The 230,686-nt window shown below is 54.5% G+C and carries 204 protein-coding genes, 3 tRNA genes and 4 pseudogenes (1 of these 211 cut by a window edge); 107 read left to right on the forward strand and 104 right to left on the reverse strand.

The window, feature by feature from the left end:
* Together C3708_RS04865 and csgB are read right to left on the reverse strand one after the other, a co-directional pair.
* A pseudogene (locus tag C3708_RS04865) lies at positions 1-105 on the reverse strand (curlin); the annotation flags it as partial.
* Positions 106-144: 39 nt separating this feature from the next.
* Positions 145-600, reverse strand: coding sequence for a curli minor subunit CsgB (csgB, locus tag C3708_RS04870; protein WP_095281549.1), 456 nt, complete (start codon positions 598-600; stop codon positions 145-147).
* 743 nt (positions 601-1,343) lie between these two features.
* Here csgB and csgD point away from each other — a divergent pair.
* The 4 genes from csgD to csgG are packed head-to-tail and all read left to right on the forward strand — an operon-like array spanning position 1,344 to position 3,688.
* Positions 1,344-1,994 carry a biofilm master transcriptional regulator CsgD gene (gene csgD / locus C3708_RS04875; RefSeq protein WP_095281548.1) on the forward strand — a complete coding sequence of 217 codons (651 nt, stop codon included), beginning with the start codon at positions 1,344-1,346 and terminating at the stop codon, positions 1,992-1,994.
* 4 nt (positions 1,995-1,998) lie between these two features.
* Complete coding sequence (gene csgE, locus C3708_RS04880; RefSeq protein WP_095281547.1) at positions 1,999-2,388, forward strand: curli production assembly/transport protein CsgE; 390 nt, start codon at positions 1,999-2,001, stop codon at positions 2,386-2,388.
* A gap of 23 nt (positions 2,389-2,411) precedes the next feature.
* The gene (csgF, locus tag C3708_RS04885) at positions 2,412-2,828 is read left to right on the forward strand and encodes a curli production assembly/transport protein CsgF (protein ID WP_095281546.1); all 417 of its coding nucleotides are present in this window, start codon (positions 2,412-2,414) and stop codon (positions 2,826-2,828) included.
* 26 nt (positions 2,829-2,854) lie between these two features.
* Positions 2,855-3,688 (forward strand): curli production assembly/transport protein CsgG, encoded by an 834-nt coding sequence (csgG, locus tag C3708_RS04890; RefSeq protein WP_095281545.1) that lies wholly within the window; start codon positions 2,855-2,857, stop codon positions 3,686-3,688.
* A gap of 45 nt (positions 3,689-3,733) precedes the next feature.
* Here the strand turns inward: csgG and C3708_RS04895 are convergent, their stop codons facing one another.
* The 4 genes from C3708_RS04895 to ghrA form a co-directional block, all read right to left on the reverse strand.
* On the reverse strand, positions 3,734-4,216 hold the full coding sequence (locus C3708_RS04895; RefSeq protein WP_202674222.1) for a DUF1097 domain-containing protein: 483 nt from the start codon (positions 4,214-4,216) through the stop codon (positions 3,734-3,736).
* A 96-nt stretch (positions 4,217-4,312) separates the two neighbouring features.
* Complete coding sequence (locus tag C3708_RS04900) at positions 4,313-4,867, reverse strand: molecular chaperone (protein WP_095281543.1); 555 nt, start codon at positions 4,865-4,867, stop codon at positions 4,313-4,315.
* 20 nt (positions 4,868-4,887) lie between these two features.
* Entirely contained in the window at positions 4,888-5,625 is a 738-nt protein-coding gene (locus C3708_RS04905) for a phosphatase (RefSeq protein WP_095281542.1), read from the reverse strand.
* 88 nt (positions 5,626-5,713) lie between these two features.
* Positions 5,714-6,652 (reverse strand): glyoxylate/hydroxypyruvate reductase GhrA, encoded by a 939-nt coding sequence (gene ghrA, locus C3708_RS04910; RefSeq protein ID WP_103947906.1) that lies wholly within the window; start codon positions 6,650-6,652, stop codon positions 5,714-5,716.
* A 232-nt stretch (positions 6,653-6,884) separates the two neighbouring features.
* Here ghrA and C3708_RS04915 point away from each other — a divergent pair.
* Positions 6,885-6,972, forward strand: a tRNA-Ser gene (locus tag C3708_RS04915).
* Positions 6,973-7,030: 58 nt separating this feature from the next.
* Here the strand turns inward: C3708_RS04915 and C3708_RS04920 are convergent.
* Positions 7,031-7,936 (reverse strand): LysR family transcriptional regulator, encoded by a 906-nt coding sequence (locus tag C3708_RS04920; protein ID WP_103948667.1) that lies wholly within the window; start codon positions 7,934-7,936, stop codon positions 7,031-7,033.
* Between the two features lie 111 nt (positions 7,937-8,047).
* On the opposite strand from C3708_RS04920, the gene C3708_RS04925 reads away from it, so the two are divergent.
* Positions 8,048-8,908, forward strand: coding sequence for a pirin family protein (locus C3708_RS04925; protein WP_095281539.1), 861 nt, complete (start codon positions 8,048-8,050; stop codon positions 8,906-8,908).
* A gap of 131 nt (positions 8,909-9,039) precedes the next feature.
* A tRNA-Ser gene (locus tag C3708_RS04930) sits at positions 9,040-9,127 on the forward strand.
* 106 nt (positions 9,128-9,233) lie between these two features.
* On the opposite strand, the gene phoH is transcribed toward C3708_RS04930, so the two are convergent.
* From phoH to efeU, 4 genes are all read right to left on the reverse strand, one after another.
* Positions 9,234-10,025 carry a phosphate starvation-inducible protein PhoH gene (phoH, locus tag C3708_RS04935; RefSeq protein ID WP_174348619.1) on the reverse strand — a complete coding sequence of 264 codons (792 nt, stop codon included), beginning with the start codon at positions 10,023-10,025 and terminating at the stop codon, positions 9,234-9,236.
* 498 nt (positions 10,026-10,523) lie between these two features.
* Positions 10,524-11,807: an iron uptake transporter deferrochelatase/peroxidase subunit gene (efeB, locus tag C3708_RS04940; protein WP_103948668.1), complete on the reverse strand. Its 1,284-nt coding sequence runs from the start codon at positions 11,805-11,807 to the stop codon at positions 10,524-10,526.
* Between the two features lie 5 nt (positions 11,808-11,812).
* Positions 11,813-12,940 (reverse strand): iron uptake system protein EfeO, encoded by a 1,128-nt coding sequence (gene efeO / locus C3708_RS04945; RefSeq protein ID WP_103947909.1) that lies wholly within the window; start codon positions 12,938-12,940, stop codon positions 11,813-11,815.
* Between the two features lie 44 nt (positions 12,941-12,984).
* The gene (efeU, locus tag C3708_RS04950) at positions 12,985-13,818 is read right to left on the reverse strand and encodes an iron uptake transporter permease EfeU (RefSeq protein ID WP_095281535.1); all 834 of its coding nucleotides are present in this window, start codon (positions 13,816-13,818) and stop codon (positions 12,985-12,987) included.
* Positions 13,819-14,070: 252 nt separating this feature from the next.
* On the opposite strand from efeU, the gene C3708_RS04960 reads away from it, so the two are divergent.
* Together C3708_RS04960 and C3708_RS04965 are read left to right on the forward strand one after the other, a co-directional pair.
* Entirely contained in the window at positions 14,071-15,255 is a 1,185-nt protein-coding gene (locus C3708_RS04960; protein WP_103948669.1) for a NupC/NupG family nucleoside CNT transporter, read from the forward strand.
* A gap of 102 nt (positions 15,256-15,357) precedes the next feature.
* Complete coding sequence (locus C3708_RS04965; RefSeq protein WP_103948670.1) at positions 15,358-15,777, forward strand: DUF3574 domain-containing protein; 420 nt, start codon at positions 15,358-15,360, stop codon at positions 15,775-15,777.
* A gap of 111 nt (positions 15,778-15,888) precedes the next feature.
* On the opposite strand, the gene putP is transcribed toward C3708_RS04965, so the two are convergent.
* On the reverse strand, positions 15,889-17,397 hold the full coding sequence (putP, locus tag C3708_RS04970; protein ID WP_095281532.1) for a sodium/proline symporter PutP: 1,509 nt from the start codon (positions 17,395-17,397) through the stop codon (positions 15,889-15,891).
* A 424-nt stretch (positions 17,398-17,821) separates the two neighbouring features.
* Here putP and putA point away from each other — a divergent pair, with 424 nt between their 5' ends.
* Positions 17,822-21,781: a trifunctional transcriptional regulator/proline dehydrogenase/L-glutamate gamma-semialdehyde dehydrogenase gene (gene putA / locus C3708_RS04980; RefSeq protein WP_103948671.1), complete on the forward strand. Its 3,960-nt coding sequence runs from the start codon at positions 17,822-17,824 to the stop codon at positions 21,779-21,781.
* 51 nt (positions 21,782-21,832) lie between these two features.
* Positions 21,833-22,228 (forward strand): lysozyme inhibitor LprI family protein, encoded by a 396-nt coding sequence (locus tag C3708_RS04985; RefSeq protein WP_103948672.1) that lies wholly within the window; start codon positions 21,833-21,835, stop codon positions 22,226-22,228.
* Here the strand turns inward: C3708_RS04985 and rutR are convergent.
* Positions 22,225-22,863: an HTH-type transcriptional regulator RutR gene (gene rutR / locus C3708_RS04990; protein WP_095281529.1), complete on the reverse strand. Its 639-nt coding sequence runs from the start codon at positions 22,861-22,863 to the stop codon at positions 22,225-22,227. The genes C3708_RS04985 and rutR overlap by 4 nt on opposite strands.
* Positions 22,864-23,152: 289 nt before the next feature.
* Here rutR and rutA point away from each other — a divergent pair, with 289 nt between their 5' ends.
* Genes rutA through rutG form a run of 7 tightly spaced genes read left to right on the forward strand, consistent with a single transcriptional unit; the run spans position 23,153 to position 28,587 of the window.
* The gene (gene rutA / locus C3708_RS04995) at positions 23,153-24,244 is read left to right on the forward strand and encodes a pyrimidine utilization protein A (RefSeq protein ID WP_103948673.1); all 1,092 of its coding nucleotides are present in this window, start codon (positions 23,153-23,155) and stop codon (positions 24,242-24,244) included.
* Positions 24,244-24,936, forward strand: coding sequence for a pyrimidine utilization protein B (gene rutB, locus C3708_RS05000; RefSeq protein WP_095281527.1), 693 nt, complete (start codon positions 24,244-24,246; stop codon positions 24,934-24,936). The genes rutA and rutB overlap by 1 nt, the downstream gene beginning before the upstream one ends.
* Positions 24,937-24,947: 11 nt before the next feature.
* Positions 24,948-25,334 (forward strand): pyrimidine utilization protein C, encoded by a 387-nt coding sequence (rutC, locus tag C3708_RS05005; RefSeq protein WP_095281526.1) that lies wholly within the window; start codon positions 24,948-24,950, stop codon positions 25,332-25,334.
* A 7-nt stretch (positions 25,335-25,341) separates the two neighbouring features.
* On the forward strand, positions 25,342-26,142 hold the full coding sequence (gene rutD / locus C3708_RS05010) for a pyrimidine utilization protein D (protein WP_103948674.1): 801 nt from the start codon (positions 25,342-25,344) through the stop codon (positions 26,140-26,142).
* Complete coding sequence (locus tag C3708_RS05015) at positions 26,143-26,733, forward strand: malonic semialdehyde reductase (RefSeq protein WP_103948675.1); 591 nt, start codon at positions 26,143-26,145, stop codon at positions 26,731-26,733.
* A gap of 9 nt (positions 26,734-26,742) precedes the next feature.
* The gene (gene rutF, locus C3708_RS05020) at positions 26,743-27,237 is read left to right on the forward strand and encodes an NADH-dependent FMN reductase RutF (RefSeq protein ID WP_095281523.1); all 495 of its coding nucleotides are present in this window, start codon (positions 26,743-26,745) and stop codon (positions 27,235-27,237) included.
* Positions 27,238-27,258: 21 nt separating this feature from the next.
* Positions 27,259-28,587, forward strand: coding sequence for a pyrimidine utilization transport protein G (rutG, locus tag C3708_RS05025; RefSeq protein ID WP_095281522.1), 1,329 nt, complete (start codon positions 27,259-27,261; stop codon positions 28,585-28,587).
* A 95-nt stretch (positions 28,588-28,682) separates the two neighbouring features.
* On the opposite strand, the gene C3708_RS05030 is transcribed toward rutG, so the two are convergent.
* Together C3708_RS05030 and C3708_RS05035 are read right to left on the reverse strand one after the other, a co-directional pair.
* Positions 28,683-29,603: a DMT family transporter gene (locus tag C3708_RS05030; RefSeq protein WP_103948676.1), complete on the reverse strand. Its 921-nt coding sequence runs from the start codon at positions 29,601-29,603 to the stop codon at positions 28,683-28,685.
* 139 nt (positions 29,604-29,742) lie between these two features.
* Positions 29,743-29,919 (reverse strand): general stress protein, encoded by a 177-nt coding sequence (locus C3708_RS05035; RefSeq protein WP_095281520.1) that lies wholly within the window; start codon positions 29,917-29,919, stop codon positions 29,743-29,745.
* Positions 29,920-30,310: 391 nt separating this feature from the next.
* Here C3708_RS05035 and wrbA point away from each other — a divergent pair, with 391 nt between their 5' ends.
* Both wrbA and C3708_RS05045 read left to right on the forward strand, forming a co-directional pair.
* Positions 30,311-30,907, forward strand: coding sequence for an NAD(P)H:quinone oxidoreductase (gene wrbA / locus C3708_RS05040; protein WP_095281519.1), 597 nt, complete (start codon positions 30,311-30,313; stop codon positions 30,905-30,907).
* Between the two features lie 19 nt (positions 30,908-30,926).
* Positions 30,927-31,154, forward strand: a complete 228-nt coding sequence (locus C3708_RS05045) for a YccJ family protein (protein ID WP_095281518.1) — start codon at positions 30,927-30,929, stop codon at positions 31,152-31,154.
* Between the two features lie 32 nt (positions 31,155-31,186).
* On the opposite strand, the gene agp is transcribed toward C3708_RS05045, so the two are convergent.
* Positions 31,187-32,428: a bifunctional glucose-1-phosphatase/inositol phosphatase gene (gene agp / locus C3708_RS05050; protein WP_095281517.1), complete on the reverse strand. Its 1,242-nt coding sequence runs from the start codon at positions 32,426-32,428 to the stop codon at positions 31,187-31,189.
* A 147-nt stretch (positions 32,429-32,575) separates the two neighbouring features.
* Here agp and C3708_RS05055 point away from each other — a divergent pair, with 147 nt between their 5' ends.
* Positions 32,576-33,016: a helix-turn-helix domain-containing protein gene (locus tag C3708_RS05055; RefSeq protein ID WP_095281516.1), complete on the forward strand. Its 441-nt coding sequence runs from the start codon at positions 32,576-32,578 to the stop codon at positions 33,014-33,016.
* 160 nt (positions 33,017-33,176) lie between these two features.
* Entirely contained in the window at positions 33,177-33,971 is a 795-nt protein-coding gene (locus tag C3708_RS05060; RefSeq protein WP_103948677.1) for an SDR family oxidoreductase, read from the forward strand.
* Here C3708_RS05060 and C3708_RS05065 read toward each other — a convergent pair whose 3' ends face one another.
* A complete protein-coding gene (locus C3708_RS05065) occupies positions 33,972-34,331 on the reverse strand; it encodes a helix-turn-helix domain-containing protein (protein ID WP_103947922.1) in 360 nt (119 codons plus the stop codon).
* A gap of 100 nt (positions 34,332-34,431) precedes the next feature.
* Here C3708_RS05065 and C3708_RS05070 point away from each other — a divergent pair, with 100 nt between their 5' ends.
* From C3708_RS05070 to arsC, 5 genes are all read left to right on the forward strand, one after another.
* Positions 34,432-35,181, forward strand: coding sequence for an SDR family oxidoreductase (locus C3708_RS05070; RefSeq protein ID WP_095281513.1), 750 nt, complete (start codon positions 34,432-34,434; stop codon positions 35,179-35,181).
* A gap of 42 nt (positions 35,182-35,223) precedes the next feature.
* Entirely contained in the window at positions 35,224-36,825 is a 1,602-nt protein-coding gene (gene dgcJ, locus C3708_RS05075) for a diguanylate cyclase DgcJ (RefSeq protein ID WP_103948678.1), read from the forward strand.
* Between the two features lie 87 nt (positions 36,826-36,912).
* The gene (locus C3708_RS05080; RefSeq protein WP_103947924.1) at positions 36,913-37,233 is read left to right on the forward strand and encodes a metalloregulator ArsR/SmtB family transcription factor; all 321 of its coding nucleotides are present in this window, start codon (positions 36,913-36,915) and stop codon (positions 37,231-37,233) included.
* Between the two features lie 44 nt (positions 37,234-37,277).
* A complete protein-coding gene (locus C3708_RS05085; protein ID WP_103948679.1) occupies positions 37,278-38,564 on the forward strand; it encodes an arsenic transporter in 1,287 nt (428 codons plus the stop codon).
* A 15-nt stretch (positions 38,565-38,579) separates the two neighbouring features.
* The gene (arsC, locus tag C3708_RS05090) at positions 38,580-39,005 is read left to right on the forward strand and encodes a glutaredoxin-dependent arsenate reductase (RefSeq protein ID WP_095281509.1); all 426 of its coding nucleotides are present in this window, start codon (positions 38,580-38,582) and stop codon (positions 39,003-39,005) included.
* A 167-nt stretch (positions 39,006-39,172) separates the two neighbouring features.
* On the opposite strand, the gene C3708_RS05095 is transcribed toward arsC, so the two are convergent.
* Positions 39,173-40,894, reverse strand: a complete 1,722-nt coding sequence (locus C3708_RS05095; RefSeq protein ID WP_103948680.1) for a SulP family inorganic anion transporter — start codon at positions 40,892-40,894, stop codon at positions 39,173-39,175.
* A gap of 291 nt (positions 40,895-41,185) precedes the next feature.
* Between C3708_RS05095 and fecI the strand changes: the two genes are divergently transcribed.
* The 8 genes from fecI (at position 41,186) to C3708_RS05135 (ending at position 49,442) form a co-directional block, all read left to right on the forward strand.
* A complete protein-coding gene (gene fecI / locus C3708_RS05100) occupies positions 41,186-41,707 on the forward strand; it encodes a ferric citrate uptake sigma factor FecI (RefSeq protein ID WP_103948681.1) in 522 nt (173 codons plus the stop codon).
* Entirely contained in the window at positions 41,704-42,657 is a 954-nt protein-coding gene (fecR, locus tag C3708_RS05105) for a ferric citrate uptake sigma factor regulator FecR (RefSeq protein WP_103948682.1), read from the forward strand. The genes fecI and fecR overlap by 4 nt, the downstream gene beginning before the upstream one ends.
* Before the next feature lie 86 nt (positions 42,658-42,743).
* On the forward strand, positions 42,744-45,068 hold the full coding sequence (fecA, locus tag C3708_RS05110; protein WP_103948683.1) for a TonB-dependent Fe(3+) dicitrate receptor FecA: 2,325 nt from the start codon (positions 42,744-42,746) through the stop codon (positions 45,066-45,068).
* A gap of 74 nt (positions 45,069-45,142) precedes the next feature.
* Positions 45,143-46,045 (forward strand): Fe(3+) dicitrate ABC transporter substrate-binding protein FecB, encoded by a 903-nt coding sequence (locus tag C3708_RS05115; RefSeq protein WP_095281505.1) that lies wholly within the window; start codon positions 45,143-45,145, stop codon positions 46,043-46,045.
* Positions 46,042-47,040, forward strand: coding sequence for an iron-dicitrate ABC transporter permease FecC (gene fecC, locus C3708_RS05120; protein ID WP_103948684.1), 999 nt, complete (start codon positions 46,042-46,044; stop codon positions 47,038-47,040). Before C3708_RS05115 ends, fecC begins: the two co-directional genes overlap by 4 nt.
* Positions 47,037-47,993 carry a Fe(3+) dicitrate ABC transporter permease subunit FecD gene (fecD, locus tag C3708_RS05125; protein ID WP_103948685.1) on the forward strand — a complete coding sequence of 319 codons (957 nt, stop codon included), beginning with the start codon at positions 47,037-47,039 and terminating at the stop codon, positions 47,991-47,993. The genes fecC and fecD overlap by 4 nt, the downstream gene beginning before the upstream one ends.
* Positions 47,994-48,761, forward strand: coding sequence for a Fe(3+) dicitrate ABC transporter ATP-binding protein FecE (gene fecE, locus C3708_RS05130; protein ID WP_103948686.1), 768 nt, complete (start codon positions 47,994-47,996; stop codon positions 48,759-48,761).
* Between the two features lie 201 nt (positions 48,762-48,962).
* Positions 48,963-49,442: an Rrf2 family transcriptional regulator gene (locus C3708_RS05135; RefSeq protein ID WP_103948687.1), complete on the forward strand. Its 480-nt coding sequence runs from the start codon at positions 48,963-48,965 to the stop codon at positions 49,440-49,442.
* A 67-nt stretch (positions 49,443-49,509) separates the two neighbouring features.
* Here C3708_RS05135 and oqxB read toward each other — a convergent pair whose 3' ends face one another.
* Positions 49,510-52,662: a multidrug efflux RND transporter permease subunit OqxB gene (gene oqxB, locus C3708_RS05140; protein ID WP_103948688.1), complete on the reverse strand. Its 3,153-nt coding sequence runs from the start codon at positions 52,660-52,662 to the stop codon at positions 49,510-49,512.
* A gap of 23 nt (positions 52,663-52,685) precedes the next feature.
* Positions 52,686-53,861, reverse strand: coding sequence for an efflux RND transporter periplasmic adaptor subunit (locus C3708_RS05145; protein ID WP_103948689.1), 1,176 nt, complete (start codon positions 53,859-53,861; stop codon positions 52,686-52,688).
* 336 nt (positions 53,862-54,197) lie between these two features.
* Here C3708_RS05145 and C3708_RS05150 point away from each other — a divergent pair, with 336 nt between their 5' ends.
* A complete protein-coding gene (locus tag C3708_RS05150; protein WP_095281498.1) occupies positions 54,198-54,551 on the forward strand; it encodes a helix-turn-helix domain-containing protein in 354 nt (117 codons plus the stop codon).
* Between the two features lie 38 nt (positions 54,552-54,589).
* Here C3708_RS05150 and C3708_RS05155 read toward each other — a convergent pair whose 3' ends face one another.
* A complete protein-coding gene (locus C3708_RS05155; protein WP_103948690.1) occupies positions 54,590-55,468 on the reverse strand; it encodes a LysR family transcriptional regulator in 879 nt (292 codons plus the stop codon).
* Between the two features lie 101 nt (positions 55,469-55,569).
* Here C3708_RS05155 and C3708_RS05160 point away from each other — a divergent pair, with 101 nt between their 5' ends.
* On the forward strand, positions 55,570-56,550 hold the full coding sequence (locus C3708_RS05160; RefSeq protein ID WP_103948691.1) for a nitrilase family protein: 981 nt from the start codon (positions 55,570-55,572) through the stop codon (positions 56,548-56,550).
* A gap of 76 nt (positions 56,551-56,626) precedes the next feature.
* Positions 56,627-56,944, forward strand: coding sequence for a YebG family protein (locus C3708_RS05165; RefSeq protein WP_103947936.1), 318 nt, complete (start codon positions 56,627-56,629; stop codon positions 56,942-56,944).
* Positions 56,945-57,084: 140 nt separating this feature from the next.
* Here C3708_RS05165 and C3708_RS05170 read toward each other — a convergent pair whose 3' ends face one another.
* Positions 57,085-57,669, reverse strand: coding sequence for a dihydrofolate reductase family protein (locus tag C3708_RS05170; protein ID WP_103948692.1), 585 nt, complete (start codon positions 57,667-57,669; stop codon positions 57,085-57,087).
* 238 nt (positions 57,670-57,907) lie between these two features.
* On the opposite strand from C3708_RS05170, the pseudogene C3708_RS05175 reads away from it, so the two are divergent.
* Positions 57,908-58,209 (forward strand): annotated as a pseudogene (locus C3708_RS05175) (DDE-type integrase/transposase/recombinase); the annotation flags it as partial.
* On the opposite strand, the pseudogene C3708_RS24035 reads toward C3708_RS05175, so the two are convergent.
* The 3 genes and pseudogenes from C3708_RS24035 to C3708_RS05185 form a co-directional block, all read right to left on the reverse strand.
* Positions 58,120-58,332 (reverse strand): annotated as a pseudogene (locus C3708_RS24035) (DEAD/DEAH box helicase); the annotation flags it as partial. The pseudogenes C3708_RS05175 and C3708_RS24035 sit on opposite strands and share 90 nt — an antisense overlap.
* An 85-nt stretch (positions 58,333-58,417) precedes the next feature.
* Positions 58,418-58,505, reverse strand: a tRNA-Ser gene (locus tag C3708_RS05180).
* 145 nt (positions 58,506-58,650) lie between these two features.
* Positions 58,651-60,279, reverse strand: coding sequence for an ABC transporter substrate-binding protein (locus C3708_RS05185; RefSeq protein ID WP_103947937.1), 1,629 nt, complete (start codon positions 60,277-60,279; stop codon positions 58,651-58,653).
* A 266-nt stretch (positions 60,280-60,545) separates the two neighbouring features.
* On the opposite strand from C3708_RS05185, the gene yccA reads away from it, so the two are divergent.
* Both yccA and tusE read left to right on the forward strand, forming a co-directional pair.
* The gene (gene yccA / locus C3708_RS05195) at positions 60,546-61,205 is read left to right on the forward strand and encodes an FtsH protease modulator YccA (protein WP_095281492.1); all 660 of its coding nucleotides are present in this window, start codon (positions 60,546-60,548) and stop codon (positions 61,203-61,205) included.
* 87 nt (positions 61,206-61,292) lie between these two features.
* A complete protein-coding gene (gene tusE, locus C3708_RS05200; protein WP_103948693.1) occupies positions 61,293-61,622 on the forward strand; it encodes a sulfurtransferase TusE in 330 nt (109 codons plus the stop codon).
* Here the strand turns inward: tusE and yccX are convergent.
* Positions 61,619-61,900 (reverse strand): acylphosphatase, encoded by a 282-nt coding sequence (gene yccX, locus C3708_RS05205; RefSeq protein WP_103948694.1) that lies wholly within the window; start codon positions 61,898-61,900, stop codon positions 61,619-61,621. The genes tusE and yccX overlap by 4 nt on opposite strands.
* A gap of 94 nt (positions 61,901-61,994) precedes the next feature.
* Between yccX and rlmI the strand changes: the two genes are divergently transcribed.
* A complete protein-coding gene (rlmI, locus tag C3708_RS05210) occupies positions 61,995-63,185 on the forward strand; it encodes a 23S rRNA (cytosine(1962)-C(5))-methyltransferase RlmI (protein WP_095281489.1) in 1,191 nt (396 codons plus the stop codon).
* A 60-nt stretch (positions 63,186-63,245) separates the two neighbouring features.
* Positions 63,246-63,563, forward strand: a complete 318-nt coding sequence (gene hspQ / locus C3708_RS05215) for a heat shock protein HspQ (RefSeq protein ID WP_095281488.1) — start codon at positions 63,246-63,248, stop codon at positions 63,561-63,563.
* 31 nt (positions 63,564-63,594) lie between these two features.
* Here hspQ and C3708_RS05220 read toward each other — a convergent pair whose 3' ends face one another.
* Positions 63,595-64,011: a CoA-binding protein gene (locus C3708_RS05220; protein ID WP_103948695.1), complete on the reverse strand. Its 417-nt coding sequence runs from the start codon at positions 64,009-64,011 to the stop codon at positions 63,595-63,597.
* 173 nt (positions 64,012-64,184) lie between these two features.
* On the opposite strand from C3708_RS05220, the gene C3708_RS05230 reads away from it, so the two are divergent.
* Both C3708_RS05230 and mgsA read left to right on the forward strand, forming a co-directional pair.
* Positions 64,185-64,850, forward strand: coding sequence for a DUF2057 family protein (locus tag C3708_RS05230; RefSeq protein WP_095281485.1), 666 nt, complete (start codon positions 64,185-64,187; stop codon positions 64,848-64,850).
* Positions 64,851-64,936: 86 nt separating this feature from the next.
* Entirely contained in the window at positions 64,937-65,395 is a 459-nt protein-coding gene (gene mgsA, locus C3708_RS05235) for a methylglyoxal synthase (RefSeq protein WP_095281484.1), read from the forward strand.
* Between the two features lie 34 nt (positions 65,396-65,429).
* On the opposite strand, the gene helD is transcribed toward mgsA, so the two are convergent.
* Positions 65,430-67,484, reverse strand: coding sequence for a DNA helicase IV (gene helD, locus C3708_RS05240; protein ID WP_103948697.1), 2,055 nt, complete (start codon positions 67,482-67,484; stop codon positions 65,430-65,432).
* A gap of 123 nt (positions 67,485-67,607) precedes the next feature.
* Here helD and C3708_RS05245 point away from each other — a divergent pair, with 123 nt between their 5' ends.
* Positions 67,608-68,054, forward strand: a complete 447-nt coding sequence (locus C3708_RS05245; RefSeq protein ID WP_095281482.1) for a YccF domain-containing protein — start codon at positions 67,608-67,610, stop codon at positions 68,052-68,054.
* A 19-nt stretch (positions 68,055-68,073) separates the two neighbouring features.
* Positions 68,074-70,236 carry a YccS family putative transporter gene (gene yccS / locus C3708_RS05250; RefSeq protein WP_103948698.1) on the forward strand — a complete coding sequence of 721 codons (2,163 nt, stop codon included), beginning with the start codon at positions 68,074-68,076 and terminating at the stop codon, positions 70,234-70,236.
* On the opposite strand, the gene C3708_RS05255 is transcribed toward yccS, so the two are convergent.
* Positions 70,193-70,819, reverse strand: coding sequence for a TfoX/Sxy family DNA transformation protein (locus C3708_RS05255; RefSeq protein ID WP_103948817.1), 627 nt, complete (start codon positions 70,817-70,819; stop codon positions 70,193-70,195). The two genes, yccS and C3708_RS05255, sit on opposite strands and share 44 nt — an antisense overlap.
* A gap of 218 nt (positions 70,820-71,037) precedes the next feature.
* Between C3708_RS05255 and sulA the strand changes: the two genes are divergently transcribed.
* Positions 71,038-71,547 (forward strand): SOS-induced cell division inhibitor SulA, encoded by a 510-nt coding sequence (gene sulA / locus C3708_RS05260; RefSeq protein ID WP_095281480.1) that lies wholly within the window; start codon positions 71,038-71,040, stop codon positions 71,545-71,547.
* 356 nt (positions 71,548-71,903) lie between these two features.
* The gene (ompA, locus tag C3708_RS05270) at positions 71,904-72,959 is read left to right on the forward strand and encodes a porin OmpA (RefSeq protein ID WP_103948699.1); all 1,056 of its coding nucleotides are present in this window, start codon (positions 71,904-71,906) and stop codon (positions 72,957-72,959) included.
* Between the two features lie 64 nt (positions 72,960-73,023).
* On the opposite strand, the gene matP is transcribed toward ompA, so the two are convergent.
* Positions 73,024-73,476 (reverse strand): macrodomain Ter protein MatP, encoded by a 453-nt coding sequence (matP, locus tag C3708_RS05275; RefSeq protein ID WP_095281478.1) that lies wholly within the window; start codon positions 73,474-73,476, stop codon positions 73,024-73,026.
* Between the two features lie 186 nt (positions 73,477-73,662).
* Here matP and C3708_RS05280 point away from each other — a divergent pair, with 186 nt between their 5' ends.
* Together C3708_RS05280 and fabA are read left to right on the forward strand one after the other, a co-directional pair.
* Positions 73,663-75,423, forward strand: a complete 1,761-nt coding sequence (locus C3708_RS05280) for a Lon protease family protein (RefSeq protein ID WP_103948700.1) — start codon at positions 73,663-73,665, stop codon at positions 75,421-75,423.
* Between the two features lie 68 nt (positions 75,424-75,491).
* Entirely contained in the window at positions 75,492-76,010 is a 519-nt protein-coding gene (gene fabA, locus C3708_RS05285; RefSeq protein WP_095281476.1) for a bifunctional 3-hydroxydecanoyl-ACP dehydratase/trans-2-decenoyl-ACP isomerase, read from the forward strand.
* Positions 76,011-76,082: 72 nt separating this feature from the next.
* Here fabA and rmf read toward each other — a convergent pair whose 3' ends face one another.
* The 6 genes from rmf to rlmKL form a co-directional block, all read right to left on the reverse strand.
* Positions 76,083-76,250, reverse strand: a complete 168-nt coding sequence (gene rmf / locus C3708_RS05290) for a ribosome modulation factor (RefSeq protein WP_095281475.1) — start codon at positions 76,248-76,250, stop codon at positions 76,083-76,085.
* A gap of 253 nt (positions 76,251-76,503) precedes the next feature.
* Positions 76,504-77,070 carry a membrane integrity-associated transporter subunit PqiC gene (pqiC, locus tag C3708_RS05295; RefSeq protein WP_095281474.1) on the reverse strand — a complete coding sequence of 189 codons (567 nt, stop codon included), beginning with the start codon at positions 77,068-77,070 and terminating at the stop codon, positions 76,504-76,506.
* Complete coding sequence (pqiB, locus tag C3708_RS05300; RefSeq protein ID WP_095281473.1) at positions 77,067-78,707, reverse strand: intermembrane transport protein PqiB; 1,641 nt, start codon at positions 78,705-78,707, stop codon at positions 77,067-77,069. Before pqiB ends, pqiC begins: the two co-directional genes overlap by 4 nt.
* A gap of 4 nt (positions 78,708-78,711) precedes the next feature.
* Entirely contained in the window at positions 78,712-79,965 is a 1,254-nt protein-coding gene (gene pqiA, locus C3708_RS05305) for a membrane integrity-associated transporter subunit PqiA (protein WP_103948701.1), read from the reverse strand.
* Between the two features lie 13 nt (positions 79,966-79,978).
* On the reverse strand, positions 79,979-81,886 hold the full coding sequence (locus tag C3708_RS05310; RefSeq protein WP_103947945.1) for an ABC transporter ATP-binding protein: 1,908 nt from the start codon (positions 81,884-81,886) through the stop codon (positions 79,979-79,981).
* A gap of 13 nt (positions 81,887-81,899) precedes the next feature.
* Positions 81,900-84,008, reverse strand: a complete 2,109-nt coding sequence (rlmKL, locus tag C3708_RS05315; RefSeq protein ID WP_103948702.1) for a bifunctional 23S rRNA (guanine(2069)-N(7))-methyltransferase RlmK/23S rRNA (guanine(2445)-N(2))-methyltransferase RlmL — start codon at positions 84,006-84,008, stop codon at positions 81,900-81,902.
* A 99-nt stretch (positions 84,009-84,107) separates the two neighbouring features.
* Here rlmKL and C3708_RS05320 point away from each other — a divergent pair, with 99 nt between their 5' ends.
* Positions 84,108-85,217: a YcbX family protein gene (locus C3708_RS05320; protein ID WP_103948703.1), complete on the forward strand. Its 1,110-nt coding sequence runs from the start codon at positions 84,108-84,110 to the stop codon at positions 85,215-85,217.
* Here C3708_RS05320 and zapC read toward each other — a convergent pair.
* Complete coding sequence (zapC, locus tag C3708_RS05325; protein WP_095281468.1) at positions 85,214-85,756, reverse strand: cell division protein ZapC; 543 nt, start codon at positions 85,754-85,756, stop codon at positions 85,214-85,216. The genes C3708_RS05320 and zapC overlap by 4 nt on opposite strands.
* 165 nt (positions 85,757-85,921) lie before the next feature.
* A complete protein-coding gene (gene pyrD / locus C3708_RS05330) occupies positions 85,922-86,932 on the reverse strand; it encodes a quinone-dependent dihydroorotate dehydrogenase (protein ID WP_095281467.1) in 1,011 nt (336 codons plus the stop codon).
* A gap of 247 nt (positions 86,933-87,179) precedes the next feature.
* Here pyrD and ssuE point away from each other — a divergent pair, with 247 nt between their 5' ends.
* The 5 genes from ssuE to ssuB are packed head-to-tail and all read left to right on the forward strand — an operon-like array spanning position 87,180 to position 91,406.
* Positions 87,180-87,755: an NADPH-dependent FMN reductase gene (ssuE, locus tag C3708_RS05335; protein ID WP_095281466.1), complete on the forward strand. Its 576-nt coding sequence runs from the start codon at positions 87,180-87,182 to the stop codon at positions 87,753-87,755.
* Positions 87,748-88,698 (forward strand): sulfonate ABC transporter substrate-binding protein, encoded by a 951-nt coding sequence (locus C3708_RS05340; RefSeq protein ID WP_103948704.1) that lies wholly within the window; start codon positions 87,748-87,750, stop codon positions 88,696-88,698. The genes ssuE and C3708_RS05340 overlap by 8 nt, the downstream gene beginning before the upstream one ends.
* Entirely contained in the window at positions 88,695-89,840 is a 1,146-nt protein-coding gene (gene ssuD / locus C3708_RS05345; RefSeq protein ID WP_103948705.1) for an FMNH2-dependent alkanesulfonate monooxygenase, read from the forward strand. The genes C3708_RS05340 and ssuD overlap by 4 nt, the downstream gene beginning before the upstream one ends.
* Before the next feature lie 10 nt (positions 89,841-89,850).
* Positions 89,851-90,642 (forward strand): aliphatic sulfonate ABC transporter permease SsuC, encoded by a 792-nt coding sequence (ssuC, locus tag C3708_RS05350; RefSeq protein WP_095281463.1) that lies wholly within the window; start codon positions 89,851-89,853, stop codon positions 90,640-90,642.
* Positions 90,639-91,406: an aliphatic sulfonates ABC transporter ATP-binding protein gene (gene ssuB, locus C3708_RS05355; protein WP_103948706.1), complete on the forward strand. Its 768-nt coding sequence runs from the start codon at positions 90,639-90,641 to the stop codon at positions 91,404-91,406. The genes ssuC and ssuB overlap by 4 nt, the downstream gene beginning before the upstream one ends.
* 139 nt (positions 91,407-91,545) lie before the next feature.
* On the opposite strand, the gene pepN is transcribed toward ssuB, so the two are convergent.
* Positions 91,546-94,158 (reverse strand): aminopeptidase N, encoded by a 2,613-nt coding sequence (gene pepN, locus C3708_RS05360; RefSeq protein ID WP_103948707.1) that lies wholly within the window; start codon positions 94,156-94,158, stop codon positions 91,546-91,548.
* A gap of 265 nt (positions 94,159-94,423) precedes the next feature.
* Between pepN and pncB the strand changes: the two genes are divergently transcribed.
* The 4 genes from pncB (at position 94,424) to aspC (ending at position 100,335) form a co-directional block, all read left to right on the forward strand.
* Positions 94,424-95,626 (forward strand): nicotinate phosphoribosyltransferase, encoded by a 1,203-nt coding sequence (pncB, locus tag C3708_RS05365; protein ID WP_095281460.1) that lies wholly within the window; start codon positions 94,424-94,426, stop codon positions 95,624-95,626.
* 166 nt (positions 95,627-95,792) lie between these two features.
* Positions 95,793-97,193, forward strand: coding sequence for an asparagine--tRNA ligase (gene asnS / locus C3708_RS05370; RefSeq protein WP_095281459.1), 1,401 nt, complete (start codon positions 95,793-95,795; stop codon positions 97,191-97,193).
* A gap of 609 nt (positions 97,194-97,802) precedes the next feature.
* Positions 97,803-98,960, forward strand: a complete 1,158-nt coding sequence (locus C3708_RS05380; RefSeq protein WP_165790622.1) for a porin — start codon at positions 97,803-97,805, stop codon at positions 98,958-98,960.
* 184 nt (positions 98,961-99,144) lie between these two features.
* Positions 99,145-100,335 carry an aspartate transaminase gene (gene aspC / locus C3708_RS05385; RefSeq protein WP_103946821.1) on the forward strand — a complete coding sequence of 397 codons (1,191 nt, stop codon included), beginning with the start codon at positions 99,145-99,147 and terminating at the stop codon, positions 100,333-100,335.
* A gap of 74 nt (positions 100,336-100,409) precedes the next feature.
* On the opposite strand, the gene C3708_RS05390 is transcribed toward aspC, so the two are convergent.
* From C3708_RS05390 to cmoM, 7 genes are all read right to left on the reverse strand, one after another.
* Positions 100,410-101,057: an MBL fold metallo-hydrolase gene (locus C3708_RS05390; protein WP_095281455.1), complete on the reverse strand. Its 648-nt coding sequence runs from the start codon at positions 101,055-101,057 to the stop codon at positions 100,410-100,412.
* A 15-nt stretch (positions 101,058-101,072) separates the two neighbouring features.
* Positions 101,073-101,624, reverse strand: coding sequence for a YcbK family protein (locus tag C3708_RS05395; protein WP_167381229.1), 552 nt, complete (start codon positions 101,622-101,624; stop codon positions 101,073-101,075).
* Positions 101,625-101,799: 175 nt separating this feature from the next.
* Positions 101,800-103,623, reverse strand: a complete 1,824-nt coding sequence (ldtD, locus tag C3708_RS05405) for a L,D-transpeptidase (RefSeq protein ID WP_103948708.1) — start codon at positions 103,621-103,623, stop codon at positions 101,800-101,802.
* Between the two features lie 181 nt (positions 103,624-103,804).
* The gene (gene mukB, locus C3708_RS05410) at positions 103,805-108,253 is read right to left on the reverse strand and encodes a chromosome partition protein MukB (protein ID WP_103948709.1); all 4,449 of its coding nucleotides are present in this window, start codon (positions 108,251-108,253) and stop codon (positions 103,805-103,807) included.
* Positions 108,253-108,957, reverse strand: a complete 705-nt coding sequence (mukE, locus tag C3708_RS05415; RefSeq protein WP_095281451.1) for a chromosome partition protein MukE — start codon at positions 108,955-108,957, stop codon at positions 108,253-108,255. Before mukE ends, mukB begins: the two co-directional genes overlap by 1 nt.
* Positions 108,938-110,260, reverse strand: coding sequence for a chromosome partition protein MukF (gene mukF / locus C3708_RS05420; protein ID WP_095281450.1), 1,323 nt, complete (start codon positions 110,258-110,260; stop codon positions 108,938-108,940). The genes mukE and mukF overlap by 20 nt, the downstream gene beginning before the upstream one ends.
* Positions 110,261-110,263: 3 nt before the next feature.
* Positions 110,264-111,043 carry a tRNA uridine 5-oxyacetic acid(34) methyltransferase CmoM gene (gene cmoM, locus C3708_RS05425; protein ID WP_103946823.1) on the reverse strand — a complete coding sequence of 260 codons (780 nt, stop codon included), beginning with the start codon at positions 111,041-111,043 and terminating at the stop codon, positions 110,264-110,266.
* A 124-nt stretch (positions 111,044-111,167) separates the two neighbouring features.
* On the opposite strand from cmoM, the gene elyC reads away from it, so the two are divergent.
* Positions 111,168-111,947, forward strand: a complete 780-nt coding sequence (elyC, locus tag C3708_RS05430) for an envelope biogenesis factor ElyC (RefSeq protein ID WP_103948710.1) — start codon at positions 111,168-111,170, stop codon at positions 111,945-111,947.
* Here the strand turns inward: elyC and C3708_RS05435 are convergent.
* From C3708_RS05435 to C3708_RS05495, 13 genes are all read right to left on the reverse strand, one after another.
* Positions 111,924-112,817 (reverse strand): YcbJ family phosphotransferase, encoded by an 894-nt coding sequence (locus C3708_RS05435; RefSeq protein ID WP_095281448.1) that lies wholly within the window; start codon positions 112,815-112,817, stop codon positions 111,924-111,926. The two genes, elyC and C3708_RS05435, sit on opposite strands and share 24 nt — an antisense overlap.
* A gap of 147 nt (positions 112,818-112,964) precedes the next feature.
* The gene (gene kdsB / locus C3708_RS05440) at positions 112,965-113,711 is read right to left on the reverse strand and encodes a 3-deoxy-manno-octulosonate cytidylyltransferase (protein WP_103948711.1); all 747 of its coding nucleotides are present in this window, start codon (positions 113,709-113,711) and stop codon (positions 112,965-112,967) included.
* Positions 113,708-113,890, reverse strand: coding sequence for a protein YcaR (ycaR, locus tag C3708_RS05445; protein ID WP_095281446.1), 183 nt, complete (start codon positions 113,888-113,890; stop codon positions 113,708-113,710). Before ycaR ends, kdsB begins: the two co-directional genes overlap by 4 nt.
* 45 nt (positions 113,891-113,935) lie before the next feature.
* Complete coding sequence (locus C3708_RS05450; protein ID WP_103948712.1) at positions 113,936-115,165, reverse strand: winged helix-turn-helix domain-containing protein; 1,230 nt, start codon at positions 115,163-115,165, stop codon at positions 113,936-113,938.
* A gap of 43 nt (positions 115,166-115,208) precedes the next feature.
* The gene (gene lpxK / locus C3708_RS05455; RefSeq protein ID WP_103948713.1) at positions 115,209-116,186 is read right to left on the reverse strand and encodes a tetraacyldisaccharide 4'-kinase; all 978 of its coding nucleotides are present in this window, start codon (positions 116,184-116,186) and stop codon (positions 115,209-115,211) included.
* Positions 116,183-117,931, reverse strand: coding sequence for a lipid A ABC transporter ATP-binding protein/permease MsbA (gene msbA, locus C3708_RS05460; RefSeq protein WP_095281443.1), 1,749 nt, complete (start codon positions 117,929-117,931; stop codon positions 116,183-116,185). Before msbA ends, lpxK begins: the two co-directional genes overlap by 4 nt.
* Before the next feature lie 36 nt (positions 117,932-117,967).
* Entirely contained in the window at positions 117,968-120,232 is a 2,265-nt protein-coding gene (locus C3708_RS05465; protein WP_103948714.1) for a ComEC family protein, read from the reverse strand.
* 214 nt (positions 120,233-120,446) lie between these two features.
* Positions 120,447-120,734: an integration host factor subunit beta gene (gene ihfB / locus C3708_RS05470; protein ID WP_012016828.1), complete on the reverse strand. Its 288-nt coding sequence runs from the start codon at positions 120,732-120,734 to the stop codon at positions 120,447-120,449.
* Positions 120,735-120,973: 239 nt separating this feature from the next.
* Complete coding sequence (gene rpsA, locus C3708_RS05475; RefSeq protein WP_095281441.1) at positions 120,974-122,647, reverse strand: 30S ribosomal protein S1; 1,674 nt, start codon at positions 122,645-122,647, stop codon at positions 120,974-120,976.
* A 108-nt stretch (positions 122,648-122,755) separates the two neighbouring features.
* Positions 122,756-123,439: a (d)CMP kinase gene (gene cmk / locus C3708_RS05480; protein ID WP_103946881.1), complete on the reverse strand. Its 684-nt coding sequence runs from the start codon at positions 123,437-123,439 to the stop codon at positions 122,756-122,758.
* A 184-nt stretch (positions 123,440-123,623) separates the two neighbouring features.
* Positions 123,624-124,907: a 3-phosphoshikimate 1-carboxyvinyltransferase gene (gene aroA, locus C3708_RS05485; RefSeq protein WP_103946882.1), complete on the reverse strand. Its 1,284-nt coding sequence runs from the start codon at positions 124,905-124,907 to the stop codon at positions 123,624-123,626.
* Positions 124,908-124,977: 70 nt separating this feature from the next.
* Positions 124,978-126,066 carry a 3-phosphoserine/phosphohydroxythreonine transaminase gene (serC, locus tag C3708_RS05490; RefSeq protein WP_103948715.1) on the reverse strand — a complete coding sequence of 363 codons (1,089 nt, stop codon included), beginning with the start codon at positions 126,064-126,066 and terminating at the stop codon, positions 124,978-124,980.
* 162 nt (positions 126,067-126,228) lie between these two features.
* Positions 126,229-126,921, reverse strand: a complete 693-nt coding sequence (locus C3708_RS05495) for a DUF421 domain-containing protein (protein WP_095281437.1) — start codon at positions 126,919-126,921, stop codon at positions 126,229-126,231.
* A 138-nt stretch (positions 126,922-127,059) separates the two neighbouring features.
* Between C3708_RS05495 and ycaO the strand changes: the two genes are divergently transcribed.
* The 4 genes from ycaO to pflA all read left to right on the forward strand — a co-directional run bounded on the left by ycaO (position 127,060) and on the right by pflA (position 133,361).
* Positions 127,060-128,820, forward strand: coding sequence for a 30S ribosomal protein S12 methylthiotransferase accessory factor YcaO (ycaO, locus tag C3708_RS05500; RefSeq protein WP_103948716.1), 1,761 nt, complete (start codon positions 127,060-127,062; stop codon positions 128,818-128,820).
* 406 nt (positions 128,821-129,226) lie between these two features.
* Positions 129,227-130,084, forward strand: coding sequence for a formate transporter FocA (gene focA / locus C3708_RS05505; protein WP_133159644.1), 858 nt, complete (start codon positions 129,227-129,229; stop codon positions 130,082-130,084).
* Positions 130,085-130,133: 49 nt separating this feature from the next.
* Entirely contained in the window at positions 130,134-132,416 is a 2,283-nt protein-coding gene (pflB, locus tag C3708_RS05510) for a formate C-acetyltransferase (protein ID WP_095281434.1), read from the forward strand.
* Positions 132,417-132,620: 204 nt separating this feature from the next.
* Positions 132,621-133,361: a pyruvate formate lyase 1-activating protein gene (gene pflA, locus C3708_RS05515; RefSeq protein WP_095281433.1), complete on the forward strand. Its 741-nt coding sequence runs from the start codon at positions 132,621-132,623 to the stop codon at positions 133,359-133,361.
* Between the two features lie 48 nt (positions 133,362-133,409).
* Here the strand turns inward: pflA and C3708_RS05520 are convergent.
* From C3708_RS05520 to lrp, 10 genes are all read right to left on the reverse strand, one after another.
* A protein-coding gene (locus tag C3708_RS05520) for an IS3 family transposase (protein ID WP_103948717.1) occupies positions 133,410-134,773 on the reverse strand; the annotation gives its coding sequence in 2 pieces (ribosomal slippage) (positions 133,410-134,296 and positions 134,296-134,773; 1,365 coding nt in all).
* A 76-nt stretch (positions 134,774-134,849) separates the two neighbouring features.
* The gene (locus C3708_RS05525; protein ID WP_095281432.1) at positions 134,850-135,998 is read right to left on the reverse strand and encodes an MFS transporter; all 1,149 of its coding nucleotides are present in this window, start codon (positions 135,996-135,998) and stop codon (positions 134,850-134,852) included.
* Between the two features lie 273 nt (positions 135,999-136,271).
* A complete protein-coding gene (locus C3708_RS05530) occupies positions 136,272-137,135 on the reverse strand; it encodes a dimethyl sulfoxide reductase anchor subunit family protein (protein ID WP_095281431.1) in 864 nt (287 codons plus the stop codon).
* 1 nt (position 137,136) lies between these two features.
* Positions 137,137-137,754 (reverse strand): DMSO/selenate family reductase complex B subunit, encoded by a 618-nt coding sequence (locus C3708_RS05535; RefSeq protein ID WP_095281430.1) that lies wholly within the window; start codon positions 137,752-137,754, stop codon positions 137,137-137,139.
* Positions 137,755-137,764: 10 nt separating this feature from the next.
* Complete coding sequence (dmsA, locus tag C3708_RS05540) at positions 137,765-140,209, reverse strand: dimethylsulfoxide reductase subunit A (protein ID WP_103948718.1); 2,445 nt, start codon at positions 140,207-140,209, stop codon at positions 137,765-137,767.
* Between the two features lie 208 nt (positions 140,210-140,417).
* A complete protein-coding gene (gene serS, locus C3708_RS05545; protein ID WP_095281428.1) occupies positions 140,418-141,710 on the reverse strand; it encodes a serine--tRNA ligase in 1,293 nt (430 codons plus the stop codon).
* A gap of 91 nt (positions 141,711-141,801) precedes the next feature.
* Complete coding sequence (gene rarA / locus C3708_RS05550) at positions 141,802-143,145, reverse strand: replication-associated recombination protein RarA (protein ID WP_103948719.1); 1,344 nt, start codon at positions 143,143-143,145, stop codon at positions 141,802-141,804.
* Positions 143,146-143,154: 9 nt separating this feature from the next.
* Positions 143,155-143,769 (reverse strand): outer membrane lipoprotein chaperone LolA, encoded by a 615-nt coding sequence (lolA, locus tag C3708_RS05555; protein WP_095281426.1) that lies wholly within the window; start codon positions 143,767-143,769, stop codon positions 143,155-143,157.
* A gap of 128 nt (positions 143,770-143,897) precedes the next feature.
* Positions 143,898-147,578 (reverse strand): DNA translocase FtsK 4TM domain-containing protein, encoded by a 3,681-nt coding sequence (locus C3708_RS05560; protein WP_103948720.1) that lies wholly within the window; start codon positions 147,576-147,578, stop codon positions 143,898-143,900.
* 134 nt (positions 147,579-147,712) lie between these two features.
* Entirely contained in the window at positions 147,713-148,207 is a 495-nt protein-coding gene (gene lrp, locus C3708_RS05565; protein WP_000228473.1) for a leucine-responsive transcriptional regulator Lrp, read from the reverse strand.
* 550 nt (positions 148,208-148,757) lie between these two features.
* Between lrp and trxB the strand changes: the two genes are divergently transcribed.
* The 6 genes and pseudogenes from trxB to infA all read left to right on the forward strand — a co-directional run bounded on the left by trxB (position 148,758) and on the right by infA (position 154,584).
* The gene (gene trxB, locus C3708_RS05575) at positions 148,758-149,726 is read left to right on the forward strand and encodes a thioredoxin-disulfide reductase (RefSeq protein ID WP_165790619.1); all 969 of its coding nucleotides are present in this window, start codon (positions 148,758-148,760) and stop codon (positions 149,724-149,726) included.
* 113 nt (positions 149,727-149,839) lie between these two features.
* Positions 149,840-151,606, forward strand: a complete 1,767-nt coding sequence (cydD, locus tag C3708_RS05580) for a cysteine/glutathione ABC transporter permease/ATP-binding protein CydD (RefSeq protein ID WP_103946890.1) — start codon at positions 149,840-149,842, stop codon at positions 151,604-151,606.
* Entirely contained in the window at positions 151,606-153,327 is a 1,722-nt protein-coding gene (gene cydC, locus C3708_RS05585) for a cysteine/glutathione ABC transporter ATP-binding protein/permease CydC (protein WP_103946891.1), read from the forward strand. The genes cydD and cydC overlap by 1 nt, the downstream gene beginning before the upstream one ends.
* Positions 153,328-153,373: 46 nt before the next feature.
* The gene (aat, locus tag C3708_RS05590) at positions 153,374-154,078 is read left to right on the forward strand and encodes a leucyl/phenylalanyl-tRNA--protein transferase (RefSeq protein WP_103946892.1); all 705 of its coding nucleotides are present in this window, start codon (positions 153,374-153,376) and stop codon (positions 154,076-154,078) included.
* 186 nt (positions 154,079-154,264) lie between these two features.
* Positions 154,265-154,438, forward strand: a pseudogene (locus C3708_RS23845) (hypothetical protein); the annotation flags it as partial.
* A complete protein-coding gene (gene infA, locus C3708_RS05595) occupies positions 154,366-154,584 on the forward strand; it encodes a translation initiation factor IF-1 (protein ID WP_002211347.1) in 219 nt (72 codons plus the stop codon). The pseudogene C3708_RS23845 and the gene infA, both read left to right, overlap by 73 nt.
* Positions 154,585-154,653: 69 nt before the next feature.
* Here infA and C3708_RS05600 read toward each other — a convergent pair whose 3' ends face one another.
* The 3 genes from C3708_RS05600 to clpS form a co-directional block, all read right to left on the reverse strand.
* The gene (locus C3708_RS05600; protein WP_095281420.1) at positions 154,654-155,106 is read right to left on the reverse strand and encodes a hypothetical protein; all 453 of its coding nucleotides are present in this window, start codon (positions 155,104-155,106) and stop codon (positions 154,654-154,656) included.
* Positions 155,107-155,443: 337 nt separating this feature from the next.
* The gene (gene clpA / locus C3708_RS05605; RefSeq protein WP_095281419.1) at positions 155,444-157,723 is read right to left on the reverse strand and encodes an ATP-dependent Clp protease ATP-binding subunit ClpA; all 2,280 of its coding nucleotides are present in this window, start codon (positions 157,721-157,723) and stop codon (positions 155,444-155,446) included.
* A 28-nt stretch (positions 157,724-157,751) separates the two neighbouring features.
* Positions 157,752-158,072: an ATP-dependent Clp protease adapter ClpS gene (gene clpS, locus C3708_RS05610; RefSeq protein ID WP_095281418.1), complete on the reverse strand. Its 321-nt coding sequence runs from the start codon at positions 158,070-158,072 to the stop codon at positions 157,752-157,754.
* A 320-nt stretch (positions 158,073-158,392) separates the two neighbouring features.
* Between clpS and cspD the strand changes: the two genes are divergently transcribed.
* Positions 158,393-158,614 (forward strand): cold shock-like protein CspD, encoded by a 222-nt coding sequence (cspD, locus tag C3708_RS05615; RefSeq protein WP_095281417.1) that lies wholly within the window; start codon positions 158,393-158,395, stop codon positions 158,612-158,614.
* 120 nt (positions 158,615-158,734) lie between these two features.
* Here the strand turns inward: cspD and macB are convergent, their stop codons facing one another.
* Together macB and macA are read right to left on the reverse strand one after the other, a co-directional pair.
* Entirely contained in the window at positions 158,735-160,675 is a 1,941-nt protein-coding gene (gene macB, locus C3708_RS05620; RefSeq protein WP_103948721.1) for a macrolide ABC transporter ATP-binding protein/permease MacB, read from the reverse strand.
* Positions 160,672-161,787: a macrolide transporter subunit MacA gene (macA, locus tag C3708_RS05625; protein ID WP_095281415.1), complete on the reverse strand. Its 1,116-nt coding sequence runs from the start codon at positions 161,785-161,787 to the stop codon at positions 160,672-160,674. The genes macB and macA overlap by 4 nt, the downstream gene beginning before the upstream one ends.
* 160 nt (positions 161,788-161,947) lie before the next feature.
* Here macA and C3708_RS05630 point away from each other — a divergent pair, with 160 nt between their 5' ends.
* Positions 161,948-162,904, forward strand: coding sequence for a VirK/YbjX family protein (locus C3708_RS05630; RefSeq protein WP_095284227.1), 957 nt, complete (start codon positions 161,948-161,950; stop codon positions 162,902-162,904).
* On the opposite strand, the gene C3708_RS05635 is transcribed toward C3708_RS05630, so the two are convergent.
* Positions 162,901-164,559 (reverse strand): ATP-dependent endonuclease, encoded by a 1,659-nt coding sequence (locus C3708_RS05635; protein WP_103948722.1) that lies wholly within the window; start codon positions 164,557-164,559, stop codon positions 162,901-162,903. The genes C3708_RS05630 and C3708_RS05635 overlap by 4 nt on opposite strands.
* Positions 164,560-164,923: 364 nt before the next feature.
* On the opposite strand from C3708_RS05635, the gene aqpZ reads away from it, so the two are divergent.
* The 4 genes from aqpZ to hcr all read left to right on the forward strand — a co-directional run bounded on the left by aqpZ (position 164,924) and on the right by hcr (position 169,488).
* Complete coding sequence (gene aqpZ, locus C3708_RS05640; protein WP_255411544.1) at positions 164,924-165,625, forward strand: aquaporin Z; 702 nt, start codon at positions 164,924-164,926, stop codon at positions 165,623-165,625.
* A gap of 188 nt (positions 165,626-165,813) precedes the next feature.
* Complete coding sequence (locus tag C3708_RS05645) at positions 165,814-166,713, forward strand: lysine exporter LysO family protein (RefSeq protein WP_095281412.1); 900 nt, start codon at positions 165,814-165,816, stop codon at positions 166,711-166,713.
* Between the two features lie 143 nt (positions 166,714-166,856).
* Positions 166,857-168,509 (forward strand): hydroxylamine reductase, encoded by a 1,653-nt coding sequence (gene hcp, locus C3708_RS05655; RefSeq protein WP_103948723.1) that lies wholly within the window; start codon positions 166,857-166,859, stop codon positions 168,507-168,509.
* 10 nt (positions 168,510-168,519) lie between these two features.
* Complete coding sequence (hcr, locus tag C3708_RS05660) at positions 168,520-169,488, forward strand: NADH oxidoreductase (RefSeq protein ID WP_103948724.1); 969 nt, start codon at positions 168,520-168,522, stop codon at positions 169,486-169,488.
* Between the two features lie 104 nt (positions 169,489-169,592).
* On the opposite strand, the gene C3708_RS05665 is transcribed toward hcr, so the two are convergent.
* Positions 169,593-170,027, reverse strand: coding sequence for a DoxX family protein (locus C3708_RS05665; protein WP_095281409.1), 435 nt, complete (start codon positions 170,025-170,027; stop codon positions 169,593-169,595).
* 153 nt (positions 170,028-170,180) lie between these two features.
* Between C3708_RS05665 and poxB the strand changes: the two genes are divergently transcribed.
* The 4 genes from poxB (at position 170,181) to C3708_RS05685 (ending at position 175,491) form a co-directional block, all read left to right on the forward strand.
* On the forward strand, positions 170,181-171,899 hold the full coding sequence (poxB, locus tag C3708_RS05670) for a ubiquinone-dependent pyruvate dehydrogenase (RefSeq protein WP_103948725.1): 1,719 nt from the start codon (positions 170,181-170,183) through the stop codon (positions 171,897-171,899).
* 37 nt (positions 171,900-171,936) lie between these two features.
* On the forward strand, positions 171,937-172,938 hold the full coding sequence (ltaE, locus tag C3708_RS05675) for a low-specificity L-threonine aldolase (protein WP_095281407.1): 1,002 nt from the start codon (positions 171,937-171,939) through the stop codon (positions 172,936-172,938).
* A 10-nt stretch (positions 172,939-172,948) separates the two neighbouring features.
* Positions 172,949-174,385 (forward strand): SDR family oxidoreductase, encoded by a 1,437-nt coding sequence (locus C3708_RS05680; protein ID WP_103948726.1) that lies wholly within the window; start codon positions 172,949-172,951, stop codon positions 174,383-174,385.
* A gap of 92 nt (positions 174,386-174,477) precedes the next feature.
* On the forward strand, positions 174,478-175,491 hold the full coding sequence (locus C3708_RS05685; RefSeq protein ID WP_095284225.1) for an NAD(P)-dependent oxidoreductase: 1,014 nt from the start codon (positions 174,478-174,480) through the stop codon (positions 175,489-175,491).
* Here the strand turns inward: C3708_RS05685 and C3708_RS05690 are convergent, their stop codons facing one another.
* Together C3708_RS05690 and C3708_RS05695 are read right to left on the reverse strand one after the other, a co-directional pair.
* Complete coding sequence (locus C3708_RS05690; RefSeq protein ID WP_103948727.1) at positions 175,492-176,319, reverse strand: N-acetylmuramoyl-L-alanine amidase; 828 nt, start codon at positions 176,317-176,319, stop codon at positions 175,492-175,494.
* Positions 176,316-176,639, reverse strand: coding sequence for a heavy metal-binding domain-containing protein (locus tag C3708_RS05695; RefSeq protein WP_012016782.1), 324 nt, complete (start codon positions 176,637-176,639; stop codon positions 176,316-176,318). Before C3708_RS05695 ends, C3708_RS05690 begins: the two co-directional genes overlap by 4 nt.
* A gap of 107 nt (positions 176,640-176,746) precedes the next feature.
* On the opposite strand from C3708_RS05695, the gene C3708_RS05700 reads away from it, so the two are divergent.
* From C3708_RS05700 to artJ, 6 genes are all read left to right on the forward strand, one after another.
* On the forward strand, positions 176,747-177,265 hold the full coding sequence (locus C3708_RS05700; RefSeq protein WP_103946902.1) for a lipoprotein: 519 nt from the start codon (positions 176,747-176,749) through the stop codon (positions 177,263-177,265).
* Between the two features lie 217 nt (positions 177,266-177,482).
* Positions 177,483-178,211: an arginine ABC transporter ATP-binding protein ArtP gene (artP, locus tag C3708_RS05705; protein WP_095281403.1), complete on the forward strand. Its 729-nt coding sequence runs from the start codon at positions 177,483-177,485 to the stop codon at positions 178,209-178,211.
* Positions 178,212-178,230: 19 nt separating this feature from the next.
* Positions 178,231-178,962 carry an arginine ABC transporter substrate-binding protein ArtI gene (gene artI, locus C3708_RS05710; protein WP_095281402.1) on the forward strand — a complete coding sequence of 244 codons (732 nt, stop codon included), beginning with the start codon at positions 178,231-178,233 and terminating at the stop codon, positions 178,960-178,962.
* Positions 178,963-178,968: 6 nt separating this feature from the next.
* Positions 178,969-179,685 (forward strand): arginine ABC transporter permease ArtQ, encoded by a 717-nt coding sequence (gene artQ / locus C3708_RS05715; RefSeq protein ID WP_103948728.1) that lies wholly within the window; start codon positions 178,969-178,971, stop codon positions 179,683-179,685.
* Positions 179,685-180,353: an arginine ABC transporter permease ArtM gene (artM, locus tag C3708_RS05720; protein WP_095281400.1), complete on the forward strand. Its 669-nt coding sequence runs from the start codon at positions 179,685-179,687 to the stop codon at positions 180,351-180,353. Before artQ ends, artM begins: the two co-directional genes overlap by 1 nt.
* A gap of 171 nt (positions 180,354-180,524) precedes the next feature.
* Positions 180,525-181,256: an arginine ABC transporter substrate-binding protein ArtJ gene (gene artJ / locus C3708_RS05725; protein ID WP_103948729.1), complete on the forward strand. Its 732-nt coding sequence runs from the start codon at positions 180,525-180,527 to the stop codon at positions 181,254-181,256.
* Between the two features lie 168 nt (positions 181,257-181,424).
* On the opposite strand, the gene C3708_RS05730 is transcribed toward artJ, so the two are convergent.
* The 11 genes from C3708_RS05730 to nfsA all read right to left on the reverse strand — a co-directional run bounded on the left by C3708_RS05730 (position 181,425) and on the right by nfsA (position 192,367).
* Complete coding sequence (locus tag C3708_RS05730; RefSeq protein WP_103948730.1) at positions 181,425-182,897, reverse strand: sensor histidine kinase KdpD; 1,473 nt, start codon at positions 182,895-182,897, stop codon at positions 181,425-181,427.
* On the reverse strand, positions 182,881-183,588 hold the full coding sequence (locus C3708_RS05735) for a response regulator transcription factor (protein ID WP_103946905.1): 708 nt from the start codon (positions 183,586-183,588) through the stop codon (positions 182,881-182,883). The genes C3708_RS05730 and C3708_RS05735 overlap by 17 nt, the downstream gene beginning before the upstream one ends.
* 212 nt (positions 183,589-183,800) lie before the next feature.
* The gene (gene rlmC / locus C3708_RS05740) at positions 183,801-184,928 is read right to left on the reverse strand and encodes a 23S rRNA (uracil(747)-C(5))-methyltransferase RlmC (RefSeq protein WP_103948731.1); all 1,128 of its coding nucleotides are present in this window, start codon (positions 184,926-184,928) and stop codon (positions 183,801-183,803) included.
* 162 nt (positions 184,929-185,090) lie between these two features.
* The gene (locus C3708_RS05750) at positions 185,091-185,588 is read right to left on the reverse strand and encodes a YbjO family protein (protein WP_217450103.1); all 498 of its coding nucleotides are present in this window, start codon (positions 185,586-185,588) and stop codon (positions 185,091-185,093) included.
* A 42-nt stretch (positions 185,589-185,630) separates the two neighbouring features.
* Positions 185,631-186,476, reverse strand: a complete 846-nt coding sequence (potI, locus tag C3708_RS05755) for a putrescine ABC transporter permease PotI (RefSeq protein WP_103948733.1) — start codon at positions 186,474-186,476, stop codon at positions 185,631-185,633.
* Positions 186,473-187,426: a putrescine ABC transporter permease PotH gene (potH, locus tag C3708_RS05760; protein ID WP_103948734.1), complete on the reverse strand. Its 954-nt coding sequence runs from the start codon at positions 187,424-187,426 to the stop codon at positions 186,473-186,475. The genes potI and potH overlap by 4 nt, the downstream gene beginning before the upstream one ends.
* A gap of 9 nt (positions 187,427-187,435) precedes the next feature.
* Complete coding sequence (gene potG, locus C3708_RS05765; protein WP_157738394.1) at positions 187,436-188,569, reverse strand: putrescine ABC transporter ATP-binding subunit PotG; 1,134 nt, start codon at positions 188,567-188,569, stop codon at positions 187,436-187,438.
* A gap of 96 nt (positions 188,570-188,665) precedes the next feature.
* Positions 188,666-189,778 carry a spermidine/putrescine ABC transporter substrate-binding protein PotF gene (gene potF, locus C3708_RS05770; protein ID WP_095281391.1) on the reverse strand — a complete coding sequence of 371 codons (1,113 nt, stop codon included), beginning with the start codon at positions 189,776-189,778 and terminating at the stop codon, positions 188,666-188,668.
* Between the two features lie 357 nt (positions 189,779-190,135).
* The gene (locus C3708_RS05775) at positions 190,136-190,612 is read right to left on the reverse strand and encodes a YbjN domain-containing protein (RefSeq protein WP_095284224.1); all 477 of its coding nucleotides are present in this window, start codon (positions 190,610-190,612) and stop codon (positions 190,136-190,138) included.
* A 59-nt stretch (positions 190,613-190,671) separates the two neighbouring features.
* A complete protein-coding gene (rimK, locus tag C3708_RS05780) occupies positions 190,672-191,574 on the reverse strand; it encodes a 30S ribosomal protein S6--L-glutamate ligase (protein WP_095281390.1) in 903 nt (300 codons plus the stop codon).
* A 70-nt stretch (positions 191,575-191,644) separates the two neighbouring features.
* On the reverse strand, positions 191,645-192,367 hold the full coding sequence (nfsA, locus tag C3708_RS05785; protein WP_103948735.1) for an oxygen-insensitive NADPH nitroreductase: 723 nt from the start codon (positions 192,365-192,367) through the stop codon (positions 191,645-191,647).
* A gap of 187 nt (positions 192,368-192,554) precedes the next feature.
* Here nfsA and C3708_RS05790 point away from each other — a divergent pair, with 187 nt between their 5' ends.
* On the forward strand, positions 192,555-192,824 hold the full coding sequence (locus tag C3708_RS05790) for a GrxA family glutaredoxin (RefSeq protein ID WP_095281388.1): 270 nt from the start codon (positions 192,555-192,557) through the stop codon (positions 192,822-192,824).
* Between the two features lie 29 nt (positions 192,825-192,853).
* Here C3708_RS05790 and C3708_RS05795 read toward each other — a convergent pair whose 3' ends face one another.
* Positions 192,854-193,225, reverse strand: coding sequence for an inner membrane protein YbjM (locus C3708_RS05795; protein WP_095281387.1), 372 nt, complete (start codon positions 193,223-193,225; stop codon positions 192,854-192,856).
* A gap of 277 nt (positions 193,226-193,502) precedes the next feature.
* Between C3708_RS05795 and C3708_RS05800 the strand changes: the two genes are divergently transcribed.
* The 3 genes from C3708_RS05800 to C3708_RS05810 all read left to right on the forward strand — a co-directional run bounded on the left by C3708_RS05800 (position 193,503) and on the right by C3708_RS05810 (position 196,711).
* Entirely contained in the window at positions 193,503-195,188 is a 1,686-nt protein-coding gene (locus C3708_RS05800) for an aspartate:alanine antiporter (protein ID WP_103946908.1), read from the forward strand.
* A 253-nt stretch (positions 195,189-195,441) separates the two neighbouring features.
* Positions 195,442-196,029, forward strand: coding sequence for a TetR/AcrR family transcriptional regulator (locus C3708_RS05805; RefSeq protein ID WP_103948736.1), 588 nt, complete (start codon positions 195,442-195,444; stop codon positions 196,027-196,029).
* A 70-nt stretch (positions 196,030-196,099) separates the two neighbouring features.
* Positions 196,100-196,711 (forward strand): NAD(P)H-dependent oxidoreductase, encoded by a 612-nt coding sequence (locus tag C3708_RS05810; protein WP_103948737.1) that lies wholly within the window; start codon positions 196,100-196,102, stop codon positions 196,709-196,711.
* A gap of 170 nt (positions 196,712-196,881) precedes the next feature.
* Here C3708_RS05810 and C3708_RS05815 read toward each other — a convergent pair whose 3' ends face one another.
* On the reverse strand, positions 196,882-197,424 hold the full coding sequence (locus C3708_RS05815) for a TetR/AcrR family transcriptional regulator (protein ID WP_103948738.1): 543 nt from the start codon (positions 197,422-197,424) through the stop codon (positions 196,882-196,884).
* Positions 197,425-197,504: 80 nt separating this feature from the next.
* On the opposite strand from C3708_RS05815, the gene C3708_RS05820 reads away from it, so the two are divergent.
* Positions 197,505-198,719 (forward strand): MFS transporter, encoded by a 1,215-nt coding sequence (locus C3708_RS05820; RefSeq protein ID WP_095281382.1) that lies wholly within the window; start codon positions 197,505-197,507, stop codon positions 198,717-198,719.
* On the forward strand, positions 198,709-199,521 hold the full coding sequence (locus C3708_RS05825) for a Cof-type HAD-IIB family hydrolase (RefSeq protein WP_103948739.1): 813 nt from the start codon (positions 198,709-198,711) through the stop codon (positions 199,519-199,521). Before C3708_RS05820 ends, C3708_RS05825 begins: the two co-directional genes overlap by 11 nt.
* 151 nt (positions 199,522-199,672) lie before the next feature.
* Here the strand turns inward: C3708_RS05825 and C3708_RS05830 are convergent, their stop codons facing one another.
* Positions 199,673-200,902: an MFS transporter gene (locus C3708_RS05830; RefSeq protein WP_103948740.1), complete on the reverse strand. Its 1,230-nt coding sequence runs from the start codon at positions 200,900-200,902 to the stop codon at positions 199,673-199,675.
* A gap of 168 nt (positions 200,903-201,070) precedes the next feature.
* Between C3708_RS05830 and C3708_RS05835 the strand changes: the two genes are divergently transcribed.
* The 3 genes from C3708_RS05835 (at position 201,071) to deoR (ending at position 203,241) form a co-directional block, all read left to right on the forward strand.
* Positions 201,071-201,799, forward strand: coding sequence for a phosphatase PAP2 family protein (locus C3708_RS05835; RefSeq protein WP_103948741.1), 729 nt, complete (start codon positions 201,071-201,073; stop codon positions 201,797-201,799).
* 7 nt (positions 201,800-201,806) lie between these two features.
* Positions 201,807-202,415 carry an undecaprenyl-diphosphate phosphatase gene (ybjG, locus tag C3708_RS05840; protein WP_103946911.1) on the forward strand — a complete coding sequence of 203 codons (609 nt, stop codon included), beginning with the start codon at positions 201,807-201,809 and terminating at the stop codon, positions 202,413-202,415.
* 67 nt (positions 202,416-202,482) lie between these two features.
* On the forward strand, positions 202,483-203,241 hold the full coding sequence (deoR, locus tag C3708_RS05845; protein WP_103948742.1) for a DNA-binding transcriptional repressor DeoR: 759 nt from the start codon (positions 202,483-202,485) through the stop codon (positions 203,239-203,241).
* A 148-nt stretch (positions 203,242-203,389) separates the two neighbouring features.
* Here the strand turns inward: deoR and dacC are convergent, their stop codons facing one another.
* Positions 203,390-204,592 carry a serine-type D-Ala-D-Ala carboxypeptidase gene (gene dacC, locus C3708_RS05850; protein ID WP_095284222.1) on the reverse strand — a complete coding sequence of 401 codons (1,203 nt, stop codon included), beginning with the start codon at positions 204,590-204,592 and terminating at the stop codon, positions 203,390-203,392.
* A 258-nt stretch (positions 204,593-204,850) separates the two neighbouring features.
* On the opposite strand from dacC, the gene C3708_RS05855 reads away from it, so the two are divergent.
* Positions 204,851-205,477, forward strand: a complete 627-nt coding sequence (locus C3708_RS05855; RefSeq protein WP_095281375.1) for a glutathione S-transferase family protein — start codon at positions 204,851-204,853, stop codon at positions 205,475-205,477.
* Here the strand turns inward: C3708_RS05855 and C3708_RS05860 are convergent, their stop codons facing one another.
* From C3708_RS05860 to iaaA, 7 genes are all read right to left on the reverse strand, one after another.
* Positions 205,478-206,596, reverse strand: coding sequence for a PQQ-dependent sugar dehydrogenase (locus C3708_RS05860; protein WP_103948743.1), 1,119 nt, complete (start codon positions 206,594-206,596; stop codon positions 205,478-205,480).
* 107 nt (positions 206,597-206,703) lie between these two features.
* Positions 206,704-207,087 carry a biofilm formation regulator BssR gene (gene bssR / locus C3708_RS05865; protein ID WP_103948744.1) on the reverse strand — a complete coding sequence of 128 codons (384 nt, stop codon included), beginning with the start codon at positions 207,085-207,087 and terminating at the stop codon, positions 206,704-206,706.
* A 179-nt stretch (positions 207,088-207,266) separates the two neighbouring features.
* The gene (gene gsiD, locus C3708_RS05870; RefSeq protein ID WP_095281372.1) at positions 207,267-208,178 is read right to left on the reverse strand and encodes a glutathione ABC transporter permease GsiD; all 912 of its coding nucleotides are present in this window, start codon (positions 208,176-208,178) and stop codon (positions 207,267-207,269) included.
* 1 nt (position 208,179) lies between these two features.
* Positions 208,180-209,100, reverse strand: a complete 921-nt coding sequence (gene gsiC, locus C3708_RS05875) for a glutathione ABC transporter permease GsiC (RefSeq protein WP_095281371.1) — start codon at positions 209,098-209,100, stop codon at positions 208,180-208,182.
* A 48-nt stretch (positions 209,101-209,148) separates the two neighbouring features.
* Complete coding sequence (gsiB, locus tag C3708_RS05880; protein WP_103948745.1) at positions 209,149-210,687, reverse strand: glutathione ABC transporter substrate-binding protein GsiB; 1,539 nt, start codon at positions 210,685-210,687, stop codon at positions 209,149-209,151.
* A 33-nt stretch (positions 210,688-210,720) separates the two neighbouring features.
* Positions 210,721-212,586, reverse strand: a complete 1,866-nt coding sequence (gene gsiA / locus C3708_RS05885) for a glutathione ABC transporter ATP-binding protein GsiA (protein ID WP_103948746.1) — start codon at positions 212,584-212,586, stop codon at positions 210,721-210,723.
* A gap of 11 nt (positions 212,587-212,597) precedes the next feature.
* Positions 212,598-213,536, reverse strand: coding sequence for a beta-aspartyl-peptidase (gene iaaA, locus C3708_RS05890; protein WP_103946977.1), 939 nt, complete (start codon positions 213,534-213,536; stop codon positions 212,598-212,600).
* Positions 213,537-213,734: 198 nt separating this feature from the next.
* Here iaaA and moeA point away from each other — a divergent pair, with 198 nt between their 5' ends.
* Positions 213,735-214,967: a molybdopterin molybdotransferase MoeA gene (gene moeA / locus C3708_RS05900; protein WP_103948747.1), complete on the forward strand. Its 1,233-nt coding sequence runs from the start codon at positions 213,735-213,737 to the stop codon at positions 214,965-214,967.
* A gap of 1 nt (position 214,968) precedes the next feature.
* Entirely contained in the window at positions 214,969-215,721 is a 753-nt protein-coding gene (gene moeB / locus C3708_RS05905; protein WP_103948748.1) for a molybdopterin-synthase adenylyltransferase MoeB, read from the forward strand.
* Between the two features lie 122 nt (positions 215,722-215,843).
* Here the strand turns inward: moeB and fsa are convergent, their stop codons facing one another.
* Positions 215,844-216,506, reverse strand: a complete 663-nt coding sequence (gene fsa / locus C3708_RS05910; protein ID WP_103946978.1) for a fructose-6-phosphate aldolase — start codon at positions 216,504-216,506, stop codon at positions 215,844-215,846.
* Positions 216,507-216,632: 126 nt separating this feature from the next.
* Here fsa and C3708_RS05915 point away from each other — a divergent pair, with 126 nt between their 5' ends.
* The 4 genes from C3708_RS05915 to C3708_RS05930 all read left to right on the forward strand — a co-directional run bounded on the left by C3708_RS05915 (position 216,633) and on the right by C3708_RS05930 (position 222,365).
* Positions 216,633-217,532, forward strand: a complete 900-nt coding sequence (locus C3708_RS05915) for a glycyl-radical enzyme activating protein (RefSeq protein WP_103948749.1) — start codon at positions 216,633-216,635, stop codon at positions 217,530-217,532.
* Between the two features lie 4 nt (positions 217,533-217,536).
* Positions 217,537-219,969 carry a formate C-acetyltransferase/glycerol dehydratase family glycyl radical enzyme gene (locus C3708_RS05920; RefSeq protein WP_103948750.1) on the forward strand — a complete coding sequence of 811 codons (2,433 nt, stop codon included), beginning with the start codon at positions 217,537-217,539 and terminating at the stop codon, positions 219,967-219,969.
* 171 nt (positions 219,970-220,140) lie between these two features.
* On the forward strand, positions 220,141-220,950 hold the full coding sequence (locus C3708_RS05925; protein WP_103948751.1) for a Cof-type HAD-IIB family hydrolase: 810 nt from the start codon (positions 220,141-220,143) through the stop codon (positions 220,948-220,950).
* 158 nt (positions 220,951-221,108) lie between these two features.
* Entirely contained in the window at positions 221,109-222,365 is a 1,257-nt protein-coding gene (locus C3708_RS05930) for a DUF1479 domain-containing protein (RefSeq protein WP_103948752.1), read from the forward strand.
* Here the strand turns inward: C3708_RS05930 and C3708_RS05935 are convergent.
* Entirely contained in the window at positions 222,362-223,435 is a 1,074-nt protein-coding gene (locus C3708_RS05935; RefSeq protein WP_103948753.1) for a LacI family DNA-binding transcriptional regulator, read from the reverse strand. The two genes, C3708_RS05930 and C3708_RS05935, sit on opposite strands and share 4 nt — an antisense overlap.
* Before the next feature lie 289 nt (positions 223,436-223,724).
* Here C3708_RS05935 and C3708_RS05940 point away from each other — a divergent pair, with 289 nt between their 5' ends.
* Complete coding sequence (locus tag C3708_RS05940) at positions 223,725-225,026, forward strand: MFS transporter (RefSeq protein ID WP_095281360.1); 1,302 nt, start codon at positions 223,725-223,727, stop codon at positions 225,024-225,026.
* A gap of 17 nt (positions 225,027-225,043) precedes the next feature.
* Positions 225,044-227,407 (forward strand): TIM-barrel domain-containing protein, encoded by a 2,364-nt coding sequence (locus tag C3708_RS05945; RefSeq protein ID WP_133159904.1) that lies wholly within the window; start codon positions 225,044-225,046, stop codon positions 227,405-227,407.
* 184 nt (positions 227,408-227,591) lie between these two features.
* On the opposite strand, the gene C3708_RS05950 is transcribed toward C3708_RS05945, so the two are convergent.
* Entirely contained in the window at positions 227,592-229,187 is a 1,596-nt protein-coding gene (locus tag C3708_RS05950) for an ABC-F family ATPase (RefSeq protein ID WP_103946926.1), read from the reverse strand.
* 223 nt (positions 229,188-229,410) lie between these two features.
* Between C3708_RS05950 and ldtB the strand changes: the two genes are divergently transcribed.
* Positions 229,411-230,331: a L,D-transpeptidase gene (gene ldtB / locus C3708_RS05955; protein WP_095281357.1), complete on the forward strand. Its 921-nt coding sequence runs from the start codon at positions 229,411-229,413 to the stop codon at positions 230,329-230,331.
* 48 nt (positions 230,332-230,379) lie between these two features.
* Here ldtB and C3708_RS05960 read toward each other — a convergent pair whose 3' ends face one another.
* Positions 230,380-230,686: the 3' end of a GntR family transcriptional regulator gene (locus C3708_RS05960; RefSeq protein WP_103948755.1), read on the reverse strand. 410 nt of this gene lie beyond the right edge of the window; the window shows 307 of its 717 coding nt (coding positions 411-717); its start codon lies beyond the right edge, outside the window; it ends in the stop codon at positions 230,380-230,382.

Genomic DNA, 230,686 nt, shown 5'->3' on the forward strand with positions numbered 1-230,686 from the left:
ACCCCAACCGCCACCACCGCCGCCACCATATTGTGGAACCACACCAGCCAGAGCACTACCGGAAACTACGATTGCTGCAATTGCTGCCACTTTGAAAAGTTTCATCGTAAACCCCCATCGGATTGATTTAAGTCGTCGAAATAGTCAGCGTTGGATAACGCGAATGGCCATTTGCGACTGTCTCTGTACTACAACTGCTGTTTTTTGCGTACCATACTGCGTAATATTCGCTTTGTTACCCGAACCTTTCTGGATAATCATCGCGGTATTACCAAAAGCCCCTTGCTTAATACTCGCATCGTTGCCGTTGCCGTCCTGATCGATATAAGCAAGGTTATAAGTCCCTGATTGATCAACTTTCGCTCGGTTGTTTACACCTTCCTGAGAAACAACGGACAGTAATTTAGACCCGCCCTGACGAACTTCAGCATTATTACCTGAACCCTGCTGACCAATAATGGCTGCCTGATTATATGAAGACTTGCTTAATTCATTAATCGCGAAGTTAAATTCCGAATTTGCCAAATCCGGGCCTGCCGCGATTGATAACCCAGGCGCACCCAGTAATGTAAACATCATAAATAACGTTTTGTTTTTCATGTTGTCACCTGGACCTGGAAATAATAAACTTCTCGGTGTTAACGCGATTCGTTTTTTGTTAACGCTGCGTTACGATGAAGAGTATGTCTATCGAAACAATTTAAATATCTCACCCGCGAGTGTTATTTTCATTCCCTCGATCACCTCAAAGTATTAATTAATGCCAAAATTCTCAGACAGAAGCGTAAGTTAGTTTTTTATAAAATATTTCACGGTTACACTTGCGCAGCTTAACAGGGAGCGTGCATCCCCTGAATGACGGCACTTTGACAGTAACGAGGTTCAACACCAGACACACTCGTCACAACTCACTCGATTTCTTAAGTGCTTTCACTTAGCAGGCAAAGTCTTAGAGATTTCATCGTTCTCATACCTGTTATAAACAAATTACAAATAACATATATCCATTTAAATCAAATAATTAAAATAATTTGTATGATTTTTAAAATGTGTGCAGCATTATTCTCATGTACAACTTTTTTATCATTCGTAAACATTCACAGCCCCTTAAATTCACAAATTAATATTGATTTTTACATCTTGTTACACCATTAACACTTGATTTAAAAATCGTAATAGCTAGATTGAAATCAGCAGTACGAATTATTTTTCATATTTACCTCCTGCTGGAGGTTATGGTCTGATTCTACACACAGCAGTGCAACATCTGTCAGTACTTCTGGGGTCCCCTTGAATATATCGGGGGACAACTGCCGGGTGTTATAAAAAAGTGGGGTTTCATCATGTTTAATGAAGTCCATAGTTTACATGGTCATACATTATTGTTGATCACAAAGCCTTCTTTACAAGCGACAGCATTATTACAGCATTTGAAGCAATCTCTGTCACTGAACGGGAAATTGCATAATATTCAACGTTCTTATGATGATATTGCTCCTGGCAGCATTATTCTCTTCGATATGATGGAAGCTGATAAAAAGCTTATCCATTACTGGCAAGATAACTTAAGCAGGAAAAACAATAATATCCGCGCGCTATTATTGAATACACCTGATGAGTATCCCTTCCGGGATATTGAAAGCTGGCCGCATATCAATGGCGTCTTTTACGTCACTGAAGACGAGACGAGAGTGGTAGATGGGCTGCAAGGGATTTTACGTGGAGAGTGTTACTTTTCACAAAAGCTGGCCAGCTATCTCATCACTCACTCCGGAAATTATCGCTATAACAGCTCAGAATCCGCTTTGCTGACGCATCGCGAAAAAGAGATTCTGAATAAATTACGCATTGGTTCTTCAAATATTGAAATCGCCCGTTCGTTATTTATCAGCGAAAATACAGTGAAGACTCATCTCTATAATCTTTTCAAGAAGATAGCTGTTAAAAACAGAACTCAGGCTGTTTCATGGGCAAACGATAACCTCAGGCGTTAACAACATGAAACGCACGTCGAGCTGGATAGCGGCAGTCGGCTTTCTGCTTGCTGCCGGAAATCTTCACGCTGTTGAAGTGGAAGTTCCCGGACTATTAACTGACCACACCGTCTCCTCAATCGGCCACGATTTTTATCGGGCTTTTAGCGACAAATGGGAAAGTGATTATCCTGGCAACTTAACGATCAATGAGCGACCCAGTGCTCGATGGGGAAGCTGGATAACAATAACGGTTAATCAGGACGTTATTTACCAGACCTTTTTATTCCCCACGAAAAGAGACTTTGACAAAAACATCAGTTTTGCACTGGCACAAACTGAAGAAGCGGTAAATCGTCTGCAAATAGATAAAGCTCTGTTAGGCACTGGCGATTTAGCAAAAGATGAATTTTAGCTATATATGATCCGGAGGCTGTAATGCGTCTCGCACACACAGTTATTTCGCTAATGTTGATTGCACCGTTAAGCTGGGCCGGGAATATGACCTTCCAGTTCCGTAACCCAAATTTTGGCGGCAATCCGAACAACGGGGCTTTTTTACTCAATGAAGCCCAGGCTCAGAACTCCTACAAAGATCCCAGTTATAACGATGATCTCGGTATAGAAACACCGTCGGCACTGGATAACTTCACTCAGGCTATTCAGTCGCAAATATTAGGTGGCTTATTAACGAATATTAATACCGGCAAACCGGGTCGCATGGTGACCAATGATTTTATTGTCGATATTGCGAATAAAGACGGGCAACTGCAGTTGAATGTGACCGACCGGAAAACGGGGAAAACTTCCACCATTCAGGTTTCAGGTCTCGCCACCAATTCAACTGATTTCTAAACAACAACGAGATAAGGACAACAATCATGCAGCGCTTTCTGATACTTGTTGCAGTGTGCTTATTGAGCGGTTGTTTAACTGCTCCACCTAAAGAAGCCGCGAAGCCCACACTCATGCCTCGGGCGCAAAGCTATCGCGATCTGACTCATCTGCCCTCTCCTACTGGTAAGATTTTTGTTTCGGTCTACAACATTCAGGATGAAACCGGCCAGTTTAAACCGTATCCGGCGAGTAACTTCTCGACGGCGGTTCCACAGAGTGCCACCGCGATGCTGGTGACTGCGCTTAAGGACTCTCGCTGGTTTATTCCTCTTGAACGTCAGGGCCTGCAAAACCTGCTGAACGAGCGCAAAATCATTCGTGCCGCGCAGGAGAATGGCACGGTTGAGGTTAACAACCGCGTACCGTTGCAATCGCTGGTTGCTGCTAACGTAATGGTTGAAGGGTCGATTATCGGCTATGAAAGTAATGTGAAATCAGGCGGTGTCGGGGCGCGTTATTTCGGTATCGGGGCTGATACGCAATACCAGCTCGACCAAATTGCCGTCAACCTGCGCGTGGTTAACGTAAGCACCGGTGAAGTATTATCTTCGGTCACTACCAGCAAAACGATTCTCTCGTATGAAGTCCAGGCCGGTGTATTCCGCTTTATTGACTACCAGCGTCTTCTGGAAGGCGAAATCGGATATACCTCGAATGAGCCGGTTATGATGTGCCTGATGTCGGCCATTGAAACAGGGGTTATTTTCCTGATTAACGACGGTATCGATCGCGGTCTGTGGGATCTGCAAAATAAAAATGACGTGAAAAATGAAGTCCTGGTGAAATACCGTGAAATGTCGGTGCCTCCGGAATCCTGATTCTGAACGCACCAATAAAAAGCGAGGCTCTGTGGCCTCGCTTTTTTATTTGCTTAATTCCGGGAGATTCTGCGAACGCTCTCGTCGTGCCGCGAGCCAAAGCCCGCTGTTCTTCATCGCGTAGCCAAACACCAGCCCCAGCAGCAGCGACGGAATAATCATTTTCCAGTCGCCCTGCCCGGCAAAGGTCGCACAGGCGCCAATGAAGGTTCCAGGAACAAACGACAGCAACAGGTGTTTTGCCTGAATACACATCAGAAAAGCCACAACACCCGTCATCATATAGCCGACGATTTCCAGGTGCGGCGCCAGTGCGCTGCCGTGCATGATTATCAATGCCCAGACAACGCCGCTCATCATGGTGCAACCGGAAATAAACAGCCCTTTCACGCCACCCTGCGGGCAAGCGAAATAGGCGGTACAGCCAAGGAAACCTGCCCAGCTGAGCAGTCCCAAAGATACGGCTACCCATCCCCAAATTCCGGAGAGAATACCTGTCGTAATGGCGATAGAAAGAAGTATGTTCATGGCGCGCATCTTATCAGAAACGCGCCATTGAAATGAGATCACGAGCACATTTAATGCAAGTTAAAATGTACCGTTACATTGACAATGTGATACAAATCACTCTTCGTTCTCTTCCTGCAATTCATCCCACATCGCGGAAATGGCTTCGCGGGTTAATGGCGCCATCGTGCGCCAGAAAGGAGATGTGGCATGCGCTTCAATCTTGCCGAGGAAAGCGCCGCACCACGGCAGAAGGTAATCACCAAACAGCGTTTCCAGGGCTTCACTTTCATCCTCGCCGGAATGGTCTTCAATCCATGACGCCGCCAGCAGCAGCGTACCAATATGATCGGCAGGCGCATCGCTCAACGGCATTCCACGCTCGGACAGGAATGCGCGAACTTCAGATTCTGTCGCGCCCTCTTCCCATGATGAACGGAAGGGTGAAACACGGCCCTCTTCTCCCACAAACAGCGCGTTGTAATCCGCTGCAATCTGCTGCATATCGCAGCTATTTTGCAGTCGTTGCAACAACTCATCCTGCTCCAGCGGCCAGTTGTCCGCGAGCTTTCCTTCGCGAATCAGCGTAAAGAGCGGCACCAGCAGCGGATCTTGCGGCTGGCGATAATACAGGGTGCCCAGTACGCGGCAAAGGATTGAAAACTCGTTCATTTCTTTATTCCATTACAATATTAAAGTTCAGCAAATTCAGGGATAACAGGCATGCCGCGCGATTCGAGGAAATCGAGCATCCGGCGCGGTGTGACGTTCAATATTCTCTCTTCCGGGAACCCTACCTCATCTAACACTTTCCGGCACTCGCCAAATTCACCCAGCGTAAACGCGGTGTGAGAATCAGAACCCAGCGCGACCATTCCGCCCGCGTCACGTACGGCTGCCGCGACGGCACGACAGTTGGCTTCGCTGCCAATACGCGAGTGAGTAAAGGAGGAGTTATTAATTTCAAGCGCCACACGATGTTTCGCCGCCGCTTGCGCAACCGCCTGAATGTCGATCGGGAATTTCGGGTTGCCAGGGTGGCTAATGATGTGGACATTGCCGCTGGCAATCGTCGCGATCATCGCCTGAGTATTCGTCTCTTTATCCTGTGGTGCAAATACCGGTTCATGAAAACCGGCGATAATCAGATCCAGAGAGGTGAGCATCGGGCCAGTACAGTCGATCTCGCCGTCCGTATTTTTAATATTGGCTTCGATACCACGCAGAATCCCAACCCCCTCCACCAGACGAGGCCAGATGCGCATATTCACAAAGTGCCAGTAATGCGGTGCATCTGCCATATCAGGACCGTGATCGGTAATCGCAAAGAGCTTAATCCCTTTCAGTTTGGCTTGCGCGATGTAGTCATGAAGGGTGCTGTACGCGTGGGTGCTGGCGACGGTGTGCATATGCAGGTCTACGGGATACATCTCTCTCTCCTCTGGTGTTTTACCCAAAGGATAGCAGGTCTGCCCGGCGTTTATTAGCAAAAACCCGGCGAATGCCGGGTTACCGTAGTTAGTAGCCGCGCTGTCTATCGACCTGCCCTGTCGCGGGTTTCCCCTGCTCAAGCAGGCCGATGGTGCGGGCAATATAGTCCACCGCTTCCGCCGGACGCGTGACAGCGGCCACGTGCGGGGTCATAGCAACACGCGGATGCGCCCACAGCGGGCTTTCCACCGGCAGCGGTTCACGGCTGTAGACATCCAGCATCGCGCCTTTCAGCTTGCCGCTCTCCAGAACCGACAGCAGATCCGCTTCGACCAGATGAATGCCGCGCGCCAGGTTCATCAAATAGCTCCCATCCGCCAGCTGATTGAGCACATCTTTATTGATAATCCCTACCGTCTCTGCCGTGTTCGGCAGCAGGTTGATGAGTACGCGCGTGCCCTTCAGGAAGTCTGGCAGTTCGTCATGACCGGCAAAGCTTTCTACGCCAGGATACGCTTTACGCGTACGACTCCAGCAGCGCAGCGGGAATCCCCACGGGGCCAGCGCTTCCGCCACTTTCGATCCCAGCACGCCCGCGCCCAGCAGCCCGATGGTAAAATCTTCGCGCTGATAATCGGCTAATGGCTCCCAGCGCGATTGCTGCTTGAGCGCCTGATAATCGTCAAATCGGCGGAACCAGTGCAATACCTGACTCACCGCGTATTCCTGCATTTGCTGGCCCATACCGGTGTCTTCGAGCCGGAACAGGGGAATATGTTCTGGCAACATTTCTGGATGAGCTTTTAACTTACTCAGGATGGAATCCACACCCGCGCCGAGGGCAAACACCGCTTTCAGATTGCGCCCTTGCAACATCTCCACCGGCGGATGCCAGACGAGAGCGTAATCAGCGTGTTCGTTATCGCCCCGCTTCCACTCACGAACGCGCGCGCCGGGAATGGCTTCCGACAGCGCTTTGATCCAGTAAGAAGTATCAAACGTAGGGTGATAAAAGATGATATCCATAATGACTCCTGCCTTTTTATTGCGATGATTTTTAGGTGTTTTCAAGAGGATTATCAGGATAACAAATAAACCGCCGACTGTGTTGTTGATAAAAAAAGCGCTTTCAGCACATTCAGGAATCACATTGCTGAAACTTTGTCTAAACGCGCCAAATATCTGAAAAAGTTGATTGACGCCAGTGCCCCTTTTACTTACATTAGCGCCCGTCCCAGCAACAACGGGATGACAATACGGTGAGGTGTCCGAGTGGCTGAAGGAGCACGCCTGGAAAGTGTGTATACGGCAACGTATCGAGGGTTCGAACCCCTCTCTCACCGCCATATTTGAAGAAGAGCTCGCATGAAAATGCGGGCTTTTTTTTCGTCTGTATGAATGTCATTACTCTTCGATTATCCGCGCATATTCCGAGGCCAAAAAATCCACCAGCGCACGTACCGCAGGTAGCAGTCCGCGACGCGACGGATATACCGCGTGGATCACTTCCCTTTGCGGCTCCCACTCGTTCAGGACTCTGACCAGTTCCCCGCGCGCAAGCAGCTCCTTGACCATTAAAACAGGCAGCTGAACTACGCCCACGCCTGCCGTTGCGGCTTCACGCAGTGCCAGCATATCGGTGGTGATAAAACGCGGCGTAAAGTGAACCTCCGCTTTCGCCCCGTCAGGCCCGGCCAATGCCCATTTGTGAAGCTGTTTGCCCTCCCCCATGCTCAACCCAGGCCATTGGCTGAGTTCGGCAGGCATAGTCGGTTTGCCCAGCCGCGCGATGAGCTGCGGGCTCGCCACAAGGCAGTGTCCACGATCGGCGAGAACCCGCAGCACCAGATCGCTGTCGTCAAACGGACGAGGGCGAACGCGGATCGCGACATCAATACCCTCTGCCACCACATCGACGCGGCGGTTGGTGGCTTCCAGCTGCAACGTCACGCCTGGGTAACGCACCATAAATTGGGCCAGCATCGGCCCGATATGGACATGCAAGAGCGTGACCGGACACGTTATCCGTACCACGCCGCGCGGTTCTGCCTGTAGCGCCGCGACCGCTTCCTGAGCCGCCTCCGCCTCCACCAGCATCGCTTTGCAGTGCTGATAAAATGTTTGTCCAACCTCTGTCACCGTAAACTGTCGCGTGGTGCGATGTATTAATCGCACGCCCAGACTGTCTTCTAGTTGAGCAATTCGTCGGCTTAGTTTTGATTTCGGCTGATCCAGCGCCCGCCCGGCCGCCGCAAACCCACCGTGATCCACGACTTTCACAAACCACGCAAAATCATTGAGATCCTGCATCCCGCCTCCATCGTTCTGTTTATGGAACACTGAGTATTATTTTAACAGTCTACCGGGTTATTAGCGTCGAATATAAGCTAATACACATCAACCGAACAGCAGGAGGAAAAGATGAAACAGGTTACTGGCGTCTACACCGCACCGCGTTCCCACTGGGTTGGCGATGGCTTTCCGGTACGTTCGATGTTTTCTTATCAAACTCACGGCGAAGCACTGAGCCCTTTTCTGCTGCTGGACTATGCGGGCCCACACGTTTTCCCCGGTGACGGCGTGAAGCGTGGCGTGGGTGAGCATCCACATCGTGGCTTTGAAACCGTCACTATCGTTTACGCTGGCGAAGTGGAGCATCGCGATTCAACCGGCAAAGGCGGGGTGATTGGTCCCGGCGACGTGCAGTGGATGACCGCAGGCGCGGGCATTTTGCATGAAGAGTTTCACGCCGAATCCTTCACCCGCCAGGGCGGTGAGCTGAAAATGATGCAGCTGTGGGTCAACCTTCCGGCGAAGGACAAAATGGCCACTCCGGGGTATCAGAGCATCACCAAAGAGGATATTCCGGTCATTGCGTTGCCGGATAACAGCGGCGAGCTGCGCGTCATTGCCGGTCGTTATGGCGATAATCAAGGCCCGGCGCATACTTTCTCATCGCTGAATGTGTGGGACATTGCCCTGCAGCAAGGGAGCCATTTGTCCCTGAATCAGCCGGACGGATGGAGCACCGCGCTGGTGGTGGTCGAAGGCAACATCACGGTGAACGGTTCTACCCAGGCCGGTGAAGCTCAGCTGGTGGTTCTCAGCCAGAACGGGGAAAAACTGCATCTTGAGGCCAGCAGCGATGCGAAAGTGTTGCTGATGGCGGGCGAGCCGTTAAACGAGCCGATTGTGGGTTACGGCCCGTTCGTGATGAACACCAAAACGGAAATCAATGACGCCATTCGCGATTTCAATTCCGGTCGTTTTGGCCAGATTTGAACGTAAACCGGCAGAGGTGATTATTGCTTAACCGAACAGCCACTCAGGCATAAAATTTGCTTGACCGTTTTAGCGCAACTCCCTATAGTAGCGCCCCGTTGCCCCCGAGAGGTCAGGCAGCGAAACAATACGGTGAGGTGTCCGAGTGGCTGAAGGAGCACGCCTGGAAAGTGTGTATACGGCAACGTATCGAGGGTTCGAACCCCTCTCTCACCGCCATATTTAGAGAAGAGCTCGCATGAAAATGCGGGCTTTTTTTTCGTCTGTCGTTTATCGCTTTAGAAAGCAAAGCCCGGTTTCCCGGGCTTTGTCATCAATAATCAATTCAGTCGTAGGCAAGCAGCGCACGCTGGCACAGGACCGAACGTACGCAGTCATCTTTGTTGAAACGCACCACCCCAACCATGTCATCTTCCACAAAACGTGCCAGCGCATCGCTCAGCCCCGATTTGACGCCAGATGGCAGGTCGCACTGGGTGATATCGCCGTTGACGATAACGGTCACGTTTTCCCCGAGGCGCGTTAAAAACATCTTCATTTGCGCAGCGGTCACGTTCTGAGCCTCGTCGAGAATGACGACCGCATTTTCAAATGTACGTCCGCGCATATAGGCGAACGGCGCGATTTCTACCTTGCCAATCTCTGGTCGCAGGCAGTACTGCATAAAGGAAGCACCCAGGCGTTTAACCAGCACGTCATAGACTGGCCGGAAATACGGGGCAAACTTCTCTGACATATCGCCGGGCAAGAAGCCGAGATCTTCATCGGCCTGCAATACCGGACGGGTAACGATAATTCTGTCCACATCCTTATGGATCAGAGCCTCCGCCGCCTTGGCCGCACTTATCCACGTCTTCCCGCAGCCCGCTTCACCGGTTGCGAAGATAAGCTGTTTACTCTCGATAGCATTCAGGTAGTGCGCCTGAGCCTCATTGCGGGCAGCAATTGGGGAATTATCACGGCTGTCCCGCGCCATGCCAATTGCTTCTACGCCGCCACTCATCTGCACAAGCGAGGTGACCGATTCTTCTTCACGCTGTTTATGGCTACGTGAATCCCGTCTCAGCACACGTTTTGCTTCGCGACGAGCTTTGATCACTGCTTTTTGTCTTCCCATGGATAGCACCTTGAGTTGTTGGTATTCATCACACGCGCCGTTGGCAGCGCGATTATCTGAACTAACATCTGAAGTTTGGCTTCCTTGTAAGCCATTGCTTGCCTTTTGGAATGACGATGCCGAACGGCTATGCGCACCGCTCTGCACGTCGGGTAAGTTTTGTTGAGGTAGTGGGGAGGAGAATTTTGTGGTGAAGAAATCGCTGCCGGAGTCAGAGCCTCCGCGCTGGGTACTGCGGTTGTTGTGTTTACCATGTCCAGAACAGGACCCAACCATTCGCGATCTCCATAGTGAATCGTTATCACTGCCGGGAACTACCGCTGTCTTATATTAAGTACATCAGGATTTATCACAATTGCAACAACTATTTTACCTGAACGCAACTTTTTCAGACTCGCCCTGCAGCTGAGTTCAGTCTCATACAGAAATATGACAGAAATATAACAGGGGCGGTCATAGGAAAAAATAATCTCCCCGCGCGGCTGGCGGGGAGGATTATCAGGCTTCGATCAGCCCTTGAGCGAGATATGCGTTACTGTCGCGCACACCCGGCAGGGCAAAGTAAAAGCCGCCACCGATAGGTTTTATGTACTCTTCGAGCGCCTCGCCGTTCAACCGCTTCTGCACGGTTAAAAAGCCCTTCTCCAGATCGTGCTGATAGCAAACGAACAGCAGGCCCATATCGAGCTGCCCGGAGTTGGTTACGCCCAGCGAATAGCTGTAGCCACGACGCATCATCAGGTTCGCCTGCGTTTCTGGCGTACGCGGATTTGCCAGACGAATATGGCTGTCGAGCGCAATAGTATCGCCATCAGGATCGCGGGCGTAATCCGGCACATCGTGCTCATTCTTCATGCCCAGCGGAGCACCGCTTTGCTTGTCACGACCGAAGATAGTTTGCTGCTCTTTCAGCGGCGTACGATCCCAGAACTCGACGTGGAACTGGATGATGCGCACCGCCTGATAGGTCCCGCCCAGCGCCCATGCCGGTTCGCCTTGATCCGCCGTGGTCCAGACCACGTTTTTCATCAGCACCGTATCCTGGCTGTCCGGGTTCGCCGTCCCGTCTTTGAATCCAAGCAGGTTAACCGGCGTCTCTTTCCCCTGGCTGCGCGCCGCGTGGTCAGAGATAAACCCTTCCCGCTTCCAGCGCACGCTGAGCAGATCCGGCGTGTGCTTGATGATATCGCGCAGGGCGTGGATCACCGTGTCCTGGGTGTTCGCACAGATCTGGAGCAGCAGATCGCCATGACACAGCGCCGCGTCGAGCGAATCATTCGGAAAACGCGTCATCTTTTGCAGCGTTTTCGGCTTGTGTTTCGTAAGTCCGTAGCGGGCGTCAAACAGCGTTTCCCCGACGGAGACCGTCACGGTCAGGTTATCCGGGGCGATAAATGGCCCAAGAATGCCTGAATCCATCGGTGGCATGCGCGGGTTTGGTGTTTCCGGCGCCGGGCCGCCCGCCGTCAGAAACGCAATGCGCCTGGTCAGCAAACGGAATAGCCGTTCCAGATCCGCTTTATCGCTCGCCAGCGAGTCAAACGCCACCACCATCATCGCCGCCTGCTGCGGCGTCAGAATGCCGGCCTGATGCTCACCGTAAAACGGCTGCGTCTCCATACGGGCGTTCGGGGAGAGCGTCCCCGGCGCGCTTTGCGGTTTGCCCGCATGCGCCACCGGGCAACCGCCCGCCAGAGTGAGCGCGCTGCCAAGCGCCCCCACCCCTTTTAACAGTCGACGGCGCGAAGGTTCCGCCACGTCGACTTCTTGATGTTTACTCATGATGCTTAGTCCAGACCCAGTACGCCGCGCAGCTGAGCCAGATCTTCCGCCAGCGTGGTGATTGGGCCTTTCAGCGCATTACGGTCGGCGTCGGTCAGCTTGTCGTAAGTCTCATACCCGTCTTTGGTACGGTACTTCGCCAGAATAGTGTTCACTTTCTTGAAGTTGGCATCCACTTTCGCCAGCAGTTCGCTGTTGTCTTTCTGCAGCTGCGGACGCAGCAGGTCTACAATTTTCTGCGCGCCGTCAACGTTGGCCTGGAAGTCCCACAGATCGGTGTGGCTGTAGCGGTCTTCTTCCCCGCTGATTTTGCTGGCGGCAACTTCTTCAATCAGTCCCGCCGCGCCACCCACCACTTTTGACGGTGGGAAGGCCAGCTCGCTGATGCGTTTTTGCAGATCAAGCACGTCGGTGTTCAGCTGCTCCGCGTATTTCTCCATCCCTTTGGTGGAGTTGTCGCCAAACAGCGCTTTTTCCAGACGGTGGAAGCCGGTGAATTTCGGATCGGCGGCTTTCTGCTCGTAATCATCTTCACGGGCGTCGATACTGCCGTCGAGGTCAGAGAACAGCTCAGCAATCGGTTCGATACGCTCGTAGTGCTGGCGCGTCGGTGCGTACAGGGATTTTGCTTTCTCGATATCGCCCGCTTTCACCGCGTCGGTGAAGGCTTTGGTCCCGGCGACCAGGTCAGCGGTTTCTTTGGTCACGTAGGCTTTATAGGCGGTGATCGCCTCGCCCAGGCTCAGCAGCGCTTCGCCTTTCGCCGCATCCGCCGTGGCTTCGCCTTTGACGATCAGCTTGCCTTTCGGATTAGTCAGCAGGCCGCAGGTCATGTCGTACTCGCCCGGCTGCAGGTTGGCGGTCATCTTCTGGCTAAAGCCAGGGGCGATGTTTTCACGCTCTTCCACCACCATTACGCCTTTGAGGATTTCCCACTCCAGCGCCTTCTGGCTGTGGTTCTGAATGATAAACTGAGTTTTACCGCTGTTGACCGTGATGGTCATCGGCTCACACTGTTTGTCGTTCACGGTAACTTTCACCTGAGGCACATCCGCCGCGCCCGCAGAGAACGCATAAGCAAACAGCGCTGCCACACCTGCCTGTAAAGCAGTACGTCGAAATTGAATTGCCATGACCCTTCCCTTTCTAAAAGTATGTATAAACAACACGAAGCACTTCAGGGCGCAGTACGCGACGGCTGAGTACTGGGGCGTGATGGCATAAAGAACAGCACCAGCGCCGGAATGAGATAGATGAAATACATCGCCACTTCGCTGACGCTCGGCGTTTCCTGATAGCCGAAGATACCTTCAAGCAGGGTGCCGGTCAGAGAATGGGTGGAGAGCGTGTTACTGAAATCGAAAGCGACGTCCTGGAAGTGGTTCCACAGGCCCGCCTCGTGGAAGGCGCGAATCGCCCCTGCGGCCAGCCCTGCTGCTACCAGCAGAATAAACAGACTGGTCCATTTGAAAAACGCGCCGAGGTTCAGGCGAATACCGCCCCAGTAGAGCATAAAGCCGAGCACCACCGCGGTCGCCAGGCCGAGCATCGCGCCAAGCGGCGGCCAGATCCCCACGTCCTGCTGGAATGCCGCCAGCAGGAAGAACACGGATTCCAGACCTTCACGCGCGACGGCGAAAAACACCATGCCGATCAGCGCCCAGCCGTGGTTATTGCCCTTTTGCAGGGCGTTATCGACCGCCTGCTCCAGCTGAACTTTGACATTGCGCGACACTTTGCGCATCCAGAAGACCATCCAGGTGAGGATCACCACGGCGATCACCGCGACGATTCCTTCGAACAGCTCCTGCTCTTTCTGCGGGAATTCACCGGTGGTTTCGTTGATCAGAATCCCTAGCCCCAGGCAGAGTGCAGCGGCGAGAAACACGCCCACCCACATCACCCCGATCCAGCGGCCTCGCTGGGTGCGCTTCAGATAGCTGGCGATCAAGCTGACAATTAAGGCCGCTTCAAGACCTTCACGTAACATAATGAGAAATGGAACAAACATGCCGACACCTTAAATGTTTATCGCGGTCAACTGGTGCAAAGAAAGGTAAATAACTGTGATAGTGATTATCATTACGGCAGAAAGAAAAACAAGCGAAATGTGTTGAGTTTTGATGACGAGTTGTAAACCCATCGCCAGTTAATAGTTACGCTCGTTACCGCTATGACTATAACTTATAACGTAAATGCCCATTTACGGCTCCAGTGCCCTATGGCTAAATAAGCGCTTCGTTTACCTGCTGAAAATCTAAAAATGTATAACTTTGTTCATTTCCTGCTGGCGCTGGTGATTATTTTTGCGCTCGCCTGGCTGGTGAGTTTCGACCGCCGAAAAATTCGTATTCGCTATATTTTGCAGCTTATTGTGATTGAAATTGCGCTGGCATTCTTTTTCCTGCATGCCGAGAGCGGTCTTTTCACGATTAAATATGTCTCGGGCTTCTTCGAATCATTGCTGAAATTTGCCGCTGAAGGCACCAATTTTGTCTTTGGCGGGATGGGCGAAAAAGGGCTGGCATTCATATTCCTTGGCGTACTCTGCCCGATTATTTTCATCTCTGCCCTGATTGGTATTCTTCAGCACTGGCGAATTTTGCCGATTTTTATTCGCGTCATCGGCACGCTGCTGTCCAAAGTGAATGGTATGGGAAAGCTGGAATCCTTTAACGCCGTCAGTTCGCTGATTTTGGGCCAGTCGGAAAACTTTATTGCTTACAAAGGCGTGCTGGGCGATCTCTCCTCCCGTCGCCTGTTCACTATGGCGGCCACAGCGATGTCGACCGTTTCGCTGTCCATTGTCGGCGCCTATATGAGCATGCTGGATGCGAAATATGTGGTCGCGGCGCTGATCCTCAATATGTTCAGCACCTTTATTATTTTGTCGGTCATCAACCCGACACGCCCGGAAGCCGAACCTGAAATCAAACTGGAAAAGCTGCACGAATCGCAGAGTTTCTTTGAAATGCTGGGCGAGTATATTCTGGCCGGTTTTAAAGTCGCGATGATTATTCTGGCGATGCTGATTGGCTTTATTGCCCTTATTAGCGCGGTCAACGCCCTGTTCTCCAGCGTATTTGGCATGAGCTTCCAGCAGATCCTCGGCTATGTGTTTTATCCCCTGGCGTGGCTGGTGGGTATTCCGCTGAGTGATGCGCTGAATGCGGGCAGCATTATGGCGACCAAACTGGTGGCGAATGAATTTGTGGCAATGATCGAGCTGCAAAAAATTGCCGGTCAGATGACGCCACGCGGGCTGGGTATTCTCTCCATCTTCCTGGTGTCGTTCGCTAACTTTGCCTCTATCGGGATTATTGCCGGTGCGATCAAAGGGCTAAACGAAAAGCAAGGCAACGTGGTGTCTCGCTTTGGTCTGCGCCTGGTGTACGGCGCGACGCTGGTGAGCCTGCTGTCGGCGAGCTTTGCGGGACTGGTGCTCTGATTTTTTGCCCGGCGGCGCTGCGCTTGCACGGGCCTACAAAACCGTAGGCCGGGTAAGCGTTAGCGCCACCCGGCTTTTTTCGAACAACGAGGATATCGAACAATGACCATCAAAACCGGGCTTATGGCTGCCGCGCTTTTCCTGCTGGCAGGCTGCAACGCCCCATCACATACCGCGGCCGACGCCACCTGTAAAGCGGATAACCAGATGCAGCAAACTACCCTCTATTTCGGCCTGAATCGTCCGGCAGGTGCGGCGATCACCGGCCAGGAGTGGCAGCAGTTTGTCGATCAGGACGTGACGCCGCGTTTTCGCGATGGCTTAACGGTGTTTGATGCGCGCGGTCAATGGATGGGCAACGACGGGAAAGTGGCGCGTGAGCCAAGCAAAGCCTTGATGCTAATCCACGGGAAAGACGCCCAGAGTGAGAGCAATATCGAAGCGTTACGCGGGATCTATAAATCACGGTTTGCACAGGAATCGGTGATGCGGGTTGATCTGCCGGTGTGCGTGCAGTTCTGATACAAAAAAAAACCGGGTGGCGCTAACGCTTACCCGGCCTACATATTTTACGGATTTGCGGGTTTTGTAGGCCCGGCAAGCGCAGCGCCACCGGGCTTAAGACCGCAAAACTTATTCCGGCTGTAATTTCGACGGCGGTGCCGTGTGGTAATGCGCATCCGCTTCAGCAAAACGTTCCTGCATCGACGCCGACGGCGCTTTGCCCAACAGGCTAAACACCACAATCCCGATGCTGCCGAAGATAAAGCCAGGGATGATTTCGTACAGGCCCAGCCAAGCAAACTGTTTCCAGACGATAACCGTCACCGCACCAATGATCATCCCCGCCAGCGCACCATTACGGGTCATGCGTGACCAGAGTACGGAGAACAGAACCACCGGACCAAACGCCGCACCAAAGCCCGCCCACGCGTAGCTCACCAGGCCCAGCACGCGGTTTTCCGGGTTTGCCGCCAGCGCAATGGAAACCAGCGCCACCACCAGCACCATAAAGCGACCGACCCACACCAGCTCTTTCTGGCTCGCGCCCTTACGCAGGAAGGCCTTGTACAGGTCTTCGGTAATCGCACTTGAGCAGACCAGCAGCTGACAGCTCAGGGTCGACATCACCGCCGCCAGAATCGCCGACAGTAAAATCCCGGCAATCCACGGGTTAAACAGGATCTGCGCCAGCTCAATGAACACGCGCTCGGCGTTCTGGTTCACCGCGCCCGCCTGCGCCGGGTTATTGTTGAAGTAGGCAATGCCGAAGAAGCCGACCGCCACCGCGCCCGCCAGACACAGGATCATCCACGTCATACTGATACGACGCGCGTGAACGATAGTGTGGTGGGAATCCGCCGCCATGAAGCGCGCCAGAATGTGCGGCTGACCGAAGTAGCCCAGACCCCAGCCCATCAGCGAAACAATCGCCACGAAGTTCAGGCCTTTCAGCATATCGACGTTTTCGATGCTCTTTTGTTTGATCACTTCCAGCGAATCGCCAAATCCGCCGACGGTGAAAATCACAATCACCGGCGTCAGGATCAGGGCGAAGATCATCAAACTCGCCTGCACGGTATCGGTCCAGCTGACTGCCAGGAAACCACCGACGAAGGTGTAGATGATGGTGGCTGCCGCACCGGCCCACAGCGCCGTTTCGTAGCTCATGCCGAAGGTGCTTTCGAACAGACGCGCACCGGCCACGATGCCAGAGGCACAATAGATGGTGAAGAACACCAGGATCACCAGCGCGGAAATGATGCGCAGAACACGGCTCTTATCCTCAAAGCGACCGGTGAAGTAGTCCGGCAGCGTCAGGGCGTTGTTGTTCACTTCGGTGTGAACGCGCAAACGCCCCGCCACCAGCTTCCAGTTCACCCATGCGCCGACCGTCAGGCCAATCGCAATCCAGCTTTCAGAAATACCAGAGATGAAAATCGCGCCCGGCAGGCCCATCAGCAGCCAGCCGCTCATGTCGGAAGCACCGGCAGAGAGCGCGGTGACCATCGGCCCTAAACTGCGCCCGCCCAGAATATAGTCGTCAAAACTGTTGGTTGATCGCCATGCCAAAAACCCTATCAGGATCATGCCAAAAATATAAACGAGAAATGTCACCAGCATCGGTGTGCTAATTGCCATTTAAAATCTCCAAAAATGTCGAGCGACAACCTTCCCGGTTGCCTTAATTATTCCATCACCGGAACGGGGTGATGATGAGTGTATTTCGGTTGGGCGCGCGTATCCTGCCGTAAGCGCTCCTCATGCACAAATGATTTAACACTGCATTTACATCAAATTCATCCCTGGTTTCATACGTCTTTTATATAGGTTGCACTCGCTCACGCTTTTACGGGTTGCACCTTTTAAAAGTGTTAACTGCCGCATAAAAACAGGCTTCACACGCAGAATTCCGCCTTATTTTCCAGCTAACTTATGCTTAACAATCCATTCATTTTTCAGCTTGCAGACCAGGTCACATTTAACACGGTTGCACAAAGTTGCAACATGGTGGATATTTCACGCTAACGACCGAACATCACTACAGATCAACAGGAGTTTTGGCATGGGCATGACCACCATGGGGGTTAAGCTGGATGACGCGACCCGCGAACGGATTAAGAGCGCTGCAACCCGCATTGACCGCACGCCGCACTGGTTAATTAAGCAGGCTATTTTTAATTATCTGGAACGTCTGGAAACCGAAGACGATTTACCAGAACTGCCTGCTCTGCTGGCCGGTGCCGCGAATGAAAGCGAAGACGCCGCCGCCGCCGAAGAGAACCACCAGCCGTTCCTCGATTTTGCCGAACAGATCCTGCCGCAATCCGTCAGCCGCGCGGCGATCACCGCCGCGTACCGTCGTGCCGAAACCGACGCCGTGCCGATGCTGCTGGAGCAGGCCCGTCTGCCAGAGCCGATTGCTTCTCAGGCACACAGCCTGGCGTATCAGCTCGCCGACAAACTGCGTAATCAGAAATCCGCCAGCGGCCGCGCCGGAATGGTGCAAGGGCTTCTGCAGGAGTTCTCCCTCTCCTCGCTGGAAGGTGTGGCCCTGATGTGCCTCGCAGAAGCGCTGCTGCGTATTCCAGACAAAGCCACGCGCGATGCCTTAATTCGCGACAAAATCAGCAACGGCAACTGGCACTCGCACATTGGCCGCAGCCCGTCGCTGTTCGTCAATGCCGCCACCTGGGGCCTGCTGTTTACCGGCAAACTGGTCTCTACCCATAACGAAGCCAACCTCTCCCGCTCTTTGAACCGCATTATCGGTAAGAGCGGCGAACCGCTGATCCGCAAAGGCGTGGACATGGCGATGCGCCTGATGGGCGAACAGTTCGTCACCGGCGAAACCATCTCCGAAGCGCTGGCCAACGCCCGCAAGCTCGAAGACAAAGGCTTCCGCTACTCCTACGACATGCTCGGTGAAGCGGCCCTGACCGCCGCCGACGCACAGGCGTACATGGTCTCTTACCAGCAGGCGATCCACGCGATTGGCAAAGCCTCAAACGGTCGCGGCATCTACGAAGGTCCGGGGATTTCCATCAAGCTCTCCGCCCTGCACCCGCGCTACAGCCGCGCCCAGTACGACCGCGTAATGGACGAACTCTATCCGCGCCTGAAATCCCTCACCCTGCTGGCGCGCCAGTACGACATCGGGATTAACATCGACGCCGAAGAGGCCGACCGCCTGGAAATCTCCCTCGATCTGCTGGAAAAACTGTGCTTCGAGCCGGAACTGGCGGGCTGGAACGGCATCGGCTTCGTTATTCAGGCCTACCAGAAGCGCTGCCCGTTTGTGATTGATTATCTGATTGACCTCGCCTCGCGCAGCCGTCGCCGCCTGATGATCCGTCTGGTAAAAGGCGCGTACTGGGACAGCGAAATCAAACGCGCGCAGATGGACGGCCTGGAGGGGTATCCGGTCTACACCCGCAAGGTCTACACCGACGTCTCTTACCTCGCCTGCGCGAAAAAACTGCTCGGCGTGCCGAACCTGATTTACCCGCAGTTCGCCACCCACAACGCCCACACGCTGGCAGCGATCTACAGCCTGGCCGGACAGAACTACTATCCGGGCCAGTACGAATTCCAGTGCCTGCACGGCATGGGTGAACCGCTGTACGAGCAGGTCACCGGGAAAGTGGCCGATGGCAAACTGAACCGACCGTGCCGTATTTATGCCCCGGTCGGCACCCATGAAACGCTGCTGGCCTATCTGGTGCGTCGTTTGCTGGAAAACGGCGCCAATACCTCCTTCGTCAACCGTATTGCTGACACCACCCTGCCGCTCGACGAGCTGGTTGCCGATCCGGTGCAGGCCGTGGAAAAAATGGCGGCGCAGGAAGGCCAGCTCGGTCTGCCGCATCCGAAAATCGCCCTGCCGCGCGAACTGTACGGCAGTGACCGCACCAACTCGGCGGGTCTGGATCTGGCGAACGAACACCGTCTGGCGTCCCTCTCTTCTGCTCTGCTGAATAGCGCCCTGCAAAAATGGCAGGCGAAACCGATCCTTGAGCAGCCCGTTGATGCAGGCGACATGCAGCCGGTGATCAACCCGGCGGAGCCGAAAGATATCGTCGGGTTTGCCCGCGAAGCCACCGCTAAAGAAGTTGAAATGGCGCTGGAAAATGCGGTGAACAACGCGCCGATCTGGTTCGCGACGCCGCCGCAGGAACGTGCCGCAATCCTTGAACGTGCCGCGATTCTGATGGAAGGCCAGATGCAGCAGCTGATTGGTATCCTGGTGCGCGAAGCCGGGAAAACTTTCAGCAACGCCATCGCCGAAGTGCGCGAGGCGGTCGACTTCCTGCACTACTACGCCGGTCAGGTACGTAACGATTTTGATAACGAAACTCACCGCCCGCTCGGCCCGGTGGTGTGCATCAGCCCGTGGAACTTCCCGCTGGCGATCTTCACCGGCCAGATTGCAGCCGCCCTTGCCGCGGGTAACACCGTGCTGGCGAAACCGGCTGAACAGACGCCGCTGATTGCCGCTCAGGGCATTAACATTCTGCTCGAAGCCGGCGTACCGGCTGGCGTGGTGCAGCTTCTGCCGGGCCGCGGTGAAACCGTCGGCGCTCAGCTAACGTCCGACACCCGCGTGCGCGGCGTGATGTTTACCGGCTCCACCGAAGTAGCGACGCTGCTGCAACGCAACATTGCGACGCGTCTCGATCCGCAGGGTCGTCCGACGCCGCTGATCGCCGAAACCGGTGGCATGAACGCGATGATCGTTGACTCCTCCGCACTCACCGAACAGGTGGTGGTGGATGTGCTGGCCTCGGCCTTTGACAGCGCCGGACAGCGCTGCTCTGCCCTGCGCGTGCTGTGTCTGCAGGATGATATCGCCGACCACACACTGAAAATGCTGCGCGGTGCGATGGCCGAATGTCGGATGGGTAACCCAGGCCGTCTGACCACGGACATCGGCCCGGTGATTGATGCCGAAGCGAAAGCCAACATCGAACAACATATTCAGGCGATGCGAGCCAAAGGTCGTCCGGTCTTCCAGGCGGTTCGCGAGAACAGCGAAGACGCCCGCGAATGGAACACCGGCACCTTTATCGCGCCGACGCTGATTGAGCTGTCCAGCTTCGACGAACTGAAAAAAGAGGTCTTCGGCCCGGTGCTGCACGTCGTGCGCTACAGCCGTAACAATCTGGAGGCGCTGGTCGATCAGATTAATGCTTCCGGCTACGGCCTGACGCTGGGCGTGCATACCCGCATCGACGAAACCATCGCTCAGGTGACGGGCAGCGCGAAAGTCGGCAACCTGTACGTGAACCGCAACATGGTTGGCGCAGTCGTCGGCGTGCAGCCGTTCGGCGGCGAAGGCTTGTCCGGCACCGGTCCGAAAGCCGGTGGTCCGCTGTATCTGTACCGTCTGCTGGCGAACCGCCCTGAGAATGCGCTCGGCGTGACCCTGGCGCGTCAGGATGCAGAACGTCCGGTGGATGCACAGCTCAAAACGCTGATCACCCAACCGCTGGAAGCCCTCGTCAAATGGGCAGAAAATCGCCCGGAACTGCGCGCCATTTGCCAGCAGTATGGCGAGCAGGCGCAGGCGGGTACGCAGCGTCTGCTGCCAGGCCCGACCGGAGAGCGCAACACCTGGACACTGATGCCGCGCGAGCGCGTGCTGTGTATCGCCGATAACGAACAGGATACGCTGGTTCAGCTGGCTGCCGCTGCGGCAACAGGCTGTGAAGTGCTGTGGCCGGAAGATGGTTTGCATCGTGACCTGGCTAAACAGCTGCCGAAAGAGGTCTCCGCGCGTATCACGTTTGCCAAACCGGACGTGATTACTACGCAGGCTTTCGACGCGGTGATCTACCACGGCGATTCCGATCAGCTGCGCGAACTGTGTGAACTGGTCGCGGCGCGCGACGGCGCAATTGTCTCGGTGCAGGGCTTTGCCCGTGGCGAAACCAACCTGCTGCTTGAGCGTCTGTACGTGGAGCATTCGCTCAGCGTCAACACCGCTGCCGCAGGCGGTAACGCCAGCCTGATGACAATCGGTTAAAGCTATGATAATAAGGCTCCGGAAACGGGGCCTTTTTTATTGGGTGAGAGAATGAAACGAGTATTGATTGCCGGAGCAGCACTACTGCTCAGCGCCAGCGCGCTGGCGGATGAATGCGCCAGTGCCAGCACACAGACCGACCTGAACACCTGTACCGCGCAGCAGTATCAGACCGCCGATAAAAAACTGAATCAGACATACCAGGCTGCGATGAAACGGGCCGCCGCGCCGCAGCGTGAATTGCTGAAAAAGGCACAGCAGGCGTGGATTGCCCTGCGTGACGCCGACTGCGCGTTTGCCGGTTCCGGCAGCGAAGGCGGGAGCGTTCAGCCGATGATTATCAACCAGTGCATGACCGAGAAAACCGCCGAGCGCGAGGCGTATCTGGCGTCATTAATGCAGTGCGAGGAAGGCGATTTAAGCTGCCCTCTGCCGCCCGGCAATTAACGCAGGCGGATCCCTTCAATAATCAGGCGCTGCACGTTATCAACAGCACTCTGGAAAAATGCCTCGTCCTGGAGCGTTTTTCCGGTCACGGCTTCGACCTGGCTCGCAAAGTCAGCATAGTGCTGGGTCGAGGCCCAAATCATAAAGATCAGATGCTGCGGGTCGACCGGGGCCAGTTTTCCGCTTGCGACCCAGCCCGCAATAATCGCCGACTTATCGTCGATCAACTGTTTCAAATCTCCCGTCAATTCAGCCTGCAACAGCGGCGCGCCCTGTAGCATCTCCATGCAGAACAGTTTTGAGGCTTGCGGATAGTCGCGGGACACTTCCAGCTTGAGGCGTATGTACTCTTTGATCGCCACCAGCGGCGCGAGCTCTTCGCGAAACGCTTTCAGCGGTGCCAGCCAGATATCAAGAATCTGTTGCAGAACGGCGATATACAGTGCCTCTTTCGACGGGTAGTAATACAGCAGATTGGTTTTCGACACGCCCGACAATTCCGCGACTTGCTCCAGGCGCGTGCCGTGGATGCCAAACTGCGAGAAAGTCTCCAGCGCGGCTTTCAGAATGGCCTGCTTCTTGGCGCTCACCGCCCGCGAACGTTTACCTGGTGTCTGCACTGCGCCTTGTGTCATGCCTGCTCTCCTTGAAAATGTGCGTTTAGCATAGCAAAACCCCTCGCTTCTCACGACATTCTGCACCTCGATCGCGCATAACTGCCTGTTTTGTGTGCATGGCTTTTGACCATTTAGTCCACTTTGTTCGATATCTTTTCAACAACTATCAGTTAACACGTTAATAACATTGTGCTTTTCAAAACTGGCATCCCCTTTGCAAAACCCTTATCACGAGGCTGAACAGGAAATGCAGGATGCAGCGCCACGTCTGACTTTCACCCCACACTGAGATGAAGAGAGGTTCGTGATGAAAATTGGCGTATTCGTCCCTATCGGCAACAACGGCTGGCTAATCTCCTCCCACGCGCCGCAGTACATGCCGACCTTCGAGCTGAATAAAGCCATTGTGCAAAAGGCGGAGCATTACCATTTCGACTTTGCGCTCTCGATGATCAAACTGCGCGGCTTCGGCGGCAAAACCGAATTCTGGGATCACAATCTGGAGTCTTTCACTCTGATGGCGGGTCTGGCGGCGGTGACGTCGCGCATTCAGATCTACGCCACCGCCGCCACGCTTACCCTGCCTCCGGCGATTGTGGCGCGGATGGCATCGACCATTGACTCCATCTCCGGCGGGCGCTTCGGCGTGAATCTGGTGACCGGCTGGCAAAAACCAGAGTACGAGCAGATGGGCCTGTGGCCGGGCGATGAGTATTTCTCGCGTCGGTATGACTATCTCACCGAATACGTGCAGGTCCTGCGCGATCTGTGGGGCACCGGCAAGAGCGATTTCAAAGGCGACTACTTCACCATGAATGACTGTCGCGTCAGCCCGCAGCCCTCCACACCGATGAAGGTAATCTGCGCCGGACAGAGCGACGCGGGGATGGCATTTTCCGCGCAACATGCAGATTTCAACTTCTGCTTCGGGAAAGGCGTCAACACCCCCACCGCCTTCGCCCCCACCGCCGCACGCATGAAAGAGGCGGCGGAAGTGACCGGGCGCGATGTCGGATCTTACGTGCTGTTTATGGTCATCGCCGACGAAACCGACGAGGCCGCACGCGCCAAATGGGAGCACTACAAGACGGGAGCCGACGAGGAAGCCCTGAGCTGGTTAACGGAGCAGAGCCAAAAAGATACCCGCTCCGGGTCAGACACCAACGTGCGCCAGATGGCGGACCCGACCTCGGCGGTCAACATCAATATGGGCACACTCGTCGGGTCTTACGCCAGCGTCGCGCGGATGCTCGATGACGTCGCCAGCGTGCCGGGTGCCGAAGGCGTGCTGTTAACCTTTGATGATTTCCTTATGGGCGTTGAGACCTTTGGCGAGCGCATCCAGCCGCTGATGCAGTGCCGCGCACATATCCCGGCGCTGACGCAGGAGGTGGCGTAATGATTTCATTAGATGCACGCCCGGAAGCCATCGCTTTTACGCCGGAACAGAGCGCGCTGATTGTGGTGGATATGCAAAACGCTTACGCAAGCCAGGGCGGCTATCTGGATCTGGCCGGATTTGACGTCTCCGCCACCCGACCGGTTATCGACAATATCAATATCGCCGTTGCCGCCGCACGCGCGGCGGGAATGCTGATCGTCTGGTTCCAGAACGGTTGGGACGATCGCTACGTTGAAGCCGGTGGCCCCGGCTCGCCAAACTTCCATAAATCCAACGCCCTGAAAACCATGCGCAAACAGCCAGAACTGCAGGGGAAACTGCTGGCAAAAGGCGGCTGGGATTATCAGCTGGTCGACGAACTGGTGCCGCAGCCTGGCGATATTGTGCTGCCGAAACCGCGCTACAGCGGCTTTTTCAACACCCCGCTCGACAGCCTGCTGCGCAGCCGTGGCATTCGCCATCTGGTGTTTACCGGCATTGCGACCAACGTCTGTGTGGAATCGACCCTGCGCGACGGCTTTTTCCTCGAGTATTTCGGCGTGGTGCTGGCAGACGCCACGCACCAGGCCGGGCCGGAGTTCGCGCAGAAAGCCGCCCTGTTCAATATCGAAACCTTTTTTGGCTGGGTCAGCACCGTCGCCGAGTTCTGCGATGCCGTCTCCCCGCCGTCGTTAGCCCGTATCGCTTGAGGAGCAATACTATGCCGAAATCCGTGATCATTCCCGCTGGCACCAGCACGCCGATTGCGCCCTTTGTGCCTGGCACGCTCGCCGATGGCGTGGTGTATGTCTCCGGTACGCTGCCCTTTGATAAAGAGAATAACGTGGTCTGGCCCGACGACCCAAAGGCACAAACCCGCCACGTTCTGGAAACTATCAGAAGCGTTATCGAAACGGCGGGTGGCACGATGGAGGATGTGACCTTCAACAGCATCTTTATCACCGACTGGAAAAATTACGCCGCGATTAACGAAATCTACGCCGAGTTTTTCCCCGGCGACAAACCGGCGCGATTCTGCATTCAGTGCGGGCTGGTGAAGCCAGAAGCATTGGTTGAGATCGCCACTATTGCGCACATTGGGAAGTGAGGTTGCCATGAAAATATCGCTTTCACCGCCCCCTTTTGTCGATGCGCCAGTCGTGGTGCTGATCGCCGGGTTAGGCGGCGGTGGCAGTTACTGGCTGCCGCAGTTAGCGGTGCTGGAGCAGGAGTATCAGGTGGTGTGCTACGACCAGCGCGGGACCGGAAATAACCCCGAAGCGTTGCCCGAGAACTACTCTGTGGCACAGATGGCAGACGAGCTGTATCAGGCGCTGGCACAAGCAGGCATATCGCGCTTTTGCGTGGTCGGCCATGCGCTCGGTGCGTTGGTCGGGCTGCAAATGGCGCTCGATCGCCCTGAGTCTGTCAGCGCACTGGTATCAATCAACGGCTGGCTGAAGCTGAACGCCCATACTCGCCGCTGTTTCCAGATCCGCGAACGCCTGCTGCACGCGGGCGGTGCACAGGCCTGGGTGGAAGCGCAGCCGCTGTTCCTCTATCCCGCCGACTGGATGGCGGCCCGTGCGCCGCGAATGGAAGCGGAAGAGGCGCTGGCCCTCGCCCACTTTCAGGGAAAACCCAATCTGCTTAAGCGTCTCCAGGCGCTTAAGCATGCGGATTTCAGCCGGGATGTGGCGCGTATTCGCTGCCCGGTACTGGTTATCTGCTCTACTGACGATCTGCTGGTGCCCGCCGTTTGTTCCACCGAATTGCACGCCGCGCTGCCCCACAGTGAAAAGGTGGTGATGCGCCAGGGCGGACACGCCTGCAACGTCACCGATCCCGAGACGTTTAACACGCTGCTGCAAAACGGGCTGGCCAGTCTGCTGCATGCACAAGAAAGGGTTTTATAGATGAGCGAAGCCATCAATCCAATCGCGTTAAAAACGCTGTTTACCGAGGCGCGCACGCACAATGGCTGGCAGGATATTCCGGTCAGCGATGAGATGCTGCGCGAGATCTACGACCTGATGAAATGGGGGCCGACGTCCGCCAACTGTTCTCCCGCGCGGATTGTGTTTATCCGTACGCCGGAAGGTAAAGAGAAACTGGCCCCGGCGCTCTCCAGCGGCAATCTGGCGAAAACCCTGGCCGCGCCCGTCACGGCGATTGTCGCCTGGGACAGCGAGTTTTATGAGCGCTTGCCGGAACTGTTTCCCCACGGCGATGCCCGCAGCTGGTTTACCTCCAGCCCGGAGCTGGCGCAGGAGACGGCGTTTCGCAACAGCTCGCTGCAGGCCGCGTATCTGATCTTCGCCTGTCGCGCGCTGGGGCTGGATACCGGGCCGATGTCAGGCTTTGATCCGCAAAAAGTGGATGCGGCCTTTTTCACCGGGACCTCTCTTAAAAGCAATCTGCTGATCAACATCGGCTACGGCGACGCCAGCAAAGTTTATGAGCGTCTGCCGCGTCTGACGTTTGAAGATGCCTGCGGGCTGGCGTAAGGAGCAAACATGAACGTACCGGATCAACAAACCTTTCGCGACGCAATGGCCTGCGTCGGCGCGGCGGTGAACATTATCACCACTGACGGTCCTGCCGGTCAGGCCGGATTTACCGCCAGCGCCGTGTGCAGCGTGACCGACTCTCCACCCACCCTGCTGGTGTGCCTGAATCGCGGCGCGTCCGTCTGGCCAGCGTTTAACGAAAACCGCACCCTGTGCGTCAATACGCTGAGCGCCGGGCAAGAGCCGCTATCGAACCTGTTTGGCGGCAAAACGCCGATGGACCAACGCTTCGCGGCGGCAAACTGGCAGACAGGAGAAACTGGCTGTCCACGGCTCGAAGACGCGCTGGCGTCATTTGACTGTCGCATCAACCAGATAGTCAGCGTCGGCACGCACGACATTCTTTTTTGCGACATTGTATCGATTACACGCCACCCCGCGCCGCAGGGACTGGTGTGGTTTGATCGCGGCTATCACGCACTTTTGCGACCCGCCTGTTAACCCTCCTTAAGGAGACAGCTCATGGCTTTGTTCGGTTTTCCCCACTGGCAGTTGAAATCGACCTCCACTGAACGCGGCGTGGTCGCGCCGGATGAAAGACTTCCCCTGGTACCCACCGTGGTGATGGGCGTCCAGCACGCGGTCGCGATGTTTGGCGCAACGGTGCTGATGCCTATTCTGATGGGGCTTGATCCTAATTTATCGATTTTAATGTCGGGCATCGGCACGCTGCTGTTTTTCTTCATCACCGGTGGGCGCGTGCCGAGCTATCTGGGATCGAGCGCTGCCTTTGTCGGCGTGGTGATCGCCGCCACGGGTTTTAACGGTCAGGGAATCAACCCGAATCTGAGCGTCGCACTCGGAGGGATTATCGCCTGCGGGTTGGTCTACACCCTGATAGGCGTTGCCGTGATGAAGATGGGCACCCGATGGATTGAACGCCTGATGCCGCCGGTCGTTACTGGCGCGGTGGTGATGGCGATTGGCCTGAATCTCGCGCCGATTGCGGTTCGAGGGGTGTCTGCATCGTCTTTTGACAGTTGGATGGCCGTAATGACGGTGCTGTGTATCGGCCTGGTGGCTGTATTTACGCGCGGGATGATTCAGCGGCTGTTGATTCTGGTCGGGCTGATTGCGGCGTGTCTGGTCTATGCCCTGATGACCAGCGTTTTCGGCCTCGGCAAACCGGTTGATTTTTCGCTGGTGCAAAATGCCGCGTGGTTTGGCCTGCCGCACTTCACATCTCCCACTTTTAGCGGACAGGCGATGATGCTGATTGCTCCCGTGGCAGTGATTCTGGTGGCGGAAAACTTAGGCCATCTGAAAGCAGTCGCCGGAATGACCGGGCGCAATATGGACCCGTACATGGGCCGCGCGTTTGTCGGTGACGGGCTGGCCACGATGCTGTCGGGTTCGGTCGGTGGCAGCGGCGTGACAACTTACGCCGAAAATATCGGCGTGATGGCCGTGACCAAGGTGTACTCCACGCTGGTGTTTGTCGCTGCAGCGGTGATTGCGCTGCTGCTGGGCTTCTCACCGAAATTTGGCGCGCTGATCCACACCATTCCAGCCCCGGTTATCGGCGGTGCATCGATTGTGGTGTTTGGCCTTATCGCCGTGGCGGGTGCGCGAATCTGGGTGCAGAACCGTGTTGATCTCAACCAGAACGGCAACCTGATCATGGTCGCTGTCACGCTGGTGCTGGGTGCGGGTGATTTCGCGCTGACCATCGGCGGCTTTACGCTGGGCGGAATTGGCACGGCCACCTTTGGCGCGATTTTGCTGAATGCGTTGTTGAGTCGCCGGACGGCGGAGATCTCTCAGGCTGAGGTAGTACGCCAGGATTCTTGATGGAGCCGGTTGTTTGTGCCGGGTGGCGGCTTCGCCTTACCCGGCCTACGTTTCTTTTGTAGGCCCGGTAAGCGCAGCGCCACCGGGCAAAAATCTCAGGATTCCTGGTTTACAGTCGCGTTGTCAGTTTGCGACAGTGTCTTTTTCTTTTTTAACTTTAACTCACTCACCAAAACGCCCACCACAATAAACGCCGCACCAAGCAGGGCCAGCATCGGCAAACGCTCGCCCGCAAGGCGACCGAAAATCCCGGCCCAGACCGGTTCGCCGGTGTAGATGACCGTCGCGCGCGTCGGGGAAACGCTGCGCTGCGCCCAGTTCATTGTCACCTGGATAATGGCGCTGAAAATACCCAGACCTAAAGCCACGACCACCAGCCCGGTGGACATGGGTGGAACGGATTCACCTGCAGGAACCATCGCCACAAATGCGACGATTGACGCAGTTGCAAGCTGTACAACGGTCACGCGTTTGACGTCCACTTTTCCGGCCCAGGCGCTGATCAAAATAATTTCTACCGCAATCGCCACCGCGCCGATCAGCGTGATGATTTCACCCGGCCCCATCGCCAGCAGATTGTCCCCCGGTCCGGCGAGAAAAATGAGGCCGATAAATGCCAGTACGATACCTACGCAAGACATCAGCCCCGGCATTCTGCCGAGACACAGCCATTGCAATAGCGGCACCAGCGGAACGTACATCGCGGTAATAAATGCGGATTTACTGCTGGGAATGGTCTGTAAACCCCAGGTCTGCAGGCTGTAACCCATCGCTATCGACACCCCAATCGCCACGCCGGCCTGCAGTTCTTTCATCGTTAGCCCGCGCAGGGTTTTCAGTGAGAAAAGCGCCACCACAAGCGCCGCCGTGGCAAAACGTAGCCCGACGAAGAAAAACGGATCGCTGAGCGTCACGGCATACTGTACGGCGAGGAAGGTTCCGCCCCAGAACATGGTGATCAGAATCAGGATCGCTTCCTGAGGTTTGATGGAGAAGGCATAACGAGAGGAGGACATGGGACACCGACAGCAAGAGTTAATCCGCTAGTGTGCGATGCCTTTGGTTACAGTTCAATGTTGCACAAATAAAAAAACCGCCGGGAGTCCCGGCGGCAGGGGGATATTTCAGGTTGGGTGACACTGAAATGGAGAACAACTAACTTTTATTGTTGCTCCCGTGGCTATTTTTGCCCCCTTTTTTGCCAGCTTCAGATGCACGCTGCGGGTCATTCTTGAAGTTGCCCCCGCTCTGCTGGCCACCTTTACGACCTGCTTCTGATGCTCTGTCACGGTCTTCAGCGAAATTACCTGACCCACCACGATGGTTTGCCATCTCTAACCTCCAGAGTGTGAAACATTAGACATCATACTGCATTCAGTAAAAGAGGATTCTTTCACCTGACGGCACAAGGCCAGAGCCTTTGTCTGCGCCGCGTGAAACTAAGCTTAGTGGAATGAGCCGATCCAGCCAGTAAACGGTAATATTCTGCAACATGAAATCAGCCGTTCGTGTGAGATCTTGCCGCCGTCACCAATAAGCTCCTCTTATCATTCAGAAAAGCCGACTCGCTAAAAATGTTTCATATTGCTACAAAGAAAGCTCCTAAATATCTTGTTATAAATCAAAGAAATGGCTTTAAGATTTGCAGTCTGGCCGAGGCGTCTTATCTTTAAATGAACGCAGCGATTCGCTGCCAGAAACCACAATCGAGGAGTGATGCAAGATGGCAAAAGTTCTGGTGCTCTATTATTCCATGTATGGACACATTGAAACCATGGCTCATGCGGTGGCGGAAGGCGCTAACAAAGTGGATGGGGTTGAGGTCGTGGTTAAACGCGTACCAGAAACCATGAATGCCGAAGCGTTCCTGAAAGCCGGAGGCAAAACGCAAAATGCCCAGCAGGCGACGCCACAAGAACTGGCCGACTATGACGCCATCATCTTCGGCACCCCAACGCGATTCGGCAATATGTCCGGGCAAATGCGCACCTTCCTGGATCAGACCGGCGGGCTGTGGGCTTCCGGCGCACTGTACGGGAAACTCGCCAGCGTCTTTAGCTCAACCGGGACCGGTGGCGGCCAGGAACAGACGATTACCTCAACCTGGACGACCCTTGCGCACCACGGGATGGTGATTGTGCCCATCGGATACGGCGCGCAGGAATTATTTGATGTTTCACAGGTTCGTGGCGGTACCCCGTACGGTGCCACCACCATTGCTGGCGGCGACGGTTCGCGTCAGCCAAGCCAGGAAGAGCTGGCCATCGCTCGTTATCAGGGCGAGCACGTCGCGAGCCTCGCTAAAAAACTGAACGGCTAACCTCAACAGGAGGACAAGCATGCCAACTCAAGAATCTAAAGCTCATCACGTCGGTGAGTGGGCAAGTTTACGCAATACCTCTCCAGAAATTGCCGAGGCCATCTTTGAAGTCGCGAAATATGATGAAAAGCTGGCGGAGAAAATTTGGGAGGACGGGAGCGATGAAGTGCTGGTCCGTGCCTTCGATAAAACAGACAAAGACTCGCTCTTCTGGGGCGAGCAAACCATCGAACGTAAAAACGTCTAATCGTTCCCCCCGCAGTAGCGGGGGGTTTTACCTTACTTCGCCGCGTCATTCATCAGCGTATTAAACTTATCAATCGGGCAGAATCCGTTGGTATCCACCGGACAGCCTTTCAGTTCGAGCGTCACACGCTGCGCCGGAGATTTCAACGACAGCACATCGGCGTTCCGCAACTGCTCTGAGCTTTGATAGACATACTCAATTTTCATCAGCTCACGATTCGCGTTTTTATCATGCCAGCGCTGGAAGACAATCTTCCCGCCAATCGGCGTACGCTCGTGCTGGTCATGCAGCTGATACGGTTTGAAGTCCAGCGCCGTCAGCAGCGACGCGATGTTTGAATCATGCCCCACCAGCACGGTGATTTTTGGCGCTTTCGCCTGATCGGTCACCAGTGCGTTATCGATGTATTTCACCAGCGGTTTGGCGACGTTACGCGCCACTTCGGTGGAGGTGAACAGAGAATCCTGATAGCCATTTTTCAGCTGTGACAGCACGCGCCACTGCTGGTCAGTTTTGATTTCGCCCCATGCCACCTGATCCAGCGGGAAGCCTTCGTAATATTGCAACGTGAACGCATCCACCAGTGAGTTACCCACTTTCAGCGGGCCGGAGACGCTCGGTTCTTTTTCATAATCGGCGGTAAAGGTGTCTTTGGCTTCCGTCAGAGAACACACTTTTTTCTCTTTGCAGGACGGGGAGTCGGTGTATTTGGTGATCTGCTCCAGTAGCTTGTAGCTCTCATCCAGCTTCATGCCCTGACGCTCGGTTTCCATCGCTTTGACTGCTTTTTCGCGGAACTCCGGTGAATTGTCGGTGATCACCGGGTTGAAGGTTGGGTCCATCGTGCCCATTTTTTCCTGATGGTGAACCGGAACATCACACCCTGGGAAGGCGCCAGTGATAAAGAATTGGGCGGTTGCGACGGTACGCTGCAAGCTGTTGGCATAGGTGTACACCGCGTCTGCCGGTGGACATTCTCCGGTGGTCACCATCCCCTGCTCGGCCAGCCATTCACGCATGTAATGGCCCATGTACACTTCGAGCACGCCACCTTTAGTGGTGAGCTGCCCGCCTGGGACATCCCACTCAGGCCATTTACCCGGCGTTGACTGTTCCAGCACGCTGCCGTTGTTCGCCAGAGGGGCGCGCAAGTTGTGGCGGCTCATGATTAAAACCTGCTGTAGCTGATAGCCTTCCGGGGCCGTTTGCGCCTGCGCGCCAGAGGTCATTGTTAAAGTGCCAGCCACTGCGATAGCAAGTAGTGCTTTTCTCATCCCTTTATCCTCAGAGTTTATTTTCGTCAAACTGATTGTGACAGATTGATGACAAATTTCCGGGAACCATTTCTCAAAGTGATAGATAACGCTTTTTACGGCAGCGAAAAAAGGTTTTATAATAAAACTATCAACCGAGGAGCCAGCGTGAAACGAACCCGTCTTGAAGAGAGTACCTGTCCTGTCGCCCGTTCGCTCGATATTATCGGCGACTGGTGGTCGTTGCTGATCGTACGCGACGCCCTGCGTGGGCTGAAGCGTTTTGGGGAATTTCAGAAAAGCCTCGGGATCGCCAAAAATATGCTCGCCACCCGCCTCAAATTGCTGGTAGAAGAAGGCATCCTGATTTTACAGCCCGCCTCCGATGGCAGCGCCTGGCAGGAGTATGTGCTGACCGAAAAAGGCCGCGCTTTGCAGACGGTACTGGTGGCGTTATCCCAGTGGGGCAATGAACATTTGTTTGCCGAAAACGAGCTGGGCAGCGTACTGGTGGACGCAGAACATCGTCAACCGCTGCGTAAACTGACGCTTATCGCTCAGGATGGCCGGGAACTGGCGCCGGAAGATGTGATCCCGAAACTTCCCTAACCCTTCTCTTTCAGTCTCTTAGACACAGTTTCCTGTCCGCCCTGAGCGCAGATCAAAAATAATTTCCGTCAGTTGGTTGCATTATAAAACCAAATATCTCACAGTAAATTAGGTTTCATATTGAAACCAATTAACCCACTTTGCTTTGAGGTAACACGCAATGACTACCCAACACTCTACCGCGTTGATCACTGGGGCATCATCCGGCATTGGCGCAGTGTATGCCGATCGTTTCGCCGCCCGAGGCGTTAATCTGGTACTGGTTGCTCGTCGGGAAGATCGCCTGAACACCCTGGCATCACAGCTTCGCGAGCAGTATGGCGTTAATGTCGAGATTCTGGTCGCCGATCTGACGCAGGAGACGGGGATCCGCGCCGTTGAGGAAGTGCTGCACAGCAATACGGCGATCGATTCGCTGGTCAATAACGCTGGCACGGCGCAAATGGCCCCGTTCCTCGCCAGCGACGCGGCCTCGCACCAGGCCATCAATACCTTAAATACCACGGCCCTGATGCGTCTGACGCTGGCGATCCTGCCGCGCCTGGCACAGAACAATCGCGGCACGCTGATTAATATCGCCTCGGTGCTGTCGATTCACGCGCGGGCGGGCAGTGCCCTGTATAGCGCCACCAAAGCCTGGGTGCTGAACTTTACGCGTGGATTACAGGAAGAGTTTGCCGACACTGGCGTGCGTATTCAGGCGGTGTTACCTGCCGCAACTGCGACGGAGATTTGGGAAATTTCAGGCGTTTCCATGAACGATCTGCCGGAAGGTTCGGTGATGACCACGGATGATATGGTGGATGCGGCACTGGCCGGGCTGGATCAAGGTGAACTGATCACGATTCCACCGATGCATGATGTGCAGCTCTGGGAGCGGTATGAAGAGGCGCGTCTGGCCCTGTTCAATAGCGCGCGGACCGGCGTTCCGGCGCCGCGCTATCTGACGCGCTAATTAACGTTCCAGCTGGTCGCCATATTCCCGCATCCAGGCGGCCAGCGGGGAGAGCGCGCTCTGTAGCGTAAGTCCTAAATCCGTTATCTGATATTCCACGCGCGGCGGAATCTCCGGAAAGATCGTCCGCGACACCAGCCCACGCTGTTCAAATAAACGCAGCTGTTTGGTCAGCTCTTTTTGGGTGATCGGTGCAGCCGCGCGAAGCAGATCGCCAAAGCGCACCGGGGCATTGAGGACGATCAGCCGATACAGAATGGGGATCGCCCATTTGCCCGAAATCAGGCTGACAAACTGGGTCATCGGACAGGATTCAGTCGCAGAATTTTTTTCACACGTCGGGTCGAGTATTTCCGCCATAGCACACCGTTCGCCTCATTAGTATCCAAATGGTACCTGGTTTCTTTTGGATACTAACGTTTCTATAGTGCTTTCTCCAGTGACATTTCAGGAGATAAACATGGGTCGTTTAGCAGGTAAATATACGCTTATTACGGGTGGCACCAGCGGCATCGGTCTGGCGACGGCGCAGGAGTTTATCGCCGAAGGGGCACACGTCGCGGTGACCGGACGTAACCCGGAAACACTGGCCGAGGCGCAACGAATTTTAGGGGATAACGCCTGGGTGATCGCCACCGACGCCGGTGATATTTCCGCGCAACAGCAGCTGGCAGACACCCTCGCCACTCGCTGGTCACGGCTGGATGCGGTGTTTATCAACGCCGGAGATGTGACGCACGGTCTTATTGAGGAGTGGCGCGAGGAGGCGTGGGATCGGCTGATGAGCATTAATCTAAAGGGTCCCTTCTTTCTGGTTCAGGCGCTGCTGCCGCTGCTGAACAATCCCTCTTCGGTGATTTTGTGTGGCTCGGTTAGCGCCCGCATCGGCCTGCCCACCAGCAGCGTTTATGCCGCCAGCAAAGCCGGACTGTTATCCCTGGCGAGAACGCTGTCAGCGGAATTACTGCCGCGCGGGGTTCGCGTTAACGGCTTAAGTCCTGGGCCGGTTGCTACTCCAGCGCTGAACAAACTGGGGCTGAGCGAAGAGGCGCAGAAAGCGCTACAGGGTGATATCGCAAGCCTGGTTCCGCTTGGGCGGATGGGCACGCCAACGGAACTGGCGAAGGCCGCGCTGTATCTGGCGTCCGATGAATCAAGCTATACGGTGGGAACAGAACTGTTGGTTGATGGCGGAACCGGCAGTTTGTAACACACAACGCGCTGATATCACCGATATCAGCGCCACTGAAGAATGTTGAGGGTCAAATTCTTACGATCGCTGAGATGCTATACTTTACGAAATTTCTTAGGTGGTATTACAGGGGAGTTATCCATCTTGTCACAACGTAAATATATCAGTGCGGCGATTATTATTATTGCCTGCACAACCTCAATTTTCGCCGCCCTTGTTTTACATGAAGTAAGAAACCTTCAAAACTATATGGGATATATTGCCGAAAACGGCAAGTCTGCGCTGTTCCATGAAGAGTTCATCAATCAGGATATCGCCTTTCGCTTATCCCGCGCCTTTTCTAAACAGGCAGATTCAGGCTCGTATGGCGAGGAAAAAGCCAAATTACTCTGCCAGCACATTGAAACGGTCGGCGCCATTTTCGGTTTTAATCTGGTGGCAAGAACCATCGTTAACCTGGAGGGCACCCTTCAGACACGAAATAAAGCCTGCGAAGCGTGGAGCCGGGATGTGCCCGCCCTGCCCGTCATCAATGAGATGGAGACCGCTGCTTCGTCCAAATACAGCTTTTCCAACTATACGGGCTACGAGTTTAATAACACCCGCTATTATATTGACCTCGCGCACAACTATATTTATATCAACCATCTGGTGAACACCTTTGACTACGCCTTTAACAACTGGCTAGTTGCCGATGACAACAGGATAAATATTGTGCACAGTGCGCACACTATTACCATTGATGATAACGCGCTGGAAGATCTGATCCAGGGCGAGAATATTGTGACGCATATTTATAACGATGGTTATACGAAGCAAAATATTATCAGTATGATCACGCCAGTATTCCTGGACGGAAAAATCAAAGGGCTGCTGATCACCGACATTACTGTTCACGATCTGGCCACCTCATTCATTACTCCAGATCGCCCTTTATTGTGGAAATTTCTCTCCCTGTATGTCACCGACAATACCACCGGCGGGAATATCATCTTCCATAAGCCAATACTGAAGTCGCGGGATATCATTAATTATAAAGATGATATGACGCAGTACTACACCTTGCATGCGAAGCTGGACGCGATTTATGTGGTGATGGCAAATATCTGGCTGGTGGTGCTCTATGTCTTAGCCACCTGGCTGATGCTGCGATATGCGCGTCAGCAATTTAACCGCCAGAGATCGCTGTCGCGGGATAATATTACCGACGCCATGACCGGGCTTTATAACCGCAAAGTGATTACCCCTGAGCTGGAGCAGATTATTCGTTCAATCGTAGAGCGAAATATTCCCGTGACAGCGGTGGCTATCGACAGCGACGGACTGAAAAGAATCAACGACACATTAGGCCATCACATGGGCGATAGAGCGATTCAGTTCCTGGGCCTTGCCCTGGCGCAGTCAATCCGTAAAAGTGATTATGGAATACGTCTGGGTGGTGATGAATTTGCCCTGATCCTCATTGATTCTAACCTCGCTAAAACGCGCGATGTGATTGCGCGCGTTCAAGAACAGTTGCTCTCCATTGATCCAGAAAAACTGGTCTCCTTCTCCTGGGGGGGCTATCAGTTGCAGCGCGGAGATACCCTGGAAACAGCAATGCACAAGGCGGACGAACTGTTATATCAGCATAAACGCAGCAAATATGAGGAGCGGCGTTAGGCGTTAACCTCAATCTGATCCCAACGCTTTCAAAGATTACACATATGGTTTAGCATATGTGTAATCACACTAACGTTGAGACTGAAAATGCTACATCCTCTTCAGCTGTTCAAAACGCTCTCCGATGAAACAAGATTGTCTATCGTGCTGTTGCTGCGTGAGTCTGGCGAGCTATGCGTCTGCGATCTCTGCGCGGCAATCGGAGAATCTCAACCCAAGATCTCGCGCCACATGGCGATATTACGTGAGTATTCGCTCGTCAGCGATCGTCGCGAAGGAAAATGGGTTTACTACCGCCTGTCACCCAACATGCCTGCGTGGGCTGCTACTACTATCGATACCAGCTGGAACTGTCTGCGCGAAGAAACGCGTGAAAAGATAAAATCATTGTCGCCAGGAAAGTGTTAAGCCCCCCTGATACATTCACTTATTCAGATGTAATGGAGTACGCCATGCTTTTGGCTGGAGTTATTTTTTTGTTCACCCTGGTTCTGGTTATCTGGCAACCAAAAGGGCTGAGTATCGGCTGGAGCGCCTCCCTGGGCGCGGTTCTGGCTCTGGCGTGCGGAGTTATTCATATCGGTGATATTCCCGTGGTCTGGAATATCGTCTGGAATGCCACCGCCACTTTTATTGCCGTCATAATCATCAGCCTGTTGCTGGATGAGTCCGGTTTCTTTGAGTGGGCGGCGCTGCACGTTGCTCGCTGGGGCAAGGGTCGAGGACGACTGTTATTCACCTGGATTATTCTGCTGGGCGCTACCGTAGCGGCGCTGTTTGCCAACGATGGCGCAGCCTTAATTCTGACACCCATTGTTATTGCCATGCTGCTGGCGCTGGGTTTCAGCCCCCAGGCGACGCTGGCCTTCGTAATGGCCGCCGGGTTTATTGCCGACACCGCCAGCCTGCCACTGATTGTGTCGAACCTGGTGAATATTGTCTCAGCCGATTTCTTCAATATCGGATTCACCGAATACGCATCGGTTATGGTGCCGGTCGATATTGCCGCCATCGCCGCGACGTTAGCGATGCTGCACCTGTTTTTCCGCAGAGATATTCCTTCGACCTATGAATTAGCGAAGGTAAAAGTCCCAGCGACCGCCATTAAAGATCTGGCCACCTTCAGAGCGGGCTGGGTAGTTCTGCTGCTTTTATTGGCCGGATTCTTCGTCCTTGAACCACTGGGATTACCTGTTAGCGCAATCGCCGCTACGGGTGCTCTGATTTTATTCGCCGTCGCGAAGCGAGGACATGCGATTAATACGGGAAAGGTCCTGCGCAACGCGCCCTGGCAGATTGTGATTTTCTCACTGGGCATGTATCTGGTGGTCTACGGCCTGAGGAATGCTGGTCTCACTCGCTCTCTGTCTGACGTGCTGAATACTCTGTCAGAGCATGGGCTGTGGGTGACGACACTGGGCACCGGTTTCATTACAGCGCTCCTGTCATCGGTGATGAATAATATGCCGGGCGTATTAATTGGCGCACTGTCGATTGACGGCAGCCACGCGACGGGCGTCATCAAAGAGGCGATGGTGTATGCCAATGTGATTGGCAGCGATCTCGGGCCAAAAATCACGCCAATCGGTAGCCTGGCTACGCTGCTCTGGCTCCACGTCCTTGCTCAGAAAAATATGACCATCACCTGGGGGTATTATTTCCGTACAGGGATCATCATGACGCTGCCCGTCCTGTTAGTGACGCTCGCCGCACTGGCGCTGCGTCTCTCTTTCGCTTAACCACGAGAATCTGAAATGAGCAACATCACCATTTACCACAATCCTGCATGCGGAACATCGCGTAATACGCTGGAGATGATCCGCAACAGCGGCACTGAACCCACTATTATCTATTACCTTGAAACGCCCCCCTCGCGTGACGAGCTGATAAAACTGATTGCGGATATGGCAATTTCGGTGCGTGAGCTACTGCGAAAAAATGTCGAACCTTACGAGCAACTTCACCTGGCACAGGATAAGTTCACCGATGATCAGCTGATTGAGCTGATGCTGGAAAATCCGATTCTGATTAACCGTCCTATTGTGGTCACTGAGATCGGAACGCGACTGTGCCGTCCGTCTGAAGTGGTGCTCGATATTCTGCCCTCTCAGCAGCAGCAAGCCTTTACCAAGGAGGACGGGGAGAAGGTGGTTGATAAGGATGGGAAGCGGATCAAGTAAGGATTGCGGGTCCGCTGTGGGTTGGCGGACCAGTGAGTCAAAACTGGCTGGTACAGGAACGAAAAATGCTCGTGAAGCAGAAATGTCGTCCAAAAACGTTGTAGATCAGCACTATCGGACTCCTTTCAAAAATCGTGTAACCCGGAAGGTATATTCAATTTTTAACCCTATACATCACCGCCTGATTCACTCTCACTCACACTCTCTTTGCTTTGAATGAACCGGAGTGCCAAATAGAGGTCTGGCGCAAGAAGCATGTTATCATCATTCATTGTTGGCCGACTGTCTTTAAACCAGCGTGTTAATTCCGTTTTCCTGCCCGCCAGGATTAACGTAATCTGTCGACTTTTCAGGTCACGCTTTAGCTCATTAATGGTTGCCAGGACACTGATATCTGAATAAGTGAAGCAGGCAACGGCATCAATGACCACCCATTTAGGGTGTAATGCTGCGCCATCAACTAAGTTCAGTACCCGACGTTTAAAATAAGCCACATTAAAATAGGTCAACGGGGAGTTAAATCGATACATCAGCACGCCCGGGACCATTTTAATATCGGTTGTATTCCCTAATGAATGAATCATTCCATTTTCATCCGTTCCCAGTAAATGCTCAGAGGGACGAAAGACTGTTCGCAGGAACTGTAACAAGCCAAGCAACACCGCAAGACCTATCCCCTGGATAACGCCGATAATTAAAACACAGCCAAACGTGAAAAAGGCCAGGCGAAATGCCTGTTTATTTCTTCGTCTCAGGTTCCATAATCCACGTAAATCAATCAATGACCACGATGCATACATTAGAACAATACCTAATGCAGATACCGGGATAAACTGTAACGGCTGAGTGAAAAATACCACTACGACTCCAATAAGTAAGGCTGCGATAATGGAAACCAGCTGACTTTTTCCCCCAGTGGAATCATTAACTGCAGTCCGTGAGTCGGCTCCGCTGATCGCAAACCCCTGAGATAATCCCGACATGATATTCGCAATACCCAGAGCTCTGAACTCCGCATCAGCATTAATTTCATAGCCATTTTTCGCGGCGAAACTGCGAGCGGTCAGCATCAGACTGACAAAACTGACCAAAGCCAGGTTCAGCGCCGGGATAACTAAATCACGCATCGGACCCGGCTGGAACGCTGCCCAGTTAACGACAGGTAAACCAGGCTGGAACCCTTCCCCTCCAATAGTGGCAATACCATAATGTTGTGCAGATGTTCCCCATACCAGTGCCGTTGTTATCACAATGGCAATCAACGGTGCTGGCCAGTGGCTGCGATACGTTTTGATAACCATTAAAATAGCTAACGTTAAAAGTGATAGCCCGAAGGTTAATAAATGGCTGTCTGAAATTCGGCCTGGCAAGGCAATTATTTTCTCAATAACCTGTGCCTCATCAAGCTTGATTCCCAAAACCTTGCCTAATTGCCCGACAATAATCGTCACGGCTACGCCATTAAGCAAACCGGTAAGAATGGGATGAGAAAGCAGATCGGCCAGTGCGCCCAGGCGAAATTTACTGGCAAGCAAACACCATCCGCCCATCATCAAGGTCATAATGATCGTCAGTTGCCAGTGCAGTTCAGGATTTCCGGCAGAAAGAGGAAACACGACGGCCGCAATTACCGCGCAGGTTGTTGCATCGGGGCCAACAATAAGCTGACGTGAAGAACCAAACAATGCATAAGCTATCATCGGTAGAACACATGAATACAGCCCTACGATTGCCCCAACACCCGCCAACTCGGCATAAGCAATAGCAACGGGTAGCGCTACAGCCGCAACAGATAACCCCGCTTTAACATCATGTTTTAGCCAACTTTTATCGTAGGCTAATAAATTTTGTAAACCGGGCATGTAGTTTAATAATAATTTTCCGAACACGTTATTCTCCGGTAATGCTTTTCTCCATGTAATGTTGGCACACTTCTACAATAGAGTATGCCGCCCACCCTACCGAAAAATAGACGCCCGCACAGATACCGCAAAGCGCGATGCCACTGGGCACTTTCAGCCACAAACACATCAAACGCGTGCCACTCCCCACCTCATAACATTTATCGAAAAAACAACACGTTAAAAAACACAACGACACACATTTCTATTTCCAATTGTAATGATAACCATTCTCATATTAATATAAGCGCGTGATAATTAACTTTTGATGCACTCCGCATGTCTGACAGCGCCACTACCACTGCTTTCTTAACGCTCGAGTCGCTTTATGGCTCACATCACGGCTGGCTAAAAAGCTGGCTGACGCACAAACTCCAGTCGGCCTTTGATGCAGATGACATTGCCCAGGACACTTTTGTGCGGGTAATGGGCAGCGACACGCTCTCGACGATCCGCGATCCTCGCTCATTCCTGTGCACTATCGCCAAACGCGTGATGGTCGATCTGTTCCGCCGAAACGCGCTGGAAAAAGCCTATCTGGAGATGCTGGCGCTGATGCCGGAGGGGCTGGCGCCTTCGCCCGAGGAACGCGAAAGTCAGGTCGAAACCCTGCAACTGATCGACAGGATGCTGGACGGGTTAAACGGAAAAACACGCGAAGCGTTTTTGCTTTCACAACTGGATGGTCTGACATACAGCGAGATCGCGCTGAACCTGGGTGTCTCCGTCAGCTCGGTGAAAAAGTATGTGGCAAAGGCTATCGAACATTGTCTGCTGTTTCGTCTGGAGCACGGCCTGTGAACGCTTCTGTCACCGATTCTCGCCGCCAGGCATTGCGCTCGGCATCACACTGGTATGCCGTATTGAGCGGCGAGCGCGTCAGTCCGCAGCAGGAAGCGCGCTGGCAACAGTGGTATGAAGAGGACAAGGATCATCAGTGGGCCTGGCAACAGGTTGAAAACCTGCGCAGCCAGCTCAGCCAGGTTCCGGCCAATGTCGCCAGCCGGGCGCTGCACGATACGCGCCTTACTCGTCGTCACGTCATGAAAGGACTGCTGTTGCTGCTCGGCGTGGGCGGCGGCTGGCAGCTCTGGCAATCCGAAACCGGTGAAGGTCTTCGCGCGGACTACCGCACCGCTAAAGGCGCGGTCAGCCATCAGCGGCTGGAAGATGGCTCGCTGCTGACGCTCAACACACAAAGCGCCGCTGACGTTCGTTTTGATGCGCATCAGCGCGCTGTCCACCTCTGGTATGGCGAAATTGCCATCAGCACCGCAAAAGATGCTCTGCAGCGACCTTTCCGCGTGATGACCCGCCAGGGCCAGCTCACCGCGTTAGGCACAGAATTTACCGTCTACCAGCAGGACAACGTCACGCGCGTCGCCGTTCAACAACACGCTGTTGAAGTCTTACTGGCAAACCGTCCGCAGGAAAAACGCATTGTCAGTGCCGGCGAGAGCCTGCAGTTTAGCGCGTCGGAATTGGGTGTAATAACCTCAACGGATGATGAAAGCACCGCGTGGACTCAGGGCGTTCTGAGCTTCAGCGATAAACCGCTGGGTGAGGTGATTGCCACGCTGAGCCGTTATCGCAACGGCGTGCTGCGCTGTGATCCGGCAGTGGCCGGGCTGCGCCTGAGCGGGACTTTCCCGCTGAAAGATACCGATGCCATTCTGAATGTTATCGCGAAGACTCTTCCAGTTAAAATTCAGTCAGTTACGCGGTATTGGGTCAATATTTCCGCCGTGTAAGAAAAATAATTCTCATTTCCATTGTCCCTTTTCCCCTTCTCGTTCGACTCATAGATGAACACAACAAAAATGATGATGGAGAAGGTATGACGCCTTTACGCGTTTTTCGCAAAACAACACCTTTGGTTTACGCAATTCGCCTGAGCCTGCTGCCGCTGGCCGGGCTATCGTTATCCGCCTTCGCAGCGCAGGTTGATATCGCACCGGGTTCGCTCGACAAAGTCCTTAACCAGTATGCCGCGCAAAGCGGAATGACCCTGTCGGTGGACGCCAGCCTGACGCGCGGCAAACAGAGTCACGGTCTTCACGGTGACTACGACATCGAAACCGGTCTGCAACAGCTGCTGAACGGTAGCGGTCTGCAGGTGAAAGCGCTGGGGAATAACAGCTGGACGCTGGAGCACGCACCCACACCGAAAGAAGATAACCTTACCGTGGTGGGCGACTGGCTAGGGGACGCGCGCGAAAACGACGTCTTCGAACATGCTGGCGCGCGTGACGTTATCCGCCGTGAGGATTTCGCCAAAACCGGCGCGACGACCATGCGCGATGTGCTGAATCGTATCCCTGGCGTCACTGCGCCGGAGAACAACGGTACCGGCAGCCACGATCTGGCGATGAACTTTGGTATTCGCGGCCTGAACCCGCGCCTTGCCAGCCGATCAACCGTACTGATGGACGGTATTCCCGTACCCTTTGCCCCTTACGGCCAGCCGCAGCTTTCACTGGCACCTGTCTCGCTCGGCAACATGGATGCCATCGACGTGGTACGCGGCGGTGGCGCAGTGCGTTACGGGCCGCAAAGCGTGGGCGGCGTGGTGAACTTTGTCACCCGCGCCATTCCGCAAGACTTTGGTATCGAAGCTGGCGTGGAAGGCCAGCTCAGCCCAACGTCCTCACAAAATAACCCAAAAGAGACGCACAATCTGATGGTGGGCGGCACGGCGGATAACGGTTTTGGGACCGCCCTGCTTTACTCCGGCACTCGCGGCAGCGACTGGCGTGAGCACAGCGCAACGCGCATCGATGACCTGATGCTGAAAAGCAAATATGCGCCGAACGAGGTCCATACCTTCAACAGCCTGCTGCAATATTACGACGGGGAAGCCGACATGCCAGGCGGCCTGTCTCGCGCGGATTACGACGCCGATCGCTGGCAATCCACGCGCCCTTATGATCGCTTCTGGGGGCGTCGCAAGCTGGCAAGCCTCGGCTATCAGTTCCAGCCGGACAGCCAGCATAAATTCAATATTCAGGGCTTCTACACCGAAACCCTACGCAGCGGCTACCTGGAACAGGGCAAACGCATCACCCTTTCACCGCGTAACTACTGGGTACGCGGCATTGAACCGCGCTACAGCCAGAGCTTTATGGTTGGTCCGAGCGCACATGAGGTGGGCGTCGGTTACCGATATGTGAATGAATCCACGCATGAAATGCGTTACTACACCGCCACCAGCAGCGGGCAGCTACCGTCCGGCTCAAGCCCGTACGATCGCGACACCCGTTCCGGTACTGAGGCGCACGCCTGGTATCTGGATGACAAAATTGACGTGGGCAATTGGACTATCACACCGGGTATGCGCTTTGAACATATCGAGTCATACCAGAACAACGCCATCAAAGGCACGCATGAGGAAGTGAGCTATAACGCCCCACTTCCGGCGTTAAACGTGCTCTATCACCTCACTGACAGCTGGAATCTTTATGCAAACACCGAAGGCTCGTTCGGCACCGTACAGTACAGCCAAATTGGCAAGGCTGTGCAAAGCGGCAATGTGGAACCGGAAAAAGCGCGAACCTGGGAGCTCGGAACACGTTACGACGATGGCGCGCTGACGGCGGAAATGGGGCTGTTCCTGATTAACTTTAATAATCAGTACGACTCCAACCAGACCAACGACACCGTTACCGCGCGTGGTAAAACGCGCCATACCGGGCTGGAAAGTCAGGCGCGTTATGACCTCGGCACGCTGACCCCCACGCTCGATAACGTCTCTGTCTATGCAAGCTATGCATACGTCAACGCCGAGATCCGCGAGAAAGGCGACACCTACGGCAACCAGGTGCCGTTCTCACCAAAACACAAAGGCACGCTGGGCGTGGATTACAAGCCAGGCCGCTGGATATTCAACCTGAACAGCGATTTCCAGTCCAGCCAGTTTGCAGATAATGCCAACACCGTTAAAGAGAGCGCCGATGGCAGCACCGGCCGCATCCCCGGCTTCATGCTCTGGGGCGCGCGCGTGGCGTATGACTTTGGTCCGCAGATGGCAGACCTGAACCTGGCGTTCGGTGTGAAAAATATCTTTGACCAGGATTATTTCACCCGCTCTTACGACGACAACAACAAAGGCATCTACGCAGGCCAGCCGCGCACGCTGTATATGCAGGGCTCGTTGAAGTTCTAAACCCTGGTTACCCGGCCTGCATTCTGTTTTTGCAGGTCGGGTAAGCGAAGCACCACCCGACACAGGCAATTCATATGTTCATATCATTACGTACACTCTTCGCCGCTCTGCTGCTGGTCACCAGCCACGTCTTTGCCGCCACGGTTCAGGACGAAAATGGCACCTTTACGCTTGATAAAACGCCACAGCGGATCGTGGTGCTGGAACTGTCGTTCGCGGACGCGCTGGCCGCCGTCGATGTCAGTCCTGTCGGCATTGCCGACGATAACGATGCCACGCGCATTCTTCCAGAGGTTCGCGCACATCTGAAACCCTGGCAGTCTGTCGGCACGCGTGCCCAGCCGAGTTTAGAAGCCATCAGCGTGCTGAAACCGGATCTGATCATTGCTGACAGCAGCCGCCATGCGGGCATTTTCAGCGCCTTACGGCAAATCGCCCCGGTGCTGCTGCTTAAGTCTCGCAATGAAACCTACGCTGAAAATCTTCAGTCTGCGGCCATCATCGGCGAGGTTGTTGGCAAAAAGGCACAGATGCAGTCACGTCTGGAGCAACACAACCAACAGATGTCAAAATGGGCCAGCCAGTTGCCAAAAGGCACGCTGGTACTGTTCGGTACGTCCCGGGAGCAGCAGTTCAACCTGCATACGCAGGAGACGTATACCGGCAGCGTCCTGACCTCGCTGGGGCTGACGGTGCCTGCGGCAATGGCAGGTTCGTCTATGCCATCCATCGGCCTGGAACAGCTGCTGGCGCTCAATCCTGCATGGCTGCTGGTCGCGCACTATCGCGAGGAGAGCATCGTGAAACGCTGGCAGCAAGACCCGCTGTGGCAGATGTTAACCGCTGCGCAAAAACAGCAGACGGCGTCGGTCGACAGTAACGCCTGGGCGCGAATGCGCGGCATTTTCGCCGCCGAACGTATTGCCAGCGACACAGTAAAAATCTTTCATCACCAGCCTTTGTCCGATGTGAAATGATCCCTCTCAAACATCCGGCGCTGCTCTGGGGGCTTCCCCTTGCAGCGCTTATCGCCATTTTCTGGCTGAGTCTGTTTTGCTACTCGGCCATTCCTGTTTCTGGCGGTGATGCCATCCGCGCCCTGCTGCCGGGCCATGCGCCGACGCTTGCACAAGCGCTGGTGCAAAACCTTCGGCTGCCGCGAAGCCTGGTCGCCCTTCTGATCGGCGCAAGTCTGGCTCTCGCAGGAACCCTGCTGCAGACCCTGACGCATAATTCAATGGCCTCCCCTTCGCTACTCGGCATTAACAGCGGCGCGGCGCTGGCGATGGCGCTCACCAGTGCCATCAGCCCTGCGCCCGTGACGGGATACTCTATCGCCTTTATCGCCGCCTGCGGTGGCGGCGTAAGTTGGCTGCTGGTGATGACCGCGAGCGGTGGATTTCGCCATACCCAGGACAGAAACAAACTGATCCTCGCGGGTATCGCGTTTTCGGCTTTTTGTATGGCCCTGACCCGCATCACCCTGCTGCTGACGGAAGATCACGCCTACGGCATTTTTTACTGGCTGGCAGGGGGCGTATCCCACGTACGCTGGCTGGAATTCTGGCAGCTTTTCCCGATGGTGGCGGTTGCTGTACCGGTGGTGTTGCTGCTGGCTAATCAACTGAACCTGCTTAACGTCAGCGACAGCACCGCCAGTGCGCTGGGGGTAAATCTGCCGAAGCTTCGTTTGATCATCAACATGCTGGTGCTGCTTCTGGTAGGGGCATGTGTCAGCGTGGCAGGCCCGGTGGCGTTTATCGGCCTGCTGATGCCGCATCTGGCTCGCTTCTGGGTGGGATTTGATCAGCGCAAGGTCCTGCCGATGAGTATGCTGATGGGCGCCACGTTGATGCTACTGGCGGATGTTCTGGCCCGGGCGCTGGCCTTCCCCGGCGAATTGCCCGCGGGGGCAGTGGTGGCTCTGATTGGTGCCCCCTGCTTTGTCTGGCTGGTCAGGAGGCGCGGATGAAAATTGCGATCGTCATTTTCATCGCCCTCGCGCTGGCAGGTACTTCGGCGCTGTCGCTGCAAATGGGGGTGATCACCGTTCCCTGGCGCGCCCTGCTGACCGACTGGCAAACCGGGCGCGAGTATCATTACGTGTTAACGGCGTACCGCCTGCCGCGATTGCTGCTGGCGCTGTTTGTCGGTGCCGCCCTCGCGGTGGCCGGCGTTCTGGTGCAGGGGATCGTGCGTAACCCTCTGGCATCGCCGGATATTCTCGGCGTCAGCCATGCTGCCAGCCTTGCCTCTGTGGGCGCCCTGCTTCTCTTACCTTCACTCCCCGTGATTACCCTGCCGCTGCTGGCCTTTGCCGGTGGTATGGCGGGCCTGATCCTGCTGAGAATGCTGGCGGATACCAGCCAGCCGATGAAGCTGGCGCTCACGGGGATCGCGCTTTCTGCCTGCTGGGCCAGCCTGACGGATTATCTGATGCTCTCGCGCCCACAGGATGTGAACAGCGCCCTGCTGTGGCTGACCGGCAGCTTATGGGGCCGTGACTGGAGCTTTGTGAAGATTGCCGTCCCGCTGCTGATTTTGTTTCTGCCGCTGAGCCTGGGTTTTTGCCGCGATCTCGACCTCCTGGCACTGGGCGATGCGCGCGCCACCACGCTCGGTGTGTCGGTGCCGCGTACCCGATTAGGGGCTTTGCTACTGGCTGTCGCCATGACATCGACCGGCGTGGCCGTCTGCGGACCGATTAGCTTTATTGGTCTCGTGGTGCCGCATATGGTGCGCAGCATCACCGGTGGACGCCACCGCTGGCTGTTGCCCATTTCGGCCCTGACAGGTGCGTTGCTGCTGGTGGTTGCCGATCTGCTGGCCCGAATTATTCATCCCCCGCTGGAACTTCCGGCTGGCGTGCTAACTGCCATTATCGGCGCGCCGTGGTTTGTCTGGCTGCTTGTGAGAATGCGATAAATGACATTACGAACTGAAAATCTGACGGTCAGTTACGGGACAAACAAGGTGCTTGACGGCGTTTCACTCGTACTGCCAGCGGGGAAGATTACCGCCCTGCTCGGCCCTAACGGTTGTGGGAAATCGACGCTGTTAAACTGTTTTTCGCGGCTGTTAAGGCCGCAGTCCGGCAGCGTATTTCTGGGTGATCATCCCATCGACACGCTCTCATCGCGCCAGCTGGCACGCAGGCTGGCACTGCTGCCGCAGCACCATTTAACGCCAGAGGGGATCACCGTCCAGGAGCTGGTTTCGTACGGTCGCAACCCGTGGTTGTCACTCTGGGGGCGTCTTTCCGTTGAAGACAATGCGCGGGTCAATGCCGCCATGAGCCAGACCCGGATCCATCATCTTGCCGATCGTCGGTTAACCGATCTTTCCGGCGGCCAGCGCCAGCGCGCATTTCTGGCGATGGTCCTGGCCCAGAATACGCCCGTGGTACTGCTCGATGAGCCAACCACCTATCTCGATATCAATCACCAGGTGGAACTGATGCGGTTGATGGGCGAGCTACGGACTCAAGGGAAAACGGTGGTCGCCGTGCTGCACGACCTTAATCAGGCCAGCCGGTATTGCGATAATCTGGTGGTCATGGCGAACGGACAGGTTATGGCGCAAGGCATCCCAGAAGAGGTGATGAACACGGGATTGCTGAGAACCGTATTCAGCGTGGAAACGGAGATACACCCCGAGCCGATATCAGGCAGGCCGATGTGTGTTGTCAGATAAAGGGTGCAGGCGGTAAGGGTACTGTGGTCTCAACAGACCGCCGGCCTACCACTCGCATCGCGTGAAAAGAATCTGATGTTCGATCACGAATGCCGCAGATTGCTTCAAAATAATTACCGTATTTGTTATATTGTTGTTTATTACTTATTCACCTCTGCGGTGCCAAAAAGAACAAGATTCACCGCAACCCAGGATAGAAAAATGCTAGATTACCGCTTCCCGACAGCTTTGCAGATGGTTCTCAGCGTAGCGATGGCGGAGCAATTGGGTGAACGTTCGACGAGTGCCATTCTGGCCTACGGCCTGGAAGCCAATCCGAGCTTCATCCGCAAATTGATGGTTCCGCTGACGCGTGACGGCATTATCGTCTCAACGCTTGGCCGTAACGGCTCAATTCATCTTGGTCGCCCGCCGGAAGAGATCACCCTGCGTGACATCTACCTGTCCGTTATCGAAGATAAAAAGCTGTGGGCGTCGCGCCCTGAGGTTCCGGCCCGCTGCGTGGTCAGCGCTAACGCCTGCTGGTACTTTAAATCGGTTTCTGAAGAAGCTGAGCAGGCGTCGTTAGCGGTTTTAGCCCGCCATACCGTGGCAAGCGCCCTCGATGCGGTGAAAAACGCCGATACTAGCGGATGTGATCCGCTCCCCGAGCTTTTAGCCCAGTATCAAAAAACGTCTTAACGCTTTCCCTGTTGCGAAAAAAAACCGCCTTCACTCTGAAGGCGGTTTTTTATTATCTGCAAGGTCCTTACGCAGGCAGCACTTCCCTTTCCACTTTGCCGCGCGTCACGAATTTACGCAGCGTCACGTAGAACACCGGTGTCAGGAACAAACCAAACAGCGTCACGCCCAGCATCCCGGAGAAGACGGTAATCCCGGTAACGCCGCGCACTTCCGCACCTGCACCGTGGCCCAGGATCAGCGGTATCGTCCCGGCAATAAAGGCGATGGAGGTCATCACAATCGGGCGTAAACGCAGGCGGCAGGCCTCCAGCGCGGCGTCCATAATGCCCTTGCCCTGCATTTCCAGCTCGCGGGCAAACTCCACGATAAGAATCGCGTTTTTACAGGCAAGCCCCATCAGTACCACCAGACCCACCTGCACGAACACGTTGTTATCGCCCCCGGTCAGCCAGACGCCAAACAGCGCGGACAGCATCGTCATCGGAACGATAAGGATCACCGCCAACGGCAGCGTCCAGCTTTCATACAGCGCCGCCAGCACCAGGAACGCCAGCAGAACGGCGACCGGGAAGACGATCAGCGCCGTGTTACCCTGCGTGGCCTGTTGGAAGCTCAGGTCTGTCCATTCAATGTTCATCCCGTTTGGCAGGATCTGCTTCGACATGCCTTCGAGCTGCGTCATGGCCTGTGTGGACGAGAGTACGCGAGGGTCGGCATCGCCAATGAGATCCGCCGCAGGATAACCATTGTAGCGAATCACCGGGTCCGGCCCGTAGGTGGTCGTGATGTTCACCATACTGCCGATCGGCACCATTTCGCCCTGGTTATTACGGGTGCGTAAATTAGCGATATCTTCCACGCTGTCACGGAACTGCCCATCGGCCTGCGCCATCACGCGCCAGGTTCGCCCAAACTGGTTGAAGTCATTCACGTACGACGAGCCCAGATAGGTTTGCAGCGTCCCGAAAAGATCGGTCAGCAACACGCCCTGCGCTTTCGCCTTATCACGATCGACCTGCACATCCAGCTGCGGTACGTTAGCCTGATAGGTCGAGATCGGGAAATGCATCCCCGGCGTTTGCATAATCGCACCCGACATCGAGTTCACCGCGTTTTGCAGCGCGCCATACCCAAGTCCCGCACGATCCTGGATATACAGCGAATAGCCCGACCCCTGACCCAGCCCTAAAATGGGTGGCGGCAGGATGGAGAAACCGAAGCCCTCCTGAATTTGCGCGATTTTTGCGTTGATCTCAGCGTTAATTTCCGCCGCAGAGTGTTTACGCTGATCGAAGGGTTTCAGGCCAAAGAAGACCGTTCCGGTATTCGGCGTATTGGTGAACTGCAACGCGTTCAGCCCTGGAAACGCCACCGCATAGTCCACGCCTTCGGTGTTCATTCCGATTTCGCTCATTTTGCGGATCACCGCATCGGTGCGCGCCAGTGACGAGCCTTCCGGCATTTTTACGCCGCCAATCAGGTACAGCTTGTCCTGCGTCGGAATAAAGCCGCCGGGTACCGCTTTAAAGATCACCCCCGCCGCACAGAGCAGCAGCAGATAAACCGCAAATACCGCGCCGCGTCGTCCGAGCGTTTTGCCCACCAGCCCCTGATAGCCGTGCGAGCTGCGCTGGAAAAAGCGGTTAAACGGACGGAAAATCCAGCCGAACAGACGGTCAATAAGCCGGGTCGGAAAATCTTTCGCTGCGCCGTGTGGCTTTAACAGCAGAGCCGCCAGTGCCGGAGAAAGCGTCAGCGAGTTGATGGCGGAAATCACCGTTGAAATCGCGATCGTCACCGCAAACTGTTTGTAGAACTGCCCGGTAACGCCCGAAAGAAATGCCATCGGCACAAACACCGCACACAGCACCAGCGCAATCGCAATAATCGGCCCCGAAACCTCACGCATCGCCTGATGCGCCGCCGCAAGTGGAGTCAGGCCCTCTTCGATATTTCGCTCGACGTTTTCCACCACCACGATGGCGTCGTCCACCACGATACCGATAGCCAGTACCAGCCCGAACAGACTCAGGGTGTTAAGTGAAAAGCCCAGCAGGTAGAGAATGCTGAACGTCCCCACGACAGAGACCGGCACCGCGATTAATGGAATGATCGACGCGCGCCAGGTTTGCAGGAACAGAATCACGACCAGAACCACCAGCACCACCGCTTCCAGCAGCGTTTGTACCACCGCACGAATGGAATCGCGTACAAAAACGGTCGGATCGTAAGGTGCCGCCCACTTCATATCTGCCGGGAAACGCGTGGACAGTTCGTCCATTTTTGCGCGTACCGCGTTAGACAAATCAATGGCGTTTGCCCCCGGAGACTGGAAGATACCAATCCCGACCGCGTCTTTGTTGTTCAACTGAGAACGCAGGGCATAGCTGCCGGAGCCCATTTCGATACGCGCCACGTCACGCAGGCGGACAACCGTACCGTCCTGCGTCGTTTTCAGGACAATGTTGCCAAACTCTTCTTCAGTATGCAGACGACCCTGGGCGTTAATGGAGATCAGGAAATCGCTCTCTTTCGGCAGCGGTTCGGCACCCAACTGCCCGGCAGAAACCTGTACGTTCTGTTCCTGCATCGCCGTGATCACATCCGAAGCGGCCAATCCGCGTGCCGCCACTTTGTTGGGGTCCAGCCAGATGCGCATGGCGTATTCGCCCGAGCCGAATATCTGAATCTGGCCGACGCCGGGCAGACGCGCCAGCTCGTCCTTCACCTTCAGCGTGGCGTAGTTACGCATATACAGGGAGTCGTATTTACCGTTGGGCGAAAACAGATGCACCACCAGAGTGAGCGTTGGCGACTGTTTCTGGGTCGTGATGCCTAAACGTCGCACGTCTTCCGGCAGACGCGCCTCGGCCTGTGCGACCCGGTTTTGCACCTGAACCTGCGCCTGATCGGGGTCAGTCCCCGGACGGAAAGTCACGGTGGTCACCAGTACGCCGTCCGAGCCCGCGACGGATTTCATGTACATCATGTTTTCAACGCCGTTGATAGCCTCTTCCAGCGGCGTCGCCACGGTCTCGGCAATCACTTTCGGGTTGGCGCCCGGGTACTCGGCGCGTACCTGAACGCTTGGCGGCACCACGTCAGGATATTCGCTCACCGGCAACAGCGGGATGGCGATCAGTCCTGTGATAAAAATCAGAATCGACAGTACGGCAGCAAAAATTGGCCTGTCGATGAAAAAACGGGAAAAGTCCATGGGTCGGATTCTCAGGTAAGGGATCAGTTAAGGGCGGTGCTGGCGGTCATGGCAACGGTTTTCGCGTTAACCGGCATCCCCGGCATGAACACTTTTTGTAAACCCTCGATGATGACTTTATCGCCAGGGTTCAGCCCCTGCTGCACGATGCGTAAACCGTCTGCCAGACGCCCCTGCGTAATGTCGCGACGCTGTGCTTTTCCTTCTTTATCCACGATATACACGTATTTGCGATCCTGATCGGTCAGCACCGCTTTATCGTCAATCAATGTGGCTTTAAATTCAGCGCTGCCAGGCAGGCGCACACGGGCAAAGAGTCCAGGCGTGAACTGACGCTGCGCGTTATCCAGCAGCGCACGCATCCGGATGGTGCCGGTACTCGGCGTTAACTGATTATCCAGAAAATCCACTTTGCCCTGATGGGGATAACCGTCCTCGCCCGTCAGGCCTATTTCCACCGGAAGCGCCGTGTGATGACTGGACGCGCCCTGCCCGCTGCGGGCGAGGTTTTGATAGTGAAGGTAGGTTGACTCATCCACGTCAAAGTAGACGTAAACCGTTTTCTGCGAGACCAGCGTGGTGAGCACACTGGCGCTGTCACCCGCAGTGACCAGATTACCGCTGGTGATCAACGCCCGGCTGGCGCGCCCCTCAATAGGCGCGGTGACTTTGGTGAAATCCAGGTTGAGTTGTGCGGCGTCTACCGTCGCCTGGGCAGCGCGAATGTCGGCCTGTGCCTGGGTGGCAGCCGAACGACGTTGCTCCCATTCTTCACGGGAGACCACGTTGGTATTGACCAGTTTATTGGTACGGTTAGCCTCGCTTTGCGCCAGGCTGGCCTGCGTTTTGGCTCTCGCCAGTGCCGCCTGCGCCTGCTCCAGCGCCGCACGATAGGTTCTGTCGTCAATGGTGAACAGCACCTCGCCCTTCTTCACTTCCTGGCCGTCGGTGTAATTCACTTTATCAATGTAGCCGGAGACGCGCGGACGTAACTGAACACTTTCCACCGCTTCAATCCGGCCGTTAAAGCTATCCCACTGGCTAATGGATTTCACAACCACGTCAGCCGCGCTGACGGCAGGCGCAGGTGGCGCAGCATTTTGCGCGACACTGTTATCACATCCGACGAGCAGCACGGCGAGCAACATGACCCCCAGCGCGCTCAGATGCAAGTTACCCCTGGTTTTTTGCAGGCTCATTATTTTTATTCCGGTAATTGTTGCCGCCGGACAAGACGCCGCGGGAGATGCCGCGCCACTTCCTTTGTCCGGGCTGGCTTAAGGGCCATTTGTGCCGTTCATCGCCACAAAACTGTAACAATAATGAATACATTATTTGCGGCGATTGTAGGAAGGCGCTTAACTAAGTGCAAGAATAATTGTTGCACTTTATGTGCTATTCGAGTCAGAGAGAAAAGACCCGTTTGGCGCAAGGATTTAAATGCAACAATAAAACTTGCAATTCATATAAAAACGGGCCACCTTTAAATGCAACAGATAAAGATACTTTTAGACAGACTGTGTGAGGGTAACCAGATGAACACTGGCGCATTTATGCATGATTTACTCGACTGGATTGACAACAACCTGGATAGCCGTCTGGACATTGAGTCCGTCGCCAGGCGATCCGGCTACTCAAAATGGCACCTCCAGCGCCTGTTCAAAGAACATACGGGTTATCCCCTCGCCGGGTATATTCGTGCGCAAAAGCTGCAAAAATCGGTTGAGCGCTTAACCCGCAGCGATGAACCGATTTTAAACGTGGCGATCGCCCTGGGTTTTGACTCTCAGCAGTCCTTCAACCGCAGCTTTAAGCGCCAGTATGGTCAGGCGCCCGGGGCATGGCGGCGGAGTTTAGGTGGGCCGGAAACGCAGCCGCTACGTCAGTAATCCAGGTCGAGCGTCGTGCGGGATGGCTCCCGAAGGAATCATTCGCCGCCATCGACGGAAATACCCTTTCGTATACTGGCAATAAAGTTGTCGCGAATGACATCCTCCTTGCTTGCGTCCCAGGCGATGCCGACCTTCCAGCTGACTGACTCTCCCGTTAACGGAATAATCACCAGTTCCGGGGGCGCGATATGCGTAACGCTGGTCGGCAGAATGGCAACACCGATCCCCGCAATCACCATCGCAACGATGGTTTGTATATCATCAGTCAGTTGAGTCGATGAGATGAAAAGACCGTTATCGTGCAGAAAACGGTCGATCTGCGTATTTAAACCCTGCCCCCGCTCATCATGAAGGCGCAACAGGGGACGTTTCGTTAGCCACTCAGCCGCAGACATTGTCGGCGATGTTGCCGGTGCAACCAGAACCAACCGCTCGGTAAATAACGGCAGGTATTCAAGTGCCACGGGGGGCGGAACCCTGACAAAACCAACCTGAAGCTCATCATTTTGTAAAAGCTCGTACTGCTGGAAGGAGGGAAGATCCGTCAATGACATCTCTACTCCCGGATAGTCTCGACGAAAGTCAGCGATACAACGGGGTGCCAGATAAAAGCTTGAGAGACCGAACCCTACACTTATATGCCCCTCGACCCCTTTTGATACCCGCTCAGCATGTTGCATCAATAACTGGGTCTGCCTGACCACTTTCTCAGCCTCTGGCAGTAAACGTCTACCGCCAGCCGTCAGGACTGCGCCGTGACGCCCTCGTGAAAAAAGAGCGATATTCACCAGGGATTCGAGGAGATTAATCTGTTTGGTCAAGGCCGGTTGCGAGATAAACAGCGCCCGCGCCGCATCGGCATAATTTCCTTTTTCAGCCAGTATCACAAAGGCCTTAAGCAACCGGATGTTCATTTTTTACATTCCAGATAGTTATTAAAATCAGAAATAATTTGATTATACAGTTATCGGAAAGCGTTATGTAATTCAGTTTCGATGACAACTGGAGACGCATCATGAACGAACATCAATCCCTAAAGGCGGCAACCGTACAGTTTCAGCATCAGGCGAATAACAAAAATTACAATCTACTGATAATGGAGAAATTTATTGAGCAGGCGGCGCTTGAGCAGGTGAAAATTCTCACCTTCCCTGAAATGTGTATCACCGGCTACTGGCATGTACCCAAACTCACCGCAGCGGAAGTGTCCGCTCTGGCAGAGCCGATTGCCGGGAGCCCTTCCCTGGCGTTAATTCGCTCTCTGGCGATTAAACATCACATGCTTATTGGCGCCGGTCTTATTGAAAAAGCCGACGATGGCCGCCTTTACAATGCGTATGTTGCCTGTATGCCGGACGGTTCAATGCATACGCATCGTAAGCTCCATGCTTTTGAACATCCGGCCATCAGCAGCGGGGACAGCTTTACGGTTTTTGATACGCCCTGGGGAGTGAAAGTCGGCATCCTGATTTGCTGGGACAATAATCTGGTCGAAAATGTGCGTGCTACGGCGTTGCTGGGTGCCGATATTCTTCTCGCGCCGCATCAAACGGGGGGTACCGATTCCCGCAGCCCTCACGCGATGAAACCTATTCCGCTGTCGCTCTGGGAGGAGCGGGAAACGCGCAAGGAAGAAATTACGGCCGCCTTCAAAGGGCCAAGCGGGCGGGAATGGCTCATGCGCTGGCTACCTGCCCGTGCACATGACAATGGAGTCTTTCTTCTCTTCAGCAACGGTGTCGGTGCAGATGACGACGAAGTGCGAACAGGTAATGCCATGATCCTCGATCCATATGGAAGTATTGTGAATGAAACCTGGGCGGCTGAAAATGTGCTGGTGAGCGCTGAACTGGATTTAAGCCTGCTTGCAATGAGCACCGGACGCCGCTGGATCCATGGTCGCCGTCCTGATTTATACCAGATACTGACACAGCCGCAGGGCTATGAACGTGATGCGATCAGTGCACGATTTTCGAAGGTGACCCCTTCTCGCTAGAATGTCAGCACTTTTTAGCTGCAACATAAATCCGGAACTGATATGCTGTATATAAACACAGTATAAGGTGCGCATAATGGCTGTTGAAACAAAATTTGTTGTCGTAAGAAAAGGTGTAGAGAAAATGACTTTTGCCAGTAAGAAAGAAGCTGACGCTCACGACAAGCTGCTTGATATGGCAGATGCGTTCACCGACTGGCTGTTGCAAAGCGAGATGGGAATGGATGAAACGCAGGCTGAAAATCTTGGTCTTTATCTCGCAGAGCAGAAAGAGACCGTGCAGCATATTCTGCGTACCAGCAAACTTCCCGAACCCAATGCCGCCGTTGTTGCAGATAAAACAGAATCCGATGCCGTTGATGCTAAAAAAATCAGAGCAGTGAAAGCGGCCTGATTGCCAGAAAACATCATCACCGAGCCTGTCGCCGTAAGCAGATAACTGCTTACGGCTTTTTTGCTGTCTGAAGGGAGCCGCAACGTTTCAGGACGGCAGTTTTAGATATCAGCTCCTCGCTCACCTGGCAGAACCTTGCATCATTGATTTCGTTTCACCTCGTATTGCAGGCACACGACGCCCGATGGAAAAACGTTACTCTTCACCAGCATGAGTGATGTTCTGTCTTTTATGTTTTTGAACAAGGGAATGCCTTGCCCCAGCAGAATCGGATTGACGAAGAGCCAATACTCATCGATAAGGTTTTCCGCCATTAGCGCGTGAGTCGCTGAGGGACTGCCAAACAGCAAGATTTCGCTGCCCGCGCTATGTCTGAGCTTGTTGATTTCTTCGCTTAAATTGCTACTGATAATTTGCGTATCAGGGTAATTTTTTGGCAACAGCGTTTTCGACAACACCACTTTGTGGGCAGATTTATACCAACGCGAATGCGCATGGTCATGCGGGCTGGCGTCAGGCTTATCGGCAGCAGTTGGCCAGTACGACTCCATCATCTGGTAGGTGGTGCGCCCATATAAGGTGGTGTCGGTCTGCTGGATTCGCTGCTCCACGTATTCAAATAAGTCGGGGCTTATGCTTATCCAGTCCAGACCCGCGGGGCCCTCCGCGGTAGAAGAGACAAAACCATCCAGCGACACATGAACAAACGAAACGATTTTTCTCATGATTTTCTCTTTGATTACGTTTTGACTACATGGCCTGCGAGCCGCGCCAGGGTTATGTTCCTGCTTTCAATTGTTCCCATTTTCTTCAACGCCATCTTGCGTGCTTACGCATCCGGAAAAAAAAGAGGTATAGGGAACAGAGGTCCCTGGATACTTGCTTGTGATTTATGTGATAAGCGCCAACGATACAGCAGGTTGAGGACGACCTCGGCGTAAAACTCATCCACCGCACAAACCGGAAGCACCGGTTGAGCGCTTAGTAACAGACATAACTTATATACGAATTTATGAAGACTGGCTGTAGCTTGCCGTGGTTGTTGACCTGTTCTTGCGCGAAATTATCGGCTGGTCAATGCAATCCCGAATGACAAAAGCTATTGCCCTGAATGCGCGTCTGATGGCTGTGTGGCGACGTAATCCCAGAAACACGTATTGGTTCATTCTGATCAAGGTAGTCAGTACACACGCTATGAGTGGCAGTCGCTTATCCGGGAGCAATTGAACTGGCACTTTACCCAGATCTCTCAGTGTAATGACAACGTAAGCCACTGATGAAAAGGCCTGTGTAAGCCAGCCCGAGGAGTTAATGAGTAAAGACTCGAGTGAGTACGGTGTGATGAGCAGGTTGCCAGACGGTTCGCCCGGAACTTTTTCTTTTGGAGAACAACACCAGCTAAAGGGCAATGGAATACTGCTAAACAGCACACAAGAAAAAACCCAGGTCGCATAACGACCTGGGTTTCATATTTGGCGGAAGCGTAGAGATTCGAACTCTAGAACCCTTTCGGGTCGCCGGTTTTCAAGACCGGTGCCTTCAACCGCTCGGCCACGCTTCCGGTATGGGGCGCACTATAAACACCTCCGAACTTCGTGTAAAGCATCAATGTGTTCGTTTGCTTTAAAAATAGCCAAATTGATGTTAATCGGTTGAAATAACAACGCATTGGCTATTTTGTCAGCATAAAATCGCCCATTTAAGGATTAATGCTTTTTGATGTACATGTCCTTCGTGAAGTAATAACCCAGTTTATCTGGCGTAAATCCGCCCACCCACGGTTTGATCAAGTGCGTACGGACGTAGTGATACACCGGAATGGCCGGCACATCCTGCCCCAACAGGTCTTCCGCTTGCTGATAATACTTGCCGCGCTCCTCGGTGGTTTTGGCTTTCGCCGCATCAACCAGCGCTTTGTCATACGCCGGGTTGCTGTACTGGCTGGTGTTTTCGCTGTCACCTGTGCGGAAGTTGTTCAGGAAAGTCGCGGCATCGTCGTAATCGGCAATCCAGGCGTAGCGCACGGCATCGAAGTTATGCGTGTGCATAGTATCGAGCATGGTCTTCCACTCCTGATTTTGCAGCTTCGCTTCCACGCCGAGATTTTTCTTCCACATCGAGCTAGCCGCGATGGCGATGCGCTGATGCGATTCCGAGGTGTTATAGAGCAGATTGAAACTGAGCGGATGCGTGTCGTTGAAACCTGCTTCACTCAGCAGCTTTTTCGCTTCCGCGATACGCTTATCCATCGGCCAGCTGGCGTAGTCCGGTGCCTTGAGTTTTACGCCGCCAATATCCGGCTGGCTGATGACCCACGCCGGACGCTGCCCCTGCCCTAACACTTTCTCAGCAATGATGTCCTTATCCAGCGCCATGTTCAGCGCCTTACGTACCCGTACATCGTTAAACGGCGGACGGGTGGTGTTGAACTCGTAGTAATAGGTGGCGAGTTGGGGAGAAACATCCAACTCTGCGCCGAGGGTTTTCTTCAGCTGCGCAAACTGGTTAATCGGCACCGTATAGACGATATCGATCTCACCCGCTTTGTAGCGATTAACGTCGGAGGCCTCTGAGGTGATCGGCAGATACGTCACTTTGTTGATTACCGTATGATCATTATCCCAGTAGCGCGGATTACGCTCGGCCACAATGCGTTCGTTCACGACCCACTGCGAGAGCTTATACGCCCCGCTACTGACGAAATGCTCGGGCTTGGTCCATTTATCGCCGAAGCGACCAATCAGCACTTTATCGACCGGCACCAGCGACGGGTGCGCCAGCATCGCGAGGAATGCCGCATTCGGCTGCGTGAGTGTCACTTCGAGGGTGGTGTCGTTAAGCGCCTTCACGCCCAGCGTATCCGGCTTTTGTTTGCCTTGCGCGATATCGGCAGCATTCACAATGTGCATATTGCCAGGATAGCTGGCGTACGGTGACGCAGTGTTGGGATCGACCAGGCGCTGCCAGCTCCAGACGATATCCTGAGCCGTAATCGCGGAGCCGTCACTCCAGGTGATGTTGGGTCGCAAATGGAACGTCCAGACGGTGTTGTCTTTATTCTCCCATTTCTCGGCGAGGCGTGGTTCTATCTCGCCTGCGGGTGATACGCGAACCAGTCCTTCGAACAAATCACTGATAATATTGAATTCGACGTCGCTTTCGACTTTGTGCGGATCGAGCGATGCCGGCTCACTGCCGTTATTTCTGACCAGTTCCTGCTTCTCTGCCAGTTGTGTTCCTGCTGGCACACTGGCGGCCCAGGCCGTTGTGCTGGCGCACAAGATCCCTGCCGTCAGTAAAGAGAGTGTAAAGTGATTGCGTGATGCTAATTTCATTATTTCGCCTTATTGTGGTTTTTTGACGATGCGTATTCACTCTTAGCGCTCAAATATAAATAAGGCAATATTTTTCAGTAACCTATAAGATGTTGATCTGATTAAATTCACCAAACCGATGTTCATTCTGTTGAAATGGATTTCTTTGAAAGAAAGCACCAGCTCAGGCCCTAAGGTGCTGAGTAAAGATGGGTAAAACCACTTTGTAACTGGCGAGACCTTTCCTATTCTTGCCGTTAATTACATCTGTCATAAGAGAGTGACTCATGGATCGTATTATTAGTTCTTCACGCGACCGCACATCGCTACTCAGCACCCACAAAGTGCTGCGCAACACCTATTTCATGCTCAGCCTGACGCTGGCGTTTTCGGCGATCACCGCAACGGCCAGCACCGTGCTGATGCTGCCGTCTCCGGGTCTGATCCTGACGCTGGTCGGTATGTATGGTCTGATGTTCCTGACCTACAAAACGGCTGACAAACCGATTGGTATTTTGTCTGCGTTCGCCTTTACCGGTTTCCTGGGCTATATCCTGGGGCCAATGCTGAACGCTTATCTGTCTGCAGGCATGGGCGATCTCATCGGCCTGGCGCTGGGCGGTACGGCATTAGTGTTCTTCTGCTGTTCTGCTTACGTGCTGACGACGCGCAAAGACATGTCTTTCCTCGGCGGTATGCTGATGGCAGGTATCGTAGTTGTGCTGATCGGAATGGTGGCAAACATCTTCCTGCAGCTGCCTGCCCTGCACCTGGCGATTAGCGCGGTGTTCATCCTGATCTCCACCGGCGCGATCCTGTATGAAACCAGCAACATCATTAACGGCGGCGAAACGAACTACATCCGCGCTACCGTGAGCCTGTATGTGTCGCTGTACAACATCTTCGTCAGCCTGTTGAGCATCCTGGGCTTCGCCAGCCGCGATTAACAGACAGTGCTTTGAACCAAGCCTCGCTTATGCGGGGCTTTGTTTTTTGGTACACTGCGCGGGTTTTGGATTGACGTGTGAATGACTATGTTGAGCTTTGAAGGTAAAGAGATAGAAACCGATAACGACGGTTATCTGAAAGAGAGCAACCAGTGGAGCGAAGGGCTTGCCGAGGTGATTGCCGAAAAAGAAGCGATCATCCTGACGCCAGAGCACTGGGAAGTGGTGCGTTTTGTGCGCGACTTTTATCTGGAATTTAATACTTCCCCGGCTATTCGTATGCTGGTGAAGGCGATGGCCAATAAATTCGGCGAAGAGAAAGGCAACAGCCGCTATCTGTATCGCCTGTTCCCGAAAGGCCCGGCGAAACAGGCGACCAAAATCGCCGGTCTGCCCAAGCCCGTGAAGTGCATTTAATAGCGACTACCAAAGTTCATATATTCGCGGCCGGGTTGATGCGGTTCGGTTAAGACCTTTTCAACTCGTGCGCTGCGTGGCCCACCGGCTTTCAGCCAGGCGACCAGTTTTTCGACTTGCTCAGCGTCACCACAGGCCACCACTTCTACGCTGCCATCATCCATATTACGCGCATAGCCCGTCAGCCCGAGCTGTAATGCTTCGCGCTGAGTGCTGTAGCGAAACCCGACGCCCTGAACGGTGCCGTGAACCCAGGCGATTGTGCAGACTTTTGACATCATCGTTCCCCTTAAACCTGTCTGGCGCGTTGCATTTCCCCACTGAACTCGGGAAAATGGCCGCCAATTCATTGAATCAACAGAATAGCAAATTATGAGCGTACGTTTAGTGTTAGCCAAAGGGCGTGAGAAGTCATTACTCCGCCGCCATCCCTGGGTCTTTTCCGGAGCGGTCGCCCGCATGGAAGGGAAAGCCAGCCTCGGTGAAACCATCGATATCGTTGACCATCAGGGGAAATGGTTAGCTCGCGGCGCATACTCGCCAGCCTCGCAGATCCGCGCGCGCGTCTGGAGCTTCGATAAAGACGAAACCATCGACATCGCCTTCTTCACGCGCCGTTTACAGCAGGCGCAAGAGTGGCGCAACTGGCTGGCACAACGTGACGGGCTGGACAGCTATCGTCTGATCGCCGGGGAATCCGACGGCCTGCCGGGTGTGACCATCGACCGCTTCGGCAACTTCTTGGTACTTCAACTCCTGAGTGCAGGCGCAGAATATCAGCGCGCGGCGTTAATCAGTGCGTTACAAACGCTCTATCCGGAATGCGCCATTTACGATCGCAGCGACGTGGCGGTACGTAAAAAAGAGGGCATGGAACTCACTCAGGGTACCGTTACTGGCGAACTCCCGCCTGCCCTGCTGCCGATTGAAGAGCACGGCATGAAGCTGTACGTTGATATCCAGGGTGGCCATAAGACCGGGTATTACCTTGACCAACGTGACAGCCGTCTGGCGACGCGCCAGTATGTTAAAAACAAGCGCGTGCTGAACTGTTTCTCTTACACCGGCGGATTCGCCGTTTCCGCACTGATGGGCGGTTGCAGCCAGGTCGTCAGCGTAGATACTTCTCAGGAAGCGCTGGACGTGGCGAAACAAAACGTTGAGCTGAACAAACTGGATCTCAGCAAAGCCGAATTTGTACGTGATGACGTTTTCAAACTGTTGCGCAAATACCGTGACCAGGGCGAAAAGTTCGATGTTATCGTCATGGACCCGCCGAAGTTTGTTGAAAACAAAAGCCAGCTGATGGGCGCTTGCCGGGGATATAAAGACATCAATATGCTCGCGATCCAGCTGCTTAATCCTGGCGGCATCTTACTGACGTTCTCGTGTTCTGGCCTGATGACCACCGATTTATTCCAGAAACTGGTGGCAGATGCCGCTGTAGATGCGGGTCGTGATGTACAATTTATAGAGCAGTTCCGTCAGGCGGCGGATCACCCGGTGATCGCTACCTACCCGGAAGGGCTGTATCTGAAAGGGTTTGCCTGTCGCGTCATGTAGCTTGAAAAGCGGAATGTTGCCCACACTTCTGGTGTAAGTAACATTTTTCGGGAGGTGACTATGATTGCCAGCAAATACGGTATCGGCCAACAGGTGCGCCACACCCTGTTAGGGTATCTGGGTGTAGTGGTGGATATTGACCCGGAATACTCCCTTGAGGAACCGTCAGCAGATGAGCTGGCGGTCAACCCAGAACTTCGCGCCGCCCCCTGGTACCATGTGGTGATGGAGGACGACGATGGTCAGCCTGTTCACACTTATCTCGCCGAAGCGCAGTTAAGCAGTGAGTTGCAGGCTGAACATCCCGAGCAGCCGACGATGGACGAACTGGCTCAAACCATTCGCAAACATCTCCAGGCCCCTCGCCTGCGGAACTAACCCCTAAAATGCCCGAAAGCTCGGGCATTTTTTATGACTTCGCCAGGCCCAGACGCGGGATATCAATTGCCGGACAGCGATCCATTACCACGTTTAGCCCTGCTTCTCGCGCCAGCACTGCCGCCTGTTCGTTAATCACACCGAGTTGCATCCACAAGGTTTTCGCCCCGATGGCAATGGCCTCTTGCGCTACGCCCCAGGCCGCCTCCGAGTTACGAAACACATCCACCATATCCACTTTTTCAGGCACATCGGCAAGCGTTGCATAACCCTGTTGCCCCAGCAGCGTTTTACCAGCCACTTTCGGCGAGACGGGAATAACGTGATAGCCCTGTTCGAGAAGATATTTCATCACGCGATAGCTTGGACGGTCAGGTTTATCACTCGCCCCCACCAGCGCGATCGTCCTGGTCGACGTCAGAATGTTGATAATTTCGTTCTCTTTCATGGTGTTTCTCCTGGCTTTTTTTAAAGTGTACGCCAAAGAACATCAGGCAACCATTCATCCCATACGTCTGTATGAGGGCAAAACCGCAGAATATGTCTATATGTTAGTAAACGTGTTTATCGAAAAATTTAGATACATTATTACGACGAAAGTACTTTCAACAGGAGCGCCCTATGAAGACCGGCATTGCCTCTGCTGTGATTGCATTAATTATGCCGGTCTGCGTGTTTGCCACGACGCTGAGGCTCTCAACCGACATTGATCTTCTGGTTCTGGACGGTAAAAAAGTGTCCAGTTCATTGCTTCGCGGAGCCGACAGCATTGAGCTGGACAACGGACCTCATCAGATTGTCTTTCGGATCGAGAAAAATATTCGCCTGTCTTCTAATCACGAGGAGCGTCTGTACATCTCCCCGCCGTTAGTAGTGAGTTTTAACACGCAGAAAATCAGTCAGGTTAATTTTAATCTACCCAGACTGGAAACGGAAAAAGAGTCCATCGCCTTCGAATCCGCGCCTAAACTGGAATTACTGGATGGCGATGCCATGCCGATCCCCGTGAAGCTGGATATTCTGGCGCTGACCAAAACCCCGAAAGGGCTGGATTATGAAGCGGATACTGAACGTTACAACAAAGCGGGAAAAACCGCGTCTCTGCCTAAATTCGCCACGATGATGGCGGATGACAGCACGCTGTTGTCCGGCGTTTCTGAACTTGACGTGATCCCGCCTCAGTCCCAGACGCTCACCGAGCAGCGCCTCAAATTCTGGTTTCAGCAGGCGGATCCCGATACCCGCACACGTTTTTTGCAATGGGCGAAGCAACAACCTTCGTCATAAGCCGCATTTTTTTGCCCTTTCTCTTGCAGCATCAGGCGGTTCCCGTCATCGTGTAGCCAGTTAAGTTAACCTGATGGAAAAAGATGATGGAACTGACGACACGCACCCTGCCTGAGCGCAAGCACATCGCTCTGGTCGCGCACGATCACTGTAAAAAAATGCTGCTGAATTGGGTTCAGCGCCACCAGTCCCTGCTGGAAAAACACACGCTTTCGGCCACGGGTACCACCGGTAATCTGATTCAGCGTGAAACCGGGCTGGAAGTTAACGCCATGCTGAGTGGCCCGATGGGTGGCGATCAGCAGGTCGGCGCGCAGATTTCGGAAGGGAAAATTGATGTCCTGATTTTCTTCTGGGACCCGCTGAACGCGGTGCCGCACGATCCTGACGTGAAGGCTCTTTTACGGCTGGCAACGGTATGGAATATTCCGGTAGCCACCAACCTCTCAACCGCAGACTTTATTATCGAGTCGCCGCAGTTCAACACGCCGATTGAGATCCTTATTCCGGATTATCCGCGCTATCTGGCTGAACGGTTGAAATAAGTGTTTATGCCGGGGCCTGCCCCGGCATAAACGACTACGGTTTCTTCGCGACGGGCACGTCAATATTCTTCAAAATATCCACGAAATGCGACGGTTCATCTTTGTTGAATAACAGCCAGACGCGATGCCGTGCGCGGGTGATTGCTACATACAGCAGGCGGCGCTCTTCGGCGTCCGGGAAATCTTCCACTTCAGGCAGCAACGCTTGCTCCATCACCGATTCACGCGCCGGGGCCGGGAAGCCGTCGCTACCGCCCTGCAACCCGAGCACAATCACGTAATCCGCCTGTTGCCCTTTGCTGGCATGGATGGTCATAAAGTCGAGATTGAGCTTAGGCCAACGCGTCGCTGCTTTCTCAAGGATTGCCGGTTTTAGATAGTGATAGCGCGCCAGAATCAAAATACGTTCTTCGGTTTTGACGAAGCCACTCAGCTTATCCAGCAGCGCCTCAAGTTGATCCTGTGGCAATAGCGTGACTGCTTTTTTATCCCCGGCAGTGAGGCTGTTCAGCGGCTTCACCAGCTGATGCGGATTCTGCTGAATAAAGCGATTGGCGATCTCACCGATACGAGAGTTGAAACGATAGGTCGTGTCGAGATCGCTCCGATCTCCCTCACCAAAATAATGATGGAACGCGGTTGTTAGTGACAGTTTCGCGCCGCTGAAGCGGTAAATCGCCTGCCAGTCGTCGCCTACCGCAAAGAGCGAAGTATGTTTATTTTGAGCGCGAAGTGCCGCCAGCAGTGCCGCTCGCTGAGGAGAGATATCCTGAAATTCGTCCACCAGAATATGCTTCCACGGACTGACGAAACGGCCTTTTTCGAGAATGATAATGGCCTGATGAATCAGCCCAGAGAAATCCACGGCGTTCTCTTCTTTTAACGCCGATTTCCAGGCTTTCAGCAGCGGAGCCATCAGTTTCACACGTTTCGAAAACAACGCACGCACCTCTTCGGGCGCATTCTCAATCATTTCTGCCTGCGAGCCGCCGTGCATACGCATCAGGCTCACCCAGCGATCAAGGCGCGAACCCAATCGCCGCGACAATTTCTCGTCCTGCCAGAAACTGCCTTCCGGCACCGTCCAGTTCAGCTCTTCTTCCAGCCACTGCCGCCATCCTTTCGCCTGGGCCTTTTTCTCACTGCACTGCTGGCGCCAGGTGGTGATAAACAGCGAGAGCCTGGCCTGAGTGTCGTTTTCCAGCTTGCTGATAACCGGCGCTTTTTTGCTCCCGTGCTGGATGATATGTAACGCTAATGCGTGAAACGTCCGGGCGCTGATATCGCGCGTATGCAGCCGCTCTTGAATCCGCTCGTCCATTTCTTGCGCAGCCTTACGGCCAAACGCGAGCAGCAATATTTGGTCAGCGGTCGCTTCACCTCTGGCGAGCAGCCATCCTGCGCGGGCAACAAGCACCGACGTCTTACCGCTGCCTGCTCCCGCAAGAACCAGCAGGGATTGCTCTCCATTGACCACGGCGCGCGCCTGCGCCGGATTCAAAGGTGAGGATTCGATCGTGCTGAAAAAATCCGCGTGCTGTTCGAGCATGGCGTCAGTCCAGGCCTGATTATGCTTGAGTCGGCTTTGGTCAATATCGTTTAGCCATGCCTTGCACTGGCGCCACGGTTCGCGGCAATTTTCAAACTCATCAAGACGAGAAGCAGGCATGGGGAGCGCGGTCAGGGCTTGCTGAATGCGCTGCTGCATCCCCGTCGTTTGGGCGCGCGTGAGCCATTTCTTTTGTTCCTGACTCTGCGCGATGTCAGCCAAAACCTGCTGTAATACCTGTTCGGCCACCTGGCTCATCTCGGCGCTCCACTGCTGCCAGAGCGTGTTCAGGTGGTGATGGAAGCGCTGGGTTTCGGCCCATTCGGTACCGTGCAGACGCACCACTTTATCTGCCGGCAGGACAAACTCCAGTTCGCCCCATACCAGACCGCGTTTGCAGTGAATTGCCAGCAACTGATTGAATGGAATAAGATATTCGTGGCGTTCACCAGAGACTTTTACCCCGGCGTTGAGAAGGACAACCTTGTCGTACGGATGTTGCGCCAGGCGCTTGCCTAATGATGTTGCTTTTAGTTCCATGTCCAGCCTGATCCACGAAGTGATAGTTTGCCCATTAGTTTAACCGCCAGTTTTCAGGTGCTCCAGCCCAAAAAAACGTTACAATCAACAGGCTTTAATCATATCGAAAGGAAGTGAGGGTTTATGCGTACCGTTCTGAATATTTTGAATTTTGTCCTTGGCGGTTTTGCCACCACCCTTTCCTGGCTGTTTGCCACTCTGGTCAGTATTGTGCTGATCTTCACGCTTCCCCTGACGCGCTCATGCTGGGAAATCACCAAACTTTCCCTGGTACCTTACGGTAACGAAGCCATTCACGTTGATGAACTCAACCCGGACAGCAAAAGCGTCTTGATGAATACGGGCGGAACGCTGCTCAACATTTTGTGGCTGATTTTCTTTGGCTGGTGGCTGTGTCTGATGCACATTGCGGTAGGGATTACGCAGTGCATTACCATTATTGGCATTCCGGTCGGTATCGCCAACTTCAAAATTGCCGCTATTGCCCTGTGGCCCGTTGGGCGCCGCGTCGTGCCGGTCGAAGTGGCTCAGGCTGCGCGCGAAGCCAATGCCCGTCGTCGTTTTCAGTAAATAAGGATACGCCGCTTTTATGCTAAGCCCGTTGCTTCGCAGATACACATGGAACAGTGCCTGGCTCTATAACGTCAGGATTTTTATCGCGCTTTGCGGCGCAGCGGCCGTGCCGTGGTGGCTCGGCGACGTTAAGCTGACCATCCCGCTAACGCTTGGTGTGGTGGCGGGCGCGCTGGCAGATTTGGACGATCGCCTGGCCGGGAGGTTGCGCAACCTGGTGATTACGCTGATCTGCTTTTTCATCGCGTCCGCATCTGTCGAACTACTCTTTCCCTGGCCGTGGTTGTTTGCCCTCGGCCTAATGATTTCCACCACCGGCTTCATTCTGCTGGGCGGGCTGGGGCAACGCTACGCGACCATCGCCTTTGGCGCACTGCTGATTGCCATTTATACCATGCTGGGCGTATCCCTTTACGACCAGTGGTATCAACAGCCGCTACTGCTGCTGGTGGGCGCAGTCTGGTATAACCTGCTCACTCTAACCGGACATCTGATCTTCCCGATTCGCCCGTTGCAAGACAATCTTGCACGCAGTTATGAACAGCTGGCGCACTACCTGGAACTCAAATCCCGACTGTTTGATCCGGACATCGAAGAAGAGAGCCAGGCTCCGCTTTACGATCTGGCATTGGCCAACGGGCAACTGGTCACCACGCTTAATCAAACCAAGGCTTCACTGCTGACACGCCTTCGAGGCGACCGTGGTCAGCGCGGCACCCGGCAAACGCTCCATTACTACTTTGTCGCTCAGGATATCCATGAGCGCGCCAGCTCATCACACATTCAATATGCTGCGTTGCGCGAAAAATTTCGCTACAGCGACGTCATGTTCCGTTTTCAACGGCTGCTTTCAATGCAATCTCAGGCATGTCAGCAGCTGGCGCGTTCAATTCTGCTGCGAACGCCATACCAACACGATCCCCGCTTCGAGCGCGCATTTAGTCATTTGGATGCCGCACTGGATCGCGTTCAGGCCAGCGGTACATCCCAGGAACAGATGAAAGCGCTGGGATTCTTGCTCAATAACTTACGCGCCATTGATGCTCAACTGGCGACAATTCAGTCTGAGCAGGCGCTATCGATGCCGGGCAATGAGATAGAGAATCAGCTTGCTGACGACAGTCCGCATGGTTTCGCGGATATGTGGCTACGTTTGAGCCGCAACTTCACGCCCGAGTCCGCCCTCTTCCGCCATGCGGTGAGAATGTCTGCTGTGCTGTGCGTCGGTTATGCGTTTATACAGATTACTGGTCTGCATCACGGCTACTGGATTTTGCTCACCAGCCTGTTTGTTTGTCAGCCGAACTACAACGCCACCCGCCACCGTCTGGCGTTACGCGTCATCGGTACGCTAGTGGGTGTCGCTATTGGTTTGCCGGTGCTGTATTTCGTCCCTTCTGTAGAAGGGCAATTAATTCTGATCGTTATCACCGGGGTATTATTCTTCGCCTTTCGTAATGTTCAGTATGCGCATGCCACCATGTTTATAACCCTACTGGTGCTGCTGTGCTTCAATCTGTTGGGTGAAGGATTTGAAGTCGCTCTGCCGCGTGTGATCGACACGCTGATTGGCTGTGCGATAGCCTGGGCTGCCGTGAGTTTTATCTGGCCAGACTGGCGTTTTCGCAATTTGCCACGCGCGCTGGATCTTGCCATTAACGCCAACTGCCGCTATCTGGATGCCATTCTCGAGCAATATCATCAGGGTCGCGATAACCGCCTGGCCTATCGAATTGCCAGACGTGATGCCCATAACCGCGATGCGGAACTGGCGTCGGTGGTTTCAAACATGTCGACGGAACCACGCGCAACGGCAGAAATTCGCGAAGTCGCCTTCCGACTACTTTGTCTTAACCATACCTTCACCAGTTACATTTCAACTTTGGGTGCTCATCGCGAAAAATTAACCCATCCGAACATCCTCGCTCTGTTAGATGACGCTGTTTGCTACGTTGACGATGCGCTTCATCATCGCCCGGCAGATGAGCCACGTGTGCGAAGTGCAATAGATGAACTTAGCCAGCGTATTGCCCATTTCGATTCCAGCGCAGATAACAAGGCTCCACTCGTGCTCCAGCAAATTGGCCTGCTCATTGCACTCTTGCCCGAGATTTGCCGGCTGCAGCAGCAAATTGCTACCTATCGGAATGACTATCCAGCAGCACAGGAAGCGCGTTAAACCACTCCATAAGCTCCTGACGCCTGACCGTCGGGAGCGCTGCCTCATGCATCCCATCGATTGCCCCGGCCAGCGCAAACAAGACCTTGAAACTAAGATGCTTATTTTTCGCTCGCATTTTAAGCCAACACGCCTCAGCGCCAAGTGTCCGAAGCATGGCTTCACTAGTGACCCCCGCTTCGCAAAGGAGAATTTCAATCTGGAACGTCAGATTGGGTAGATCTTTGAGGCGCCGCCGTTGATGGCGCTTAACGCGCTCCTGTCGGGCTGCCTCAAGCGCAAAGCTTGAGAGTTGCAAGAGCCTTTCCCGGTCCTGCCACAGCCCATCATCGACACGGTAGTAGTTCAACAGCACGGGCCTGCCACGTTTAAGCAACGTTAAAAAGGAAGAGGATTGTTTTACGCAGTACTGGGCGCTCTGTTCGCAGGCCCTCAAATAGAGCTCTCCGTCTGATACCATCGCAAACACAGCTTCATCAACCGCCAGGGTATAACCCCCGAACAAAGCACGATGATGGATTTCACCCAAGGGTGAAAGGTATTCCTGAGAATTATAGATCCGTTCATAAGATATCTTTTTCATGATATTCACCATATAAATCATAGAGTAACAACACATTTTTCTTACTACCGGATCCGTTAGCAGGAAAATAGGCAACTTATTGTCACTCGGCAAGATCATTTTGCGAGACACGCCATAATCGAACGAAATTTGCGAGACGCTTTCCGAAAATGGGGTTGATCTTTGGTTGTACAGGGGTTACTGTATATCCATACAGTAACTACAGGGCTGGAATGATTATGCACACTTCAGGCTATGCAAATCGCTTAACATCTTTTTCTTCTTCCGCAGGCAACGGCACGCAAAAAACTTCCGGGCGTGTTTCTACCGGGCTGATAAGTGAAGTGGTTTATCGCGAAGACCAGCCCATGATGACGCAAATGTTACTGTTGCCGCTTTTACAACAGCTAGGTCAGCAATCACGCTGGCAGCTCTGGCTGACCCCACAGCAAAAACTCAGTCGTGAATGGGTACAGTCAGCAGGATTACCCTTAACAAAAATGATGCAAACCAGCCAGATCGCTCCGTGTCATACCGTCGATTCGATGATTCGCGCATTGCGCACAGGGAATTACAGCGTGGTTATCGGTTGGTTGTCTGAAGAATTAACGGAAGAAGAGCATCATCGTCTGGCAGAAGCAGCGGAAGAAGGTGAGGCTATCGGCTTCATTATGCGTCCGATTCGTCTGGATCCTCTCGCCAGAGGACACCTGTCTGGCCTAAAAATTCACTCAAATTTGTATCATTAAGTAAATTTAAGAGTTTTCCTGGAACTTTTTTTGACATCAGTAAGTGCAATTAGTTCCATAACTCAAAACGTCGAGAAAGCTTGTCTGGCGCGGTTTCCGTTAATTTTACAGCATAAAATTCTCGCCAAAAATGTTAAATATTGCGTATACGGAACTTTTTTTTTCATATGCCTGACAGAGTTCACACTTGTAAGTTTTCAAGTACGTTGTAGACTTTACATCGCCAGGGGTGCTCGGTCTAAGCCGAAGATATCGGTAGAGTTACTAGTTTGAGCTCGCCCCCCGGTGAAGGATTTAACCGTGATTTCTCGACGAGATCTTCATGGCGATTTTTGGATGATAACGAGGCGCAAAAAATGAAAAAGACAGCTATCGCGATTGCAGTGGCACTGGCTGGCTTCGCTACCGTAGCGCAGGCCGCTCCGAAAGATAATACCTGGTATGCAGGTGGCAAACTGGGCTGGTCTCAGTTCCACGACACCGGCTGGTATAACAGCAAGCTGAACAACGATGGCCCAACTCACGAAAGCCAGCTCGGTGCAGGTGCGTTTGGTGGCTATCAGGTTAACCCGTATGTTGGTTTTGAAATGGGTTACGACTGGTTAGGTCGTATGCCTTACAAAGGCGACACGACTAACGGCGCATTCAAAGCTCAGGGCGTACAGCTGACCGCTAAACTGGGTTACCCAGTAACTGACGATCTGGACGTTTATACTCGTCTGGGCGGCATGGTATGGCGCGCTGACTCCAGCAACAGCGTTGCTGGCGACGACCACGACACTGGCGTTTCTCCAGTATTCGCAGGTGGTGTTGAGTGGGCAATGACCCGCGACATCGCTACCCGTCTGGAATATCAGTGGGTTAACAACATCGGCGACGGTAACACCGTTGGCGTTCGTCCGGACAACGGCATGCTGAGCGTAGGTGTTTCCTACCGTTTCGGCCAGCAGGAAGAAGCAGCGCCAATCGTTGCTCCAGCTCCGGCACCAGCTCCAGAAGTACAGACCAAGCACTTCACTCTGAAGTCTGACGTTCTGTTCAACTTCAACAAAGCAACTCTGAAACCAGAAGGTCAGCAGGCACTGGATCAGCTGTACACCCAGCTGAGCAACCTTGACCCGAAAGACGGTTCAGTAGTAGTTCTGGGCTTCACCGACCGTATCGGTTCTGACGCATACAACCAGAATCTGTCCGAGAAACGTGCTCAGTCTGTAGTTGATTACCTGGTATCTAAAGGTATCCCAGCTAACAAGATCTCCCCACGTGGTATGGGCGAATCTAACCCAGTTACTGGTTCTACCTGTGACAACGTGAAAGCTCGCGCTGCACTGATCGACTGCCTGGCACCAGATCGTCGCGTTGAGATCGAAGTTAAAGGTATCAAAGACGTTGTAACTCAGCCTGCGGCATAAGTTATCGTCTTATAAAAAAACCCCGCCATGCGGGGTTTTTTATTGTCTGAAGAAACGTGAGAAACTATTTTTTTCCCAGCATTGCCTGCAGGTCGTTTTTCAACGTCGACATCTGATTGGCGTATTTCTCTTTATGTTCCGCGTCTTCAATGAGTTGCACCACCGTCTCGGACAATGTTTTTCCTCGTCGTTGCGCAAGCCCTGCTAATCGCTGCCAGACCATAAACTCAAGGTCGATAGACTTTTTACGCGTGTGCTGATGTTCAGCGTTAAAATGCCGTTTGCGCCGCGCGCGAATGGTCTGCTTCATGCGGTTCATTAGCGCCGGGTTGATGTGCTTCTCTATCCACCCGTTGACCTGGACCGGTTCATTTTCGAGCATCAGCAACAAATCCACCGCTTCTTTTGCAGCACTGGCTTCGATATAGCAGGTGATCAGCTCGCCTTCTCGATGCTTTTTGACCAGGTATTTCCATTTCCAGCCGCTTTCGAGATTTTCCAGTTGTTGATATTTCATCGCGATCTCAGTGTTACCTCGTAACTCTGTTCAGAATATCAGTTTTTTGGCAATCTGCTGAAAAGAAATCATATCCTGTGAGCTCTTACGCCGCATTCCCCCCTGAAATCCCTAATCCTGCATGGGAATGGGTCAGCGCTTACGGTATAATCCATCGTTTTACATCTAACTAAAAAAACATCCACTTTGACCATTACGAAACTAGCATGGCGTGACCTGGTTCCAGATACCGATAGCTATCAGGAACTCTTCGCACAGCCAGACCTCGCAAAAGAACACGACTACATCCTTAGCGACACGCAACCGCGTTTACATTACGCGCTAGAGCAAACGCTAAGCCCGTGGACAACCTCCCCCTTCATGTTACTGAAGGCGCCAGAAGAAGCCGAATATTTGGCACTGCTGGCAGATGCCGTGCGTCAATTGCAGCCAGAAACAGATACCGTTTTTGGCGGACAATATCGTATCGTGGGAAGTGATGTCACTTTCAAACCCGCAACATCAGCAGATGATAATTTTTCCGCAACGGGTGAAGTCATTACCGCGGAGTGGGCCGAGGCTGAACAGTTATTTGGCTGCCTTCGTCACTTCAACGGTGAACTGAGCTTGCAGCCAGGGCTGGTACATAAAGCCAACGGCGGTGTGCTGGTTATCTCCCTGCGAACATTGCTTGCACAACCCCTGCTGTGGATGCGCCTGAAGAATATTGTGACGCATCAGCGCTTCGACTGGATTGCTTACGACGAATCCCGCCCGCTGCCCGTCGCGATACCGCCGATGCCCATCACACTGAAAGTCATTCTGACGGGCGATCGTGAGTCGCTGGCGGATTTCCAGGAGATGGAACCCGAACTCGCCGATCAGGCGGTCTATAGCGAATTTGAAGACAACATCCAGATTGCCGACGCGGATGACGTAACGCAGTGGTGCCAGTGGGTGCTGGCCGTCGCTGAGCGCAACACTTTGCCAACGCCTGCGGCAGACGCCTGGACAGGCCTGGTTCGTGAAGCGACGCGTGATACAGGCGATCAGGAAACCTTGCCACTTTGCCCACTGTGGATCAGCAAGCAGTTGCGCGAAGTCGGTGTCATTAGCGGTTCTGGCGAATTTACCGGCGAGCAATTTGCTCAAATGCTGGCACAGCGCGAGTGGCGTGAAGGTTATCTCGCTGACCGAATGCAGGATGAAATCCTGCTTGAACAGATTCTGGTGGAAACTGAAGGCGAGCGTGTAGGCCAAATCAACGCCCTGTCTGTCATCGAATTCCCTGGTCACCCGCGCGCCTTTGGCGAGCCTTCGCGTATCAGCTGCGTTATTCATATTGGCGACGGCGAGTTTACCGACGTTGAACGCAAAGCCGAGCTGGGCGGGAACATTCATGCTAAAGGCATGATGATCATGCAGGCCTTCCTGATGTCACAGCTTCAACTGGAGCAACAGCTCCCCTTCTCCGCCTCGCTGACGTTTGAGCAGTCTTACAGTGAAGTGGATGGCGACAGTGCGTCTATGGCCGAGCTGTGCGCAGTGATCAGTGCTCTTGCGGATGTGCCAATTAACCAGAGCATTGCAATCACCGGTTCAGTCGATCAGTTTGGTCGCGCGCAGCCTGTTGGCGGTCTGAATGAGAAGATCGAAGGTTTCTTCTCCATCTGTCAGCAGCGTGGGTTTAGCGGGAAACAAGGGGTGATTATTCCTGCGCCAAATGCACGTCATCTGAGTCTGAGTCAAGCGGTGCTTGATGCCGTGGAAGCAGAGCAATTCAGTATCTGGGCCATCGAAGATATTACGGATGCGCTACCCTTACTGACGAACCAGGTCTGGGATGGCGAAGTACAAAATACGTTGATGCAGGCTATCCAGGAACGCATCGCTCAGGCAATGCAGCAGGACGCTCGTCACCGTTACCCGTGGCCGTTACGCTGGCTGAGCTGGTTTAGCCCGAACTGATCGGACTTGTTCAGCGTACACGTGTTAGCTATCCTGCGTGCTTCACTAAAATAAGGCTTACTGAGAACATGGTAGATAAACGCGAATCCTATACAAAAGAAGATCTTCTTGCCTCTGGTCGTGGTGAACTGTTTGGCGCTAAAGGCCCGCAGTTACCTGCACCTAGCATGCTGATGATGGACCGTGTCGTGAAAATGACCGAAACCGGCGGCAACTTTGACAAGGGTTACGTGGAAGCGGAACTCGATATCAATCCGGACCTGTGGTTCTTCGGTTGCCACTTCATTGGCGATCCAGTGATGCCGGGCTGTTTAGGTCTGGATGCTATGTGGCAGCTCGTAGGCTTCTATCTGGGCTGGCTGGGCGGCGAAGGCAAAGGCCGTGCTCTGGGCGTGGGTGAAGTTAAATTCACCGGTCAGGTTCTGCCTTCTGCGAAGAAAGTCACCTACCGTATTCACTTCAAACGCATTGTGAACCGTCGTCTGGTGATGGGTCTGGCGGATGGCGAAGTGCTTGTTGACGGCCGTGTTATCTACACCGCCAACGACCTGAAAGTCGGTCTGTTCCAGGATACCTCCGCGTTCTAATTTTTGCTTATCCCTGAGCAAAAAAGGCGAAACCTCCGCATTGCGGAGGTTTCTGTTTTTAAAGAGACGTTATCAAGCAAGAAGTACCCTGTCTCCGATGGCTTCTCGCCAGCCTCCCAGCCATTGTGACCTTTGATTTATCGTCTGATAAGGACACATTTCTTTAGAGCGTCCAGCGATGCCGGCCTGATAACCACGTTGATGAGCCCTTTCCATGCGATCTCGTTTCTGTCTCTTCATGCCTCGTTTCCCTCATTCTTTGGTCTGGTGGAAAGAAAACAGTGGTTGCAAAACATGCAAGCACAGATAACGAATAACCCGAATCGTGCCATGCGTCAATGCGCAAAATTCACGCCAGTGTCATATTTGTGAGCTATAAAGACGATTATTTGTACAAATATTGTGGCACCAGGCAAGTAACAGCCTGAACCAAAGGCGAAAAAAAACCGCAATCAGCAAGAAGCAGATTGCGGTTTAGCGTTATGAATTTTACTTATGGCAGCCGCGAAATTTCCTGAGCGATGCTGGCTGATTCCTGAGCCCAACCCTGAGCCAGCACTTTCACCATCTCGTCATAGCCATCTTGCTGCTGTTTCAGCTCCAGATGGAACGGACGCTTAATTAGCTGTCCCTGATGGTTAAGCAGCCATTCACCGCTGATCACCACCTTGCCATCGTAACGTCCGTGGAAGCCGGTCACATTCACATTGAGCGTATCCTGATCGCTACCCAGAGGCTGAGAGGCAACTACCCAGCCCGGCAGTTGGCTGCTCAGGTTCGCCACCAGTGTATTGCGCAACTGCTGATCCAGCGGACTCGCCCACAGATTGTTATTCGCAATGACGTACTGCACTTCACTGGTCTGATACACCACGCCGTTTCCGGCGAGGGAATCAGGAATAGTCACCTGCTCAACCCACAGCAAACGATGCCCCTGACTGGCGGTACTCTGCCCGCCCGTCTGTGCCCCCAGCGGCAGCTGGTAGTAACTCTTAGTATCACTTCCTGAACTACAGGCTGTTAAAACCAGTGCTCCGACGATTAATAGCCACTTTTTCATTCTTTTGCCCTCTTAGGCTCAGGATCTTTTTTGTCCTTGGCTTCAAATACCAGCGCGTTGCTCTTCTCATTCAGCGTTTTCAGAACCGGTTGCAGCTCGCGCAGAACCTGATCCAGGCGCTGCATATCCGCCACCATCTTGTTATACGCCGCCGAGCCAGGCTGGAAGCCCTGCATACTGCGGTTCAGCTCACGCAACGTTTTCTGCATATCCTGCGGAAGCTGCTGCATCGACTGGTTAGCCGTAATTTTGTTGATGTTATCCAGCGTAGTTTGTAGACGACGCATGGTAGCCTGGCTTTCAGTCAGACTGTTTGTGGCTTGCTCAAGCATTGGATTCAACGGCAGATTGTTAATCTTATCCAATGTTTCCATCAGACGCTGCTGGATCTGCGCCAGGCCGCTGCTGACAGTTGGGATAATGGTGTATCCACCGAACTGGCGCGCACCGGTGATCGCCGGGGCTTTCGGATAGAAGTCCATGTCCACATACAGCGCTCCCGTTACCAGGTTGCCGGTTTTCAGCGAGCCGCGTAATCCGCGATTCATCAGCTGATTAATATGCTCTCCGATATCCTGATCCTTACCAATCTGGGCCAGTAAGCGTTCTGGCTCAATGCGGATCAATACCGGAATACGATAGTCGTCATCCAGTACCTGATGCAGGCCCGGTACGAAGTACGGCACCTGGCCGACGGTGCCCAGACGGATACCGCGGAATTCCACCGGTGCACCTGGCTGCAGGCCGCGAACCGAATCTTTAAAGAACATCAGATAATCGACGTGGTCGGTATAAAGCGCATCCTGAATACTTTTCTGATCGTCAAACAATCTGAACGCGGTTTTCGGCGCAACCGGCTGACCCAGTTCCATCCCTTCCGGTACATCAAAGCTCACCCCGCCGCCAAACAGCGTGGTCAGTGAGCCCATCTCAACACGCATACCCGCGGAGGTCAGATCCACCGCGATGCCGCTGTCTTTCCAGAAGCGCACATTGCTGGTCACCAGACGATCGTTTGGCGCATTGATAAACAGCTGATAGCTGATGGCACGTTTTTGCGCATCAAAGGTACTGGTTTCCACAGAGCCTACGCGGTAACCACGGAACAGCACCGGATCGCCCGGGCTGAGCTGCCCCGCTTTCTTACTGTCGAGGGTGACACGAATACCTTTCGCGTCCGGCGGAGCCAAAGGCGGAGAATCAAGCAGCTGATAATTTCCCGGCTGACTGCCTTTCGTACCTGGCTGCAGTTCGATATACGCCCCTGAAAGCAACGTACCGAGACCACTGATCCCTTCACGCCCTACCTGGGGTTTAACAACCCAGAAGACGGAATCGCCGTGCAGCAGTTTTTCCATTCCTGAGTGCAAACGCGCTTTGATCTCAACGTGCGTTAAATCGTCCGTCAGGGTTGCGCTCTCGACGACACCCACGTCCACGCTGCGGCTCTTGATGGTGGTTTTACCCCCTTCAATACCCTCGGCGTTAGTGGTGATAAGCGTCACTTCCGGCCCCTGATGGCTGTAATGATAAAACAGGATCCAGGCACCGATCAGTGCAGTTACGATGGGGAAGATCCACACCGGCGACCAGTTTTTGACCTTCTGCACTTTCGCCTCTCCACTCTTATTTTCCATGCTCTCACTCTTCCTCATGGCTTGACTCTGGCTCACGATCCCACGATAAACGCGGGTCGAAGGTCAGGGCCGCAAACATCGTCATCACAACGACCAGCGCAAACATCAGCGCGCCCATAGCGGGATAAATACTCATCAGTCCTCCCATGCGCACCAGCGCGGAGAGAACGGCAATCACAAACACGTCAATCATTGACCAGCGGCCAACAAATTCTACGACTTCATAAATCAGATGCATGCGTTCACTGTCGCGTTTACCGTGCCCCTTAGCATCCCAGCACAGCCAGGCAATCGCGATCATTTTTAACGTCGGAACCATGATACTGGCGATAAAGATAACCATAGCGACCGGATACGAACCTTCACCCCAGAGCAGAACCACACCCGCGAGGATCGTCGAGGGCATTTTGTCCCCCAGCAGATCCGTAATCATGATCGGTAAAATATTGGCAGGTAAATACAGCATGATCGACGTGACCAATAACGCCATCGTCCATTGCAGACTGTTTCTACGCCGCACGTGCCCTTTCGTCCCGCAGCGCGGACACACTTCGTGCTCTGCAGGCAAAATAGCGGTGCAGCAGGAGCAAGAACGCAACCCCTGTCGAATCCCTGGAACACCCACTTTAACCGTCTGTGCGAGCATGGGTGCCGGGGCAATATCATCCCAGGCCCAACGACGATCCACACACTGGAAAGCGCGCAATTGCAAAACACAGTACAGGCACCAGGGAATAAAACTGCTGCCAACGCCCACGTCACCGTAAGCCATCAGCTTGACGAAACTGACCAGGATTCCCGCCAGGAAAATCTCTGCCATTCCCCAGCTTTTCAGCTGGAAAAGGATTCGGGCAAGCATGATTTTGACTTTGACAGGCATCCGAACGCGGTTAACCAGCAGCAGAATCACCACCAGGCAAAACGCCGGAACGATTTGCACAAAGAGAAGGAAGAAGGTGCCGAGACTGGCGTAATCTTCCGAGAACATGACGCCGGGAATTTCCAGCAAATCCACTTCGCTGGTCATCCCGCCGACTTTCATATAGATGAACGGAAAAAGATTTGAAAGCAGCAGCATGAACAGCGCCGCGAGCGCATATGCAGTAGGACGCGCACGAGGCGCGTCCCACTCTGTTGTCAGCGTTGCCCCGCAGCGGGGGCAAGTTGCTTTATGTCCGTGATCCAGCTCAGGAAGCGCCACGAGCATATCGCATTGCGAGCATAGAATATGCCGGTCGGCATGGTGCTGATCACACATCGGGTATCCCTGTTTATGCGCCGTTTTTGAGAGCCTCAAGGTACTCCCAGCGCTCAAATGCTTCTTCCAGCGCCTTTTCGGCCTGGGAAAGCTCCGCCAATATTTTCTGAGTATAGTCGTGTGGCTGGCTAAAGAAGGAGGCATCAGCAACCTGAGCCTGCAAAGTACTCAGATTCGCTTCCAGCTCTTCCAGACGTTGCGGCAACCCTTCCAGTTCGCGCTGCAGGTTATAACTCATTTTGACTGTCGATTTTTTGACAGTTTCTGCTTTTGCGACAGGAGTTTGCGATCCAGTTTTGGATTTTGACTGTTTAGTCGCCAAAGATTGCGCCTGCTGCCCGCGCGCATCCTGATAGCCGCCGACATATTGACCAATCCGGCCTTCGCCTTCGAAAATCCAGCACTCAGTTACGGTGTTATCGACAAACTGACGATCGTGGCTGACCAGCATCACGGTGCCCTGATAGCCGTCGATCAGCTCTTCCAGCAGTTCCAGAGTTTCGACATCCAGATCGTTGGTCGGTTCATCGAGAATCAATAAGTTACTTGGCTTCAGGAACAGACGCGCCAGCAGCAGGCGGTTACGTTCCCCGCCGGACAACGCGCGAACCGGCGTCATGGCGCGTTTTGGATGGAACAGGAAGTCCTGCAGGTAGCCCAGCACGTGGCGAGGTTTACCGTTGACCATCACCTCTTGCTTACCTTCCGCCAGGTTGTCCATCACGGTTCTGTCCGGATCCAGCTCAGTACGGTGCTGGTCGAAATAGGCCACTTCCAGTTTAGTCCCGCAGTGAACGCGACCGCTGTCAGCCTGTAGCTGACCGAGCATCAGTTTCAGCAGCGTGGATTTACCACAGCCGTTCGGGCCAATCAGGGCGATTTTGTCGCCACGCTGAACCTGAGCGGAGAAATCGGTCACCAGCACTTTGCCGTCGATCTGGTAATTGACGTTTTCCATTTCAAAGACGATTTTGCCGGAGCGAGACGCTTCTTCTACCTGCATCTTCGCGCTGCCCATCACTTCGCGGCGCTCGCTGCGTTCGTTACGCATCGCTTTCAGGGCGCGCACGCGGCCTTCGTTACGGGTACGACGCGCTTTGATGCCCTGACGGATCCAGACCTCTTCCTGCGCCAGTTTGCGATCGAACTCGGCGTTTTGCAGCTCTTCCACGCGCAGGTTTTCTTCTTTTTCCAGCAGATAGGTGTCGTAATCGCCCGGATAGGTGACCAGCTTGCCGCGATCGAGATCGACAATACGCGTTGCCATATTGCGGATGAATGAACGGTCGTGGGAGATAAAGATAATGGTGCCGTTGAAGGTTTTCAGGAACCCTTCCAGCCAGTCGATGGTTTCAATATCGAGGTGGTTTGTTGGCTCATCGAGCAGCAGCACTTTTGGTCCACTGACCAGCGCACGGCCCAGAGCCGCTTTACGCAGCCAGCCACCCGAAAGGGACGCCAGCGCCATATCGGCTTCAAGACCGAGCTGTTCCAGCACTTCATTAATGCGATCTTCCAGCTGCCACAGGCCGTGGTGATCCAGCAGATCCTGAAGACGCGCCATCTCGTTGAGATTTTTTTCGCTCGGATCGGTCATCACCAGGTGCGAGATATCGTGATAGCCCTTCAGGTATTCGGCCTGCTCTGAAATCCCTTCAGCGACAAAATCGTACACGCTGCCCGCAACGTTGCGCGGTGGGTCCTGCTGCAGACGGGAAACAATCAGATCTTGTTCGTAAACAATGCGGCCATCATCCAGCCCCTGCTCACGGTTAAGGATCTTCATCAGTGTGGATTTACCCGCGCCGTTACGGCCCACCAGACAAACGCGTTCGTTATCTTCGATGTGCAGTTCAGTGTCGTCGAGAAGTGGCGCATCGCTGAAAGACAGCCATGCGCCGTGCATGCTTATTAATGACATTTAAAATTTCCTATCAGACTGCGGTAATTAACCAGCAGTTGTGAATTTGACGGTTACGGGCGAAGTCCTGAGACAGCGTTTTTTGGCTGATTTCTTGTGCTTTCAGTCCCAATTTTTCCAGCCCGTCATTGTCCATGCGGAAGCCGCGTTTGTTGTTCGAGAACATAATGGTGCCGCCTTTACGCAGCAGACGTTTCAGGTCGGTCATCAGACGCAGGTGATCGCGCTGAACGTCAAACGAGTCTTCCATACGTTTCGAGTTAGAGAAAGTCGGTGGATCGATGAAGATCAGGTCAAACTGCTCATCTGTGTCACGCAGCCAGCCCAGTACGTCGGCTTGCAGCAGGCGATGCTGACGTCCGGTCAGGCCGTTGAGACGCAGGTTACGCTCAGCCCACTCCAGATAGGTGCGCGACATATCCACCGTGGTGGTGCTACGCGCACCGCCCAGGCCCGCATGAACGCTGGCGCTGCCGGTGTAAGCGAACAAGTTCAGGAAGTCTTTCCCTTTGCTCATCTGGCCCAGCATACGACGCGCGATACGGTGATCGAGGAACAGACCGGTGTCGAGGTAGTCCGTCAGGTTGACCCACAGGCGCGCGTTGTACTCGCCCACTTCGATAAAGTCACCCTTATCACCCATCTTCTGATACTGGTTGGCCCCTTTCTGACGCTCACGGGTTTTCAGGATCAGTTTATTAGGTGCGATACCCAGCACGCCAATGGTTGCGGCGATAATGTCCAGCAGACGTTGACGCGCTTTTTGCGCATCCACCGTTTTCGGCGGTGCATATTCCTGAACCACCACCCAGTCCGCGTAACGGTCTACCGCTACGTTATATTCCGGCAGATCGGCATCGTAAATGCGGTAGCATTCAACACCTTCCTGTTTCGCCCACTTTTCGAATTTTTTCAGGTTCTTACGCAGACGGTTGGCATAATCTTCCGCCACGGTGGACGGCTTGCTGTCACCGTCTTTTTCGGTCAGATGGTAGTTTTTCTGCACACAGTCCAGCGGGCCGTTTTTGGCTTTGAACTGGCGCTCGGCGCGCAGTTGCAGGCAGCTCAGCAGTTCCGGAGAGCCGCTAAACAGCGACAGATTCCAGCCGCCGAAAGCGTCTTTCATGGTACGACCAAACAGGCTGTGCAGCGCGATCAGCGCCGGTTCGCTATCCAGACGTTCGCCGTACGGTGGGTTACTGATCACCGTGCCGTACGGGCCTTTAGGCAGCGGATTGGTTAATTGGGCGACGTCTTTCACCTCGAAGTCGATCAGCTCACCGATACCGGCACGGCGGGCGTTGCTGCGCGCACGTTCAATAACACGGGCGTCGCTATCTGAACCGTAGAAACGAGAACCATAGTCCGCCAGGCCTTTACGCGCGCGAACCTGCGCTTCGGCTTTGACCTCTTTCCAGAGGGCATCGTCGTGCTGCGCCCAGCCGCTAAAACCCCATTGCCCACGGTGCAAGCCCGGCGCACGATCCGTCGCCATCATGGCTGCTTCGATCAGCAAAGTACCGGAACCGCACATCGGGTCGAGCATCGGCGTGCCCGGCTGCCAGCCGGAACGCATCACGATGGCCGCAGCCAGGTTCTCTTTGATCGGCGCAATACCGGCGCGATCGCGATAGCCGCGCTGATGCAGGCCTTCGCCGCACAGATCCAGCGAGATATGTGCTGTCTCTTTATTCAGCCACACGTTAATGCGCAGATCGGGATTTTCACGATCAACGTTCGGACGCTCGAGATTTTTACGCGTGAAGCTATCGACAATGGCGTCTTTCACTTTCAGCGCACCGTACTGGCTATTACGAATTTCGTCGTTCAGACCGCTGAAATGCACGGCAAAGGTCGCGCCTGGGGCGAAAATCTCTGTCCAGTCGGTCGCCTGTACGCCGAGGTACAGGTCAAGGTCGCTATAGACCTTACAGGCACCCAGCGGCAACATGATGCGCGACGCCAGGCGGCTCCACATCAGGCTCTGGTAAATAAGCCGCGTGTCGCCCTCAAAATGGACACCACCCTGAACCACCTGACACTCACGCGCGCCAAGGCTTTCCAGTTCAGTTTTTAACAGCTCTTCCAGCCCACGGGCCGTACTGGCAAACAGAGAATTCATATCGTCACTTATTACTCGTAGAAAATTGCTGCGCATTATAGCTAATATGTGCGCTATGTCCTAAAGTTGAGGGCTTATTTTCATTTGTGGGAGTGCGAAGTGGCGACGTTATCCAGGCTTTTTATTCATCCGGTCAAATCCATGCGCGGTATTGGCCTGACCCACGCGCTTGCTGACGTCAGCGGCTTTGCCTTTGATCGCATTTTTATGATCACCGAACCGGACGGCACCTTTATCACCGCCCGCCAGTTTCCGCAGATGGTCCGTTTTATTCCGGCTCCGCTGCACGATGGCTTACACCTTACCGCACCAGACGGTTCCAGCGCGATCGCGCGCTTTAGCGATTTCGCCCCTGTAGACGCGCCGACCGAAGTCTGGGGCAATCATTTTACCGCCCGCGTCGCGCCCGATGAAATTAACACCTGGCTGACAGGCTTCTTTTCTCGCCCGGTGCAACTGCGCTGGGTCGGCCCAGAACCGACGCGTCGTGTGAAGCGCTTCGAAGCCGTTCCCCTCTCCTTTGCCGACGGTTTTCCTTACCTGCTGACTAATGAAGCCTCCCTGCGCGATCTGCAAAACCGCTGTTCCGCCAGTGTACAAATGGAGCAGTTCCGCCCGAACCTGGTGGTGACTGGCGCACAGGCGTGGGAAGAGGACACCTGGAAGGTTATTCGCATTGGTAACGTGATCTTTGATGTGGTGAAACCGTGCAGCCGTTGCATTTTCACCACAATCAGCCCAGAGAAAGGACAGAAACATCCTTCCGGTGAGCCGCTGAAAACGCTGCAATCTTTCCGCACCGCGCAGGATAACGGCGACGTCGATTTCGGTCAGAACCTGATCCCCCGCAGCAGCGGCGTGATTCGCGTGGGTGATGAAATTGAAATTTTATCGACAGGACCAGGCCGTGTGTATGGCACAGGTGTTAACGAAGAAGAGGCAGAAGTGGAACTGCAGCCAGTCACAACGGTGACACTTCAGTGGCAAGGCAAAACGCTGCCGGGAAATAATCAGCAGGTATTGCTGGAACAGCTGGAACAAGCGGGGATCCGCGTGCCTTATTCGTGTCGTGCGGGGATCTGCGGAAGCTGTCGTATCACCCTGATCGATGGCGAGGTGACGGCATTGAAGAAATCAGCGATTAGCGATGACGGAACCATTCTGTGCTGTAGCTGCATACCGAAAACGTCTTTGCAGCTCGAGCTTTAAACGGCCTGTTCGAGACTGAACGAATCCATACGCAGTTGCGGTTTAAGCCGATCGTTCATCACTTTAATCGCATCACCCAACTGCATTGTGCGCCCGGCAATGACCACGCCGGGTTGCGCCAGCAGGCACAGCGCGGCATTTTCACCCGGCTCGACCACCAGCAAACTCACCTCTTCCGAGGTATCACTCAGATTGACGCAAGCCGCATCGCCAGTGATTGGCGACCAGGACTGGCCGTGAGCGAGAAAGTGCCAGCTTTTCGGCATCTGCGGTTTAAGGAAGCGGATCGCCACCAGCGCATTCAGCACCAGCTCGGCGCGCTGCTCTTTAGAGAGGATCAGATCGCGACATTTCTCTTCGAAAGAGAAAAAGAGCGCCGCATCGTCAACACAAAAGCCTGACGGCGCAAACGCGTCCGGGGTCAGCATTCGACGCGCGAAACGAGAACGGAATAACATGCCATTGGCTAAATCGAGCATCATTCGATCGTGCTCATCGCAAAAATACCAGCGCCAGTTATCGTCAGGTTTTATTCGCATTTTCCTCTCCTTCCCCACAACGTCCTGTTCTTAAAATGTCCGAATTATCGCTTCGTTTATAACATCAATAATAAAAGACCATAATGTCTAAATAAGCAACAAAGACGGAATATAAAACAACCAGGGCTATAAATAAAGCCCTGGTTGTCTGATAAGGAGAAAAGATTAGATATGATTAACGATTTCTTTAATCAATTGTGGGCCTTTAAAAATAAAGCCGGAATAGATTTGCACCAGTGAAGCGCCTGCCGCCATCTTCTCGCGGGCAGCGATGACCGAGTCGATCCCACCCACCCCGATGATTGGTAAGCGGCCATTTAATTCCGCCGATAACGCGCGAATAATTTCGGTGCTTTTTAATTGTACCGGACGGCCACTTAACCCACCCATTTCGTCGCAGTTTTTCATTCCCTGGACCAGGGAACGATCGAGTGTGGTATTGGTCGCAATAACACCATCAATATTATGGCGAACTAAACTGTCGGCGACCTGGATCAATTCTTCAACCGAAAGATCCGGCGCGATCTTAACCGCGATCGGAACATATTTATGGTGAGTCGCCTGAAGCTCATTCTGTTTATTTTTAATCGCACTTAACAGATCGTCCAGTGCTTCACCATATTGCAGCGTGCGCAGGCCTGGGGTATTTGGCGAAGAGATGTTAATCGCAATATAACCGGCGTAAGCATAGACTTTTTCCATACAAATCAGATAGTCATCTTTGCCCTGCTCTACCGGCGTATCTTTATTTTTGCCGATATTAATACCCAGCACGCCGTCAAAATGGGATTTTTTAACGTTCTCCACCAGATGATCAACACCGTGGTTATTAAAGCCCATACGGTTGATCAAACCTTCGGCTTCCACCAAACGGAACAGACGCGGTTTGTCGTTACCGTCCTGCGGACGCGGCGTCACGGTGCCGACTTCAATGGAGCCAAACCCCATCGCGCCAAGCGCGTCAATGCACTCGCCATTCTTGTCGAGGCCAGCTGCCAGACCCAGCGGGTTCTTAAACGTCAGGCCCATGCACTGAACAGGTTTTTCCTGCACTTTCTGGCGCACCAGCGCTTCAAGAGGCGTTCCTGTAATGCGGCGTAACTGCTGGAATGTCAATTCATGAGCGCGCTCGGGATCGAGCTGAAAAAGGGCTTTACGAACGAAGGGGTAGTACATGAACTCTCCTGGATTCCGGTGTGCAAACCGGACACGGATTATCTGCGATCGCGCCGTGAAAGGGAATTGACCTGCGGCAAAAAATCATCGTAAAGCGCAATCGTTTCCCTTTCTGCTTCTTTCTTATGCAATTTTCGGCATTTTAATTTCAGATAAATCATTTAGTGGAATACCCCTGCAATGTCACACTCGTGAAAATTGTTATGAATGTTAGATAAAAGCAAACAAATAGTTATAAGGAGAAAGCATGCGCGTCATCACGTTGGCCGGAAGTCCGCGTTTCCCTTCACGCTCTAGCGCTTTACTGGAATATGCCCGCGAACAGCTCAATTCACTGGGTGTTGAGGTATGTCACTGGAATTTGCACAACTTCGAGCCTGAAGATCTGCTTTATGCGCGCTTTGATAGCCCGGCGCTTCAGGCGTTAATCGAACAGCTTAAAGGGGCTGATGGCTTGATTGTGGCGACACCTGTCTATAAAGCCTCTTTTTCCGGTGCGCTGAAAACGCTTCTCGATTTACTGCCTGAACGTGCGCTCGAAGGGAAAGTGGTTCTCCCTCTGGCGACCGGCGGCACCGTCGCACACATGCTGGCGGTAGATTACGCCCTTAAGCCAGTGCTGAACGCGCTGAAGGCGCAAGAGATCCTTCACGGCGTATTTGCCGATGATTCTCAGGTTGTCGATTACCAGCATAAACCGCAGTTCACGCCGAATTTACACCTGCGCCTTGATAGCGCGCTAGAAACCTTCTGGCAGGCATTGCATCGTCGTGATGCTCCCGTCCCCGCCTTTGGCCGTCTGAAAGGAGTCGCTCATGTTTAAAGCTCTTATCACCGCTCTGATCGCCGTTTCTGCTCTGGCACAGGCGGCGGAACCTGCGCCGGAAAGCCTGCGTATTGGCTACCAAAAAGGCAGCGTCAGTATGGTGCTGGCGAAAAGTCATCAGCTGCTGGAAAAGCGCTACCCGGACACTAAATTCTCTTGGGTCGAGTTCCCTGCCGGACCGCAGATGCTGGAGGCGTTGAACGTCGGCAGCATTGATTTAGGCAGTACCGGCGATATTCCGCCGATTTTTGCCCAGGCCGCTGGCGCTGATTTGGTCTACGTTGGCGTAGAGCCACCGAAGCCGAAAGCGGAAGTGATTCTGGTGCCTGAGAACAGCCCGATAAAAACCGTCGCTGATCTAAAAGGCCATAAAGTCGCGTTCCAGAAAGGTTCCAGTTCGCACAATTTACTGCTGCGCGCGCTTCAACAGGCGGGCCTGTCGTTCAACGATATTCAACCCATCTATTTAACCCCGGCGGATGCCCGCGCAGCGTTCCAGCAAAATAATGTGGATGCCTGGGCAATCTGGGACCCGTATTACTCCGCCGCGTTACTGCAGGGTGGCGTTCGGGTGCTGAAAGATGGCGAAACGCTGAAACAGACCGGTTCTTTCTATCTTGCCGCTCGCCCTTATGCCGAAAAGAACGGTGAATTTGTTCAGGGCGTGCTGAATACCTTTAGCGAGGCAGATGCGCTCACTCAGAGCCAGCGTCAGGAAAGCATCGCCCTGCTCGCCAAAACGATGGGTCTGCCAGAGCCGGTGATCGCCAGCTATCTGGATCATCGCCCGACGACAGTGATCAAACCCGTCGACGCCAAAACCGCCGTCCTGCAACAGCAGACCGCGGATCTTTTCTACGAGAACCATCTCGTGCCGAAAAAAATCGATATTCGCGACCGCATCTGGCAACCCTCTGACAAAGAAGGATCGAAATCATGAGTCTGAATCTATTCTGGTTTTTACCGACCCACGGTGACGGGCATTATCTTGGAACCGAAGAGGGCGCCCGCCCAGTGGACTACGGCTACTTGCAGCAAATTGCGCAGGCAGCGGACAGAATCGGCTTTACCGGTGTGCTAATCCCGACAGGACGTTCCTGCGAAGATGCATGGCTGGTCGCGGCATCGATGATTCCAGTCACACAGCGGCTGAAGTTTTTGGTCGCCCTGCGCCCGAGCGTCGTTTCACCTACCGTCGCTGCCCGTCAGGCCGCAACGCTTGACCGGCTTTCCAATGGCCGCGCTCTGTTTAACCTTGTCACCGGCAGCGACCCGCAGGAACTTGCGGGTGACGGGGTGTTTCTCGATCATACGGAACGCTACGAAGCATCAGCAGAATTTACCCGCGTCTGGAGACGTTTGCTGGAGGGTGAAACCGTCACTTACGAGGGCAAACATATTCACGTGCGCGATGCGAAGCTGCTGTTTGCGCCGGTCCAGCAGCCACGTCCCCCGCTCTACTTTGGTGGCTCATCGGATGTGGCGCAGGATCTGGCCGCCGAACAGGTTGATCTGTATCTGACCTGGGGCGAACCGCCGGAGCTGGTGAAAGAGAAAATTGAGCAAGTTCGCGCCAAAGCCGCCGAGCATGGGCGCAAAGTGCGTTTCGGCATTCGTCTGCACGTCATCGTGCGGGAAACCAATGCGGAAGCCTGGCAGGCCGCCGATCGTCTGATTTCGCACCTTGACGATGAGACCATCGCCAAAGCGCAGGCCGCACTGGCGAAAACCGATTCCGTAGGGCAGCACCGGATGGCTTCTCTTCATAACGGCAAGCGGGAGAATCTCGAAATCAGCCCGAACCTGTGGGCGGGTGTAGGGCTGGTTCGTGGCGGAGCGGGTACAGCGTTGGTAGGCGATGGCCCAACGGTCGCGGCACGAATTAACGAATATGCGGATCTCGGTATCGACAGTTTTATTTTGTCCGGCTATCCACACCTGGAAGAGGCATACAAAGTCGGCGAACTGCTGTTCCCGCATCTGGATGTCTCGATCCCCGAAATTCCACAGCCGCGCCCGTTCCAGCTTCAGGGCGAAGCCGTGGCGAATGAGTTTATCCCGCGAAAAGTCGCGCAGAGCTAACGAGGTCCGTATGGCGAACCCATCCCCAAAATGGCTGCTGAGGCTGGCCCCCTGGTTTCTGCCCGTCGGCATCGTGATTGTCTGGCAACTCGCCTCCTCCGTGGGATGGTTGTCGAGCCGTATTCTGCCCTCTCCGGAGGGCGTGGTGGAAGCGTTCTGGTCACTCAGTTCCAGCGGTGAGCTGTGGCAACACCTGGCGATCAGCTCCTGGCGCGCGCTGATTGGTTTTTCCATCGGCGGCTCGATTGGCCTGACGCTGGGCCTTATCAGTGGCCTGTCCCGCTGGGGCGAGCGTTTGCTGGATACGTCAATCCAGATGCTGCGTAATGTGCCGCATCTGGCGCTGATCCCGCTGGTGATTTTGTGGTTTGGCATCGATGAGAGCGCCAAAATTTTCCTCGTCGCACTCGGCACCCTATTCCCGATTTACATCAACACCTGGCACGGCATTCGCAACATCGATCGCGGGCTGGTCGAGATGGCGCGCAGCTACGGTTTATCCGGCTTTTCGCTGTTTATTCATGTGATCCTGCCGGGCGCGCTGCCGTCGATCATGGTCGGGGTGCGGTTTGCGCTCGGCCTGATGTGGCTAACGCTTATCGTCGCAGAAACCATTTCGGCGAACTCCGGCATCGGCTATCTGGCGATGAACGCCCGTGAATTTCTGCAAACCGACGTGGTGGTGGTTGCCATCATCCTTTACGCCCTGCTCGGCAAACTCGCCGACATCAGCGCCCAGTGGCTGGAGCGTAGCTGGCTGCGCTGGAATCCGGCCTATTCCACGAAGGAGGCGAACGCATGACTACGGCTCGTTTAAACCAGGGCACGCCGCTCCTGCTTAACGGCGTCAATAAACGCTATGGCGATAACACCATCCTGAATGCCTTAGATTTGCATATTCCCGCCGGACAATTCGTTGCCGTAGTCGGGCGCAGCGGCGGCGGGAAAAGTACCCTGCTGCGGCTGCTGGCCGGGCTGGAAGCGCCAAACGGTGGTGAACTGCTGGCGGGCAATACGCCGCTGGCCGATATTCAGGACGATACCCGGATGATGTTTCAGGATGCGCGCCTGCTGCCGTGGAAAACGGTAATCGATAACGTCGGGCTGGGGCTGAAAGGCAGCTGGCGGGATAGCGCCCGTCAGGCGCTGAGCGCCGTCGGGCTGGAAAACCGTGCGGGCGAGTGGCCAGCCGCCCTCTCCGGCGGTCAAAAACAGCGTGTGGCGCTGGCGCGGGCGTTAATCCATCGTCCCGGTCTGCTATTGCTGGATGAACCGCTTGGGGCGCTGGATGCCCTGACGCGTATCGAAATGCAGGATCTGATCGAGTCGCTTTGGCAGGAGCATGGCTTTACGGTGCTGCTGGTGACGCATGACGTGAGCGAAGCCGTAGCAATGGCCGACCGGGTGTTACTCATTGAAGAGGGCAAAATCGGGCTGGATGTGGCGGTGGATATTCCGCGCCCACGGCGTAAAGGATCGGCACGGCTGGCGGAGCTGGAAGCGGAAGTGCTGGAAAGAGTGATGAAGCGTGGGGCGACCGAAGTGCAGGTCCGGCGTCACGGATAGAAAAAAGCCGGGCGGCGGCTTCAGCTAATGCCTGATGCCCTCACCCCAACCCTCTCCCACGGGAGAGGGAGAAAACATAAAAAACGGCAACTCGCGTTGCCGTTTTGCATTTACCCCGAAGCGCCACCGGGCGCTTCTATCAGGCCAGCGCCTTACTGATCTTCTCGAACAGATCGCCCGACAGATTTTCCAGCCCTTTCAACTGCTCCAGCGCGGCGCGCATTTTCGCCTGACGCGGCGCGTCATAGCGTTTCAAACGAATCAGCGGCTCAATCAGACGTGACGCCACCTGCGGGTTGCGGCTGTTCAGCTCGGTCAGCATTTCCACCATAAACTGATAACCACTGCCATCTTCTGCATGGAAAGCAGCCGGGTTGCTGCTGGCAAACGCGCCAATCAGAGAACGCACGCGGTTCGGATTGCTCATGGTGAAAGAGCGGTGCTTCAGCAGGCTGCGCACAGTGCTAAGAACATCTGCTGACGGGCTGGTGGATTGCAGAATAAACCACTTATCCATAACCAGACCATCCTGATGCCACTTGTCATCGTACTCTTGCATCAGCGTATCGCGGCAAGGCAACTCAGCCGCCACGCTTGCCGCCAGAGCTGCCAATGCGTCGGTCATGTTATCGGCGTCGTGATACTGCTTGCTGACCAGCGTATTTGCCAGTTCCGCGTCACCGAAGGCCAGATAGCGCAGACAGGTATTACGCAGAGAACGCTTGCCGATATCTGCGTGTTCCACACGGTATTGGTCGAGCTTGTTGGCGTTGTAAATTGCCAGGAACTCGTCGGCCAGCTCAGTCGCCAGCGTACGGGTCAGAGCTTCACGCACAGCGGTAATCGCGATCGGATCGATAACCTCGAACAGCTCGGCGATTTCGTTTGCGGATGGCAGGGTCAGAATCTCTGCGGCCAGCGCCGGATCGATTTTCTCATCCAAAAGGATCGCGCGGAACGCATCGGCCACGTGCACAGGCAGCGACAGCGGCTGACCCTGCTGATGACGGTTCACGTTCAGTTTGATATAGGTTGCGAGCAGGCTCTGCGCGGCATCCCAGCGAGAGAAATCGTTGCGCGCATGACGCATCAGGAAAGTAAGCTGCTGGTCGCTCCACTTATATTCTAGTTTCACCGGGGCAGAGAATTCGCACAGCAGCGCCGGAACCGGCTGGAAGTAGACATTATCAAAGATAAAGGTTTGCTCCGCCTGGGTCACATTCAGCACGTGATGCACCGGATGACCGCCCTTCTGCAGCGGAATCACTTTACCTTCGTTGTCATACAGCTCGATGCTGAACGGAATGTGCAGCGGGTGTTTCTCTTCCTGCTCGGCGGTTGGCGGCGTGCGCTGGCTGATGGTCAGGGTGTATTGCTCGGTTTCTGGATTGTAGTCATCTTTCACGGTGACAATCGGCGTCCCGGCCTGGCTGTACCAGCGGCGGAAATGGGACAGATCGACGTTGGACGCGTCTTCCATCGCCTGAACGAAATCGTCGCAGGTGGCGGCGCTGCCGTCGTGACGTTCGAAATAGAGCTGCATTCCTTTCTGGAAGTTCTCTTCGCCGAGCAGAGTGTGGATCATGCGAATGATTTCAGAACCTTTCTCGTACACCGTCAGGGTGTAGAAGTTGTTCATCTCAATCACTTTGTCCGGGCGAATCGGGTGCGCCATCGGGCTGGCGTCTTCAGCGAACTGCAGGCCACGCATGGTGCGCACGTTGCTGATGCGATTGACCGCGCGTGAACCCAAATCGGAACTGAACTCCTGGTCACGGAACACGGTCAGGCCTTCTTTCAGGCTCAACTGGAACCAGTCGCGGCAGGTCACGCGGTTGCCGGTCCAGTTGTGGAAGTATTCGTGGCCGATGACGCGTTCGATATCGAGATAATCTTTATCGGTGGCGGTATCAGTACGCGCCAGCACGTATTTGGAGTTAAAGACGTTCAGGCCTTTGTTCTCCATCGCGCCCATATTAAAGAAGTCGACGGCAACGATCATATAGATGTCGAGATCGTATTCCAGGCCAAAACGCTCTTCGTCCCACTTCATGGAGTTAATGAGCGACGTCATCGCCCACGGCGCGCGGTCGAGGTTGCCGCGATCGACAAACAGCTCCAGCGCTACGTCGCGACCGGAACGGGTTTTGAAAGTATCGCGCAGAACGTCGAAATCACCCGCCACCAACGCAAACAGATAGCACGGTTTTGGGAATGGATCTTGCCATTGGGTCCAGTGACGACCGTTTTCCAGCTCGCCTTGCCCGACGCGGTTACCGTTGGAGAGCAGGTACGGATAAAGTTTTTTATCGGCAATGATTTTGGTGGTGAAACGCGCCAGAACGTCAGGACGGTCCAGATACCAGGTAATATGGCGGAAACCTTCGGCTTCGCACTGAGTGCAAAGCGCCACGCCTGATTGATACAGGCCTTCCAGCGCCGTATTGGACGCAGGGCTGATTTCGGTCAAGATGCGCAGGGAGAAACGCTCTGGCAGATTGTTAATGACCAGCTGACCCTCTTCTTCTTTATAGTCGGTCCACGCTTCGTCGTTCACGTGCACGGAGACCAGCGTCAGGTCTTCACCGTCGAGGCGCAGCGGTACAGCCGTCGCACTTTGGCGTGTGACCTGGCTTATGGCCGTAACAACGGTTTTGGTGGCATCCAGGTCAAAAGTCAGATCGATATCGCTAATCAGGTATTCCGGCGCACGGTAGTCGTGGCGGTATTTGGCTTGTGGCTGTTGTGTCATAGAAAACCTTATGCATCGTTTGTCGAATAACGAATCCAGTCTATTCCTGTTGCGCAAAACGCGCTACGCAGAATGTTCATCTTTTCAGGGAGAAAACCCATTTTTGCTACATTTGTATAACACGAGGCACAAAATGCACTCGACCATAACGGCAGCTTATGTTGTGATCGGGGTTCAATAAATCGCTAAACAAGGTATACTCCAGCGGTTTCAATAGTTGTTTATTGTACTAAACGCTCCCGTGAGAGGATGCTACTGCGCACCTATGACTCAATTCGCTTCCCCTGTTCTGCATACACTGCTGGATACCGATGCGTATAAACTGCATATGCAGCAAGCCGTTTTTCACCATTACTATGATGTGCAAGTAGCGGCTGAATTCCGCTGCCGTGGTGATGACTTGCTCGGTATTTACGCTGATACGATCCGTGAACAGGTCGATGCCATGCAGCATCTGACTCTGCAGGACGACGAATACCAGTGGCTCTCTGGCCTCCCCTTCTTTAAAGCCGACTATTTAGACTGGCTGCGCGATTTCCGCTACAACCCCGAACAGGTCACCGTCACCAATAATAATGGTCGACTGCACATTCGCCTTTCCGGGCCGTGGCGGGAAGTGATCATGTGGGAAGTGCCACTGCTGGCGGTGATCAGCGAGATTGTGCACCGCTACCGTTCACCAGAAGTGGGCGTTGAGCAGGCGCTGGAATCGCTCGAAAGCAAGCTGGTTGATTTCAATCGGATGACGGAATCGGTGGATATGTCCCGTTTTCGTCTTATGGATTTCGGTACCCGCCGTCGTTTCTCTCGCGAAGTGCAGCAGGCCATCGTTGAACGTTTGCAGCAGGAGCCGTGGTTTGTCGGCACCAGTAACTACGATTTAGCGCGTCGTCGCAACCTGACGCCGATGGGCACCCAGGCCCACGAATGGTTCCAGGCGCACCAGCAAATCAGCCCCGATCTCGCCACCAGCCAGCGTGCCGCGCTCGCCGCCTGGCTTGAAGAATATCCGGATCAGCTGGGTATTGCCCTTACGGACTGTATTACGATGGACGCTTTCCTGCGTGACTTCGGCCCGGAATTTGCCGACCGCTATCAAGGCCTGCGCCATGATTCCGGTGACCCGGTTGAATGGGGTGAAAAAGCCATCGCTCACTATCAAAAGCTGGGCATTGATCCGCTCACTAAAGTGCTGGTTTTCTCCGATAATTTAGATCTCTCAAAAGCGGTCGATCTTTATCGCCAGTTCTCTTCCCGCGTTAACCTGAGCTTTGGTATTGGCACACGCCTGACCTGCGATATCCCCCAGGTAAAACCGCTGAATATCGTGATTAAACTGGTGGAATGTAACGGCAAGCCGGTGGCGAAGCTTTCTGACAGTCCCGGCAAAACCATCTGTCATGACAAAGCCTTCGTGCGTGCACTGCGTAAAGCCTTCGATCTGCCACAGATTAAGAAAGCCAGTTAATCCTCTCCACGGGGGCTTTCCGGCCCCCTGTCTCATTTTTTTCTAATTTCTTCTCTTTTCTCTGCGAAATCTGCTTGTCTGATGGCGGATGCCAGGTAACATAGATATCCCCCCTATAAGGGCGGACAAATATCTATTTTTTCCGACTATTAACAGAGAGAATATTATGAGCGTTGTGCCTGTAGCCGACGTACTCCAGGGCCGCGTCGCCGTTGACCAAGAAGTCACCGTGCGCGGATGGGTGCGTACTCGCCGAGATTCTAAAGCTGGCATCTCCTTCCTCGCCGTCTATGACGGTTCCTGCTTTGATCCTGTACAGGCCGTAATTAATAATTCTCTGCCCAATTACAATGACGAAGTTCTGCGCCTGACCACCGGTTGTTCCGTTATCGTGACCGGTACTGTCGTTGCGTCTCCAGGACAGGGCCAGAGCTTTGAGCTGCAGGCAACATCAGTAGAAGTTACCGGCTGGGTTGAAGATCCGGATACCTATCCGATGGCGGCAAAACGTCACAGCATCGAGTATCTGCGTGAAGTGGCTCACCTGCGCCCGCGTACCAACATGATCGGCGCAGTTGCTCGCGTACGTCATACGCTGGCTCAGGCGCTGCACCGTTTCTTCCACGAGCAGGGCTACTTCTGGGTATCTACCCCGCTGATTACCGCATCCGATACCGAAGGTGCTGGCGAGATGTTCCGTGTTTCGACGCTGGATCTGGAAAACTTACCGCGCACGCCAGAAGGCAAAGTTGATTTCGACCAGGACTTCTTCGGTAAAGAAGCATTCCTGACCGTATCTGGCCAGCTGAATGGCGAGACGTACGCTTGTGCCCTGTCCAAAATCTACACCTTCGGCCCCACCTTCCGTGCTGAAAACTCCAACACCAGCCGCCACCTGGCGGAATTCTGGATGCTGGAGCCTGAAGTGGCGTTTGCCGATCTGAATGATGTAGCGGGTCTGGCTGAAGCCATGCTGAAGTATGTGTTCAAAGCGGTTCTGGAAGAACGTCCTGACGACATGAAATTCTTCGCTGAGCGCGTTGACAGCGATGCGGTCGCCCGTCTGGAGCGCTTCGTCTCTACAGACTTCGCACAGGTGGATTACACCGATGCGGTGGCAATCCTCGAAAAATGCGGAGAGAAATTCGAGAACCCGGTTTACTGGGGTGTGGATTTGTCTTCCGAGCATGAGCGCTACCTGGCTGAGAAACACTTCAAAGCACCGGTGGTCGTGAAAAACTATCCGAAAGACATTAAGGCCTTCTACATGCGCCTTAACGAAGACGGTAAAACCGTTGCTGCAATGGATGTTCTCGCCCCTGGCATCGGTGAAATTATCGGTGGTTCCCAGCGTGAAGAGCGCCTGGACGTGCTCGACGCCCGTATGGAAGAGATGGGCCTGAATCCAGCCGATTACAGCTGGTACCGCGACCTGCGCCGTTATGGCACCGTGCCACACTCCGGTTTTGGTCTGGGCTTCGAGCGTCTGATTGCCTACGTTACCGGCGTGCAGAACGTGCGTGATGTCATTCCGTTCCCACGTACGCCACGCAACGCCAGTTTCTAAACGCAACTATTAATAACGGCCAGCAACTGCTGGCCGTTATTTTATTCTGCACTGTCAATTTATGTCAGCCGAAAGTCAGTAACTTCCAATTGCAACCCCGCCAAATATTCCACCTGTTACGTTTTATTTCCACGAAACATCTACGAACAAAAAATAAACCGCATTCTTATTGCGTCTAATGCTACTGAAATGCTTTAGCACAAAAAACAGACACAATGTCGGCCTTCCAGATGGCCAATGTATACAATAAGAAAAAACGCGTTGTTTAACATCTGTTGATATGAAGTGCCTTTATCAAAATTAAACATAAGCAATTCATATATATAGGAATGGGTTAGCCGTTTAATTCAGCAATCAGTTCTGAAATTTGAGGTGCTTCACAAAGTTCCCAATATTTCACATTTAGTTACACATTATTTCTTTTTGTTACTCAATCTTTATCTTTGTAGCACTTTCAGGCTAGCGAAACGGTTATATGAATGGAAAGATGCCTGTCAGATACATAAAGACACCAAACTCTCATCAATAGTTCCGGAAATATTTATTGACAGAATTTATTGACGGCAGTGGCGAGTGTCATAAAAAAACCAATGAGGGTAATAAATAATGATGAAGCGCAATATTCTGGCAGTGGTTATCCCTGCTCTGCTGGTAGCCGGTGCAGCAAACGCTGCAGAAATCTATAACAAAAACGGCAACAAACTGGACTTCTACGGTAAAGCTGTAGGCGAACACATTTGGACCACCAACGGTGACACCAGCAACGAAGACACCACCTATGCCCGTATCGGCTTCAAAGGTGAAACCCAGATCAACGACCAGATCACTGGTTATGGTCACTGGGAATACAACATGGATGCTTCCAACGCTGAAGGTTCACAGGGTACTAAAACCCGTCTGGCATTCGCTGGCCTGAACTTCGGTGACGCAGGTTCCCTGGATTACGGTCGTAACTACGGCGCAATCTACGATGCTGCGGCTTATACCGATATGCTGGTTGAGTGGGGTGGTGACTCTTGGGTTGCTACCGACAACTTCATGAACGGCCGTGCATCTGGCTTGCTGACCTACCGTAACAGCAACTTCTTCGGTCTGGTTGATGGCCTGGCTATCGCCTTGCAGTACCAGGGTAAAAACGACCGCAGCAATGCGATCGCAGCGACCTACAATGACAACGGCCAGCTGATCAACATCGGTCGTGGCGGTAACGGCGCTAAAGGTAACGGCGACGGCTTCAGCTCTTCTGTACAATATGATTTCGGCGAAGGCTTCGGTCTGGCAGCGGGTTATGAAACTGCTGACCGTACCAACGAGCAGGTTGCAGCTGGCACCTCTGCTGATTGGGCAAGCGCAGGCGGCGATCGTGCTGAAGCATGGTCAACTGCTGCTAAATACGATGCAAACAACGTGTATGCAGCTGTTCAGTACGCTGAAACCACAAACATGACTCGTGAAGCTGACAACAACTTCGCGAACAAAACTCAGAACATCGAAGCGGTTGTTCAGTACCAGTTCGACTTCGGTCTGCGTCCATCCCTGGGCTACGTTCAGTCCAAAGGTAAAGACCTGAAAGCACGTGGCACCTTCAACGGTGGCGATGCTGACCTGGTTAAATACATCGAAGTGGGTACCTGGTACTACTTCAACAAAAACATGAACGTGTACGCTGCGTACAAATTCAACCTGCTGGACGACAACTCTTACTCTGAATCTGCTGGTCTGGCGACTGACGACCAGGCAGCAGTGGGTATCGTTTACCAGTTCTAATAAGCAGCCCTCTCTGCTAAATGCCTAGAAAACAGGACTTCGGTCCTGTTTTTTTTATGGCTGAAGTAAAAAATGGCGACTTTTGAAAAGGCGCACGCTTTTTGTCGCAAACGGTTGGCATTTTGTAAATCTACCGTTAACCTGATAGCGGATTTCACTTCTGTAATCACAATGGAACCTCGTCATGTTTGAGAACATTACCGCCGCCCCTGCCGACCCTATTCTGGGCCTGGCCGATCTGTTTCGTGCCGATGACCGCCCTGGAAAAATAAACCTGGGTATTGGTGTCTATAAAGATGAAACCGGTAAAACTCCGGTTCTGACCAGCGTCAAAAAAGCCGAGCAGTATCTGCTGGAAAATGAAAACACCAAAAACTACCTCGGTATCGACGGTATTCCGGAGTTTGGTCGTTGCACTCAGGAACTGCTGTTTGGAAAAGGCAGCACGCTTATTAGCGATAAACGTGCTCGCACAGCCCAAACGCCTGGCGGTACTGGCGCACTTCGCGTCGCAGCGGATTTCCTCGCGAAGAATACCTCTGTGAAACGCGTTTGGGTAAGCAATCCGAGCTGGCCGAACCACAAGAGCGTGTTTAACTCTGCGGGTCTGGAAGTGCGTGAATATGCTTATTATGACGCGGCGAACCATACTCTTGACTTCGACGGCCTGCTGGCTAGCCTGAGCGAAGCACAGGCCGGTGACGTAGTGTTGTTCCACGGCTGCTGCCACAACCCAACCGGTATCGATCCGACGCTGGAACAGTGGGAACAACTGGCGAAACTCTCTGTAGAGAAAGGCTGGCTGCCGCTGTTCGACTTCGCCTATCAGGGCTTCGCGCGTGGTCTGGAAGAAGATGCTGAAGGTCTGCGTGCTTTTTCCGCTGTTCATCAGGAACTGATCGTGGCGAGTTCTTATTCCAAGAACTTTGGTCTGTATAATGAGCGCGTCGGTGCCTGTACGCTGGTGGCTGCCGATGAGCAAACCGTTGATCGTGCCTTCAGCCAGATGAAATCTGTCATTCGCGCCAACTACTCTAACCCACCGGCGCACGGCGCTTCTGTCGTGGCGACAATCCTGAGCAATGACGCGCTGCGCGCCATCTGGGAACAGGAACTGAACGACATGCGTCAGCGCATTCAGCGCATGCGTCTGCTGTTCGTGAATACGCTGGCTGAGAAAGGCGCGGACCGCGACTTTAGCTTTATCATCAAACAAAACGGGATGTTCTCGTTCAGCGGCCTGACTAAAGAACAAGTTCTGCGTCTGCGCGAAGAGTTTGGTGTGTACGCTGTGGCTTCAGGACGTGTGAACGTGGCAGGTATGACGCCAGACAACATGGCCCCGCTGTGCGAAGCCATTGTCGCTGTGCTGTAAAAGTCTTTCGGGTGGCGCTTGCGCTTGCCCGACCTACAAAAAAGCCTGCAATGTGCAGGCTTTTTTAATGGGATTTACCAGACAGGCATTTCATCCTGCAGAAACGGGTTATGTGCCCGCTCATATCCTAACGTCGACATCGGGCCATGCCCTGCAATAAACGTCACGTCATCGCCCAACGGCAATAGCTTCTGCTTAATTGACTGGATCAGCTGACCGTGGTCACCGCGCGGGAAATCGCTGCGTCCTACGCCGCCTTTGAAAATCACGTCGCCAGAAATGAGCAAGCGTGATTGAGCATCAAAGAAGACGATATGCCCCGGCGTATGGCCAGGACAGTGCAATACCTGTAGCGTCACGTTTCCGACATTAACGCTCTCGCCTTCGTTTAACCAGCGATCGGGCGTCAGTGGCTGACACTCATCAAGGCCAAACATACGGCTTTGGGCAGGCAACCCTTGCAGCCAGAACTCATCTTCTTTTTCCGGTCCAATCACTGGCACACCGTAATGTTGCGCCAGCTCTGCCGCAGCCCCCACATGGTCAAGATGGCCATGGGTCAGCAAAATCTGCATCAGCGTCACGCCGGACGCCTCGACTTCCTGCTTGATTTTCTCGGCATCTCCGCCGGGATCGACAAGCGCGGCCAGTTTAGTTTGTTCACACCAGATTAATGAACAGTTCTGGGAGAACGCAGTCACCGGAATAATACGATAGTTCATACTGCTCCTTCATTATTACCAGTGCCGTGTCGGCCCGGTATCAATATGCACAAAGTTGCTACGTGGGTAATATCCTACACCACCTGCGCGCATAGATAACGCGGCTTTGCGAATATTGGCTAATGAAACGCCTTCAATATGGAAATCCATCGCCTGTCCTTTCGTGTGATAGCTTTTTTTAGCTACCCCACGGCTATGGGCGCGCAGTTCGTTATTGGTATCAATAGAACGATAACCGGAAACGAGTTGCACCGGCTTGCGGGTTCCGAGCAGGCCCTGGAGGCGGAATAGCTGATCAAATAATCCTGGATCGATGGTCTTTATTTTATTCGCGCGGTAGTCGCGGAAAAAATGGTTGAGTCTTGCTAATTCATCCTGAATATAGCCTCTGCCATCGAAAAACTCCGCTTTCAACGTCTCACCGGTGTGAAGATTGTTGAGCGTTAAAATACGCGGACGTGGTGTCGAGAGGGTGGCAAATGCTGGCGTCGGTAAGATGGCCGCTGCGCCCAGCGCAACACCACCTAGCGCCAGCAGCTTGCGGCGATTAGCGTCAAATTTGTCCATGATAATCAGGTCTACAGGTCAATGTTATCGTAAATATGCTTAGCGCACGAAGGGCACCTTAACCGCCTGAACAGCCCGCGTCAAGGCACCCAACCCCAGTAAAGACGGGGCTTGTAGCCATATGCCCCCTTCTCTACCATAACTTACGACAATCAATTTCCTCGAACTACTTCATTTACCTGATTAATTGTTCAGCTTTTGACAAAATTTGTGCGCCGGATCGCGCTGTGAGATCGTAATTGTAAATATCTGTACGATATTGGGTCCGTCCATCTTCGCCAACAAACGCCGTCAGATAGTAAAGATTGACGGGAATGTTTTGCCGAATATTAACGTAGCGTGTATTCCCTTCTTTAAGCGCATCGGATATCCGGGTGTCGTTCCAGCCCGCATCACCCAGCAGCATATTGGCCAGTTCAGAGGCTTTATTGACGCGAACACAGCCCGAACTCAGGGCACGAGTGTCTTTCTGGAACAGGTTATGGTTTGGCGTATCGTGCAGATAGATGGCATCTGAGCTCGGCATGTTGAACTTGTATCGACCCAAGGAGTTACGCTCACCCGGCGCTTGCTGGAAGCGGAAAGGCAAATTCGACGCCGTGATCGTTGACCAGTCGACCTGGTACGGGTCAATCGGCTGGTTGCTGTTCCAGCCACGCATCATTGTGTAGCCGTGACGTTCAAGATAGCCGGGGTCATTCCATACTTTCGGCAGAATGTCTTTACGCGCGAGGGTCGGCGGTACGTTCCACGGCGGGTTCACCACCACATTATTCAGCGCACTGCTCATCATTGGCGTTTTGCGATCCGGGCGCCCGACAATAACTCTCGAGGCCAGCACTTCGCTACCATTCTGGTAATAGACCAGCGAATAGGCCGGAATATTAACCATAATCCCGGTCGATAATGTCCCTGGCAGCAGACGTAAACGCTGAATGTTCAGCGCCAGCACACCAGCACGCTGCGCAGGAGAAACATTCAGCCAATCGCGCGTTGACTGCCCAATAACACCGTCTGCACCCAGGCCCTGAGCCGCCTGAAACGCTTTCACTTCGGCGACCAGTTCACGATCGTAAGCTGCGGGTTTGTCGGCTGTTACAGCTGATTTCTTCTTCACGACAGGTGCTGATGGACTGACCACTACGCTTTGGGGATCATCACCCGGCAGCGCGATTTTCGCCCCTGCGTCAGACTCCCCGGAACGCCGGAGAATTTCACGCAGCGCCGGGACATCGCTACTCCACTGACCAGGACGCAGACTGGCGGTGCTTTTCAGCTGAGGCCAGGGACGCGTATCGGCTACCAGTCGGAGTAACGACTGGTGCATCGTGGCATACTGCGGATGCGCCGGAGCAAGGCTTGCGATAAAGCGTGGGAGCGTCCCTTTATCCAGCGCCACTTGCCACTGGTTGATCACTGACAGCGCAGGTGTCGCCAGCTTGTAGGGCTTCTCACTGTACAGCCAGCGGTTGCCATTGACCGGAATCCCCGCCACAAAATGCAGATAACCCATCATAGCGTCAGAAAGAACAACGTCGCGCGCATTCCCGGTGACGGTCGGATCGGTCAGAAGCTCCACCCAGGCGGTAAATTGCGGTTGGAAACCCGCGATAGCGACTTCCGCCAGCTGCTGCTGGAAGGCACGCACCGCCTCACGATCGTCCCACATCGGTTTCATATCGCGCGCGGCATACAGTAAAGTCAGCTGATTGAGATAGGCGGGTGTGTAACCCGAAGGCAGCCCGGATTGCAGCTGCTGGCGCAGCGCCTGCGTATCAACATTGGCTGGCAGCGGTTTGATCCCGGCCATGATTGCGGTCGCGGGAGATTGCTCCAGCGGTTGCAGCAGCGCAGTTGGCTGAGCCCCCATCGTAGCGGAACTGTCGACCGGAACCACTTCAGGCTCATCGGCCTGCGCGTTAAACAGTGGAGCGAATAGTAACGTCAGGCACACACTGAGTGCGGACAGCTGACGACTTTGAATTTTCTTTAGCAACATCCCTTGCCCCCTGTTTGCTTTACGACCTGCCCACAACACCGGGGCTTTTCTTCATTATAGAAAGGCATACACGCAACTGCCTTGCCTTATGTAAAGAAGTTTAAAGATAACGCAGCCCTGAACGCAAGTTAAGCAAATAAAAAGGGCAGCACCTGTGTGCCGCCCTTTTCATCAAAACGCTTTAAGAAGCGTCAGCCGTTCCGGGTAACGACTCTGGCGGCTGCGGGGCAAAACCGCGCAGCCCGACGACGTGAACATGTTCCGTATTGTTGAACACCTTACGCACCAGCTTATAGGTCGTGCCTTTTTCCGGGCTGATGTTCTCAGGTGCAGCGATGATCAGCTGCATATCCAGACGGTCGCACAACTCAAACAGCGTGGCGATGGAACGGGCATCCAGACGCGCGGCTTCATCGAGGAACAGCAGACGGCACGGAGAAATATCTTTCCCGCGCAGACGACGCGCTTCATCTTCCCAGCTCTGGACAACCATCACCAGAATCGACATCCCGGTACCGATCGCTTCCCCGGTAGACAGCGCGCCGGATTCCGCACGCAGCCAGCCGTCAGAACCACGGTTAACTTCAACTTCCATTTCCAGATAATTACGGTAGTCCAGCAGCTCTTCACCGATGGTTTGCGGCGTACGTTGCCCCATATCGATCTGTGGATTAAGGCGCTGATAGAGCTTCGCCAGCGCTTCCGAGAAGGTCAGGCGGTTGCTGTTGAACAGATCCTGATGTTGCTCGTGCTGCTCGGAGAGCACATCCAGCAGAGTGGCATGCGCTTCACGAACGTTAACGTTCAGACGCACACTGTTCACCTGGCCGAACGATACGCTCTGCAGGCCCTGGTTGAGCATGCGAATACGGTTCTGCTCGCGCTGGATGGTTTTGCGAATAATGTTTGCCACGCTGCGGGAGCTGATCGCTAGCTTCTGCTCGCGAGAGGTCAGCTCTTCCGTCAGACGGCCCAGCTCGATTTCCATCTGTTCGATCGCTTCGACCGGATCGTCCGTACGGATGATGTCCTGACGAATACGCTCGCGCAGGTGCTGATAAACCGCCACGAAGAACTGAATTTTGCGCTCAGGACGTTTCGGATCTTCAGACATGCGCAGCACATCGCGCAGATGCTCGTTATCTGCCACTGCCGGGCGCAGTGCACCCAGTGCCTTATCCGACATCGAACGCAGTTCGTCACCCGAGAGGTACGCCAGCTCACGACGGTGCAGACGACGTTCAACGCCGCTGTCTTTCACCAGACGCATGACCGCACACCAGCCCGCTTTGGCGGTCACAACCTGCTCGCGCATTTCGTGATAATCGCGTTCCAGCTTGCGCAGACGGCGGGTCAGGTTATCCATCTCTGCTTCGCACAGGGTCAGGGCTTTTTCCAGCTGATGACGACGGGTACGGTTATTGCTCAGCTGGCTGTGCAGTTCGTCGCGACGAATACGGGCGCGCTCTTCCGCTCCGCTGTCCGCACGAACGCCGATATCCTGCAGCTCTTTATGCAGATCGGTGAGCAGCTCTTTTTTGGTATCAAAGGAGCTTTTCAGTGACGCCAGCACCTGATTGTACTGACCGAGCTGTGCCGCGTGGCTGCGCAGGGCATCGCGGCTGCGGCTACGCTCCGCTTCCGCCTGCTCAAGACGCTGGCGCAGTTTCTCGTTCAAGTCGCTGTTGCCACTCAACATTTCTGCCGAGTCGCTGTAGCCAAAGTGCGCGCGACGCTGCACCACTTCGGTCAGCGCAAACGCCTGCTGGCGCGCATCACGCTGCACCTGCTGGGAATAGGCGTAATCTTCTTTCAGCTGTTCGTACTGTTCTGGATCGCTTTGCAGGACCGACAGCACTGGCTCCAGTTTCGCCAATTGATTGCCGTGCAGCTGCACAAAGCGCGCGGCTTCTTGCGCTTCATCCAGACGTTCCTGAATTTCATCCACGCGATCGGCCAGGGTTTCGTCGCCCAGCAGATTCAGACGCGGCAAGATACGGTTCAGAGCGGCGACGCCCTCTTTCGCCTGCTCAAACTGCACGCGGCTCTGCTGGTTATCATTTTCATGATTGCTCAGCGCGCGTTCCAGTTCGCCACGGCGGGTGTTCAGTTTGCGAATTTCGGCTTCAGGATCGGCCTCAAAGGCCACTGCGACATGGCTGCCGATAAAGCGGCTGAACGCCTGGTGTAAACGTTGGGTTTTCTGCACGTCAAACGACAGGGTCGCAAAACGCTCAGACAGCGTTTCACGTTCCGCATGCAGGCTTTCGATGCGGTTTTCACGCGCGGCGCGGCCAAAGATCGGCAGCGTCGGGAAGCGAGAATAACGCCACTGGCGATCGGCGACTTTCACCACCACCGCTTTTTCCAGTTCGTCTACGCTGAATACGCTGTCATCAAAGGACTGCGGGTCCCCTTCGATCAGATAGAGATCTTCCGGACATTCTTCAAGCCCTTCCAGCTGTTCAGCGATTAGCGACAAATCTGGAACGACGATCGCATGGCGGGATGGGCCATACAGCGCAGAGTAATACGGCGCATCTTCAAGGCTGACGTCGTCGTAGATTTCGGACAACAGTACGCCGCCAAAACGTTCCGCCAGCGCATTCAGACGCGCATCTTCCGCACCGCCAGGCTGACTTAAACGTTCAATTTCTTCATCGACAGCATTTTTACGCGCACCGACTTCATCGCGCTCAACAATGGCTTCGCGCTCGCGCTCAAGCAACTGTTGCAGATATTCGGTAACTTCCGAGCTGGATTCGAACTCTTCACCACACTGCTCGCTCAGCTGGTTCAGGCTGCTCTGCGCCGCCAGCCAGACCGGCGCTCGTTTCAGCAAGGTCTGAGTGCGTGACTGAAGCTGTTCCAGCTCCTGGCGTAGAACCATGCGCTGCTCGCTGGCGCTGGAGACGCTGTCGGACAGCGAGGCGATACGGGCTTCCAGTTCCTGATGCAGGGTTTCAAGGGAGTCGATATCGACATGCTTACCCTGACGTTTGCAGAACTCCGCCAGAAGACGCTCGGCCTCCTGCTGTTCACGCAGACGCTGTTCCAGCTCGTTCAGACGCATGCGCAGCGGCTGAACCTGCTCCGCCAGATGGCGCTGATTAACGCCGTCACGCAGCAATTCGCGCGCCACTTCCCAGGCATCACCGCGCGCCAGCGGGCCATTGATCGCCACGACCAGCTGATAGGCCTGTTCAAACTGACTGTGCGCGGCTTGCGCGACACTCATTTTTTGATCGAGGGAAAGTAGTTTCTCCGTCGCTTCCTGTTCTTTGGCGCGGAAGGTTTCCAGCCACTCGTCGGCACTGTCCGGCGTCAGATCCGGAAGATGGCACAGCTCTTTCGCGCGTTGCAGTGCTTGTAATGCCTGGGTGTACTGGATGGCGCGGGTTTGCTGAACATCCAGCGCTTGCTGGTAGTCGGCCAGCTGGTTTTTCAGCTCATCGACTTCCAGCTCAGCGGCTTCGGCGCGGGCCTCTTTCTCTTCCTGCATGTCGGCGGCTTCGGCCACCACTTCATTTTGTTCTTCGAGGCGAATCTGCAGCTCATCGAGATCGGCTTCGTAGCGCTCGATTTTTTCCTGCTGACGCAATGCGGTTTGCACCAGATTCAGGTGATCGCTGGCGGCCTGATAATCGGCTTCCAGATCGCCTTCCGCACCGTTGTGCTCGCCCAGTTCGCGGGCCATCTCAACGTGCTTGTACTGCTCAGCCACTAGCTGTTTGCGGGAGGTGAACAACTCGCGGCGATACTCCAGTGCTTTATCCAGATGGATGCGGCGCTCGTTGGCGTGGCGCATATAGTCCGCCGCCACGTAGTTGGTCGCTTCGCTGATCAAATGTTTGAACAGATCGCGGTCAGACTGAGTGACCCGAATCGCTTCCAGCGTCATGCGGTTTTCGCGCAGCGCGGCTTCCATGTCCTGGAAGGCTTTTCGCACGCCGCTGTTTTCAGGCAACAGGTAGTCGCGCAGAGAGCGGGTAATGGCGCTGGAGATCCCGCCGTAAAGCGAGGCTTCGATCAGGCGATAGTATTTGCTACGGTCCGACGCAGAGCGCAGACGACGCGCGACAACGCCCAGATCGAACATCAGCGAGTGGTAATCGGTAATTGAGTTGAACTGCTTGAATTGAACGCCTTCAATCGCTTCGAGTTTATCTTTCAGCTCATTGAGAGGTAGCACGCGCGCCTGGCGATCGTTCAGGGTTTCCGTCAGCAGAGAAGTCGGCTGAATCGAGGTTGGCAGCCCCTGAATAGCAAACGGTTTGATGTCGACTTTACGGTCACGGCCCGCAATTTGTTGCAAACGTACGCCGACCACCACGCGTTGATGGCGGGAGTTGATCACATCCAGAACCGAGTAACAGACGCCCGCTTTCAGTTTACCGTGCAGACCTTTATCGCGGGAACCGCTTGTCGCGCCCGCTTCGGTGGTGTTACGGAAATGCAGCAGCGTCAGATCGGGGATCAGCGCCGTGACAAACGCCGCCATCGTAGTGGATTTACCCGCTCCGTTACCGCCGGAGAGCGTCGTAACCAGCTCATCCAGATCGAAGGTTCGGGCGAAGAAACCGTTCCAGTTAACCAGCGTTAGTGAGCGAAATTTACCGCGTTCAATCATTATTCTTCCTCCCCGCTATCCGGCTGGCTTTCTTCATGCTCGTCATTGAGCAACAAATTGTTTTCTATCGGCATGGCTTCGCCGTCGCGGATCATGCGCAGCTGCGCTTCACGCGCGTCGTCGCCAGTACGCACATCAGCGCCAAAGCGGAACACGGATTCGGTAATGCGGAATTTGCTGCTGTCATGGCCCATAAACCAGACCATTCCCAGACGGCGCAGACGGTTCAGGGAAGAGCGTACTTTTTCCTGGAGCTTCTGACGGTCAAGGTCAGAACCGGTGGAACGGTTGTTCACCAGTTTGAGCAATTTGCCCTCATCGGCCAGGCTCAACAATTCGTCATACAACTCTTGCTGGGTGAAGATGCCTTCATTGGCCAGACGTTCTGGGCTGAGATAGAGATAGCAGAGAATTTTGCCCACCATCATGTCCAGCTCGGACAGCACCGAGCGCGGGATCAGCGTCGTGGAGCGCGGGCGCAGGTAGAAGAAACCTTCAGGTGCGCGGATCAGCTCGACGTTATAGCGGGCGTAGAACTCTTCCAGATATTCCTGGAAGTCCATCAGAAAAGCGTGATTATCCAGCTCGTCAAGACCAATGTGACGACCGGCACGCAGCTGGCTGTCCAGCGCCGGAAATAACGGATTTGCCAGCGCCTGGGCCAGCTTAACTGGCATCACTTGTTCAATATTTGTCAATGACATGCGCCTGTACCTTGGCTCCGTAATCGTTAATCGGCTGCCACTTCGGCGGCAGCCCGGTGAAATCTGCTTGCGCGACGCCCAGGCGCACGGCCTGGTCGACGACGATGCGGGCAATATCGAAATGGCGCGCACGCGGGTATTGCACCAGATAGTCGCGCACCACGAGACCAAGATCCAGCGGCACTTGTCTGGTTTTATAGACGGCGAGCTGTTCTTCGATCATCGCTGCAAGTTGCTCACGAATTTCGTTGAATTCTTCAAACTCCAGATCCGGCGGCAGTTCACCGGTGACCTCTTCGTCGCGCAGCGCCATCTCTTCGTCGCGCATATCCAGCAGACGATCGGCGTTGGCATAGGTCAGCGCCCACGGCGCATCGAAATAATTTTGTACTGACTGGCGCAGACGTTGGGCAAACACGCGGTTTTTATCCATGTCGATCGCCGTACGGATGAATTTATGCACGTGGCGGTCATAGCCGATCCACAGATCGATCGATTGCTGTCCCCAGCTGATAATACGGTCGAGTTTGCTTTGCAAGTCAAAGACCAGACGATCAACAAAATGCAGATCGTCATGGGCCAGCGTAGCGTCCTGAATGCGCAACAGGTTTGCCTGAAGTTTATCCCCCGCGGCTTCCAGCGTGTCCTGCAGTTCACGCAGCGTCCCGGAGGTTTCTGACAGCAACAGCTCACAGCTGGAGATCGCTGCCCGCCAGTCTTTATTCAGCAGCTGCGCGATATCATCTTTCACCTGCTGCTGCTGTTCATCCATCAGACGCTGGGTCAGATCGATACTGTCGAAAATTTCAGCCACCGAGTACTTCAGCGGGGCGTAGACATTGCGATGCCAGTGGAATTCATCGCCATTTTCATCCGCCGCATCGGCCGCTCGTTTCAGTTCGCCCGCCACAATCGACAGCTGCATAGAGAGGCGCAGCGTAGAAAATTCTCGCTGGCGGATGTAATAGTCGGTAATGCCGATGCCCAAAGGCGTCAGACGATAGATGGCGTTTCCTTCCGCCTGCTCGCTGGTAAAGCGGTTCAGCAGACGTTGACGTACCATCTCGTTGATTGCGTTGTTGGCACGCACGCTAATGGTTTCGCTGGTTTGCTCAAACGCATCACTGACATGGCGGAACGCGTCCACCAGTTCACCCTCGCTCATTTCTCCATCCAGACGTTCGCCGTTCAGCGTGGCAACCGCCAGCAGGAATGAGAGTCTGTCTACCGGCAGCGAGATGGAGAAATCGTTTTTCCTGGCCCAGGCAACCAGTTCGGGGACTGTCTGGGAAAATTCACTCATAAATTATCCTTGCTTCTGCGGCTTGCGCGCGATGACGTGAATGTATCGCCCAAGACTGATAAAGGGTTCCTGACGGCAATACCGCGTTTCTATTTCTGTTAACGCGTCAAGACAGTCGTGCTGTTTTTGTTTATCGCGCAGATAATCATGAAACACCCTGACGCCCGTTTTCCCGGTAATTTCCCAGCCCATCTCTTCCAGCCAGCCATAAACCTGCTGCGGATCGCGGGGGAAATCCGGCGAAAGCGTGCGCCGTTTCTTTTTATACATGCCCTGTTGTACATAGCCGAAATTGCCCACCAGTACGTTACGCATCAGCAGGCCGTTAGCATTGTAGAACATCAGCGACAATGCGCCGCCGGGTGTGAGCACAGACCACAGGGTTTTTAGCATCTCGTGCGGCTCGGCAACCCACTCCAGCACAGCATGAGACAATATCAGATCAACCTGAGATTCCAAATGCTGCGCAATGTCCTGAGCGGCGCAATGTATAAAATGCATGTTGTCGCTCACACCTTTCTCTTCTGCCGCGCGCTTCGCACGTTCGACCATTTCTGAAGAGAGATCGCAAAGCGTGACGTGATGACCACGCTGCGCCATCAAAATGGCGGTCTGGCCTTCACCGCCGCCCGCATCCAGAACCCGCAACTTTCGGTCACCAAAGGTGGCGAGCACGGTGTCGAGATCCTGCCACAGGATCGTCTGACGCAACTGCCCTTTGGTGGTGCCGTAAATGTTCCGCGAAAACTTTTCCGCGATGTCATCAAAATTGCGATCCCGCATTGGGAGAGTTCCATCCGCTAGCAGCAAAACCGCTATTTTGTCACACCCGCGCGGAGAATGAACCTCTCTGGTGTAATATCGCGTGTAATCACCTGCTGTATGGTTAAAAAAGGAACCAAAAAGGATGCTTTTTACCCTAAAGAAAATCATTGGAGGGATGATACTTCCCCTCCCTCTCCTGCTGATGTTTATTGCACTCGGGCTACTGCTGGTCTGGTTCACCCGTTTTCAACGCAGCGGTAAAATCGTCATTACGACGGGTTGGCTGGTGCTGCTGCTGTTAAGCCTGCAACCGGTGGCGGATGGGTTATTGCGCCCTATTGAAGATAAGTACCCGACGTGGCAAGGAAATCAGAAAGTGGCGTTTATCGTGGTGCTGGGTGGCGGTTACACCTGGGACGATAAATGGGCCCCGAGTTCAAACCTGATCAACAACAGTTTACCGCGCCTCAACGAAGGCATTCGGCTGTGGCTGGCTAATCCGGGTTCGAAAATGATATTCACGGGAGCCGCAGCCAAAACGAACCCTGTCAGCACGGCTGAAGCAGGAGCAAGAGTGGCGGAGTCCCTTGGCGTGCCGCGCTCTGCGATTATCACTCTCGACAATCCAAAAGACACGGAAGAAGAAGCTGCTGCGGTTAAACAGGCGATCGGCGATGCCCCGTTCCTGCAGGTGACTTCCGCCTCACATCTTCCGCGCGCGATGATTTTCTTTGAACATGCAGGATTACATCCGCTACCCGCGCCAGCGAATCAGCTGGCCATCAATGCGCCGCTCAATCCGTGGGAGCGCGCGATCCCGTCGCCTGCATGGTTAATGCACAGCGATCGGGTCGGTTACGAAACGCTTGGACGGCTCTGGCAATGGCTTAAAGGCTCGTCAGGCGAGCCAGGGCAGGAGTGATTTCGCGGCCATGTCGAAGTTCGTGCGGTTAAACCGTCCAGTATTCACCAGCTGCGCGACTTCATCCCACAAGAGATACAGCCAGCGACGCCAGAGGAAGGATTCTGAGACTGGCGCTCGCTGTAGATAATGCCACATTAAGCTTTCTGCCAGCGCGCTTTCACCTAAGCGGAACAGTTCATATTCGCGGGGTGCCCACAGCATAATGCCCGGCCCTACCATCGCCAGAAGCTGGTCGCTACGGGCATCCTTCAGCATGCTGCGCAACGTGAAATTACCGTGAATGAGCACGCAGTTATCATTAAAACCCTCAAACATCGCGGGCAGGCATTCACGTGTGCGGAACAGAATACGCTTATCCTGCATCGTCAGCCCGGTATTACTGAACTGGTTCAGCGTTCCCCAGAGTACTTCCACCCGTTGACGATACCAGAGCGGCCAGAGGTTTTCCTGGGTGCTGTCGACCGGTCCCACCAGTCCCTTGCTGTCCTGACGGTGCCAGGAGAGTAATCCTTCTACGATCTGGTCTTTAAGCTGTTCCCAGCGGTCCGGCGTTCGTGCCGGGGCTTCGACCGGCACACCGCGCAGGCGCTCAATCAGCAGGACATCGGGGCCAGGATGTTCTTCGTGGGTCATAACGCCATAAACGGTAGGCATTCGTACCGTGCCGCTTCGCGCCAGCATGGACATTTTCCACGCCAGCTGTCGGGCGACGCCCGGTGATGAAAAGCTTCTTGCCATTAACGGCATCGGGTTTCCGTTGCTGTCATACAGCGACCACAGCGACGTGTCCGCCTTCTCGCTCACGCACTCGACCCGACTGAGTGCTTCTCCCAGCAGGTGGCTCAGCTCAGCACGCAATTGTTCCATATGAGATTACCCCCATCAAAACTACTGCTTTCATAATGAGCGTATGACGGTTGGATGTCACCTTATGAGATCAATTAGAGAGAAGAAAAATGAGATAAAGCGAGGCCAAAAAACATCCCCCCGAACGAGGGGATGCGGGAGATGACGTTATTTCAGTTCTGCGCGGACGCGTTCGAGATCTTCCTGAGTATCCACGCCGGTTCCAGGCACTTCATGGGCCACTGCCACATGGATCTTTTCGCCATACCACAGCACGCGCAACTGCTCGAGCATCTCAATGTGCTCCAGCGGGCTTGGCGCCCAGGTCACGTAGCGGCGGATAAAGCCTGCACGGTAGCCGTAAATACCCAGATGACGCAGGAACGTATCGCCAATGGTCTCTTTAGACTGCGCAAAACGGTCGCGATCCCACGGGATAGTCGCTCGGGAGAAATAGAGCGCATAACCTTCCGCGTCCATCACCACTTTCACGGCATTGGGATTAAACGCCTCTTCCGCTTGGTGGATCGGCACGGCCAGCGTCGCCATTCCCACTTTGCGCTGGGCGAGGTTTTCCGCGACCTGACGGATAATCACCGCCGGGATCATCGGCTCGTCGCCCTGCACGTTGACAATTACCGTGTCATCGCTGAAACCGCATTTCTCAACCACTTCGGCCAGGCGTTCAGTGCCCGACTGGTGATCGGCGCGAGTCATACACACTTCGCCGCCCGCGGCTTCGACCGCACGCGCCACATCTTCATGATCTGTGGCAACGATAACGCGATCGGCACCGGATTCACGCGCCCGGTCGAGCACGTGGACAATCATCGGCTTGCCATTGATATCAACCAGCGGTTTGCCGGGCAAACGGGTCGATGCGAAACGTGCCGGAATGATGACAACAAAACTCATGGTCTGCTCTCTTCTGCCGCCAGCGTACGGGCTTCGGTTTCCAGCAAGACGGGAATGCCGTCACGAAACGGGAATGCCAGATTATCCAGTTTGCAAATCAGCTCTTGCTTATCCTGGCTGTAATACAGTTTGCCGTTGCACACCGGGCAGGCAATGATTTCAAGTAAACGGTGATCCATAGTTCCTCCGTATCAGTAATCGCTAAAGCTTACCACATTCCTTTTTCAGGCTATGTCTATTTCCCAGCCACTCCGACAGCCGTTAAACACCCCATCCGGCAATCGTGCCAGCGTTATCTGCCGGGCACCCTGCCAGACAGCAAATTCATTGAGTGCTGCGGTCAGCCCTTTTTCCAGCGTCGCGCTAACCTTCACGCCCTCTTCCAGATACAACGCAATCACTTCCAGTACGCCGGTTTTACGGTGCATTTTCGCGTCCATCCGCCCGACCAACCGCCCTTTATGCAGCAGCGGCAGGACAAAATAGCCAAACTGGCGTTTTGGCGCGGGGGTGTAGCATTCCAGACGATAGGTGAAATCAAACAGTTGTTCAGCGCGTTTGCGGTCCCAGACCACGGGATCAAAGGGTGATAACACCGCGCTGTGCGACGCGGTCAGCTTATCTTCCTGTGCCTGTGGCACCAGCGGGAAGAGATCCGCATGGAGCCACATTTCACCCAGCCGCTCGACCTCAACGCGCATTACGCGATGATTTTCTTGCCACCTTTCGAGTAAGGGTTTCAGCGCAGGCTGGCGCAGGCGATAGTAATCGGCCAGCCATTGCGCGCGGAAAATCCCCAGGCTACGAGCGCTGTTTTCCAGCATGACCTCTTCAGCCGCAGCTTGATTCAGTAGATCGCGCTCGTCGTCCCAGTGCGGCATCACCCTATGGGTGAGATCGTAAACGCGCTGGAAATTACGCCGCTCCACCACCATCACTTTCCCTGAAGTAAACAGCCCTTCCAGATGGCGCTTGTGCGGTTTCCACTCCCACCAGCCGCTGGTGCCTTTACGCGGGTGTTCAAAATCCGCTGAGCGAACCGGGCCGTTATCGTGAATATGGGCAATCAGCTGTTCGATTTCCTCAGCATTTTGGTGCATCCACTCCTGCTTGTACTTCCAGCCCATTTTTTCAGGCGCGAGCATCCGATGGCGTACCAGTCCGAAATCAGTGCGTGGCAAGAAACAGGCTTCGTGCGCCCAATATTCCATGAGCTGACCCTGGCTCAGAGCGTCATCCAGCCACTGCGCAGGGTAATTCCCCAGGCGGCTAAAAAGCACCAGGTAGGGACTGCGGGCAACGATATTAATGGTGTCTATTTGCAGCAGCGACATGCGCTGAATGGCGGAGAGAATATCGGCAGGCTGTGCGCGACGACGGGGCTTTTTCAGCAGCCCCTGCGCATAGAGATGCAGATGACGAGCGGCGCTAAGTGAGAGTTGCGGTAGAGACATGCGTTTTCCTGTCAGTCATCACGCTACCAGAACCGCATTCGACTTAGCGCACCAGCGCCATCAGTTCCTGGAGCAAGTGTTCGGGCTGTTCGCCGCTGAGCTGTGCATCAACGGGCAAATACCACCAGTTGGATTTGGCAAACGCGCGGCATTTAACAGCGTCTTTTTCAGTCATGATCAGATTCTGGTGAGGTGCAGCCAAAGGCTCAACGCTTTCCAGACTCAGCGCTTGATGGTCGGCGAGAGGAATTCGGTTTTCAAGCCGGGCTCCGCCCTGTTCTAACGTGGCAAAAAAGCGCGGAGGATGACCGATACCGGCCATAGCGACCAGCGCTGGCAGCGCTGTGATGTCCCGATGCTCACCTGTCAGGAGATTCACTGCCTGGCCAGGCGTTAATGTCATCGGTATTTCGCCGCGCTGTGCTTCACCGCCGTTCACAATCACCGCATCAACGGAACGCAGGCGGGATGCCCGCTCGCGCATTGGCCCAGCGGGAAGCCACCAGCCATTGCCGAAGCGCCGCTCACCATCAATCACCACGATCTCTTTATCACGCGCCAGGGCGTAATGCTGTAAGCCATCATCGGTGATAATGATTTGCAGCGGATGTGCTGCCAGTAGAGCCTGAACGGCTTCGCTGCGAACAGGAGAAACCGCGACGGGCGCCCCGGTGCGCTGGAAAATCAGCACCGGTTCATCTCCGGCTTGCTCCGTGGTGGTGTCCGCCGTCAGGAGCAGGGGATACTTTTCGGCTTTTCCACCATAACCCCGTGAAACAACACCCACGCGAATGCCGCGTTTGGTCAGTTGTTCCACCAGCCAAATGACAACAGGGGTTTTACCGTTGCCTCCGGCGGTGAGATTTCCCACAACCACAACCGGCACCGGTGCTCGCCAGGTTTTTTTAAGCCCCAGACGATAGCTCAAACGAATGATGCCGCTCACCAGACCGTATAGCCAGGAGAGCGGCAACAGCAGCAGCCAGAGCGGAGATTCCCCGGACCAGATGCGTGCAATCATGCGCCAAACTGCATTTTATGGAGCTGAGCGTAAACGCCACGGTGCTCGATAAGATCCGCATGGCTTCCGCGCTCGACGATCAAGCCGTCTTCCACCACCACGATTTCATCCGCCTGCTCGATAGTCGACAGACGGTGTGCAATCACCAGTGAGGTACGGTTTTTCTGCAGTTCGTCCAGCGCCGACTGAATAGCACGTTCAGATTCGGTATCCAGCGCTGAGGTTGCTTCATCAAGGATTAGAATCGGGCTGTCACGCAGCAGCGCACGGGCAATCGCAATACGCTGACGCTGACCGCCGGAAAGCAGCACGCCGTTTTCGCCAATGACCGTATCAAGACCGTTGTCCATTTTGTTGATAAAATCCATCGCGTAAGCCATACGTGCTGCGTTCTCGATCGCCTCGCGGCTGTACTCTTCCGTACGCGCATAGGCGATGTTGTTGGCAACAGTATCGTTAAACAGATGCACGTTTTGAGAAACCAGCGCCACCTGGTTACGCAGCGACTGTAGGGTGTATTCGCGTAAGTCGTGACCATCCAACAGGATTTCGCCTTCGTCGATATCGTAGAAACGCGTCATCAGGCTGGCGATGGTTGATTTACCCGAGCCGGAACGCCCTACCAGTGCCACCGTTTTACCCGCCGGGATGTTCAGGCTGATATTGCGCAGGGCAGGCGTTTCACGACCAGGATAGGTGAAGGTGACATTGCGGAATTCTACATCGCCATTAGCGCGCTCAATTACGCGTTTACCTTCGTCTTTTTCCTGCTCGGTATCCAGAATACTGAACAGCGTCTGGCAGGCCGCCATACCACGCTGGAACTGCGCGTTGACGTTGGTCAGTGATTTCAGCGGACGCATCAGCGCAATCATTGAAGAGAAGACGACGGTAATGGTACCGGCAGTTAATGTCTCCATGACGCTTGGGAAGCTTGCAGCATAGAGCACAAATGCCAGCGCCAGAGAGGCAATCAGCTGAATGATCGGATCGGAGATGGAAGAGGCCGAAACCATTTTCATCCCCTGCAGACGCATTTTGTTGCTGACTTTATCAAAGCGTTTTGTTTCGACGTCCTGACCGCCAAAGATCAATACTTCTTTATGGCCTTTCAGCATCTGCTCGGCACTGGTGGTCACCTGCCCCATCGTGTTCTGCATGTTTTTGCTGATGTTACGGAAACGCTTAGAGACCACACGGATAGCGATCGACACAATCGGTGCCAGCACAATCAGAATGATTGACAGCTGCCAGCTGTAGTAGAACATCATGATGAACAGGCCGATAATCGACGCACCTTCACGCACCACGGTAATCAGAGCGCTGGAAGAGGACGACGCGACTTGCTCAGAATCGTAGGTGATGCGCGACAGCAAGGTCCCGGTGGACTGCTTGTCAAAAAAGGAGACCGGCATGCCCATCATATGGCTGAACAGTCGGCGGCGCATGGTCATTACCACTTTGCCCGACACCCACGAAATGCAGTAGCTGGAGATATAGCTGGTGACGCCGCGTAAGATCATCAGTCCGATAACCACCAGAGGCATCCATAGCAACACTGAGCGATCCGTTTTACCAAAACCGTCATCCAGTAACGGTTTGAGGAGCGATAGCATGAAGGTATCGCTTGCTGCGTTGAGGATTAACGCGACACCCGCCACGATCAGACCTGTTTTAAAGGGTGCAATCATCGGCCAGAGTCGGCGGAAGGTCTGCCACGTGGAGAGATCTTTGTCGTTATGCATTCAAAAAACCAGCATTTGTTGAAATAGCCGCATATTCTACCCGTTATCTACGGGCGCGCCAAACCACTGATGATACCAACGAGGTAAAATTTGATCTCGTAAGCGCAGGATTTGCCAGCCATGTGGCGAAAAACGTACCGAGATTTGTCCCGATTGCGGTGTATCGAACCAAGAATAGCCCTCCTTTTTATAGCGTCTGCTCACTTTTATGGACGGGAAATGCCATGCGTTGTAACGCGCCGCTGAGGCCAAAGCGATCTTCCCTTCAACACGCTGTACCAACGCCTGCGATGATGAGGTGTTACTCCCATGATGCGGCACCTGGATAAGTGTAGACGTTAGCGCCTGCCAGTGATGACTTAACATCAACTGCTCTGCCTTCGCCTCAATATCACCGGTGAGTAGCACGCTGAACTCGCCATCGTCGATTTTCACTACGCAGGAATGGTTATTCCCCTGAGCCTGATACTCTTTTGGCGGCCAGTGGACCGTGAAGGTCAATCCCTGCCACTGCCAGCGCTGACCGCGAAAACAGGGCTGATGCCCTGCCCATCCTAACGGGCTTTTTATCCACATTTTTGGCCACGTATCCTGTAACGAGGTAAGCCCGCCAATATGATCCCTATGTTCATGGCTGATAATGACCCCTTCCGGTGTCAGATGATGCCAGCGCAGCCAGGGAATAATGTGCTGCTTTGCGCTGTCACCGCCAGGCCAGGCAAGCCCGGTATCGTACATAATGACTTTTCCGTGGCGCTCAATAGCCATTGCCAGCCCCTGGCCAATGTCCAGCATGTGCAGCGTCCAGCCTTCGGTTTTGAGAGGATGCCATAAGGGAAATGTCAGCAATACGCTACCCGCGATACACACAGCGGGAATCGACTTCCAGGCGCGTAAACGCCAGGCAATAATCGCAAACCAGGGAAGACAGGTCACGAGCTGCCAGCGCTCATCAATATCCATCCACCCATCCGGTAGTTCTTTTAAAAGCCAAAAGAGCACTTCCAGTGATTTATCAGCCAGAAACCAGACCTTCGCTTCCAGTAATGTCAGTTCACTCAGATGCAACAGCATGCCAGCCAGGATCAGCGGTACGGAGATAAACGTGACAAGCGGTACCGCAAAGAGATTGGCGACCAGAGACGAGATGCTCATGCCGTGAAAAATGCTGACCTGTAGCGGCAAGAGCAAAAACAGCATCCCTACCTGCAAATGCAGCAGCGCCACCAGCGGTTTGATCCAACGGGGAACAGGCCACTGAGGCAATGGCAGCCACTGATACCAGAAAATCAGCGTGGCAACGGCGAATGCCGACAAGGCCAGGCTTTGCGACAGTACCGCCAGAGGATCAACAACCAGAATAGACGCGACGCAACACAACCACACTTGCCAGGGCGACCACTGCCGCCCACTCAGGCGCAGCGACGCGAGTGCCGCAAGAGAGACCACGGTTCGTAATGCGGGAGGTTGCATCCCTGTAAGCCAGGCGTAAAACGCCGCAAAACAGACTCCTGCCAATAGCGGTACACGCCAACCAATGCAGTCAGTCGGAAGTAAAAATTGAATCCCCCTAACGATGAGCCAAACGATCGACGCCGCGAGAGCAATATGCAAACCTGAAATCGCCATCAGGTGCAATGTGCCGGTTTCACGCATCAGCTTTTTGACCTCTTGCGTGACCGCCAACCGTTCCCCCATCCCCAGTCCGAGAATAACGGTTCCCCACGTGTATTGGGTGAGCGTCGTGGTCAGTGAAGAAAGATATTGCGCCCGCAAACCACAGCTTGCGTCTAACACTTCCGCATGGGTAAACCGTCCGGTCAACGGCTGATGTGAGGCCAGCGCATAACGCTGAGAATCAAAACCGCCATCGTTGAGCTCACCATGAATCGCCCTAAGACGCAGTAACATTGTCCAGCGCTGTCCAGGACACACTGTCTGCGGCAGATATTGACCGTAAAGCGTTACGCCGGTGGTCGAATACCAGGGTTTCCCATTTAGCCTTACAATTTTACCCTGATGGGTAGTTGCCCCATCGGTGGCTGTGATAAGTATTTCTGCTTGCTGCGGCGTGTTCGTCAGATTTTGCATGGGCCAGGTGGATTCCAGGGCGGCTAATACACCCCATGCAAAGAACACCAGCCATAGGCCCGCATAACGTAAGCAAAGAAGTCTTTGTAATCCAAGTAGAACGCCAACCGCTATGCACATCCAGACCGTTGACAGATTTGGTAACGAAGGCAGCCATACCAACGGTAAAATGGCCGTGATAAGACATGCACTGATTGCAGGTAATCCCATATACACCTCCCTGTTCTAAGAGAGTGTGCAGCGGGAATATTAGGGAGTCAGCCAGGAAAAAGTGAGTTTACGGCCACTGCTGGAGAGAATGTGCCAGCTTGCTGCAACTGAAATGATGAAATGCAGCGCCGCTTCAGCTTTCTGAATTCAATGTATAAAAAAAGCACCCGAAGGTGCTTTTTTTAGATAACCCAGTTTCGCCCGTAGGCTGAACTCAGTTTCCGTAAATGTTGGCGCGATCGCGCAGTTCTTTACCCGGCTTAAAGTGCGGAACGTATTTGCCTTCCAGGTCAACTTTATCGCCAGTCTTCGGGTTACGCCCGGTTCGTGGTGCACGATAATGCAGAGAGAAACTACCGAAACCGCGGATTTCAATGCGCTCGCCCTGTGCAAGAGTCGAGGCCATATGCTCTAGCATCTCTTTCACTGCATCTTCCACTGCTTTTGCTGGGATGTGCGATTGTTGGCTGGCAAGTCTTTCAATCAATTCTGACTTGGTCATGATTCCTCCGGTTCCTTCAAACCAATTAGCTGAACAGCTTATTAAACAAGGGCGGCCGTAGCCGCCCTTTGTTATTGATTACAGAACGAATCCTGCAATCTGTCAAGTCTGCTCGTCATCCTTCGAGCGGTCACTACGTTAACTTCGCCTCTTCACCCCAGTCACTGACTTAAGTCGGCTCCTGGGGATTCACAGGCTCGTTGCCTTGTTACCGTTCAAATGATGTAGAGCACTTGAAATTACTCGCCTTTAGCTGCTTTGAAAGCTTCAGCCATTGCGTTGTTAGAGAAACCTGCATCTTCCTGTTTGTTAACAGTTGCGATTGCATCTTTCTCATCAGCTTCGTCTTTAGCACGAACAGACAGGCTGATTGCACGGTTCTTACGGTCAACACCGGTGAATTTAGCTTCAACGTCGTCGCCAACGCTCAGAACCAGAGTTGCATCTTCAACGCGGTCACGTGAAGCTTCAGAAGCGCGCAGGTAACCTTCAACGCCGTCAGCCAGTTCTACGGTTGCGCCTTTAGCGTCAACTGCAGTCACTTTACCGTTTACGATTGCGCCTTTCTTGTTCAGTGCAACCCAGTTGTTGAACGGATCTTCTGCGAGCTGTTTAACGCCCAGGGAGATACGTTCACGTTCTGCGTCAACCTGCAGAACAACTGCAGCGATTTCGTCGCCTTTTTTGTATTCACGTACTGCTTCTTCGCCTGTAACGTTCCAGGAGATGTCAGACAGGTGAACCAGGCCATCGATGCCGCCGTCCAGGCCGATGAAGATACCGAAGTCAGTGATAGACTTGATTTTACCTTCAACACGGTCGCCCTTGTTATGGGTTTCCGCGAACTGCTGCCATGGGTTGTTTTTGCACTGCTTCAGGCCCAGGGAGATACGACGACGTTCTTCGTCGATATCCAGAACCATCACTTCCACTACATCACCAACGTTAACAACTTTGGATGGGTGGATGTTTTTGTTGGTCCAGTCCATTTCGGAAACGTGCACCAGGCCTTCAACGCCTTCTTCGATTTCAACGAAGCAGCCGTAGTCGGTCAGGTTGGTCACGCGGCCAGTCAGACGAGTACCTTCTGGGTAACGCTTAGCGATAGCGACCCATGGATCTTCGCCCAGCTGTTTCAGGCCCAGGGATACACGAGTACGCTCGCGGTCGAACTTCAGCACTTTAACAGTGATTTCGTCGCCAACGTTCACGATTTCGCTTGGGTGTTTAACGCGTTTCCACGCCATGTCGGTGATGTGCAGCAGGCCATCAACGCCACCCAGATCAACGAATGCACCGTAGTCAGTGAGGTTCTTAACGATACCTTTAACTTCCATGCCTTCCTGGAGGTTTTCCAGCAGCTGATCGCGTTCTGCGCTGTTCTCAGATTCGATAACGGCACGACGAGAAACAACAACGTTGTTACGCTTCTGGTCAAGCTTGATAACTTTGAACTCAAGCTCTTTGCCTTCGAGGTGCAGAGTGTCGCGAACCGGACGAACGTCTACCAGAGAACCTGGCAGGAACGCGCGAATACCGTTCAGCTCAACAGTGAAGCCACCTTTAACTTTGCCGTTGATAACACCGACTACAGTTTCAGCTTCTTCGTAAGCTTTTTCCAGCGTGATCCAAGCTTCGTGACGTTTAGCTTTCTCACGGGACAGCAGAGTTTCACCGAAGCCGTCTTCTACTGCATCCAGTGCAACGTCAACTTCGTCACCAACCTGGATTTCCAGTTCGCCCTGGGCGTTTTTGAACTGCTCTGCCGGAATGGCAGACTCAGATTTCAGACCGGCGTCAACCAGTACGATATCTTTGTCGATAGCAACAACAACACCACGAACGATGGAACCCGGACGGGTTTCGATTGTTTTTAAGGATTCTTCAAATAGTTGAGCAAAAGATTCAGTCATGTTTAATCTTCAGGTTAATATAACGTCCACCTGGCTCCATGCCGGATGGGGTTGTTTCACATACCCACCGTCAATCCATTGCAGCGGGGTACTTCAAATCTGTCGCGGTTAAGCGAGTGCCAATTTCTGGCGCGCGTATTGTAACGCTTTTTCAATCACTTGCTCAATAGTTAATCGGGTAGAATCGAGCACTAAAGCATCGTCTGCCGGAACAAGTGGAGCTACAGCACGATTACGATCACGGTCATCGCGCTCTTTTATCTCGGATAAAAGGCGATCAAAGTTAACACTAAAGCCTTTTTCCTGCAACTGAAGCATACGACGTTGTGCGCGTTCTTCGGAGGAGGCGTCAAGGAAAATTTTCACTGGCGCGTCAGGAAACACCACGGTTCCCATATCACGACCGTCCGCAATCAGACCTGGTGCGTCACGGAACGCGCGCTGACGACGTAATAATGCTTCACGAACGCGCGGGAACGCAGCCACCTGAGAGGCAGCATTCGCGACTTCCTGGGTGCGGATTTCACCGCTCACGTCTTCCCCTTCAAGAATGACTTCCAGGTTGCCATTAGTCGAGACGAAGCGGACATCAAGATGCGCAGCCAATGGAACCAGCGCCTCTTCGGAAGCCACATCCACATGATGATGAAGCGCCGCTAACGCCAGTACGCGATAGATTGCTCCCGAGTCTAAAAGATGCCATTGCAAGGCTTCCGCCATCGCTTTACACAGAGTCCCTTTCCCTGCGCCACTTGGCCCATCAATCGTGATTACCGGGGCAACTGCCGTCATCTTTCTCTCCTTCATTAAGGCATACCGTCAACATGAACGCCGCGCATTATACGCGCCAAAGTGCGCAACTGTTATCTTTGCGTGCAAATTACGGAATTAATGAAGCAGAGTGTAGAAGAAATGGGCGGGAACAACGTCAGGAAGCGTAAGTAAATGCCGCACCCGTTGATGCGGCAGGGTTTTATCATGCGAGCGTACTGATGCGCGCCAGCTGTTCGAAATAATCCGGGAAGGTTTTCGCGGTGCATTTCGGGTCAAGAATGGTCACAGGCGTATCAGACAGCGCCACCAGCGAGAAACACATCGCCATGCGGTGATCGTTGTACGTGCCAATTTCAGCAACCTGCAATTTGGCCGGCGGTGTCACGCGAATGTAGTCTTCGCCCTCTTCCACTTCGGCGCCCACTTTGCGCAGTTCCGTTGCCATCGCAAACAGGCGATCGGTCTCTTTCACGCGCCAGTTGTAGATATTGCGCAGCGTAGTGGTGCCTTTGGCAAACAGCGCTGCCGTGGCAATAGTCATCGCCGCATCAGGGATATGGTTCATGTCCATATCGATGGCATTCAGTTCACCGTGTGTGCAGGAGATGAAATCGTCTCCCCAGGTGATAACTGCGCCCATTTTTTCCAGTACGTCAGCAAAACGAATATCGCCCTGAACGCTGTTACGGCCGATACCGGTGACTTTAACGGTACCGCCTTTAATTGCACCCGCGGCAAGGAAGTAAGATGCAGATGACGCATCCCCTTCGACAAGATAGTTGCCCGGCGACTGATATTGCTGACCACCGCGTACCACAAAGCGCTGGTACGCCTGGTTTTCAACCTCAACGCCAAACGTCTTCATCAGGTGCAGCGTGATATCAATATAAGGTTTAGAAACCAGCTCGCCTTTGATGGTGATAACCGTATCCTGCGGAGCCAGCGGCGCCGTCATCAGCAGCGCCGTCAGGAACTGGCTGGAAACGCTGCCATCGACAGCCACTTCACCGCCGGTAAATCCACCGCGAAGACGCAGTGGCGGATAGTTTTCTTGCTCCAGATAATCAATCTGCGCACCGCCCTGACGCAGGGCATCCACCAGATGACCGATCGGGCGCTCTTTCATGCGTGGCTCGCCGGTTAGCACAATATTGTTGCTGCCAAGACACAGTGCAGCCGCCAGTGGGCGCATTGCCGTCCCCGCGTTGCCGAGAAACAGTTCAAGCTCTTCAGCGGATTGTAGCGCTCCGCCATTTCCCGACACTTCACAACGCGTACGATCGGCTGAGAGAGTGTACTGAACGCCTAAAGCTTTCAGCGCATTCAGCATGTGGCGAACGTCATCGCTATCCAACAGATTAGTAAGGACAGTGGTGCCGTTTGCCAGCGCAGCCAGCAGCAGTGCGCGGTTGGAGACACTTTTTGAACCAGGCAAATTGATGGTGCCATCGACACGCGCGATAGGTTGTAACGTCAGGGATTCCATGAAAACTTAACTCTCAAATCAACATAATAAAAACCCCGAAGCCGGGCTACGGGGGTGAAAAATCGCACTATTAACCGTGGCGACGTTCGAAGTCGACCATAAAATCAGTCAGCGCTTTGACGCCTTCCAGCGGCATTGCATTATAGATAGAAGCACGCATACCGCCGACAACGCGGTGGCCTTTCAGCGCGTGCAGGCCCGCAGTGAAGGACTCTTCGAGGAACAGTTTGTCGAGATTGCTGTCTGCCAGCTGGAACGGCACGTTCATGCGTGAACGGTTCGCTTTGGCTACGTCGTTGCGATAGAAATCGCTGCCGTCAATCACGCTATACAGCAGGGTTGATTTCTGCTGGTTGATCTTGTCCATCTGCGCTACACCGCCATTTTTCTTCAGCCATTTAAAGACCAGACCAGAAAGATACCAGGCGAAAGTCGGCGGGGTGTTGAACATGGAGTCGTTATCGTTCAGGACTGTGTAGTCCAGAATCGACGGACAGGCCTGGTGCGCTTTGCCCAGCAGATCGTCGCGGACAATTACCAGCGTCAGCCCGGCCGGGCCGATGTTTTTCTGCGCACCAGCATAAATCACGCCGTAGCGGCTGACATCCAGCGGGCCAGAGAGAATAGTCGAAGAGAGATCGGCGGTCACCACCACGTTGTCGCCAAAGTTCGGCTCTTCGTGAATGGCGATCCCGTCGATGGTTTCGTTCGGGCAGTAATGAAGGTACGCTGCATTGTCTGACAGCTGCCATTCATTCATCGGTGTGACGCCACGCAGGCCATCGACGGTAATTTTCGCGTCAATGACATTCGGGGTGCAGTATTTTTTGGCTTCTTTTACCGCACTGGCCGCCCAGTAACCGGCATCCACGTAATCTGCAGTCGTTTTATCGCCCAGCAAGTTCAGCGGGATACCCGCAAACTGACCGCGCCCACCGCCGTGACAGAACAATACTTTGTAGTTCGAGGGGATATTCAGCAGATCGCGAAAATCCGTTTCTGCCTCTTCGGCGACCTGGATAAACTCTTTTCCACGGTGGCTGATTTCCATCACCGACGTCCCAAGACCCTGCCAGTCGCAAAGCTCTTGTTGAGCTTGTTTAAGCACATCCGCCGGTAGCATTGCCGGACCTGAACTGAAATTAAAGACCTGAGCCATTTACCCTCACCACGCTTAAATTCATAAGTTATAACTGTGGATATCGGTTTTATCATTCAGTGACACGCGCCGCAATGTCTAAAACTGAGACCTAAGAAAATGTGTCCCCGCTCACACAAAACATTCTGCCAGCGCGTTGTCACAAAACCGACAAATTGGCTGTCAGGTGATGCGTTTTGCCCGGCTCACCTTAGTCCATACTGGATTCGCGCAGCGAGGACAGAGTTGATGATCGCCTGGCTGCATCGCGATCACATGGCTACAGCGTCGACAGGCGTACTGCCCCGCTTCGGGAACGGTGGTAAATCGCTCAACGTATTCATCAGGCAAAATACACAGACCGGGCTTTACGTCGGCATCATCGTAGTAATACACGCTGATCTGGCCGTTGGTTTCCATGATCGCCAGTCGCACCTGCCCCAGCTGCTCCACGCTGTTTAAGCGCAGCTCCATAAAAAACTCAAATTCGGTCATGTTGGCACTGCGGACTTTCTCCCAGGCCAACTGACCTTGTTCGACGATCACCACCGGTTTCCCTTCCAGCAGATCCTCGATTTTTTCACTTTTCGACATCAGCCACATCACCAGGCGATACAGCAATCCCAGGGTGACAAACACGATCAGCACCGGAATCATCGGCACGTCATCATAAAAGGCCACGTCACCCGCCGCTGAACCGAGGGTGAGGATGATCAGCACCTCAAACAGCGACATCTGGCGCACGCCGCGCCGTCCGGTGATTTTGAGAAACAGAAAGACCAGAATAAAGGTGTAGAGACTGCGCAACGCCACTTCGCCTAAAAACTCCATCGGTACTTTATCTAATGCCATCCGGTGAAGATCGAACGCTTTCATTTTTATTCGCCTTAACAGTAAGTTACTGCTGTTAAGCATAGCTGAGTCTTTTATTTTCGCCGTTGTCCTCGCGAAGATAGCGCCTGTCACGCAAAACCCGTATCATTGCGCGCTTTACGTACGATAAAAGTGATCGCCATGACTCAAACATTTATCCCCGGCAAAGACGCCGCACTGGAAGATTCCATCGCTCGCTTCCAGCAAAAACTGACCGACCTGGGTTTTAACATCGAAGAAGCCTCCTGGCTTAACCCGGTTCCCCACGTCTGGTCCGTGCATATTCGCGACACCGACTGTGCGCTGTGCTTTACCAACGGTAAAGGCGCCACCAAAAAAGCGGCTCTCGCTTCTGCCCTGGGTGAGTATTTTGAGCGCCTGTCCACCAACTATTTCTTCGCCGATTTCTGGCTTGGCGATACCATCGCCAACGGCCCGTTCGTACACTACCCGAACGAAAAGTGGTTCCCGCTGACGGAAGATGACGAACTGCCAGAAGGCATTCTCGATGCACGCCTGCGTAAGTTCTACGACCCTGACAATGAACTGACCGCCGGGATGCTGGTGGATCTGCAGTCCGGCAACGACGAACGTGGTATTTGCGCCCTGCCGTTCACCCGCCAGTCTGACGATCAGACCGTCTATATTCCGATGAATATCGTCGGTAACCTGTACGTGTCTAACGGCATGTCCGCCGGAAACACCCGCAACGAAGCCCGTGTTCAGGGCCTGTCCGAGGTGTTTGAGCGTCATATTAAAAACCGTATTATTGCGGAGTCCATCAGCCTGCCGGAAATCCCGAGCGACGTGCTGGCCCGCTACCCGGGTGTAGTGGAATCCATCGCTAAACTCGAAGCAGAAGGTTTCCCAATCTTTGCTTACGACGGTTCTCTGGGCGGCAAATACCCGGTTATCTGCGTGGTGCTGTTCAACCCAGCGAACGGGACCTGCTTCGCCTCGTTTGGTGCGCACCCGGACTTCGGCGTGGCGCTGGAACGAACTGTGACCGAGTTACTTCAGGGCCGTAGCCTGAAAGATCTCGACGTCTTTACTCCACCGACCTTCGACGACGAAGAAGTGGGCGAGCATACCAACCTCGAAACCCACTTCATCGATTCCAGCGGTTTGATCTCCTGGGATATGTTCAAGCAGGACGCTGATTATCCGTTCGTTGACTGGAGTTTCTCTGGCACCACGGAAGAAGAGTTCGCGACGCTGATGGCTATCTTCAAAGCGGAAGATAAAGAAGTGTACATCGCGGATTACGAGCATCTGAGCGTCTACGCGTGCCGCATTATCGTGCCTGGCATGTCCGACATTTATCCGGCAGAAGATCTGTGGCTGGCGAACAACAGCATGGGTAGCCACCTGCGTGAAACGCTGCTGGCGCTGCCTGGCAGCGAGTGGGAAAAAGAAGATTATCTGAACCTGATCGCCCAACTGGACGACGAAGGCCACGACGATCTGACCCGTGTACGCGAACTGCTGGGCCTGGCAACCGGTAAAGATAACGGCTGGTACACCCTGCGTGTAGGCGAGCTGAAATCAATGCTGGCGCTGGCCGGTGGCGATCTGGATCAGGCCCTGGCCTGGACTGAATGGACCATCGAGTACAATCAGTCAGTATTCAGCCCAGAGCGTGCTAATTATTACCGCTGCCTGCAAACGCTGCTGCTGTTGTCTCAGGAAGAAGATCGCCAGCCGTTGCAATACCTCAATGCATTCGTGCGCATGTACGGTGCAGATGCCGTCGAAGCCGCAAGTGCAGCCCTGAGCGGTGAAGCACCATTCTACGGCCTGCAGGCTGTGGATAGTGATTTGAAAGCCTTCCCGGCGCATCAGTCACTGCTGAAGGCTTACGAGAAGCTGCAGCGCGCTAAGTCGGCATACTGGTCAAAATAAGCGCACATAACACTACAGACAGTAGGCGTACCGATCTGTCTGGGCTATATTACGGGGCAATTTCATTGCCCCGTTTTTTTATTTCTTTTGCAATGAATATTGCTTGTAATAATAAAGTTAAATGCAAGTAAATATAATTATGTTTACTTGGGCTTTACTGTTACTTTTTAGGGCAATTACTCCATTTTAATTAACTGCTTTGGGAGAGCTTCAAGGAAATAATTCAACTCTTTTCATAACTTTTAAAATTTATTTATATACGGATAATCAATAACTTACTCCGCATTTGTTGCAAAACCATGCGCTTTGCGGGCCTATAAGCCAGGCGAGATATGATCTATATCAATTTCTCTTCTATAATGCTTTGTTAGTATCTCGTCGCCGACTTAATAAAGAGAGAGTTAGTGTGAAAGCTGACAACCCTTTTGATCTAATACTCCCCGCTGCGATGGCCAAAGTTGCCGAAGAAGCGGGTGTCTATAAAGCAACGAAACACCCGATGACGACGTTCTATCTGGCGATCACCGCTGGTGTGTTCATCTCCATCGCCTTCGTCTTCTACATCACTGCTACCACCGGTACTGCTGCAATGCCTTTCGGTATTGCGAAACTGATTGGCGGTATCTGTTTCTCACTGGGCTTGATTCTGTGCGTCATTTGCGGCGCCGACCTCTTTACTTCAACGGTGCTTATCGTAGTGGCTAAAGCGAGCGGAAGAATCACCTGGGGTCAGCTGGCGCGCAACTGGATTAATGTCTACGTTGGCAACCTGATTGGCTGTTTGCTCTTTGTTCTGCTTATGTGGTTATCTGGCGAGTATATGACTGCCAACGGTGGCTGGGGATTGAATGTCCTGCAAACCGCTGACCACAAAATGCACCACACCTTTATCGAAGCCGTCGCTCTCGGCATCCTCGCAAACCTGATGGTCTGCCTGGCGGTCTGGATGAGCTACTCCGGACGCAGCCTGATGGACAAAGCCATGATTATGGTTCTGCCGGTTGCCATGTTCGTTGCCAGCGGCTTTGAGCACAGTATCGCAAACATGTTTATGATCCCGATGGGTATCGTAATCCGCAACTTTGCGAGCCCGGAGTTTTGGACTGCAGTCGGTTCAACCCCGGAAAGTTTCTCTCACCTGACTATTATGAACTTCATCACAGATAACCTGATCCCTGTCACTATTGGGAACATTATCGGTGGGGGTCTGCTGGTTGGGTTGACATACTGGGTCATTTACCTGCGTGGCGACAATCATCATTGATGGTTTCTCAGGCAGTAAAGAAAAATCCACTTAAGAAGGTAGGTATCACATGTCCGAGCTTAATGAAAAGTTAGCCACAGCCTGGGAAGGTTTTGCGAAGGGTGACTGGCAGAAAGAAGTCAACGTACGTGACTTCATTCAGAAAAACTATACCCCATATGAAGGTGACGAATCCTTCCTGGCTGGTGCTACTGATGCAACAACCAAGCTGTGGGACAATGTCATGGAAGGCGTTAAACTGGAAAACCGCACTCACGCGCCAGTTGATTTCGATACTTCCGTTGCCTCTACCATCACTTCTCACGACGCTGGCTACATCAACAAAGCGCTTGAGAAAATCGTTGGTCTGCAGACTGAAAAACCACTGAAACGTGCGATTATCCCGTTCGGTGGCATCAAAATGGTTGAAGGTTCCTGCAAAGCGTACGATCGCGAACTGGACCCAATGCTGAAAAAAATCTTCAGCGAATACCGCAAAACTCACAACCAGGGCGTTTTTGATGTTTACACCAAAGACATCCTGAACTGCCGTAAATCCGGTGTTCTGACCGGTCTGCCAGATGCGTATGGCCGTGGCCGTATCATCGGTGACTACCGTCGCGTTGCACTGTACGGTATCGACTTCCTGCTGAAAGACAAATACGCACAGTTCCTGTCACTGCAATCTGACCTGGAAAACGGCGTAAACCTGGAAGCGACTATCCGTCTGCGTGAAGAGATCTCTGAACAGCACCGTGCGCTGGGTCAGATCAAAGAGATGGCTGCTAAATATGGCTGCGATATCTCTGGTCCGGCTACCAACGCTCAGGAAGCTATCCAGTGGACTTACTTCGGCTACCTGGCTGCGGTTAAATCTCAGAACGGCGCAGCAATGTCCTTTGGTCGCGTATCCACCTTCCTGGATGCTTACATCGAACGTGACATCAAAGCAGGCAAAATTACCGAGCAAGACGCACAGGAAATGATTGACCACCTGGTCATGAAACTGCGTATGGTTCGCTTCCTGCGTACTCCAGAATACGATGAGCTGTTCTCCGGTGACCCAATCTGGGCAACTGAATCTATCGGCGGTATGGGCGTTGACGGCCGTACACTGGTAACCAAAAACAGCTTCCGTTTCCTGAACACCCTGTACACTATGGGCCCGTCTCCGGAACCGAACATCACTGTTCTGTGGTCAGAAAAACTGCCACTGAACTTCAAGAAATTCGCGGCTAAAGTCTCCATCGATACCTCTTCTCTGCAGTACGAGAACGATGATCTGATGCGTCCTGACTTCAACAACGACGACTACGCTATCGCTTGCTGCGTAAGCCCAATGGTTGTTGGTAAGCAAATGCAGTTCTTCGGTGCTCGCGCTAACCTCGCGAAAACCATGCTGTATGCAATCAACGGCGGCGTTGATGAAAAACTGAAAATCCAGGTTGGTCCTAAATCTGAACCAATCAAAGGCGACGTTCTGAAATTCGACGAAGTCATGGATCGTATGGATCACTTCATGGACTGGCTGGCTAAGCAGTATGTCACCGCCCTGAACATCATCCACTACATGCACGACAAGTACAGCTACGAAGCCTCTCTGATGGCTCTGCACGACCGTGACGTGGTTCGCACTATGGCATGTGGTATCGCAGGTCTGTCCGTTGCAGCTGACTCCCTGTCTGCAATCAAATATGCGAAAGTTAAACCAATTCGTGACGAAGATGGTCTGGCGACTGACTTCGAAATCGAAGGCGAATATCCGCAGTTTGGTAACAACGACTCTCGTGTAGATGACATGGCCGTTGACCTGGTTGAACGTTTCATGAAGAAAATTCAGAAACTGACTACCTACCGCAACGCTATCCCGACTCAGTCTGTTCTGACCATCACTTCTAACGTTGTGTACGGTAAGAAAACCGGTAACACCCCAGACGGTCGTCGCGCTGGCGCACCATTCGGTCCAGGTGCTAACCCAATGCACGGTCGTGACCAGAAAGGTGCTGTTGCCTCTCTGACTTCCGTTGCTAAACTGCCGTTTGCTTACGCGAAAGATGGTATCTCTTATACCTTCTCTATCGTTCCAAATGCGCTGGGTAAAGACGACGAAGTGCGTAAAACCAACCTGGCAGGTCTGATGGACGGTTACTTCCATCACGAATCTACCATCGAAGGTGGTCAGCACTTGAACGTGAACGTGATGAACCGTGAAATGCTGCTCGACGCGATGGAAAACCCGGAAAAATATCCGCAGTTGACCATCCGCGTATCTGGCTACGCAGTACGTTTTAACTCCCTGACTAAAGAACAGCAGCAGGACGTTATCACCCGTACTTTCACTCAATCCATCTAACTGGAATTGACTGAAATCACGCAGTAAAAAGCGTACAATAAAGGCTCCACATCAGTGGGGCCTTTTTAACACCTTCTCCAAACCAGTCTCTTTTGGCCGCTGTCTATATACTTAATGGATAACAGCCAAAACAGACTCGACATAGCCGATGAGCTATGCACATAAACAGGCCCCGGACGGGCCGAATCTGGAGATATCACCGCAATGTCAACTATTGGTCGCATTCACTCCTTTGAATCCTGTGGCACTGTCGATGGCCCAGGCATCCGCTTTATCACCTTCTTCCAGGGCTGCCTGATGCGCTGCCTGTACTGTCACAACCGCGACACCTGGGATACGCACGGCGGCAAAGAGGTCACCGTTGAAGAACTCATGAAAGAAGTGGTGACCTATCGCCACTTTATGAATGCGTCCGGCGGCGGCGTCACAGCGTCAGGCGGCGAAGCCATCCTGCAGGCCGAATTTGTCCGCGACTGGTTCCGCGCCTGTCGCAAAGAAGGCATCCACACCTGTCTCGATACCAACGGCTTTGTGCGTCGCTACGATCCGGTGATTGATGAACTGCTCGAAGTGACGGATCTGGTAATGCTCGATCTGAAACAGATGAACGATGAAATCCACCAGAACCTGGTCGGCGTGTCGAACCATCGTACACTTGAATTTTGCCGTTACCTGGCCAATAAAAATATCAACGTCTGGATCCGCTATGTGGTTGTTCCGGGCTGGTCAGACGATGACGACTCTGCGCATCGCCTCGGTGAATTTACCCGCGACATGGGCAACGTCGAGAAAATCGAGCTCCTGCCCTACCACGAGCTGGGCAAACACAAATGGGTGGCAATGGGCGAAGAGTACAAGCTTGACGGCGTGAAGCCACCGAAGAAAGAGACGATGGAACGTGTCAAAGGTATTCTCGAACAGTACGGTCACAAGGTGATGTACTAAACAAAAGCCCGGGCATTGGACTGACCCCATAAAGTTGGACAGTTCATGTTAAGCGGCTATCGGGGTCTGGGTTCGGTATTCTACCGGACTCAGGCCTTTTAATTTCAGGCTGATCCGCTCGTTGTTATAGTAATGGATATAGTCCTCTATCGCCTTCCTCAGTTCATTCAGATCGCTGAACCTGTTCAGGTAAAAACACTCCGATTTCAGTGTGCCGAAGAAGTTCTCCATCACCGCGTTATCCAGGCAGTTTCCCTTGCGCGACATGCTTTGTGTCATACCCCTCGCTTTTAACTTTGCCTGATAACCTGCCATTCGATATTGCCAGCCCTGATCCGTGTGCAGCAACGGTGCATCCTCCGGTTCGAGCACTGAGAACGCATCATGCAGCATCGTATTAACCATCTCCATCACCGGCCTTTCCGACAGGCTGTAGGAGATAATCTCCCGGTTAAACAGATCGAGAACCGGTGACAGGTACAGCTTTTTACCCTGCACCGAGAACTCGGTGACATCCGTGACCCATTTTTCGTTGGCTTTCGATGCACCGAAGTTCCGGCCCAGGATATTGGGTGCAGCCTTGCCCACTTCCCCTTTCCAGGCACGATATTTCTTCACCCTTATCAGAGAGCGGAGCGACAGCTCTGCCATCAGCCGCTGCACTTTTTTATGGTTTACCAACAACCCCAGTTTTCTCAGTGAGAGCGTGATCCTGCGGTAGCCATAACGCCCTTTGTGATAGTGGTAAATTTCTCTGATTTTGTCTTTCAGCCCGGCATGCCTGTCCACTCGCTTCAGCGCATTTATATTGTGATACCACGTACTGCGGGACATGCCCGCCGCACGCAGAAGATCACTAAGTGCATACTCCAGCCTTAGCTCACTGATTATTGCGGCTTTTCGCCGTTTTTCTCGCTTTGAACTAAGGCCTTCAGCTTTTTTAGATAGGCATTCTCTGCCCGCAGGTAACGAAGTTCAGCCCGCAACTCTTCGGGAGATAACTTATCCAGCGCAGCATCGGTAAGTGGAGGTGTTTTTTTGGGTTTTGTCATGTCCTTGCTCCGGCCAGGTTGTATGCTCAGAAGTCCTTTTTCACCTGCGTCTTTGTAGACATTCACCCAGTGCCGGACAACTGTTTCAGTGGAGATATTAAACCGTGCGGCAGCTTCGCGCATCGAAAGTTCTTCAGCGAGAACAGTGCGTACGACAGCAATGCGGAACGCCGGAGAATGGCGGTCATTTTTCCAGGTAATGCCATCAATGCCGTGGAGTTGCCATGCTCTTACCCAGCGTCGCACTGATGTTCTTTCAACACCAAAACGCTCAGCAGTACGATGTGTTCCATCTTTTCCGGCAAGGTAGTGATTGACTACAGCTAATCTGGTTTCGAGGGAATACTTTGGCTTTGCCATAAAAAAACTGCACCTTACTCAGTTGGGTGTCCAACTTTTGGGGTGCAGTCCAGCATCTGCACCGGGCTTTTTTGTATCAGGCGTGCGCCACTGGCGTTGGATGCTCGCCTGCTTTGCGCAGCAGCATCAGGAGATAGATAAACGACACGCTGGCGATCATGATAAACAGCAGATTGTCGGAATAGCTCTGCATCAGCATGGCAGTAAACGTCGGGCCCAGCAGGCTGCCGATGGTGTAGCTCAGTAGCAGAGCCTGATTCATCGCGACCAGTTGGTGGTGCTCGACTTTTTCACACGCCCAGGCCATCGCTACTGGATAAAGCGTAAAGCCCGCCGCACCAAGAATAAACAGCGCTGGTGCCATCGCCGCGCTGCCGAGCATCGCCAGACAACCCATGATTACCACAAAAACCTGCACGCGCAGCACCAGCAGGCGACCAAATTTGTCAGCCAGCTTACCAATAGGCCACTGGCCTACAATGCCCGCACTGACCATCACCGCCATCCAGAAGCCGATACTGGAATCACTGACGCCTTTATGGTTCAGATAAAGCGGCATTAAACCGTACAGGGAACCCAACACGATCCCGGAGATAATACAGCCGTTGATGCCAAGGCGCGCATGGCGCAGTCTGAGCATCGGCCAGACATGCGTCGCTTCCTGATGCTCACTGCTCTGGTTCACAATACGGGTAAACAGCAGCGGCAGAATCGCTGCCAGCACCATGCCCGTCACCCACGGCAGGACGCTCATTAAATCGGTCGGCAGTTTGCTGATCATCAACTGACCCAGCACCGTCCCCACGTAATAGACCATCATGTACGCCGCCAGCAGGCGACCACGATTGCGGGACGTGCCACTGCACATCAGCGCACTTTCCACTACCACCCAGATCATCGCGCAGCCAACGCCAGCGATAAAACGCCAGGTCATCCAGCTCCAGAACCCCATCATCACGCCCAGCCCAACACAACCGGCCGCAAAAATCAGTGAGGCCAGGTAATAGCTGCGGTTGAAACCAAAACGTTTGATTAATTTACCGGTCAGCAAAGTACCCAGCAGATTACCGGTAAAATAGGAGGAACTGACCATCCCCACCTGCCACGTCGGGAGGTTTTCATGGGCGAGCCAAAGCGGGACGAGGGTATTTAATACCGCTATCGCCAGGGTCAACAAAAGCAAGCCACAGAGCAAAAGCAGCACTGGGCGGGTATAGGTGGTCATGGGTAAAAACCGTGAGGAAGTAAAGATTTCGAGCGCATCATGCCACCGGCAAAAACAAAGTCAATCCATGCAGTTAGCGGCCTCGCACGATTTGTTCTCTGTCGATTTAAAAAATTCATCCTCCGTACGCATCCAATACAATACGTAATAATTATCTGATTGTTTTTATTCATCTCTGAGGCAAAGAAATACTCGCGTTCAGTAGAAAAATTTCATGATAGAAAATAAAAAAGCCGGAGCATTTGCCCCGGCTTAATATAACTAAAGGATCAATTAACTGGCGATTGCCATCCCTACTGTCATATGCAGACCGTAGAAGACGCCGCGACCAATCAGCTCCCCTGCCAGCACCAGCACAAAGGCCAGTGAAAGGAGTGGAACCGCAGGCTGATAACCTTTCACCTGCGGGATCACCCAGCAGGCCAGCGCCGCAACCAGCAGCCCGATACGCCAGGCCATCAGCGAACCGTAATCCGGTACCAGCGCAGAGGCTTGCTGAATAGAGCTATGGATAGCCGCCAGCTCGGCGCCCTGCATCAACGCCACCATCGCACTGATGACTAGCGCCAACAGCGAAACTGCAGGCAGCAGGCGCATCGCCCAACCATCGACGCCTGACACGCGCAGCAACAGGAAGCCTAAAAGCGGCCCACCAATAAACATAGTCAGGAAGAAGCTCATCGGCGTCCAGACACTGTACCAGGTTGGAACGGTATCGATGGTGTTGTAAACGCGCACCATCATCCAGACAAATACGACTCCGAGCACCATAGTCACAATTAGCCACACCCCGCGCAGCCCGGACGGTAGTTTCTTGAACGCTGCCAGCAGCCAGCCCAGGCCGCCGATAGCAAAGAAGATCGCTCCACTCGCAATTTCGTTACTGAGCGATGATGCACCGATACGGTTCAGGGAGTTGAACGCGCGCAGTGGCGATCCCAGGTGCAGGGTCGAGGCAATAAAGCCAATCCCCATCAGCACCCACAATCCAAACATGCTCAGGATCAGACGCTGTTGCTGCTCAGCGCGTAAATCCCCCTTGAGCAAAGCCAGCGCCAGGACGATAAACCCGCCCGCTACGCACTGTCCGAAGACGGTGAAAATCATTAACGGCCATTCATGCCATCCACTTCCCATCTCACACCTCCTTCGGATTAGCCAGATAGCCGGTGGTATCACCCGTCGGACGGCTATTGGCATTCGGTTTAATGACGATACTTGGCTTAGTGAAGTGCGCAGACGGCAGCGGCGCGACAGCTGCAAGCTGACCGTGTTTCTGACGCAGTTCTTCAATCGGACCAAAATCGAGTGCACGTAATGGGCAGGACTCTACACAGATCGGTTTTTTGCCATCCGCCACGCGCGAGTGGCAGCCGTCGCATTTGGTCATGTGACCTTTTGCGGCGTTATACTGTGGCGCGCCGTACGGGCAGGCCATATGGCAGTATCGACAGCCGATGCAGACATCCTCGTCCACCACCACAAAGCCATCTTCACGCTTATGCATCGCGCCGCTCGGGCAGACTTTGGTGCAGGCCGGATCTTCGCAGTGGTTACAGGCAATCGACAGGTAGTAAGCAAACACGTTCTGATTCCAGACGCCGTTGTCTTCCTGCCAGTCGCCACCCGCGTATTCGTAAATACGACGGAAGCTGACGTCCGGGGTTAAGTCTTTGTAATCTTTACAGGCCAGCTCGCAGGTTTTGCAACCGGTGCAACGACTGGAATCAATGAAAAATCCATACTGGGTAGTCATCGGTTACTCCTTATACCTTTTCAACCTGAACAAGGTTCGTGTGGGACGGGTTGCCTTTCGCCAGTGGCGACGGGCGCTGCGTGGTCAGCACGTTAATGCTGCCTGCCTGGTCGATGCGATTCGCATCCGGGTTATACCAGGCCCCTTCCCCCAGCGCGACCACACCAGGCATCATGCGCGGTGTCACTTTCGCTTCGATGTGTACTTCACCACGATCGTTGAAGATGCGAATGCGGTCACCGTTGGCGATGCCGCGTTTTTTCGCATCCATCGGGTTCATCCACATCTCCTGGCGACAGGACGCTTTCAACACGTCGACGTTGCCGTAGGTGGAGTGAACGCGGGCTTTGTAGTGGAAACCGGTCAGCTGCAGCGGGTATTTCGCCGTCAGCGGATCGTTATAGTTTTCAAACCCTGGGGTGTAGATCGGCAGCGGATCGATAACATCACCTTCCGGCAATTCCCAGCTGGCGGCGATTTTTGCCAACGCTTCGGAGTAGATTTCGATTTTCCCTGACGGCGTGGTCAGCGGGTTCGCCTGCGGATCTTCGCGGAAGGCTTTGTAGGCCACATGATGCCCTTCCGGATCGCGCTGCTTGAACATCCCCTGCTTGCGGAAGGTGTCAAAATCAGGCAAATCTGGGACCGCCTGACGGGACAATTCGTGCAGATGACGCATCCAGCCTTCCTGAGTGCGGCCTTCGGTGAATTGCTGCTCAACGCCGAGGCGTTTGGCCAATTCTGTCGTCATCTCGTAAATGGTTTTACATTCGAAGCGCGGTTTGATCACCTGGTCGGTAAAGATGACATACGACATGTTGCCGCAAGAGGCATCCAGCGCGAAGTCCATCTGTTCGGAGGCCGTGCAGTCCGGCAGCAGAATATCGGCATATTTCGCCGACGAGGTCATGTGGCAGTCGATCACCACTATCATCTCGCATTTTTTGTCATCCTGAAGGATGTCGTGGGTGCGGTTGATATCCGAGTGCTGGTTGATAATGCAGTTGCCCGCATAGTTCCAGATCATCTTAATCGGCACGTCCAGCTTATCTTTCCCGCGCACACCGTCGCGCAGGGCGGTCATTTCTGGGCCGCGTTCAATCGCATCTGTCCACATAAACATGGAGATACTGGTCTGGACTGGGTTTTCCAGCGTCGGCATACGTTCGAACGGCACTTCATAAGAGCCTTCGCGCGCGCCGGAGTTGCCGCCGTGGATGCCGACGTTGCCGGTTAAAATGGAGAGCATCGAAATTGCGCGGGTGGCGATTTCACCGTTCGCGTGGCGCTGCGGGCCCCACCCCTGGCTGATATAGGCCGGTTTCGCCGAGCCAATTTCACGCGCCAGTTGTACGATGCGTTCAACAGGAATACCGGTGATCGTTGACGCCCATTGCGGCGTTTTGGCTACGCCATCACTGCCTTGTCCAAGGATGTATGCTTTGTAGTGACCATTGGCTGGTGCGCTTGCTGGCAAGGTTTTCTCGTCGTAACCGACGCAGTACTTATCGAGGAACGGCTGATCGACGAGGTTTTCGGTGATCATCACCCACGCCAGGGCATTCACCAACGCGGCATCGGTGCCAGGGCGAATCGGGATCCATTCATCTTCGCGTCCGGCACCGGTATCCGTGTAGCGCGGATCGACGATGATCATTCGGGCGTTAGATTTTGCGCGCGCCTGTTCAAGGTAGTATGTCACCCCGCCGCCGCTCATGCGCGTTTCACCCGGGTTATTACCGAACAGAACCACCAGTTTGCTGTTTTCAATGTCAGACGGGCTGTTACCGTCTGCCCAGCCGCCGTAGGTGTAGTTCAGTCCCTCGGCAATCTGTGCGGAAGAGTAGTCACCGTAATGATTGAGGTAGCCGCCGCAGCAGTTCATCAGACGGGCGATCAGCGTTTTTCCTGGTGGCCAGGAGCGCGTCATGGTGCCACCGAGCGTGCCGGTACCGTAGTTCAGATAAATGGACTCGTTACCGTGCTCTTTGATCAGTCGCTGCATGTTCCCGGCGATGGTATCAAAGGCCTCTTCCCAGCTGATTTTCTCGAACTTACCCTCACCGCGTTTGCCCACGCGTTTCATTGGATATTTGAGGCGATCCGGGTTGTAAACGCGACGGCGCATCGAACGACCACGCAGGCAGGCGCGAACCTGATGTAACCCTTCGTAGTTATCATCGCCGGTGTTGTCAGTTTCGACATATTTAATTTCGCCATCGACAACGTGCATACGCAGCGGGCAACGGCTGCCACAGTTAACGGTACAGGCGCTCCAGACCACTTTTTCAGGTGCAGCCAGCGGCGCGATAGCTTCAGCCGCCGATGCCATACGTGAAAAAGGCAGGGAGAACGCGCTGCTGGCAACAGCGAGACCGCCAATCGCCGTGGTTTTCACTAACCCGCGACGACTCACCTCGGCAGCCAGTAGAGCATCAGGCGCTTTGATTTTCATAGAAACTCACTTTGGTTGCTCACAAAAAATTAAGATGCGGATAACACCGCTATATAGCTTTTTATATAACGAATTTCTTCGTTACTAGATTTTTATGCTAATAATAAGTGAGGTGAGTATTACTACTTTAGAGGGATGAGTTATTGTCTGGCGTCAAAACGAAGGCATAAAAAAAGCGCCCTCAGGCGCTTTTTTGTTTTAAGGCAAATCAACCGATGTACTGCTGGCCTTTCATGTACGGGCGCAGCACTTCAGGGATCTCGATACGACCGTCTGCCTGCTGGTAGTTTTCCAGCACCGCAACCAGTGTACGACCTACAGCCAGACCAGAACCGTTCAGGGTATGAACCAGACGGGTTTTCTTGTCAGATTTACTGCGGCAACGTGCCTGCATACGGCGCGCCTGGAAATCCCAGACATTAGAGCAGGAAGAGATCTCACGGTAGGTATTCTGCGCCGGGACCCACACTTCCAGATCGTAGGTTTTGCATGCGCCGAAGCCCATATCACCAGAGCACAGCGCCATACGACGGTACGGCAGACCCAGCAGCTCAAGCACTTTCTCTGCATGGCCGGTCATCTCTTCCAGCGCATCCATTGATTCTTCCGGGCGCACGATCTGAACCATCTCGACTTTGTCGAACTGGTGCATACGGATCAGACCACGGGTATCGCGGCCGTAAGACCCCGCTTCAGAGCGGAAGCACGGAGAGTGTGCAGTCAGTTTGATTGGCAGATCGTCTTCGTCGATGATTTCATCACGAACGAGGTTGGTCAGCGGCACTTCTGCAGTTGGGATCAACGCGTAGTTGCTGCTGTCTGCTTCTTCGTCCAGCGGACGAGTGTGGAACAGATCGCCAGCAAATTTAGGCAACTGGCCCGTACCGTACAGCGTATCGTGGTTAACCAGATACGGAACGTAAGTTTCGCTGTAGCCGTGCTGTTCGGTGTGCAGATCCAGCATGAACTGAGCCAGGGCACGGTGCAGATGCGCGATCTGGCCTTTCATTACCACAAAGCGAGAACCGGTCAGTTTAACCGCGGCGGCAAAGTCCAGACCCGCGTGCATTTCGCCCAGCGTAACATGATCGCGAACGTCGAAATCGAATTCACGCGGGGTGCCCCAGCGCTTCACTTCAACGTTGTCATTTTCGTCTTTACCGACAGGAACGCTATCGTCAGGAATGTTCGGGATCGCCAGCGCGATATCACGAATTTCGGTCTGAAGAGCATCAAGTTCAACTTTCGCCTGATCCAGCTCTTCACCCAGCTTGTTCACTTCAAGACGCAATGGCTCAATGTCTTCCCCGCGTGCTTTCGCCTGGCCGATGGATTTCGATCGAGAGTTACGCTCAGCTTGCAGATTTTCAGTTTGTACCTGCAGAACTTTACGACGCTCTTCAAGAGCGCGCAGCTTATCTACATCCAGCTTAAAGCCCCGGCGTGCCAGTTTTTCTGCGACTGCGTCTGGCTCGTTACGCAACAGATTGGGATCGAGCATGCTTATCCTGTGCTTATCGAATTAAAAGAGGAAATGTGACCACAGCCTGCGGTCACAGGGATACATTGCCAACATTACCGCAACGATCGCGCTAACGGTAGCGTTTTATAGGGCTATTTTGATCCTGTCCGGTAAGCCAGGCGAGCTTTTCGCCAATCTTGCCTTCAAGACCTCTGTTAGTCGGGCGATAATAGCGCGTTTGTGCCATTTCCTGCGGGAAATATTCCTCCCCGGCGGCATAGGCGTTCGGCTCATCGTGGGCGTAGCGATACTCCTGGCCATAGCCCATTTCTTTCATCAGTTTGGTCGGGGCATTACGCAGGTGAACCGGCACGTCATAGTCCGGACGATCGCGCGCATCGGCCATCGCGGCTTTAAACGCTGTGTAGACGGCATTACTTTTCGGCGCGCAGGCCAGATAGACAATCGCCTGGGCAATAGCGCGCTCACCTTCTGACGGCCCTACTCGGGTAAAACAATCCCACGCAGAGATTGCCACTTGCATCGCGCGCGGATCGGCATTGCCGACATCTTCCGACGCGATTGCCAGGCAGCGGCGCGCAACGTATAGCGGGTCGCCACCGGCGGTAATAATGCGCGCATACCAGTAGAGCGCAGCATCGGGCGCACTGCCGCGCACGGATTTGTGAAACGCTGAAATGAGATCGTAAAAGCGGTCGCCTTTGTTATCGAATCGCGCACTGCGTTCCCCGGCAATCTCAGTGAGCAACTCCGCTTTCAATACGCGCTTACCGGATTCATCCAGCTCGGCCATATCGGCCATCATTTCCAGCGTATTTAACGCGCGACGCGCATCACCGTTAACCAGCTCGGCAATTGCGCGACGCGTATCATCCGGCAGAACGATGTCCTGTCCGCCGTAGCCGCGCGCCTTGTCTTCCATCGCCTGAGTGAGGACCTGCTCAATATCGTCCGTAGTCAGTGATTTCAGCAGATAAACACGGGCGCGGGAAAGCAGCGCAGAATTGAGTTCAAACGAAGGATTTTCGGTGGTGGCACCGATAAAGAAGATGGTCCCGTCTTCAATGTGCGGCAGGAACGCATCCTGCTGGCTCTTATTGAAACGATGAACTTCGTCGACAAAAAGGATGGTTCGACGACCAGCATTACGGTTCTGGCGGGCGCGCTCGATAGCTTCACGGATCTCTTTCACGCCGGACGTGACGGCTGAAAGACGCTCGACGTCGGCATTGGCATAGCGAGCAATCACTTCGGCCAGCGTGGTTTTACCGGTTCCCGGTGGTCCCCACAGGATCATAGAATGCAGATGCCCGGCTTCGATAGCGCGCGGCAACGGTTTCCCGGCAGCCAGCAGATGCTGCTGGCCAATGTACTGCGCTAAATTTTCTGGCCGCATACGGGCGGCCAGAGGTTGAAACGCATTATCAGAAAAATCGAGCGACAGGTTGCCCACTCACGCCTCTTACTTATTGCGTTGGTCGTCCACCGTTACGCCCTGCGGCGGGGTAAAGGTGAATTTCGATGCGTCAATCGCGCCATTTTGCTGAGATTTGAGCTGGTAGCTGCTGCGCTGCTCGTCCTGCTCAACGGCGCTGAACTGATTGATAGTCCCGTTGTTGCTCACGTTAATGGTGAACTGTTTCAGGTTCCCGGTATTGCCCTTCGGCGTCAGCACAAAATCATCGCCATTCTGTTTAATGTTGTACTGCTGCCAGTCGCTGGTCTGGTTGCGGGCGATCAGCATGAACGGCGTATTGCTGGTTGCGTCTTTCAGCAACGTTGCGGTCGCCTGTTCAACAAACGGGTTATAGAACCACAGGGTTTTACCGTCGGAAACCAGAATGCTTTCATCCGGCTGAGTCATGTGCCAGTTAAACAGATTAGGACGTTTCACCCAGAGATCGCCCTGGCCTTCCTGCACCGCGTTGCCGCTGCCATCCGTCACTTTCTGCGTGAAGCTGGCGTGGAAGCTGCTGACTTTATCCAGGCGGCTTTTAAGGTCGCTTGCGGCATCGGCCCAGACGCTGCTGGCGACAAAGCTGGTCAGTAGTGCTCCGACAATTGCGATTTTTTTCATTATGAGTCCTTAAAATTCGTCATCCCCAAATGGGGTTCTGCCGTCTATTCTGAACCTGCCCGCAGGCAGGCGACAGAAGAAAATGCTTAATTTTTGCTGATTTACCCATCTTTGCAATCGACGAAGGATTACTCAAACGGTGGCGGTGCCAGCACTTCGCGGTTACCGTTGTGACCTTGCTCGCTTACAATGCCCTGCGCTTCCATCTGTTCGATAATACGTGCAGCGCGGTTGTAGCCGATGCGGAACTGACGCTGTACGCCGGAAATGGACGCTTTGCGTTTTTCTGTCACAAAGTTAACGGCCTGATCAAATAAGGGATCCAACTCTTCCGCGCCATCATAACCGCCACCACTGCCTTCGCTTTCGCTCTCGGAAGTGATGCCGTCTACGTATTGCGGACGACCGCGCGCTTTCCAGTCCTGCACGACGGCGTGGACTTCCTGGTCACGAACAAACGCACCGTGAACGCGCACCGGCGTCGTCGAGTTCGGGCCGGAATAGAGCATATCACCCATGCCGAGCAGCGATTCTGCACCCGCCTGATCGAGGATGGTACGGGAGTCGATTTTACTCGATACGGTGAACGCGATACGCGTCGGAATGTTCGCTTTAATCAGACCAGTGATGACGTCAACAGACGGACGCTGCGTCGCCAACACCAGGTGAATACCGGCTGCACGCGCTTTCTGTGCCAGTCGGGCGATCAGCTCTTCAACTTTCTTGCCTACTGTCATCATCAGGTCGGCGAATTCATCCACCAGCACCACGATGTACGGCAGTTTTTCCAGCACCGGATGCTGAGCATCCATGCTGTCGCCCGGCTTCCAGTATGGGTCCGGAATCGGACGGCCCATACGCGCCGCTTCAGCAATCTTGTCGTTATAACCGGCGAGGTTACGCACACCCAGAGCAGACATCAGCTTGTAGCGGCGTTCCATTTCGTTGACGCTCCAGCGCAGGGCGTTGGCGGCATCTTTCATGTCGGTCACAACTTCGGTGAGCAGATGCGGAATGCCTTCGTAGACGGAGAGTTCCAGCATTTTCGGGTCGATCATGATGAAACGCACATCTTCCGGCTGCGCTTTGTAGAGCATGCTCAGGATCATCGCGTTCACACCGACGGATTTACCAGAACCGGTAGTACCGGCCACCAGCAGGTGTGGCATTTTCGCGAGATCTGCGACGACAGGCTCACCCGCGATATCTTTGCCCAGCACTACGGTTAAAGGTGACGGGTTATCGCGGAATTTCGCGTTATCCAGCACTTCACGCAGATAAACGGTGTGACGTTTCTTGTTCGGCAACTCCAGGCCCACGTACGGCTTGCCCGGAATAACTTCAACCACGCGCACTGCAACGGTCGAAAGCGAACGCGCCAGGTCACGTGAGAGATTCGAAATACGCGCGGCTTTAACACCCGGCGCCAGATTGAGCTCGAAGCGAGTAATCACCGGACCAGGAGAGTAGTTAACAACGTCCGCTTTAATACGGAAATCAGCCAGACGTGTTTCAACCAGACGCGCCATTTGCTCAAGTGCAAAGGTATCGACCGGCTCAACTTCCGTCGGCGGAGAGGTTAAGAGATCCAGCGACGGCAGCGGCGTAGTCGGTCGTTGTACGGGACGGCTATCGCCATTGCGCATCAGCAGCGGGTGAATCAGGCTTTCCTGCGGCTGAGCGACAGGCTGCTGCGGTTGTGCATATTGCTGCGGTGCAGCGACCGGCTGCGCATACTGTTGCGGAGCCACTGGCTGCGGAACATGCTGAGGCTGCGCTGGAGCATATTGCGGGCGCGGTGGCTCTGCTTCCGGCATCACGCTCGGGGTAAACAGCGGCTCGCTCGGCGTGTCATCCACCAAATCTTTCATCGGTGAAAATTCAAAATCTGACAGAGAGAAAGGATTCGCATTTTTTGGCTGTTCGCCAGAATAACGCTGTTCCTGTGAAGCGGCGAACTGACGTGCCAGCTCTGCTTCTGCGGCGTCGTTTTCGTCGTCCTGAGTAACATCAGGCTGCGAGTGGTCCTGATATTCTTCACCGTAGCGCTGATGCTGCTGCGCAGCAAACTGGCGAGCCAGCTCGTCCTGCTGCATTTCATCCGCATCATCGATATCATTCGGATCTTGCGCTTTTTCCTCAGCCATACGCTGAGAAGGCAATTTGATACCGTATGACGCCAGCTCACGACGCGTTGGAACGCGCACGCGGTTTGGTCGCGGTAATTGTGGGCCGATACCCTCTTTCACCTGCGGACGAGGCGCTCCACCGGCGGCCAGACTAAACACCGGTGCGGCTGCCGCAGCGGTTGCTGTCGCAGCAACTGTCGCTTGCTTAACGCTTGCAGCAACAGGAGCAATGGCCGCTGTTGGATCGATATCTGGCGCACTAAACGCAGGCGACGTGACAGGATTAACCCCCGCAGGCTCAGGCACTGGCTGATACCAGGCCGCAAGCTGCTCACGTTCGCGGGCGCGTTTCTCTTCCACTTCTTCAAAATAGTACATCGGCGGACGAGCAGGTTTAACCTCTTCCACTTCAATCTGCGACTCTGAAACAGGTTCAGGGGTGTATTCCTGATAAGGCTGCTCAGGTTCGGCATATTGTTCTTCGTAAACTGGCTCAGGCTGATACGGCTGCTGCCACTGTTGATCCTGCGGCGGCACCGGTACATAGCTTTCTGGCTCTGGGGCAATAGTCGGCTCAGGCGTGTGAACGCCAGGTGCCGTTTGCCAGTCAACCATCGGCTGCTGCAGGGCAGGTTCTGGCGTCTGAACCGGCGCAACTGACATCACGGCCTCAACGGGCGCAGCGTAAGCTTGCGTCGCCGTCGTCGCGATTGCTGCTGCGGCAACCGGAGCCGTCACAGAATGACCGTTTAACAGCGGATCGTATTCATCGAAATCACCCGGCATCGCTCGATTGCCAGAGAACAGCACGTCATCCGGATCGGTGGCGACGCCGCCTGTGCTGTAAGTGACTTGCTCTTCGTCATCCATCCGTTTGCCGGAGAAGAGAGCCGCATCGGTTTTACGAGCCAAAGGATTAGTGAATTTTTCAGCGACGCGCTTACGACGCGCCAGCGCCCCGCGCATGATGCGCGTGCGTCGAGATTCGGTTCGGTTGGCGGATGACGACTCTTCTTCATAATCATCTTCGTATTCGTCTTCATCCACCCAGGTATCATCACGACGGGTGCGATTGCTGGCGAACGTCAGAATATTCAGGATAAAGCCGCCGAGTTTTTCAGCGATGCTCACCCACGACCAACCGGTAAAGAGCGTCAGCCCTGCCGCCCAGATACAGAGCAGCGTGATGGTACCACCGCTGCTGTGGAGCATGGGTTTGAGCGCCGTGCTCAACAGGCTGCCAATCACGCCACCGGAGGCGAAATACCAGATATCATCGGCGTTGATCGCTGCCAGACCGCACGAGGTCAGGATCAGCGCTAGTGCGCCAATCAAACGAAGTGAAACCGCAAAGTAGTCGATGTACTCTTCGTTTTGACGATGACGCCAGGCAAACCAGCACCCACCAACAATAATGATTGGAATGGTGTAGGCCATGACGCCAAAGACGAAAAATAGCGTATCCGCCAGCCATGCGCCGGGCACACCACCCAAATTATGGATAGGTTCATGCCACGCCGTTTGTGACCAGCTGGGATCGGAAGGGTTAAAGCTGAGTAAGGCGGCCATCAACCAGACGGCAAAAAGGGCAACAAGAATCAGTAACGCCTCAAGGAGTCGGCGCCCGCTGCTTAACTTCGTTAAAGTGACTTCTTTGTCTTCAGTATATTCCTGGCTCAAAAAAGGCTCTCCAGGTACCAGGCATTTCCTGCCTGTTTGCTAAAACGGACAACAGCGCCGGGATACCCGGCACTGTTGCTGTATGGATTAACAGGAGTGTAATCAAATTACGCTGATTTTGCACCTGTTCCGTATTAGCGCGTCTTAATAACCAGACGATTGCTCTGTTTGACTTCTTCCATCACCACGTAAGTGCGGGTGTCGTTCACGCCAGGCAGTCGCAGCAGGGTTTCACCCAGCAGTTTACGATAGGCTGACATGTCTGGTACGCGGGTCTTCAACAGGTAGTCGAAATCGCCAGAAACCAGATGACACTCTTGAATTTCTTCAAGTTTTTGCACTGCGGTGTTAAATTGCTCAAACACATCCGGTGCGCCACGATTCAGAGTAATCTCAACAAAAACCAGAAGTGAGGCATCCAGATAATGCGGGTTCAACAGAGCCGTATAGCCCTGAATGAAGCCTTGTCGTTCCAGACGGCGCACACGCTCAAGGCATGGCGTCGGTGAAAGTCCCACACGTTTTGAAAGCTCGACGTTGGAAATACGCCCATCCTTTTGCAATTCATTCAGAATGTTACGATCGATACGGTCGAGATCTTTGCCAGGGCGCTTCTTGCTATCTACCATTATTATTGTCTCTCTGTATTCCTTCCCTACTCCTGCCTGGACCCTGTGCACATCACTGTTCAGAGCCTGTACCCGTTGCTTATCACATCGCGTTTTATAGTGTGTATGCGATGCAGATTCGGGTTCTACGGTGAGAAGACCGTTGCCAAAAGGCTGTCACCAACATCACGCATGGCATCTGTCCACACCATGCGTAGATTTCGCTGACCCGGTAAAAATGGCGCCTGCGTGCATGTCTATGCGACACACAGTTAACGCGGATTTTTTTTCTTCCTTCAATGTTTTCGCAAAAGCGCAGGGGATTGTCAAAGCAAAACATCGTTTTTTAGTACAACGTGCCAGTTATTCATTGCGACCGGGGATTAATCCTCATTTAGTCGCCGTATAAACAACCGTTTTCATGAAAAACGTGATGTTATTACGCTCAATAAAGGCGGTTCATCACCCTCGCCTATTGCACAAATCGTTTACAAAATTGCTGCGCTCTTTTTTTACGGCAACAAATTCCCTACAATCCGAGCAAATGTCTGCCAACAACAATGGGGATCTCATGGGCACGGCTAAACACAGTAAGCTGCTAATCCTTGGTTCTGGACCTGCGGGATACACCGCAGCGGTCTATGCTGCACGCGCTAACCTGCACCCGGTATTAATCACCGGCATGGAAAAAGGCGGTCAGTTGACCACCACGACTGAAGTAGAAAACTGGCCAGGCGATCCGAACGACCTGACCGGGCCGCTGCTGATGGAACGTATGCACGAGCATGCGATCAAATTCGACACCGAAATTTTGTTCGACCACATCAACAAGGTTGATCTGCAGAACCGTCCGTTCCGCCTGACCGGTGACAGCGGCGAATACACCTGTGACGCGCTGATTATCGCCACCGGTGCCTCCGCGCGTTACCTCGGTCTGCCGTCTGAAGAAGCGTTCAAAGGCCGCGGTGTATCTGCCTGTGCGACCTGCGATGGTTTCTTCTACCGTAACCAGAAAGTCGCGGTCATCGGCGGCGGCAATACGGCCGTTGAAGAAGCACTTTATCTGGCCAACATTGCCTCTGAAGTGCACCTGATTCACCGTCGCGACACCTTCCGCGCGGAAAAAATCCTCATCAAACGCCTGATGGATAAAGTGGAAAGCGGCAATATCGTGCTGCACACCCACCGTACGCTGGAAGAAGTCACGGGCGATCAGATGGGTGTTTCCGGTCTGCGTCTGCGTGATACGCAGAACAGCGACAATATCGAGTCCCTGGAAGTCGCGGGCCTGTTTGTGGCTATCGGTCACAGCCCGAATACTGGCATTTTTGACGGTCAGCTGGAGCTGGAAAACGGCTACATCAAAGTCCAGTCCGGTATTCACGGCAACGCGACCCAGACCAGCATTCCTGGCGTCTTTGCTGCGGGCGACGTGATGGACCATATTTACCGTCAGGCGATCACCTCTGCGGGCACCGGCTGTATGGCTGCGCTGGATGCAGAACGCTACCTCGACGGACTGGCTGAATTAAGTAAATAATCTTTACAACTCAGTAACAAACGTAAATAAAGGCGGCCACAGGTCGCCTTTATTTTTTCCCACGTGTAACATGCGGTTGTCTAATTTCTTATAACTCACCTGCAAAGCGCGTAATGGAAAAAACCCGTCAACAAGAGTTAACTCGCTGGCTAAAACAGCAAAGCGTTATTTCCCGCCGCTGGCTGACTATTTCCCGTGTTTTGGGTCTTATCAGCGGTTTGTTGATTGTTGCCCAGGCATGGCTGCTGGCCCGCATTCTTAACCATATGATTATGGAGAACATTCCGCGCGAGGCAATATTATTGCCCTTTATCGTACTGGTGTTGATCTTTGTTCTTCGCGCCTGGGTGGTCTGGCTGCGCGAACGCGTGGGCTTTTACGCGGGACAGCAGATTCGCTATGAAATCCGTCGTCAGGTCATGGACAGGCTCCAGGACGCGGGTCCCGCCTGGATTCAGGGTAAACCTGCCGGAAGCTGGGCGACGCTGATCCTTGAGCAGATCGACGATATGCACGACTACTACGCCCGCTATCTGCCGCAGATGGCGCTGGCAGTCTGCGTTCCTTTGCTGATCGTGCTGGCGATTTTCCCGTCGAACTGGGTAGCAGCATTGATTCTGCTCGGCACCGCGCCGCTGATCCCGATGTTCATGGCGATGGTCGGCATGGGGGCTGCAGATGCAAATCGACGCAACTTCCTTGCGCTCGGCCGCCTGAGCGGACATTTCCTCGACCGTCTGCGCGGAATGGAAACGTTGCGCGTGTTTGGTCGCGGTGAAGCGGAAATCGAAAACATTCGTCACGCGTCACAGGACTTCCGCCAGCGCACGATGGAAGTGCTGCGCCTGGCGTTCCTCTCCTCCGGCGTGCTGGAGTTCTTCACCTCTCTGTCGATTGCGCTGGTCGCGGTTTACTTTGGCTTCTCCTATCTTGGCGCGCTGGATTTTGGCCACTACGGTACGGCCGTGACGCTCTCAGCCGGTTTCCTGGCGCTGATTCTGGCTCCTGAATTCTTCCAGCCGCTACGCGACCTGGGCACCTTCTATCATGCTAAAGCGCAGGCCGTGGGTGCCGCTGATAGCCTGAAAACGTTCCTGGAAACGCCGCTGGCGCACCCTGAGCGTGGTGATATCACGCTCAACAGCAAACAACCGATCACCGTTCATGCACAAGATTTCTCAGTGTTATCGCCGGAAGGTAAAGTGCTGGCCGGACCGCTTAGCTTCACGCTCTCTGCGGGTCAAAGAGTTGTTCTGGTGGGGATCAGCGGTTCAGGGAAAAGCTCGTTGCTGAATGCCTTATCCGGATTTATGGCTTACACCGGCTCGTTGCAGATCAACGGAACGGAACTGCGGTTACTGGAACCTGACGCCTGGCGCAAACAGCTCAGTTGGGTGGGACAAAACCCACAGCTACCGGCCTCAACGTTGCGCGAAAACGTGCTGCTGGCGCGTCCTGACGCCCGCGAAGATGAGCTACAGTCGGTACTAGACCGCGCATGGGTCAGCGAGTTTCTGCCAATGCTGCCAAACGGCGTCGATACCGTCGTGGGCGATCAGGCAGCAGGATTATCCGTCGGCCAGGCGCAGCGAATCGCCGTGGCGCGCGCATTGTTGAATCCAAGCCAACTAATGCTGCTGGACGAACCCGCCGCCAGTCTGGATGCCCACAGCGAACAGCGCGTCATGCAGGCACTCAATGATGCGTCACGCCTGCAGACTACGCTGATGGTGACCCACCAGCTCGAAGGCATTTCCGAATGGGATCAGATCTGGGTAATGGAAAACGGTCTTATCGTCGAGAGTGGTGATTACGCCACGCTCGCTGCCGCAGAGGGGCCATTTGCCGCCCTGCTGGCTAATCGTCAGGAGGATATTTAATGCGCGCCTTACTGCCGTATCTCGCCCTGTACAAACGCCATAAATGGATGCTGACGCTGGGCATTGTGCTGGCTATCGTTACCCTTCTGGCAAGCATCGGATTGCTGACGCTTTCCGGCTGGTTCCTGTCGGCCTCTGCGGTCGCGGGTGTTGCCGGCCTTTACAGTTTTAACTACATGCTGCCCGCTGCAGGCGTGCGTGGCACCGCGATTGCCCGTACCGCCGGACGCTATTTTGAACGACTGGTCAGCCACGATGCGACCTTCCGCGTCCTTCAACACCTGCGCATTTTCACCTTCAGTAAACTGCTGCCACTCTCCCCTGCCGGACTGGCGCGTTTTCGTCAGGGCGAATTGCTCAACCGCGTTGTCGCCGATGTCGATACGCTGGATCACCTTTATTTGCGCGTCATCTCTCCATTGGTTGGCGCCTTTGTGGTGATCGTCACCGTCACGCTGGGCCTCTGCGTGCTCGACGTGCCTATTGCGCTTACGCTTGGCGGCATTATGTTGCTTACGCTTCTCCTGCTGCCGCCGCTGTTTTATCGCGCGGGAAAATCGACCGGGGAAAATCTGACCCGTCTGCGCGGTGACTATCGCCAGCAACTGACCTCCTGGCTGCAAGGCCAGGCAGAGCTGACCATTTTTGGTGCCAGCCGCCGCTATCGTGCTCGGATGGAAAGCACAGAACTCAGCTGGCATGAAGCGCAGCGCCGACAGTCTGAACTGACGGCCCTTTCCCAGGCACTGATGATGCTGATTGGCGGGATTGCGGTAATCGCGATGCTGTGGATGGCGTCGGGTGGTGTTGGCGGAAACACTCAGCCGGGTGCGCTGATTGCGCTGTTTGTCTTCTGCGCGCTGGCGGCATTTGAAGCCCTCGCCCCGGTCACCGGTGCTTTCCAGCATCTCGGCCAGGTGATTGCCTCAGCGGTACGCATTACGCAGATCACCGAGCAAGAACCGGAAGTTCAGTTCACTTCACGGCAAGATGCTGCCCCTGAATCTGTGGCAGTGCAGATTAAAGAGGTGACGTTTGCCTACGACGGACAAGCACAAAACGCACTGGATGGCATTAGTCTGACAGTTCCGGCGGGCCAGCACGTTGCTATTCTGGGGCGAACCGGCTGCGGTAAATCCACTCTGCTGCAACTGCTTACCCGTGCCTGGGACCCACGCCTGGGTGAAATTCTGTTTAACGACACAGCGCTGACCGACTTTAGCGAACCGGCCCTGCGTAAGGCTATCAGCGTCGTCCCGCAGCGCGTACATCTGTTCAGCGCGACGCTTCGCGACAACCTGCTGCTGGCATCACCGAATGCCTCTGACAGTGAATTAGGCGCCATGCTGGAGCAGGTCGGGCTGCAAAAACTGCTCGAAGGCGATGGCTTAAACGAGTGGCTTGGTGAAGGCGGTCGTCAACTTTCGGGTGGTGAGTTACGTCGTCTGGCGGTTGCGCGTGCGCTGCTGCACGATGCACCGCTGATGTTGCTTGATGAACCGACGGAAGGACTGGATGCCACAACCGAAAGCCAAATCCTTGATTTATTGGCGCAAGTCATGAAAAACAAAACCGTGCTGATGGTGACGCATCGTCTGCGCGGACTGGCGAATTTTGACCAAATAATTGTAATGGACAACGGACACATTATTGAGCAAGGTAGTCACGCAGAGCTGTTAGCAAAACAGGGGCGCTACTACCAGTTTAAACAACGTCTGTAGACTATATTTGAACCGATCCTAACTCGCGTAGTGGAGTTTCGTTGTCATGCGCCTGGTCCAGCTTTCTCGTCATAATATTGCGTTCCCTTCGCCAGAGGGAGCGTTACGTGAACCCAATGGGCTGCTGGCGCTTGGCGGTGATTTAAGCCCGGCGCGCCTGCTGATGGCCTATCAGCGTGGTATTTTTCCGTGGTTCTCCCCAGGAGACCCCATTCTGTGGTGGTCTCCCGATCCTCGTGCGGTACTGTTGCCTTCACAGTTTCACCTGAGCCGCAGCATGAAACGCTTTCATGCTAAATCCCCCTATCGCGTCACGCTCAACCATGCCTTCGGGTTGGTTATCGAAGGCTGCGCCAGCGATCGTCTCGAAGGCACCTGGATAACCCATGATATTGTCGATGCGTATCATCGTTTACATGAACTGGGCCACGCGCATTCCATCGAAGTATGGGATAACGGCGAACTGGTCGGGGGAATGTACGGTGTAGCGCAAGGCACCCTCTTTTGCGGCGAGTCAATGTTCAGTCGCGCGGTCAATGCATCCAAAACTGCCCTGCTGGTATTTTGCGATCAATTTGCTCAGAACGGCGGGCAACTGGTGGATTGCCAGGTGCTGAACGAACACACCGCGTCGCTGGGCGCCGAAGAAATTTCACGTCGTCATTATCTGGAAAAGCTCGACGCCATGCGTTTGCAGAAGCTGCCGCAGAATTTTTGGGTGCCGAGAACGCTCTTTATGCCTCCGGTGTAAATGTTTTCCGCCCATTTCTGATGAGGAGTGTTATAATTGGTGCCGCAGAGTAGGTTCAGCCTGTTGCCCCGCCGCCGTTTGGGAATCCTTCGCACCAGATAACGTCCTTGCGTTTATCCGTCGCCTCCCCTTTACGAATGCGCTTCTCGTACGGTTATACCGTGACGACTGGGCAATACGCCGAAACTGTTTTGTTGCGTTTTAAACGCACAATTCTTTACTTAATTGATGAATTTCGGCATTATCTTGCCGGTTCAAAACTTGGTAGTGATACCCCAGAGGATTAGATGGCCAAAGAAGACAATATTGAAATGCAGGGTACCGTACTTGATACGTTACCTAACACCATGTTCCGCGTAGAACTGGAAAACGGTCACGTGGTAACCGCGCACATCTCCGGTAAAATGCGCAAAAACTACATCCGTATCCTGACGGGCGACAAAGTGACTGTTGAGCTGACCCCGTACGACCTGAGCAAAGGCCGCATTGTCTTCCGTAGTCGCTAATTGTTTTCGCCAGTAAAGGCGTAGAGATATTTAAAAAGGTCGGGGAATCCCCGGCCTTTTTTATTTCCGCTATAAACCAGGTTGAGCGGGTAAATGTATTACTAACTGCGGTTGATGCGACACAACTAAATCATTCCCCATGTCATGCGTAATATCGTGAAGCAGGCCAGTAAGATGCGGGAGCATATCGCGATCAAAATGAGAAACCAGCAAAACGTGATTTAAGGCACGGCAGTAATCGCATTTCACTTCCGTCTCCTCCAGCAACCATTCTCTTTTTTTCGGCTTTTCCGCTTCTTCCTCCAAATCAACGACGTAAAAATCGCTCATCGATTCAGCCAGTTCTTGTTTTACGATACCAAGATAAGCGTCAAGACAGCGGCAAATGGGCTGTAGTTGCGGAAGAGAGTTACAGCTTATAAGGATTTCGGTCATGAGATTGCAGCGCTCGGCAAGCGCAGGAAGATCTGGTTTGCGAGCCAGTTCGCTGTAGAGGCTGGAATTATTACGTTCGATAGTCATCATTCACCCTTAATGCACGCGAAATTATCCGCACACGTTTTTCAGGACGCCAATCCCGGCACCTGATTTTGCAGGTGCGCCGCCATTTTATTACTGTGATTTTATCCAGCAATAATCAGATGTAGATTCTGGAAAACGCCTCGCAAAATTTCAGCGGCTCAAGATATTCATCTTGTGAAGGTATCGCAGTGAGGAACGTGAGATGCGCAGCGTCACCACAGAGCCGCAAGTTCCCCCTCACCCTAACCCTCTCCCTCAAGGGAGAGGGGATTGATAGGGCCGAAAACAGGCATAAAAAAACCGGGCTTTCACCCGGTTTTTGTCAAAACGATCAAACTCAGTGAGCCGCTTCAGGCTTATGCTTCTGCGCACTCTGGAAGTCGTACGTCAACTCCCCTTTCGCCTGATCCAGCGCTACCGTCACTTGACCCCCGTCCACCAGCGAACCGAACAGCAGTTCGTTAGCCAGCGGTTTTTTCAGGTTGTCCTGGATAGCTCGCGCCATCGGACGCGCGCCCATCGCACGGTCGTAGCCTTTCTCAGCCAGCCAGTTGCGGGCCTCCTGGCTTACTTCCAGCGACACGCCTTTCTGATCCAGTTGAACCTGCAGCTCGACGATGAACTTGTCCACCACCTGATGGATCACCTCGGTAGATAAGTGATCGAACCAGATAATGTTGTCCAGGCGGTTACGGAACTCAGGCGTGAAGATCTTTTTGATCTCTTCCATCGCATCGGTGCTGTTATCCTGGTGGATCAGGCCGATCGATTTACGTTCCGTTTCACGCACACCGGCGTTGGTGGTCATCACCAGCACCACGTTACGGAAGTCCGCTTTGCGCCCGTTGTTGTCGGTCAGCGTCCCGTTGTCCATCACCTGCAAGAGGATATTGAACACGTCCGGGTGCGCTTTCTCGATTTCATCGAGCAGCAGTACCGCGTGCGGATGCTTGATCACCGCGTCAGTGAGCAGGCCGCCCTGGTCAAAGCCGACGTATCCCGGAGGCGCACCAATCAAACGGCTGACGGTGTGGCGTTCCATGTACTCGGACATATCAAAGCGCAGCAGCTCAATGCCCAACGCTTTAGACAGCTGTACCGTCACCTCGGTTTTCCCGACACCGGTTGGACCGGCAAACAGGAAGGAACCGACCGGTTTATGCTCGTGACCCAGACCCGCACGGGCCATTTTAATGGCTTCGGTTAACGCCTCAATGGCTTTATCCTGACCAAACACCAGCATTTTCAGACGGTCGCCAAGGTTTCTCAGGGTATCGCGGTCGCTCTGAGAAACACTCTTCTCAGGGATACGCGCGATACGCGCCACCACGGATTCGATATCCGCCACGTTGACAGTTTTTTTGCGTTTGCTGATCGGCATCAGACGCGCCCGCGCGCCCGCTTCGTCGATCACATCAATCGCTTTATCCGGCAGATGACGATCGTTGATGTATTTCACCGCCAGCTCCACCGCCGCACGCACCGCTTTGGCGGTGTAACGCACGTCGTGGTGCGCTTCGTACTTCGGTTTCAGGCCGTTAATAATCTGCACGGTTTCTTCAACGGACGGCTCAGTAATATCGATTTTCTGGAAGCGGCGCGCCAGCGCACGGTCTTTCTCAAAAATATTGCTGAATTCCTGATAGGTAGTCGAGCCCATGACCCGAATCTTGCCGCTGGAGAGCAGCGGTTTGATCAGGTTAGCGGCATCCACCTGGCCGCCAGACGCCGCGCCTGCGCCGATGATGGTGTGGATTTCATCGATAAACAGGATGCTGCTGGTGTCTTGCTCCAGCTGTTTCAGCAACGCTTTAAAGCGTTTTTCAAAATCACCGCGGTATTTGGTGCCTGCCAGCAGAGAGCCGATATCCAGCGAATAGATGGTGCAATCGGCCATGATTTCCGGGACATCGCCCTGAACAATACGCCAGGCCAGCCCTTCGGCAATCGCAGTTTTACCTACGCCTGATTCACCCACCAGCAGCGGGTTGTTCTTGCGGCGACGGCACAGTACCTGAATCGCGCGTTCCAGCTCTTTGTCGCGGCCAATCAGCGGGTCGATTCCGCCGACGCGAGCAAGCTGGTTAAGATTGGTGGTGAAGTTTTCCATACGATCCTCCCCGCCTGCTTGCTCTTCATTGTTATTGACCTGATTGCTGGAGTCCGACGCCTGATTCGGTTCGTCTTTTCGCGTTCCGTGAGAGATAAAGTTCACCACGTCGAGTCGGCTGACTTCGTGTTTGCGCAGCAGGTACGCAGCTTGCGACTCCTGCTCGCTGAAGATGGCAACCAGCACATTCGCGCCAGTCACTTCGCTACGGCCAGAGGACTGGACGTGGAACACCGCACGCTGTAAAACGCGCTGGAAGCTGAGCGTCGGTTGAGTATCGCGCTCCTCTTCGCTGACGGGCAGCACCGGTGTCGTTTGTTCGATGAAGGCTTCGAGTTCCTGACGCAACGCCACCAGATCCACGGAGCAGGCTTCCAGCGCTTCGCGGGCAGATGGGTTGCTGAGCAGTGCAAGCAGCAGGTGCTCAACGGTCATAAACTCATGACGGTGCTCACGCGCTCTGGCGAAAGCCATGTTTAAACTGAGTTCCAGTTCTTGATTGAGCATAGGCACCTCCCCCAATTTTTATGCCTTTTCAGGCTTTTTCCAGCGTACACAGCAATGGATGCTCGTTCTCCCTTGCGTATTCGTTCACCATCGCCACTTTGGTTTCGGCCACTTCAGCAGTAAAAACGCCGCAGATGGCTTTGCCTCGATAGTGAACGGTGAGCATCAATTGCGTTGCACGTTCTACATCATAAGAAAAGAACTTTTGTAGCACGTCAATAACAAATTCCATCGGCGTGTAATCATCGTTCATTAACATCACTTTATACATAGATGGCGGTTTTAGCGCGTCGCGCACTTTATCTTCCGCCAGCTGGTCAAAATCCAGCCAGTCGTTGGTCTTACCCATTGTCAGTCGTCATCATCGGTTACGGTTTCCGGCAGAACATTTTTCGCTGACAGGCATTGATACCTATTCTGAATCTACCTCAGATATCAGATAACAAACATCTATTACTGCCATCCGCGATGTCTGTCACATTCCCGTCAATAGCGTTAACTGCTTCAAATTTTGGTTGATTATTGTCCCAACTCCAGCGCCTGACACTTGACGAGAAGGTTGGTTTATCTAAATTGTACAAGCGTGAGTTGGCGAGGTTTTGAACAGCCCCCACTCCACCACCGGTTCATTCCATCTTACTTAATAAGATATACGAAGGATGTCGAAGCATGGAAATGGGTACTGTTAAGTGGTTCAACAACGCCAAAGGGTTCGGGTTCATCTGCCCTGAAGGCGGCGGCGAAGATATCTTCGCGCACTATTCCACCATTCAGATGGATGGTTACAGAACACTAAAAGCCGGACAATCGGTCCAGTTTGATGTTCACCAGGGGCCAAAAGGCAATCATGCCAGCGTCATTGTGCCCATTGAAGCAGAAGCTGTCGCATAGCCCTCTGATTCATTGTGTACATCCTGTCGTCAAAATGCCAGCCCGATCGGCTGGCATTTTTATTTCCAGCGCGTGTTGCCCGGCGGCGCTACGCTTGCACGGGCCTACAAAACCAATCACTTACTCGCGGGCTAATGCGTCTACCGGGTCAAGCCGTGCCGCATTGCGGGCCGGTAGCCAGCCAAACAACACGCCCGTCGCCGTCGAACATAAAAACGCCGTCAGCAGCGCGAAAGGTGAGAATCCAATTTCCCAGCCCGGTAAAAACAGCTGCAGCGTAAAGGCGATCAGCATCGACAGCGTGATACCAAACGCACCGCCCACCAGACACACCAGTACCGCTTCAATCAGAAACTGTTGCAGCACATCGCTGGCCCGCGCACCGACCGCCATACGGATGCCGATTTCGCGCGTTCGCTCCGTCACCGACACCAGCATGATATTCATCACCCCGATTCCCCCCACCACCAGCGAAATCACCGCCACCAGCGTCAGGAACATCTGAAGAGTACGTGTGGTCTTTTCCGCCGTTTTCAAGACGCCGTCCATATTCCAGGTGAAGAAATCTTTCTTCCCGTGACGCAGAGTGAGCAAACGTTCGATCTGCTGCTCGGCCTGGGTGCTGTCGTAGCCTTCCTTCACCCGTACGGTGATCGAGTTGAGCCACGACTGCCCCATGATTCGCCCGGAAATAGTGGTGTACGGCAGCCAGACGCGCAGGATTTTACTGCTGCCAAACATCGACTGTTTCTCTTCCGCCACGCCAATCACCGTTGCAGGCATGTTGCCCACCAGAATCACCTCCCCGACCACGCTGGTTTTGTTGGGGAATAGCTGTTTGCGCGAATTACTGTCTAGCACCACCACCTGCGCCCGTCCTGCAAGCTGCTCGGCGTTGAAGGTTGCGCCTTCACTGAAGGTCATGCCGTAGACGTTGAAATAATCGCCGCTTACGCCGTTAGCGCTGGCCGCCACGTCGATATTGCCGTAGCGCAGACGCAGGTTTTGCGACACCGCAGGCGTAGCAGAATTGACCCACGGCTGTTTTTGCAGTGCCACCAGGTCATCGTATTTCAGCGCCTGCTGATTTTGCGGCTCGTCGTCACCAAAGTCTTTGCCCGGATAGACGTCAATGGTATTGGTGCCAATCGCGCGGATATCCGCCAGCACCAGTTGTTTAGCCGCGTCGCCCACCACCACAATCGACACCACCGAGGCGATGCCGATAATAATGCCGAGCATGGTCAGCAGCGTGCGCATTTTGTTTGCCACCATCGCCAGCCAGGCCATCGTCAGCGCCTCGCGGAATCCGCTGACGAACTGCCCCCAGCCCATCGGGGGTGGCAGAATGTCTTTCTGTATACCGGCATGGCTTTTCTTTGCAGGCGGATTACTGATGAGTTCGCCATCGTGGATTTCGATGATCCTTTCTGCCTGCGCCGCCACCTGCGGATCGTGGGTGACGATAATCACCGTATGCCCCTGATCGCGCAGCTGATGCAGGATCGCCATCACCTCTTCGCCCGAATGGCTGTCCAACGCTCCGGTCGGTTCATCGGCCAGAATCACCTGCCCGCCGTTCATCAGCGCTCGCGCAATACTCACGCGCTGCTGCTGTCCGCCGGAAAGCTGCGATGGTTGATAATCAATACGATCGGCCAGGCCAAGACGCGTCAGCAGAGCCTGAGCGCGCTCAAGACGCTTTTTACGCTCCACACCGGCATACACTGCCGGAACTTCCACATTCTGCACCGCCGTCAGGTGTGAAAGCAGATGGTAGCGCTGGAAGATAAATCCAAAATGTTCACGGCGAAGTTTTGCCAGCGCATCGCTGTCGAGGGTCGAAATATCCGTTCCCGCCACGCGATAGGTTCCGCTGGTCGGTTTATCCAGACAGCCGAGAATGTTCATCAGCGTCGATTTCCCGGACCCCGATGCCCCGACGATAGCAACCATCTCTCCGGCCTCTACGCGCAGCGAAATGCCTTTCAGCACCTCGACCGCGCCGTCCCCGGAAGGATAGCTACGACGAATATCGTTCAGCTCCAGCAACGCCATTATTGAGCCGCTCCCGGCAGGCTTTCGCTGGTCACGACTTCATCACCCTCTTCCAGGCCTTTAAGGATCACCACGTCCGTATCGTTTCGCTCGCCAATTTCGACCTCACGTTCGCGGGTTTCGCCATTGCGCAGCACTTTCACCTTGTAGCGATTATTACCTGCCGGTTCACCCAGCGCGGCCAGCGGTACGGTGAGCACATCTTTCACACCCGTTAGCTGGATGTGAACCTGCGCAGTCATATCCAGACGCAGCACACCTTTGGGATTGGGCACTTCAAAACGGGCGTAATAGAAAATCGCATCGTTGACCTTCTCCGGCGTCGGCAGGATATCTTTCAGGACGCCTTCATAGCGGGTATTCGGATCGCCTAGCACGGTAAACCAGGCTTTCTGCCCCGGTTTCAGGTGGATAACGTCGGCCTCGGAAACCTGGGCTTTCACCAGCATGGTGCCCATATCCGCCAGCGTCAGAATGTTCGGCGCCTGCTGCGCGGCGATCACTGTCTGACCCTGCAAGGTGGTAATTTGCGTCACTTCTCCAGCCATCGGAGCCACAATGCGGGTGTAATCGAGATTGGTTTTCGCCGTGTCGAGTGATGCCTGGTTACGTTTGATTTGTGCGTCAATGGTGCCAATCTGCGCCTGTTTGACGGCAAGCTCTGTACTGGCAGTATCCAAATCCTGACGGGAAACCGCCTGCGTTTTTGCCAGCGCCTGCTGACGTCCCAGCGTCACCCTTGCCAGATTGCGTTCCGCTTCTGCCTGGCTGCGCTGAGCGCGTAATTCCATTAGCGTCGCTTCTACTTCGCGGATCTGGTTTTCCGCCTGCTCGGGATCGATCACCCCCAGAAGCTGGCCTTTTTTCACTTTGTCGCCAATCTCAACTGACAGCGTTTTTAACTGACCGCTGACCTGCGCACCCACGTCAACTTTGCGCAGGGCATCGAGCTTGCCGGTCGCCAGCACGCTTTGTTGCAGTTCACCAGGGCGCACAATCAGCGTCTGATAGTGTGGAACAGGCGCGTTCAATACCTGCCAGAGCCAGAAACCGCCCACCAGCACGACAACGGCCAACAGCAAAAACAGCTTCCTGCGTTTTCCCTTGAGATTCATAAATATTCCAAATAAATGTTCTGGCAATCATAAACGTTGATTCTATCTAAACTGTTCCTCAACGAAACCCCCGTTTTTTGTCTCACCGATCGTTTGTTGACGAGATGTTGATTAAACCCCTGCTGAAATAGAGATCTTGTCCAGGAAGCCAGGAATGATCATGTCTTCAATCGTCGATATAACGTCTTCACAACAGTCTCTGCCGAAATCCGGCTGGCGGCTTTTTCTAAACCTTGCATCCGGCGAATTTACGCCAGGACTTGCGTGGCAAAACCCCTCCTATCGACGTAAATTTATGGTGCGATCACTGGCGACACCGTTCAGCACCGCGCGTCTGCTGGCGAGCCTGGCAAAACAGCCTCGTTTACTGCAAATGTTGCAAGTTCAGCCGGGGCTTCCGTGCCGTTTGCACCGCCCGTGGCTGTCCGTCTCGATGAACCGTCAAAAAACTCTGGAAGCGCTGGGCTGGCATTACCAGACCATGAATAAAGCTCTCCCGGCCACGCTGATGAACGGTTACTTATCAAAACAAGGTGTCACGTTGTTGACACTAACCGGCAAAGACGAGCAGCAGTTTACTGTTCGTCTGTGTGCGGATGCGTTCCTCGACAAAGAGGGGGAAGCGACGCTGGCCTTTTGCGATCACCAGAACACCGTGTTGGCCGAAATGACGTTCACCCTTTGCTCGTTCGAAGGGAAAACGACGCTATTTATTGGCGGCCTGCAAGGGGCGAAAGCCTTTGTGCCGCATGAATTAATCCAGGGCGCAACGAAAGCCTGCCACGGCCTGTTCCCTAAACGTCTGCTGCTGGAAGCCGCAATGACCCTGGGGTCCGTGTTCCCGGTTGAGCAGATTATGGCCGTCAGCAACGCCACCCACATCTATCGCAGCTGGCGTTATCGCAAGAAAAAAGAGGGCAAACTGCTGGCGGATTACGACAGTTTCTGGCTTTCACTCGGCGGCGAACAGAAAGCAAACGGCCACTTCCAGCTGCCGCTTGAAATGGCGCGCAAACCGATGGAAGAGATCGCGAGCAAAAAACGCTCCGAATATCGCCGTCGTTACGAACTGCTGGACAGCCTGATCGATCAGGTCAAACAGGCTGCCCGCAATTAATCGGCTTTCCCGCGTGCCAGCCACAGCACGCGGGAAAACATTTTGCGCAGTAACGTAGGTACCGATTCAACGCCCCTTCTTCCCGCTTCCGCCGCCACTTCAATCGCCAGGTCCGGTTTCGATGAACGGTGAATGGCTTTGGCAATCACGCGGCGCATATTCATCGGCACATCCGGCGAAATCATCGCCACGCGATGAAACACATCCCCGAACCCCTGGCGATACATAAAGTGTTCCATGTCCATCGCCGGTAATTCCGTGAGATGCTCGCGCTCCTCTTCCCGATTGTTGTTCAGCAAGCCGCGCACGGTACTGGCGTATTTTTTCCCGGCCTCGTCACCGTCAACCAGTACATGCCATTCGATGCCCATTCGGCGGGCAAACTTGATCAGCGGTTTTAATCCCGACTGAGCAAACTCAATAACTTTGATCCCTTCCGCGTCGAAATGGTGACCGCACTGACGTGCCAGCTCGTTAATCACCCAGGTTTCTGTTTCGCCCTCGACCAGTAACCAGCAGCGGGCAAACAGCGACGACGCGCGGTTAAAGCGAATGTGAAACGCAATCCGGCGACCATCTTCGGGGCTTAATCCCCCCGGCCCCAGACGAAATGCGGTAACGCGCGACGATTCACGCACCAGGCGACAGACATGTTCAACCGGCGTCAGTGAAAGCAGCTCGCCCGAATTGGTGGTAGTAATGCGCTGAAGCGGCAGCAGATTCAGAAGGTGCCACGCCACTGAGAGCATGATCGGGTGCAGCCGCGTTTCCGGGTCTTCCACCAGCAGCAGCGGGCGCGCATCGCGATCCAGACGCACCGCGCCTTTCGCCTGCAATAGCGTGGAGAACAAACCCAGCAGGATCACCCGATGCGCCCGTCCGCCGGGTTTGTCGATCATGCGGTTGATGATATCGAGATAGCGCCAGCTGCGTTGTTCATCGTGCGAGCGACGTCGCATCAGGCGGTTGTGCGTTTGCGAAATACCCTGTTCGGAAAAGTAGTGCTCCAGCAATTGCACCATCGCTGAAAGCCCCTGGCGAATCTGTCCATCCGTCAGATTCTGCGGGCGTGCCACCAGTTCGCGGGCTAAAAAATCCAGCTCGCGGGCGGTGACTTCTACCGCCGGAAGATTGGGAACCGAACCGTTGCGGATTCGACGCATAAAGCGCGCATCACGCAGGCGTAAAACCGGCATCAGGCGCACCAGATGCCCGGCCAGCGCATCAATATCCTCAAGGGGAATCAATTGCCCACGGGCATCCATAAATCCGCGCAGGGTCAGAACGCTGTCGTCTTCTGCCAGCTCGCCTTCAAGACGGTAAAAAATACGCTGATAGCCATCATCGGAGGCCGTCCAGCAGAGTGAGAGCGGTCGATAGCGCCGTACGCGATGACGACCTGGCTCAAGCTCACGAAAGGTCAGAACGATATGCAGATGGTGCTCACGCCCTTGAATATCGCCCGGCGGAAACCAAAAGTCCTCCCGAACGAAGCTGTAAAGGTCTGCTTCCGGCGAAAGCAACAGGGTTAACGCATCCAGAAGGCTGGATTTACCCCAGGCGTTTTCCCCGATCAGCACGTTGTTCTGCTCCAGCATTAACGATAAACGGTTAATACCGCGAAACCCGACGATCTCCACACGTTCGAGAAACATAAATCCCCCGTGAAATGCTCACTTTTTCCTTCAAGTTATCAGCAGTATAGCGGGCAGTGGTGTGACACGACACCTTAACATTTCCCCATTATTATGTGGCAGAGGGTAAAAATCAGAATTTGCTCCACGGCTTTCGTTTGAAACATATTAATCAGCATAAGATACTACTCATCCTGAATTGGGCTATGCTTTATTTCTGCCCAGTCCGAACAAGGATTAACATCACATTGCCATAAATCAAATTAATTAGATTTATTTAACTGGCGAAGGGGTGTTGTTGGTTTTTAAAATAATGGCTCTTTGAGTCGTCCCCTTTAGGCGATTTAGTAGCCCGTGCGCAGGACCGCGCGCGGAAATTAACGAGGTGGTTATGTTTAGAAAATTAGCAGCGGAGTGCTTCGGCACATTCTGGCTGGTGTTTGGTGGTTGTGGTAGCGCCGTTCTGGCAGCAGCATTCCCGGAATTAGGTATTGGTTTCGCGGGCGTGGCCTTAGCTTTTGGCTTAACCGTATTAACTATGGCCTTTGCCGTGGGCCATATTTCCGGCGGCCACTTTAACCCGGCGGTCACATTAGGTCTGTGGGCAGGCGGTCGTTTCCCGGCGAAAGATGTGATTGGCTATATTATTGCGCAGGTGGTTGGCGGCATTATTGCAGCAGCGGTACTGTACGTGGTGGCCAGCGGTAAAGCAGGCTTCGACGCAGCAGCAAGCGGCTTTGCTTCTAACGGCTATGGCGAACATTCGCCGGGCGGTTTCTCTATGCTGTCGGCGATTGTGATTGAAATTGTCCTGACCGCTGGCTTCCTGCTGGTGATTCACGGTGCAACAGATAAACACGCTCCAGCCGGTTTTGCACCGATTGCTATCGGCCTGGCACTGACCCTGATTCACCTGATCAGCATTCCGGTGACCAATACTTCTGTTAACCCTGCACGTAGCACCGCAGTGGCGATCTTCCAGGGTGGCTGGGCACTGCAGCAGCTGTGGTTGTTCTGGGTGATGCCGATTGTTGGCGGTATCCTCGGCGGCCTGCTGTACCGTACGCTGCTGGAAAAACGCGACTGATAGATTGTGCACAAGGTAAATGCAAAACGGCGACTTCGGTCGCCGTTTTTTATGTTTTCTCCCTCTGCCTATGGGAGAGGGCCGGGATGAGGGCATCAGGCCGCACCGATTGTCTCTTTGACTGCGCAGCCGGAATTGGGTAGTGTCACACGCGCGATTCGGACATTCAAAAAAGGACCCGGCTGTTCATGTTTTCAGGACTCTTAATCATTCTACTGCCGCTGGTAGTGGGCTACCTTATTCCCCTTCGTCATGCGTCGGCATTAAAACTCATTAATCGCTTTCTGAGCTGGATTGTTTACGTGATCCTGTTTTTCATGGGAATAAGCCTCGCCTTCCTGGATAACCTGGCCGCCAATTTACTCTCTATCCTTCATTATTCTGTTGTGACTATTGTGGTTATTCTGCTGTGCAATATTGCTGCGCTATTTTGGCTTGAGCGCTCACTGCCGTGGAAAAATCACCACCAGCAGGAAAAATTGCCTTCACGAATTGCAATGGCGCTGGAGTCATTAAAATTATGCGGCGTGGTGGTACTCGGCTTTTTACTGGGCCTGACCGGTTTAGCTTTTTTACAGCACGCCACCGAAGCCAGTGAATATACCCTGATCTTCCTGTTATTCCTGATTGGTATCCAATTACGTAACAATGGGATGACGCTTAAGCAAATTGTTTTAAATCGCCGCGGTATGATCGTCGCGGTAGTTGTCGTCGGCAGTTCGCTCATTGGCGGCGTCATTAACGCCTTTATTCTCGATCTGCCGCTCAAAACTGGGCTGGCAATGGCCTCTGGTTTTGGCTGGTATTCTCTGTCCGGTATTTTAATGACCGAATCGTTCGGCCCGGTGATCGGCAGCGCGGCGTTCTTTAACGATCTGGGTCGCGAGCTTATCGCCATCATGTTAATTCCTGGCCTGGTGCGCAAAAGCCGCTCCACGGCGCTCGGCCTGTGTGGCGCAACGTCGATGGACTTTACGCTACCTGTCCTGCAACGCTCAGGCGGTCTGGAACTGGTCCCTGCCGCCATCGTACACGGTTTTATCCTGAGCCTGCTGGTGCCAATCCTGATGGCGCTGTTCTCCGCGTAATACCTCTCTGGCGGTAGGTCTCTGCCGCCAAAATTGCGTTAAATCAATCTCCCTTTACTTTGTAGCAGAAAGGCCTTTTCTCTGCGCATCCACAAGCATAACCTTAAACATGTATATCAAATATAACTTTAACAGGTGTCATTATGTTTTGTGTGCAATGTGAACAAACCATCCGTACCCCAGCCGGCAACGGCTGCTCCTACGCGCAGGGCATGTGCGGGAAAACCGCCGAAACGTCTGACCTGCAAGATCTGCTGATTGCCGCCCTGCAAGGCCTGTCCGCCTGGGCGGCAAAAGCGCGCGAATACGGCATTGTCGATCACTACATTGACAACTTCGCCCCGCGCGCATTTTTCTCGACGCTGACTAACGTTAACTTCGATTCACCGCGTATCGTCGGTTACGCCCGCGAAGCTATCGCCCTGCGCGAAGCGCTGAAAGCACAAAGCCTGCAAGCTGATGCCAACGCTACCGTGAATAACCCAATGGCCAGTCTGCAACTGGTGAGCGACGATCTGGGCGAACTGCAGCGTCAGGCCGCGGAATTCACCCCGAACAAAGATAAAGCAGCAATCGGCGAAAACATTCTCGGCCTGCGCCTGCTGTGCCTGTACGGCCTTAAAGGTGCGGCGGCCTATATGGAACACGCCCACGTTCTCGGTCAGTACGACAACGATATCTACGCCCAGTACCACAAAATCATGGCGTGGCTCGGCACCTGGCCTTCCGATATGAACGCTCTGCTCGAGTGTTCCATGGAAATCGGCCAGATGAACTTCAAAGTGATGAGCATTCTGGATGCGGGCGAAACCAGCACCTACGGCCATCCGACACCTACGCAGGTCAACGTTAAAGCCACTGCCGGGAAATGCATTCTGATTTCCGGTCACGATCTGAAAGATCTCTATAACCTGTTGCAACAGACCGAAGGCACGGGCGTAAACGTCTACACCCACGGCGAAATGCTGCCTGCCCACGGCTATCCGGAGTTGCGTAAATTCAAACATCTGATCGGGAACTACGGCAGCGGCTGGCAGAACCAGCAGGTCGAGTTCGCCCGCTTCCCTGGCCCTATTGTGATGACCTCAAACTGCATCATCGATCCGACCGTGGGCGCGTATGACGATCGTATCTGGACCCGCAGCATCGTCGGTTGGCCGGGCGTGAGCCACCTTGAAGGCGATGATTTTGCCCCGATTATTGCCCAGGCACAGCAGATGGCAGGCTTCCCGTTCAGCGAAATCGAACACCTGATTACCGTCGGCTTTGGCCGCGAAACCCTGCTCGGTGCAGCGGATTCCCTGATCGACCTGGTGAGCCGTGAAAAGCTGCGCCACATCTTCCTGGTCGGCGGCTGCGACGGCGCGCGCGGAGAACGTAACTATTTCACTGACTTTGCGACCAGCGTTCCGCACGACTGCCTGATCCTGACTCTGGCGTGCGGTAAATACCGCTTCAATAAACTGGACTTCGGCGATATCGAAGGCCTGCCGCGCCTGATCGATGCTGGTCAATGTAACGATGCCTACTCGGCGATCATTCTGGCTGTGACGCTTGCCGAGAAACTGGGCTGCGGCGTGAACGATCTGCCGCTGTCGCTGGTGCTTTCATGGTTCGAGCAGAAAGCAATCGTGATCCTGCTGACGCTGCTGTCACTCGGCGTGACCAACATTGTCACCGGCCCGACGGCGCCAGGCTTCCTGACCCCGGATCTGCTGGCCGTGCTGAACGAGAAATTTGGTCTGCGTTCCGTGACCACCGTAGAAGAAGACATGCAGCAACTGCTGAGCGCGTAAGGAGTTTTTCATGACGATGCCAACCTCACAATGCCCGTGGCGGATGCAGGTTCATCACATCCATCAGGAGACGCCGGATGTGTGGACGCTGTCGCTGCTGTGCCATGATTTTTACCCGTATCGCGCCGGTCAGTATGCGCTGGTCAGTGTCCGCAATTCAGCGGACACCTTGCGCGCCTACACCCTCTCCTCAACGCCGGGCGTGAGTGAATACATCACGCTCACCGTGCGGCGGATCGATGACGGTGCGGGCTCTCAGTGGCTGACCAACGAGGTGAAGCGCGGGGATTATCTGTGGCTCTCCGACGCGCAGGGGGATTTCGTTTGCGACGACAAAGCCGACGATAAATTCCTGATGCTGGCGGCAGGTTGCGGCGTGACGCCGGTGATGTCGATGCGTCGCTGGCTGGCGAAGAACCGCCCGCAGGCTGACGTACAGGTAATCTTCAGCGTTCGTTCGCCGGAAGATGTCATTTTTGCCGACGAGTGGCGCCATTATCCGGTCACTCTGGTGGCAGAAAACAACGCCACTCACGGTTTTGTGGCGGGACGCCTAAGCCGCGAACTGCTGCAAAGCTTGCCGGATATTGCGTCGCGCACCGTGATGACCTGCGGCCCTGCGCCGTATATGGAGATCGTGGAGAAAGAGGTGAAAGCGCTCGGCGTGACCCGCTTCTTTAAAGAGCAGTTCTTTACGCCAGTGGCAGAAGCGGCAACCAGCGGGGTGAAATTCACCAAACTGCAGCCTGCGCAGACCTTCTTCGGGCGTGTCGGCACCACGCTGCTGGAAGCCCTGGAAAGCAATAAGGTTCCGGTAGTGGCGGCCTGTCGCGCGGGCGTGTGCGGTTGCTGTAAAACGAAAGTGGTTTCCGGCGAGTATTCTGTCAGCAGCACCATGACGCTGACGGACGCGGAAATTGCCGAGGGTTACGTGCTGGCATGTTCATGCCATCCGCAAGGTGATTTGGTTCTGGCATAACTCTTTGCGAACTGCGCCGGGCGGCACTACGTTTGCCCGGCCTGCGGTATCGCACAAACCTGTAGGCCCGGTAAGCGTCAGCGCCACCGGGCATTTTTTTATTCTTAACGCCAGGCCGGATCCCGCGCCAGCGCATACCGCCCTGCCCCCATAAACGCCACGGCCAGCGCGCCGATGAAGAAATAGACCAGGCTTTCAATCGCCCAGGCCCCGACTGCATCCAGCGCGAAGGTTTTGCCGGTTCCCACCATCAGCCACGCCACAATCATGGTAAACGCCAGCACCAGCGCCGCCGGACGCGTGAGGATCCCCAGCACGATCAGAATCGGCGCCACCACCTCACCAATCAGCACGCCATAGGCGATAAACCCCGGTAACCCTTTCTCCACCAGCATCCCGCTGATAAATCCCACACCGCCAAACAGCTTGTGCAAACCGTGAAACAGCATCAGTCCGCCGACCGCCAGACGTAATAACAGCTTGCCGAAATCGTCGTGAGTTAGCGTTTTATTAACAGCAATTAACAATGATTTAACCATTTGAAATGATTCCTGTTTTCACCCGAGGTTCAATCAGAATATGTCGAATTGTTGCACAAAGAAAGTCACTATTTATCAGGGGGATTATTCAGGCATAACCGCCAGTTTCTTCTAAGCTTGTAAGCGTTATCACAAAAACGGAGATGGACAACCATGAAACAGACCGTAGCGGCTTACGTGGCAAAAACCCTGGAACAGGCTGGCGTTAAACGCATCTGGGGCGTCACCGGCGATTCTCTGAACGGTTTAAGCGACAGCCTCAACCGAATGGGCACCATTGACTGGATGCCGACCCGTCACGAAGAGGTGGCGGCCTTTGCCGCAGGTGCTGAAGCGCAGCTGACGGGCGAACTGGCGGTGTGCGCTGGCTCGTGCGGGCCGGGCAACCTGCATCTGATTAACGGTCTGTTCGACTGCCATCGCAACCACGTTCCGGTGCTGGCGATAGCGGCGCATATTCCGTCGAGCGAAATCGGCAGCGGCTATTTTCAGGAGACGCATCCGCAGGAGCTGTTCCGTGAATGTAGCCACTATTGCGAACTGGTCTCCACGCCGGAGCAGATCCCGCAGGTGATGGCCATCGCCATGCGTAAAGCGATCCTTAATCGCGGCGTGTCGGTGGTGGTGCTGCCGGGTGACGTGGCGCTCAAAGCCGCGCCGGAGGGCGCAAGTACCCACTGGTATCACGCGCCGCAGCCGGTCGTCATACCGGCGGAAGAGGAGCTGAAAAAACTGGCGCAACTCCTGCGCTACTCCAGCAATATTGCCCTGCTGTGCGGCAGCGGCTGTGCGGGGGCGCATAAAGAGTTAGTGGAATTTGCCGGAAAAATTAAAGCGCCGATTGTTCACGCCCTGCGCGGTAAAGAGCATGTGGAATACGATAACCCTTACGATGTCGGGATGACCGGCCTGATTGGTTTCTCATCCGGGTTCCACACCATGATGAACGCCGACACCCTGGTGCTGCTCGGCACCCAGTTCCCCTATCGTGCATTCTACCCAAGTGATGCCAAAATCATTCAGATCGACATTAATCCCGGCAGCATCGGCGCGCACAGTAAAGTCGACATGGCGCTGATCGGGGATATCAAATCGACGCTTGCCGCGCTACTCCCGCATCTGGAGGAGAAAACCGATCGCAAGTTCCTCGACAAGGCGCTCAGCGACTATCGTGACGCACGCAAAGGGCTGGACGATCTCGCCAAACCGAGCGAGAAAGCCATTCACCCGCAGTACCTCGCCCAACAGATCAGTCATTTCGCCTCTGACGACGCCATTTTCACCTGCGATGTCGGGACGCCCACCGTCTGGGCGGCACGCTATCTGAAGATGAACGGCAAACGCCGCCTGATTGGCTCGTTCAACCACGGCTCAATGGCCAACGCCATGCCGCAGGCGCTGGGCGCACAAGCCACTGCACCGGAAAGACAGGTCGTCGCGATGTGCGGTGACGGCGGGTTCAGTATGCTGATGGGCGATTTCCTCTCGGTGGTGCAGATGAAGCTTCCGCTGAAAATCGTGGTGTTTAATAACAGCGTGTTAGGTTTTGTGGCGATGGAGATGAAAGCCGGTGGATACCTTACGGACGGCACCGAACTACACGACACCAATTTTGCGAAGATCGCCGAAGCCTGCGGCATTACTGGTATCCGCGTGGAAAAAGCGGCGGACGTCGACGAAGCGCTGCAACGCGCTTTCTCTATCGACGGCCCGGTGTTGGTGGACGTGGTGGTCGCCAAAGAAGAACTGGCTATCCCGCCGCAGATCAAACTGGAGCAGGCCAAAGGCTTTAGCCTGTATATGTTGCGCGCCATTATCAGCGGGCGCGGCGACGAGGTTATCGAACTGGCAAAAACCAACTGGCTCAGGTAAAACAGTCGGCATTGCCTTTAAATAATAGGGAAATGCCATGATTGATTTACGCAGTGATACCGTTACCCGTCCGAGTCGCGCCATGCTCGAAGAGATGATGGCCGCCCCGGTCGGGGATGACGTTTACGGAGACGATCCTACCGTCAATGAACTTCAGCGCTACGCCGCCGAATTAAGCGGCAAAGAGGCGGCGCTGTTCCTGCCGACTGGCACGCAGGCCAATCTAGTGGCATTGCTCAGCCACTGCGAGCGCGGCGAAGAGTACATCGTCGGCCAGGGCGCACATAATTATCTGTACGAAGCCGGTGGTGCGGCAGTGCTCGGCAGCATTCAGCCGCAGCCTATCGACGCCGCCGCTGACGGCTCCCTTCCGCTGGATAAAGTGGCGGCCAAAATCAAAGCCGACGATATTCACTTTGCTCGCACCAAACTGCTGAGTCTGGAAAATACCCACAACGGCAAAGTGCTGCCGCGTGAGTATCTGAAAGACGCGTGGGAGTTCACCCGCGAGCGCAAACTCTGTCTGCACGTCGACGGCGCGCGTATTTTTAACGCCGTGGTGGAATACGGCTGCGAGCTGAAAGAGATCACCCAATATTGCGACTCGTTCACCATCTGCCTGTCGAAAGGGCTGGGAACGCCGGTTGGCTCGCTGCTGGTCGGGAATGCGGAGTACATCAAGCGCGCCAACCGCTGGCGTAAAATGACCGGCGGCGGAATGCGTCAGGCCGGGATTCTGGCGGCAGCCGGACTGTACGCTCTGAAAAATAATGTCGCCCGCCTAAAAGACGATCACGACAACGCCGCCTGGATGGCGACGCAACTGCGCGAGATTGGCGCGGACGTGATGCGCCACGACACCAATATGCTGTTTGTACGCGTCGGCGAAGAAAATGCGGCAGCGCTGGGCGAATTTATGAAAGCACGCGGCGTGCTGATGAATGCCTCACCGATTGTGCGTCTGGTGATGCATCTCGACGTGAGCCGCGAACAGCTGGCGGAAGTGGTGAAACACTGGCAGGCCTTTTTACAGCGTTAAGGAGCACGACGTGTCGCAACGAATTCTGGTGCTCGGCGCCAGTGGGTATATCGGTCAACATCTGACGACGGCGCTCAGCCAGCACGGACATCAGGTGCTGGCAGCGGCACGTAATGTGGAACGCCTGGAAAAACTTAACCTGCCTAACGTCACCTGCCATACGGTCGATCTTAACTGGCCAAAGGCGCTGCCCGCGCTGCTGGAGGGCGTCGATACGCTCTATTATCTGGTACACAGCATGGGCGAAGTCGGCGACTTTATCGCTCATGAGCGCCAGGTTGCACTGAACGTGCGCGATGCGCTGCTCCAGACGCCGGTGAAGCAGGTCATTTTTCTCAGCTCGCTCCAGGCGCCGGAAAACGAACAGTCCGACCATCTGCGCGCCCGTCAGTTGACGGGCGAAATGCTGCGCAGCGCGGGGATTCCGGTGACGGAACTGCGGGCAGGCATTATCGTCGGCGCCGGTTCTGCGGCCTTCGAAGTGATGCGCGATATGGTTTATAACCTGCCGGTGCTCACGCCACCGCGCTGGGTACGCTCGCGCACCACGCCGATTGCGCTGGAAAACCTGCTGCACTATCTGGTCGAGCTGCTGAATCATCCGACAGAAAACCACCGGGTGCTGGAAGCCGCCGGGCCGGAAGTCCTGAGCTATCAGGAACAATTCGAGCACTTTATGACCGTCAGCGGCCGCCGTCGCTGGCTGGTACCCATTCCCTTCCCCACCAGCTGGATTTCGGTGTGGTTTTTGAATGTGATCACTTCGGTTCCACCGACCACCGCCAAGGCGCTGATCCAGGGGCTGAAACACGATCTGCTGGCCGACGACCGCGAGCTGCGGGCACTGATTCCGCAGGATCTGATCCGCTTCGACGACGCTGTACGCGATACGCTTAAGGAAGAAGAAAAACTGGCCAACTCCAGCGACTGGGGGTATGACGCTCAGGCCTTTGCCCGCTGGCGGCCGGAATACGGTTATTATCCGAAGCAGGCCGGTTGCACCGTGAAAACCACCGCCAGCCTCGCCGCGCTGTGGGAAGTCATCAACCAGATCGGCGGCAAAGAGCGCTATTTCTTCGGCAATATTCTCTGGACGACGCGTGGGATGATGGATCTGCTGGTCGGGCATAAGCTGGCCAAAGGCCGTCCTGCCCATCCGTATTTGCAGACGGGTGATAACGTCGACAGCTGGAAGGTGATTATCGTCGAGCCGGAAAAACAGCTGGCGTTGCTGTTCGGGATGAAAGCGCCAGGCCTGGGTCGGCTATGCTTTACGTTGAAGGACAAAGGCGATCATCGCGAGCTGGACGTTCGCGCCTGGTGGCACCCACACGGAATGCCAGGGCTGTTCTACTGGCTATTTATGATCCCGGCGCATCTGTTCATCTTCCGGGGTATGGCGAAGCGTATTGCGCATCTTGCAGAAGGAATGACGGAAAAAGTCTGATTAATCCTCTGATTCTTTCACCTTTCCCATTGCAACATGACGTAATTCACGGAAGAATGCGCACGAAATTCTTTTCAACACAGTGGATTGATATGAAGGTACTGGTTACCGGCGCCACCAGCGGCTTAGGTCGAAATGCGGTCGAGTTTTTGCGTCAGAAAGGCATCAGCGTCAGAGCCACCGGTCGTAACGAAGCGATGGGTAAACTCCTGCAAAAAATGGGCGCGGAATTTATCCACGCCGATCTGACGGAGCTGGTTTCTTCGCAAGCCAAAGCCATGCTCGCCGGTATCGATACACTGTGGCACTGCTCCAGCTTTACTTCTCCGTGGGGCACTCAGCAAGCGTTTGATCTCGCCAACGTGCGCGCCACCCGCCGTCTCGGCGAATGGGCCGTGGCCTGGGGCGTGCGCAACTTCGTGCATATCTCCTCCCCGTCGCTCTATTTTGACTATCACCACCATCGCGATATCCAGGAAGATTTCCGCCCGGCGCGTTTCGCCTGCGAGTTTGCGCGCAGCAAAGCCGCCAGCGAAGAGGTGATCGATCTGCTCGCGCAGTCTAACCCGCATACCCGTTTTACCGTTCTGCGTCCGCAGAGTCTGTTTGGTCCGCACGATAAGGTGTTTATCCCGCGTCTGGCGCAGATGATGCACCACTACGGCAGCGTGCTGTTGCCGCGCGGCGGCGATGCGCTGGTGGATATGACCTATTACGAAAATGCGGTTCACGCGATGTGGCTCGCCAGCCAGACCGAGTGCGATCACCTGGTCTCCGGTCGCGCCTACAACATCACCAACGGCGAACCGCAAACGTTGCGCAGTATCGTCCAGCGCCTGATCGATGAGCTGAACATTCACTGCCGCATCCGTTCCGTGCCGTACCCTATGCTAGACATGATCGCCCGCAGCATGGAACGCTTTGGCAACAAATCGGCGAAAGAACCGGCCCTGACGCACTACGGCGTCTCAAAGCTGAACTTTGATTTTACGCTGGATACCACGCGTGCCGAGACCGAGTTAGGCTATCAGCCGATCGTCACCCTCGACGAAGGGATCGTGCGCACGGCGGCGTGGCTGCGCGATCACGGCAAACTGCACCGCTGATCACCCCTGCCCGTACTTCTCCAGTAACGCTTCGGCAATCGCCAGCGTTTCAGCATCGGCAATACCGTTCCAGAGCTCGGGACGGTAGTGCATCTGGAAGACCATAATCACCCGTTTTTGCTGCGCGGCAGTGCTGTTTTCCGGCACTTCATAGCCGTAACGCGTCAGTAGATCGAGCAGTGTTGTCGTATCTACCGGCTCATACTTCGACTTTCCGTTGAGATAAAACGTCACACGCGCGGGATCGGGCCACGCACCGACGTCCTGCTGGGCCAGCATTTTCCACGGGAACAGCGGGCCGGGATCGTCTTTGCGCTGCGGGGCGATATCCGAGTGGGCGACCACGTTTTCCGGTTTGATGTCGTAGCGGGCGATAATGTCTTTGGCAAGTGGGATCAGCGCCGCAATTTGCGCCGGTTCAAATGGCGTAAAGGTTTTCTCACCGTTCGATTTTTGCCAGCCACGGTTTTCCAGCTCAATGCCGATCGAGGTATCGTTGATACGATTGGTTCCGCGCCAGAAACTGATGCCTGCATGCCAGGCTAAATCTTTCTCCGGCACCAGCTGCCAGATGCGCGGTTTGCCGGAAGGCTCAGGGGGTTTGGCCGGAATGAGATAGTGCGAGCTGACGTTTTTATCCGTGAGCGTCGCCAGCGAGCTGTCAAAATCATCGGCAGTGTAGTGGATCACCAGCACTTTGATGCGCGGATACGCTGCCTGCGCCTGATGGCGCGTATCCAGCTCATAGGCACCTTTATCAACAATCCCTTTTTCTGCGCAGCCTGCCAGCAATAGCGCCAGCAGGAGTGTCGATAATGCGCGTTTCATCGGCGCGTTTTCACCGCGGTGCCGCTGACGCTCACCATCAGCATACTGGCGTCTTTCCCGACCGTTTCGTAGTCGATATCAATGCCAACGACCGCATCTGCGCCCAGCGCTTTAGCCTGCTCGCCCAGCTCTTTAAAGGCGATTTCGCGCGCTTTGCGCAGCTCTTTCTCATAGGCACCCGAACGCCCACCGACGATGTCGCGAATACCGGCGAAAAAGTCGCGGAAAATATTCGCACCAAGAATCGCTTCACCGGTCACGACGCCGCAATACTCTACAATCGGTTGTCCTTCCAGCGTCGGGGTTGTGGAAAATTGCATAATTTATCTCCCTCTTTAGCGTTCAATGCCTTAGCGTAACGGTTGAACAGCATTATCGGTTCGTTACGCTATTATTGAAAGGATAGTTAATCATTAAGGAAATCAACATGCGCTATTCTGCTTTGACGCTTTTAGTGCCGTGCGCGCTGCTGCTCAGCGCCTGCACCACCACGGTGACGCCTGCTTTTAAGGACATCGGGACACGCAGCGGTCCGTGCATTGACGGCGGCCCTGATGCCGTCGCGCAACAGTTCTATGATTACCGTATTTCACACAAGAGCAGCGATCTCACGGCCCTGCGCCCGTACCTGAGTGACAATCTGGCGAAGCTGCTGAACGACGCTTCACGCGATCCGCAGCACAATACGCTGCTTAAATCCGATCCGTTCTCCAGCCGTACCACGCCGCCAGACAGCGCCGAGGTCTCCAGCGCCTCCACCATCCCGAACACCGACGCACGCAATATTCCGCTGCGGGTCAAACTGACCCAGGGCAGCCAGACCTGGCAGGATGAAGTGCTGATGATCCGTGAGGGCCAGTGCTGGGCTATTGACGACGTTCGCTATCTTGGCGGCAGCGTCCATGCCCCTGCCGGTACGCTGCGTCAGTCGATTGAGAATCGTTAGTTCAGAAAAGTTTCCCCCGTAAAATGTGCGGCATTTCGTGAGGAATGCCGACATTTATTCTCGGCCCCAAGACCGCACGAGATTTTGTGCTATGTTTATACATGGATACGGTTTATATTTAACTTTTAACGCATAAATATTGCATAACTATTCTGTCAACGGTACTATCTGCGGCTTCAATTGCTATAGATTGCCTGGATGAGTAAAGACTGCCCCGATGAGTATTCAACTAAACGGCATTAACTGCTTTTACGGCGCACACCAGGCGCTGTTCGACATCACGCTGAACTGCCCTGAGGGCGAAACGCTGGTTTTGCTTGGCCCAAGCGGTGCAGGCAAAAGCTCACTGCTGCGCGTCCTCAATCTGCTTGAAATGCCACGTTCCGGCCAGCTTGAAATCGCCGGGAATCATTTCGATTTCGCCAAAGCCCCTTCTGATAAAGCGATTCGCGATTTGCGTCAGAACGTCGGCATGGTGTTTCAGCAATATAATCTCTGGCCGCATCTGACCGTGCAGCAAAACCTGATTGAAGCGCCCTGCCGCGTGCTGGGTTTAAGCAAAGATCAGGCGCTGGCGCGTGCCGAAAAACTGCTTGAACGTCTGCGCTTAAAACCGTACAGCGATCGCTATCCGCTGCACCTTTCAGGTGGCCAGCAGCAGCGTGTCGCCATTGCCCGCGCGCTGATGATGGAACCGCAGGTTCTGCTGTTCGATGAGCCAACCGCCGCGCTGGACCCTGAGATTACCGCCCAGATCGTCAGCATTATCCGCGAACTGGCCGAAACCAATATCACACAGGTGATCGTCACCCATGAAGTGGAAGTGGCGCGTAAAACCGCCAGCCGCGTGGTGTACATGGAAAACGGTCATATTGTTGAACAAGGTGATGCGAGCTGCTTTGCCGCCCCGCAAACCGACGCCTTTAAAAACTATTTATCTCACTGATGTGTTAGGGAAAATGACAATGAAAAAAGTACTGATAGCCGCGCTGCTTGCCAGCGTCAGCCTTTCCGCTACCGCAGCACAGACGATTCGTTTTGCCATGGAAGCGTCTTACCCTCCGTTTGAATCCATGGACGCCAGCAATAAGATTGTGGGCTTCGACGTGGATTTAGCGAACGCACTCTGCAAAGAGATCGACGCCACCTGCACTTTCACCAACCAGGCGTTCGACAGCCTGATCCCAAGCCTGAAGTTCCGTCGTTTTGACGCGGTGATTTCCGGAATGGACATCACTCCTGAGCGTGAAAAGCAGGTGCTGTTCACCCAGCCGTACTATGAAAACTCGGCCCTGTTCGTCGGCCAGAAAGGCAAAATTGCCGATATCGCCGCGCTGAAAGGCAAAAAAGTCGGGATGCAGAACGGCTCCACGCACCAGAAATTCATTACCGATAAGCACCCGGAAATCACTGTTGTGCCTTACGACAGCTACATGAACGCCAAGCTGGATATGCAGAATGGTCGTATTGATGCGGTGTTCGGTGACACTGCCGTGGTGACCGAGTGGCTGAAAGCGGAACCGAAACTGGCCGCTATCGGCGATAAAGTGACAGACAAAGATTACTTCGGCACCGGTCTGGGTATCGCGGTTCGTCAGGGCAACACCGACCTGCAGCAGAAACTCAATACTGCCCTGGATAAAGTGAAAAAAGACGGTACTTACCAGACCATCTATTCCAAATGGTTCCAGAAGTAAGAGCTGATGAACGAACTTTTTCCATTAGCAAGCGCCGCCGGGATGACCGTCGGCCTTGCCGTTTGTGCACTCATAATCGGCCTGGTGCTGGCGATGATCTTTGCGGTGTGGGAGTCAGCCAAATGGCGTCCCATCGCATGGACAGGCTCGGCGCTGGTGACCGTTCTGCGTGGGCTGCCGGAAATCCTGGTGGTCCTGTTTATCTATTTCGGTTCCTCACAGCTGCTGCTGATGCTATCGGACGGCTTCACGATTAATCTCGGCTTTGCGCAGATTCCGGTGCAAATGCAGATTGAGAACTTCGACGTCAGCCCGTTCCTGTGCGGTGTAATCGCCCTCTCCCTGCTCTATTCCGCCTATGCGTCCCAGACGCTGCGCGGCGCGCTGAAAGCGGTGCCCGTCGGTCAGTGGGAATCCGGCCAGGCGCTGGGGTTATCTAAAGCAGCGATCTTCTTCCGTCTGGTGATGCCGCAGATGTGGCGTCATGCCCTGCCGGGGCTGGGTAATCAGTGGCTGGTGCTGCTGAAAGATACCGCGCTGGTCAGCCTGATTAGCGTCAACGATTTAATGCTGCAAACCAAAAGCATCGCCACCCGCACCCAGGAGCCTTTTACCTGGTATATTGTTGCGGCGGCTATCTACCTGGTGATCACGTTGCTGAGCCAGTACGTTCTTAAACGTATTGACCTGCGCGCAACGCGTTTTGAACGGAGACCAGGCTGATGCTTGAATACTTACCGGAGCTGATGAAAGGGCTTCATACCAGCCTGACGCTGACCGTGGCGTCCATCGTGGTGGCTCTCATTCTGGCGCTTTTTTTCACCATTGTTCTGACGCTGAAAACGCCGGTACTGGTGTGGATTGTTCGCGCCTATATCACCCTGTTTACCGGCACGCCGCTGCTGGTGCAGATCTTCCTGATTTACTACGGCCCGGGCCAGTTCCCGTCGCTGCAGAACTATCCGGTCATCTGGCATCTGCTGTCTGAACCCTGGCTGTGCGCACTGATTGCGCTGTCGCTGAACAGCGCCGCCTATACCACTCAGCTGTTTTATGGTGCGATCCGCGCCATTCCGGAAGGGCAATGGCAGTCCTGCGGTGCGCTGGGCATGAGCAAGAAAGACACGCTGGCAATCCTGCTGCCGTATGCCTTTAAACGCGCGCTTTCGTCGTATTCCAACGAAGTGGTGCTGGTGTTTAAAAGTACCTCACTGGCCTACACCATCACACTGATGGAAGTCATGGGTCACGGCCAACTGCTGTACGGACGCACCTATGATGTCATGGTCTTTGGCGCTGCCGGCCTGGTTTATCTGGTCGTCAACGGCCTGCTGACGCTGCTGATGCGTGTTATCGAAAGCAAAGCGCTGGCCTTTGAGCGTCGAAACTAACTGCATAATCAGTGCATCATTAAAACGGGTAAGTCTAACGACTGCCCGTTTTTTTTATTCAGATAAAAATACTTAATCATATTTATTGCATACAAATTCATTAACTGGCATTGTACGTCCATGCCGGAGACACGGCGCATAATGACAAGATTGACAGACGGGAGCATTAAAATGAAAAAGTTAGTTCTGGCTGCATTACTGGCAACCTTCGCCGCTGGCGCATCGGCGGCAGACAAAATCAACTTCGGCGTATCTGCGACATATCCGCCGTTTGAGTCGCTGGATGCCAGCAACCAGATCGTCGGTTTCGATATCGACCTCGCCAAAGCGCTGTGTAAGCAGATGCAGGCCGACTGTACCTTCACCAACCACGCGTTCGACAGCCTGATCCCGTCTCTGAAATTCAAAAAATACGACGCGGTGATTTCCGGTATGGACATCACGCCAGAGCGTAGCAAGCAGGTCTCCTTTACCGACCCGTACTACGCCAACTCGGCGGTGGTGATTGCGAAGAAAGGCGCGTACACCTCCTTTGATCAGCTGAAAGGCAAACGCATCGGCATGGAAAATGGCACCACGCACCAGAAATACCTGCAGGATAAACATCCTGAAGTAAAAACTGTGGCCTATGACAGCTACCAGAACGCAATCATCGACCTGAAAAATGGCCGTATCGATGGCGTGTTTGGTGATAGTGCGGTGGTGAACGAATGGCTGAAAACCAACCCACAGCTGGGGACCGCGACAGAGAAAGTGACTGACGCGCAGTACTTCGGAACGGGTCTGGGTATCGCGGTTCGTCCGGATAACAAAGCGCTGCTGGAAAAACTGAACGGTGCGCTGAAAGCGATTAAAACCGACGGTACGTATCAGAAAATTAGCGACCAGTGGTTCCCGCAGTAACATTGCATGATTGTGCCGGGTGGCGTCTACGCCTTACCCGGCCTACGGGATCGGGGTTATTGTAGGCCGGGTAAGCGTAAGCGCCACCCGGCATTTCATACAACGGCACATAAACCGGAATTGAGGTTTTTGTAGGTCGGGTAAGGCGCAGCCGCCACCCGACATCTCTTAGAGCGGAACGTAGAACCTGAACTTCGCCCCCGGTTCAAAATCCTGCAAAGAAATCCCGCCTCCGTGCAATTCGAGCATCCGCTTCACAATCAACAACCCCAGCCCGCCGCGATTTTCCCGAGACGCCTGCTGGCTCAGCGCGGAAGGCCGCTGGAACAGTTCATCACGCAATGACGCTTCAATCCCAGGCCCGCTGTCGGTGACTTCAACCTGCAACTGCTCATTTTCCTGCCACACCGACAGCCGAATATCCCCCCCCGATGGCGTATGGCGCACTGCGTTATCCAGCAGATTGGTCACCACTCGCTCGATCATCGACACATCAGCAAATACCAACGGTAACCGTCCCGGCACGTCGATATGCAGCCGAAGCTGGCGCGTCTGCGCGGTCAGCTCAAATTTCTGCGCCACGTCAGAGATCAGCTCCGCCATCGCAAAACGCTCGCGCTGCGGTTTGATGCCACCGTGCTCCAGCCGGGCCAGCTCAAAGAGTTGCTGCGAAAGATGACGCACTTTTTGTCCCTGCCGCAGCGCCGTCGCCAGATATTGCTGATGCTGTTCGGTAGTCAGAGTAGATGACTTCAGCGACAGAGTTTCGAGATAGCCCAGTAACGATGTCAGCGGCGTGCGCAAATCGTGAGAGATATTGGCGATAAATTCCCGGCGCTGGCGGTCGCTGTCGGCCAGTTTGTCCCACTGAGACGTAATCTGGCGCGCCAGTTCAATAAAGGTATTGCGCAACTGAGTGACTTCGTCCCGTGATCCGGGTTCGGGCGTTTGTGCCGCCAGTTGCTTGATCGCGCTGATACTGTCCTGTTCCAGCCCGGAAACCTCCGCCGTTAGCCGTTTCACCGGTCGCGTCACCCAGTACCAGACCAGCAGCCCCGCCAGCAGGGCGAAGCTCGCCACCAGCAGTAAGGACCACATCGCCGTGCTCCAAAGCGCCTTGTGCCACGCCATTTCTGCTAGCGAGTTAAACTCTTCGCCCTGTAGGATGATATACAAATAACCGCGCAACTCCCCGCCCTGGCGTAGCGGCGTCACGCTGAAGACTTTCTGTTTATCGAGGCTCCTGGGATCATCGCCGTACACTGGCCAACTGGTGCCGCTGAGAAAGGTTTGCAGCGGCACCATCGAGATTTTTTGCCGCTGGATATGCCCCGGCGGCGCGGCATCCGCCAGCAGATCGCCGTCGGGTGAGACAACGTACAGCTCAACGCTGGGGTTAAAGGTCATCAACCGATCAAACAGCGGTTTCAGACGGCCGCGATCGACCTGCCCCTGCGCGTCGAGCACCGGTTCGCGCTGGACAATCTGCTGCGCCAGCCCGCTGGAAAGCCGCTGCACCATCGCGTTGCCGTACTGCATGCTGGTATAAAGCTGTACCGCGCAGGCGACGCTGGCACAGAGGAGCAGTAGCAGGATAAACAGCAGTGTCAGACGCTGGCTCAGGCTAAGACGTCGCATCATGGTTCAGCTCCGCAAATTTGTAACCTTTACCCCAGACGGTGCGAATAATTTCCGGTTCGGCGGCATCTTTTTCGATTTTGATTCGCAGGCGGTTGATGTGCGTATTAACGGTGTGCTCGTAGCCTTCGTGCTGATAGCCCCAGACCTGTTCCAGCAGCGCCAGACGGGAGAATACTTCGCCTGGATGGCGGGCAAAAAACCAGAGTAACTCGAATTCACGCGGGGTGAGATCCACCTCTTTGCCGTGCAAACGGACATTGCGCGAGAGCGGATCGAGCGTCAGGCCATGAGCAGAAATAGCCCCGCTGGTCTGCGCCTGTCCCATCGCCTGCTGACGACGAAACAGGGCTTTGATACGCGCAATCAACTCCTGCACAGAAAAAGGTTTTGCCAGATAATCATCGGCACCCGTTTCGAGGCCGGTGATGCGGTCGATTTCACTGCTGCGGGCGCTGATGATGATGATCGGCAGATAGCGGGTGAGCTGGCGGATGCGACGGCAAATCTCCAGTCCGTCGACGTTCGGCAGCATCAGATCGAGGATCACCGCATCCCAGTGCGTTTGATCGAGCAACTGCAGGGCTTTCGCACCGTCCACCTCATGCGTGATCGTGTAGCCCTCATCTTCTAAATTTAGACGCAGCAGCGCGGCGATATCGTTATCGTCTTCCACCAGCAAAATGTGCTTCATCAGTCAGCCTTTATTCACCTTCAATAATTAAAGCTTACCTGATTTTGGGCGGCGAAAGAGTTCACATTTTGTTGAAGATTGTGCGGGGGGGTTGTGTCGGGTAGGTGCGGTCTGATGCCCTCACCCCGGCCCTCTCCCACGGGGAGAGGGAGAAAACACTAAAAATGGTCACTACCGTGACCATTTGCTTTTACCTCGCCACCCGGCATTTCTTACAAACGCACCAGCAGCGTCAGCACTTCATAATGCGCCGTATGCGGGAACATATCGAAAAGCTGCACCCGCTCGACGCGATAACCCGGCAGCCCGGCGATATCTTTCGCCATCGTCTGTGCGTTACAGCTGGAATAGATAATGGTTTTCGGCGCCATCTGGCTAAGATAGTCGCAGAGCGCTTTGCCAATCCCGCGGCGCGGCGGATTGACCAGCACCAGATCCGGCACACTTCCTTGCCCAGTAGCAAACTGTGTCGAATCCAGCGCCTGGAAGTGCAGATCCGTTAAGCCGAGTTCGGCGGCTGACTGTTTTGCACAGGCAATGGCCTCAGCGGAGATTTCTATTCCGGTCAGCTTCATGTTTGGCGTGGCGCAGTGCAGGCCAAAACCGCCGACCCCGCAGAACAGATCCCACATATGATCGATATTTAACGCCTGCACCCAGTCACGCGCGGTGGCATAGAGACGACTGGCAACGACCGGATTGGTCTGGAAGAAACTTTGCGGGCGGACCCACAGCGGCACGCCGTTGAAATTCTCTGCCAGCGCCTGCTGTTCGGTGAGGAAAATCTCTTTCTCCCCTTCCATGATCGCCATGTGCACCGGCTGAATATTGGCGGTAATCAGTTTCAGCTGCGGCAGCTGCTGTTGCAGCCACGGCAGCGCGGCGCGCAGTTGTTCTAGCTTGGTTTCCGAACGCAGCACAAAGCGCAGCATCATGCCGCCATCGAGCTGGCTTTCGGTCAGCAGGAGATATTTCAGCTCACCGCGCTGGCGGGCGACGTTGTAAGGCGTCAGACCGGCGCGAGCGATAAAGGGCTTCAGCGCGGCGAAGACCGACTCAAAGGTGGCGGGATAGAGCGGACAATCGGTCAAGTCTTCCGGCGTGCCGTCGCGATGCAACATGCCCAGCAGCGGTCGTTCGACGCTGCCGCTGACCACCATTTTAGCTTTATTGCGAAAACCCTGCTCCGGGCCACTAACAGGCGCGCACCACTCCGCCACCGGATGCTCCACAAGCAACTGCTGGAGATCGCCCATTTTGGCGGCGAGTTGTTGGGAAACCGGCTGTTCTATCCACTGACAGGAGCGGCAGCGACCGGCGTCATAGAGTGCGCACTGCATAGGAAAACCTTAAAAATTGAGGGGCTGCGATTATACACAAAATCATTCAAGTTGCATCAAGGCGGCAAGTCTGAGAATCCCCAGGAACTTACTCTAGTAAGTGACTGGGGTGAGCAGACGCAGCCAACGCGGAGGCAGCTTGAATGATGAAGTGTATACACATTATTGCAGACGGAAGAAGCGTCGACTGGACCCCGGGATGAATAGCAGGAACAGCACCAGCAGGTCAGGCAGTTTCTGCATCACCAGCGAGCGGAAAATTTCTCGCTTCGATTCCCCGGCAATGCTGAACAGCTCAGGATAGCCGTAGCCAATTGAGGCTGCCCACAGATAACCCGTCGCAATGACCTGCGTCAGGAGATACACCCAGCGCGCCCAGTTGCGCCCTCTCGCCAGCGAAAACGCGCAGTAGATCTCGACGAAAACCAGCATCAGGCTTGCGAAAAAGACCAACGTCAGATTCCATGTCTGCACGCTGCGATGGATAAACTCGCCAATACCCCGCACGCCGAGCATGTTAAACAGCATCAGCAAATCCAGGCAGCGAATCAGAATAATGGCGAGCGCAGCCACCTGCACCAGAGCAGGAACATTCAGGCGCGCATGCGAATGTCGTGATTTGCGAAAAAATCCCACTGTTTTTACTTCCCTGAAAAACAGTGCCGCGACAGGCGCGGCACTTCACTGAGAATTTTAAATGCTTCAGCCGCGTCTTGCACGCTGGATATCACGCACACGCTGTTTTTCCGCCCGCGCCATCAGATACCAGGCGATAAAACCGACAACGCCGACCACGCCCAGAATGATTGACGCCAGGGCGTTGATTTCTGGATTCACACCCATGCGCACGCTCGAGAAAACCAGCATCGGCAGCGTGGTCGCCCCCGGTCCGGAGACGAAGCTGGCGATCACCAGATCGTCCAGCGACAAGGTAAACGCCAGCAGCCAGCCGGAAATCACGGCAGGCATGATCATCGGCAGCGTGATGATGAAGAAGACCTTCAGCGGCGTTGCGCCGAGATCCATCGCCGCCTCTTCGATGGAGTGATCCAGTTCGCGCAGGCGCGACGAAATCACTACCGCCACGTAAGCGGTACAAAACGTGACGTGCGCCAGCCAGATGGTCAGCATCCCGCGATCCGCCGGCCAGCCGATGGCGTGCGCCAGGGCGACGAACAGCAACAGCAGCGACAGACCAGTGATCACATCGGGCATCACCAGCGGGGCGGTGATCATAAACGCAAAGCCATTCGAGCCGCGGAAACGACCAAAACGCACCATCACCATCGCTGCAATAGTGCCTAGAATCGACGCCATCGTTGCCGCGCAGGCAGCAATCGTCAGACTCAGCCCTACCGCGCTCATCATCGCATCGTCGCGGAACAGTTCGCCGTACCAACGCGTCGACCAACCCGCCCAGACCGTCACCAGTTTCGAGCTGTTAAACGAGTAAATCACCAACATCAGCATCGGCGCGTAGAGGAAGGTAAAGCCGAGCACCAGAATCAGAATACGCCACGGGGAGCGCACGACCGGTAAGTTGTTCATCCGTTCCCTCCCATTTGTTTTTGCTGATGTTTATGGAACCACATGATCGGCACGATCAGCAGGAGGAGCATCACAATCGCCACCGCCGACGCCACCGGCCAGTCGCGGTTATTGAAGAACTCCTGCCACAGCACGCGACCAATCATGATGCTGTCCGGGCCGCCGAGCAGTTCCGGGATCACAAACTCGCCCACCGCCGGGATAAAGACCAGCATCGAACCGGCGATAATCCCGCCTTTGGTCAGTGGCACGATCACCTGGAAGAAGGTTTTCAGCGGGCGCGCGCCGAGATCCAGCGAAGCTTCCACCAGCGAGTAATCAATACGCGTTAATGCGGTATAAATCGGCAGCACCATGAACGGTAAATAGGCGTACACAATCCCGATATAGACTGCCAGGTTGGTGTGCAAAATCGTCAGCGGCTGATCGATAACGCCCAGCCACATCAGGAAGTTATTCAGCACGCCGTTGTTTTTTAATATTCCCATCCAGGCGTAAACGCGGATCAGGAACGAGGTCCAGGACGGCAAAATCACCAGCAGCAGCAAAATGTTGCGCGTTGACGGTTTGCTGTGCGCCACCGCCCAGGCGAGCGGATAGCCCATCGCCAGACAGCAGATCGTCGAGATCGCCGCCACCTGCAACGATTGCAGATACGCTTCGAAATATAGTGGATCGTCGGTGAGCTGCAGGAAATTACCGAGATTCAGAGTGATCGACAGCTGCCCGTCGGCCCACTCCATCAGATTGGTGTACGGCGGGATTGCTCGCGCCATTTCCGCGAGACTGATTTTGAAAACAATCAGGAACGGCAGCAGGAAAAGCAGGATCAGCCACACGTATGGCATGGCAATCACCAGCTTGCGACCGTGCGCCATCTGTATGCGCGTCAGCCACTGCGCGAACCCGCCCGGTTTTTGGACGCGGGCCGGTGGTTCAAGTGTACTCATAGCCGCTCCTTATACCGTCAGCACAACGCAACTGTCCGCATCCCAGCACAGACGCACTTCGTCGCCCCAGGTCGGCAGCCCCTTCCGGTAGCGGTGTTCATTTTGCAACTGAGCGCTAATCATCTGCCCACTTTTGAGGCGCACGTGGTAGATCGAGAGATCGCCGAGATACGCAATGTGGACCACTTCCCCGACGGCAAAGTTATAGCCATCGGCTGGCGGCTCGTCGCAGAGCATGATTTTTTCCGGGCGCAGCGCCACGTAAACCGGAACGTTATCGACAATCGATGCGTCCGGGTCAACTTTGAGCGGATGCACCAGCCCCGGTGAGTCAATCACCAGTCCGTTGTCCTGGCGATCCTTCAGCAGCCCTTCGAAGACATTCACCGAGCCGATAAACTCCGCGCTGTAGCGGGTGGTCGGATGCTCGTAAATCTCTTCTGGTTCGCCGATTTGCACGAACTTCCCGCGATTCATGATCGCGATACGTCCGGCCATCGTCATCGCCTCTTCCTGGTCGTGCGTCACCATCACGCAGGTCGCGCCGACGCGCTCGAGGATATCCACCACTTCGAGCTGCATTCGGTCACGTAATTTCTTATCCAGCGCCCCCATCGGTTCGTCGAGGAGCAGCAGTTTTGGCCGTTTCGCCAGGCTTCGCGCCAGCGCCACACGCTGACGTTGACCGCCAGAAAGCTGATGCGGTTTGCGTTTTGCAAACTCCTGCATGTGCACCAGGCTCAGCATTTCCGCAACGCGTGCGGCGATTTCTGCTTTCGGCAGCTTGTCCTGCTTGAGCCCAAAGGCAATGTTCTGCTCCACCGTCATGTGGGGGAACAACGCGTAGGACTGGAACATCATATTAATCGGGCGCTCGTACGGCGGAACGCGGGAGAGATCGACACCATCCAGCATAATTTGTCCGGCCGTCGGAGGTTCAAAACCGGCCAGCATGCGCAGCAGCGTAGATTTTCCACAGCCGGAAGCGCCCAGTAGCGCAAAAATTTCGCCTTTATAAATGGTGAGGCTGACATCGTCCACGGCGTGCTGGCCGTCGAAAGATTTGGTCAGATTACGGACTTCGAGAAGCGGAGTCAGCGCTTTACGGGTTTTCGCCTGCGGGCGGGGGATGGTTTCGTTCACGGGGTGCTCTCCGGCAAAATCTAAAATAGTGCAAACGCACCGGAACAGTGCGCTTCGCCGGGCTGCGTGAAGCCAGCCCGGCGCACATAACGGCTGTTATTTACCGCTTTTCACCTTCGTCCATGCGCGAGTACGCACACGGTCGATTTTCGGATCTTGTACTTTCAGGGTGAACATTTTTGCGCGCACGTCAGCCGGTGGGTAAATCCCCGGATTGTCGCGTACTTCAGCGCTCACCAGCGGCGTCGCTTCTTTGTTGGCGTTGGCGTAGAAGACGTGGTCAGAGATGTGGGCAATCACGTCAGGACGCAGCAGATAGTTCAGGAACTGATAGGCTTCGTCTTTGTTTTTCGCATCCGCAGGCATCGCAAAGACGTCAAAGAACGCCATCGCCCCCTCTTTCGGAATCGAATAGGAGATATTCACGCCATTTTTGGCTTCTTTCGCCCGGTTCGCTGCCTGCCAGACGTCACCCGCCCAGCCGATGGCCACGCAGATATCACCGTTCGCCAGATCGTTGATGTACTGTGAGGAGTGGAAGTAGCGAATGTTCGGGCGCAGCTTCAGCAGCAGATCGGTCGCCGGGCCGGTGTAGTCGTCCGCTTTGGTGCTGTTCGGATCTTTACCGAGGTAGTTCAGCACGGTGGCAAACACCTCTTCCGGTGCATCGAGGAAGGAGACGCCGCAGCTTTTCAGTTTTTCGAGGTTTTCCGGTTTAAGCACCAGATCCCAGCTGTTCACCGGCGCGTCTGCACCCAACGCTTTTTTCACTTTATCGACGTTATAGCCAATACCCGTGGTCGCCCACATGTACGGCATGGCGAATTTGTTTTCCGGGTCGTGTTTGGAAATGAGTTTCAGCAGTTCAGGATCGAGGTTTTTCCAGTTCGGCAGTTTGCTTTTATCCAGCGGCTGGAACACACCGGCGGTGAGCTGACGCTCCAGGAAGCTGGCTGACGGGACGACCAGGTCAAAACCGGTGCTGCCCGCCATCAGTTTACCTTCCAGCACTTCGTTGGAGTCAAAGACGTCGTAGACCACCTTAATGCCGGTCTCTTTTTCGAAATTCGCCACCGTGTCCGGCGCGATATAATCAGACCAGTTATAGATGTGCAGCGTTTTTTGTTCCGCAGCGAGCGTACCGGCAGAGACAGCCATCAGAGCACCCGCAACCAGACCCGATAACCATTTTTTATTCAAGGCGATCATATCGTTATTCCTTATGAAAGCTCGTTAACTATTGTTAACAAACGAACTAAAACCATGCAATTGATGATATGCAAGAATCATGCATATTTTGTCGATCTGCCTGACGCATAAGAAAAATATTTGAGTCAGTTTCCGCTCGCTTTTTTAAGCTCCGCAAGAATAACTGTAGCCCGTGCCCCAGGCTATAGCCCAAATTAAAAAACGCCTTTTATCAATTTTTTATGCAGAATCTGTCTATGTGATAAGCCGAAACGGCCTTCAGGGAGGTGAATAATTCTTTAATGAAAGGTTAACAGCAGAAGAAAATTTGGTGTTACGCAGCCGCTCTGGCAGCGACTGCGTGAATGTCAAAAAGGCCTAGTGCAAAAAAGACTCGCGTGGATCGTTATTCTCCATATCCTCTTCTGTCGTAAAGAGTAGATGGTGTGCGCTGGCTTCGAGCATGACCATAGAAATCTGCTCTTCGCTCAGGCGCATAAACCAGGAAAACTGCTTAAACGATACCCCCGCACCAGAGAATAAAGACTGGCAAACCACCAGCTTTGGCAGATTATCATCCTGTATATCGAGAAATGCTTTCACCGTCAAAGAACCGGCATTAATGGCTGACAAATCAGAGGCCAGAGCCAGCAATGCCGAGGGCTTGACCTCCGCCAGCGCCGAGAAAAGGATAACGTCGTTGATCAGATCGATTTTGGCATCGAACACGCCGTCGAAATTTTGCATATGCGGCAGGTGCAGCGCCTGACAGGAATCACACTCAAAATAAGTGATACCTGCATCATCGAGCCATTGGCGCAATGTATCCAGCGTGGGAACGATCTGTAAGTCCATATCCATAGCAGTGCAGCCTCATCAAAAAACTTCGTCTAGATTACGCAAAAATGACAGTTCTAACCACCCGTTTTCAGGCAAAAGCCCGGCGTGGCCTGGCGTTCGATCCAGGAGATCATTTTACCTGCAATATCAATTCCTGTGGTTTTTTCAATGCCTTCAAGACCTGGCGAGGCGTTGACTTCCATTACCAGTGGGCCACGATTCGCCCGCAAAATATCCACGCCAGCAATATCCAGCCCCAGTGTTTGCGCCGCCTTAATCGCGATTTCACGTTCGCGCTCACTGATAGTAGCGATACGCGCCACGCCGCCACGGTGCAGATTCGATCGAAAATCGCCGTCTTTGGCCTGGCGTTCAATGGCTGCCACAACTTCATCGCCCACCACCAGGCAGCGGATATCGCGGCCTTTTGCCTCTTCGATATATTCCTGCACCAGAATATGGGCGTTCAGTCCGCGAAAAGCATCAATCACGCTCTCTGCGGCCTGGCGCGTTTCGGCCAGCACCACACCGATGCCCTGCGTGCCTTCGACCAGTTTCACCACCAGCGGCGCGCCGCCGACCATATCAATCAGATCGCTGGTGTCGTCCGGGGAATGGGCAATGCCGGTAATGGGCAGGTCGATCCCCTGACGGGCGAGCAGTTGCAGGGAGCGCAGCTTGTCGCGCGCGCGGGTAATGGCGACGGATTCATTTAAGGGGTAGCTGCCGAGCATCTCAAACTGACGCAGTGCAGCGGTGCCGTAAAAGGTAATTTGCGAGCCGATGCGGGGAATAACCGCATCGAAGTGCGGCAGATGGCGGCCTTTGTAGTGAATAGAGGACGCCGCCGGGCTGATGTTCATATAGCACGACAGCGGATCGAGGATTTCAACCAGATGGCCACGCTTATTGGCTGCCTCAAGCAGACGTTTACACGAATAGAGCGTTCCATCCCGGGACAAAATGGCAATTTTCACCCTGCACCTCTCTAAAGACTCGATAACAGCCTGCGTATCATACACGCAGGCTGGCACAGGATGAATGGGCTTATCGCACAGCCCAGCCCTGTTTATGCAAATAGTCGAGAATAAACGGACGGTTTTCTTTAATGATGGTGCGGCGAATGTGATCGCTCCAGGTATCGCGGCGGGTATTGCTGCCGCGCGACAGATAGTAACTGGCGATTTCTTCGTCATACTGCGCAAGAACGTCTGTATCCACCGGTTGGTAGTGATTTTCATGCATCAGCATTGCCGCAGGCAGACGCGGCTTGAGATCCGGGTTATCCGCAGGCCAGCCGAGGCACAGACCAAACAGTGGCAGCACGTGCTTTGGCAGTGAAAGCAGTTCGGTAACGGCGTCGATGTTATTGCGCAGCCCGCCGATATAAACGCCACCTAATCCGAGAGATTCCGCCGCCGTGAGGGCATTCTGCGCCATTAGCGCGGTATCGACCACGCCCAGCAGCAACTGTTCCGCCAGCCCAAGCTCGGCTTCAGGGCAAATTTGCAGATGGCGGTTGAAGTCGGCGCAAAACACCCAAAACTCCGCCGCCTGCGCCACATGGGGTTGTCCGCCCGTCAGCGGGACAAGCTGTTCGCGCATAGCCGGGTCGGTGACGCGAATAATCGACGTGCACTGTAAGAAGCTTGAGCTGGAGGTGGCTCTCGCGCTGTCCACTATTGCCTCACGCTCGGCGTCGCTAATCGGCTTATCGGTAAAATGGCGGATGGAGCGGTGGGCGCGAATCACATCAATCGTCGGCGTCATTAGGTCTCTCTTTTCTCTGTCTGTACGCGGAATGACTGCCAGTATAGGCAAAGAAAAGTGTGATGTAATTGGCGAAACATAGCCTGTAAGTATTAAAGCGACAGGTAAAACCTGCTTTCCATCAGCAAGTGTTATCGGGCACACTAAGCGACATTCGCCGTTAGGCTTACGTTTTGAGGAGAGAGATATGTTTGCAGTGATTTTTGGACGTCCGGGATGCCCTTACTGCGTGCGCGCTAAAGAACTGGCAGAAAAACTGACCGCCGAGCGTGATGACTTTAACTTCCGCTACGTGGACATTCACGCGGAAGGCATCAGCAAAGCCGATCTGGAAAAAACCGTGGGTAAACCGGTTGAAACCGTACCGCAGATTTTCCTCGATCAGACGCACATTGGCGGCTTTACCGATTTCGAAGCCTACGCGAAAGAAAATCTGGGACTTTTTGCAGCCCAGTAAGCGACAAGCGCCCTCTCAGGAGGGCGTTTTTATTTGTGCCGTGCACGATGAAAAAGACTGCGCACAAACATAAAACTTAGCGCGCCCAACGCACACCAGAAAATCCCGCTCATCAGCCACGCCAGCTCTTGCCACAGGGAGCGCGACGAGACAAAAACCAGTCGCAGCAACACCAGACACAGCGGTGCTGCCAGCATCGCACCGATCAACGGCTTCACCACTTCTCCCCCGCGAGAGAGAAAGCTCGCCACCACGCCGGGTAAAATGAAAAACAGCAAACCCAGCTCAGGATGACCTGACGTTCTGAATGCGCCCTTCACGTGGAATGCTAACGAAAGGCAAACCGCGATAAACAGTAGAAAACAGCAGACGACGCCTGCCCAGTTCCGCTTTATGTTCAAAAATCCTCCTGACTCCATCACTATCGAATACACAATCGTCCAGAGGACGCCCAGTCAGATAATGCAATGTGGCATTCCTTGCCAAAGCTCATACGTTGTTACGCGATCTTTTCTGGCCCTGGATATCTAATACGATTAGACTATCGGCCAGTTATTGTTCTGTGGGATATATTCTGTATGGGCGAAAGGGGTAATCCCTGCACTCATACGGGTTAAAACAGTAGCCTAAATCCCCCATCCTTTCAACAGCTTAACGGTAAACAAGAAGTTAGCCTCCGTGAATATAAACGTCGCAGATTTGTTAAATGGGAATTACATCCTGTTATTATTTGTTGTACTGGCACTGGGACTGTGTCTGGGTAAATTACGCCTGGGTTCAGTTCAACTTGGTAATTCCATTGGCGTTTTAGTGGTCTCATTATTATTAGGCCAGCAGCATTTCAGCATCAACACGGATGCGCTCAATCTCGGTTTTATGCTGTTTATTTTTTGCGTGGGTGTGGAAGCCGGGCCGAACTTTTTTTCAATTTTCTTCCGCGACGGCAAAAATTATCTGATGCTGGCGCTGGTGATGGTTGGCAGCGCGCTGGTGATTGCGTTAGGGCTGGGTAAACTGTTTGGCTGGGATATCGGCTTGACCGCAGGTATGCTCGCCGGTTCGATGACCTCGACACCGGTGCTGGTTGGCGCAGGCGATACGTTGCGCCACTCCGGCATGGAGGGCAGTCAGCTTTCTTTAGCACTCGATCACCTGAGCCTCGGCTACGCCCTCACCTATCTGATCGGGCTAGTGAGCCTGATCGTCGCCGCACGTTATCTGCCTAAATTACAGCATCAGGATCTTCAGACCAGCGCCCAGCAAATCGCTCGTGAGCGCGGCCTGGACACCGACACCAAACGTAAAGTTTATTTGCCTGTTATTCGCGCCTATCGCGTCGGGCCGGAACTGGTCGCCTGGGCCGACGGTAAAAATCTGCGCGAGCTGGGGATTTATCGCCAGACCGGCTGCTATATCGAGCGTATCCGCCGCAACGGTATTCTTGCGAACCCGGACGGCGATGCCGTTTTGCAAATGGGCGATGATATTGCGCTGGTCGGCTACCCGGATGCGCACGCACGTCTCGACCCAAGCTTCCGTAACGGCAAAGAAGTGTTCGACCGCGACCTACTCGACATGCGTATCGTCACAGAAGAGATTGTGGTGAAAAACCACAACGCCGTCGGTCGCCGTCTGGCGCAGCTCAAGCTGACTGACCACGGCTGCTTCCTGAATCGCGTGATTCGCAGCCAGATTGAAATGCCAATTGACGACAATGTCGTGCTGAATAAAGGCGACGTGCTGCAGGTGAGCGGTGACGCGCGACGCGTGAAAACCGTTGCCGACCGCATCGGCTTTATCTCCATTCATAGCCAGGTCACCGACCTGCTTGCCTTCTGCGCCTTCTTCATTGTCGGCCTGATGATTGGGATGATCACCTTCCAGTTCAGCAACTTTAGCTTCGGCGTAGGTAACGCAGCCGGTCTGCTGTTCGCCGGGATTATGCTTGGCTTCCTGCGAGCCAACCACCCGACCTTCGGTTATATCCCGCAGGGCGCGCTAAATATGGTGAAAGAGTTCGGCCTGATGGTCTTTATGGCAGGTGTCGGTTTAAGTGCAGGCAGCGGCATCGGCCACAGTCTCGGCGCGGTTGGCTGGCAGATGTTAGTGGCTGGTTTGATCGTCAGCCTGCTGCCGGTGGTCATCTGTTTCCTGTTCGGCGCCTACGTCCTGCGTATGAACCGTGCGATGCTGTTCGGCGCAATGATGGGTGCGCGCACCTGCGCTCCGGCGATGGAAATCATCAGCGACACCGCACGCAGCAACATCCCGGCACTGGGCTACGCAGGCACTTATGCTATCGCCAACGTCCTGCTGACCCTCGCCGGTACGCTGATCATCATCATCTGGCCCGCACTCGGATAACTCTGAAGATGGCGCATCGCACAATTATTTTTGCGATGCGCAGAACTTTTCGTATATGAGGCAGTCATAACTATTGCCACTGCTTTTCTTTGATGTCCCCCAATTTGTGGAGCCCATCAACCCCGCCACTTTGGTTCAAGGTTGATGGGTTTTTTGTTGCCTGAAATTCGCGTCCTTTCCATATCCCCCCTTGCCTGCGTTCCAGGCAAACTCTGATAGAATAATCCCCCATGCTCAACTGGAGGCTCATATCTTGGCAACCAAACGATTAAAAAAAGAAGAACGCAGGCAGCAGCTTCTGGACGTGGCCAGAGCGATCATTCGTGAAGAGGGTACGGAGAATCTGACGCTGGGCTATCTCGCTGAGAAAGCCGGGGTGACAAAACCCATCACCTACGATCATTTTGGCGACCGGAAGGGTCTCCTGGTCGTCCTTTATGCGTCATTTAATGAGCAGCAAATTGCCAATTTCAAACAGGCACTGACGAGTCCCACCACCAGCTTTGAACAGGCCGTCCGACTCTACAGCACCGCCTACATCAAGTGCGTCATCAGTACCGGACCCGAGATTACTCAGATAATCGCGGCGCTTTCCGGCTCTGAAGCGCTGATGGAAGCCCTCGATAAAGGGCGCAAAGCCTGCGCGGACAGCCTTATTGAAGCGTTGCAACCCTATATCAACTTGCAGGGCTCTCTCGGCGAAAGTGTGATTGCCACGCAACTCGGTGCTGCTGACGCCATATCAGCTCTGGCAAGCAGAAACACGATTTCTGCCGATGACGCCATCAATATTTTGACAGGGGCAATGCTCGGGAGCCTTAACGCGTACCAGCAAATCTAGAAAGCACAAATTGGCTTGCCTTACCTAAGTTACCAACAGTAACATACTGTGAAATTCACAGGAGGCAGCTATGTCTAATCTTCAAAATATTCAAAACGTCCTTATTATTACGGCTCATCCGGTAGAGGATTCACTGACGCGTTCTCTTGCCGTGAGAATTGCAGAACAATATTCCCGCCAGGGAATTCGCGTGGATATGAATAACCTTGATAGTGCTTCTTTTCAGCCAGCCATGACGAATGCCGATCTGGGCGTTTACCACGGTAAGCAAGCCTTACCGGACGATATCCAGGCTGAGCAAGCGCGTGTGGACAGTGCGGATATGCTAGTCTTTGTGTTCCCTGTTTACTGGTGGTCCGTGCCGGGTATTCTTAAAGGCTGGTTTGATCGTGTGCTGACCAATGGCTGGGCTTATAAAACAGCAGATGATGGCCGTATCGTTGGGATCATGAAAAATATCCCGGTTCGTTTGGTCGCCATCGCCGGGAGTGATAAAAGTGGGTTTGATCGCCACGGATATACCACCGCGATTCACACGCAAATTGTCGAAGGCGTATTTGGGTTCTGCGGACTCAAAGATATTACTCTTGATTATCTCTATGAGGCCGATACCGCTAATAGTGCTCAAATTGATGATTTCTTGAAAAATGTCAGCCCTGCATTAATACCTCACATGGAATAAATGAATGAGAGGGATGGGAAATCAAATTCATTTTAATTTCCCACTCTTTATCGCATTCTTCAGCATAACAAAAACTGACCTCTTTATTTGGGAGGAAATTGCGCAAATGCGATTATTACGACCATTATCACAAAGGCAACAATGGTTATAGTGACCACCGGAGCGACACACTAAAGCCCCGCGATACGCCCTACCATCGCCCGGATTTCTTCCCGCGACAGCGGTTCTCGATCCGTCACGAAATGCAGGGTCATACCCTCAATAAATGCATCGAGTGCACGGGCTGTTACCGGATCAAACCACTGCTCAAGAGTGCTTTGGCTGGTTTGCATCCAGTCCTGCATGACGTTTTTCAGCGCCGGTTTACGGTTCATCAATGCGTAAAGCTGATACATCAGCTCCATATTGTACGGCGTAGTGACTTCAGAGCTGTGGATCAGCGTCGTGATGGATTCGCAGGCCATTTCTGGCCCCGTTACGCCCGCAAAAAAATCCTGATACTGCTGCGACATATCACGGGTGAATCCCATGAAGGCCTCTTCGAGCAACGAATCTATCCCATCGAAATAATAGGTCATCGACCCCAACGGCACGCCCGCACACGTGGCGATTTTCCGGTGTGTAACGGCATTGATCCCATGCTCGGCAATAGACTCCAGCGTCGCCTGCAGTATCCGTTCCCGCCGCTGCGGATCGTTTGGTCGTCTGCTCATAAATTCTCCTTCCGGTTTATGTACAAATGTACACAAACTTGTTAGTGTTGTCGCTATTGTTGTACTTCTGGTGCTTCTCAATGACGTTGATTTCTCCTCGTAAAGCCCTGCAGCGACGCCTGTGGGCGCTGTTTATGTTCTTCTTTATCCCCGGATTGCTGATGGCATCCTGGGCGACGCGCACTCCTGCGATCCGCGATATTTTGTCGGTATCGACCGCTGAAATGGGCATCGTACTGTTCGGTCTGTCGATCGGGTCGATGAGCGGTATTTTGTGTTCGGCGTGGCTGGTAAAGCGCTTTGGCACGCGCAAAGTGATCCGCACCACCATGTGCTGCGCCGTGGTCGGCATGATTTTCCTGAGCGTCGCCCTGTGGTTCACCTCGCCAGTGATGTTCGCGTTTGGTCTGATGGTCTTTGGCGGCAGCTTTGGCTCAGCGGAAGTGGCGATTAACGTCGAAGGTGCAGCCGTTGAACGCGAGCTGAATAAAACGGTTTTGCCGATGATGCACGGCTTCTACAGCCTCGGCACGCTGGCTGGTGCGGGTGTCGGTATGGCGCTGACGGCCTTTGGCACTGCTGCCAGCCTGCATATTTTACTGGCAGCGTTGGTGTGCATTCTCCCAATCCTGACCGGCATTACTTTTATTCCTGACGGCAACGGCAAAAACAGCGCAGAAGAACAAAAATCGGCTGAGAAAGGTTTACCCTTCTATCGCGATATGCAGCTGATGCTGATTGGTGTGGTGGTGCTGGCGATGGCGTTTGCCGAAGGCTCTGCCAACGACTGGCTGCCGCTGCTGATGGTTGACGGCCACGGTTTTAGCCCAACCTCCGGTTCACTGATTTACGCCGGGTTTACCCTCGGGATGACCTTAGGTCGCTTTACCGGCGGCTGGTTTATCGATCGCTACAGCCGCGTAGCCGTGGTGCGCGCCAGTGCGCTGATGGGCGCGTTGGGTATCGCGCTGATTATCTTCGTCGATGTGGACTGGATAGCCGGGGTCTCGGTCATCCTATGGGGCGCGGGCGCGTCACTCGGCTTCCCGCTCACCATTTCAGCGGCCAGCGATACCGGCCCGGATGCGCCAACGCGCGTCAGTGTGGTCGCTACCACCGGCTATCTTGCCTTCCTGGTTGGCCCGCCGCTGCTCGGTTTCCTAGGCGAACATTACGGCTTACGCAGCGCTATGCTGGTCGTGCTCGGCCTGGTGATCATCGCCGCACTGGTCGCGAAAGCCGTCGCTAAACCTACTACGCAACATTCAGCAATGGAGAAGGGATATGAGCGTTAAGTTAATCGCCGTCGACATGGATGGAACCTTCCTGAGCGACGCCAAAACCTATAACCGCGAGCGCTTTCTGGCACAATATGCGCGCATGAAAGAGCAAAATATTCGCTTCGTGGTCGCCAGCGGAAATCAGTATTACCAGCTGATCTCCTTTTTCCCGGAAATTGCCGATGAGATTGCCTTTGTCGCCGAAAATGGCGGCTGGGTGGTGAACGCTCGCGAAGATGTATTCAACGGCGAGCTGACCAACGCCCAGTTCGATAAGGTGGCGCGTTTTCTCTGTGCATTGCCCGATGTGGAAGTGATCGCCTGCGGCAAGAGCAGCGCGTACACCCTGAACGCCTATGACGACAGCCTAAAAGAAATGGCAGCGAAATATTACCATCGTCTGGAAATGGTCGATAATTTCGACCATCTGGACGACATCTTCTTTAAATTTGGACTTAACCTGCCGGACAGCGATATTCCGCGCGTTCAGGAGATGATCCACGCCGAGCTGAGCGACATTATGGTTCCGGTGACCACCGGGCATGGCAACATCGACTTGATTATTCCGGGCGTGCACAAGGCTAACGGTCTGCGCATTTTGCAGCAGCACTGGGGCATTGCAGATAGCGAAGTCGTGGCATTTGGTGACAGCGGAAATGACGTTGAAATGCTACGTCAGGCGGGCTTTAGCTTTGCGATGGCCAACGCCAAACCGCACATCAAAGCGGCCGCGCGTTATGAAGCGCCGCACAATAACGATGAAGGCGTGCTGGATGTGATTGAGAAAGCGTTGAATGGGGAAGCGCCGTTTAACTAATGCCCGGTGGCGCACCCTACAGCTTAGTGCGGTCTGGTGCCCTCACCCCGGCCCTCTCCCCCGGGGAGAGGGAGAAAACACGCGTTGCTCTTGTAGGCCGGGTAAGGCGCAGCCGCCACCCGGCACAAAGACCGCACCGAATCCGCAGAAGTTACTGCAATGCGCTACCTACGCGTTTATCTTTCAGGAACACCACCATCAGCCCCAGCCACAGCACGCCGTTCGCAAGGTTAAACAGGCTGAACAGCCCGTTGCCGCCAAAGCCGTACGCGTGCTTACTGACTTCGATCCCGACGGTAAATATCAGCATCTGCAACATGCCCATTGCGGCAGAAACTGTCCCTTTACTCATTTCGCTGGCGAACAGCGTCAGACGCACCAGACCTGCGTTAGCCAGACCAATGCCGAACGCATAAATGCTCAGCCCGGCAGTCATCCACAGATAAGCGTGTGATGAGGCGACGGTGGCGGCCGCCGCAACGACCAGACCCGCCATAATAGGCCAGCCGCCCATGATGATCAGCGAACGCACGCTGCGACGCGATGTGAGACGCGCCAGCACCAGGTTACCGATAATCAGCGCACCAAAAATCGGTACCTGCAACAGGCCATATTCATAGCTGCTGAGCTTCTCGCCGCTAATGATGATAACCGGCGACTGGGCAATCCACGCCAGCAGTGGCAGGCTGACAAAGCCCGTCGCCAGCGCTCCTGCTACAAAACGCACATTTCTGAGCACTTCTTTGTAGTCGCGCCCCAGCTCTTTGAGCGACAGCTTTTCGCCGAGGCGAGTGGCGGTTTCTGGCATCGCACGATGCAGACCGAAGAACGAGATTGCCGCCAAAAGTGCGAACAGCACAAACATTCCTTCCCACGGAGCCACGTGCACCCACGCCGCACCCACCAGCGGGCCGAGCAATGGCGCAATCAGTGCCACGTTCGCCATCAGGGCGGTGATTTTGATGCACACCGCCTCCTCGAACGACTCCTGGATGGCGGCGTACCCTACCGCGCCGATAAAGCACAGACTTACCCCCTGCAAAAAACGCAGGATCGTAAATTGTTCAATGGTTTGCGCCAGCAGAATGGCGAGGCAGGTGACGATAAACCACACCACGCCGGTGAGCATTACCGGGCGACGGCCAATGCGATCCGACAGCGGCCCAAGCAGCCACTGCAAAAACATGCCGCCAGCCAGATAGGCGGTCATGGATGTCGGTACCCACTCGATACCAGCGTTGAACTGCTCAACCACCGCCAGCATACCCGGCTGAATCATATCGTTGCCGATATAGGTTGAGAATTCGTACAGCACCAGACAGAGAGGGAAAAGTAACGCCTGACGACCCAGACGATTACCGGAAGAAGAACGGTTTAACATGCAGTCTCTTTTTGATGAAAAAATCGCGATGAGTGTAATGAAATGACCGGTCGCGAGATAGTAAATTATCGAAGATAAACAGAAATAAAGCACATATCGTCGCCGTTTAAGGTTTCCTTAAGTTGACACATTTATGATGGCCTTATTCCCCGTCAATGAATGTCATTTATGGCCCACAATACTGCCCCATCGGATTTATCTAAGTCGCCGACAACTAAGACAAAACCCCTTTACCGATTACCGGCACGCTTTTATGGTTATCAGCTTTTCGCACTGATTGCTTTGGCGATGCTGTTTACCTGGCTTTCACGCGATGAAACGCTGGATCGGTGGATAACGGGTTTCTGGTATGACGCCGCCACTCACCATTTTCCGTTACAGCAAAATCACCTGCTGGATCTGCTGAATCATCGGCTGGCGAAGTACATCGCTATTGCGATGGCGGCCGTGGCGCTGATTTACGGCGCATATCGCCGCAATATGCCGCTGGTGACAGGCGCTCTGCTGATGGGGCTCGGGACGCTGGTGGTCGGCATACTGAAAGGTATAAGTCATCATAGCTGTCCGTGGGATTTGCTGGAGTACGGCGGCAAGGCGGTTTCTTATCCGCTGTTTGGTAGCACGCCTGACGGCAGCGGCCCCGGTCGTTGCTTCCCTGGCGGGCACGCCTCAAGCGGCTTTATGGTGATGGGGCTGTTTTTCGCCTTCTGGCGCGAGCGTCCTCGCCTGGCGTGGTGCTTTGTCGCCCTGGGCATTTTTGCCGGGCTGGCGATGGGCTTCGGTCAGGTAATGCGCGGGGCGCATTTTTTCTCTCACAACCTGTGGGCAGGTTGGTGGGTGTGGTTTTCTCAGGTCGTGGCTTACGGCCTTGTTTCTGCCTGGTTTGCTAAAGAGTGATGATGGAATGCTAGAGAATCTCAATTACGGACTGTTTTATCTGATTAATGCCACCCCTGCTTCGCCGGAGTGGATGATTATTTTTGCCAAATTTGTGGCAAAAGATCTGATTAACATCGTGCCGCTGCTTATCGCGATACTCTGGCTATGGGGCCCGCGCAAGCAGGTCGGCGCCCAACGTCAGCTGGTGATTAAGGTAGTGATGGCGTTGGCCGTGAGCATGACCGCGTCCTGGACGCTGGGACATTTGTTCCCGCACGACCGTCCGTTTGTCGACCATATCGGCTCAAACTTCCTGCACCATTCAGCTGACGACTCTTTCCCTAGCGATCACGGCACGGTGATTTTCACCTTCGCGCTGGCGTTCTTGTTCTGGCATCGCGTCTGGTCAGGCGTGGTGTTGATGGTCATCGCTCTCGGCATTGCGTGGTCGCGCGTTTACCTTGGTGTCCACTGGCCGCTGGATATGCTGGGCGGATTGCTGGTTGGTTTTATGGGCTGTCTGACGGCGCAAATCCTGTGGAATATCATGGGCCAACAGATTTACCGCGGGCTGCAACGGGTTTACCGTATTTGCTTCGCCCTGCCTATCCGCAAGGGCTGGATACGTGACTAATCCCGGTCCGACAGGTTACACTTGAACCCCCACATTGTGGGGGTTCACTTTTTCGCCCCGAGGATCTATGGAAACACGACGCGACGACCGCATATCCCAGCTGCTGCACGCCCTGAAGCGCAGCGATAAGCTGCATCTCAAAGAAGCCGCCCAGTTACTCGGCGTTTCCGAGATGACCATTCGTCGCGACCTGAACAGCGAAAGTGCCCCGGTAGTGCTACTGGGCGGGTATATCATGCTGGAGCCACGTAGTGGCAGCCACTATCTGCTAAGCGATCAAAAGACCCGTCTGGTTGAAGAGAAACGCAAAGCCACGCGGCTGGCTGCGTCCCTTGTGCAGCCGCATCAGACACTGTTTTTTGACTGTGGCACCACCACGCCGTGGATTATCGAAGCCATCGATAACACGCTGCCGTTCACGGCGGTGTGTTACTCCCTGAACACCTTTCTGGCCTTACAGGAAAAGCCCGAGTGTCGGGTCATCCTTTGCGGCGGGGAGTTTCACGCCAGCAACGCCATTTTTAAACCACTGAATCTGCAGGATACGCTCAGTAATTTATGCCCTGATATCGCCTTTTACTCGGCGGCGGGCGTGAGCGTGCTTCAGGGCGCGACCTGTTTTAATCTCGAAGAGTTGACGGTGAAGCACTGGGCGATGAATGCCGCTCAGTATCATGTGCTGGTGGTGGATCACAGTAAATTTGGCAAGGTCCGTCCGGCGCGGATGGGCGAGCTGGCGCGTTTTGATGCGATAGTGAGCGACTGCAAGCCTGACGACGAACTGGTCGCACACGCAAAAGCGCAGCAGATTAAGTTGATGTATTGAGTGCGGGTTTTGCCGGGTGACGGCTACACCTTACCCGGCCTACAAAACCGGATTAAATTGATGTATTGTGCGCGCCACACGGCCTACGGGTTTTGTAGGCCCGTGCAAACGAAGCGCCGCCGGGCATAGCAGACGGCGCTGTAATCACTTAAAACCAACCGCCAAACCACGAGTGGAATTTCATCATCACGAAGTCCCACATCCGGCTAAAGAATCCACCCTCTTCTATCGCTTCCATTACGATCAGCGGACGCTGCTCGATGGATTTGCCATTCAGCTGGAAATCAATCGTCCCGACAACCTGGCCCTTTTTCAGCGGAGCCGTCAGCTGCGGATCGGTCAGCGTGTAGCTCGCTTTCAGGTTTTTCAGCTGCCCGCGCGGGATGGTCACCGAGCCGGCTTCACCCGCGCCAAGATTCACTTCGCTCTTATCACCGAACCAGACACGCTGGCTGATAAATGTCGCATCCGGCTTAATCGGCGTGACCGTTTCAAAGAAACGGAAGCCCCAGGTCAGCAGTTTTTCGGATTCGTTAAAGCGGATACGGTCGGTTTTGGTGCCGAGCACCACGGAGATCAGACGCATATCGCCCTGGGTGGCAGAGGCCACCAGGTTATAGCCCGCGCCCGCAGTGGTCCCGGTTTTCATACCGTCCACATTCACGTTGCTGCTCCACAGCAGACGGTTGCGGTTCGGCTGACGAATCTTGTTGAAGGTAAACTCTTTCTCTTTGTGGATCGCGTACTCATCCGGTACGTCGTGGATCAGCGCTTTGCCCAACAGCGCCATATCGCGCGCGGTACTGAACTGCCCCGGCGCATCCAGGCCGTGAACGGTTTTAAAGGTGGTTTTGGTCAGCCCCAGCTTTTGCGCGTAGCCATTCATCAGGCCGATAAAGGAGTCCTGGCTCCCGGCGACGTAATCCGCCAGCGCGATACAGGCGTCGTTACCCGACTGAATAATCACCCCTTTATTCAGATCTGATACGGAAACCTGGTCACCCGGTTTCAGGAACATTACGGATGAACCGCGCAGCGCCGGGTTGCCGGTGGCCCAGGCGTCTTTGCCAATGGTCACCATATCGTCGAGCTTAATTTTGTTGGCTTTGAGCGCCTGCCCGACCACGTAGCTGGTCATGATCTTGGTCAGACTCGCCGGATCGAGCTGCTCGTCAGCGTTACCTTCGGCCAGCACTTTGCCGCTAGCGTAATCCATCAGGATCCACGCGCGCGCGTCAACTGGCGGCGCTTCAGGTGCCGCGGCTTCCGCTGCATACAGGGTTGGAGAAAACAGGAAAAGCAGTGCGGAGCCAGCTGCGAGGCTGCGCAGAGAAGAAGTTTTATGCGTCATAAATGCCACCCGAGTGTCCTTTCTAAAAAATCACGTCACATCACCGTGTCGCAAGAAGCGATGAGTAATAACGTACTAATGAGTCTAAAGAAACCTAAACCAGGTAAAGTTTTTAAAGTTTACGCAATAACGGGCCGGGGCGCTGTTCCTGATGCGATTTTTTTGTCTTCTGTTGCGTAAATGTTAGGTTTATCTCACCATGTGAAACCGCAGGCTTTGATTCACCACTCAGGTTATTTCACTCATTCAGGAGTCATTATGATTACGCTGTGGGGCAGGAACAATTCAACCAACGTCAAAAAAGTGCTGTGGACGCTGGAAGAGCTGGATTTACCGTTTAACCAAATCATGGCCGGTTTGCAGTTTGGTGTGAACAAAGACGCCGAGTACCTGGCGATGAACCCGAACGGGCTGGTGCCGCTGTTACGCGACGATGAAACCGATTTAACCCTGTGGGAATCCAACGCCATCGTGCGTTATCTGGCGGCGCAGTACGGGCAAAACCGCCTGTGGGTGGATAATCCTGCCCGTCGTGCCGAAGGGGAAAAATGGATGGACTGGGCGAACCAGACGCTTTCTGTGGCACACCGCCCAATCCTGATGGGACTGGTCAGAACCCCGGAAGCCGAGCGCGATTACGCCGCCATCAACGCCGGGAAAGAGGCCTGCGAGAAAATGTTTGCGCTGCTGGATGACGCCCTGGCGAATCAGCCGTGGCTCTCGGGCAGCGCGTTTGGTGTGGGGGATATCGCCGTCGGGCCGTTTATCTGGAACCTGACCAACGTCGGTCTGGAGTGGCAGTCGCATCCGAACCTGGAGCGCTGGATTGCGCAGCTTAAAGAGCGCCCGGCCTTCCAGAAAGCGGTGATGATCCCGGTCAGCTAATCAGGTCCCGGACGGGCTGACTTTCAGCAGTTGCCCGTCCGATTCATCGGTCAGCACATACAGATAACCATCCGGCCCGACCCGCACATCGCGAACGCGATCCCCTTTATCCCCCAAAATTCGCCCGTCTTCCGTCACCTTATCGCCATTCACACTCAGGACAATCACGTCCTTCTCTTTCAACGCGCCGACAAACAGTTTGTTTTTCCACTGCGGGAACACGTCGCTGTTATAAAACGCCATCCCGCTCACCGCAGGCGACACTTTCCAGACGAACAGCGGCGGCTCTGTGCCTTCGACGTGCTCGCCTTTAGCTTCCGGAATTTTCAGGCCGCTGTAGTTGATGCCGTGCGTCGCCAGCGGCCAGCCGTAGTTTTTGCCTTTTTCGGGAATGTTAATCTCATCCCCGCCGCGCGGGCCGTGCTCGTTGAGCCATAGCACGTCGGTCCACGGGTTCATCGCCATGCCCTGCGGATTGCGAATGCCGTAGGACCAGATTTCCGGGCGCGCGCCCGCTTTATCGACGAACGGATTATCCGTCGGAACTTTGCCCTGATCCGTCAGGCGCACCACTTTGCCCTGGAGTTTATCCAGATCCTGCGCTGTCGGGCGCTGGTTGTTTTCACCGAGTCCGATAAACAGATAGCCTTTGCCGTCGAACACCAGTCGCCCGCCGAAGTGATTGCCCGTTGAGAGTTTCGGCATCTGGCGGAACACCACCTGGAAGGCTTCGACGCGCGAGAGATCGTCACTCAGACGACCATACCCAACCGCCGTACCCGCTTTGCCGTCGTTGCCGACTTCGGCGTAACTGAGCCATACGCGGCGTGATTTCTCAAAATCCGGAGCCAGCACCACGTCAAACAGTCCGCCCTGCCCGCTATCCCAAACTTTCGGGATGCCGACAATCGGGTCCGACAGCCCTTTACCCGTCTGCCAGTGCTTGAGCTGTCCACCCCGCAGTGTTATCAGCATTCCCTGATTATCCGGCAAAAAGGCCAGCGACCAGGGATGATCGAGTTTGGTTTGCAGCACGTCGACCTTCACCGCGGCGGGTGCGGCCATCACAGAAGTGGAGAGGAACAAGAGAGACAGAGAAATCAGCGAAGATCGGCGCATTACGCACTCCTTTTTCGACGTTTGGCATAAAGAGTAGCCAGGTCGTTCGGGCGCGTGAGCACTTTTACAAAAGCTTAAGCAGAAGGGGGAGTCGCCTCCCCCGAGATTTAGTGCTGATGGAGCGCGGCATGCTCTTTCAGGCACATAATGCAGAGAGTCAGTGTCGTCAGGCAGTGTTCGAGTTTCTCTGCGCTGACGGCGACAAACGTTGGACAATCATGGTGTCCGGTCATCAGGCATACGGCAGCTTTGGACAACGCGTCAGCCGCGCGTTGCAGGACAAGCTGTTCATCAGCGTCGTAATGTTCCCGCAGGATCGGCGCTTTCTCACGCATGTAGTCACACAGTTCAAAACAATTATCACGCAGATGGTCGCTTTCGCTGACTGACATATACCCTTTTGCCATCCTTAACTGCAGGTATGCCGCAAGGTCAATTCGGGCATTGATCAGCTTGTTCAGAAGATCGCGTTTCAGTCTGTCAACGGACATGCTATTTCCTCCCTTGTCAGCCATTGTGCAAGATCAGAGTAAGCTCAATTTTTGTACAGAATAATGCGTCAGGTCAATAAATCGAAACTAATTAACATCATTTACAATGTAACAACTTTCCTGGTGCCAGGGCCGTAGGCCGGGTAAGGCGCAGCCGCCACCCGGCACTTTCCGCCACACTACCCCTTAATCTTCGGATCCAGCGCGTCGCGTAAACCATCCCCCAACAGGTTAAACGCCAGCACCGTGAAGAAGATCGCCAGGCTCGGGAAGATCGCCACATGCGGAGCAATCACCATATCGGCTCGCGCTTCGTTGAGCATCGCGCCCCACTCCGGGGTCGGTGGCTGCGCGCCTAATCCCAGAAACGACAGGCTCGCCGCCGAGATGATCGACACGCCGATACGCATGGTGAAATAGACCACAATCGAGGAAACCGTACCGGGCAGAATATGGTTGAACAAAATCGTCGCATCGCTGGCGCCGATACTGCGCGCCGACTCGATAAAGGTCTGCTGTTTCAGCACCAGCGTATTGCCGCGCACCAGGCGGGCAAACGCCGGAATGGAAAACACCGCCACGGCGATGATTACGTTCGCCATGCCGCTGCCCATGATCGCCACCACCGCAATTGCCAGCAGAATACCGGGGAAGGCAAACAGCACGTCGCAGATGCGCATGATAATGCGGTCCCACCAGCCTTCGTAGAAACCGGCCAGCAATCCCAATACCGTACCGATGGCCGCACCGATCAGCACCGCGAAAACTCCCGCCGCCAGCGAGATTTGCGCCCCCACCAGTACCCGGCTAAAGATATCGCGCCCCAGGGAATCCACGCCAAACCAGTGCATCATCGACGGGCCGTCGTTCAGCCGATCGTAGTCGAAGTAGTTTTCGGCATCGAACGGCGTGATCCAGGGGGCCAGAATCGCCACCACGATCAGCAGTAGAACAAACAATCCGGCAGTCATCGCCACCGGCTGACGGCGAAATCGACGCCAGAACTCCAGCCACGGCGTGCGGATATGGTCCGGTTTTAACCCCGGCATAGCCTTCAGAATGGCCTGACGACGCCAGTTAAACAATCGCATCTTACTTGTACCTGATAGCCGGGTTAATGGCGGCGTAGAGCACATCCACCACTAAGTTGATAAGAATAAACTCCAGTGAAAACAGCAGCACTTCCGCCTGAATCACCGGATAGTCGCGCATGTCGACGGAATCGACCAGCAGACGACCGAGCCCCGGCCAGTTAAAGACCTTCTCCACCACAATCGAGCCGCCGAGCAAAAAGCCAAACTGCAGGCCCATCATTGTGACGACCGGAATCATCGAGTTGCGCAGGCCGTGCTTGAGGATCACCCATTTTTCGCTCACCCCTTTGGCTCGCGCGGTGCGCATGTAGTCTTCACTCAGCACATCAACGAACGAGGCACGGGTAAAGCGCGCCATCACCGCAGCCACCGCCGCGCCTAAGGTCAGCGACGGCAGGATGTAGTGCTTCCAGGTATCTGCGCCGACTGTCGGCAGCCAGCCTAGTTCGACGGAGAAGATTTGCATCAGCAGCATCCCCAGCGCAAACGCCGGGAACGAAATCCCGGTGACGGCCAGCGCCATGCCGAGCTTATCCGGCCAGCGATTGCGCCAGACGGCAGCGATAATCCCTGCCGCCAGACCGAAGATCATCGCCCAGCACATACTAGCAATCGTCAGCCAGAAGGTCGGCATAAAGCGGCTGGCGATTTCCTCGGAGACCGGACGGCGCGACACCATCGACGTACCAAAATCGCCCTGCAACACGTTAGTGATGTAATGCCAGAACTGCACATACAGCGGCCTGTCGAGACCCAGCTGCTTGCGCACCATCTCGATCACCGTCGAATCCGCTTCCGGCCCGGCGATAAGTCGAGCCGGATCGCCTGGCAGCATATGGACAAACAAAAACACCAGCACCGCCACAATCAGCAGCGTGGGGATTAAGCCCAGCAGGCGTTTAAAAACATAATTCAGCATGCCTTTCCCTCTCATCCCGCAGGCCGTCGCCCGCGGGAATGAGTTCTGTTATTTCAAATCCGCGTCATCGAAGCTGAAGCCCGTATCCGGCATGATGTAGAACCCGGTCAGCGCCTTGTTATGGGCAGAAACCAGTTTTTCGACCACCAACGGTACCCACGGCGACTCTTTCCACAGGGTATCCTGCGCATCCTTGTACAGACGCTCTTTCTCGTCGGTTTTGGTGGTTTTCAGGGCGTCAGTCAGATCTTTATCCACCTGCGGATTGCTGTAAAACGCGGTGTTGAACAGCGTCGGTGGCCAGTTCTGCGAAGCAAACAGCGGCGACAGCGCCCAGTCGGCTTCACCTGTTGAAGCCGTCCAGCCGGTGTAGAACATTCTCACGCCGCTCTCTTTCTGCCCTTTGCCTTCGACTTCAGCCGCACGCTGTCCTGCGTCCATCGCCGTCAGTTGGGCTTTGATGCCCACCTGCGCCAGTTGCTGCTGGGTGAACTGCAGCACTTTCTGCGCGGTGCTGTGATTATGCGAAGACCAGAGCGTGGTGCTAAAACCGTTCGGGAAGCCCGCCTCTTTCAGCAGCTCACGCGCTTTTGCCGGATCGTAAGGCCACGGCTTGTAGGTTTGCGCGTAGGCAATCGACGGTGGGACGATACCCGTCGCCGGCGTGGCGTAGCCCGCAAAGGCCACTTTCACCAGCGCCTGACGGTTAATGGCGTAGTTGATCGCCTCGCGCACTTTTGGATTATCAAACGGCTTTTGCGTGACGTTCATGCTGATGTAGCGCTGCATGATCGACGGGCTGGCGACCAGCTCCAGCTTGCTGTTTTTCTCCAGAATTGCAGCCTGCTCGTAAGGGATCGGGAACGCAAACTGCGCTTCACCGGTTTGCAGCATTGCGGCGCGGGAGTTGTTATCGACCACCGGACGCCAGGTGATAGAGTCCAGCTTCGGCAAGCCTTTCTGCCAGTAACCGGCGAATTTCTTCACCTTCACAAAATCGGTCTGATTCCAGGTCACCAGCTCGTACGGTCCGGTTCCGACCGGGTGGAAGCCGATCTCTTTGCCATATTTTTTCAGCGCATCCGGAGAGATCATCGCCGTCGCCGGGTGCGCCAGAATATTGATAAACGCCGAGAACGGCTCTTTCAGGGTGATTTTCACCGTCGTCGGATCGACCGCTTCGGTGCTGGCGATATTTTTATACAGGTTATAGCGCTTGAGGCTGTTTTCTTTATCGCTGGCGCGATCGAGGTTGATCTTCACCGCCTCGGCGTTGAAATCGGTCCCGTCCTGGAACTTGACGCCGCTGCGCAGTTTGATGGTGTAGACCAGCCCGTCGTCGGAGACGGTATAGCTCTCGGCCAGCACGTTTTTCAGCTTCATCTCTTTATCAAGGCCGAACAGCCCCTGATAGAACGATTTCGCCACCGCCTGCGACAGCGTATCATTGGCGTCATACGGGTCCAGCGTGGTGAAGTTGGACGCCACGGCGACCACCACATCTTTGGCAGCAAACGCGGGCGCGGTCGCCAGCGCTGCCGTCACGCTCGCGGCTAACAGCCATGAACGAGCAACAAATTTTGTCATTGTATTCTCCTGTTGTTCCCTGTCTGTCAAAGGCTATAAGCGTGAAAATGCATTGTTCTGATGCGGCGGAGCCACAAAATGTCCGGGGCCGACTTCGCGCAGAACCACACGTTCGGCCGCCTCGCCGCGTTTACGAATATTGCCGGGCATTTCATCCTGCAACAGCACGCGCTGACCGTGGCGGTGCGCGGGATCGGCCACCGGAACGGCGGCCATCAGCTTGCGGGTGTACGGATGCTGCGGGTTTTCAAACACCGCGCGGCGTGGGCCAATCTCGACGATTTGCCCCATGTACATCACCGCCACGCGATGACTGATGCGCTCCACCACCGCCATATCGTGCGAGATAAATAAGAACGCGATACCCAGCTCGCGCTGGAGATCGAGTAGCAAATTGATGATTTGCGCGCGAATAGAGACATCCAGCGCCGAGACGGACTCGTCGGCAATCACCACTTTCGGATTGAGAGCCAGCGCGCGGGCAATGCAGATGCGCTGACGCTGCCCGCCGGAAAATTCGTGCGGATAACGCCAGGCATGTTCCGGCTTTAATCCCACACGTTCCAGTAACCAGGCGACGCGACGCTGTCCCTCTTCACCTTTCAGCAGGCCATGTACCCGCAGCGGCTCCATGATCGAGTAACCGACCGTCTGGCGCGGATCGAGAGAGGCATACGGGTCCTGGAAAATAAACTGAATGTCACGACGCAGCGGCTGCAATTTACTGGCGGGCAAGGTGTCGATGCGCTCACCGTTAAAGGTAATGCTGCCTTCCTGCGACTCCACCAGCCTCAGCAATGCCCGTCCAGTGGTGGATTTCCCACAGCCGGACTCGCCCACCAGAGCCAGCGTTTCGCCCGGCCAGAGATCAAAGCTAACGTTTTCGACGGCGTGCACTTCGCGCTTCACGCGGTTGAGCAGTCCACCGCGCAGCGGGAAACGGGTCACCAGATCGCGCACCTTAAGAATCGGCTCGCCCGGTACCACTGTGTCCTGTTCGGTTTCCTCACTTTGCGCCACGCCCGGCGAAATCAGCGGGAAGCGGCGCGGTAAATCGCTGCCGTTCATCGCGCCCAGTCGCGGCACCGCCGCCAGCAGCGCTTTGGTGTAAGGATGTTCCGGCGCATGAAAAATCTGTTCCACGCTGCCGGTTTCAACGGCTTCGCCCTGGTACATCACCAGCACCCGGTCGGCAATATCCGCCACCACGCCCATATCGTGGGTGATAAAAATCACCCCCATCTCCATCTCTTGTTGCAGCACTTTGATGAGCTGGAGGATCTGCGCCTGAATGGTCACATCCAGCGCGGTAGTCGGTTCATCGGCAATCAGCACCGCCGGACGGCACGACAGCGCCATCGCGATCATCACTCGTTGGCGCATCCCGCCGGAAAGCTGATGCGGATAACGCCCGAGGATGGTTTGCGCTTCAGGAATACGCACCAGTTCCAGCATGCGTTTGGCTTCCGCCAGCGCCTGCTCGCGGTTGAGTCCCTGATGCAATCGAATCGACTCGGCAATTTGTTCGCCCACCGGAAATACCGGGTTCAGCGAGGTCATCGGTTCCTGGAAAATCATTGCCATGTCCGCGCCGCGCACACTCTGCATTTGCGACTGGCTGAGTTCGGTCAGATCGATAACCTGCTGATTGCGACGACGCAGCAGCAGACTGTCGCACTCGATAATCCCGCCCGCCTGTTCCAGCAAACGCATTAATGAGAGGGCCGTGACGGATTTACCGGAACCGGATTCACCGACAATTGCCAGCGTCTCGCCTCGCTTAAGGGAGAACGAAAGCTGTTTTACCGCCGGGACAGGCCGCCGCTCTTCCTGAAACGCAATATTCAGGTTGTGGACGGCCAGAACTTCCCGGCTATCCAGACTGTTACTGTGCGGCACTCAACATCCCCTTATTCACGATAAATTCCCGTTGATGGCGCATCACCCGCGTAACCCCACGCGCGATACATCCCTTCACTGTTAAACGGCAACGCGATGTTGCCTTCGCGATCGACGGCGATCAGCCCACCGCTGCCGCCGAGCGCAGGCAGTTTTTCCATCACCACGCGCTCGCAGGCCTCTGCGAGGCTCAAATTACCGTAATCCATTAACGCGGCGATGTCATACGCCGCCAGCGTGCGAATAAAGACTTCGCCGGTGCCGGTGCAGGAGACCGCCACGCTGGCGTTATTGGCATAACATCCCGCGCCCGGCAGAGGGCTGTCCCCTACCCGGCCAGGCAATTTGTTGGTCATACCGCCGGTCGACGTGGCTGCCGCGAGGTTGCCCTCTTTATCCAGCGCCACCGCACCGACGGTGCCCATTTTGGTGCTCTCATCCAGCGGTGCCGCGTGATCGAGTTGGGTTATCCCGGCGTCGCGCGCTTCCAGTAGTTGCTGATAACGCTCGGGCGTCGAGAAGGTATCGCCAGGCACCAGCGCCATGCCGTGTTGTGCTGCGAATTGCTCCGCCCCTGCGCCCGTCATCAGGACGTGCGGGCTTTGTTCCATCACCATACGCGCTGCCAGAATCGGATTGCGCAGATGACTAACACCCGCCACCGCGCCCGCTTTCAGGGTGTTTCCATCCATCACACAGGCGTCCAGCTCGTGAGTTTCGTCGCGGGTAAATACCGAACCAATGCCCGCATTAAATAGCGGACACTCTTCCAGCAAACGCACCGCCTCGGTGACGACATCCAGCGCGCTTTCGCCCGCCTCCAGCATCCGTTGGCCCGTTTCCACAATCGCAGACAGCGCATCAACATAGCGAATTTCCTGCTCCGGACTCAGCTTTGCTCGGGTAATCGCCCCCGCGCCGCCGTGAATTGCGATCACCGCATTACCCATTTCATCACCCATCAGCGTAAAGGCGCTGCTTTTCCTATAAATATCATTATCGTGGTCAGATCTTCAGATGAATTTTGAATATAGAAAGACGTAAGGGTGATGTAAAGGGTAAGGCCCTCTAAGCCTGTTGAGTCATACAGTTGAGAGCACTTTTCTGTCATAATGCCCACTTTCGCCGCTATCCCGCAGGAGTAACTCATGGATTTTACCGCCGGACTGATGCCGCTTGAAACGGCACTCGGACAGATGCTCGACAGAATCACCCCGCTGAAAGAGCATGAAACGCTGCCTTTGCTGCGCGGCTTTGGGCGCGTGCTGGCCAGTGACGTTGTCTCTCCGCTTAATGTGCCGGGGTTTGATAATTCGGCGATGGACGGTTACGCGGTGCGCCTTGCGGATATTCAGGCGGGAAATGCCTTACCGGTTGCCGGAAAAGCCTTCGCCGGCCAGCCCTTCTTGGGTGAGTGGCCGAAGGGTACCTGTATTCGCATAATGACCGGCGCACCGGTGCCTGACGGCTGCGACGCGGTGGTGATGCAAGAAGAGACCGAAAAGACCGACGCTGGCGTGCGCTTTACCGCCAGCGTCAAAGCGAACCAGAACATTCGCCGCGCCGGGGAGGATATCGCCCAGGGCGCGACCGTCTTCGCCGCCGGAACAAAACTGACCGTGGCGGAGCTGCCGGTGCTGGCGTCGCTCGGCATTCCTGACATCGACGTGGCGCGCAAAGTGCGCGTTGCGGTGTTCTCCACCGGCGATGAGCTACAGCTGCCGGGCCAGCCGTTGCAGGCGGGGCAAATCTACGACACCAACCGTCTGGCCGTGCATCTGATGCTGGAGCAACTGGGGTGCGAGGTGATTAACCTCGGTATTATTCCGGACGATCCGGAAAAACTGCGCGCGGCCTTTATCGAAGCGGATAAATCCGCCGACGTAGTGATCAGCTCCGGCGGCGTTTCCGTCGGCGAAGCGGATTACACCAAAACCATTCTCGACGAGCTGGGTGAAATCGGCTTCTGGAAACTGGCGATCAAACCAGGCAAACCTTTTGCCTTTGGCAAACTGGAACACAGCTGGTTCTGCGGCCTGCCGGGCAATCCGGTGTCGGCGGCACTGACGTTTTATCAGCTGGTGCAGCCGCTGCTGGCGAAACTCTCCGGTGACACGGCATCAGTCCTGCCCGTTCGTCAGCGCGTGCGTGCCGCGACAAGGCTGAAGAAATCGCCAGGGCGTCTGGATTTCCAGCGCGGCATTTTGGCACGTAATGCCAACGGCGAGCTGGAAGTGAGCACCACCGGACATCAGGGTTCGCATATCTTTAGCTCGTTCAGCCAGGGTAACTGCTTCATCGTGCTGGAGCGCGAGCGCGGGAATGTCGAAGCCGGTGAGTGGGTTGAGGTCGAAACCTTTAACCATCTGTTCGGAGGCTAAGATGGCGGTGGAGTTGAACGACCAGGAGATGCTGCGCTATAACCGCCAGATCGTCCTGCGCGGATTTGATTTCGACGGGCAAGAGGCGCTGAAAGCGGCAAACGTGCTGGTCGTCGGACTGGGTGGTTTAGGCTGCGCCGCTGCGCAATACCTGGCGGCGGCGGGCGTCGGCAGTATGACCTTGCTGGATTTTGATACCGTGTCGGTGTCGAATTTACAGCGCCAGACGCTGCACAGCGATGCGACTATTGGCGAACCGAAAGTGGTTTCGGCGCGCGACGCACTGGCGAGAATCAACCCGAACGTTCAGTTTACCCTTATCGATGCAATGCTTGACGATGCGGCGCTGTCCGCACAAATCGCGCAGCACCATATCGTGCTCGACTGTACCGACAATGTGACCGTGCGCAATCAGCTCAACGCGGGCTGTTTTGCCCATAAAACGCCGCTGATTTCCGGGGCGGCGATTCGTATGGAAGGACAGATCAGCGTCTTTACCTACGCGGATGGCGAACCGTGCTATCGCTGTCTGAGCCGACTGTTTGGCGAGAATGCCCTCACCTGCGTGGAAGCGGGCGTGATGGCGCCGCTGGTCGGGGTGATCGGTTCATTGCAGGCGATGGAAGCGATTAAAGTGCTGGCGCATTACGGCACACCGGCCGCCGGGAAAATCGTGATGTACGACGCGATGACCTGTCAGTTTCGGGAGATGAAGCTGATGCGCAATTCGGGGTGCGAGGTGTGCGGGGGTTAAAACCTGTGCTGTGCGGTCTTGTGCCCTCACCCCAGCCCTCTCCCACGGGGAGAGGGAGAAAACATTAAAAACGGCAACGATGTTGCCGTTTTGCATTTACCTCGCCATCCGGCTTATTTGCATCAAATCGACGTACGACCAAACGCACTCTGCCAGTCCTGCTCAAACTTGACCACCGCCGCGTCGACCGCTGGAGAAGTAATAAACTGCTGCGCCACGTCCAGCGGCAGGGTGATCGACTCGCAACCCGCCAGCATACAGTCCAGCGCCTGACGCGGGGTCTTGAAGCTCGCGGCCAGCACTTTGGCGTGCGGCGCGTGCAGCGTTAACAGCTGCTGAAGTTCCACCACGGTCTGAATTCCATCTCCACCCTGCGCGTCCAGGCGATTCACGTACGGCGCGACATAATCTGCACCCGCTAACGCCGACAACATCCCCTGCGCCGCGCTGTACACCGCCGTCCCGAGCGTTGGAATGCCTTCCGCTTTCAGCATTTTGATCGCCGCCAGCCCTTCTGCCGTGACCGGCACTTTCACCACCAGATCGTTAATGATGGCGCGAAGCTTACGGGCGTCTTCCACCATGCCTTCTGCGGTGGTCGCCATTACCTGCGCGAACAGACGCCCTTTTCCGCCAAGCGCGTCGTGCAGCTCTGGCAACAACACGTCCAGCGGTTTTTTACCGGCGGCGACAATGCTTGGGTTGGTCGTTACGCCCGCTAACGGGAAAATGCGTGCCAGTTTTTTGACTGCGGCTACGTCAGATGTGTCGAGATAGAATTCCATGATGTCACCCTCAAAATTAACCTGCCGTAACACTACCACGTAAAAACCTTCCTCAGAGTTGACGCACATCAAAATAACTTTCATTTGAAAGTTATTTAATCTTCATACGCAACAAGAGGCGAAAATATGATCTTCAATATTCAGCGTTACTCCACCCACGACGGCCCAGGTATTCGTACCGTGGTGTTCCTGAAGGGCTGCTCTCTCGGCTGCCGCTGGTGCCAGAACCCGGAAAGCCGCTCCCGCACGCGAGATGTGCTGTTTGATGCGCGTCTGTGCCTCGAAGGCTGCGACCTGTGCCAACAGGCGGTTCCGGGAATTATCGACCGTGCGCTGAACGGACTGATCATCCATCGCGAAAAACTCAACGAAAGCCATCTCGACGCCCTCACCGACTGCTGCCCGACCCAGGCGCTGACGGTCTGCGGCGAGGAAAAACAGGTGGCCGACATTATGGCGACTGTCCTGCGCGACAAACCCTTTTACGATCGCAGCGGCGGAGGCATCACGCTCTCCGGGGGCGAACCCTTTATGAGTCCGGAGCTTGCCCATTCGCTGTTTAAAGCCAGCCACGAACAGGGCATTCACACCGCGGTTGAAACCTGCCTGCACGTGCCGTGGAGTTATATCGAACCCTCTTTGCCGTATGTTGATCTGTTCCTCGCCGACCTGAAACACGTCGATGCCGAGGTGTTTAAACAGTGGACCGACGGCTCGGCGAAACGGGTGCTGGAGAACTTAAAACGCCTGGCCGCCGCCGGAAAACAGCTGACCATCCGCGTGCCGCTGATTCAGGGTTTTAACGCCGACGAAGCTTCGATTAAAGCCATCACCCGTTTCGCCGCCGATGAACTCAACGTCCGCGATATCCACTTTTTGCCGTACCACACCCTTGGCATGAACAAATACACCCTGCTAGGCCTTCCCTACTCTGCCCCTGACAAACCGCTCGATAACCCTGAGTTACTGGATTTTGCCCAACAGTTTGCGGCCCAGAATGGGTTGACTGCGACCTTACGAGGATAATGTTATGACACAGCTGAATCTGAACACCCTGACAGACCGCATTAAGGCGCACAAAACCGCTCTGGTGCATATCGTGAAACCGCCGGTCTGTACCGAGCGCGCGCAGCACTACACCGAAATGTACCAGCAGCACCTCGACAAACCGATCCCGGTGCGTCGTGCGCTGGCCCTGGCGCATCATCTGGCCAACCGCACCATCTGGATCAAACATGACGAGCTGATTATCGGCAACCAGGCAAGCGTTGTGCGCGCCGCGCCGATCTTCCCGGAATACACCGTCTCGTGGATTGAAAAAGAGATCGACGATCTGGCCGACCGTCCGGGCGCAGGCTTCGCGGTGAGCGAAGAGAACAAGCGCGTGCTGCACGACGTGTGCCCGTGGTGGCGCGGCCAGACGGTTCAGGATCGCTGCTACGGCATGTTTACCGACGAGCAAAAAGGGCTGCTGGAAACCGGCATCATCAAGGCCGAAGGCAACATGACCTCCGGCGATGCGCATCTGGCAGTGAATTTCCCGCTGCTGCTGGAAAAAGGCCTCGACGGCATGCGCGCCAAAGTGGCCGAGCGCCGGACTCGCATCAACCTCACCGTGCTGGAAGATTTGCACGGCGATCAGTTCCTGAAAGCGATTGATATCGTGCTGGAAGCGGTCAGCCTGCACATCCAGCGTTTTGCCGCCCTGGCACGTGAGATGGCGAGCAATGAGAGCCGCGAAAGCCGCCGCAACGAGCTGCTGGCAATGGCGGAAAACTGTGATCTGATCGCTCACGAGCCGCCAAAAACCTTCTGGCAGGCGCTGCAGCTGTGCTATTTCATCCAGCTGATTCTGCAAATTGAGTCCAACGGCCACTCGGTGTCGTTTGCGCGTATGGACCAGTATCTCTATCCGTTCTACCGCCGCGACGTGGAGCTGAACAACACCCTGGCGCGTGAAAAGGCCATTGAACTGCTGCACAGCTGCTGGCTGAAACTGCTGGAAGTGAACAAGATCCGCTCCGGCTCGCACTCGAAAGCGTCGGCGGGCAGCCCGCTGTATCAGAACGTCACTATCGGCGGGCAGAAACTGGTGAACGGCGAGCCGATGGATGCGGTGAACCCGCTCTCCTACGCGATTCTGGAATCCTGCGGTCGTCTGCGCTCCACCCAGCCAAACCTGAGCGTGCGTTATCACGCGGGGATGAGCAACGACTTCCTCGACGCCTGCGTGCAGGTGATCCGCTGCGGCTTCGGGATGCCAGCGTTTAACAACGACGAAATTGTTATCTCCGAGTTCATCAAACTCGGCGTCGAAAAAGAGGATGCTTACGATTACGCGGCAATCGGCTGCATCGAAACCGCCGTCGGCGGCAAGTGGGGCTATCGCTGCACCGGCATGAGCTTTATCAACTTCGCCCGCGTGATGCTGGCAGCGATGGAAGGTGGCCGCGATGCCACCAGCGGCAAGGTGTTCCTGCCTCAGAACAAAGCGCTGTCGGCGGGTAACTTCGAGAACTTCGACGAAGTGATGGCAGCCTGGGATCACCAGATCCGTTACTACACGCGTAAATCGATCGAAATCGAGTACGTGGTCGACACCATGCTGGAGGAAAACGTCCACGATATTCTCTGCTCGGCGCTGGTGGATGACTGCATCGAGCGCGCAAAAAGCATCAAACAAGGCGGCGCGAAATATGACTGGGTGTCCGGTTTGCAGGTCGGTATCGCCAACCTCGGCAACAGCCTGGCGGCGGTGAAAAAACTGGTGTTCGAACAGGGAGCCATTGGTCAGCAGCAGCTGGCAAAGGCGTTGGCGGATGACTACGACGGCCTGACCCATGAGCAGCTGCGCCAGCGTTTGATCAACGGCGCACCGAAATACGGTAATGACGATGACAGCGTGGATCTTCTGCTGGCCCGTGCGTATGAAACCTATATCGAAGAGCTGAAGCAGTACCACAACCCGCGCTACGGTCGTGGTCCGATTGGCGGGAATTACTACGCGGGTACCTCGTCCATTTCCGCGAACGTGCCGTTTGGCGCAGCGACGATGGCAACGCCGGATGGCCGTAAGGCCCATACGCCGCTGGCGGAAGGGGCAAGTCCGGCTTCCGGTACCGATCACCTCGGCCCAACGGCGGTGATCGGCTCGGTCGGCAAACTGCCAACCGAGGCGATTCTGGGCGGCGTGCTGCTGAACCAGAAGCTGAACCCGGCGACGCTGGAAAACGATTCAGACCGCCAGAAACTGATGGTGCTCCTGCGTACCTTCTTCGAGGTGCATAAAGGCTGGCATATTCAGTACAACATCGTGTCGCGCGAGACGCTGCTGGAAGCGAAGAAACATCCTGACCAGTATCGTGACCTGGTGGTGCGCGTCGCGGGCTATTCCGCATTCTTCACCGCCCTGTCGCCAGATGCGCAGGACGATATTATCGCCCGTACTGAGCATACGCTTTAACCTTCACGCCCGGTGGCGCTACGCTTACCGGGCCTACATGTTTCTCCCCGTAGGCCGGGTAAGGCGCAGCCGCCACCCGGCGCCTTTACTTTCATTCGAAATAAATTTGTGGTTCGGGTCACATTGTTATTAGAATGTTGCTGGTCGCAGTAATATTCTGGAGAGCAATGTATGACCGTAAAAGTTATCGTCACCGATATGGACGGAACTTTCCTTGATGACGCCAAGCAGTACGATCGTGAACGCTTTATGGCGCAATTTCAGCAGCTTCAGGCCCGCGACATCGAGTTCGTGGTCGCCAGCGGGAATCAGTATTACCAGCTCATCTCCTTCTTCCCGGAACTGAAAGAACAGATCTCCTTCGTGGCGGAAAACGGCGCTCTGGTCTTCGATCACGGCGAGCAAATTTTTCACGGCGAACTGACGCGTCACGAATCTCAGATCGTGATCGGCGAATTACTGAAAGACAAACAGCTCAACTTCGTCGCCTGCGGGCTGGAGAGCGCCTACGTCAGCAAAAACGCGCCGGACGAGTTTGTCGCACTGATGTCAAAACACTACCACCGCTTACAGCGCATCAGCGATTATCAGGAGATCGACGATGTACTGTTTAAGTTCTCCCTGAACCTGCCGGACAGCGATATCCCTGATCTGATCGATAAACTGCACGTCTCGTTAGACGGCATCATGAAACCGGTCACCAGCGGCTTCGGCTTTGTTGATTTGATCATTCCTGGCCTGCATAAAGCCAACGGGATCAGCCGCCTGCTGAAACGCTGGAATGTCTCTCCTCAGGAGTGCGTGGCGATTGGCGACAGCGGCAACGATGCGGAGATGCTCAAGCTGGTGAAATACTCGTTCGCTATGGGCAATGCGGCGGAAAGCATCAAAACCATCAGTAAATTCAACACCGATGACAATAACCACCAGGGTGCGCTGTACGTCATTCAGGCCGTGCTCGACAATACTGCTCCGTTTTAACCTCTGATTTCCTCTCTCGCCGGGGTAATACTCCGGCAGATCACTCTTTTTCCATCCTGTGCTATCCGTCAAGTTTTTAAACTTGCATTAACTTATTTTTAACTTAAAGTATCACTTGTAGATACTTTTACTTTCGAATGAAAGATAGCGAGGCAGTTATGACCTTCTCCAGTGAAATTTTGCCTGCGGACCACAAAGCCGCCATTCGCCAGTTGAAACGCGAGTTGCGTGCGCAGATCGGCGACGTTCAGGCTGTGTTTGACCAGCTCAGCGACAAAATCGCCACTCGCGTGGCGGAAATCAACGCCCTGAAAACCAAGGGTGAAAGTGTGTGGCCGGTCATTCCGTTTGAGGATGTGAAGAACGGGAAGATCACGACGGCGCAGCGTGAAGCCGTAAAACGCCGTGGATGCGCGGTGATCAAAGGTCATTTCCCGCGCGAGCAGGCGCTGGCGTGGGATAACTCGATGCTCGACTATCTCGATCTCAACCAGTTTGACGAGGTGTACAAAGGGCCGGGGGATAACTTCTTCGGCACTCTGACCGCGTCGCGTCCGGAAATTTTCCCGATCTACTGGTCACAGGCACAGATGCAGGCGCGTCAGAGCGAAGAGATGGCGCAGGTGCAGTCGTTCCTGAACCGTTTGTGGACTTTCGAGAGCAACGGCAAACAGTGGTTCAACCCGGATGTCAGCGTGATCTACCCGGATCGCATCCGCCGTCGTCCGCCGGGCACCACCTCGAAAGGACTGGGTGCGCATACGGATTCTGGCGCGCTGGAGCGCTGGCTGCTCCCGGCCTATCAGCAGGTGTTTGCCCGCGTGTTTGACGGGAATGTCGATCAGTACGATCCGTGGAATGCGGCGCACCGTACCGAAGTGGAAGAGTACACCGTGGATAACACCACCAAATGTTCGGTGTTCCGTACCTTCCAGGGCTGGACCGCGCTGTCGGATATGATCCCGAACCAGGGCCTGCTGCATGTGGTGCCGATCCCGGAAGCGATGGCCTACATTCTGCTGCGTCCACTGCTGGACGATGTGCCGGAAGATGAACTCTGCGGCGTTGCGCCAGGGCGCGTGCTGCCGGTCTCCGAGAAGTGGCATCCGCTTCTTATCGAAGCGCTGACCAGTATTCCGGCGCTGGAAGCGGGCGATTCCGTGTGGTGGCATTGCGATGTGATCCACTCGGTCGCGCCGGTGGATAATCAGCAGGGTTGGGGCAACGTGATGTACATTCCTGCCGCACCGATGTGCGAGAAAAACCTCGCTTACGCGCAGAAAGTGAAAGCGGCGCTGGAAACCGGCGCGTCCCCGGGTGATTTCCCGCGCGAAGATTACGAGAAAACCTGGCAGGACCGCTTTACCCTGAACGATCTCAATATCCACGGGAAACGCGCGCTCGGCATGGCCTAAGCGTCGTAAAGCCCCTCCCGTTCCACGGCGGTGCGTCGTTTCCCCTGACGTATCCGCCGTACCGACTCCCGCACCGTCAGCGTACCGTTCAGCAACAACGTGCCGACCGGCGCGTCCGGGCGCATCAGCCTTTGCTGGAGCATATGCACTGCTTCAGTTCCCAGCTCATCACGCGGAACATGTACTGCCGTTAACGGCACATCCTGAATCGCGGCCAGATTAAACCCGTCGATACTCATCACCGACACATCCTGCGGGACGCGCAGACCGTGCTTTTGTAGCGCGCTAATAGTGCCCGCCGCCATAAAATCCCCACCAACCAAAAACGCCGTCGGCAGCGCTTTTTCCGCCATCTGACTCAGCCACTCGCTCACCTGCTGCTCAGTCTCTTTGGCGCTGAAACTCGGCACCACCAACAGATCGCGTTTGTCGTTAAACTTCAGATTATGACCGCGCCACGCATCGCGGATGCCCGCCAGACGCAGCTCCATTGTGTAGCGGCGCAGACACAGAACGTTCATCACCTCGCGATGGCCCATCTCGAACAAATACTCTGCCGCCCGCTCGCCAATAGCGCGATGGTCTGGCGCCACGGCCGGCAGGCGCATCCGCTGGTCCCGGCAGTTAATCAGCATGCAGGGCTTGCCAATATCGACGGCCAGATCGTGAATATGCGGATCGTCGATGCCGAGCAGAATCGCCGCCTGGGTGTCGGTTTCATTCATTCGCGCGAGGAACAGCTGCGCGTCACTGTCGTTTTCTTCCAGTGCGCAATAGCGAAGCCGGACTTCATGAGACGCCAGCCCTTTGCTGACACTCTGGATCACGCGGTAGTAAAAGATATCAGACCGCTCATCAAACGCGCGCTGCGGGGCGAAGACCACCAGGCTGTTGAGCAACAAACGTCCAGCGGCCATACCGTCCATGACGCCCAGCTCCCGCGCACATTCCAGCACTTTGGTTCGCGCTTTTTCACTGGTGTTCGACTTCCCGGCCAGCACGCGAGAAACGGTGCTGATCGAAAGCTGCGTGCGGGAGGCGATTTCAGCGATTTTGAGTCTTTTATCCATTTTGTGATCTCGCTCCATTTGCTAAATGAAAAAATTTTCATAACGTGAGATTGCGGTAACAGCAGGCTGTATCGGCATCATGCCAAACTTCGACGCATACCTATGAGAAAGCTTGCACAAAATCCACTATTTCCCGTCCATTTTCTCCCTTAAGGTGAACTTGTCACACCACTTCCATACTAGTTGTATAGCAACTTGAAGTGATAAAACCGATAACGATCAAAGGCATAAAAACCGGTGTGACACCCGATACGTTCATCCCCTTACCGTCCGTCTTGTGGAGAGAAAAATGAGTCAGGACATTAATACCCCTGTCGTGGCGAGCAAAACCCGCCGCGTCGTGAAGAATCTGCGCTGGTACGTGCTGGTGCTGTTTTTACTGGGCGTCACCGTTAACTACATCACCCGAAACTCGTTAGGTATTCTGGCCCCAGAGCTGAAAGAGAGCATGGGGATCACCACCGAACAGTACTCCTGGATCGTCGGTGCCTTCCAGATTGCTTATACCCTGTTCCAGCCCCTGTGCGGCTGGCTGATTGACGTAATTGGCCTGAAGATTGGCTTTATGGTCTGCGCCGGGATTTGGGCGCTGATGTGCATTTTCCACGCTGGGGCAAACAGCTGGCTGCATCTGGCCATCTTGCGCTTCTTTATGGGCGCATCAGAAGCGGCCGCGACTCCGGCGAACGCCAAAACCATCGGGGAGTGGTTCCCGAAATCTGAGCGTCCGGTGGCTGCCGGTTGGGCAGGTGTCGGGTTCTCGATTGGGGCGATGCTCGCCCCGCCGATCATCTACTTCGCTCACGCCTCCTTCGGCTGGCAGGGCGCGTTTATGTTTACCGGCGTGCTGGCCCTGCTGTGGGTGATTCTGTGGTGGGCGTTCTACCACAACCCTGAGCAGCACCCGAATCTGGGCAAGGACGAACTGGACTACATCAAGCAGGATAACGAACCGCCTGCCGTGCGACTACCGTTCCTGACCGCGCTGAAAACCGTCTCCAAAAACAAACGCTTTTACGGAATTGCTATTCCCGCCTTTATGGCGGAACCGGCCTGGGCCGTGCTGAGTTTCTGGGTGCCGCTGTATCTGGCGAAAGAGCACGGCATGGACCTGAAACAGATTGCGATGTTCGCCTGGCTGCCGTTCCTCGCCGCCGATCTGGGCAGCGTGGTCAGCGGCTACCTCACCCGCCTCTATACCCGCTGGTTCGGCTGCACCCGCGTGAACTCCGTCGTGGCAAGCTCCGTTACCGGTGCGTTCCTGATGATCTCCCTGGCCGCTGTCGCCATCACCCGTGACCCGTATATCACCATCGTGCTGATCTCCATCGGCGGTTTCGGCCATCAAATCATCTCCTGCATGTTAAGCGCCCTGGTGGTGGAGTCGTTCGACAAAGGCCAAATGGCCACCGTCAACGGCATGCGCGGCTCGGCGGCGTGGATCGCAAGCTTCCTGTTCTCGCTGCTAATTGGTGTGACCGCCGACAAAATCGGCTTCAACCCGCTCTTTATTGCCATGGGTTTCTTTGACCTGATTGGCGCTGTTTTCCTGGTGGCATTTATTGCTGAACGTCGCGCCAAGCGCGCCTGATAGTGGATGTATTGCATATGAAAACCCTGAAAAACTGGACCCTACTTGAACAGTCCGCGAACCATCTGGAACTGTTGGTCGATAGCCAGCACCGTCTGTGCCTGTATGTGCTGGAACAGAATCTGTTCCGCGTGCTGATCAAACCCAAAGGCGAGCTGTCGCTGGATAAAACCTGGAGCATCGCGCCAGATAAGGATGTGCCGTGGGAAGGTCGCCAGCGCGACGATCTCAGCGGATTTACCTGCCCGACATGGACGCTGACCCAGCAGGACGACACTCTGGTGGTTGCCACCGAACAGCTGCGCGTGACTGTCCATCAGCCTCTGTGGCTAGAGTGGCATTACCGTAATGAAGCCGGTGAGTGGCAGGAACTGGCGCACGACCGCCCGACCAGCGCCTACCTGCTGAACGCCCACGGCGACGGCGCAGCGCACTATCTCAGCCGTCGCAAGGACGAGCGTTTTTACGGTCTGGGCGAGAAAGCGGGCGATTTGCAGCGCAACGGTAAACGCTACGAGATGCGTAACCTTGACGCGATGGGCTATAACGCGGTCAGCACCGACCCGCTGTACAAGCATATTCCGTTCACCATCACCCGCCGCGACGACGTGAGCTACGGTTTGTTTTACGACAACCTGAGCAGCTGCTGGCTGGATCTGGGCAACGAAATCGACAACTACCACACGGCGTATCGCCGCTGGCAGGCCGAAGCGGGCGATATCGATTACTATATTTTCACCGGGAAACGCGTGCTGGACGTGACCAAAGCCTTTGTTCGTCTGACCGGGAAAACCCTGTTTGGCCCGAAATGGAGCCTCGGCTACAGCGGATCGACCATGCACTACACCGACGCACCGGACGCGCAAAATCAGCTGATGAACTTCATTCGCCTGTGCGAAGAGCACGCAATTCCGTGCGATTCGTTCCAGCTGTCGTCCGGGTATACCTCGATCAACGGCAAGCGTTACGTCTTCAACTGGAACTACGACAAAGTGCCGCAGCCGAAGGTGATGAGCCAGGCGTTCCACGACGCAGGCCTGAAGCTCGCGGCGAACATCAAGCCGTGCCTGCTGCAGGATCATCCACGCTATAACGAAGTGGCAGAACGCGGCTTGTTTATCCGTGATTCAGAAACCGATGCGCCAGAACGTTCCAGCTTCTGGGATGACGAAGGGTCGCACCTCGACTTTACCCATCCGCAGACCATTCAGTGGTGGCAGGAAGGCGTAACCACGCAACTGCTGGAAATGGGTATCGACTCCACCTGGAACGACAACAACGAGTTTGAAGTCTGGGACGGGGAAGCACGCTGCCACGGATTTGGTCAGGAGATTGCGATCAAGCATATCCGCCCGGTGATGCCGTTGCTGATGATGCGCGCCTCGATGGAAGCTCAGCAGCGTTTTGCCCCGGACAAACGTCCGTACCTGATCTCCCGCTCCGGCTGCGCCGGGATGCAGCGCTACGTTCAGACCTGGAGCGGCGACAACCGCACCAACTGGGACACCCTTCGCTATAACACCCGCATGGGGCTGGGCATGAGCCTCTCCGGGCTGTTTAACGTCGGACACGATGTCGGCGGTTTCTCTGGCGATAAACCAGATGCCGAGCTGTTTGTGCGCTGGGTGCAAAACGGCGTGATGCATCCGCGCTTTACCATTCACTCATGGAATGACGATCACACTGTGAATGAGCCGTGGATGTATCCGGGCGTGACACCTGCCATTCGCGGTGCGATTGAACTGCGCTATCGCCTGCTGCCGTATCTCTACACCCTGCTGTGGCAGGCCCATGCAGATGACGAGCCGATGCTGCGCCCGACCTTCCTCGATCACGAGCATGACGCGCAAACGTTCGAAGAGTGTGACGATTTCCTGCTGGGTCGCGATGTGCTGGTTGCCAGCGTGGTCGAACAAGGCCAGCGCGAGCGCCGCCTCTGGCTGCCGGATAACGAAACCGGCTGGTACGATTTTTACACTCACGAATGGTTCTCCGGCGGTCAGTGGATCGTCCGTGATGCACCATTGGAAAAACTGCCGCTACTGGTACGCGCCGGTGCGGGTCTGCCGCTCAGCGAACGCATCACCCATGTGAGCGCCGCGAAAGACGATACCCGCGAGCTGAAATTGTTCCCGCTGAAAGGCGTGGGTACGACATCTGGCCTGCTGTTTGAAGACGACGGCGAAAGCTGGGGTTATCAGAAAGGCAATGCGCTGTGGCTGGAGTGGGAGATGGTGTGCGAAGGCTCCACTATCAACCTGAACGTGACGGCGCGCGGGGATTATCGTCCGGCGTGGAAAGCGCTGAAGGTGTCGTTACCAGTGGGTGAGAAACGTCAGTTGTTGATCAACGGGATTGAGCAGAGTGAGTGGGCTTTGTAGCCGTTGATTGCCGGGTGGCGGCTTCGCCTTACCCGGCCTACGGGATCGGTGTGGTTTGATGCCCTCACCCCGCCCCTCTCCCACGTGGAGAGGGAGAAAACATTAAAAACGGCAACCCTTGGGTTGCCGTTTTGCATTGACCTTGTAGGCCGGGTAAGCGTGAGCGCCACCCGGCTTTACTGCATTAATTATCGATACCTTTACTACGCAGGTAATCTTCGTAATTACCGGTGAAGTCCACGATGCGTTCCGGCGTAATCTCAATCACGCGGGTCGCCAGGGAGCTCACAAACTCACGGTCGTGGGAAACGAAGATCAGGGTGCCCTGATACATTTCCAGCGCCATGTTCAGCGATTCGATAGATTCCATATCCAGGTGGTTGGTCGGTTCGTCCATGATGAGGATGTTTGGTTTTTCCATCATCAGTTTACCGAACAGCATGCGACCCTTTTCACCACCAGAAAGCACTTTAGCAGGCTTTTTGATGTCGTCCTGGCTGAACAGCAGACGGCCCAGAATACCGCGCACGACCTGCTCGTCGTCGCCTTCCTGCTTCCACTGGCTCATCCAGTCGAAGACGGTCAGATCGTTTTCGAATTCGTATTCGTGATCCTGCGCGTAATAACCAAGCTGGGCGTTTTCAGACCATTTCACCGTACCGTGGTCAGGCGTCAGTTCGCCCACCAGGGTTTTCAGCAGGGTTGATTTACCCACGCCGTTCGCACCCAGTACCGCAATCTTCTCGCCCACTTCCAGCAGCAGATTGAGTTTTTTGAACAGCGGGCCATTATCAAAACCTTTCGCCAGCGCTTCCACTTCCAGCGCATTACGGAACAGTTTCTTGTCCTGCTCGAAGCGAATGAACGGGTTCTGACGGCTGGAAGCTTTCACTTCATCCAGCTTAATTTTGTCAATCTGACGCGCACGAGAAGTTGCCTGACGTGACTTAGAGGCGTTGGCGCTAAAGCGGCTGACGAAGGATTGCAGATCAGCAATCTGCGCTTTTTTCTTGGCGTTATCAGACAACAGGCGTTCACGCGCCTGAGTCGCCGCCGTCATGTACTCGTCGTAGTTGCCCGGATAAACGCGCAGCTCGCCGTAGTCCAGATCGGCCATGTGGGTGCAGACCATGTTCAGGAAGTGACGGTCGTGCGAAATGATGATCATGGTGCTGCCACGTTCGTTCAGCACCTGCTCCAGCCAGCGAATGGTGTCGATGTCCAGGTTGTTCGTCGGTTCATCGAGCAGCAGAATTTCTGGATTGGAGAACAGCGCCTGCGCCAGAAGCACACGCAGCTTCCAGCCTGGTGCGACTTCGCTCATCAGGCCGTAATGTTGCTCCACCGGAATACCGACGCCGAGCAGCAGTTCACCGGCACGTGACTCCGCAGAGTAGCCGTCCATTTCACCGTAAAGCACTTCGAGATCGGCCACTTTATAGCCGTCCTCTTCGCTCATTTCAGCCAGCGCGTAGATGCGGTCGCGCTCTTGCTTCACTTCCCACAGTTCCCCGTGTCCCATGATCACGGTGTCGAGCACTGAAAACTCTTCAAAGGCGAACTGATCCTGACGCAGCTTACCGAGGCGCTCATTAGGGTCGAGCGACACGTTGCCAAGCGTCGGCTCTAAATCGCCGCCGAGAATTTTCATAAAGGTGGATTTTCCGCTACCGTTGGCACCAATCAGGCCGTAACGGTTGCCGCCGCCAAATTTGACGGAAATGTTTTCGAACAGCGGCTTACTGCCAAACTGCATAGTGATGTTGCTGGTAACTAACACGGAGAGATTCCTGCGAAAAAGTGTGATAAACACGGCATTATGCCACAATTCCGAATTGAGATCCCGTGTTGCAACGAAGCACTAAACTTTAACAAAATCGAAAAAAATGTGATTTCGTACACATCTGAATTCCATGCGCGAGGGAATGCACATATAATGCGCTCCCATCAATGATTCAGACTCATCAACTAATCGCCAGAGTGGCAAAGATACCTCGCATAACATGAATATGAAATTATCAACGCTTTTTGCGGCGGCGTTAGCCGTAGTAGGTTTTTGCAATACCGCTTCTGCGGTGACTTATCCGCTGCCGACAGACGGTAGCCGTCTGGTGGGTCAAAACCAGGTGGTTATTGTTCCGGAAGGCAACTCACAGCCGCTGGAATATTATGCCGCTGAGTACCAATTGGGCCTGTCCAACATGCTGGAAGCAAACCCCGGCGTTGACCCGTATCTGCCTAAAGCGGGTACGGTGTTGAACATCCCTCAGCAGCTGATTCTGCCGGATACCGTCCATGAAGGTATTGTGATCAACAGTGCCGAAATGCGCCTGTATTACTACCCGAAAGGCACCAATACCGTCATCGTTCTGCCAATCGGTATCGGTCAGTTGGGTAAAGACACCCCGCTGAACTGGACCACCAAAGTAGAGCGTAAGAAAGCGGGCCCAACCTGGACGCCGACTGCCAAAATGCACGCCGAGTACATCGCTGCCGGTGAACCGCTGCCAGCCGTTGTGCCTGCCGGCCCGGACAACCCTATGGGTCTGTACGCGCTGTACATTGGCCGTCTGTATGCTATCCACGGCACCAACGCCAACTTTGGTATTGGTCTTCGCGTGAGCCACGGCTGTGTGCGTCTGCGTAACGACGATATCAAATTCCTGTTCGAGAATGTTCCGGTCGGTACTCGCGTCCAGTTCATCAACGAACCGGTCAAAGCCACCTCCGAGCCGGATGGCAGCCGCTATATCGAAGTGCATAACCCGCTGTCCACCAGCGAAGATCAGATTAACAACAACGAAATCGTACCGATTAACCTGAAAAGCAACATCCAGGCTGTGACCAGCCAGGCGGACGTTGAACCGACGGTTGTTGATCAGGCGGTGCAGAACCGTTCTGGTATGCCGGTACGTTTGAATTGATTTAAGTTGTCGCAAACAAAAAAGCGGGCTCATCAGCCCGCTTTTTTATTACCCATTATTCACGATAACGATGCCGCCGTGATCGTAGCGATAATGGCAATGGGCGTATTCCAGCGGCGTGCCATCCTCAAGATAGATGACCTGTTCCACTTCCAGCACCGGGTCAGTTTGCTCGCAGACCAGATGCTGCATATCCAGCGCATTCGGTTTTAGCGCCCGCACCACGCGATACGATCCCATGATTTTCAGCCCCAGCGTCTCCTGAACGTACTGGAATACCGAGCTTTCAAGATGGGTTTTATTGAGTCCAGGAACCAGATTCAATGGCATAACGGTTGAATCCAGCGACATCGGC

It is taken from the genome of Lelliottia sp. 7254-16 (genome assembly GCF_002922995.1).
Classification (GTDB): domain Bacteria; phylum Pseudomonadota; class Gammaproteobacteria; order Enterobacterales; family Enterobacteriaceae; genus Enterobacter; species Enterobacter jeotgali.

Excerpts from the sequence above, each read along its gene's own strand:
- C3708_RS05925 (WP_103948751.1), top strand. The coding sequence starts at position 220,141 with ATGACCGTAAAAGTTATCGTCACCGATATGGACGGAACTTTCCTTGAT.
- arsC (WP_095281509.1), top strand. The coding sequence starts at position 38,580 with ATGAGCAACATCACCATTTACCACAATCCTGCATGCGGAACATCGCGT.
- mukE (WP_095281451.1), bottom strand. The coding sequence starts at position 108,957 with ATGTCATTGACAAATATTGAACAAGTGATGCCAGTTAAGCTGGCCCAG.
- C3708_RS05310 (WP_103947945.1), bottom strand. The coding sequence starts at position 81,886 with ATGTCATTAATAAGCATGCACGGCGCATGGCTGTCTTTCAGCGATGCG.
- rutG (WP_095281522.1), top strand. The coding sequence starts at position 27,259 with ATGGCTTTGTTCGGTTTTCCCCACTGGCAGTTGAAATCGACCTCCACT.
- dgcJ (WP_103948678.1), top strand. The coding sequence starts at position 35,224 with ATGTTGAGGGTCAAATTCTTACGATCGCTGAGATGCTATACTTTACGA.
- pqiB (WP_095281473.1), bottom strand. The coding sequence starts at position 78,707 with ATGGAAAATAAGAGTGGAGAGGCGAAAGTGCAGAAGGTCAAAAACTGG.
- efeO (WP_103947909.1), bottom strand. The coding sequence starts at position 12,940 with ATGGCAATTCAATTTCGACGTACTGCTTTACAGGCAGGTGTGGCAGCG.
- oqxB (WP_103948688.1), bottom strand. The coding sequence starts at position 52,662 with ATGGACTTTTCCCGTTTTTTCATCGACAGGCCAATTTTTGCTGCCGTA.
- asnS (WP_095281459.1), top strand. The coding sequence starts at position 95,793 with ATGAGCGTTGTGCCTGTAGCCGACGTACTCCAGGGCCGCGTCGCCGTT.
- C3708_RS05810 (WP_103948737.1), top strand. The coding sequence starts at position 196,100 with ATGTCTAATCTTCAAAATATTCAAAACGTCCTTATTATTACGGCTCAT.
- C3708_RS05665 (WP_095281409.1), bottom strand. The coding sequence starts at position 170,027 with ATGGTTAAATCATTGTTAATTGCTGTTAATAAAACGCTAACTCACGAC.
- C3708_RS05860 (WP_103948743.1), bottom strand. The coding sequence starts at position 206,596 with ATGCGCCGATCTTCGCTGATTTCTCTGTCTCTCTTGTTCCTCTCCACT.
- nfsA (WP_103948735.1), bottom strand. The coding sequence starts at position 192,367 with ATGACGCCGACGATTGATGTGATTCGCGCCCACCGCTCCATCCGCCAT.
- gsiB (WP_103948745.1), bottom strand. The coding sequence starts at position 210,687 with ATGACAAAATTTGTTGCTCGTTCATGGCTGTTAGCCGCGAGCGTGACG.
- C3708_RS05695 (WP_012016782.1), bottom strand. The coding sequence starts at position 176,639 with ATGCAATTTTCCACAACCCCGACGCTGGAAGGACAACCGATTGTAGAG.
- C3708_RS05815 (WP_103948738.1), bottom strand. The coding sequence starts at position 197,424 with ATGAGCAGACGACCAAACGATCCGCAGCGGCGGGAACGGATACTGCAG.
- rutC (WP_095281526.1), top strand. The coding sequence starts at position 24,948 with ATGCCGAAATCCGTGATCATTCCCGCTGGCACCAGCACGCCGATTGCG.
- ssuC (WP_095281463.1), top strand. The coding sequence starts at position 89,851 with ATGGCGAACCCATCCCCAAAATGGCTGCTGAGGCTGGCCCCCTGGTTT.
- C3708_RS05690 (WP_103948727.1), bottom strand. The coding sequence starts at position 176,319 with ATGAAACGCGCATTATCGACACTCCTGCTGGCGCTATTGCTGGCAGGC.
- C3708_RS04920 (WP_103948667.1), bottom strand. The coding sequence starts at position 7,936 with ATGCAGGATCTCAATGATTTTGCGTGGTTTGTGAAAGTCGTGGATCAC.
- C3708_RS05170 (WP_103948692.1), bottom strand. The coding sequence starts at position 57,669 with ATGAGAAAAATCGTTTCGTTTGTTCATGTGTCGCTGGATGGTTTTGTC.
- tusE (WP_103948693.1), top strand. The coding sequence starts at position 61,293 with ATGTTGAGCTTTGAAGGTAAAGAGATAGAAACCGATAACGACGGTTAT.
- csgE (WP_095281547.1), top strand. The coding sequence starts at position 1,999 with ATGAAACGCACGTCGAGCTGGATAGCGGCAGTCGGCTTTCTGCTTGCT.
- csgB (WP_095281549.1), bottom strand. The coding sequence starts at position 600 with ATGAAAAACAAAACGTTATTTATGATGTTTACATTACTGGGTGCGCCT.
- yccA (WP_095281492.1), top strand. The coding sequence starts at position 60,546 with ATGGATCGTATTATTAGTTCTTCACGCGACCGCACATCGCTACTCAGC.
- fecI (WP_103948681.1), top strand. The coding sequence starts at position 41,186 with ATGTCTGACAGCGCCACTACCACTGCTTTCTTAACGCTCGAGTCGCTT.
- C3708_RS05390 (WP_095281455.1), bottom strand. The coding sequence starts at position 101,057 with ATGAACTATCGTATTATTCCGGTGACTGCGTTCTCCCAGAACTGTTCA.
- C3708_RS05730 (WP_103948730.1), bottom strand. The coding sequence starts at position 182,897 with ATGATGCGACGTCTTAGCCTGAGCCAGCGTCTGACACTGCTGTTTATC.
- C3708_RS05220 (WP_103948695.1), bottom strand. The coding sequence starts at position 64,011 with ATGAAAGAGAACGAAATTATCAACATTCTGACGTCGACCAGGACGATC.
- pepN (WP_103948707.1), bottom strand. The coding sequence starts at position 94,158 with ATGACACAACAGCCACAAGCCAAATACCGCCACGACTACCGTGCGCCG.
- C3708_RS05820 (WP_095281382.1), top strand. The coding sequence starts at position 197,505 with ATGACGTTGATTTCTCCTCGTAAAGCCCTGCAGCGACGCCTGTGGGCG.
- moeA (WP_103948747.1), top strand. The coding sequence starts at position 213,735 with ATGGATTTTACCGCCGGACTGATGCCGCTTGAAACGGCACTCGGACAG.
- C3708_RS05115 (WP_095281505.1), top strand. The coding sequence starts at position 45,143 with ATGTTCATATCATTACGTACACTCTTCGCCGCTCTGCTGCTGGTCACC.
- yccX (WP_103948694.1), bottom strand. The coding sequence starts at position 61,900 with ATGTCAAAAGTCTGCACAATCGCCTGGGTTCACGGCACCGTTCAGGGC.
- moeB (WP_103948748.1), top strand. The coding sequence starts at position 214,969 with ATGGCGGTGGAGTTGAACGACCAGGAGATGCTGCGCTATAACCGCCAG.
- C3708_RS05700 (WP_103946902.1), top strand. The coding sequence starts at position 176,747 with ATGCGCTATTCTGCTTTGACGCTTTTAGTGCCGTGCGCGCTGCTGCTC.
- C3708_RS05525 (WP_095281432.1), bottom strand. The coding sequence starts at position 135,998 with ATGACCACCTATACCCGCCCAGTGCTGCTTTTGCTCTGTGGCTTGCTT.
- C3708_RS05030 (WP_103948676.1), bottom strand. The coding sequence starts at position 29,603 with ATGTCCTCCTCTCGTTATGCCTTCTCCATCAAACCTCAGGAAGCGATC.
- rlmKL (WP_103948702.1), bottom strand. The coding sequence starts at position 84,008 with ATGAATTCTCTGTTTGCCAGTACGGCCCGTGGGCTGGAAGAGCTGTTA.
- C3708_RS05855 (WP_095281375.1), top strand. The coding sequence starts at position 204,851 with ATGATTACGCTGTGGGGCAGGAACAATTCAACCAACGTCAAAAAAGTG.
- clpS (WP_095281418.1), bottom strand. The coding sequence starts at position 158,072 with ATGGGTAAGACCAACGACTGGCTGGATTTTGACCAGCTGGCGGAAGAT.
- lrp (WP_000228473.1), bottom strand. The coding sequence starts at position 148,207 with ATGGTAGATAGCAAGAAGCGCCCTGGCAAAGATCTCGACCGTATCGAT.
- macA (WP_095281415.1), bottom strand. The coding sequence starts at position 161,787 with ATGAATCTCAAGGGAAAACGCAGGAAGCTGTTTTTGCTGTTGGCCGTT.
- helD (WP_103948697.1), bottom strand. The coding sequence starts at position 67,484 with ATGGAACTAAAAGCAACATCATTAGGCAAGCGCCTGGCGCAACATCCG.
- C3708_RS04985 (WP_103948672.1), top strand. The coding sequence starts at position 21,833 with ATGAAACGAGTATTGATTGCCGGAGCAGCACTACTGCTCAGCGCCAGC.
- C3708_RS05735 (WP_103946905.1), bottom strand. The coding sequence starts at position 183,588 with ATGAAGCACATTTTGCTGGTGGAAGACGATAACGATATCGCCGCGCTG.
- mukB (WP_103948709.1), bottom strand. The coding sequence starts at position 108,253 with ATGATTGAACGCGGTAAATTTCGCTCACTAACGCTGGTTAACTGGAAC.
- C3708_RS05830 (WP_103948740.1), bottom strand. The coding sequence starts at position 200,902 with ATGTTAAACCGTTCTTCTTCCGGTAATCGTCTGGGTCGTCAGGCGTTA.
- dacC (WP_095284222.1), bottom strand. The coding sequence starts at position 204,592 with ATGACGCATAAAACTTCTTCTCTGCGCAGCCTCGCAGCTGGCTCCGCA.
- msbA (WP_095281443.1), bottom strand. The coding sequence starts at position 117,931 with ATGCATAACGACAAAGATCTCTCCACGTGGCAGACCTTCCGCCGACTC.
- C3708_RS05340 (WP_103948704.1), top strand. The coding sequence starts at position 87,748 with ATGTTTAAAGCTCTTATCACCGCTCTGATCGCCGTTTCTGCTCTGGCA.
- poxB (WP_103948725.1), top strand. The coding sequence starts at position 170,181 with ATGAAACAGACCGTAGCGGCTTACGTGGCAAAAACCCTGGAACAGGCT.
- C3708_RS05495 (WP_095281437.1), bottom strand. The coding sequence starts at position 126,921 with ATGAAAGCGTTCGATCTTCACCGGATGGCATTAGATAAAGTACCGATG.
- fecA (WP_103948683.1), top strand. The coding sequence starts at position 42,744 with ATGACGCCTTTACGCGTTTTTCGCAAAACAACACCTTTGGTTTACGCA.
- matP (WP_095281478.1), bottom strand. The coding sequence starts at position 73,476 with ATGAAATATCAACAACTGGAAAATCTCGAAAGCGGCTGGAAATGGAAA.
- C3708_RS05930 (WP_103948752.1), top strand. The coding sequence starts at position 221,109 with ATGACCTTCTCCAGTGAAATTTTGCCTGCGGACCACAAAGCCGCCATT.
- C3708_RS05150 (WP_095281498.1), top strand. The coding sequence starts at position 54,198 with ATGAACACTGGCGCATTTATGCATGATTTACTCGACTGGATTGACAAC.
- rlmC (WP_103948731.1), bottom strand. The coding sequence starts at position 184,928 with ATGCAGTGCGCACTCTATGACGCCGGTCGCTGCCGCTCCTGTCAGTGG.
- serS (WP_095281428.1), bottom strand. The coding sequence starts at position 141,710 with ATGCTCGATCCCAATCTGTTGCGTAACGAGCCAGACGCAGTCGCAGAA.
- ghrA (WP_103947906.1), bottom strand. The coding sequence starts at position 6,652 with ATGGATATCATCTTTTATCACCCTACGTTTGATACTTCTTACTGGATC.
- hcr (WP_103948724.1), top strand. The coding sequence starts at position 168,520 with ATGACGATGCCAACCTCACAATGCCCGTGGCGGATGCAGGTTCATCAC.
- gsiD (WP_095281372.1), bottom strand. The coding sequence starts at position 208,178 with ATGCGATTGTTTAACTGGCGTCGTCAGGCCATTCTGAAGGCTATGCCG.
- infA (WP_002211347.1), top strand. The coding sequence starts at position 154,366 with ATGGCCAAAGAAGACAATATTGAAATGCAGGGTACCGTACTTGATACG.
- csgD (WP_095281548.1), top strand. The coding sequence starts at position 1,344 with ATGTTTAATGAAGTCCATAGTTTACATGGTCATACATTATTGTTGATC.
- C3708_RS05245 (WP_095281482.1), top strand. The coding sequence starts at position 67,608 with ATGCGTACCGTTCTGAATATTTTGAATTTTGTCCTTGGCGGTTTTGCC.
- putP (WP_095281532.1), bottom strand. The coding sequence starts at position 17,397 with ATGGCAATTAGCACACCGATGCTGGTGACATTTCTCGTTTATATTTTT.
- ltaE (WP_095281407.1), top strand. The coding sequence starts at position 171,937 with ATGATTGATTTACGCAGTGATACCGTTACCCGTCCGAGTCGCGCCATG.
- C3708_RS05685 (WP_095284225.1), top strand. The coding sequence starts at position 174,478 with ATGAAGGTACTGGTTACCGGCGCCACCAGCGGCTTAGGTCGAAATGCG.
- C3708_RS05450 (WP_103948712.1), bottom strand. The coding sequence starts at position 115,165 with ATGTCTCTACCGCAACTCTCACTTAGCGCCGCTCGTCATCTGCATCTC.
- C3708_RS05230 (WP_095281485.1), top strand. The coding sequence starts at position 64,185 with ATGAAGACCGGCATTGCCTCTGCTGTGATTGCATTAATTATGCCGGTC.
- rutB (WP_095281527.1), top strand. The coding sequence starts at position 24,244 with ATGATTTCATTAGATGCACGCCCGGAAGCCATCGCTTTTACGCCGGAA.
- C3708_RS05435 (WP_095281448.1), bottom strand. The coding sequence starts at position 112,817 with ATGGAACAATTGCGTGCTGAGCTGAGCCACCTGCTGGGAGAAGCACTC.
- C3708_RS05645 (WP_095281412.1), top strand. The coding sequence starts at position 165,814 with ATGTTTTCAGGACTCTTAATCATTCTACTGCCGCTGGTAGTGGGCTAC.
- fsa (WP_103946978.1), bottom strand. The coding sequence starts at position 216,506 with ATGGAATTCTATCTCGACACATCTGACGTAGCCGCAGTCAAAAAACTG.
- lpxK (WP_103948713.1), bottom strand. The coding sequence starts at position 116,186 with ATGATTGCACGCATCTGGTCCGGGGAATCTCCGCTCTGGCTGCTGCTG.
- C3708_RS05085 (WP_103948679.1), top strand. The coding sequence starts at position 37,278 with ATGCTTTTGGCTGGAGTTATTTTTTTGTTCACCCTGGTTCTGGTTATC.
- rutD (WP_103948674.1), top strand. The coding sequence starts at position 25,342 with ATGAAAATATCGCTTTCACCGCCCCCTTTTGTCGATGCGCCAGTCGTG.
- C3708_RS05835 (WP_103948741.1), top strand. The coding sequence starts at position 201,071 with ATGGCCCACAATACTGCCCCATCGGATTTATCTAAGTCGCCGACAACT.
- C3708_RS05945 (WP_133159904.1), top strand. The coding sequence starts at position 225,044 with ATGAAAACCCTGAAAAACTGGACCCTACTTGAACAGTCCGCGAACCAT.
- C3708_RS05380 (WP_165790622.1), top strand. The coding sequence starts at position 97,803 with ATGAAGCGCAATATTCTGGCAGTGGTTATCCCTGCTCTGCTGGTAGCC.
- elyC (WP_103948710.1), top strand. The coding sequence starts at position 111,168 with ATGCTTTTTACCCTAAAGAAAATCATTGGAGGGATGATACTTCCCCTC.
- efeB (WP_103948668.1), bottom strand. The coding sequence starts at position 11,807 with ATGAGTAAACATCAAGAAGTCGACGTGGCGGAACCTTCGCGCCGTCGA.
- potH (WP_103948734.1), bottom strand. The coding sequence starts at position 187,426 with ATGAGTACACTTGAACCACCGGCCCGCGTCCAAAAACCGGGCGGGTTC.
- serC (WP_103948715.1), bottom strand. The coding sequence starts at position 126,066 with ATGGCTCAGGTCTTTAATTTCAGTTCAGGTCCGGCAATGCTACCGGCG.
- pflA (WP_095281433.1), top strand. The coding sequence starts at position 132,621 with ATGTCAACTATTGGTCGCATTCACTCCTTTGAATCCTGTGGCACTGTC.
- C3708_RS05395 (WP_167381229.1), bottom strand. The coding sequence starts at position 101,624 with ATGGACAAATTTGACGCTAATCGCCGCAAGCTGCTGGCGCTAGGTGGT.
- C3708_RS05915 (WP_103948749.1), top strand. The coding sequence starts at position 216,633 with ATGATCTTCAATATTCAGCGTTACTCCACCCACGACGGCCCAGGTATT.
- fecC (WP_103948684.1), top strand. The coding sequence starts at position 46,042 with ATGATCCCTCTCAAACATCCGGCGCTGCTCTGGGGGCTTCCCCTTGCA.
- cydD (WP_103946890.1), top strand. The coding sequence starts at position 149,840 with ATGGAAAAAACCCGTCAACAAGAGTTAACTCGCTGGCTAAAACAGCAA.
- aspC (WP_103946821.1), top strand. The coding sequence starts at position 99,145 with ATGTTTGAGAACATTACCGCCGCCCCTGCCGACCCTATTCTGGGCCTG.
- C3708_RS04925 (WP_095281539.1), top strand. The coding sequence starts at position 8,048 with ATGAAACAGGTTACTGGCGTCTACACCGCACCGCGTTCCCACTGGGTT.
- pncB (WP_095281460.1), top strand. The coding sequence starts at position 94,424 with ATGACTCAATTCGCTTCCCCTGTTCTGCATACACTGCTGGATACCGAT.
- C3708_RS05155 (WP_103948690.1), bottom strand. The coding sequence starts at position 55,468 with ATGAACATCCGGTTGCTTAAGGCCTTTGTGATACTGGCTGAAAAAGGA.
- mgsA (WP_095281484.1), top strand. The coding sequence starts at position 64,937 with ATGGAACTGACGACACGCACCCTGCCTGAGCGCAAGCACATCGCTCTG.
- C3708_RS05035 (WP_095281520.1), bottom strand. The coding sequence starts at position 29,919 with ATGGCAAACCATCGTGGTGGGTCAGGTAATTTCGCTGAAGACCGTGAC.
- artP (WP_095281403.1), top strand. The coding sequence starts at position 177,483 with ATGAGTATTCAACTAAACGGCATTAACTGCTTTTACGGCGCACACCAG.
- kdsB (WP_103948711.1), bottom strand. The coding sequence starts at position 113,711 with ATGAGTTTTGTTGTCATCATTCCGGCACGTTTCGCATCGACCCGTTTG.
- C3708_RS05065 (WP_103947922.1), bottom strand. The coding sequence starts at position 34,331 with ATGGCGGAAATACTCGACCCGACGTGTGAAAAAAATTCTGCGACTGAA.
- C3708_RS05635 (WP_103948722.1), bottom strand. The coding sequence starts at position 164,559 with ATGTTTCTCGAACGTGTGGAGATCGTCGGGTTTCGCGGTATTAACCGT.
- iaaA (WP_103946977.1), bottom strand. The coding sequence starts at position 213,536 with ATGGGTAATGCGGTGATCGCAATTCACGGCGGCGCGGGGGCGATTACC.
- C3708_RS05535 (WP_095281430.1), bottom strand. The coding sequence starts at position 137,754 with ATGACTACCCAGTATGGATTTTTCATTGATTCCAGTCGTTGCACCGGT.
- artI (WP_095281402.1), top strand. The coding sequence starts at position 178,231 with ATGAAAAAAGTACTGATAGCCGCGCTGCTTGCCAGCGTCAGCCTTTCC.
- C3708_RS05145 (WP_103948689.1), bottom strand. The coding sequence starts at position 53,861 with ATGAGCCTGCAAAAAACCAGGGGTAACTTGCATCTGAGCGCGCTGGGG.
- C3708_RS05825 (WP_103948739.1), top strand. The coding sequence starts at position 198,709 with ATGAGCGTTAAGTTAATCGCCGTCGACATGGATGGAACCTTCCTGAGC.
- pyrD (WP_095281467.1), bottom strand. The coding sequence starts at position 86,932 with ATGTACTACCCCTTCGTTCGTAAAGCCCTTTTTCAGCTCGATCCCGAG.
- artJ (WP_103948729.1), top strand. The coding sequence starts at position 180,525 with ATGAAAAAGTTAGTTCTGGCTGCATTACTGGCAACCTTCGCCGCTGGC.
- wrbA (WP_095281519.1), top strand. The coding sequence starts at position 30,311 with ATGGCAAAAGTTCTGGTGCTCTATTATTCCATGTATGGACACATTGAA.
- ycaR (WP_095281446.1), bottom strand. The coding sequence starts at position 113,890 with ATGGATCACCGTTTACTTGAAATCATTGCCTGCCCGGTGTGCAACGGC.
- artM (WP_095281400.1), top strand. The coding sequence starts at position 179,685 with ATGCTTGAATACTTACCGGAGCTGATGAAAGGGCTTCATACCAGCCTG.
- fabA (WP_095281476.1), top strand. The coding sequence starts at position 75,492 with ATGGTAGATAAACGCGAATCCTATACAAAAGAAGATCTTCTTGCCTCT.
- rmf (WP_095281475.1), bottom strand. The coding sequence starts at position 76,250 with ATGAAGAGACAGAAACGAGATCGCATGGAAAGGGCTCATCAACGTGGT.
- sulA (WP_095281480.1), top strand. The coding sequence starts at position 71,038 with ATGCACACTTCAGGCTATGCAAATCGCTTAACATCTTTTTCTTCTTCC.
- mukF (WP_095281450.1), bottom strand. The coding sequence starts at position 110,260 with ATGAGTGAATTTTCCCAGACAGTCCCCGAACTGGTTGCCTGGGCCAGG.
- ssuD (WP_103948705.1), top strand. The coding sequence starts at position 88,695 with ATGAGTCTGAATCTATTCTGGTTTTTACCGACCCACGGTGACGGGCAT.
- agp (WP_095281517.1), bottom strand. The coding sequence starts at position 32,428 with ATGAGAAAAGCACTACTTGCTATCGCAGTGGCTGGCACTTTAACAATG.
- C3708_RS05255 (WP_103948817.1), bottom strand. The coding sequence starts at position 70,819 with ATGAAAAAGATATCTTATGAACGGATCTATAATTCTCAGGAATACCTT.
- ssuB (WP_103948706.1), top strand. The coding sequence starts at position 90,639 with ATGACTACGGCTCGTTTAAACCAGGGCACGCCGCTCCTGCTTAACGGC.
- C3708_RS04905 (WP_095281542.1), bottom strand. The coding sequence starts at position 5,625 with ATGTATCCCGTAGACCTGCATATGCACACCGTCGCCAGCACCCACGCG.
- trxB (WP_165790619.1), top strand. The coding sequence starts at position 148,758 with ATGGGCACGGCTAAACACAGTAAGCTGCTAATCCTTGGTTCTGGACCT.
- C3708_RS05935 (WP_103948753.1), bottom strand. The coding sequence starts at position 223,435 with ATGGATAAAAGACTCAAAATCGCTGAAATCGCCTCCCGCACGCAGCTT.
- gsiC (WP_095281371.1), bottom strand. The coding sequence starts at position 209,100 with ATGCTGAATTATGTTTTTAAACGCCTGCTGGGCTTAATCCCCACGCTG.
- C3708_RS05940 (WP_095281360.1), top strand. The coding sequence starts at position 223,725 with ATGAGTCAGGACATTAATACCCCTGTCGTGGCGAGCAAAACCCGCCGC.
- potF (WP_095281391.1), bottom strand. The coding sequence starts at position 189,778 with ATGATCGCCTTGAATAAAAAATGGTTATCGGGTCTGGTTGCGGGTGCT.
- ldtB (WP_095281357.1), top strand. The coding sequence starts at position 229,411 with ATGAATATGAAATTATCAACGCTTTTTGCGGCGGCGTTAGCCGTAGTA.
- ompA (WP_103948699.1), top strand. The coding sequence starts at position 71,904 with ATGAAAAAGACAGCTATCGCGATTGCAGTGGCACTGGCTGGCTTCGCT.
- fecD (WP_103948685.1), top strand. The coding sequence starts at position 47,037 with ATGAAAATTGCGATCGTCATTTTCATCGCCCTCGCGCTGGCAGGTACT.
- C3708_RS04960 (WP_103948669.1), top strand. The coding sequence starts at position 14,071 with ATGTATAACTTTGTTCATTTCCTGCTGGCGCTGGTGATTATTTTTGCG.
- C3708_RS04895 (WP_202674222.1), bottom strand. The coding sequence starts at position 4,216 with ATGAACATACTTCTTTCTATCGCCATTACGACAGGTATTCTCTCCGGA.
- pqiA (WP_103948701.1), bottom strand. The coding sequence starts at position 79,965 with ATGTGTGATCAGCACCATGCCGACCGGCATATTCTATGCTCGCAATGC.
- efeU (WP_095281535.1), bottom strand. The coding sequence starts at position 13,818 with ATGTTTGTTCCATTTCTCATTATGTTACGTGAAGGTCTTGAAGCGGCC.
- rutR (WP_095281529.1), bottom strand. The coding sequence starts at position 22,863 with ATGACACAAGGCGCAGTGCAGACACCAGGTAAACGTTCGCGGGCGGTG.
- hcp (WP_103948723.1), top strand. The coding sequence starts at position 166,857 with ATGTTTTGTGTGCAATGTGAACAAACCATCCGTACCCCAGCCGGCAAC.
- C3708_RS05015 (WP_103948675.1), top strand. The coding sequence starts at position 26,143 with ATGAGCGAAGCCATCAATCCAATCGCGTTAAAAACGCTGTTTACCGAG.
- C3708_RS05165 (WP_103947936.1), top strand. The coding sequence starts at position 56,627 with ATGGCTGTTGAAACAAAATTTGTTGTCGTAAGAAAAGGTGTAGAGAAA.
- potI (WP_103948733.1), bottom strand. The coding sequence starts at position 186,476 with ATGAACAACTTACCGGTCGTGCGCTCCCCGTGGCGTATTCTGATTCTG.
- bssR (WP_103948744.1), bottom strand. The coding sequence starts at position 207,087 with ATGTCCGTTGACAGACTGAAACGCGATCTTCTGAACAAGCTGATCAAT.
- cmoM (WP_103946823.1), bottom strand. The coding sequence starts at position 111,043 with ATGCGGGATCGCAATTTTGATGACATCGCGGAAAAGTTTTCGCGGAAC.
- dmsA (WP_103948718.1), bottom strand. The coding sequence starts at position 140,209 with ATGAAAATCAAAGCGCCTGATGCTCTACTGGCTGCCGAGGTGAGTCGT.
- C3708_RS05045 (WP_095281518.1), top strand. The coding sequence starts at position 30,927 with ATGCCAACTCAAGAATCTAAAGCTCATCACGTCGGTGAGTGGGCAAGT.
- ssuE (WP_095281466.1), top strand. The coding sequence starts at position 87,180 with ATGCGCGTCATCACGTTGGCCGGAAGTCCGCGTTTCCCTTCACGCTCT.
- ldtD (WP_103948708.1), bottom strand. The coding sequence starts at position 103,623 with ATGTTGCTAAAGAAAATTCAAAGTCGTCAGCTGTCCGCACTCAGTGTG.
- C3708_RS05070 (WP_095281513.1), top strand. The coding sequence starts at position 34,432 with ATGGGTCGTTTAGCAGGTAAATATACGCTTATTACGGGTGGCACCAGC.
- clpA (WP_095281419.1), bottom strand. The coding sequence starts at position 157,723 with ATGCTCAATCAAGAACTGGAACTCAGTTTAAACATGGCTTTCGCCAGA.
- cydC (WP_103946891.1), top strand. The coding sequence starts at position 151,606 with ATGCGCGCCTTACTGCCGTATCTCGCCCTGTACAAACGCCATAAATGG.
- rutF (WP_095281523.1), top strand. The coding sequence starts at position 26,743 with ATGAACGTACCGGATCAACAAACCTTTCGCGACGCAATGGCCTGCGTC.
- C3708_RS05530 (WP_095281431.1), bottom strand. The coding sequence starts at position 137,135 with ATGGGAAGTGGATGGCATGAATGGCCGTTAATGATTTTCACCGTCTTC.
- aroA (WP_103946882.1), bottom strand. The coding sequence starts at position 124,907 with ATGGAATCCCTGACGTTACAACCTATCGCGCGTGTCGATGGCACCATC.
- putA (WP_103948671.1), top strand. The coding sequence starts at position 17,822 with ATGGGCATGACCACCATGGGGGTTAAGCTGGATGACGCGACCCGCGAA.
- pflB (WP_095281434.1), top strand. The coding sequence starts at position 130,134 with ATGTCCGAGCTTAATGAAAAGTTAGCCACAGCCTGGGAAGGTTTTGCG.
- C3708_RS05630 (WP_095284227.1), top strand. The coding sequence starts at position 161,948 with ATGTCTTCAATCGTCGATATAACGTCTTCACAACAGTCTCTGCCGAAA.
- C3708_RS04965 (WP_103948670.1), top strand. The coding sequence starts at position 15,358 with ATGACCATCAAAACCGGGCTTATGGCTGCCGCGCTTTTCCTGCTGGCA.
- C3708_RS04900 (WP_095281543.1), bottom strand. The coding sequence starts at position 4,867 with ATGAACGAGTTTTCAATCCTTTGCCGCGTACTGGGCACCCTGTATTAT.
- C3708_RS05920 (WP_103948750.1), top strand. The coding sequence starts at position 217,537 with ATGACACAGCTGAATCTGAACACCCTGACAGACCGCATTAAGGCGCAC.
- C3708_RS05160 (WP_103948691.1), top strand. The coding sequence starts at position 55,570 with ATGAACGAACATCAATCCCTAAAGGCGGCAACCGTACAGTTTCAGCAT.
- C3708_RS05080 (WP_103947924.1), top strand. The coding sequence starts at position 36,913 with ATGCTACATCCTCTTCAGCTGTTCAAAACGCTCTCCGATGAAACAAGA.
- C3708_RS05135 (WP_103948687.1), top strand. The coding sequence starts at position 48,963 with ATGCTAGATTACCGCTTCCCGACAGCTTTGCAGATGGTTCTCAGCGTA.
- C3708_RS05060 (WP_103948677.1), top strand. The coding sequence starts at position 33,177 with ATGACTACCCAACACTCTACCGCGTTGATCACTGGGGCATCATCCGGC.
- aat (WP_103946892.1), top strand. The coding sequence starts at position 153,374 with ATGCGCCTGGTCCAGCTTTCTCGTCATAATATTGCGTTCCCTTCGCCA.
- cmk (WP_103946881.1), bottom strand. The coding sequence starts at position 123,439 with ATGACGGCAGTTGCCCCGGTAATCACGATTGATGGGCCAAGTGGCGCA.
- C3708_RS05185 (WP_103947937.1), bottom strand. The coding sequence starts at position 60,279 with ATGAAATTAGCATCACGCAATCACTTTACACTCTCTTTACTGACGGCA.
- artQ (WP_103948728.1), top strand. The coding sequence starts at position 178,969 with ATGAACGAACTTTTTCCATTAGCAAGCGCCGCCGGGATGACCGTCGGC.
- ycaO (WP_103948716.1), top strand. The coding sequence starts at position 127,060 with ATGACTCAAACATTTATCCCCGGCAAAGACGCCGCACTGGAAGATTCC.
- deoR (WP_103948742.1), top strand. The coding sequence starts at position 202,483 with ATGGAAACACGACGCGACGACCGCATATCCCAGCTGCTGCACGCCCTG.
- rlmI (WP_095281489.1), top strand. The coding sequence starts at position 61,995 with ATGAGCGTACGTTTAGTGTTAGCCAAAGGGCGTGAGAAGTCATTACTC.
- pqiC (WP_095281474.1), bottom strand. The coding sequence starts at position 77,070 with ATGAAAAAGTGGCTATTAATCGTCGGAGCACTGGTTTTAACAGCCTGT.
- C3708_RS05790 (WP_095281388.1), top strand. The coding sequence starts at position 192,555 with ATGTTTGCAGTGATTTTTGGACGTCCGGGATGCCCTTACTGCGTGCGC.
- zapC (WP_095281468.1), bottom strand. The coding sequence starts at position 85,756 with ATGCGAATAAAACCTGACGATAACTGGCGCTGGTATTTTTGCGATGAG.
- C3708_RS05775 (WP_095284224.1), bottom strand. The coding sequence starts at position 190,612 with ATGGACTTACAGATCGTTCCCACGCTGGATACATTGCGCCAATGGCTC.
- rutA (WP_103948673.1), top strand. The coding sequence starts at position 23,153 with ATGAAAATTGGCGTATTCGTCCCTATCGGCAACAACGGCTGGCTAATC.
- cspD (WP_095281417.1), top strand. The coding sequence starts at position 158,393 with ATGGAAATGGGTACTGTTAAGTGGTTCAACAACGCCAAAGGGTTCGGG.
- yccS (WP_103948698.1), top strand. The coding sequence starts at position 68,074 with ATGCTAAGCCCGTTGCTTCGCAGATACACATGGAACAGTGCCTGGCTC.
- fecE (WP_103948686.1), top strand. The coding sequence starts at position 47,994 with ATGACATTACGAACTGAAAATCTGACGGTCAGTTACGGGACAAACAAG.
- lolA (WP_095281426.1), bottom strand. The coding sequence starts at position 143,769 with ATGAAAAAAATCGCAATTGTCGGAGCACTACTGACCAGCTTTGTCGCC.
- ybjG (WP_103946911.1), top strand. The coding sequence starts at position 201,807 with ATGCTAGAGAATCTCAATTACGGACTGTTTTATCTGATTAATGCCACC.
- rpsA (WP_095281441.1), bottom strand. The coding sequence starts at position 122,647 with ATGACTGAATCTTTTGCTCAACTATTTGAAGAATCCTTAAAAACAATC.
- phoH (WP_174348619.1), bottom strand. The coding sequence starts at position 10,025 with ATGGGAAGACAAAAAGCAGTGATCAAAGCTCGTCGCGAAGCAAAACGT.
- csgG (WP_095281545.1), top strand. The coding sequence starts at position 2,855 with ATGCAGCGCTTTCTGATACTTGTTGCAGTGTGCTTATTGAGCGGTTGT.
- C3708_RS05600 (WP_095281420.1), bottom strand. The coding sequence starts at position 155,106 with ATGACTATCGAACGTAATAATTCCAGCCTCTACAGCGAACTGGCTCGC.
- ihfB (WP_012016828.1), bottom strand. The coding sequence starts at position 120,734 with ATGACCAAGTCAGAATTGATTGAAAGACTTGCCAGCCAACAATCGCAC.
- csgF (WP_095281546.1), top strand. The coding sequence starts at position 2,412 with ATGCGTCTCGCACACACAGTTATTTCGCTAATGTTGATTGCACCGTTA.
- hspQ (WP_095281488.1), top strand. The coding sequence starts at position 63,246 with ATGATTGCCAGCAAATACGGTATCGGCCAACAGGTGCGCCACACCCTG.
- C3708_RS05465 (WP_103948714.1), bottom strand. The coding sequence starts at position 120,232 with ATGGGATTACCTGCAATCAGTGCATGTCTTATCACGGCCATTTTACCG.